211 protein-coding genes, 4 pseudogenes, 1 riboswitch and 1 other annotated feature (3 of these 217 cut by a window edge) are annotated in these 225,609 nt (G+C 65.2%); of the genes and pseudogenes, 119 read left to right on the plus strand and 96 right to left on the minus strand.

Translation table 11 applies throughout. The features are described from left to right. Positions 1-2 carry a 2-nt sliver of a ParA family partition ATPase gene (parA, locus tag AC4QBL_RS13555; protein ID WP_472907672.1) on the plus strand. The gene continues 637 nt to the left of window position 1, outside the view, so a 2-nt sliver of its 639-nt coding sequence is all that appears in the window; its start codon lies beyond the left edge, outside the window; the stop codon is cut by the window's left edge — 2 of its three bases fall inside, at positions 1-2. Beyond that, positions 1-259, plus strand: the 3' portion of a protein-coding gene (locus tag AC4QBL_RS13560) for a chromosome partitioning protein ParB (RefSeq protein ID WP_472907671.1). The gene continues 2 nt to the left of window position 1, outside the view; 259 of the gene's 261 nt are visible here — the last part of the coding sequence; the start codon is cut by the window's left edge — 1 of its three bases falls inside, at position 1; the stop codon is at positions 257-259. The genes parA and AC4QBL_RS13560 overlap by 4 nt, the downstream gene beginning before the upstream one ends. Continuing rightward, complete coding sequence (locus tag AC4QBL_RS13565) at positions 256-792, plus strand: DUF2840 domain-containing protein (protein WP_472907670.1); 537 nt, start codon at positions 256-258, stop codon at positions 790-792. The genes AC4QBL_RS13560 and AC4QBL_RS13565 overlap by 4 nt, the downstream gene beginning before the upstream one ends. Continuing rightward, the gene (locus tag AC4QBL_RS13570; protein ID WP_472907669.1) at positions 789-1,340 is read left to right on the plus strand and encodes a S26 family signal peptidase; all 552 of its coding nucleotides are present in this window, start codon (positions 789-791) and stop codon (positions 1,338-1,340) included. The genes AC4QBL_RS13565 and AC4QBL_RS13570 overlap by 4 nt, the downstream gene beginning before the upstream one ends. Before the next feature lie 424 nt (positions 1,341-1,764). Further along, positions 1,765-3,747 (plus strand): DUF3363 domain-containing protein, encoded by a 1,983-nt coding sequence (locus AC4QBL_RS13575; RefSeq protein WP_472907668.1) that lies wholly within the window; start codon positions 1,765-1,767, stop codon positions 3,745-3,747. On the opposite strand, the gene AC4QBL_RS13580 is transcribed toward AC4QBL_RS13575, so the two are convergent. From AC4QBL_RS13580 to AC4QBL_RS13640, 13 genes are all read right to left on the minus strand, one after another. Further along, positions 3,740-4,045 (minus strand): thiolase family protein, encoded by a 306-nt coding sequence (locus AC4QBL_RS13580; RefSeq protein WP_472907667.1) that lies wholly within the window; start codon positions 4,043-4,045, stop codon positions 3,740-3,742. The genes AC4QBL_RS13575 and AC4QBL_RS13580 overlap by 8 nt on opposite strands. A 9-nt stretch (positions 4,046-4,054) precedes the next feature. Further along, positions 4,055-5,050, minus strand: coding sequence for a branched-chain amino acid ABC transporter permease (locus AC4QBL_RS13585; RefSeq protein ID WP_492131594.1), 996 nt, complete (start codon positions 5,048-5,050; stop codon positions 4,055-4,057). Between the two features lie 11 nt (positions 5,051-5,061). Further along, entirely contained in the window at positions 5,062-5,934 is an 873-nt protein-coding gene (locus AC4QBL_RS13590; protein ID WP_016452539.1) for a branched-chain amino acid ABC transporter permease, read from the minus strand. Positions 5,935-5,954: 20 nt separating this feature from the next. Further along, positions 5,955-6,671, minus strand: a complete 717-nt coding sequence (locus tag AC4QBL_RS13595) for an ABC transporter ATP-binding protein (protein WP_026062538.1) — start codon at positions 6,669-6,671, stop codon at positions 5,955-5,957. Next, entirely contained in the window at positions 6,668-7,435 is a 768-nt protein-coding gene (locus tag AC4QBL_RS13600) for an ABC transporter ATP-binding protein (RefSeq protein ID WP_472907665.1), read from the minus strand. Before AC4QBL_RS13600 ends, AC4QBL_RS13595 begins: the two co-directional genes overlap by 4 nt. 16 nt (positions 7,436-7,451) lie before the next feature. Beyond that, the gene (locus tag AC4QBL_RS13605; RefSeq protein ID WP_472907664.1) at positions 7,452-8,642 is read right to left on the minus strand and encodes an ABC transporter substrate-binding protein; all 1,191 of its coding nucleotides are present in this window, start codon (positions 8,640-8,642) and stop codon (positions 7,452-7,454) included. Between the two features lie 44 nt (positions 8,643-8,686). Then, positions 8,687-9,469 (minus strand): SDR family NAD(P)-dependent oxidoreductase, encoded by a 783-nt coding sequence (locus AC4QBL_RS13610; RefSeq protein ID WP_472907663.1) that lies wholly within the window; start codon positions 9,467-9,469, stop codon positions 8,687-8,689. A 30-nt stretch (positions 9,470-9,499) separates the two neighbouring features. Beyond that, positions 9,500-10,300 carry an enoyl-CoA hydratase/isomerase family protein gene (locus AC4QBL_RS13615; RefSeq protein ID WP_472907662.1) on the minus strand — a complete coding sequence of 267 codons (801 nt, stop codon included), beginning with the start codon at positions 10,298-10,300 and terminating at the stop codon, positions 9,500-9,502. After that, positions 10,297-11,478: a thiolase family protein gene (locus AC4QBL_RS13620; RefSeq protein ID WP_472907661.1), complete on the minus strand. Its 1,182-nt coding sequence runs from the start codon at positions 11,476-11,478 to the stop codon at positions 10,297-10,299. The genes AC4QBL_RS13615 and AC4QBL_RS13620 overlap by 4 nt, the downstream gene beginning before the upstream one ends. 44 nt (positions 11,479-11,522) lie before the next feature. Continuing rightward, complete coding sequence (locus AC4QBL_RS13625; RefSeq protein ID WP_472907660.1) at positions 11,523-13,190, minus strand: long-chain fatty acid--CoA ligase; 1,668 nt, start codon at positions 13,188-13,190, stop codon at positions 11,523-11,525. After that, positions 13,187-14,263 carry a CaiB/BaiF CoA transferase family protein gene (locus tag AC4QBL_RS13630; RefSeq protein ID WP_472907659.1) on the minus strand — a complete coding sequence of 359 codons (1,077 nt, stop codon included), beginning with the start codon at positions 14,261-14,263 and terminating at the stop codon, positions 13,187-13,189. The genes AC4QBL_RS13625 and AC4QBL_RS13630 overlap by 4 nt, the downstream gene beginning before the upstream one ends. Continuing rightward, positions 14,260-15,405: an acyl-CoA dehydrogenase family protein gene (locus tag AC4QBL_RS13635; RefSeq protein ID WP_472907658.1), complete on the minus strand. Its 1,146-nt coding sequence runs from the start codon at positions 15,403-15,405 to the stop codon at positions 14,260-14,262. Before AC4QBL_RS13635 ends, AC4QBL_RS13630 begins: the two co-directional genes overlap by 4 nt. Positions 15,406-15,552: 147 nt before the next feature. Next, complete coding sequence (locus AC4QBL_RS13640) at positions 15,553-16,584, minus strand: helix-turn-helix domain-containing protein (RefSeq protein ID WP_472907657.1); 1,032 nt, start codon at positions 16,582-16,584, stop codon at positions 15,553-15,555. 286 nt (positions 16,585-16,870) lie between these two features. Here AC4QBL_RS13640 and AC4QBL_RS13645 point away from each other — a divergent pair, with 286 nt between their 5' ends. Beyond that, positions 16,871-17,641, plus strand: a complete 771-nt coding sequence (locus AC4QBL_RS13645; RefSeq protein WP_472907656.1) for an SDR family NAD(P)-dependent oxidoreductase — start codon at positions 16,871-16,873, stop codon at positions 17,639-17,641. Between the two features lie 22 nt (positions 17,642-17,663). Here AC4QBL_RS13645 and AC4QBL_RS13650 read toward each other — a convergent pair whose 3' ends face one another. The 3 genes from AC4QBL_RS13650 to AC4QBL_RS13660 form a co-directional block, all read right to left on the minus strand. Continuing rightward, the gene (locus tag AC4QBL_RS13650; RefSeq protein ID WP_472907655.1) at positions 17,664-18,692 is read right to left on the minus strand and encodes an AraC family transcriptional regulator; all 1,029 of its coding nucleotides are present in this window, start codon (positions 18,690-18,692) and stop codon (positions 17,664-17,666) included. Positions 18,693-18,905: 213 nt separating this feature from the next. Further along, entirely contained in the window at positions 18,906-19,973 is a 1,068-nt protein-coding gene (locus AC4QBL_RS13655; RefSeq protein ID WP_472907654.1) for a CaiB/BaiF CoA transferase family protein, read from the minus strand. Positions 19,974-19,979: 6 nt separating this feature from the next. After that, entirely contained in the window at positions 19,980-20,714 is a 735-nt protein-coding gene (locus AC4QBL_RS13660; protein ID WP_472907653.1) for an IclR family transcriptional regulator, read from the minus strand. Positions 20,715-21,010: 296 nt separating this feature from the next. Between AC4QBL_RS13660 and AC4QBL_RS13665 the strand changes: the two genes are divergently transcribed. From AC4QBL_RS13665 to AC4QBL_RS13780, 24 genes are all read left to right on the plus strand, one after another. Further along, a complete protein-coding gene (locus tag AC4QBL_RS13665) occupies positions 21,011-21,763 on the plus strand; it encodes an SDR family oxidoreductase (protein ID WP_472907680.1) in 753 nt (250 codons plus the stop codon). Between the two features lie 21 nt (positions 21,764-21,784). Further along, entirely contained in the window at positions 21,785-22,933 is a 1,149-nt protein-coding gene (locus tag AC4QBL_RS13670) for an acyl-CoA dehydrogenase family protein (protein WP_472907652.1), read from the plus strand. 10 nt (positions 22,934-22,943) lie between these two features. After that, positions 22,944-23,438, plus strand: a complete 495-nt coding sequence (locus tag AC4QBL_RS13675) for a MaoC family dehydratase (protein ID WP_472907651.1) — start codon at positions 22,944-22,946, stop codon at positions 23,436-23,438. Positions 23,439-23,462: 24 nt separating this feature from the next. Then, entirely contained in the window at positions 23,463-24,254 is a 792-nt protein-coding gene (locus AC4QBL_RS13680) for a citryl-CoA lyase (protein WP_472907650.1), read from the plus strand. Between the two features lie 8 nt (positions 24,255-24,262). Beyond that, positions 24,263-26,398, plus strand: coding sequence for an acetate--CoA ligase family protein (locus AC4QBL_RS13685; RefSeq protein WP_472907649.1), 2,136 nt, complete (start codon positions 24,263-24,265; stop codon positions 26,396-26,398). A gap of 28 nt (positions 26,399-26,426) precedes the next feature. After that, positions 26,427-27,404, plus strand: a complete 978-nt coding sequence (locus tag AC4QBL_RS13690; RefSeq protein ID WP_472907648.1) for a Bug family tripartite tricarboxylate transporter substrate binding protein — start codon at positions 26,427-26,429, stop codon at positions 27,402-27,404. Between the two features lie 302 nt (positions 27,405-27,706). After that, a complete protein-coding gene (locus tag AC4QBL_RS13695) occupies positions 27,707-28,408 on the plus strand; it encodes a nitroreductase (protein ID WP_472907647.1) in 702 nt (233 codons plus the stop codon). Between the two features lie 157 nt (positions 28,409-28,565). Then, complete coding sequence (locus tag AC4QBL_RS13700) at positions 28,566-30,347, plus strand: acyl-CoA dehydrogenase (protein WP_472907646.1); 1,782 nt, start codon at positions 28,566-28,568, stop codon at positions 30,345-30,347. A 24-nt stretch (positions 30,348-30,371) separates the two neighbouring features. Next, the gene (locus AC4QBL_RS13705; RefSeq protein ID WP_472907645.1) at positions 30,372-31,121 is read left to right on the plus strand and encodes an electron transfer flavoprotein subunit beta/FixA family protein; all 750 of its coding nucleotides are present in this window, start codon (positions 30,372-30,374) and stop codon (positions 31,119-31,121) included. Between the two features lies 1 nt (position 31,122). After that, complete coding sequence (locus AC4QBL_RS13710) at positions 31,123-32,055, plus strand: electron transfer flavoprotein subunit alpha/FixB family protein (protein ID WP_472907644.1); 933 nt, start codon at positions 31,123-31,125, stop codon at positions 32,053-32,055. Between the two features lie 17 nt (positions 32,056-32,072). Next, complete coding sequence (locus AC4QBL_RS13715) at positions 32,073-32,987, plus strand: LysR family transcriptional regulator (protein WP_472907643.1); 915 nt, start codon at positions 32,073-32,075, stop codon at positions 32,985-32,987. 25 nt (positions 32,988-33,012) lie between these two features. Beyond that, a complete protein-coding gene (locus AC4QBL_RS13720) occupies positions 33,013-33,240 on the plus strand; it encodes an EexN family lipoprotein (protein WP_472907642.1) in 228 nt (75 codons plus the stop codon). Positions 33,241-33,457: 217 nt separating this feature from the next. Further along, entirely contained in the window at positions 33,458-35,461 is a 2,004-nt protein-coding gene (locus tag AC4QBL_RS13725; RefSeq protein ID WP_472907641.1) for a conjugal transfer protein TraG, read from the plus strand. Next, a complete protein-coding gene (locus AC4QBL_RS13730) occupies positions 35,458-35,901 on the plus strand; it encodes a CopG family transcriptional regulator (protein WP_472907640.1) in 444 nt (147 codons plus the stop codon). The genes AC4QBL_RS13725 and AC4QBL_RS13730 overlap by 4 nt, the downstream gene beginning before the upstream one ends. Continuing rightward, positions 35,901-36,965, plus strand: coding sequence for a P-type conjugative transfer ATPase TrbB (trbB, locus tag AC4QBL_RS13735; protein ID WP_472907639.1), 1,065 nt, complete (start codon positions 35,901-35,903; stop codon positions 36,963-36,965). The genes AC4QBL_RS13730 and trbB overlap by 1 nt, the downstream gene beginning before the upstream one ends. After that, positions 36,962-37,354, plus strand: coding sequence for a TrbC/VirB2 family type IV secretion system protein (locus AC4QBL_RS13740; protein WP_472907638.1), 393 nt, complete (start codon positions 36,962-36,964; stop codon positions 37,352-37,354). Before trbB ends, AC4QBL_RS13740 begins: the two co-directional genes overlap by 4 nt. Further along, positions 37,351-37,635 (plus strand): VirB3 family type IV secretion system protein, encoded by a 285-nt coding sequence (locus AC4QBL_RS13745; RefSeq protein WP_472907637.1) that lies wholly within the window; start codon positions 37,351-37,353, stop codon positions 37,633-37,635. Before AC4QBL_RS13740 ends, AC4QBL_RS13745 begins: the two co-directional genes overlap by 4 nt. Before the next feature lie 13 nt (positions 37,636-37,648). Further along, positions 37,649-40,120 (plus strand): conjugal transfer protein TrbE, encoded by a 2,472-nt coding sequence (gene trbE, locus AC4QBL_RS13750; RefSeq protein ID WP_472907636.1) that lies wholly within the window; start codon positions 37,649-37,651, stop codon positions 40,118-40,120. After that, positions 40,117-40,845 carry a P-type conjugative transfer protein TrbJ gene (trbJ, locus tag AC4QBL_RS13755; protein ID WP_472907635.1) on the plus strand — a complete coding sequence of 243 codons (729 nt, stop codon included), beginning with the start codon at positions 40,117-40,119 and terminating at the stop codon, positions 40,843-40,845. Before trbE ends, trbJ begins: the two co-directional genes overlap by 4 nt. Before the next feature lie 9 nt (positions 40,846-40,854). Further along, entirely contained in the window at positions 40,855-42,204 is a 1,350-nt protein-coding gene (gene trbL, locus AC4QBL_RS13760) for a P-type conjugative transfer protein TrbL (RefSeq protein WP_472907634.1), read from the plus strand. Positions 42,205-42,216: 12 nt separating this feature from the next. Beyond that, complete coding sequence (gene trbF / locus AC4QBL_RS13765) at positions 42,217-42,921, plus strand: conjugal transfer protein TrbF (RefSeq protein WP_308326630.1); 705 nt, start codon at positions 42,217-42,219, stop codon at positions 42,919-42,921. Then, positions 42,918-43,928, plus strand: a complete 1,011-nt coding sequence (gene trbG / locus AC4QBL_RS13770; RefSeq protein ID WP_472907633.1) for a P-type conjugative transfer protein TrbG — start codon at positions 42,918-42,920, stop codon at positions 43,926-43,928. Before trbF ends, trbG begins: the two co-directional genes overlap by 4 nt. Positions 43,929-43,930: 2 nt before the next feature. After that, positions 43,931-45,193 (plus strand): TraB/TrbI/VirB10 family type IV secretion system protein, encoded by a 1,263-nt coding sequence (locus tag AC4QBL_RS13775; RefSeq protein ID WP_472907632.1) that lies wholly within the window; start codon positions 43,931-43,933, stop codon positions 45,191-45,193. Beyond that, positions 45,190-45,438, plus strand: a complete 249-nt coding sequence (locus AC4QBL_RS13780) for a DUF2274 domain-containing protein (RefSeq protein ID WP_472907631.1) — start codon at positions 45,190-45,192, stop codon at positions 45,436-45,438. The genes AC4QBL_RS13775 and AC4QBL_RS13780 overlap by 4 nt, the downstream gene beginning before the upstream one ends. A 401-nt stretch (positions 45,439-45,839) precedes the next feature. On the opposite strand, the gene AC4QBL_RS13785 is transcribed toward AC4QBL_RS13780, so the two are convergent. Together AC4QBL_RS13785 and AC4QBL_RS13790 are read right to left on the minus strand one after the other, a co-directional pair. Next, a complete protein-coding gene (locus tag AC4QBL_RS13785) occupies positions 45,840-46,793 on the minus strand; it encodes a porin (RefSeq protein WP_472907630.1) in 954 nt (317 codons plus the stop codon). Positions 46,794-47,235: 442 nt separating this feature from the next. Beyond that, positions 47,236-48,210, minus strand: a complete 975-nt coding sequence (locus AC4QBL_RS13790) for a porin (protein WP_492131595.1) — start codon at positions 48,208-48,210, stop codon at positions 47,236-47,238. Positions 48,211-48,571: 361 nt separating this feature from the next. On the opposite strand from AC4QBL_RS13790, the gene coq7 reads away from it, so the two are divergent. Beyond that, entirely contained in the window at positions 48,572-49,222 is a 651-nt protein-coding gene (gene coq7, locus AC4QBL_RS13795) for a 2-polyprenyl-3-methyl-6-methoxy-1,4-benzoquinone monooxygenase (RefSeq protein ID WP_472900238.1), read from the plus strand. A 79-nt stretch (positions 49,223-49,301) separates the two neighbouring features. Here the strand turns inward: coq7 and AC4QBL_RS13800 are convergent, their stop codons facing one another. Beyond that, positions 49,302-49,751 carry an OsmC family protein gene (locus tag AC4QBL_RS13800; protein ID WP_472900237.1) on the minus strand — a complete coding sequence of 150 codons (450 nt, stop codon included), beginning with the start codon at positions 49,749-49,751 and terminating at the stop codon, positions 49,302-49,304. 233 nt (positions 49,752-49,984) lie between these two features. On the opposite strand from AC4QBL_RS13800, the gene ilvA reads away from it, so the two are divergent. Both ilvA and AC4QBL_RS13810 read left to right on the plus strand, forming a co-directional pair. Continuing rightward, positions 49,985-51,595, plus strand: a complete 1,611-nt coding sequence (gene ilvA, locus AC4QBL_RS13805; RefSeq protein ID WP_472907628.1) for a threonine ammonia-lyase, biosynthetic — start codon at positions 49,985-49,987, stop codon at positions 51,593-51,595. Positions 51,596-51,610: 15 nt separating this feature from the next. Next, on the plus strand, positions 51,611-52,711 hold the full coding sequence (locus AC4QBL_RS13810; protein ID WP_472907627.1) for a nicotinate-nucleotide--dimethylbenzimidazole phosphoribosyltransferase: 1,101 nt from the start codon (positions 51,611-51,613) through the stop codon (positions 52,709-52,711). Positions 52,712-52,730: 19 nt separating this feature from the next. Here the strand turns inward: AC4QBL_RS13810 and AC4QBL_RS13815 are convergent, their stop codons facing one another. Continuing rightward, complete coding sequence (locus AC4QBL_RS13815) at positions 52,731-53,243, minus strand: type II secretion system protein N (RefSeq protein ID WP_472907626.1); 513 nt, start codon at positions 53,241-53,243, stop codon at positions 52,731-52,733. Between the two features lie 93 nt (positions 53,244-53,336). On the opposite strand from AC4QBL_RS13815, the gene gspG reads away from it, so the two are divergent. The 14 genes from gspG (at position 53,337) to AC4QBL_RS13885 (ending at position 68,950) form a co-directional block, all read left to right on the plus strand. After that, entirely contained in the window at positions 53,337-53,807 is a 471-nt protein-coding gene (gspG, locus tag AC4QBL_RS13820) for a type II secretion system major pseudopilin GspG (protein ID WP_472907625.1), read from the plus strand. Between the two features lie 312 nt (positions 53,808-54,119). Continuing rightward, the gene (locus AC4QBL_RS13825; protein ID WP_492131666.1) at positions 54,120-54,533 is read left to right on the plus strand and encodes a type II secretion system protein GspH; all 414 of its coding nucleotides are present in this window, start codon (positions 54,120-54,122) and stop codon (positions 54,531-54,533) included. Positions 54,534-54,537: 4 nt separating this feature from the next. Continuing rightward, a complete protein-coding gene (gene gspI, locus AC4QBL_RS13830; RefSeq protein WP_472900231.1) occupies positions 54,538-54,903 on the plus strand; it encodes a type II secretion system minor pseudopilin GspI in 366 nt (121 codons plus the stop codon). Continuing rightward, positions 54,903-55,781: a PulJ/GspJ family protein gene (locus AC4QBL_RS13835; RefSeq protein WP_472900230.1), complete on the plus strand. Its 879-nt coding sequence runs from the start codon at positions 54,903-54,905 to the stop codon at positions 55,779-55,781. The genes gspI and AC4QBL_RS13835 overlap by 1 nt, the downstream gene beginning before the upstream one ends. Then, a complete protein-coding gene (gene gspK, locus AC4QBL_RS13840; RefSeq protein WP_472907623.1) occupies positions 55,778-56,776 on the plus strand; it encodes a type II secretion system minor pseudopilin GspK in 999 nt (332 codons plus the stop codon). Before AC4QBL_RS13835 ends, gspK begins: the two co-directional genes overlap by 4 nt. Positions 56,777-56,870: 94 nt before the next feature. Further along, on the plus strand, positions 56,871-58,151 hold the full coding sequence (gene gspL / locus AC4QBL_RS13845) for a type II secretion system protein GspL (RefSeq protein ID WP_472900228.1): 1,281 nt from the start codon (positions 56,871-56,873) through the stop codon (positions 58,149-58,151). Positions 58,152-58,154: 3 nt separating this feature from the next. Next, a complete protein-coding gene (locus AC4QBL_RS13850) occupies positions 58,155-58,685 on the plus strand; it encodes a type II secretion system protein M (RefSeq protein WP_304839561.1) in 531 nt (176 codons plus the stop codon). Positions 58,686-58,688: 3 nt separating this feature from the next. Continuing rightward, on the plus strand, positions 58,689-59,483 hold the full coding sequence (gene gspN, locus AC4QBL_RS13855; RefSeq protein ID WP_304839563.1) for a type II secretion system protein N: 795 nt from the start codon (positions 58,689-58,691) through the stop codon (positions 59,481-59,483). A gap of 152 nt (positions 59,484-59,635) precedes the next feature. Then, positions 59,636-61,798: a type II secretion system secretin GspD gene (gspD, locus tag AC4QBL_RS13860; protein WP_304839566.1), complete on the plus strand. Its 2,163-nt coding sequence runs from the start codon at positions 59,636-59,638 to the stop codon at positions 61,796-61,798. Positions 61,799-61,808: 10 nt separating this feature from the next. Further along, the gene (gene gspE, locus AC4QBL_RS13865) at positions 61,809-63,251 is read left to right on the plus strand and encodes a type II secretion system ATPase GspE (protein ID WP_472900227.1); all 1,443 of its coding nucleotides are present in this window, start codon (positions 61,809-61,811) and stop codon (positions 63,249-63,251) included. A 142-nt stretch (positions 63,252-63,393) separates the two neighbouring features. Beyond that, positions 63,394-64,623, plus strand: coding sequence for a type II secretion system inner membrane protein GspF (gene gspF / locus AC4QBL_RS13870; RefSeq protein WP_472900226.1), 1,230 nt, complete (start codon positions 63,394-63,396; stop codon positions 64,621-64,623). A gap of 197 nt (positions 64,624-64,820) precedes the next feature. Next, positions 64,821-65,717, plus strand: a complete 897-nt coding sequence (locus AC4QBL_RS13875) for a 5'-nucleotidase (RefSeq protein ID WP_472900225.1) — start codon at positions 64,821-64,823, stop codon at positions 65,715-65,717. A 111-nt stretch (positions 65,718-65,828) separates the two neighbouring features. Continuing rightward, the gene (locus AC4QBL_RS13880; protein WP_472900224.1) at positions 65,829-67,616 is read left to right on the plus strand and encodes an ABC transporter ATP-binding protein/permease; all 1,788 of its coding nucleotides are present in this window, start codon (positions 65,829-65,831) and stop codon (positions 67,614-67,616) included. 92 nt (positions 67,617-67,708) lie between these two features. Further along, on the plus strand, positions 67,709-68,950 hold the full coding sequence (locus tag AC4QBL_RS13885; protein ID WP_472900223.1) for an MFS transporter: 1,242 nt from the start codon (positions 67,709-67,711) through the stop codon (positions 68,948-68,950). 18 nt (positions 68,951-68,968) lie between these two features. On the opposite strand, the gene queC is transcribed toward AC4QBL_RS13885, so the two are convergent. The 13 genes from queC to flgB all read right to left on the minus strand — a co-directional run bounded on the left by queC (position 68,969) and on the right by flgB (position 82,041). Continuing rightward, on the minus strand, positions 68,969-69,715 hold the full coding sequence (gene queC / locus AC4QBL_RS13890) for a 7-cyano-7-deazaguanine synthase QueC (RefSeq protein ID WP_472900222.1): 747 nt from the start codon (positions 69,713-69,715) through the stop codon (positions 68,969-68,971). Between the two features lie 26 nt (positions 69,716-69,741). Then, a complete protein-coding gene (locus AC4QBL_RS13895; RefSeq protein ID WP_492131596.1) occupies positions 69,742-70,998 on the minus strand; it encodes an HDOD domain-containing protein in 1,257 nt (418 codons plus the stop codon). Positions 70,999-71,030: 32 nt separating this feature from the next. Further along, the gene (gene flgL, locus AC4QBL_RS13900; RefSeq protein ID WP_472900220.1) at positions 71,031-72,248 is read right to left on the minus strand and encodes a flagellar hook-associated protein FlgL; all 1,218 of its coding nucleotides are present in this window, start codon (positions 72,246-72,248) and stop codon (positions 71,031-71,033) included. 24 nt (positions 72,249-72,272) lie between these two features. Beyond that, positions 72,273-74,153: a flagellar hook-associated protein FlgK gene (gene flgK / locus AC4QBL_RS13905; RefSeq protein ID WP_472900219.1), complete on the minus strand. Its 1,881-nt coding sequence runs from the start codon at positions 74,151-74,153 to the stop codon at positions 72,273-72,275. A 69-nt stretch (positions 74,154-74,222) separates the two neighbouring features. Continuing rightward, positions 74,223-75,092, minus strand: coding sequence for a flagellar assembly peptidoglycan hydrolase FlgJ (gene flgJ, locus AC4QBL_RS13910; RefSeq protein ID WP_472907679.1), 870 nt, complete (start codon positions 75,090-75,092; stop codon positions 74,223-74,225). Between the two features lie 241 nt (positions 75,093-75,333). Next, a complete protein-coding gene (locus AC4QBL_RS13915; RefSeq protein WP_472907622.1) occupies positions 75,334-76,530 on the minus strand; it encodes a flagellar basal body P-ring protein FlgI in 1,197 nt (398 codons plus the stop codon). A gap of 20 nt (positions 76,531-76,550) precedes the next feature. Next, positions 76,551-77,255 carry a flagellar basal body L-ring protein FlgH gene (locus AC4QBL_RS13920; protein WP_472907621.1) on the minus strand — a complete coding sequence of 235 codons (705 nt, stop codon included), beginning with the start codon at positions 77,253-77,255 and terminating at the stop codon, positions 76,551-76,553. A gap of 155 nt (positions 77,256-77,410) precedes the next feature. Continuing rightward, positions 77,411-78,193, minus strand: coding sequence for a flagellar basal-body rod protein FlgG (gene flgG / locus AC4QBL_RS13925; protein ID WP_472907620.1), 783 nt, complete (start codon positions 78,191-78,193; stop codon positions 77,411-77,413). Between the two features lie 154 nt (positions 78,194-78,347). Next, a complete protein-coding gene (gene flgF / locus AC4QBL_RS13930; RefSeq protein WP_472907619.1) occupies positions 78,348-79,085 on the minus strand; it encodes a flagellar basal-body rod protein FlgF in 738 nt (245 codons plus the stop codon). A gap of 146 nt (positions 79,086-79,231) precedes the next feature. Then, a complete protein-coding gene (flgE, locus tag AC4QBL_RS13935) occupies positions 79,232-80,488 on the minus strand; it encodes a flagellar hook protein FlgE (RefSeq protein WP_472907618.1) in 1,257 nt (418 codons plus the stop codon). 54 nt (positions 80,489-80,542) lie between these two features. Beyond that, entirely contained in the window at positions 80,543-81,208 is a 666-nt protein-coding gene (locus tag AC4QBL_RS13940) for a flagellar hook assembly protein FlgD (RefSeq protein WP_472907617.1), read from the minus strand. 15 nt (positions 81,209-81,223) lie between these two features. Further along, complete coding sequence (gene flgC / locus AC4QBL_RS13945) at positions 81,224-81,628, minus strand: flagellar basal body rod protein FlgC (protein ID WP_472907616.1); 405 nt, start codon at positions 81,626-81,628, stop codon at positions 81,224-81,226. 11 nt (positions 81,629-81,639) lie between these two features. Beyond that, the gene (gene flgB, locus AC4QBL_RS13950) at positions 81,640-82,041 is read right to left on the minus strand and encodes a flagellar basal body rod protein FlgB (RefSeq protein WP_472907615.1); all 402 of its coding nucleotides are present in this window, start codon (positions 82,039-82,041) and stop codon (positions 81,640-81,642) included. Positions 82,042-82,291: 250 nt separating this feature from the next. Between flgB and flgA the strand changes: the two genes are divergently transcribed. From flgA to AC4QBL_RS13970, 4 genes are all read left to right on the plus strand, one after another. After that, a complete protein-coding gene (flgA, locus tag AC4QBL_RS13955; protein ID WP_472907614.1) occupies positions 82,292-83,068 on the plus strand; it encodes a flagellar basal body P-ring formation chaperone FlgA in 777 nt (258 codons plus the stop codon). A gap of 137 nt (positions 83,069-83,205) precedes the next feature. Next, positions 83,206-83,535, plus strand: coding sequence for a flagellar biosynthesis anti-sigma factor FlgM (flgM, locus tag AC4QBL_RS13960; protein ID WP_472907613.1), 330 nt, complete (start codon positions 83,206-83,208; stop codon positions 83,533-83,535). A 25-nt stretch (positions 83,536-83,560) separates the two neighbouring features. Further along, entirely contained in the window at positions 83,561-83,932 is a 372-nt protein-coding gene (locus AC4QBL_RS13965; RefSeq protein WP_472907612.1) for a hypothetical protein, read from the plus strand. Positions 83,933-84,305: 373 nt separating this feature from the next. Next, on the plus strand, positions 84,306-85,058 hold the full coding sequence (locus tag AC4QBL_RS13970; protein WP_472907611.1) for a hypothetical protein: 753 nt from the start codon (positions 84,306-84,308) through the stop codon (positions 85,056-85,058). Between the two features lie 66 nt (positions 85,059-85,124). Here AC4QBL_RS13970 and AC4QBL_RS13975 read toward each other — a convergent pair. The 4 genes and pseudogenes from AC4QBL_RS13975 to AC4QBL_RS13990 form a co-directional block, all read right to left on the minus strand. Beyond that, positions 85,125-85,286, minus strand: a pseudogene (locus AC4QBL_RS13975) (ATP-binding protein); the annotation flags it as partial. Between the two features lie 42 nt (positions 85,287-85,328). Next, a complete protein-coding gene (tnpC, locus tag AC4QBL_RS13980; protein ID WP_472907610.1) occupies positions 85,329-86,933 on the minus strand; it encodes an IS66 family transposase in 1,605 nt (534 codons plus the stop codon). 88 nt (positions 86,934-87,021) lie between these two features. Continuing rightward, a complete protein-coding gene (gene tnpB, locus AC4QBL_RS13985; protein ID WP_472907609.1) occupies positions 87,022-87,372 on the minus strand; it encodes an IS66 family insertion sequence element accessory protein TnpB in 351 nt (116 codons plus the stop codon). Next, complete coding sequence (locus tag AC4QBL_RS13990) at positions 87,348-87,680, minus strand: transposase (RefSeq protein ID WP_492131597.1); 333 nt, start codon at positions 87,678-87,680, stop codon at positions 87,348-87,350. Before AC4QBL_RS13990 ends, tnpB begins: the two co-directional genes overlap by 25 nt. 177 nt (positions 87,681-87,857) lie before the next feature. On the opposite strand from AC4QBL_RS13990, the gene AC4QBL_RS13995 reads away from it, so the two are divergent. Together AC4QBL_RS13995 and AC4QBL_RS14000 are read left to right on the plus strand one after the other, a co-directional pair. Continuing rightward, positions 87,858-88,391 (plus strand): transposase, encoded by a 534-nt coding sequence (locus AC4QBL_RS13995; RefSeq protein ID WP_472900371.1) that lies wholly within the window; start codon positions 87,858-87,860, stop codon positions 88,389-88,391. Continuing rightward, a complete protein-coding gene (locus AC4QBL_RS14000; protein ID WP_472900372.1) occupies positions 88,388-89,464 on the plus strand; it encodes an IS3 family transposase in 1,077 nt (358 codons plus the stop codon). The genes AC4QBL_RS13995 and AC4QBL_RS14000 overlap by 4 nt, the downstream gene beginning before the upstream one ends. Before the next feature lie 121 nt (positions 89,465-89,585). On the opposite strand, the pseudogene istB reads toward AC4QBL_RS14000, so the two are convergent. From istB to AC4QBL_RS14055, 11 genes and pseudogenes are all read right to left on the minus strand, one after another. Then, a pseudogene (gene istB, locus AC4QBL_RS14005) lies at positions 89,586-90,248 on the minus strand (IS21-like element helper ATPase IstB); the annotation flags it as partial. Continuing rightward, positions 90,241-91,767: an IS21 family transposase gene (gene istA, locus AC4QBL_RS14010; protein WP_492131598.1), complete on the minus strand. Its 1,527-nt coding sequence runs from the start codon at positions 91,765-91,767 to the stop codon at positions 90,241-90,243. The pseudogene istB and the gene istA, both read right to left, overlap by 8 nt. A 375-nt stretch (positions 91,768-92,142) precedes the next feature. Next, positions 92,143-92,862, minus strand: a complete 720-nt coding sequence (locus tag AC4QBL_RS14015; RefSeq protein ID WP_472908047.1) for a hypothetical protein — start codon at positions 92,860-92,862, stop codon at positions 92,143-92,145. Between the two features lie 113 nt (positions 92,863-92,975). Further along, the gene (locus AC4QBL_RS14020; RefSeq protein WP_472908048.1) at positions 92,976-93,515 is read right to left on the minus strand and encodes a VOC family protein; all 540 of its coding nucleotides are present in this window, start codon (positions 93,513-93,515) and stop codon (positions 92,976-92,978) included. A gap of 53 nt (positions 93,516-93,568) precedes the next feature. Next, positions 93,569-93,793 carry a DUF2783 domain-containing protein gene (locus tag AC4QBL_RS14025; protein ID WP_472908049.1) on the minus strand — a complete coding sequence of 75 codons (225 nt, stop codon included), beginning with the start codon at positions 93,791-93,793 and terminating at the stop codon, positions 93,569-93,571. 16 nt (positions 93,794-93,809) lie between these two features. Further along, entirely contained in the window at positions 93,810-95,504 is a 1,695-nt protein-coding gene (locus AC4QBL_RS14030; protein WP_472908050.1) for an FAD-dependent oxidoreductase, read from the minus strand. 247 nt (positions 95,505-95,751) lie between these two features. Beyond that, the gene (locus AC4QBL_RS14035) at positions 95,752-96,234 is read right to left on the minus strand and encodes a universal stress protein (RefSeq protein ID WP_472902108.1); all 483 of its coding nucleotides are present in this window, start codon (positions 96,232-96,234) and stop codon (positions 95,752-95,754) included. Positions 96,235-96,255: 21 nt separating this feature from the next. Then, positions 96,256-96,687, minus strand: a complete 432-nt coding sequence (locus tag AC4QBL_RS14040; RefSeq protein WP_472902109.1) for a response regulator — start codon at positions 96,685-96,687, stop codon at positions 96,256-96,258. Next, positions 96,684-100,469 carry a PAS domain-containing protein gene (locus AC4QBL_RS14045; protein ID WP_472908051.1) on the minus strand — a complete coding sequence of 1,262 codons (3,786 nt, stop codon included), beginning with the start codon at positions 100,467-100,469 and terminating at the stop codon, positions 96,684-96,686. Before AC4QBL_RS14045 ends, AC4QBL_RS14040 begins: the two co-directional genes overlap by 4 nt. After that, entirely contained in the window at positions 100,466-101,350 is an 885-nt protein-coding gene (locus tag AC4QBL_RS14050) for an ABC transporter substrate-binding protein (protein ID WP_492131599.1), read from the minus strand. The genes AC4QBL_RS14045 and AC4QBL_RS14050 overlap by 4 nt, the downstream gene beginning before the upstream one ends. A gap of 366 nt (positions 101,351-101,716) precedes the next feature. Beyond that, positions 101,717-102,391 (minus strand): cupin domain-containing protein, encoded by a 675-nt coding sequence (locus AC4QBL_RS14055; RefSeq protein ID WP_472902112.1) that lies wholly within the window; start codon positions 102,389-102,391, stop codon positions 101,717-101,719. Positions 102,392-102,561: 170 nt separating this feature from the next. On the opposite strand from AC4QBL_RS14055, the gene AC4QBL_RS14060 reads away from it, so the two are divergent. The 5 genes from AC4QBL_RS14060 to AC4QBL_RS14080 all read left to right on the plus strand — a co-directional run bounded on the left by AC4QBL_RS14060 (position 102,562) and on the right by AC4QBL_RS14080 (position 107,761). Then, the gene (locus AC4QBL_RS14060; RefSeq protein ID WP_472908078.1) at positions 102,562-103,353 is read left to right on the plus strand and encodes a S1 family peptidase; all 792 of its coding nucleotides are present in this window, start codon (positions 102,562-102,564) and stop codon (positions 103,351-103,353) included. A 164-nt stretch (positions 103,354-103,517) separates the two neighbouring features. Then, positions 103,518-103,910, plus strand: a complete 393-nt coding sequence (locus tag AC4QBL_RS14065) for a response regulator (RefSeq protein WP_472902113.1) — start codon at positions 103,518-103,520, stop codon at positions 103,908-103,910. Positions 103,911-103,918: 8 nt separating this feature from the next. Then, positions 103,919-104,794, plus strand: coding sequence for a transporter substrate-binding domain-containing protein (locus AC4QBL_RS14070; protein ID WP_472908053.1), 876 nt, complete (start codon positions 103,919-103,921; stop codon positions 104,792-104,794). 11 nt (positions 104,795-104,805) lie between these two features. After that, complete coding sequence (locus AC4QBL_RS14075) at positions 104,806-106,452, plus strand: sensor histidine kinase (RefSeq protein ID WP_472908054.1); 1,647 nt, start codon at positions 104,806-104,808, stop codon at positions 106,450-106,452. Between the two features lie 304 nt (positions 106,453-106,756). Beyond that, the gene (locus tag AC4QBL_RS14080; RefSeq protein ID WP_472908055.1) at positions 106,757-107,761 is read left to right on the plus strand and encodes a porin; all 1,005 of its coding nucleotides are present in this window, start codon (positions 106,757-106,759) and stop codon (positions 107,759-107,761) included. Positions 107,762-107,850: 89 nt separating this feature from the next. On the opposite strand, the gene AC4QBL_RS14085 is transcribed toward AC4QBL_RS14080, so the two are convergent. Beyond that, positions 107,851-108,987 (minus strand): 3'-5' exonuclease, encoded by a 1,137-nt coding sequence (locus tag AC4QBL_RS14085; RefSeq protein WP_472908056.1) that lies wholly within the window; start codon positions 108,985-108,987, stop codon positions 107,851-107,853. Positions 108,988-109,224: 237 nt separating this feature from the next. Between AC4QBL_RS14085 and serA the strand changes: the two genes are divergently transcribed. The 20 genes and pseudogenes from serA (at position 109,225) to AC4QBL_RS14185 (ending at position 128,107) form a co-directional block, all read left to right on the plus strand. After that, positions 109,225-110,487, plus strand: coding sequence for a phosphoglycerate dehydrogenase (gene serA, locus AC4QBL_RS14090; protein ID WP_472902118.1), 1,263 nt, complete (start codon positions 109,225-109,227; stop codon positions 110,485-110,487). 90 nt (positions 110,488-110,577) lie between these two features. Continuing rightward, positions 110,578-110,868, plus strand: coding sequence for a hypothetical protein (locus tag AC4QBL_RS14095; protein ID WP_472902119.1), 291 nt, complete (start codon positions 110,578-110,580; stop codon positions 110,866-110,868). Between the two features lie 104 nt (positions 110,869-110,972). Next, positions 110,973-113,258, plus strand: coding sequence for a selenide, water dikinase SelD (selD, locus tag AC4QBL_RS14100; RefSeq protein WP_472908057.1), 2,286 nt, complete (start codon positions 110,973-110,975; stop codon positions 113,256-113,258). A gap of 70 nt (positions 113,259-113,328) precedes the next feature. Continuing rightward, positions 113,329-113,805, plus strand: a complete 477-nt coding sequence (gene bfr / locus AC4QBL_RS14105; protein ID WP_304834883.1) for a bacterioferritin — start codon at positions 113,329-113,331, stop codon at positions 113,803-113,805. A gap of 98 nt (positions 113,806-113,903) precedes the next feature. Then, positions 113,904-114,131: a (2Fe-2S)-binding protein gene (locus AC4QBL_RS14110; RefSeq protein ID WP_304834885.1), complete on the plus strand. Its 228-nt coding sequence runs from the start codon at positions 113,904-113,906 to the stop codon at positions 114,129-114,131. A 409-nt stretch (positions 114,132-114,540) separates the two neighbouring features. Next, complete coding sequence (locus AC4QBL_RS14115; RefSeq protein WP_305334179.1) at positions 114,541-114,813, plus strand: DUF2934 domain-containing protein; 273 nt, start codon at positions 114,541-114,543, stop codon at positions 114,811-114,813. 733 nt (positions 114,814-115,546) lie between these two features. Further along, positions 115,547-115,941, plus strand: a pseudogene (locus AC4QBL_RS14120) (IS21 family transposase); the annotation flags it as partial. Then, a pseudogene (locus AC4QBL_RS14125) lies at positions 115,934-116,449 on the plus strand (ATP-binding protein); the annotation flags it as partial. The pseudogenes AC4QBL_RS14120 and AC4QBL_RS14125, both read left to right, overlap by 8 nt. A gap of 177 nt (positions 116,450-116,626) precedes the next feature. Then, positions 116,627-117,388, plus strand: a complete 762-nt coding sequence (locus AC4QBL_RS14130) for a FadR/GntR family transcriptional regulator (RefSeq protein ID WP_472908058.1) — start codon at positions 116,627-116,629, stop codon at positions 117,386-117,388. Then, positions 117,385-118,317 (plus strand): L-threonate dehydrogenase, encoded by a 933-nt coding sequence (gene ltnD / locus AC4QBL_RS14135; RefSeq protein ID WP_472908059.1) that lies wholly within the window; start codon positions 117,385-117,387, stop codon positions 118,315-118,317. Before AC4QBL_RS14130 ends, ltnD begins: the two co-directional genes overlap by 4 nt. After that, on the plus strand, positions 118,314-119,591 hold the full coding sequence (gene otnK / locus AC4QBL_RS14140; protein WP_472908060.1) for a 3-oxo-tetronate kinase: 1,278 nt from the start codon (positions 118,314-118,316) through the stop codon (positions 119,589-119,591). Before ltnD ends, otnK begins: the two co-directional genes overlap by 4 nt. Beyond that, the gene (locus AC4QBL_RS14145) at positions 119,588-120,265 is read left to right on the plus strand and encodes a class II aldolase/adducin family protein (protein ID WP_472908061.1); all 678 of its coding nucleotides are present in this window, start codon (positions 119,588-119,590) and stop codon (positions 120,263-120,265) included. The genes otnK and AC4QBL_RS14145 overlap by 4 nt, the downstream gene beginning before the upstream one ends. A gap of 19 nt (positions 120,266-120,284) precedes the next feature. Next, positions 120,285-121,082, plus strand: coding sequence for a 2-oxo-tetronate isomerase (gene otnI, locus AC4QBL_RS14150; protein ID WP_472908062.1), 798 nt, complete (start codon positions 120,285-120,287; stop codon positions 121,080-121,082). Further along, positions 121,079-122,101, plus strand: a complete 1,023-nt coding sequence (denD, locus tag AC4QBL_RS14155) for a D-erythronate dehydrogenase (RefSeq protein WP_305336010.1) — start codon at positions 121,079-121,081, stop codon at positions 122,099-122,101. The genes otnI and denD overlap by 4 nt, the downstream gene beginning before the upstream one ends. A 46-nt stretch (positions 122,102-122,147) precedes the next feature. Then, a complete protein-coding gene (locus tag AC4QBL_RS14160) occupies positions 122,148-123,122 on the plus strand; it encodes a TRAP transporter substrate-binding protein (RefSeq protein WP_305336009.1) in 975 nt (324 codons plus the stop codon). A gap of 169 nt (positions 123,123-123,291) precedes the next feature. Next, entirely contained in the window at positions 123,292-123,783 is a 492-nt protein-coding gene (locus AC4QBL_RS14165; protein WP_305336008.1) for a TRAP transporter small permease, read from the plus strand. A 52-nt stretch (positions 123,784-123,835) separates the two neighbouring features. Beyond that, on the plus strand, positions 123,836-125,161 hold the full coding sequence (locus AC4QBL_RS14170) for a TRAP transporter large permease (RefSeq protein WP_305336007.1): 1,326 nt from the start codon (positions 123,836-123,838) through the stop codon (positions 125,159-125,161). A gap of 22 nt (positions 125,162-125,183) precedes the next feature. Further along, positions 125,184-126,617, plus strand: coding sequence for an aldehyde dehydrogenase family protein (locus tag AC4QBL_RS14175; RefSeq protein WP_305336006.1), 1,434 nt, complete (start codon positions 125,184-125,186; stop codon positions 126,615-126,617). A gap of 21 nt (positions 126,618-126,638) precedes the next feature. Further along, entirely contained in the window at positions 126,639-127,400 is a 762-nt protein-coding gene (locus tag AC4QBL_RS14180) for an SDR family oxidoreductase (protein ID WP_305336005.1), read from the plus strand. Between the two features lie 137 nt (positions 127,401-127,537). Then, a complete protein-coding gene (locus AC4QBL_RS14185) occupies positions 127,538-128,107 on the plus strand; it encodes a transposase (RefSeq protein ID WP_492131600.1) in 570 nt (189 codons plus the stop codon). Positions 128,108-128,313: 206 nt separating this feature from the next. On the opposite strand, the gene glmS is transcribed toward AC4QBL_RS14185, so the two are convergent. Next, positions 128,314-130,176: a glutamine--fructose-6-phosphate transaminase (isomerizing) gene (gene glmS, locus AC4QBL_RS14190; protein WP_472908064.1), complete on the minus strand. Its 1,863-nt coding sequence runs from the start codon at positions 130,174-130,176 to the stop codon at positions 128,314-128,316. Between the two features lie 135 nt (positions 130,177-130,311). Between glmS and AC4QBL_RS14195 the strand changes: the two genes are divergently transcribed. Together AC4QBL_RS14195 and AC4QBL_RS14200 are read left to right on the plus strand one after the other, a co-directional pair. After that, positions 130,312-130,809, plus strand: coding sequence for an Lrp/AsnC family transcriptional regulator (locus tag AC4QBL_RS14195; RefSeq protein ID WP_472908065.1), 498 nt, complete (start codon positions 130,312-130,314; stop codon positions 130,807-130,809). 161 nt (positions 130,810-130,970) lie between these two features. Further along, positions 130,971-131,696, plus strand: a complete 726-nt coding sequence (locus AC4QBL_RS14200) for a DUF2726 domain-containing protein (RefSeq protein ID WP_472908066.1) — start codon at positions 130,971-130,973, stop codon at positions 131,694-131,696. Positions 131,697-131,726: 30 nt separating this feature from the next. Here the strand turns inward: AC4QBL_RS14200 and glmU are convergent, their stop codons facing one another. Further along, positions 131,727-133,124, minus strand: coding sequence for a bifunctional UDP-N-acetylglucosamine diphosphorylase/glucosamine-1-phosphate N-acetyltransferase GlmU (glmU, locus tag AC4QBL_RS14205; protein WP_472908067.1), 1,398 nt, complete (start codon positions 133,122-133,124; stop codon positions 131,727-131,729). On the opposite strand from glmU, the gene AC4QBL_RS14210 reads away from it, so the two are divergent. Beyond that, complete coding sequence (locus AC4QBL_RS14210) at positions 133,123-134,067, plus strand: DUF6279 family lipoprotein (protein ID WP_472908068.1); 945 nt, start codon at positions 133,123-133,125, stop codon at positions 134,065-134,067. The genes glmU and AC4QBL_RS14210 overlap by 2 nt on opposite strands. Positions 134,068-134,110: 43 nt before the next feature. Here the strand turns inward: AC4QBL_RS14210 and AC4QBL_RS14215 are convergent, their stop codons facing one another. From AC4QBL_RS14215 to AC4QBL_RS14235, 5 genes are all read right to left on the minus strand, one after another. Then, positions 134,111-135,391 carry an anion transporter gene (locus tag AC4QBL_RS14215; RefSeq protein WP_472908069.1) on the minus strand — a complete coding sequence of 427 codons (1,281 nt, stop codon included), beginning with the start codon at positions 135,389-135,391 and terminating at the stop codon, positions 134,111-134,113. Beyond that, entirely contained in the window at positions 135,388-138,435 is a 3,048-nt protein-coding gene (locus tag AC4QBL_RS14220; protein WP_472908070.1) for a class I SAM-dependent DNA methyltransferase, read from the minus strand. The genes AC4QBL_RS14215 and AC4QBL_RS14220 overlap by 4 nt, the downstream gene beginning before the upstream one ends. A 209-nt stretch (positions 138,436-138,644) precedes the next feature. After that, positions 138,645-139,634 (minus strand): MBL fold metallo-hydrolase, encoded by a 990-nt coding sequence (locus tag AC4QBL_RS14225; RefSeq protein WP_304840050.1) that lies wholly within the window; start codon positions 139,632-139,634, stop codon positions 138,645-138,647. Positions 139,635-139,746: 112 nt separating this feature from the next. Next, on the minus strand, positions 139,747-140,346 hold the full coding sequence (locus tag AC4QBL_RS14230) for a TetR/AcrR family transcriptional regulator (protein WP_472900745.1): 600 nt from the start codon (positions 140,344-140,346) through the stop codon (positions 139,747-139,749). Between the two features lie 282 nt (positions 140,347-140,628). Continuing rightward, positions 140,629-141,105 (minus strand): DUF2917 domain-containing protein, encoded by a 477-nt coding sequence (locus tag AC4QBL_RS14235; RefSeq protein ID WP_472908071.1) that lies wholly within the window; start codon positions 141,103-141,105, stop codon positions 140,629-140,631. A 116-nt stretch (positions 141,106-141,221) separates the two neighbouring features. Between AC4QBL_RS14235 and AC4QBL_RS14240 the strand changes: the two genes are divergently transcribed. Continuing rightward, positions 141,222-142,253, plus strand: coding sequence for a LysR substrate-binding domain-containing protein (locus tag AC4QBL_RS14240; protein ID WP_472908072.1), 1,032 nt, complete (start codon positions 141,222-141,224; stop codon positions 142,251-142,253). 81 nt (positions 142,254-142,334) lie between these two features. Then, positions 142,335-143,252, plus strand: a complete 918-nt coding sequence (locus AC4QBL_RS14245; RefSeq protein ID WP_472908073.1) for a DMT family transporter — start codon at positions 142,335-142,337, stop codon at positions 143,250-143,252. 276 nt (positions 143,253-143,528) lie between these two features. On the opposite strand, the gene AC4QBL_RS14250 is transcribed toward AC4QBL_RS14245, so the two are convergent. Continuing rightward, positions 143,529-144,143 carry a 5-formyltetrahydrofolate cyclo-ligase gene (locus AC4QBL_RS14250; RefSeq protein ID WP_472900741.1) on the minus strand — a complete coding sequence of 205 codons (615 nt, stop codon included), beginning with the start codon at positions 144,141-144,143 and terminating at the stop codon, positions 143,529-143,531. Positions 144,144-144,224: 81 nt separating this feature from the next. On the opposite strand from AC4QBL_RS14250, the gene AC4QBL_RS14255 reads away from it, so the two are divergent. Further along, a complete protein-coding gene (locus AC4QBL_RS14255) occupies positions 144,225-146,198 on the plus strand; it encodes a lytic transglycosylase domain-containing protein (protein WP_472908074.1) in 1,974 nt (657 codons plus the stop codon). 61 nt (positions 146,199-146,259) lie between these two features. Further along, a complete protein-coding gene (locus tag AC4QBL_RS14260) occupies positions 146,260-147,216 on the plus strand; it encodes a complex I NDUFA9 subunit family protein (protein WP_472908075.1) in 957 nt (318 codons plus the stop codon). A gap of 85 nt (positions 147,217-147,301) precedes the next feature. On the opposite strand, the gene AC4QBL_RS14265 is transcribed toward AC4QBL_RS14260, so the two are convergent. Both AC4QBL_RS14265 and AC4QBL_RS14270 read right to left on the minus strand, forming a co-directional pair. Continuing rightward, entirely contained in the window at positions 147,302-148,522 is a 1,221-nt protein-coding gene (locus tag AC4QBL_RS14265; protein WP_472908076.1) for an OmpP1/FadL family transporter, read from the minus strand. A gap of 43 nt (positions 148,523-148,565) precedes the next feature. Further along, positions 148,566-149,144: a DUF302 domain-containing protein gene (locus AC4QBL_RS14270; RefSeq protein WP_472908077.1), complete on the minus strand. Its 579-nt coding sequence runs from the start codon at positions 149,142-149,144 to the stop codon at positions 148,566-148,568. Positions 149,145-149,365: 221 nt separating this feature from the next. Between AC4QBL_RS14270 and AC4QBL_RS14275 the strand changes: the two genes are divergently transcribed. The 6 genes from AC4QBL_RS14275 to AC4QBL_RS14300 all read left to right on the plus strand — a co-directional run bounded on the left by AC4QBL_RS14275 (position 149,366) and on the right by AC4QBL_RS14300 (position 155,175). Further along, positions 149,366-149,692 (plus strand): metal-sensitive transcriptional regulator, encoded by a 327-nt coding sequence (locus AC4QBL_RS14275; protein ID WP_472900736.1) that lies wholly within the window; start codon positions 149,366-149,368, stop codon positions 149,690-149,692. A 155-nt stretch (positions 149,693-149,847) separates the two neighbouring features. Next, the gene (locus AC4QBL_RS14280) at positions 149,848-150,885 is read left to right on the plus strand and encodes an IS630 family transposase (protein WP_472906699.1); all 1,038 of its coding nucleotides are present in this window, start codon (positions 149,848-149,850) and stop codon (positions 150,883-150,885) included. Between the two features lie 50 nt (positions 150,886-150,935). Next, on the plus strand, positions 150,936-151,643 hold the full coding sequence (locus AC4QBL_RS14285) for a glutathione S-transferase family protein (RefSeq protein WP_472907386.1): 708 nt from the start codon (positions 150,936-150,938) through the stop codon (positions 151,641-151,643). Between the two features lie 38 nt (positions 151,644-151,681). Further along, positions 151,682-153,049 (plus strand): multifunctional CCA addition/repair protein, encoded by a 1,368-nt coding sequence (locus tag AC4QBL_RS14290; RefSeq protein WP_472907387.1) that lies wholly within the window; start codon positions 151,682-151,684, stop codon positions 153,047-153,049. Positions 153,050-153,058: 9 nt separating this feature from the next. After that, positions 153,059-153,766 (plus strand): response regulator transcription factor, encoded by a 708-nt coding sequence (locus AC4QBL_RS14295; RefSeq protein WP_472907388.1) that lies wholly within the window; start codon positions 153,059-153,061, stop codon positions 153,764-153,766. A gap of 44 nt (positions 153,767-153,810) precedes the next feature. After that, complete coding sequence (locus AC4QBL_RS14300) at positions 153,811-155,175, plus strand: sensor histidine kinase (RefSeq protein WP_472907389.1); 1,365 nt, start codon at positions 153,811-153,813, stop codon at positions 155,173-155,175. Between the two features lie 29 nt (positions 155,176-155,204). On the opposite strand, the gene AC4QBL_RS14305 is transcribed toward AC4QBL_RS14300, so the two are convergent. From AC4QBL_RS14305 to AC4QBL_RS14340, 8 genes are all read right to left on the minus strand, one after another. Further along, entirely contained in the window at positions 155,205-156,281 is a 1,077-nt protein-coding gene (locus AC4QBL_RS14305) for an ABC transporter ATP-binding protein (RefSeq protein WP_472907390.1), read from the minus strand. 11 nt (positions 156,282-156,292) lie between these two features. Continuing rightward, complete coding sequence (locus AC4QBL_RS14310) at positions 156,293-157,150, minus strand: carbohydrate ABC transporter permease (RefSeq protein ID WP_472900730.1); 858 nt, start codon at positions 157,148-157,150, stop codon at positions 156,293-156,295. After that, positions 157,140-158,018 (minus strand): carbohydrate ABC transporter permease, encoded by an 879-nt coding sequence (locus AC4QBL_RS14315; protein ID WP_472907391.1) that lies wholly within the window; start codon positions 158,016-158,018, stop codon positions 157,140-157,142. The genes AC4QBL_RS14310 and AC4QBL_RS14315 overlap by 11 nt, the downstream gene beginning before the upstream one ends. A gap of 75 nt (positions 158,019-158,093) precedes the next feature. Continuing rightward, entirely contained in the window at positions 158,094-159,401 is a 1,308-nt protein-coding gene (locus AC4QBL_RS14320) for an ABC transporter substrate-binding protein (protein ID WP_472907392.1), read from the minus strand. Positions 159,402-159,529: 128 nt separating this feature from the next. Further along, a complete protein-coding gene (glk, locus tag AC4QBL_RS14325; RefSeq protein WP_472907393.1) occupies positions 159,530-160,501 on the minus strand; it encodes a glucokinase in 972 nt (323 codons plus the stop codon). 126 nt (positions 160,502-160,627) lie between these two features. Continuing rightward, positions 160,628-161,068 carry a thioredoxin TrxC gene (trxC, locus tag AC4QBL_RS14330; protein WP_472907394.1) on the minus strand — a complete coding sequence of 147 codons (441 nt, stop codon included), beginning with the start codon at positions 161,066-161,068 and terminating at the stop codon, positions 160,628-160,630. 80 nt (positions 161,069-161,148) lie between these two features. Further along, a complete protein-coding gene (locus tag AC4QBL_RS14335) occupies positions 161,149-161,343 on the minus strand; it encodes a DUF2905 domain-containing protein (protein ID WP_439113043.1) in 195 nt (64 codons plus the stop codon). A gap of 40 nt (positions 161,344-161,383) precedes the next feature. After that, positions 161,384-162,508, minus strand: a complete 1,125-nt coding sequence (locus tag AC4QBL_RS14340) for a class I SAM-dependent methyltransferase (protein WP_472907395.1) — start codon at positions 162,506-162,508, stop codon at positions 161,384-161,386. A 32-nt stretch (positions 162,509-162,540) separates the two neighbouring features. Here AC4QBL_RS14340 and AC4QBL_RS14345 point away from each other — a divergent pair, with 32 nt between their 5' ends. Genes AC4QBL_RS14345 through AC4QBL_RS14360 form a run of 4 tightly spaced genes read left to right on the plus strand, consistent with a single transcriptional unit; the run spans position 162,541 to position 165,515 of the window. Continuing rightward, positions 162,541-163,347, plus strand: a complete 807-nt coding sequence (locus AC4QBL_RS14345; RefSeq protein ID WP_472900724.1) for an SDR family oxidoreductase — start codon at positions 162,541-162,543, stop codon at positions 163,345-163,347. 32 nt (positions 163,348-163,379) lie between these two features. Further along, the gene (locus tag AC4QBL_RS14350) at positions 163,380-163,763 is read left to right on the plus strand and encodes a dihydroneopterin aldolase (RefSeq protein WP_472900723.1); all 384 of its coding nucleotides are present in this window, start codon (positions 163,380-163,382) and stop codon (positions 163,761-163,763) included. 5 nt (positions 163,764-163,768) lie between these two features. Continuing rightward, entirely contained in the window at positions 163,769-164,782 is a 1,014-nt protein-coding gene (gene ttcA / locus AC4QBL_RS14355) for a tRNA 2-thiocytidine(32) synthetase TtcA (protein ID WP_472907396.1), read from the plus strand. Between the two features lie 43 nt (positions 164,783-164,825). Continuing rightward, positions 164,826-165,515, plus strand: a complete 690-nt coding sequence (locus tag AC4QBL_RS14360) for a DUF4136 domain-containing protein (RefSeq protein WP_472907397.1) — start codon at positions 164,826-164,828, stop codon at positions 165,513-165,515. A 23-nt stretch (positions 165,516-165,538) separates the two neighbouring features. Here AC4QBL_RS14360 and AC4QBL_RS14365 read toward each other — a convergent pair whose 3' ends face one another. After that, a complete protein-coding gene (locus AC4QBL_RS14365; protein WP_472907398.1) occupies positions 165,539-167,911 on the minus strand; it encodes a hybrid sensor histidine kinase/response regulator in 2,373 nt (790 codons plus the stop codon). Positions 167,912-168,063: 152 nt separating this feature from the next. Between AC4QBL_RS14365 and AC4QBL_RS14370 the strand changes: the two genes are divergently transcribed. From AC4QBL_RS14370 to AC4QBL_RS14395, 6 genes are all read left to right on the plus strand, one after another. Further along, positions 168,064-168,702: a histidine phosphatase family protein gene (locus AC4QBL_RS14370; protein WP_472907399.1), complete on the plus strand. Its 639-nt coding sequence runs from the start codon at positions 168,064-168,066 to the stop codon at positions 168,700-168,702. A gap of 225 nt (positions 168,703-168,927) precedes the next feature. After that, positions 168,928-169,086, plus strand: a complete 159-nt coding sequence (locus AC4QBL_RS14375; RefSeq protein WP_472907400.1) for a type I restriction-modification system subunit M N-terminal domain-containing protein — start codon at positions 168,928-168,930, stop codon at positions 169,084-169,086. Beyond that, complete coding sequence (locus tag AC4QBL_RS14380; RefSeq protein WP_472907401.1) at positions 169,079-170,920, plus strand: HsdM family class I SAM-dependent methyltransferase; 1,842 nt, start codon at positions 169,079-169,081, stop codon at positions 170,918-170,920. The genes AC4QBL_RS14375 and AC4QBL_RS14380 overlap by 8 nt, the downstream gene beginning before the upstream one ends. Further along, entirely contained in the window at positions 170,917-172,848 is a 1,932-nt protein-coding gene (locus tag AC4QBL_RS14385) for a DUF8451 domain-containing protein (RefSeq protein WP_472907402.1), read from the plus strand. The genes AC4QBL_RS14380 and AC4QBL_RS14385 overlap by 4 nt, the downstream gene beginning before the upstream one ends. Further along, entirely contained in the window at positions 172,845-174,026 is a 1,182-nt protein-coding gene (locus tag AC4QBL_RS14390; protein WP_472907403.1) for a restriction endonuclease subunit S, read from the plus strand. The genes AC4QBL_RS14385 and AC4QBL_RS14390 overlap by 4 nt, the downstream gene beginning before the upstream one ends. After that, entirely contained in the window at positions 174,016-175,410 is a 1,395-nt protein-coding gene (locus AC4QBL_RS14395) for an AAA family ATPase (RefSeq protein WP_472907404.1), read from the plus strand. The genes AC4QBL_RS14390 and AC4QBL_RS14395 overlap by 11 nt, the downstream gene beginning before the upstream one ends. On the opposite strand, the gene AC4QBL_RS14400 is transcribed toward AC4QBL_RS14395, so the two are convergent. Next, positions 175,386-176,617, minus strand: a protein-coding gene (locus AC4QBL_RS14400) for an IS3 family transposase (RefSeq protein WP_472907405.1) whose coding sequence is annotated in 2 segments (ribosomal slippage) — positions 175,386-176,326 and positions 176,326-176,617 — 1,233 coding nt in all. Because the reading frame shifts where the segments join, the coding sequence is not laid out codon by codon here. The genes AC4QBL_RS14395 and AC4QBL_RS14400 overlap by 25 nt on opposite strands. Continuing rightward, positions 176,220-176,336, minus strand: a sequence feature (AL1L pseudoknot). Its footprint overlaps the gene before it by 117 nt. A 272-nt stretch (positions 176,618-176,889) precedes the next feature. On the opposite strand from AC4QBL_RS14400, the gene AC4QBL_RS14405 reads away from it, so the two are divergent. Both AC4QBL_RS14405 and AC4QBL_RS14410 read left to right on the plus strand, forming a co-directional pair. Continuing rightward, complete coding sequence (locus tag AC4QBL_RS14405) at positions 176,890-177,459, plus strand: HNH endonuclease (RefSeq protein ID WP_492131601.1); 570 nt, start codon at positions 176,890-176,892, stop codon at positions 177,457-177,459. Beyond that, complete coding sequence (locus AC4QBL_RS14410; RefSeq protein ID WP_472907407.1) at positions 177,456-180,533, plus strand: type I restriction endonuclease subunit R; 3,078 nt, start codon at positions 177,456-177,458, stop codon at positions 180,531-180,533. Before AC4QBL_RS14405 ends, AC4QBL_RS14410 begins: the two co-directional genes overlap by 4 nt. A gap of 89 nt (positions 180,534-180,622) precedes the next feature. Here AC4QBL_RS14410 and AC4QBL_RS14415 read toward each other — a convergent pair whose 3' ends face one another. The 8 genes from AC4QBL_RS14415 to ruvA form a co-directional block, all read right to left on the minus strand. Beyond that, positions 180,623-180,889 carry a hypothetical protein gene (locus tag AC4QBL_RS14415; RefSeq protein ID WP_472907408.1) on the minus strand — a complete coding sequence of 89 codons (267 nt, stop codon included), beginning with the start codon at positions 180,887-180,889 and terminating at the stop codon, positions 180,623-180,625. Beyond that, the gene (locus AC4QBL_RS14420; RefSeq protein ID WP_472907409.1) at positions 180,886-182,196 is read right to left on the minus strand and encodes a TFIIB-type zinc ribbon-containing protein; all 1,311 of its coding nucleotides are present in this window, start codon (positions 182,194-182,196) and stop codon (positions 180,886-180,888) included. Before AC4QBL_RS14420 ends, AC4QBL_RS14415 begins: the two co-directional genes overlap by 4 nt. An 18-nt stretch (positions 182,197-182,214) precedes the next feature. Next, on the minus strand, positions 182,215-183,375 hold the full coding sequence (locus AC4QBL_RS14425; protein WP_472907410.1) for an SPFH domain-containing protein: 1,161 nt from the start codon (positions 183,373-183,375) through the stop codon (positions 182,215-182,217). Positions 183,376-183,459: 84 nt separating this feature from the next. Continuing rightward, entirely contained in the window at positions 183,460-184,191 is a 732-nt protein-coding gene (locus AC4QBL_RS14430) for an ABC transporter ATP-binding protein (protein ID WP_472907411.1), read from the minus strand. Positions 184,192-184,209: 18 nt separating this feature from the next. Then, on the minus strand, positions 184,210-185,445 hold the full coding sequence (locus tag AC4QBL_RS14435) for an ABC transporter permease (protein ID WP_472900717.1): 1,236 nt from the start codon (positions 185,443-185,445) through the stop codon (positions 184,210-184,212). Positions 185,446-185,450: 5 nt separating this feature from the next. After that, positions 185,451-186,764 carry an efflux RND transporter periplasmic adaptor subunit gene (locus AC4QBL_RS14440; RefSeq protein ID WP_472907412.1) on the minus strand — a complete coding sequence of 438 codons (1,314 nt, stop codon included), beginning with the start codon at positions 186,762-186,764 and terminating at the stop codon, positions 185,451-185,453. Beyond that, positions 186,761-187,816: a Holliday junction branch migration DNA helicase RuvB gene (ruvB, locus tag AC4QBL_RS14445; RefSeq protein ID WP_472900715.1), complete on the minus strand. Its 1,056-nt coding sequence runs from the start codon at positions 187,814-187,816 to the stop codon at positions 186,761-186,763. Before ruvB ends, AC4QBL_RS14440 begins: the two co-directional genes overlap by 4 nt. A gap of 18 nt (positions 187,817-187,834) precedes the next feature. Next, entirely contained in the window at positions 187,835-188,413 is a 579-nt protein-coding gene (gene ruvA / locus AC4QBL_RS14450) for a Holliday junction branch migration protein RuvA (RefSeq protein ID WP_472900714.1), read from the minus strand. A gap of 111 nt (positions 188,414-188,524) precedes the next feature. Between ruvA and AC4QBL_RS14455 the strand changes: the two genes are divergently transcribed. Next, the gene (locus AC4QBL_RS14455; protein ID WP_472907413.1) at positions 188,525-189,511 is read left to right on the plus strand and encodes a PhoH family protein; all 987 of its coding nucleotides are present in this window, start codon (positions 188,525-188,527) and stop codon (positions 189,509-189,511) included. A gap of 13 nt (positions 189,512-189,524) precedes the next feature. Then, complete coding sequence (gene ybeY / locus AC4QBL_RS14460) at positions 189,525-189,980, plus strand: rRNA maturation RNase YbeY (RefSeq protein ID WP_472907414.1); 456 nt, start codon at positions 189,525-189,527, stop codon at positions 189,978-189,980. A 10-nt stretch (positions 189,981-189,990) separates the two neighbouring features. Here the strand turns inward: ybeY and dtd are convergent, their stop codons facing one another. Further along, positions 189,991-190,431 carry a D-aminoacyl-tRNA deacylase gene (gene dtd, locus AC4QBL_RS14465; protein ID WP_472907415.1) on the minus strand — a complete coding sequence of 147 codons (441 nt, stop codon included), beginning with the start codon at positions 190,429-190,431 and terminating at the stop codon, positions 189,991-189,993. Then, the gene (locus AC4QBL_RS14470) at positions 190,428-191,357 is read right to left on the minus strand and encodes a cation diffusion facilitator family transporter (protein WP_472907416.1); all 930 of its coding nucleotides are present in this window, start codon (positions 191,355-191,357) and stop codon (positions 190,428-190,430) included. The genes dtd and AC4QBL_RS14470 overlap by 4 nt, the downstream gene beginning before the upstream one ends. Before the next feature lie 50 nt (positions 191,358-191,407). Between AC4QBL_RS14470 and AC4QBL_RS14475 the strand changes: the two genes are divergently transcribed. The 4 genes from AC4QBL_RS14475 (at position 191,408) to AC4QBL_RS14490 (ending at position 194,817) form a co-directional block, all read left to right on the plus strand. Next, the gene (locus AC4QBL_RS14475; protein WP_472907417.1) at positions 191,408-192,889 is read left to right on the plus strand and encodes a sensor histidine kinase; all 1,482 of its coding nucleotides are present in this window, start codon (positions 191,408-191,410) and stop codon (positions 192,887-192,889) included. Next, positions 192,886-193,545, plus strand: a complete 660-nt coding sequence (locus tag AC4QBL_RS14480) for a response regulator transcription factor (RefSeq protein WP_472907418.1) — start codon at positions 192,886-192,888, stop codon at positions 193,543-193,545. Before AC4QBL_RS14475 ends, AC4QBL_RS14480 begins: the two co-directional genes overlap by 4 nt. A gap of 103 nt (positions 193,546-193,648) precedes the next feature. Next, on the plus strand, positions 193,649-194,140 hold the full coding sequence (locus tag AC4QBL_RS14485; RefSeq protein WP_472900707.1) for a GlcG/HbpS family heme-binding protein: 492 nt from the start codon (positions 193,649-193,651) through the stop codon (positions 194,138-194,140). Then, positions 194,137-194,817: an ankyrin repeat domain-containing protein gene (locus tag AC4QBL_RS14490; RefSeq protein WP_472900706.1), complete on the plus strand. Its 681-nt coding sequence runs from the start codon at positions 194,137-194,139 to the stop codon at positions 194,815-194,817. The genes AC4QBL_RS14485 and AC4QBL_RS14490 overlap by 4 nt, the downstream gene beginning before the upstream one ends. 199 nt (positions 194,818-195,016) lie before the next feature. On the opposite strand, the gene tyrS is transcribed toward AC4QBL_RS14490, so the two are convergent. After that, positions 195,017-196,195, minus strand: coding sequence for a tyrosine--tRNA ligase (tyrS, locus tag AC4QBL_RS14495; RefSeq protein ID WP_472900760.1), 1,179 nt, complete (start codon positions 196,193-196,195; stop codon positions 195,017-195,019). A 282-nt stretch (positions 196,196-196,477) separates the two neighbouring features. Between tyrS and AC4QBL_RS14500 the strand changes: the two genes are divergently transcribed. After that, positions 196,478-197,827, plus strand: coding sequence for a M23 family metallopeptidase (locus AC4QBL_RS14500; protein WP_472900705.1), 1,350 nt, complete (start codon positions 196,478-196,480; stop codon positions 197,825-197,827). 79 nt (positions 197,828-197,906) lie between these two features. Here the strand turns inward: AC4QBL_RS14500 and erpA are convergent, their stop codons facing one another. The 5 genes from erpA to rplM form a co-directional block, all read right to left on the minus strand. Then, on the minus strand, positions 197,907-198,272 hold the full coding sequence (gene erpA, locus AC4QBL_RS14505) for an iron-sulfur cluster insertion protein ErpA (protein ID WP_304840170.1): 366 nt from the start codon (positions 198,270-198,272) through the stop codon (positions 197,907-197,909). 115 nt (positions 198,273-198,387) lie between these two features. Beyond that, complete coding sequence (locus AC4QBL_RS14510; RefSeq protein ID WP_472900704.1) at positions 198,388-198,786, minus strand: bactofilin family protein; 399 nt, start codon at positions 198,784-198,786, stop codon at positions 198,388-198,390. 25 nt (positions 198,787-198,811) lie between these two features. Further along, a complete protein-coding gene (locus AC4QBL_RS14515) occupies positions 198,812-199,486 on the minus strand; it encodes a DUF6776 family protein (RefSeq protein WP_472900703.1) in 675 nt (224 codons plus the stop codon). A gap of 137 nt (positions 199,487-199,623) precedes the next feature. Beyond that, positions 199,624-200,016 (minus strand): 30S ribosomal protein S9, encoded by a 393-nt coding sequence (gene rpsI / locus AC4QBL_RS14520; protein ID WP_304832514.1) that lies wholly within the window; start codon positions 200,014-200,016, stop codon positions 199,624-199,626. A gap of 12 nt (positions 200,017-200,028) precedes the next feature. Then, the gene (gene rplM / locus AC4QBL_RS14525; protein WP_056267763.1) at positions 200,029-200,460 is read right to left on the minus strand and encodes a 50S ribosomal protein L13; all 432 of its coding nucleotides are present in this window, start codon (positions 200,458-200,460) and stop codon (positions 200,029-200,031) included. Between the two features lie 230 nt (positions 200,461-200,690). Between rplM and AC4QBL_RS14530 the strand changes: the two genes are divergently transcribed. The 6 genes from AC4QBL_RS14530 (at position 200,691) to paaE (ending at position 205,737) form a co-directional block, all read left to right on the plus strand. After that, positions 200,691-201,605 (plus strand): 23S rRNA (adenine(2030)-N(6))-methyltransferase RlmJ, encoded by a 915-nt coding sequence (locus AC4QBL_RS14530; protein ID WP_472900702.1) that lies wholly within the window; start codon positions 200,691-200,693, stop codon positions 201,603-201,605. Positions 201,606-201,811: 206 nt separating this feature from the next. Continuing rightward, entirely contained in the window at positions 201,812-202,750 is a 939-nt protein-coding gene (paaA, locus tag AC4QBL_RS14535) for a 1,2-phenylacetyl-CoA epoxidase subunit PaaA (RefSeq protein ID WP_472900759.1), read from the plus strand. Further along, entirely contained in the window at positions 202,747-203,049 is a 303-nt protein-coding gene (paaB, locus tag AC4QBL_RS14540) for a 1,2-phenylacetyl-CoA epoxidase subunit PaaB (protein ID WP_304840182.1), read from the plus strand. Before paaA ends, paaB begins: the two co-directional genes overlap by 4 nt. Then, the gene (gene paaC, locus AC4QBL_RS14545) at positions 203,049-203,981 is read left to right on the plus strand and encodes a 1,2-phenylacetyl-CoA epoxidase subunit PaaC (RefSeq protein ID WP_472900701.1); all 933 of its coding nucleotides are present in this window, start codon (positions 203,049-203,051) and stop codon (positions 203,979-203,981) included. The genes paaB and paaC overlap by 1 nt, the downstream gene beginning before the upstream one ends. Positions 203,982-203,986: 5 nt before the next feature. Beyond that, on the plus strand, positions 203,987-204,505 hold the full coding sequence (paaD, locus tag AC4QBL_RS14550; protein WP_472900700.1) for a 1,2-phenylacetyl-CoA epoxidase subunit PaaD: 519 nt from the start codon (positions 203,987-203,989) through the stop codon (positions 204,503-204,505). A 122-nt stretch (positions 204,506-204,627) separates the two neighbouring features. Next, positions 204,628-205,737, plus strand: a complete 1,110-nt coding sequence (gene paaE / locus AC4QBL_RS14555) for a 1,2-phenylacetyl-CoA epoxidase subunit PaaE (protein ID WP_472900699.1) — start codon at positions 204,628-204,630, stop codon at positions 205,735-205,737. A 66-nt stretch (positions 205,738-205,803) separates the two neighbouring features. Here the strand turns inward: paaE and AC4QBL_RS14560 are convergent, their stop codons facing one another. From AC4QBL_RS14560 to ahcY, 5 genes are all read right to left on the minus strand, one after another. Next, complete coding sequence (locus AC4QBL_RS14560) at positions 205,804-207,081, minus strand: O-acetylhomoserine aminocarboxypropyltransferase/cysteine synthase family protein (RefSeq protein WP_472907419.1); 1,278 nt, start codon at positions 207,079-207,081, stop codon at positions 205,804-205,806. 38 nt (positions 207,082-207,119) lie between these two features. Then, positions 207,120-207,482, minus strand: a complete 363-nt coding sequence (locus AC4QBL_RS14565) for a septal ring lytic transglycosylase RlpA family protein (RefSeq protein WP_472907420.1) — start codon at positions 207,480-207,482, stop codon at positions 207,120-207,122. 290 nt (positions 207,483-207,772) lie between these two features. After that, positions 207,773-208,603, minus strand: coding sequence for a methylenetetrahydrofolate reductase [NAD(P)H] (gene metF / locus AC4QBL_RS14570; protein ID WP_472900696.1), 831 nt, complete (start codon positions 208,601-208,603; stop codon positions 207,773-207,775). 44 nt (positions 208,604-208,647) lie between these two features. Beyond that, entirely contained in the window at positions 208,648-209,409 is a 762-nt protein-coding gene (locus AC4QBL_RS14575) for a TlyA family RNA methyltransferase (RefSeq protein ID WP_472900695.1), read from the minus strand. Between the two features lie 137 nt (positions 209,410-209,546). Then, entirely contained in the window at positions 209,547-210,980 is a 1,434-nt protein-coding gene (gene ahcY / locus AC4QBL_RS14580) for an adenosylhomocysteinase (protein WP_472900694.1), read from the minus strand. Between the two features lie 74 nt (positions 210,981-211,054). Next, a riboswitch (S-adenosyl-L-homocysteine riboswitch) is annotated at positions 211,055-211,142 on the minus strand. Positions 211,143-211,196: 54 nt separating this feature from the next. Here ahcY and AC4QBL_RS14585 point away from each other — a divergent pair. After that, entirely contained in the window at positions 211,197-212,006 is an 810-nt protein-coding gene (locus AC4QBL_RS14585; RefSeq protein ID WP_472900693.1) for an HAD-IIB family hydrolase, read from the plus strand. A gap of 42 nt (positions 212,007-212,048) precedes the next feature. On the opposite strand, the gene AC4QBL_RS14590 is transcribed toward AC4QBL_RS14585, so the two are convergent. Continuing rightward, the gene (locus AC4QBL_RS14590) at positions 212,049-213,146 is read right to left on the minus strand and encodes a YeeE/YedE family protein (protein ID WP_472900692.1); all 1,098 of its coding nucleotides are present in this window, start codon (positions 213,144-213,146) and stop codon (positions 212,049-212,051) included. A gap of 146 nt (positions 213,147-213,292) precedes the next feature. Here AC4QBL_RS14590 and AC4QBL_RS14595 point away from each other — a divergent pair, with 146 nt between their 5' ends. Continuing rightward, positions 213,293-213,679 (plus strand): hypothetical protein, encoded by a 387-nt coding sequence (locus AC4QBL_RS14595; RefSeq protein WP_472900691.1) that lies wholly within the window; start codon positions 213,293-213,295, stop codon positions 213,677-213,679. A 24-nt stretch (positions 213,680-213,703) separates the two neighbouring features. Here AC4QBL_RS14595 and AC4QBL_RS14600 read toward each other — a convergent pair whose 3' ends face one another. Both AC4QBL_RS14600 and AC4QBL_RS14605 read right to left on the minus strand, forming a co-directional pair. Then, entirely contained in the window at positions 213,704-214,042 is a 339-nt protein-coding gene (locus tag AC4QBL_RS14600) for a hypothetical protein (protein ID WP_472900690.1), read from the minus strand. Positions 214,043-214,088: 46 nt separating this feature from the next. Continuing rightward, complete coding sequence (locus tag AC4QBL_RS14605; protein WP_472907421.1) at positions 214,089-220,343, minus strand: excinuclease ABC subunit UvrA; 6,255 nt, start codon at positions 220,341-220,343, stop codon at positions 214,089-214,091. 129 nt (positions 220,344-220,472) lie between these two features. On the opposite strand from AC4QBL_RS14605, the gene AC4QBL_RS14610 reads away from it, so the two are divergent. Beyond that, positions 220,473-221,603 (plus strand): ABC transporter substrate-binding protein, encoded by a 1,131-nt coding sequence (locus AC4QBL_RS14610; protein WP_472900688.1) that lies wholly within the window; start codon positions 220,473-220,475, stop codon positions 221,601-221,603. Between the two features lie 84 nt (positions 221,604-221,687). Here AC4QBL_RS14610 and AC4QBL_RS14615 read toward each other — a convergent pair whose 3' ends face one another. The 3 genes from AC4QBL_RS14615 to AC4QBL_RS14625 all read right to left on the minus strand — a co-directional run. Then, on the minus strand, positions 221,688-222,125 hold the full coding sequence (locus AC4QBL_RS14615; protein WP_472900687.1) for a universal stress protein: 438 nt from the start codon (positions 222,123-222,125) through the stop codon (positions 221,688-221,690). Positions 222,126-222,260: 135 nt separating this feature from the next. Further along, positions 222,261-225,071 (minus strand): formate dehydrogenase subunit alpha, encoded by a 2,811-nt coding sequence (gene fdhF, locus AC4QBL_RS14620; RefSeq protein WP_472900686.1) that lies wholly within the window; start codon positions 225,069-225,071, stop codon positions 222,261-222,263. Continuing rightward, positions 225,068-225,609: the final stretch of an NADH-ubiquinone oxidoreductase-F iron-sulfur binding region domain-containing protein gene (locus AC4QBL_RS14625; protein ID WP_472900685.1), read on the minus strand. The gene runs 1,252 nt beyond the window's last position; the window shows 542 of its 1,794 coding nt (coding positions 1,253-1,794); the start codon falls outside the window, past its right edge — the gene reads right to left on this strand; it ends in the stop codon at positions 225,068-225,070. The genes fdhF and AC4QBL_RS14625 overlap by 4 nt, the downstream gene beginning before the upstream one ends.

The following is a 225,609-nucleotide window of genomic DNA, read 5'->3' on the forward strand; positions in this document are numbered from 1 at the left end:
GACGGCGAAGCCGGCACCACGCAACAAGCGCGTCGGCATCGGCGCACGCCCGCCCGCGAATCCGCACGCCGAGGCGTGGATTCGCCAGGGCGATGCCGATGCGCTCCACAAAGGCGACCTCTATACGGCTCGCCTGACCCTCGACATCACGCCTGCCATGCGCTCGCGCATCAAGGTCTCGGCCTTCACGCAGGGCGTGACGGTGGCCGAGCTGCTGCGCGCGCTGCTGGAGCGCGAGTTCCCGGAGAAGACACCATGAACAACACCGCCCAGGCGGCCATGGCTGCACCCGCAGACCAGGCCGGCACCGTACCGCTGACCCGCGTCTCGCTGGCCTACGTCGAACAGCGATTCAACCTCTACCTGCGCTTCGGCGAACCGGCGCGCACCGTCCAGCTCGACCGCTGGCGGCGCTGCGCCGTGTTCCTGCCGAGCGCGGTGTTCTGCCGCATCCGCTGGCAGGCCAACGACTACGGAACGATCCGCTGGCAGCTCATGGTGATGCAGGCCTGCACGCCGCTGGATGCCGCGCAGCGCATCCCCGGCGTGCGTCCTGGTGCTCGCCTGCTGCTGTACGCCGAGGGCGAGCAGAAGGTGCGCGCCGTGCTGCAGCAGATCGATGCCATCGAGGCGCTGGGCATCGCAGCCATCAGCGTATCGCCTACGTACTGGGGCACGCTGGGCAATCGCCTGGCCGCGTGGACCGCCGGGCGCGCATCCGCGCCGCTGGCGCTGCCGGACTACAGCGCCGAGCGGCATGCCGCCTGGCTGGCCGGGAGGGTACTGCAATGACGGCATTCGCTCGCTCGCGCCTGTGCGCTCGCTCACTGCTGGCCACGCTGTCCGCCTGCGGCCTCGCTGCGCTGGCCTGGGCATCCTTCGCGCGGCCTGCGGCGCGCGTCGTCTACAACCCGTCCGACAGCGTGCCGGTGGGCTGGTATCGCATCGAGGCGGTGCATGCACAACCCGATGCGCTGCGCGTCGGCAGCATCGTGCTGACCCGCTTGCCGGCAGGTGCTGCAGCGCTCGCCGCGCAGCGTGGCTACCTGCCGGCACGCATCCCGCTGCTCAAGCGAGTGGGCGCCGTCGCGCCACAACACGTCTGCATCGTTGCTGGCCAGGTGCGCATCGACAGCGTGCCGGTGGCCGCCGCACTGCCTGCCGACCGGCTGGGCCGGCCGCTGCCATCCTGGCCGCAGTGCCGCCGCCTTCGGCCTGGCGAACTGTTCCTGCTCAGCGTGACCAACCCGGCGTCGTTCGACAGCCGGTATTTCGGGCCGGTCAGCGCGTCCACGGTGCTCGGCGTTGCGCACCCGGTCTGGCTGGAGGCTCGCCCATGAGGGCCGCCGATTCGCTGCGCTTCATGGTGCCGTCCGGCGTGTCGCTTCGGTGGCGTTCGTTGTGTCGCCGCGCGTGCAGTGCGAGCGCATCCGCGCTGCACGTCGCGCTGCCTTCCCACGTGCAGGCGTCTTGCCTCGAACGCGCCCGGCCCGAGGCCGTCGCGGCTTTCGCAGGCGCGCTGGCTGCCAGCAGCACAGCGCCGCCGGGCCGCCGCTGCCGGGAGCGCAAGCGGGAGGCAAAGGCGGAAGGCAAGACAAAAGGATGCGGCACGGGGCCGCGTCGAAAGCCAGTCTGCACGTGGGGGTGGCGCGGCACGCAGCGACTTCGCCGCCGTGCCGCGTGGTGCGCGAGGCCCGCGCCAATGCATGCCTGTCCGCGTGCTTCGCACGACCGGACACGCCAGAGCTTGCAGGAAGCGCGGCCATGACCGACCGCAGCGACGATGATTTCCGCATCCGCCCCAGCGCCCCGAAGAACCGGGGCCAGGGCTTCGTCTCCATGGTGCTCAAGCAGGCGGGCCAGGCCAGCGGCGGCAAGTCTTCGGTGCGCCGTACCGCAGCCGGCGGCGGCAGCGCACGCGCTGGCCAGCGGCCCGGCTCGCGCCTGGGGCGCGGGCATACGGCGGCACGCTTCGCGGGCGCGAAGCTGACGCCCATGTCGCGGCGCGTGACCATCAAGACGCTGCTGGTCAATCAGCGCCAGGCAAGCCCGCAATCGCTCGCCAAGCATTTGCGTTACATCGAACGCGACGGCGCCGGCCGCGATGGCGAGCCGGGCCGGGCTTACGGGCCGCAGACTGACGACGCCAACCTCGAAGCCTTCAAGGAACGCTGCGCCGACGACCGGCACCATTTCCGCTTCATCGTCTCGCCCGAGGACGGCGCCGAACTGGACGATCTGCGCACCTACACCCGGCATCTGATGAACCGCATGGAAGCTGACCTGGGCACGCGGCTGGATTGGGTAGCCGTGGATCACTGGAACACCGACAACCCGCACACTCACATGATCGTGCGCGGGCGCGACGACACCGGCAAAGACCTTATCATCGCCGGCGACTACATCGCGCACGGCTTCCGCAATTGCGCCGCCGAGCTGGCGACCGAATGGCTGGGGCCGCGCACCGAGCTGGAGATCCAGCAGACCTTGCGGCGCGAGGTGGAGCAAGAGCGGTGGACGAGCCTGGATCGCACCCTGCAACGCGAGGCCGGCGAAGACGGCCGGGTGCAGATCGAACGGTTCAACGAACCACGGCTGCAACGCCAGCGCCTGCTGCTGATCGGCCGCCTGCAACGCTTGCAGCGCCTGGGGCTGGCCGACGAGGCGCAGCTGGGCACCTGGGCCGTCCATGCCGATGCCGAGAAGACCCTGCGCGCCCTGGGCGAGCGTGGCGACATCATCCGCACCATGCAGCGTGCCATGCGCGGCGAGCCGCGCGAACTGGCGGTGTTCGAGCCGGGCGACGATAGCCGAACCATTCTCGGCCGCGTGGCCGCGAAGGGGCTGGCCGACGAGCTGCGCGACCGCGTCTATCTGGTCATCGACGGGGTGGACGGCAAGGCCCACTACGTCGCGCTCAACACCCGCGACGAGCTGGCGAACTATCCCACCGGCGCCGTGGTGGAGGTGAAGGGATCGGCCGACGTGCGCGCGGCCGACAAGAACATCGCCGTGCTGGCGAGCGATGGTCTGTACCGCACCGACCACCACCTTGCTATCGCGCAGGGCCAGGCCGTACCGGGCCGCGATCCGCAGGAAGTCGTCGCGGCCCACGTCCGGCGCTTGGAAGCCCTGCGCCGGGCAGGCATCGTGGAGCGCGTGGCCGAAGGGCTATGGAAGGTGCCGGGCGACCTGCCCGATCAGGGCCGTCGCTACGACGCGCAGCGCCTGGGCGGCGTGGCCGTGGAGCTGAAATCGCACCTGCCCATCGAGCGGCAGGCCCGCGTGGTCGGGGCCACCTGGCTTGACCAGCAGTTGATCGGCGGCGGCTCGGTCCTGGGCGACCTGGGCTTTGGCGGCGAGGCCAAGCGGGCAATGCAGCAGCGCGCCGACTTCCTGGCCGAACAGGGGCTGGCCGAGCGGCGCGGGCAGCGCGTGATCCTGGCGCGCAATCTGCTGGGCACGTTGCGCAACCGAGAGGTGGCACAGGCCGCGAAGGACATTGCCGCCGACACCGGACTGGAATATCGCCCGGCGGCCGACGGGCAGCGCGTGGCCGGCATCTACCGCCGCAGCGTCATGCTGGCCAGCGGGCGCTACGCCATGCTCGATGACGGCATGGGGTTCAGCCTGGTGCCATGGAGGCCTGTCATTGAACAACGACTCGGTATGCCGATTTCTGCGCAGGTACATGACGGCCGCGTATCCTGGCAAATCCGACGGCAACAGGGCTTATCTGTTATCTGAAGCCAGCAGCATATCGAGCACCCACTGCAAGGATGCGTCTACAAGCGTTCTCGATGTTGACGACCGGAATGCGCCCGATGCCCATGCCGCGCAGCGCCACCTGTCCGGGGATCAGCACCTGGTCGGCCATGACACCAGCAGCGGCGTTGCCCATGTGGGCCGCCTGCAGTTGGGACGGGGTGATGCCTGCATCGGCAATGGCTTCGCCAATCGCCTCGGCGGCGAGCGATTTGAGACCGCAGTCAATGTGCTTGCCGAAACGGGTCATGCCCGTGCCAGCGACGAAGACGGGCTGCATGGAAAGCGTCTAAGACTGGGCGGATGAGGAATTTGCACGCCTGCGCCAGAGGCTGGTGATCCAGCCGCTCAAGCCATTGGGGGCCAGGAAGACCACCGCGAGCAGTGCGAAGCCGAAGATCATCCACGGCGCGGATTGCGACACGCTCTCGGCCAGGTTGGGCGTGAGCACGATGAAGGCAGCCCCCAGGAAGGCGCCCCACAGGCTGCGCACCCCGCCCACGAAGCTGCCCACCAGCAGGGACACCGAGAGCAGGAAGGGAAAGTTCTCGGGCGCGACGAACTGGCCCGCCACCACGCTCAGGGCACCGGCCAGGCCGGTGAACGCCGCGCTGAGGCCGAACATCTGCGTGCGCAGGGCGGTGATGTCGAGTCCGCCCGCCGCCGCCGCGAGCGGCTGGTCGCGCGAGGCGTCCACCAGGCGGCCGAACTGTGAGCCGAGAATCCGCCGCGCTAGCAGGAAGGCGCAGAGCGCGCAGACCGCGACGCAGGCCATGATGGCCCAGTCCGCCCGGTCGGCCAGCACGCCTGGGAACACGGGCTTTTCCAGGACGATCCCCGCCACGCCGCCGGTCAGCCACTCGATCTTTTTCCACTTGAGCGCCTGCGGTGTCACCACCGCCACCGCGAAGGTGGACAGCGCCAGATAAAGCATGGGCAGCCGCAGCGCCGGGAAGCCGAAGAGGAAACCCGCCACGAAGCACAACAGCGCCGCCACCGGCACGCCCACGTAGAACGGCCAGCCCAGGTGATGCGAGAGCACCGCCGCGGTATAGGCACCGATGGCGAAGAAGGCGCTGTGGCCGAGCGAGATCTGGCCCGTGTAGCCGGTGAGCAGGTTCAGGCCCATGATGGCGATGCCATAGATCAGCACCTGCGTCATCACGTACAACGGATAACTTTGCCAACTAAAGGACCAGGCCAGCAGCGCGAGCCCGACCACCGAGGCCGTCCAGCGCAACCAGGTGGGCGATGCCGCCGGGCGGATGTTGAGTGGGGCGTTCATGGTACTCATGCTCACACCCTCACCTGGGCCGTCTTGCCGAAGATACCAGCGGGCCGCAAGACCAGCATCGCGATGATCAACAGCATGATGCAGGTCAGTTTCAGGTCGTTGCCGACCACGTAGGCGCCCAGCAGGTTCTCCAGTACCCCGACGGCGAAGCCCCCGGCCACGGCGCCCACAGGGCTGGCGATGCCGCCCAGCAGCGCGCCCGCCAGTGCGTAGATCAGCGGCCCCATCATCATCGACGGCTCCAGGAACACGATGGGCGCGGCCATCAGCCCCGCCACGGCACCGGCCACCGCTGCAAGACCCCAGCCCACGGCCAGCACCTTGTTGGTGCTGATGCCCGACAGTTCCGCCGACGGCGCGTTCACCGCCACCGCACGCATCGCCAGGCCGAACCGGGTGAAGCGGAAGAACGCGAATACCGCCGCCAGTTCGGCCAGGGTGACGAGCAGAACGCCGACCTCGTGGGCCGACAGATAGGGTTCGGCACGGCTGAGGACGCCACCGAACGGCGTGGCGAACTCCAGCATCTCATGCCCGAACAGCCAGCCGACCAGGCTGTTCAAGATGATGAGCAGCGCGATGCTGGCCGCCACGACCGAGAGCACCGGCTTGTGCCGCAGGGGCTGGAAGATGACCCGCTCCAGCGCCAGCCCGAGCAGGAAGGAACCCACGACCACAACGGCGAAGGCCACCCACCATGATGCGCCCGCCTGAACCAACGCCCAGCTCATATAGGTGGAGAACATCGCCAGTTCGCCCTGCGCGAAGTTGACGGACGAAGTGCAGCGATAGATGAGCACGAGCGCGATGGCGAGGCTGGCATAGATGCCGCCCGCCGCCAGGCCCGAAGCTATCTGGTGAAGGAATGCTTGCATGGTGATGAACCTCTTTTTGATCAGTGGCCGAGGTAGCTGCGGCGCACGGCGTCGTCTTCGCGCAGCTCGGCTGCGGTGCCCTGGGCAGTGACGCGCCCGCTTTCGAGCACATAGGCCCGGTTGACTAGGTTCAGCGCGACCTGGGCGTTCTGCTCCACGATGAGCGCCGTGAGGTGCTCGGTTTCGCGCAACTGGTGCAGGAGTTCGTAGATCTCCTGCGTCACGCGCGGCGCGATGCCGAACGAAGGCTCGTCCAGCAGCAGCATCTTGGGGCGCATCATCAGCGCGCGCGCGATGGCCAGCATCTGCTGCTCGCCGCCGCTGAGCGTGCCCGCCGCCTGCTTCGCGCGGCTGGACAGCTTGGGAAACAGCGTCTGCATCCGGGCGATGTCCTGCTCGATGCCGTCCTTGTCGCGGCGGTGGATGGCGCCCACGCGCAGGTTCTCCAGCACCGTCAGGTCGCCAAAGGTGCCGCGCCCTTCGGGCACGTGGGCGATGCCCAGCGAGGCGATGGCGGGCGCGGCCATGTCGATGATGTCCTGGCCCTCGAAGCGCAGCGTGCCCTTGGCAGTCACCTGCTGGTGGCTGATGGCGCGCAGGATGGAGGTCTTGCCCGCGCCGTTGGCGCCGAGCAGCGCCACCATCTCGCCGGCCTGCACGTGCAGGTCGATGCCATGCACCACCGCCGTTCGGCCGTAGGCCACCGCGAGGTTGCGGATTTCAAGCCGTTGGGTCACAGCACACCTCCCAGATAGGCATCGAGCACGGCGTCGTTGTTGGCCACTTCCTCGGGCGAGCCCTGGGCGAGCTTGCGGCCAAAGCTCAGTACCGCGAGGTCGGAGCAGGTCTTCATCACGAAGCGCATGTTGTGCTCCACGACCACCATGGTCAGCTTCAATTCCTCGTGCAGGCGCAGCAGCACGTCGCGCAGTTCATCGACCTCGCCAGCGGTGAGGCCAGCGGCGGGCTCGTCGAGCAGCAGCAGCTTGGGCCGCGTCACCAGCGCCCGCGCGATTTCCACGCGGTGCTGGATGCCCACTGGCAGTTCCGCCACGCCCCGGTCGGCATAGTCAGACAGCCGCAGCGTGGCCAGGGCCGCGTCAGCCGAGTGCGCGATTTCTTCCTCGGCGGCACGGACGGCGCGCGAGCGCAGCGCGGCACCCAGCATCGACACCGGCAGCCGCGCGTGCGCACCCACCATCACGTTTTCGCGCACCGTGAGCGAGGGGTAGAGCGCCACGTTCTGGAAGGTGCGGCTCAGACCCAGCCGTGCCACGCCGTGGCGCGGCAGGCGCGTCAACTCGGCCTGGCCGAAGCGCACGCTGCCGTGGGTGGGCCGGTACAGGCCGCTGATGCAGTTGAAGCAGGTCGTCTTGCCAGCGCCGTTCGGCCCGATCAGGCCGAAGATGCAGCCCTCGGGCACGTCCATCGAGAAGGCGTCCAGCGCGACGACACCGCCGAAGCGGATCGTCAGGTCGCGTACGGAAAGAATGGTTTCCATCGCTGCGCTCGCCCCGTCAGGACGGCATCACCTTCCAGCTCGTGCCGTCGAACTGCTGGATGCGCATGTCCGGTATCGGGTGAGGGCGGGCGTCGCTGGTCTTGACACGCAGGCCCGGCAGCATCATGGGCAAATCCATGTCCAGGCGGCGCGACTGCCGCATGATGTTCTCGCGCGAGAGGTCGTTGCCGCACTGCTTGAGCAACTGCACTGTCACTTGCCCAAGGCAGGCACCGAGCACGGTGAGGTACTCCTTGGCCGCGCCTTTGTTGTATTTGTCCATGAAGGCATGCCAGGCCAGGACACCAGGGTCGTCCTTCCAGGTCGGATCGCTCGGATCCTTGAGGAACGCGGCGCTCATGATGCCCTTGACCTTGTCCAGCCCCACCGGAGTCAGCACCGCGGGCACCGAAGATGCGCTCGGGTTGATGTAGATGGCCGGGCGCCAGCCGATGTCGTGGGTCTTGCGCAGCGACTGGAGGGTGGCTTTGGGCGAACCCCACGCCACCAGCACGTCCGCGCCCGAGGCATGCATGGAGACGATCTGCGAGTCCACCGTCGGATCCGACACCTCATGCGACTCTTCGCTGATGAGCTTCTTCCCGGCGGCAGCCAGAACCTCCTTCACGCCACGCAGCACATCCTTGCCGGCGTCGTCGTTCTGGTAGAACATGGCGATCTTCGCGTTGGGCCGCGTCTGCAGGATGTGCCTGGCCAGGATGCGCCCTTCGTCGGTGTACAGGGGCAGCCAGCCCATGCTCCAGGGGAACTTAGCCGCATCATCCAGCCACGTGGCGGAGCCGGACGAAACGAAGAGTTGCGGTACTTTGGCGTTGTTGAGATAGCTGCGCGACGCCAGCCCAGTGGACGAGCCTATCTGCGCCGCGAGAAAAGCCACCTGATCGCGCTCCACCAAGCGGCGCGATTGCTCCAGGGTTTTCGGCGGGCTGTAGCCATCGTCGGCCAGCACCAGCTTGAGCTGGCGCCCATTCACGCCGCCCTCGGCATTGACCAAGTCAAACCATGCAGACATGGTCTTGCCGACGACGCCATAGCCTGCGGCCGGGCCGCTGAGCGGCCCGGTCGAGCCGATCTTGATCTCGCGGTCCGTCACGCCCGGGGTGCCCGCGCCCTGCGCGCGGGTCAGGCCAGAAACGCCCGTCAGCATGGCGCCGGAAAGCATGGTGATGAATTGTCTTTTCTGCATGGTGTCTCCTGTGATGGTTGGATGGGTTCAGGCGAATGGGAGCGTCAGCGCGGTGCCATGCGAAGGGCACCATCCACGCGGATGGACTCGGCGTTCATGTAGCCGCAGGTGACGAGAAACTCGACGGCCTGCGCGAATTCATCGGGGTCGCCCATACGCTTGGGAAAGGGCACGCTGGCCGCCAGCGCCTGCTTGACGTTGTCCGGCAGGGCCAGTAGCAAGGGCGTGCCGAAGATCCCCGGCAGGATGGTGTTGACGCGAACGCCTTCGTCCATCAGGTCGCGCGCGATCGGCAAGGTCATGCCAATGACGGCGGCCTTGCTGGCGGCGTAGCTGGCCTGGCCGACTTGGCCGTCCAGTGCGGCGGTCGAAGCGGTGTTGACCACGACACCGCGGTCGCCGTCGGCCAGCGGTTCCAGCGCCAGCATGCCCGCCGTCGATTTGGCAATGCAGCGGAACGTGCCTACCAGGTTGATCTGCACGATGCGGTTAAAGCGGTCCACCGCGCTTTGGCGGATATCGCCTGTTTTCCGGTCGCGGCTGACGGTCTTGACGGCGTCGGCCGTGCCGGCACAGTTGACCAGAATGCGCTCCTGCCCGATCGCGGCACGGGCTTTGGCGAAGGCCGCGTCCACCTGTTCCTCGGACGTCACGTCCACATTGCAGTAAACACCGCCAAGCTCGCTGGCCAATGCCTGGCCGACCGCTTCGTTCATGTCGAAGATGGCGACCTTGACGCCATGGCTGGCCAAACGCCGGGCCGTGGCGGTCCCCAGGCCGGAAGCGCCACCGGTGATGACGGCAGAAATGTCGGAATTGAGTTGCATGGTTTTTCCTTGATAGATGACAGACAGGCGTTATTGGCCGGTGAATTTGGGGGGGCGCTTGCCCAGGAATGCCGCTTGCCCTTCCAGGTTGTCGGCCGAACGCAAAGCGACAACGAAATTGCGCTTCTCATGCTCCAGGCCCTGCGCGAGCGGGGTTTCAAAGCTGGCCAGGGCCGCATCTTTCGCCAGCGCCACGGCCAGCGGCGAATTGGCCGCAATCCGGCAGGCCATCGCCAGCGCCGTCGGCAGGGCCTGGCCATCAGCCGTCACTTCGGCGACGATGCCAACGTCGCATGCCTTGCGGGCGTCCATGAAATCGCCGGTCAGCAGCAGCGCCATGGCCTTGGACTTGCCGATGGCGTGAACCAGGCGCTGGGTGCCGCCGGCACCGGGAATGGCGCCCAGCTTGACTTCCGGCACGCCGAACTTGGCGGACTCGCCAGCAATCACGATGTCGCAGGCCAGCGCCAGTTCCATGCCGCCGCCCAGCGCGACCTTTTCCACCGCCGCGATGACGGGCTTGGGGAAGCGCCCCAGCGCCGCAAAAAATTCCCAGCCCGTTGCCGAGCGGTCGCCCAGCAGCGGCGCGGCACGCAGCACTTCAAAGGCCGTGATGTCGGCGCCCGCGCAAAACACGCCCTCGGCGCCGGTGATGATGACGGCTCGCACGGCATCGTCGTCGCGCAGTTGCGCAAGCTGCGCGCGCAGGCCATCGAATACCGCGCGGTTCAGGCTGTTCTTCGCACGCGGGCGGTTGATGGTCAGGGTGACGACGGCGCCGTCACGGCTCACGAGCACTTCACTGGCTTCGCTCATGGTGGCCCCGCTCATGCAAGCCGCTCGATGATGGTGGTGTTGGCCGTGCCCGAAGCCTCGCAGATGGTCTGCAGGCCATAGCGGCCGCCCCGGCGCTCCAGTTCATACAGCAGGTCGGTGAGCATGCGCGCGCCGGTGGAGCCCAGCGGATGGCCGATGGCCATCGAGCCGCCATTGACGTTGAGGCGGTCGTCCGGGATGCCGAACTCCTGCTGGAACATCAGCGGTACGCCGCCGAAAGCCTCGTTGACCTCGAACAGGTCGATGTCGTTGATGGTCAGGCCCGATTCCTTCAGTGCCTTGCGGGTGGAGTCGAGCACGGCGGTGAACTGGATCACCGGGTCGGCGGCGGCCACTGCCGTGCTGACGAAGCGCGCACGCGGCTTCAGGCCATGCTTCTTGGCATAGGCGCGGCTGGCGATCAGCAGCGCGGCGGCACCATCGCTGACCTGCGACGAGTTGCCGGCGGTGGTGGTGCCGTTGGCGGCAAACACGGCTTTCAGCGTGGCCATCTTTTCGGGGTCGGGGTTGGCGCGCACGCCCTCGTCGGCGGCGACGACCGGACTGTTCGGGTCGGCCGGGTCCTCGGTCAGATGCACCAGTTGGTCTTTGATGCGACCGGCCTGAATCGCCTCGGTGGCGCGCTTATGGCTCCGCACTGCGGAGGCGTCCAGGACTTCACGGGTGAGGCCGAAGCGCGAGTTCAGCAACTCCGACGAAACGCCTTGCGGTATCAGCGGGTTGTTTTGGTAGCGCGCCAGTTCGCGCGGGCTGTATTGCGAACCGAGCGGCGCGCCGGGCTTGAACGACGGCGGCAGCGGCGCTTGCGACATCGACTCCACCCCCCCGCCGATGGCCAACTGGTAGGCACCCGCCTGGATGCCATGCACGGCAAAACTCACCGCCTGCTGGCCCGAGCCGCATTGCCGATCGACCGTCACCGCCGGCACGGATTCGGGCAGCCCCGCCGCCAATACGGCATGTCGGCCCAGGTTGCCGTGCTGCTGGTCCCACTGCAGCACGCAGCCGATGATCACGTCGTCCAGATCGGCGGGGTTGACGCCGGACCGCTCGACCAACTGGCGCAGCGTCTCGGCCATCAGATCGACGGGATGCCACTTGTGCAGGCGCCCGCCGCGCTTGCCCACGGGGGTGCGCAGCGCACCGACGATAACGGGTTCATGGTCATTCATCTGGTTCTCCTGTGTAAGAAACTGGGTGTCACGCAAAGTGGCGTTCAGGCGGCGTAGCGCTCTGCCTGCTCGACGCGGATGCGCTTCTTGTCGATCTTGCCGACGCTGGTCTTGGGGATGGTCTCGACGAACAGGATCTGATCCGGCAACTGCCACTTTGCGAAGGCGCTGGTCAGGTGTTCCTGCAATTGCTCCTGGGTCGCCTGCTGGCCGGGCCTCAGCACCACCAGGGCCAGCGGCCGTTCCTGCCACTTCGGATGCGGAACCCCGACCACCGCGGCGTCGCGCACGGCCGGGTGGCCCATGAGCAGGTTTTCCATGTCGATGGAAGAGATCCATTCGCCACCGCTCTTGATCACGTCCTTGATGCGGTCGGTGACCTTGAGGTAGCCGTTCTCGTCCACCGTGCCGACATCGCCCGAGCGCCACCAGCCGCCCTCCAGGAAGCGATCGCCGGAATCGGGCATGTCGTGGTAGCTGGTCGTGATCCAGGGGCCGCGCAGGCAAATCTCGCCGGCCGACTGGCCGTCGTGCGGCAGATCCTGGTCGTTGGCATCCAGGATGCGGATGTCCACGCCGGTCAGGACCAGGCCCTGCTTGCGCTTGAGATTCCACCGCTCGTCCTGAGTCAAGCGCTTCCTCAACGTGGGCTTGAGGCGGTTGACGGTCACCAGCGTCGTGGCTTCGGTGGCGCCGTAGCCGTGCACCACCTCGGCACCCGTGAGTTCGTGGAAGCCGATCATCATCGACAGCGGCGGCTCGCTCGCGCCGGACAGCATGCGCATGCGGCTGAAGTCCGGCTTGACCGGCAGCGTCTCGATGTACTGCAGCATCGGTTGGAAGATGGCCGGTGCGCCGTTGGTGATGGTCACGCCCTCGGCAATCATGGTGTCGACCAACGGCTTGGTGTCCTCGGCAGCGTAGCGTCCCGGCAGCACGATCTTGTCGGCCAGCAGCGTGGCGGCCTGTGGTAAGCCCCAGCACTGCCCGTGGAACATGGGCGTGATGAGCATGACGCAGTCGTCCAGCGTCATGCCCATGTTGGTGGCCATGCCCGTGGAATGCAGGTAGATGCCGCGGTGCGAGTAGTACACGCCCTTGGGTTTTCCCGTGGTGCCGGTGGTGTAGCAGGCGCTGTAAGCCGAGGTTTCGTCGATCTCGGGCCAGTCGATCTTGGCGTCGGCGGCGGCCAGCAGGTCTTCGTAGTGCAGCAGCGGTTTCAGCGTGGTCTTGATCTGGTCCAGCGGCTTGTCGGTCATCACGATCCAGCCCTTGATCTGGGGCGAATTCGCTGCGACGGATTCGGCGATCGGCAGCAAGGACTCGTCCACGCAAACGTAAGACACCTTGCTGTGGCCGACCACGTAGCCCAGGTCCTCGGCGCCCAGGCGCAGGTTCATCTGCAGCATGACCGCGCCCAGGCCGGGGATGGACCAGTACAGCTCGAAGTGGCGCCGACTGTTCCAGTCCAGGATGCCGACCCGGTCGCCCGGCTCGACGCCGAGTGCGCGCAGTGCATTGGCGCTGCGGCAGACGCGCGCGTAGCAGTCGGCATAGGTGTAGCGATCCCAGCCGCCATCGGGTGTGCGGTAGACGATCTCCTGGTCGCCGTGGGTGCGCGCGGCGTGTCGGATCAGCGTCGTGGTGTTGAGCTGGCGTTCGTTGCCCGTGGTGGACGGGCAGCCGCGGATGGGCTGGGCGGTGTTGGTCATTTTCTTGTCTCCTGAGTTGTTGCGTTGAGTGCCTGGAACCTCGGGGCCGGAGCCGCTTCGATGGCGCCGGAGGGAGTGGATTGGTAGATGCCCCTTGCCGCGTTGTGCGGATGCCGGACTGCCTCGGCCAGGCTGAGCACCGGCGCAAAGCAGGCGTCACTGCCTTCGAGCAGCTCGCACCAGTGCGCCCGGGGCCTACTGCGAATGAGGGCCGCGATGCGTTCCTTCAGCGCTGGCCACGTCGTCGTGTCGTACTGGTCGGCAGGGTTCACGTCCGCCAGGCCCAGCTTTGAAAGCAGCAGTGCGTAGAAAGCGGGCTCCACCACCGCGAGGCTGATGAAGCCGCCGTCGGCGCAGGCGTACACGTCATAGAACGGCGAATCGTGAAACGGGCTCGGCTTCGTGCGGTCGATCTGCCCATTGGCGCGAATCCAGTGGACCAGCGTTCCCATCATGGCCACGATGTCGATGATGGCGGCGTCAACGACCCGGCCGCGGCCACTGCCACTACCGCGCGCATCAACCAGCGCGCAGGCGACACCGAAGGCCATGCCCAGCGCTCCGGCTGCATCCCCGAGCACCGAGGGCGGCACGATGGGGGCCTGCCCCTTGCGCGCCGACAGCGACAGCAGGCCCGTCAGCGCCACGTAGTTCAGGTCGTGGCCAGCAGCCCGGCTGAGCGGGCCATCCTGGCCCCAGCCCGTCATCCGGCCATAGACCAGCTTGGGGTTGCGCGCCGCGCATTCGGCGGGGCCGAACCCCAGCCGTTCCATCACGCCGGGGCGAAAGCCCTCGATCAGCACGTCGGACTGGGCGATCAGCTCCAGTGCGCGCGCCTTGCCGCCGTGCGACTTCAGGTCGGTGATCTCGACCGTCTTGCCGCGGTGCAGCGGGTTGGCTGCCGCCCCGCCCAACGGCTGCGCCCCGGCGGCCTGCTCGGCCCGTGCCAGCGCGATCACCTCGGCGCCCATGTCGGCCAGCATCATGGCGGCCAGCGGGCCTGGCCCGATGCCCTCGAACTCCACCACACGGACGCCGTGCAGCGGCCTTTGCAGCGTGTGCGAGGCGTTCACAGCTTCCTCGCAATCAGTTCCTTCATGACCTCGTTCGCGCCGCCGTAGATCTTTTGCACACGCGAGGCGGTGTACATGCGCGCGATCGGGTATTCGGACATATAGCCGTAGCCGCCGAACATCTGCAGGCACTCATCCACCACGCGGCACTGCTGCTCGCTGCACCACCACTTGGCCATGTACGCGGCCTCGGCGTCGAGCGTTCCGTCCAGCAGCCGCTGGGTGCAGTCGTTGACGAAGGTGCGCACCACGTGGGCGATAGTGGCGATCTCAGCCAGCTTGTGGCGCGTGGTCTGCATCTCGAACATGGGCGCGCCGAAGATCTTGCGCTCCTTCGTGTATTCAATGGTGAGTTCCAGGGCCCGGTCGATAATGGCCGCTGCAGGCACGGCGATAGACATGCGCTCGTAGGGCAACTGGCCCATCAGCTGCTTGAAACCATGCCCTTCGACGCCTCCCAGAAGTTGATCGACCGGCACGCGCACCCCGTCGAAGAAGAGTTCGGCGGTGTCCGACGCATGCAGGCCGATCTTGTCGAGCAGACGGCCCACGCGGAACCCTGGCAGGCTCTCGGTCTCCACCACGATCAGCGACAGGCCTCGGCTGCCCGCCTCGCCGGTGCGTGCGACCACGATCAGCAGATTGCAGGTGTAGCCGTTGGTGATGAAGGTCTTGGCACCGTCGATCACGTAGTGGTCGCCATCACGGCGGGCGCGGGTGGCGATGGCCTTGAGGTCCGTCCCGCAGCCGGGTTCGGTCATCGCAATGCCGAGCAGCATCTCGCCGCTGCTCAGCTTGGGCAGCCAGCGCTGCTTCTGCTCCTCGGTTCCGTAGTCCATGATGTAGTGCACAGCGATGCTGTTCACCTGGACGTTGTTGGGCATTTCCGCTCTGGTCAACTCATCCTGTACCACCAGCTGGTAGGCAATGCTGGCCCCGGTGCCGCCGTAGGCTTCGGGCATTTCGGGCAGCATGAACCCCATCTCGCCGAAGGGCCGCCAGGTCTCGCGCGGGACGTAGCCCTGTTCGCGCCAAGCGGGCAGGTGCGGAGCCATCTCGGCGGCGATGTAGCGGCGTACCTGGTCGCGAAAGGTCTCGATGTCGCTGTCCATCCAGGGTTGACGGTGCAATTGCGGCAGCATGGGAGCGCTCCTCAGAAGGTTTGTACGATGAAGGTTTGAAAACTTGGCCAGCGATGCGGCCCCGGGTCATGCCCGCATACCCACAACGGGGCGGGCGAAGCGTCGAATCTCTGCGTTCTCAGTCTGTCCAGGGCATATGGTCGGCATTCAGCCCGTGCGCGTCTTGCCCGCCAGTGCATGGCAAGTTGACTTTGCGTGTGCAAGGGAAAACCCGGCTGACTCGACCGGGCCGATGGCGGAGCCGTGAGCAGTCATGCCGCGTGCATCGCTGGGCGACACTCCAAAGCGTTGTTTGAATGCGCGGCAGAAATGGCTGGTGGAGTTGAAGCCCCAGTGAAAGGCGATCGCCGAGACCTGCAGGTGCCGGCAAGCCGGGTCAACGAGTGCCCGCCAGCACGCTTGCAATCGGCTTTCCAGGATGTGGCCGACCACCGTGGTATCGCCCTGCGCAAACAGCGCATGAAGGTAACGCAGTGAAATGCCGTGCGCCGCGGCGATGCGTGCCGGACTCAGGTCATCCTCTTGAAAATGCTGGGCGATGTAGGCCAGTACTCGTTCGCGCAACGCGGCCATGGCCGTGAATCGAGTGGCGCTCTCCGGCTCTGGCAGCGCAATGTCCAGAAGCCCGATCACCGTGCGGCAAAGGGCGACGTGGGCGGAGGGCGGCACGGCGCCGATCTCCTTGGCCAGCCCCATCAGGTGTTGGCTCAGCAGTGAGCCCACGCCTGTGTGGCTGTCAATGCGGCAGGCTGCGGGCGGCTGCTTGCGGCCCGGTAGATGCTCGCGCATGAGCTGCCAGGGAATCATCAACGACACGCTGTGGGTTCGTTCCAGCACCTCATAGTCTTGCCGCTGATCGGTACGCCAGAGGAACATGTCGCCCTCGCAGATTGGCGTGTCCCACTGCTGCAGCTGTACTCGGCCGCTCAGGTTCAGCTGCAGCCCCAGGCAGAACTCATCGTCGAATGGCGAATGTCCAGGAGGAGACTGGTCGACACAAGGACCGGTCACGGTGCATACCAAGGAGGCTCCGGCGAGTTCGTGCCGCCGCAACTTCGCCTGGAATGCAGCAGGCTTCGCCGGGGAGGAAAGACTCCAGCGCTGGAAGGAGTCCTTGAGGATCGCTTCCGTCGCATCTATCCTGCCCTCGATGGGCGCATGGTCGATGGACCATTCCATGGGTGACTGTTGCAGCACTTGTCGTCTCCTGAATCTGCCCCCGGACGCCGCAGTCCATCGGGACCGGAGCGTCGACACCGTGGCGTGCTTTCGTGCGGCGCTCAGGGTGCCCAAGGCATACAGGAAATCGTAGGCAGCGGTGCTTGGCGCGGCAATGACGGATGGTCTCGATCAACTGACAAGGCACCTCTTTCGACGGATGGGGGAGCGAGGCAACCCCGCAACCGAGCGGCCCTGCGCTAACCTCCCGGCATCGACGGCGAACTGAAGATGCAAGGAGACGATGATGGATCTGGGTGCAATGCTGGCAGGCAAGCGGGTGCTGGTCACGGGGGCCTCGTCGGGCCTGGGCGAGAACTTCGCTCGGCTGGCTGCTGGTTGCAAGGCCAAGGTAGTGATTGGGGCGCGGCGCAAGGCGCGGCTCGACAAGCTCGCCCAGGAGCTCGAAAAGCTCGGTTCGCCTCAGGTCACGGTGCTGGAAATGGATGTGGCTTCCGAGCAGTCCATCGACGACGCCTTCGCCGAGATAGACGCCTCGGGCACCATCCTCGACGTGGTGGTCAACAACGCCGGGGCTGCCAACGACGGCCTGTCGCTCACGCTGCCCGCGGCCGACTTCGACTCGCTGATGGAGACCAACGTGCGCGGCGTGTGGCTGGTGGCCGCGCGTGCCGCGCAGCGCTGGGTGGATGCGGGGCGGGGAGGCTCAGTCATCAACATCGCATCGATCCTGGGCGAACGCGTGATGCCGGGCGCCATGCTGTATGCCACGTCCAAGGCTGCAGTCGTGCACATGACCAAGAGCCTGGCGCTCGAATGGGCGCGCCACGGCATCCGTGTCAATGCCATCGAGCCGGGCTACATCAGCACCGAGATGACCGATGCCATGTGGGATACCGACCATGGCAAGGCGCTTATCAAGCGCATCCCGATGCGCCGCCTGGGCAAGCCGGAGGAGCTCAACGGTCTGTTCCTGCTGTTCGCGACCGAGGCCGGGTCGTGGATGACCGGCGCCTGCGTGCCGGTGGATGGCGGGCATCTGTGCTCGTCGCTTTGAGTGCGACCGCGTCGAAGCAGCGCTACGTCTTTTGGGTGCGCGAACGATAGACGCCTGGCGTGCTGCCGGTCCATGACTTGAAGGCCCGCTGGAAGGCGGTGCCGTCGGCGAACCCCAACTCGGCGGCGATGGCGCTCAGCGCGGCATCGGTGCTGGTCAACCGAACGATCGCCATGTCGCGCCGCAACTCATCCTTCAGCACCTGAAAGGACTTGCCCTCCACGGCCAGATGCCGCTGCAGTGCGCTGACCGACACGTGCAAGCGCTGCGCGGCGACAGTCAGATCGGGCCACTCCGGGCACGCTTGCTGCAATAGCGCGCGCACCCGCGCGCTGGCTGTCCGCTCGATTAGACGCGGGCCGATCAGGTTGCCCGGTGTGGCACGCAAAAAGGTCTGGAGCGCGGCGGTGTCACGGCGCATCGGCTGCGTGAATGCGGATGCCTCGAACCAGACCGCCGACCGCGCCTGCCCGAACCGCAACGTGCCCGAGAAGATTTGGGCATAGTCTGCGGCATGCGGCGGTGGCTCGAAGGCAAAATCGAGCCCTCTGGGCACCAGCCGGCCGCCGTGCAGCCATACCAGCAGACGCCAGAAAACGCGCAACAGCAGCCCGTGCAGGAAGTCTGAATGTTTTCCCGGGGCGTGGCGCATGTCCAGAGCAGCACCCTTGAGCAAGCCATCAGAGACGGGCACAAGCGCCACGTCGTCCTGCAGCAGGGCGAAGGATGCACTCACGCGCTGCAAGGCGGCTGCCAGCGTCTTGGCCCCGAGCGTAGAGCGAGCCATCAGCGCAAAGCTGCCGCAGCGCAACGGCCGACCGTGTAGATGGCCCAGGCATTCGTCGTCCAAGCTGTCCTTCACGGCACTGAAGAGTGCGATGTATTGCTCCATGGTCACACGCGACTGCTCCAGATGCAGCAGCGACTCGGCGATGCGGGCCTGCGCCAGAACGCCATCCAGCCAGGACTCGGTGGCCAGTCCTTTGCTGCGCGCGCCGTCGAGCAGGCCATGCACGGCAAAAACAGGAACAGTGACGACGGGTTTCAACATGGTCAAAGGGAACAACGATAGCTGGCGCTGAATCCGAAATTACACCAAGAAAACGGCCCGCAAACCGATGGAACGTCGCTATGCCCACGATCATCTTGCGCTGGTGCCCACGCCGATCGGCGCTGTGCATGTCGCGGGCAACTGCGCGACGGTCAATATGACAAATGGCGAACCAACGCCTATGTCGCGTAGCAGATGCTCGCACTATCAACGCTATGGCATCCCCTGCACACGCACGGGATAGCGCACGAAGGCAGGCTCTTTCCCTTCAGATCCATTCCCAAAAAGTCCGCGTTGCTGGCAGTGCTCGCTGGACGCAAGCGCGCTGGGTGGCACGACGGATGCTACGGGCACGTCGGCGCCATGCAAGCGTGCGAGCAAGACTGTGGATTCCTGCGTGGTGATGCGCTGCGCGATGGCGGCATTGATTTGCGCAGCCCGGCGCGTGCGCGCTGCATGGCTTGCATAGTCCGGGCCGCGCAGATCTTCCAAGCCCAGCACCTCAACGAGCCGCGCCCAGAAGTGGTCTTCGAGCGCGCCCAGCGAGATCAGTACGCCATCGGCGGTTTCAAAGACGCCATAAGCAGGCTTGGCCAGGATGTCCTCGCGCTGCTCGCGCACCGATGACAGCCCTGCCTCGTGGAAGTGGCCCAGGCGCGGATTCATCCAGTGCGCGGCACAGTCGGTGAGAGAGACGTCCAGATATTGGCCCTGGCCCGTGCGCTGGCGTTGCAGCAGCGCCGCCAGTGTGCTCGACAGCGCATACATGGCGCCACACAGGTCCGCCAGCGGAATGCCCGCGCCATGGTCGGGATGGGCCGCATCGCTGCCCGAGAGCGCGAGTACGCCCGCGGCAGCCAGATAGTTGATGTCGTGGCCCGGCATCTGCGCCAGGGGCCCGTGTTGACCATAGCCGCTGAGAGAGACATAGACGAGGCGTGAATTCAGCGCGGCCAGCGCCTCATAGCTGAAGCCCAGCCGCTTCATGACACCGGGGCGGAAGCCTTCGACCACCACGTCGGCGTCGGGCACTTGCTGGCGAAGCGCCTCGGCTTGTTGCGGATCCTTGAGGTCCACCATGAGGCTGTGCTTGCCCCGGTTGACCGCGGCAAACAGGCCCGGTGCGATTTTGCGGGCATTGTCGCCGTGTGGCGGGCGCTCGATCTTGATCACGTGGGCGCCCAGTTCGACCAGGTTTTGCGTGAAGAAGGGACCGGGCAGCAGCTCGGAAAAGTCCAGCACGCGAAGGCCGTGCAAGGGCAGTGAGGAAGAAGTGGACATGGGCGGTCAGCAGTCAGACAAGGAAGAGGGAGGCTCGGCAGTGCCAAAAGTCATCGCGCCGACTCTGCGCAGAGCCTGCAGATAGCGGTCATGGTTCTTGGCCAGGCGATCGGGTGGCCCCGCCAGGCTGATGGCCAGGGGCTCCTTGCCCAGCATGCCGGAGATGGCCAGCGCATCCATGCCCTCGCCGCCTTCGCTGTGGGTCTGGTACCAGCCGCGCAGACGGCTTTCGGCGACTTCGGCCGCAATGGCGTAGGGATCGGTGACGGTGCTGTCGGTGATCTTGCGCAGCGGCTTGAGGCGCAACTGTCGCCCGATTTCCTCTGAAGTCTGAGTGCCCAGCAGGGCTTTGCCCATGGCTGAGGTATGGAGTGCGATGCGCTCGCCCACATTGAGTACGTAGCGCAGCGGGTGCTTGCCTTGCTGGACGGCGACCGCGCGCACGGTGCCGTTGTCGAGCCGGCCGACGAAGGATGTCTCGCCCGTGGCCTCGGCCAACAAGTCTGCCGCCTCCGTGCCGGCACGCAGCAGCGGGTCGTTGTGCGCGATCTCGAGCGCGATCTGGTGCAAGCGCCCGGTGGGATAGAAGCGCCGCGTCCGCGCGGTTCGCATGAGGTAGCCCTCCTCGTGCAGCGTGTGCAGCAAGTCCGAGCAACTGCTCTCGGGCAGGTTGAGCAGTCGGGCGATCTCGGAGTTGGAAAGCTCGCGTTTTTCCATCGCGAACATGTCGAAGACGGCCATGGTGCGGGCCGATGCGGGTACGAAATTTGGCATGGTGCACGCAATTTTCCTACGAAATTCCGTAGTTGTCACCGATCCTTTGAAATTCTAGTGGTGCCCTCTTGGCTATGCGGAGGTGGCTTATCGATAGGGCTACGGCAAGGCTTTGAGAGTCTTTCCCTCTTTCGGGAGGGCATTTCTGGCTAGGGTGTGGCTGGTGTCGTGTCGGTTCTAAGGGAAAACCCTTGAACTTTCAGAAGTTCACTAAAATACAATAGGTCGCAGTTGATTGCGGTATTTCGTAGAAAGGTATGAAGATGGACTTGGGAATCAGAGGTCGTGTCGCGGTGGTTACGGGCGGTGCCCGGGGCATCGGTGCCGAAACGGCGCGCGCCCTGGCGGCCGAAGGAGTGAAGCTGGTGGTGTCCGACATCGACCTCGTGGCGGCCGAGGCGGTTGCGGGCGAAATCCGGGCCCAAGGCGGTCAGGCCATCGGTGTGCGCTGCAACGTGACCGACAAGGCCGAGGTGCGCGATATGGCGGCTGCGGGCGTCGAGGCGTTCGGCGCCGTGGACATCCTGGTCAACAACGCAGGCTTCAACAAGGACCGCTATCTCACCAAGATGGCCGAGACCGAGTGGGATTCGGTGGTGGACGTGGTGCTCAAGGGCGCGTTTCATTGCAGCCGCGCCGTGCTGCCCGGGATGATGGAGCGCCAGTGGGGGCGCATCGTCAACATCTCCTCGCGCTCGGTCTTCGGCAACCCTGGCCAGACCAACTACAGCGCGGCCAAGATGGGCTTGATCGGCTTCACACGCGCCTTGTCGCTGGAGCAGGCCAAGTTCGGTATCACCGTCAATGCGGTGGCTCCAGGCTTCGTCGAAACCGAACTGATGCAGGCCAACCCCGGCTACCCCAAGCTGCGCGAGCTTGCGCTGGCCAAGAACCCCGTGGGCTTCCTGGGCGCACCCGACGACATTGCCTCCGCCGTGACCTTCATGGCCTCGGAACGGGCGCGCTACATCACCGGCGTGACGCTGTACGTGACAGGCGGGCGCTTTTCTTCTTGATGACCGTGAGTAACCAACACTATGAACTTCGACTTCACTTCCGACCAGATTGCGCTGCGTGACAGCGTCCGCCGCTACCTGCGCAACGTGGTGAGCCCGCGTATCGCCGAGTGCGAAAAGGAAAAACACATTCCGCTGGATCTGCTCGCGGGCCTGAGCGAGTTTGGCTACATCGGCGGCATGCTGCCCGAGGATGCCGGTGGCCTGGGCTTGGACTTCGTGACGTGGGCCATGCTGATCGAGGAGGCGGGTTACTGCTGGGGCGCGTTGCGCACCATCGTCAACACCACCAACATCTTCATGCGCCTGGTCAACGGGCTGGGAACGCCTGAGCAGAAGACGCATTTCCTTGAGCCGGTGCTCGCGTCGAAAAAAGCGACCGCCGTGGCTTTCAGCGAGCCCAACCATGGCTCGAACCCCGCGGGCATCGAGGCCCGTGCCGAGGACAAGGGAAACCACTACCTCCTGAGCGGCACCAAGCTGTGGATCACCAATGGCAAGGCGGCTGATTTCCTGATCGTGATGGCCCGGCTGCAGGCAGCTGAGGGAGAGGGCGGCCTGTCGCTGTTCCTGATCGACAAGGCGCAGACGCCGGTCGAGGCGCGCCTGGTTGACAAGATGGTGCTCAAGGCTTCGGGCACATCCGAACTGTTCCTGGACGGCATCAAGCTGCCCAAGTCCGCATTGCTGGGCACCCCAGGCTCAGCGCTCAAGAATGTTGCCATCGGCCTGAACTACGGGCGCCTGAACATCGCCATGGGTGCGGTGGGTGCGGCGCAGGCTGCGCTCGACCTGTCGGTGGAATACGCCAAGACCCGTAAGCAGTTCGGCAAGCCCATCGGGCAGTTCCAACTGGTGCAAAAGCACATCGTGGACATGCTGGTGCGTACCGAAGCAGCGCGCGCCCTGGGCTACAAGGCGGCGATGTCGATGGAAAACGGCCTTCCCTCGCGCATTGAGTGCTCGCTGGCCAAGCTCTATGCCGCAGAGGCTGCGCACGAAGTGGCCAAGATGGCCATCGCAGTGCATGGCGGCATCGGCTATTCGACCGAATACCCGCTGGAGCGCATCTTCCGCGATACCGCTGGGGGAGTGATTCCCGAAGGTACAGCGGAGATCCAGACGCTGATCGTCGGGCGCGAAGTGCTGGGCATGTCGGCGATTGCCTGAGGGAAGACGCATGGACACGAGCACCCTTCCAGCGCCCCAAGCCATTGCCTCGTTGCGCTACCACTGGGAAGACCTGGAGCCGGGCCTGAGCTTCGAGACATCAAGCCGCACCGTCACCGAGGCGGACGTGGTGGGCTTCGCCGCGCTAAGCGCTGACTACAACCGCCTGCACGTCGATACACAGTACGCCGCTCAGTCGCCCTGGGGCACGCGCATCGCGCACGGCATGTTGGTGGCCTCGATTCTCTCGGGCTTGAACACGCGCACCGTCATCAATCAACTGCTGGAGCCGTCGCTCATCGGCCTGCTGGAGATGACGTACCGCTTTCCCAAGCCGACGCTGATCGGCGACACCCTGCACGGCCGCATCGAAGTCGCGAGTCGCAAGCCAACGTCCAACCCCGCGCGCGGCATCGTCGTCTTCCGTCGGCAGGCCATCAACCAGCGTGGCGAAGTCGTCTGCGAGTGCGATGCAACCATGATGGTTGCGCGCCGGGTTACCTGAGTTTTCTTCAACAAGAGGCTGAACATGATCCGTACCGAAATCGGCTACACCACCATTGACAAGATCACCGTGCGCGAAAAAGACCTGGCCAAGGAACTGCTGGGCCAGGTGGACTTCGTAGACATGATGATGCTGGCCATCCTGGGCCGCATGCCCGACGAGCGTGAGAAGAAGATGATCAATCTCATCCTCGTGACCGCGTGCGACCACGGCCTGACGCCCAGCGCGATGAGCGCGCGCCTGACCTACCTCGGCGCACCCGAGGCCATGCAGGCCGCCGTGGCCGCCGGACTGCTCGGCGCGGGCAGCGTCTTCCTGGGCACGACGCAGAATGCGGCCGAACTGCTCATCAACGCGGCACGCGACCTGAAGGACGAAGACGGCGACGATGCATTTGTCGCCTGCGCGCGCGAAACCATCCGCCACGCACGCGAGAAAAAGCAGCCCATCTACGGCGTGGGGCATCCCATCCACATCCACGGTGACCCGCGCATTCCGACCCTGGCCGCTGTCTCGCGCGACAACGGCTGCTTTGGCAAGCACTGGCGCCTGATGTACGCCATCGAGCGCGTGTTCCGCGACGAGATGGGCAAGAACTTGCCGATGAATGCGGTCGGCGCCATCGGCTCGATCATCGGCGACATGGGGCTGGACCCCCTGCTGGCACGCGGCTTCATGCTTGTTGGCCGCGCGGCGGGCCTGATCGGCCACCTCTACGAAGAGCGCCAAAACCCCATCGGACAGCAACTGTGGGATCTCGTCCTGGAGCAGGACCCGCGCAATGAAATCCCGGGCAAGCGCCGCGGCGCTGAGTGAGGTGTGCCATGAAGGACGAAACGCAAGGCATGATGTTCCAGAACTTGGACTTGCTGATGGAGCCGCGCTCGGTGGTCGTGGTCGGAGCTTCCGACCGGCCGGCAAGCCTGGGGCAGCGCGCGCTGACCAACCTTATCAAGCACTCGAAATTCCAGGGTGAGTTGTTCCTGGTCAACGCCACCAAGGACGAGGTCATGGGCCGGCGCAGCTACCGCCGTGTCGAAGACCTTCCCTGTGCGCCCGATCTCGCTGTGGTCGCCGTACCTGCCAATGTCGCCAACGATGTCCTCGAAGCCTGCGGCAAAAAGGGCATCCGTTTTGCCGTGGTGCTGACCTCGGGCTTCGGCGAGGCGGGCGAAGAGGGCAAGCGCCTGGAAGCACGCATGCGTCAGATTCCAGGTGAAACGGGAATCCGCATTTACGGGCCGAATTGCCCCGGTCTGACAAACACCAACAAGGGCTTGGGTTTCACCTTTTCCCCGTCCTTCGAGCATGACCGCATGACCGGGCCGATCGGCCTGGTGACGCAAGGCGGCGGATTGGGGCGCACCTTCCTGCAGGCATGTGATCGCGGCGTGGGCATCGGGCTGTGGTGCTCCAGCGGCAATGAGGCGGATCTCACCGTGAGCGACTACATCCACCACATGGTCTCGATGCCCGAGATCAGGGTCATCGTCACCCTGCTCGAAGGCATCAACGACCCGCCGCGTTTCGCGCAAGCGGCGCTGAAGGCTGCCGCGCACGGCAAGCCCATTGTGGCGCTCAAGGTCGGCAAATCGGAATACGGAATCAAGGCCACGCAATCGCACACAGCGGCGCTATCGGGCACCGCCGAGATCAACAGCACAGCCTTCAGGCAATTGGGCATCATCGAAGTCGATGACATCGACGAATTGATCGACACCGCCGCTTTGCTGGCGCGCGGCGTGCCAAAGAAGGATGCGCGCGTGGCGGTCTATTCCTTTTCGGGCGGCACAGTGGCGCTGGCGGCCGACATGCTCGGCCTGGCAGGTCTCGCACTGGCCGAGTTCGATCCGGCCACGGGCGCGAAGCTGCGCGAGTTACTGCCGTCGTATGCGGCCTTTGACAATCCGGTAGACACCACGGCCGAGATACTGGTCAACCCCGAGATCAGCTTTGGTTCTTTGCTCGCCGTGGCACGCGATCCCAATGTGGATGTGGTGCTGTACCCAATCCCGATGGAGTACGGCGCGACCACGCGTGCAGCCGCCGAGAACATGGTCAAAGTGCAGGCACAAGTCGATACACCGATCATGCCAGTTTGGCTCAGCGACCGGCTAGGCGAGGGCTTCCAGGTCATGGTCGCGGGCGGCTTGGTGCCCGTGCGCAGCCTAGGCAAAGCCATCAAGGCGCTGCGGTGCTGGAACAACTTCGGTAAACGTCAGCGTGGCTTCGATGCGGACTGGCTTCCCGCCATCTGCACCGAGAAGCATCACGCGGAGCAAGGCGTGCGCAAGGTCTACGGGGAATCCGAAGGCAAGGCGTTGCTCGCTGGTGCAGGCGTGCGTGTGCCCTCTGGGCGCGTGGCGCGCAATGCGCAGCAAGCGGTGGAAATCGCGGCTGAAATCGGTGGCGCCGTGGTCGCCAAGATCGCCAGTGCCGACATCCTGCACAAGTCCGACATTGGTGGGGTGATGGTTGGCCTGCGGACCGAAGCAGAAGTGCGTGCGGCCTGGGACTCGATCATGGCCAGCGCGCAAAAGGCTTGCCCGCAGGCGGACATCGACGGCCTGTTGATTGAGCAGATGGCTGATCTCAAGCAGGGCGTGGAGACCTTCATTGGCGTCCACTGTGATCCCTTGTTTGGCCCCATCCTGACCTTTGGGCTTGGCGGCATATACGTCGAGCTATTCAAGGACGTGAGCCGCCGCCTGCTACCGATCACACCTCGCGATGCCGGAGAAATGATCCGCGAAACCCGCTGCCACGAGCTGCTCAAAGGCTTCCGTGGCAGTCCCGCCACCGACATCACGGCGCTCGAAAAGATGTTGGTGGCTGTCTCGGATTTTGTCGTCCAAGGGAATCACCGTATCCAGGAAATGGATCTGAATCCCGTGATCGTCAGCACTGCAGGCGTGATGGCGCTCGACGCCGTTCTCATCACAGCGCAGACAGCCCCCTGATTTGCAAATATTCAAAGGAGATATTCACATGATTTCGCGACGCATGTTTTCCACAGGCACCCTGTTCGGCGTGTTGTCAGCAACTGTCGGACTGCCGGTGCATGCTGATACCTTCCCGGATCGCCCCATCAAACTCGTGGTGCCGTTCACTGCGGGCGGCCTTACCGACAATCTGGCGCGTGTTACGGGGCAATACGCCTCGAAGGTGCTGAACCAGCCCATCGTTGTGGACAACCGCCCCGGTGCAGGGGGTGGACTGGGAGCCATGGCTGTGGCACAAGCCACGCCTGATGGCTATACCGTCCTTCTGGGAACGCAAGGCACCCAAGCGACTAACTTGGCCCTTTACAAGAGCATCCGCTACAAGGATGGCGACTTCCGAGCCGTTCAGGGCCTGATGGCCATTCCCAATGTGCTCGTCGTCAATGCCTCAAAGCCTTACAAAAATCTGGCCGAACTCGTTGCATATGCCAGGAAGAATCCGGAGGCATTGACCTATTCGTCTCCGGGCGTTGGAACCGGCTCGCACCTGGCTGCGGAACTGTTCCAGACTGTGGCGGGAATCAAGCTCCGTCATGTTCCGTACAGAGGTAGCGCTCCCTCTATCACTGACCTGATCGCAGGCAACATCGATCTGAGCTTCGACTATCCGGTTACCACGGTACCGCATATCAAGTCGGGCAAGTTGCGCGCGATCGCCATGACCGGGCTGGAGCGCGTGCCCGTGCTGCCGGAGGTGCCTACTTTGAGCGAGCTGGGCTATGCCAAAGCTACGGCCGAATCATGGTTGGGTGTATTTGCGCCGCGCGAAACTCCCGACGCTGTCATGCAGAAATTGCAGTTGGCCTTTGCGCAGTCCATCGAGGACAAGGGCGTGCAGGAAAAGTTTGTCGAATTTGGTGGCGTTCCACTGCGCAAGTCTGGCAAGGCGTTTGAGGCTTTCGTGCGCGACGAAGTCGTGAGGTGGAAACAGGTGGTTGAGAAGTCAGGGGCGACTTTGGATTGAACTTTATCGACTCGGTATTCCGCCTGCAAAGCGCTGCCCGAGATGCATCGCGTGGCCGCTCGCCACCCCTTCCATTCGAGCGTCTGGCTGCGGTCAACCGGGTTTTGCCTTGTGCATACAAAGTCAACTCGCCATGCACTGGCGGGCAAGACGCGTATGTGCCGAGTGCCCAGAATACCGCCTGGTAGTACACCCAGGGGCGGCCCGTGGTCGTTCGGCATCGATGCATTCGCATGAATGCTTCTTCGGCAACGGCATGTCGGTGTGCTCACCCGAATAGCCCAGCAACCAGGAGAGAGTGAATGTCTGTCTGCGCCGCGCCTTTGCGCGACATGCTGATTGATGCGGTGATGCGCGAACGTCGTTCCGTGCGCGCCTTTCTGCCGACCCCGGTGCCGCAAGAAACGGTGGCCGAGATCCTGTCGGTGGCCGCCAGCGCGCCCAGCGGCACCAACGTCCAGCCATGGCAGGTCATTGCCGTGGCGGGCGAGGCGAGGAAGCGCCTGTGCGACCGTGTGCTGCACGCCTTTCACCATGAAGAGGGAGAGCACCAGTCCGAATACGACATCTACCCGCCCGAGTTCTTCGAGCCCTACCTGGCCAGGCGGCGCCGGTGCGGCTTTGCGCTCTATGCCGCAGTGGGAATCGCCAAGGGAGATACGGAGGCCATGCGCGCGCAGCATGCGCGCAACTTTGCCTTCTTCGATGCGCCGGTCGGTTTGATCTTCACCTTGGACCGGCGCCTGCCGCTGAGCAATTGGGTGGACTACGGCATGTTCATGCAGAACATCATGCTGGCGGCCCGCGCACGGGGCCTGGAGACCTGTCCGCAGATGGCATGGGTCCTCTACCCGCGCATTCTGGCTGAGACCCTGCAATTACCGGATGGGCAGATGGTGCTGTGCGGCATGGCACTGGGCTATGCCGACCCGGCGGCCGTGGTGAACCGCGTGCGCACCGAGCGTGAGCCGGTCGAGAACTTCACACGCTTCAGCGGCTTCTAGAAATCTTGTCATACCAACTAATCGCGTCGTAAGCCGCCTGAGAAATTCAGCCGCCCTGAAGCGGTTGATCGACCGGGCCTTGTCCTGATGGGTAGGGTCATGCATGGATGTATGCCCTATGGGGCTGGCGGGGTGAACCCACAAAGAGGAGTAAGCAATGTCTACCTACGCCGCGCCCTTGCGCGACATGCTGTTCACGATGAAGGAAGTCGGAGGCCTGGATGCGATCTGTGCCCAGCCGGGCCATGAAGAAACCACGCCCGACCTAGTCGAGGCCATCCTGCAGGAGGCTGCCCACTACGCCACCGGCGTGCTTGATCCGCTGAACCGCACCGGCGACGTGCAGGGCGCGCGCTGGCACGACGGCCAGGTCACGCCAGCCGATGGCTTTCGCGAAGCCTGGGCCAGCTTCTGCGAGAACGGCTGGAACGGCATGCCCGCTGCCACCGAATGGGGCGGCCAGGGCCTGCCCACGCTGGTGTCCACGGCCGTGCTGGAGATGTGGAAGTCGTCCAACCTCGCGTTCAGCCTGTGCCAGATGCTCACGCTGGGCGCGGTGGAAGCCATTGCGCACCATGGCAGCGACGCACTCAAGCGCCGCTTCCTGGCGCCCATGGTCGCGGGCCGCTGGACCGGCACCATGAACCTCACCGAGCCCCAGGCAGGCTCCGACCTGGCGGCGCTGCGCAGCCGCGCCGTGCCCGAGGGCGACCACTACCGCGTCAGCGGCAACAAGATCTTCATCACCTGGGGCGAGCACGACATGGCCGAGAACATCGTCCACCTCGTGCTGGCGCGCCTGCCCGATGCGCCGCCGGGCGTGAAAGGCATCTCGCTGTTCCTGTGCCCGAAGTACCTGGTCAACGACGACGGCACCCTGGGCGAACACAACGATCTGGCCTGCACTTCCATCGAACACAAGATGGGCATCCACGGCAGCCCCACGGCGTCGATGAGCTTTGGCGACCGCGGGGGCGCGATCGGCTACCTGGTCGGCGAGCCGAACCAGGGGCTGGCCTGCATGTTCACGATGATGAACCATGCGCGGCTGAACGTCGGCCTCGAAGGCGTGGGCATCGCCGAGCGCGCCTATCAGCGCGCACGCGCCTACGCGCTGGAGCGGGTGCAGGGCAAGCCACTGCTCAGCGGCAGCACCACCATCGCCGGCCACCCGGACGTGCGGCGCATGCTGATGGACATGAAGGCCCGCACCGAGGCCATGCGCGCATTGGCCTATTTCTGCGCCGGCCAGATGGACCGCGCCGCAGGCCACGCCGACGCGCAAGAGCGCGAGCAGGCACTGGCCCTGGTCGGCCTGCTGATCCCGGTGGTCAAGGGCTGGTGCACCGACAGCGCACAGGGCATCACGTCCGATGGTGTGCAGGTGCATGGCGGCATGGGCTACGTCGAGGAAACCGGCGCCTCACAGCACTTGCGCGACGCGCGCATCACGACCATCTACGAAGGCACGACGGGCATCCAGGCAAACGACCTGATTGGCCGCAAGCTGGCGCGAGAGGGCGGGCGCACGCTGAAGGCGCTGCTGGGCCGCATCGACGGCGATGCGCGCCGGTTGGCCGAGATGCCCGATGCCGCGCTGGCGCAGATCGGCGGCGTGTTAGCGGCTTCAGCGCGTGCGCTGGGGGACGCGGCCGACTGGCTGCTGGCCCACGACGACCAACCCGCGCAGTGCGCGGCGGGCGCCGTGCCCTTCTTGCGGCTGGCGGGCACGGTGATCGGCGGCTGGCTGTCGGCGCGCATGGCCGAAGCCGCCACTGCGCAACTCGCGGCGAGATCGGGCGATGCGGGCTTTCTCGGCGCCAAGCGTGCCACGGCCAGCCACTACGCGGCGCATGTCCTAGTGCAGGCGCCGACGTTGCGCGACATCGTCACGGGCGGCGCCGCCAGCACGCTGGCCCTGGCGGATGATCAACTCTGAATGATCCTGAAAGGAAACCCTCCCATGAAAATCCTGGTTCCCGTCAAGCGGGTGGTTGACTACAACGTCAAGGTCCGCGTCAAGAGCGATGGCAGCGGCGTGGACATCGCCAATGTCAAGATGAGCATGAACCCCTTTGACGAGATCGCCGTCGAGGAAGCCGTGCGCCTGAAGGAAAAGGGCCTGGTGACCGAAGTCATCGCCGTCTCCTGCGGCGTGGCCCAGTGCCAGGAAACCCTGCGCACCGCCATGGCCATCGGCGCCGACCGCGCCATCCTGGTGGAGACCGATGCCGACCTGCAGCCCCTGGCCGTGGCCAAGCTGCTCAAGGCCCTGGTGGACAAGGAACAGCCCCAGCTCGTCATCCTGGGCAAGCAGGCCATCGACGACGACGCCAACCAGACCGGCCAGATGCTGGCGGCCCTGGCCGACCTGCCGCAAGCCACCAACGCCAGCAAGGTCGAGCTGGCAACCGACAAGGTCAACGTGACCCGTGAAATCGACGGCGGCCTGGAAACCCTGGCCCTCTCCCTGCCGGCCGTCATCACCACCGACCTGCGCCTGAACGAGCCGCGCTACGTCACGCTGCCCAACATCATGAAGGCCAAGAAGAAGCAGCTGGACACCGTCAAGCCCGAAGACCTCGGCGTGGATGTGGCCCCGCGCCTGAAGACCCTGAAGGTCAGCGAACCCGCCAAGCGCGGTGCCGGCGTGAAGGTGGCCGACGTGGCCGCTTTGGTGGAAAAACTCAAGAACGAAGCGAAGGTGATCTGACATGACCGTACTCGTAATCGCTGAACACGACAACGCATCCATCAAGGGCGCGACGCTCAACACCGTGACGGCCGCCGCAGCCTGCGGCGGCGACGTGCACGTGCTGGTGGCCGGCCACAACGCCGGTGGCGCAGCCGCTGCCGCCGCGCAGATCGCCGGCGTTGCCAAGGTCATCCACGCCGACGGCGCCAGCCTGGCCCACGGCTTGGCCGAGAACGTTGCCGCGCAAGTGTTGGCCATCGCTTCCAGCTACAGCCACATCCTGTTCCCCGCCACCGCCAGCGGCAAGAACACCGCCCCCCGCGTGGCTGCCAAGCTCGATGTGGCCCAGATCAGTGACATCACCAAGGTGGTGAGCGCCGACACCTTCGAGCGCCCCATCTACGCCGGCAACGCCATAGCCACCGTGCAGTCGGGCGATGCCGTGAAGGTCATCACCGTGCGCACCACCGGCTTTGACGCCGCCGCCGCCACGGGTGGCAGCGCTGCGGTGGAAACCGCCGCTGCGGCCGCCGACGCAGGCAAGAGCAGCTACGTGGGCAGCGAGATCGCCAAGAGCGACCGCCCCGAACTCACCGCCGCCAAGATCATCGTCTCCGGCGGCCGCGCCCTGGGCAGCAAGGAAAAGTTCGACGAAGTCATCACCCCCCTGGCCGACAAGCTGGGCGCTGCCATCGGCGCCAGCCGCGCTGCCGTGGATGCGGGCTACGCCCCCAACGACCTGCAGGTGGGCCAGACGGGCAAGATCGTCGCGCCGCAGTTGTACATCGCGGCCGGCATCTCGGGCGCCATCCAGCATCTGGCCGGGATGAAAGATTCCAAGGTGATCGTGGCCATCAACAAGGACCCGGAGGCGCCGATCTTCAGCGTGGCCGACTATGGGCTGGAGGCGGACCTTTTCGCGGTTGTGCCGGAACTCGTCAAGGCCATTTAAATTGGATGAGATACACCATGGAGCTTCGGCATTTGCGTTGCTTTATAGCGGTGGCCGAAGAACTTCACTTCGGCCGCGCAGCGGAAAAGCTGCACATCGATCAGTCCCCTTTGTCGCGCACCATCAAGGAGATAGAGGAAGAGCTCGGGGTGCAACTGTTCACGCGAACCACGCGAAGCACCCGCCTGACCTTTGCCGGAATGGCATTCCTGGAGCGGGTGCCGCGAATCTTCGAAGCTCTGAAACAGGCGTGTGACGGCGTCAAGTCCGCCGCCAGTGGGTTTCAGCGACAGTTGCGCATCGCTTTGTCCGATGGCATCACGCCCTCGCGGATGCCGACGCTGCTGGCCAGGTGCCGAGAGGAAGATCCAGAGATTGACATTCGGTTATTTGAGGTGCCGTTGGACCAACAGGTCAAGGGTCTGCACGATGACCTGTATGACGTCGGTTTTTCGATGGCCGAAGAGGTGGGCGACGGCATTGTGGTCAGGCCTGCATGGGAAGACGAGCTGATGGTGGCGGTCCCAGCCCGCCATCCTGTGCTGGCCCACAAGCACGTTCCGTTGGAAGAAGTGTTGCGCTATCCGCTGGCGCTATGCGATCCGGCGATATGCGAAGGCCATGCACGCCAAGTTGATCGTGTTTTGCAGCGCTACGAGCAACAGCCACTGATCGCCCAGCGCGTGGCGTCCTATGAGGTGATGATGACCTTGGTCTCCGCCGGATTGGCACTTGGTTTGGCGGGCGCAGCGCACATTGCATCCGGCCGTGGGCCAGGTGTTGTGGCCCGGCGCTTGGCGGGCAAGTCGCAGATGCTGGCCACGTATCTGCTGCACCGTGACGTGGAGCCCTCCGAAATGCTGGCCCGGTTCATCGCACGAGTGGCCTCCATTGATTCGGCAGATGGCTCTAGCGCCGCCGAGGACTCCTGATCCACCTGCTGAAAGGACCCAAGCCATGACCCGATTCCTGCCGCTTCTGGTGGTCGCCGCACTGACGGCCTGTGGGCCATCCCAACCGACGGAAACTGTGGACTTCCTCGTGGCTCATCCTGAGCGCCTCAAAGAAGTCCAGCGCCTGTGCAAGGAAGACCGAGCAAAGGCCGGCGAGGAACTCTGTCGCCGTTCGGCCGAAGCCGCCAACCGGCGCTTCTTCGGCGATCGACCGGAACAGAAATCCAAATAGCGCCTCTCGCCGTCGCCTGGCAGCGACAAAGTTCTCCCTGTTACCTCATCACGCCGCAGCGCGCTCGCGCATGCGGCGTTTCTATTGTGTACGCCGCAGCAAGAAGTCTGGCTTTTTGGGTCTGAATCTCCGCCATAACGGTCTTTGACCGGCCTGCACGCTCGCCTTGATCCTCAGCACTACGGCACGTCCCTGTGCCGTAGTAGGAGGTTGACCAATGCAGGGAACGAACGTGCTGTTCGGGCAGATCGCCGTGGTGTTCGGCATCGTGATCGCGGGTGTGTGGGGCGCCACGCAATGGACGGCCGCCGCACTGGGCCATCAGTTGCGCCTGGGCTCGCCCTGGTTCGAGTTCCTGGGCACGCCGGTCTATCACCCGTGGCGGCTGTTCGAGTGGTGGTTCTTCTTCGATGCCTATGCGCCGCAGGTCTTCGACAGGGGCGGTGCCATCGCGGGCGGCAGCGGCCTGCTGGCGGTTGTGGTCGCCATCGGCATGTCGATCTGGCGCTCGCGCCAGTCCAAGCTGGTCACGACCTATGGCTCGGCGCGCTGGGCGAATGCGCAGGACATTCGCAAGGCCGGGCTGACGAACCCGGCCGGCGTCTTCCTCGGACAGCACGATCGCCAGTACCTGCGGCATGAAGGGCCGGAACACGTCCTGACCTTCGCGCCCACGCGCTCGGGCAAGGGGGTTGGTCTGGTGGTGCCCACGCTGTTGTCCTGGCCGGCCTCGGCCGTCATCCACGACATCAAGGGCGAGAACTGGAGCATCACCGCTGGCTGGCGCTCGCGCTTCTCGCACTGCCTGCTGTTCAACCCGACCGATGCCCGCTCAGCCGCCTACAACCCGCTGCTGGAGGTGCGGCGCGGCGCGCATGAGGTGCGCGACGTGCAGAACATCGCGGACATTCTGGTCGATCCCGAAGGGGCGCTGGAGCGGCGCAACCACTGGGAGAAAACTTCGCATGCGCTGCTGGTCGGCGCGATCCTGCACGTGCTCTACGCGGGCGAGGACAAGACGCTGCGTGGCGTGGCCAACTTCCTGTCCGATCCGGCATGCCCGTTCGAGCTGACCCTGCACCGGATGATGACCACGGCGCACCTTGGCGATGCGCCGCATCCGGTGGTGGCATCCGCCGCGCGCGAAGTGCTCAACAAGAGCGACAACGAGCGCTCGGGCGTGCTGTCCACCGCCATGTCCTTCCTCGGCCTGTACCGCGATCCGACGGTGGCCGAAGTCACCTCGCGCTGCGACTGGCGCATCGCCGACTTGATCGCATCCGAATCCCCGGTGTCGCTGTATCTGGTGGTGCCGCCTTCGGACATTTCTCGGACGAAGCCGCTGATCCGCTTGATCCTCAACCAGATCGGCCGGCGCCTCACGGAATCGCTCGACGGTAGCGATGGCATCGTGCGCCGCCACAAGCTGCTGCTGATGCTCGACGAGTTCCCCGCGCTGGGTCGGCTGGACTTCTTCGAGACGACCCTGGCCTTCATGGCGGGCTATGGCATCCGCAGTTTCCTTATCGCGCAGTCGCTCAACCAGATCGACAAGGCGTATGGGCAGAACCATTCGATTCTGGACAACTGCCATGTGCGCGTGACGTTCGCCACGAACGACGAGCGCACGGCCAAGCGCATCTCCGAGACGCTGGGCACCGCGACCGAGCTGCGCGCGCAGCGCAACTACGCTGGCCACCGACTGGCGCCGTGGCTGGGCCACCTGATGGTGTCGCGCCAGGAGACGGCCCGTCCGCTGCTGACGCCGGGCGAAGTCATGCAGCTTCCGCCTGACGAAGCCGTGGTGATGGTGTCCAGCGTGGCACCGATCAAAGCCAGGAAGCTGCGCTACTACGCGGACAGCAATTTCAAGCAGCGCGTGCTGCCGCCGCCTGTGCTCGCCTGTGGGCGCTATGCCGACGTTCCGCCAGCCCGGCCTGACGACTGGAGCGGGCTGGCGATTCCCGCTGTGCCTGCGACCCCTGACATCGAAGCCATCCAGGGATTCGGTTCCACCGCCGACGACGGTGGCCCCCGCCGCCAACCCGAACTCTCCGAAACCGTCGCCTATGACCCCGAGCTGTCCGCGCCTGCAGCCGACCTCGCGCTGCTCGATGACGAAGACGACACACCGCTTCCCCTTCCGCGCCAGTTGGACCCGGCACTGCAACGCACGGCCCGACTGGCATCCCTCGACCCTGACGACGGAATCGACCTATGAGCCAATACCGCCTCAATCTGTTTATCCAGTCCGAGCATGCCAGGCGGCTCGACGAGCTGGCCGCCAAGAAAGGCGTATCCAAGTCCAGCATCGTTGCCGCAGCCTTGGCATCCTGGCTATCGCCGGACGCCGCCGACCAGCGCGAGGCGGCGATTGCCAAGCGGCTGGATCGGCTGTCGCGCCAGGCCGAGCGCATGGAGCGTGACCAGAACATCCAGATCGAAACGCTGGCGCTGTTCATCCGGTACTTCCTGACCGTCAGCACACCAATTCCCGAGGCGCATCAGGACGCCGCCCGCGCCCAGGGCAAGGCGCGCTTCGAGCAGTTCGTGGAGCAGTTGGGTCGCCACCTGCTGCGCGGGCGCAGCCTGGTGCGTGACGTGGTGGAGGAACTGCATCCCGATCCCACGCGCATGGATGAAGCACAGGAGCGTGCCTGATGAGCGCGGTTCCTTCGTCCTCCTTCACCGCCACCGCGCTGGACCGCCGCATCCGCATGCTACGCACGGCGATGGGGCCGCTGATCGCCGCTGCACTGGAAGACCCGGATGTGGTGGAAATCATGCTCAACCCCGATCGGACGCTCTGGATCGACCGGCTTTCCACGGGCCGCGCGCCAATGGGCGTGGAACTGCCCGAGGTCGACGGCGAACGCATCATCCGCCTGGTGGCTGCGCACGTGGGGGCGGAGGTCCATCGCGGCCAGCCGCTGCTGACCGCCGAACTGCCCGAGACGGGTGAACGCTTCGAGGGCATCCTGCCGCCCGCCGCACCCGGCCCGGCCTTCGCGTTGCGCAAGCGCGCCGTGGGCGTAATCCCGCTGGCGCAGTACGTCAGCGACGAGATGATGACCACGGGGCAGGCAGATTTTCTGGTCCGGGCCGTGCGCGAGCGCCAGAACATCCTGATCGCGGGCGGCACCAGCACCGGCAAGACCACGCTCGCCAATGCGCTGCTGGCCGAGATCGCCGCCACGGGCGACCGCGTGCTGGTACTCGAAGACACCATCGAGCTGCAATGCGCTGCCCGCGACCACGTGCCGCTGCGCACGCGCCAGGGTGTGGTGTCGATGCGGGAACTGGTGCGCTCGTCCATGCGCCTGCGCCCGGATCGCGTCGTGGTCGGCGAGGTGCGTGGCCCGGAGGCGCTGGACCTCATCAAGGTCTGGGGCACGGGCCACCCGGGCGGCATCGCCACCATCCATGCCGGCTCCCCGCTCGGGGCGCTGCTGCGCCTGGAGCAGCTGATCCTCGAAGTGGCGATGAACCCGCCGCGTGCGCTGATCGCCGAGGCGGTCAACGTGGTGATCCACATCGCCGGGCGCGGACGCAAGCGCCGCATCGAGAGCATCGCTCGCGTCGCCGGTTTCGACGGCGCGGGCTATCACCTGGCGGACGCGCTGGAAGCGCCATTTCCCGAGCTTCCCGAGCTGACGCCGGTTCATCTCGCAGCCGATCCGGCTGCGCCTTCCCTGTCCCCTGACTCACCTGGAGAACTGCCATGACGCAGATGACCATTCCTGTTTTCCGTGTTTCCGTCAATCCGCCTCCCCACCTGTCCGGCTTGGCACGGCTGCGCACCCTGGCCCGCCCGGCGGGGCAAGGGCTACTGTTGGCCGCGCTGATGCTGTTGCTGGCCGGCACGGCACAGGCCGCCGGTTCCTCGATGCCCTGGGAAGGGCCGCTGCAGTCCATCCTCGATTCCATCCAGGGGCCGGTGGCGCGCATCGTCGCGGTCATCATCATCATCGCCACGGGCCTGGCGCTGGCCTTCGGCGACACCTCGGGCGGGTTCCGCAAGCTGATCCAGATCGTGTTCGGCCTGTCCATCGCGTTCGCCGCGTCCTCGTTCTTCCTGAGCTTCTTCAGCTTCTCCGGCGGGGCCGTCGTATGAGTGCCCCGGACACCTTCGCGACCGGGTTCGCCCGTGGGTTCGAGATTCCGCTGCATCGGTCTTTGACCGAGCCGATCCTGCTAGGTGGCGCCCCGCGCACCGTGGCGATTGCCAACGGCACGCTGGCCGCCGCCGTGGGCCTGGGCCTGCAGCTGTGGATTCCGGGCATCGTGCTGTGGCTCGCCGGGCATTCGCTGGCGGTGTGGGGTGCGCGCGTCGATCCGCAGTTCATGCAGGTCTTTGCGCGGCACATCAAGCATCGCCCGCTGCTGGACGTGTGAGGGAGATGCCGCGATGCTGAACCTCGCCGAATACCGCCAGCGGCCCGCGCTGTTGGCCGACTGGTTGCCTTGGGCCGGGCTGGTGGCGCCGGGCACCGTCCTGAACAAGGACGGCAGCTTCCAGCGCACGGCGCGCTTCCGTGGCCCGGACCTCGACAGCGCCACGCAGGGCGAGTTGATCGCCACGTCGGCACGGCTCAACAACGCGCTGCGCCGGTTGGGCTCCGGCTGGGCCTTGTTCATCGAGGCCGAGCGCCGGCCCGCCGCCGACTACCCGCACTCGGAGTTTCCTGAACCCCTGTCCTGGCTGGTGGACGAGGAACGTCGCGCGGCCTTCGAGGATTCGGGCAACCACTTCGAGAGCGGCTACCACCTCACGCTGGTGTACCTGCCGGCCGAGGAGTCGCGTGCGCGCGCAGCGGGACTGCTGTACGAGAACCGTCCGACCGAGGGCGTGGACTGGCGCGAGCGCCTGACCGCTTTCGTCGCGGAAACGGATCGCGTCTTCGACCTGCTCGATGGCGTGATGCCGGAAATCGCCTGGCTCGATGACAGGCAGACGCTGACCTACCTGCATTCCGCCATCTCGACGCGGCGCTATTCGCTGGCGGTGCCCGAGGTGTCGTTCCACATCGACGCGCTGCTGGCCGATTCCGCACTGGTCGGCGGCCTGGCGCCCATGCTGGGCGACCAGCACCTGCGCGTGGCCACGGTGCGGGGTTTTCCGACCTCGACCTGGCCGGGGATTCTGGACGATCTCAACCGCCTCGGATTTGCGTATCGCTGGAGTACGCGCTTTCTGTGCCTCGACAAATCCGAGGCGGAACGGGAGTTGGGGCGCCTGCGCCGGCAGTGGTTCGCCAAGCGCAAGAACGTCCTCGCCTTGCTGCGCGAAACGATCTTCCAGCAGGAAAGCCCGCTGGTCGATACCGATGCGAACAACAAGGCATCGGACGCGGACGCCGCTCTGCAAGAGCTGGGCAGTGATCAGGTCGCCTTCGGCTACCTCACCGCCACGGTGACGGTGCTCGATGCCGACCCGGCCGCGGCCGACGAGAAGCTGCGCATGGTGGAGCGCGTGATCCAGGGCCGGGGCTTCGTCACCATACCCGAAACCCTCAACGCGGTGGATGCGTGGCTGTCCTCGATCCCCGGCAACGCCTATGCCAACGTGCGCCAGCCCATCGTCTCGACGCTGAACCTGGCGCACATGATGCCGCTGTCGGCGGTGTGGGCCGGACCGGAGAAGAACGAGCATCTGGGTGGCCCGCCGCTGATCGTCACGCGCACCGACGGCGCGACGCCGTTCCGGCTGGTGACGCACATCGGCGACGTGGGCCACACGCTGGTGGCCGGCCCGACCGGCATGGGCAAGTCGGTCTTGCTCGCCACGCTGGCGATGCAGTTCCGCCGTTATCGCGGCTCGCGCATCTTCGTGTTCGACATGGGTCGCTCCATGCGCGCCACCATCCTGGGCCTGGGCGGCGAGCACTACGACCTGGGCACGGATGGCGAAATCGCCTTCCAGCCGCTCGCGCGCATCGACCACGAGGGCTACCGCACTTGGGCGGCGGAATGGGTGGAAGGCCGGCTGGCGCACGAAGGCGTGGCGGTTGGTCCCGACGAGAAGGCCGCCATCTGGTCAGCGCTGGGAAGCCTTGCCGGTGCGCCGCTGGAGCAGCGCACCATGACGGGCCTGTCGGTGCTGCTGCAATCGAACGCGCTGCGCCAGGCGCTCGCGCCCTACGTGCTGGGTGGCGCCCACGGCAAGCTGCTGGACGCCGACCACGACCGGCTGGGCATGGCCGACGTGCAGTGCTTCGAGATGGAGGAGCTGATGCACAGCAAGGCCGCCGTCATGGCCGTGTTGCATTACCTCTTTGCGCGTTTCGATGAACGCTTCGACGGGGAGCCCACGCTGCTGATCCTCGACGAGGCTTGGCTGTTCCTCGACGACCCGGTGTTCGCGGCGCGCATCCGCCAGTGGCTCAAGACGCTGCGCAAGAAGAACGTCTCGGTGATCTTCGCCACGCAGAGCCTGGCGGACATCCAGGATTCGAGCATCGCGCCGGCCATTGTGGAAAGCTGTGCGAGCCGCATTTTTCTGCCCAACCCGCAGGCCACCGAACCGCAGATTCGCACGATCTACGAGGGTTTCGGGCTCAACACCCGCCAGATCGAGATCGTTGCCACGGCGCAGCCCAAGCGCGACTACTACTACCAGTCGCGCCTCGGCAATCGCCTGTTCGACCTCGACCTGGGGCCGGCCACGCTGGCCTTCGCGGGCGCCTCCACGCCACAGGACCAGCGCGCCATCGACGAGGTTCTGGGCCACGCCGGCGCGCCCGGCTTCGCGCTCGCCTGGCTGCGCCATCGCGGCCTCGATTGGGCGGCCGACCTGCTGCGCGCGTTCCCCGGCCTCGCGCCGCTGACGCCTCATGTTTCCCCTCGCTTCGCTGACCACTCACAGGAGAACCTGCCATGAAGAAACGCCTTCTCACCGCCGCCATCGCGGCCATGCTGTGCACGGTGTCCCCCGTGCAGGCGCAATGGGTCGTGATCGACCCCACGAACCTCGTGCAGAACACGTTGACCGCGATCCGCACGCTGGAGCAGATCAACAACCAGATCCGGCAGTTGCAGAACGAGGCGCAGATGCTCATCAACCAGGCGCGCAACCTTGCCAGCCTGCCGTTCAACGTGGTCAGCCGGCTGCGCAGCAACCTGGCGACCACCCAGCGGCTGATCGCCCAGGCCAGGGGCCTGGCCTACGACGTGGCGAACATGGATCGGGAGTTCGCGCGCCTGTACCCCGAGCAGTACGCCGCCGCCGTCAGCGGCGACCAGATGTACCGCGACGCGCAAGAGCGCTGGAAGAACACGCTCAATGGCTTGCAGACCACCATGCAGATGCAGGCCCAGGCGTCGCAGAACCTGAGCGACGACGAAGGCGTGCTGGCCGATCTGGTGGGCCAGAGCCAGTCCGCCGTGGGCGCGCTGCAGGCGATGCAGGCGACGAACCAGTTGCTGGCCTTGCAGGCCAAGCAGTCCATCCAGGCGCAACGGCTGCAGCTCACGCAGGACCGGGCGGCCTCGCTGGAACTGGCGCGGCAGGCAGCGGCGGCCGAGCGCGGGCGCGAGGTGACGCGGCGCTTCCTGGGCAGCGGCACGCCGTACACGCCGCAGTCCGTGGACTTCTACGGCAACTGACGCGCTGCCATGAACGACGTGACGGTCATCGACCGCTTCCTCGACACGTTCTCGCGCTACATCGACTCGGGCTTCGGTCTGCTGCAGGGCGAGGTGGCGTTTCTGACCGCCACGCTGATCGCCATCGACATGACGATCGCCGGGCTGTACTGGGCGCTGGGCCACGCCAGCGGCCAGGGGGAGGATGTGATCGCCAAGCTGCTGCGCAAGGTGCTGTACGTGGGCGCCTTCGCCTACATCATCGGCAACTTCAACACGCTGGCCGGCATCGTGTTCCGGTCCTTCGCCGGGCTGGGCCTGACGGCCAGCGGCTCGACCCTCAGCATGGGCAGCTTCCTGCAACCGGGCCGGCTGGCCAAGGCAGGGATCGACGCCGGGGCGCCGATCCTGCGGCAGATCAGCGACCTGGCGGGGTTCCCCGAGGTGTTCGTGAACCTCGCGCCCATCGTGGTGCTGTTCATCGCCTGGCTGATCGTGATCCTGTGCTTTTTCGTGCTGGCGGTGCAGCTGTTCGTGACGCTGATCGAGTTCAAGCTGACCACGCTCGCGGGCTTCGTGCTGGTGCCGTTCGCACTGTGGAACAAGACCGCCTTCCTGGCCGAGAAGGTGCTGGGCAACGTGGTGGCTTCGGGCATCAAGGTGCTGGTGCTGGCGGTGATCGTGGGCATAGGTACGGGGCTGTTCGCCGAGTTCACGGTGCATCCGGCCGAGCCCTCCATCGACCACGCGCTGGTCGTGATGCTGGCGTCGCTGGCCCTGCTGGCGCTGGGGATCTTCGGGCCGGGCATTGCCACGGGCCTGGTGTCCGGTGCTCCGCAGTTGGGCGCTGGTGCGATGGCCGGGGCCGCCGTGGGCACGGCAGGCGCCGCCGTGGCGGCTGGAGCGGCCGTTGCCGGCGCGGGCAATGCCATCGCGGCCGGAGCGCGCATGGCCCCGGGCGCCGCACGCATGGCGGCCAGCGGGGCGCGTTCGGTGGCTTCGACGGCCAGCAGCGCCAGGTCGGCCTTCCAGTCCGGCTCGGCTTCGGTCGGCGGCGGCGTCAAGGGCGCGGCCGCTGGCGTGGGGAATGTCGCCAGGGCCGGTGCACATGCGGCCGGGCAGAAGGTGGCTGAAGGCGCGCGCTCCATGAAGGAGCGGGTTGCGGCGGCTTTCCGCGAAGGCGGCGGTGCAGAGGCTGCCGGTGGCACTGCCGAAGGCGCGCCCCAGGCCGAAGGCGCCAATGAACAGCCTGCCTGGGCCAAGCGCCTGCACCGCAGGCAGCAGCTCACCCATGCCGCCACGACCGCCGCCCACACGCTGCGCGGTGGCGATGGCGGCGGCTCGGGTTCCGGTCCGAGCCTGCGTGATTCCGATTCTTGAGGAGAACCATCCATGCGATTCAAACGACCACAGGTGCGCTATGCCGATACGCCGCAGCCTGCAACCCCGTATCAATCCGCCGCCCAGGCCTGGGACGAGCGCATCGGCTCAGCCCGCGTGCAGGCGAAGAACTGGCGGCTGATGGCTTTCGGCTGCCTGTCGCTGGCCTTGCTGATGGCGGGCGGCCTGGTGTGGCGCTCGGCGCAGTCCATCGTGACGCCTTACGTCATCGAGGTGGACCAGGCCGGCCAGGTGCGCACCGTGGGCGAGGCGGCCACGCCGTACCGGCCGACCGATGCGCAGACGGCCCACCACATCGCGCGCTTCGTCACGCTGGTGCGCTCCCTCTCCATCGACCCCATCGTGGTGCGGCAGAACTGGCTCGACGCCTACGACTACGCCACGGACAAGGGCGCGGTGGTGCTCAACGAGTACGCCCGCACCAGCGACCCGTTCGCGCGCATCGGCAAGGAGTCGGTGACGGTGCAGATCGCCAGCGTGACCCGCGCCAGCGACACGTCGTTCAACGTGCGCTGGACCGAGCAGCGCTTCGTCACCGGCGCACTGGACCGCACCGAGCGCTGGAACGCGGTGGTGTCCATCGTGCAGCAGACCCCGCGCACCGAGCAGCGGCTGCGCAAGAACCCCCTGGGCATCTACGTCAACGGCCTGTCGTGGAGCCGTGAACTCGATTCTTCCGAAGGAACAAAACCATGAACACGTTTTTCTGCAAATCCGCTTTGCCGGTGGTCCTGCTGGCATCGACCGTTCTGTTCGCAGGCTGCGCCACGCAGGGCAAGCCGCCGCCGGTGATCGCGCTGGATGAGCCGGTACAGGCCCAGCCGCTGCCGGAGACGCCGAAGCCTGTGGAGGTCGTGACCATGCCCGAGGTATTGCCGATGCCGGCGCAGTTGAAGTCCGTGGCGGAGGACAGTGCCAAGCTCGCAGCGGAACCTTCTGACGAGAAAGTGCGCGTGTCCCGCGCCAATGCCGAGGCGCGCATGGCGCCGACCCGCGAGGGCTACGTCAATGCGATCCAGGTCTGGCCGTTCACCGATGGCGCGCTGTACCAGGTCTATGCGGCCGTGGGCCGCGTGACCGTGGTGGCCCTGCAGCCGGGCGAGGAACTGGTGACAGTCGCTGCTGGCGACACCGTGCGCTGGATCGTGGGCGATACGTCCAGCGGTTCCGGTGCGGACTTGCGTGTGAATGTGATGGTCAAGCCGATCCGCTCGGGCCTCAAGACCAATCTGGTCATCACGACCAGCCGGCGCACCTACCTGATCGAGCTGACCTCGACCGACAAGGCGTGGATGGCATCCGTGTCCTGGGACTACCCCAAGGACAAGATGCTGGCCCTGCAGCGCCAAGCGCAAGCGGCCAACGCTGCGGCCCCCGTGGATACCGGCCTGTCGCTGGAGCGCATCCGCTTCCGCTACGCGCTCAGCGGCAGCAACCCACCCTGGAAGCCGCTGCGCGCCTTCGACGATGGCGAGAAGGTCTACATCCAGTTCCCGCCAGGGATCGCCCAGGGCGAGCTGCCGCCGCTGTTTGTGATCGGCGCGCAGGGCGATGGGCAGTTGGTGAACTACCGCTTTCGCCCGCCGTACTACGTCGTGGACCGGCTGTTCGGCGCGGCCGAACTGCGCCTCGGGGCAGACAAGGGCGACGTGGTGCGCATCGAGCGCACGGACGGGGTGGTTGGTGCAGCGGGGAGGAACTGAGCATGAGCCAGGACGACACTCCCGGCCTTGCCGCGCCTTCGGCGGGCAAGGTGGCTCCCGAGGCGGTGACGCTGCGCGCCCAGCCGCGTCCGGTCACGCGCCTGAATCGGCGCACGCTGGCCATCCTCACTGGCGGCCTGTCGGTGGCAGTGCTCGGAGCCACCATCTGGTCGCTCCAGCCGCACCGGCGTGGCGCGGGCGAACATACCGAGCTGTACAACGTGGATCGCGTCTCGAAGTCCGAAGGGCTGGATAGCCTGCCAGCCGACTACTCCAAGCTGCCGGCCAAGGTGCCCGAGCTGGGGCCGCCGCTGCCGGGCGATCTCGGCCCGGCCATCGTGAAGTCGCAGCAGCCGGTGACGCCGGCCTATGCACCGCCGGGACATGACCCGGAGGACGCACGGCGCAAGGAAGCGGATGCGGCGGCGGCCTCGACGGTGTTCTTCCGCTCGGGCGGACAGAAGACCGCTGCGCCTGCGCAGGCCGCCACTGCCGGCTCGGCATCTGCCTTGGCGGTCTTCGACCCGCTCGCCGCTGGGCCGGCCTCGACGGCGGCCCAGCCCACCGACCCGACCAGCGCGCAGAACCGACAGGACCTGAAAGAGGCTTTCCAGAAAGCCGGTTCTACGGAAACCCGCAATTCCGGCCATCTGCAAATGCCTGCCTCGCCGTACCAGGTCATGGCCGGGACGGTGATCGCCGGGGCGCTGGTGACGGGTATCAAGTCGGACTTGCCGGGCGACGTGATCGCCACGGTGACGGAGCCGGTCTACGACACGGCCACCGGGCGCTTCCTGCTCATCCCGCAGGGTTCGCGCATCCTGGGCCGCTACAACAGCCAAGTGAGCTACGGGCAGAGCCGCGTGCAGGTGGTGTGGAACCGGGTCATCCTGCCGGACACGTCTTCGCTGACGCTGGACAACCTCGTGGGTACCGATCCGGCCGGCTACGCCGGGCTGGAGGATGGCGTCGATTGGCATTGGGGCCGCATCTTCGCCGGCGCGGCGCTGACCACGCTGCTGGGCGTCGGTGCCGAGCTGGCCGCGCCGGAGAACCGCCAGGACGGCAACCGCATCGTGATCGCCGGGCGCGACAGCGCACAGGACAGCATCAATCAGGTGGGCCAGGAAATCACCCGGCGCAACATGAACATCCAGCCGACGCTGACGGCGCGGCCAGGGTTGCCGGTTCGGGTGATCGTGACAAGGGATCTGGCGCTGCGGCCCTACCAGCCGCTCTTTTACCAGCGCGGAGGTGTTCGATGAGCATGCCCAAGAAGCTGCGACTGGGTCCGCTGCCGAGGCTTGAAGCCACGAAGCTGACCTTCGCATGCCCTGCCAGCCTGAAAATTGACCTGGATCGCTACGCCGCGCTCCACGCGCAGGCATATGGCGATGCGGTGGATGCGGCCACGCTGATCCCGCACATGCTGGAAGCCTTCATGGCGGGGGATCGGGCGTTCAGAAAACGAATGACTGTCAAGGCTGTCCCGCCGCAACAGACCTTATGATCCGGCCATCGCACCACGACGAAAGCGCAGCCCGTGGGCTGCGCTTTCGCTTGTGAAGGAACTGGCAGCAAGCCGACACTATGATGACGGTGCGACCTTGCCCGCTACTGTGCCCCTGCGTTAGCTACCGCGAAGCGCCTATGTGGCACCTAGCCTCCAAGGTGGCACAGGCTGGCGGCGATAGGATTTAGCCTAACTCTTTATCCCGTAAGCCCTTTTTTGCAGCTACCGGTCTCAGAAAAGACTTGACGCCTGACATTTTTTATGTGCGCTCCATGCGGCGCAAGCCGCATGGGAAACGATTTGCAGAGGTCAAACACCATGTTCAAACCCAAAAAAACCCCGGGTGATGCCCGGGGTTTTCTTGAAACCAAAACCAGCGGTCTTACGACCGCAGGGCTTTAGAAAGCGTGACGCACGCCCACAGCGAAGAAGTCGCCGTCAGCAGCGCCGGACTTGCGGCTTTCTGCGCGCAGACCGCCGTACACCGAAGTGCGCTTGGACAAGCTGTAAGCAGCTGCCACGCCGAAGCCGCTGTCAGCCTCGCCGCCTTTTACGTTGGAACGGGCGTAGCCCACCGACAGGGTCAGCGCGCTGCTCAGAGGCACGTCTGCACCGATCTGGTAAGAGTTGGTACGGACACCGGCTTCTGGCTTGGTGGTGTAGTAGCTAGCCAGCAGCTTGGCCATGCCCAGATCGTAGGAACCGTTAACGATCAGGCCTTCTTGACCGTTTTCGTCGTCTTCAAAACCGACAGCGGCACCGATAGGACCGTTGGCATAGGCCACATTGACGGCGCTGATACGACCGTCGCCGTCGGCGCTACCCTTATTACCGTTGAGCTGGGTGCTCACAGCAGCGGTGAAACCGGCAAACTCGGGGGTTGCGTAGTACAGCTGAGCATCGGCTGCGCCGGTGTAGCCGTTCAACCAGACAGCATTGGCCGACAAAGCCGAGTCAAAGCCGCTGTTAGCAGCACCGAACACATCGTCCATCGCGTTGAAGCTGCGGCCCAACTTCACGGTACCAAAACCACCGCTGAGGCCAATGTTGGCTTGGCGGGCAAAGGTATTGCCTTCGGTAGCACCGTTGGTCAGGTCAAGCGCTTGTTCGAAGTTGAAGTGAGCCTTCAAGCCGCCACCCAGATCTTCGGTGCCCTTGAAACCCAGGCGGCTGGTGGACACGCCACCGCTGCCAACTTTCATTTTACCTTTGACGATGCTGTCGTCAGCAAGCGTCTCCTCTTTGTACTTGCCGACCCAGATGTCAGCGATACCGTAGAGGGTCACGCTGGACTGTGCAAATGCGGCGCCGGAAGCAGCCAGAACGGCCAGAGCAATCAGAGATTTTTTCATGAGGATTTCCTTTTGAAAATTCCAGCTACGTACATCGAAGCCGGATGTGAAAGCAAGTCACATGGCAAATCCTAACCCCGGGAAAACCCGCACCACAGGGTTTCCCCTATAAACCGCGACACAAAGAGGATTTTTGTTGTTTTTTTTGGACGAAATTGACGCCAGACGAACAAAATGAAACGTTTGAGAGGCGCCAAGGAGGTTTTCCATTCGAGCAAGACGTGCGCTCTACGCTGTTACCGGGATCGGCGCCCGCATGGTGCTTGCTTTTTTTTTGGCGGGCGGCAGGCTTGACCACCCGAAGTCTGACACGCCCGGGGTATTCAGCTGACACTCAAGACCGGCACCGAGATCAGCGAACCCATGAAAAAAACCCCTGCCGCATTGCTGCTGCAAGGGTTTTCGAATTTCAGAGCGTCAGCTGGTCAAGCCAGCCTCACGATCAGAAGTTGTGGCGAATGCCCAAACCAAAGTTGTTCACGTTGGAAGCGTTTTTCACAGCACCAGCGGCATTGGGTTTGTCGCTACCGCCGTCGCGCAGGAACGCCACATAGGCCGTGGTGCGCTTGCTCAAAGCGTATTTGCCTTCGATCAAGAGGTCGGTATCTTTGTACTCGGTGTCACGAGCGATGTCCAAAGTCAGAGCCACTGGGCCCATGTTGGTGGAGCCACCGATCGAGAAACCCTCGGCTGGGCCAACGGGATTGATGTAAGCGCCAGCAACTTTAAAGGCACCGAAGTTGTACGAAGCACCCACGTGCTTGCTTCCAGCTGCAGCCTCTTCGTTCTTGTTCCAGTTGGCAGCAATGCTCAAAGGACCTGCGGCGTAGCGCACAGAGATGTCGTTGGTGGCCTTGTCAGCCAAACGGTCACCCTTGAGCACATGAGCGTACTGAACGGTCACGCCGCCGAACGAAGGCGAGGTGTACATCAGCATGTCGTTGTAACGAATGCCGTTCAGCACGGCGCCGAACTGGTTTACCACGACAGAGTAGTTGGCCGTGCCGGTCAGTTCCCAAGCCGCAGCGGTGTACAAAGCAGGGTTCAGGCGACGACCCAGCGAAGCCTCACCGAAACCACCACCCAGCGTCAGGTAAGCACCGCGGGAGAAATTTGGCGAAGCAGCGGCTGGATTGCGTGCAACAGCGGCGGCAGATGCGCCAGAGGAACCATCAGCCAGGCTCAGGCCTTGTTCGAAGTTGAAGCCAGCCTTCAGGCCACCGCCCAGGTCTTCAGTACCGCGCACGCCCCAACGGCTGGTGCCATTGTTCATGGTGCCAGCGCTGGTGAAGGCCGTGGAAGAACCGGTGGACTTGGCGATCGAAGCGTCAGCCACGCCGTACAGGGTCACGGAAGATTGTGCAAAGGCGGCGCTGGTGGCAGCCACGGCGGCCAGAGCAATCAGGGTCTTTTTCATTGAGAATTTCTCCAAGGTTGTAAAAAGAGAGGCCGCGGGTCTGTGCCCTTGAACCAACCTCCGTTTCGGAAGCTGAAGCAATTGCAACAGAATGGGCCGAGCTGCACCACGGCGAGCGGCACCACCGGGCGCAATATTTGGGTAAACCCTAGGTTTTTTGTTGCAACCGAACTACAAACAAGCCACTTGATCTGACACAACACACGGCGACAAGAAAGCATCGACAGCGCGCGCACGCCGTGAGCCAGCCATGAGGGCGCGAGCGGCATGGCAAGATGACCGCTGTGACGCGCGCCATGGTTTGCAGGCTTAACGTGGCCTGCACCGACCCGACCGCTAGACAACACCGAGGAGCCCCACCATGCGAATGGACCCCCTGCTGACCGCGGCCGACGCCGCTTTGAGAACGCTTTTTGTGCCGGCCCGCGCTTCGCGCGACTGCCCGACCGTGCCTGAGAGGCCCAATGAGGCTTTGAGCGACGACGAGCGGCGGCTTTCGGGTGCGCTGATGCGGGTGAACCATGTGGGCGAGGTGTGTGCGCAGGCGCTTTACACGGCGCAAGCCTTGGCGGCGCGCAGCCCCGGCGGCGGCAAGGCGCCCAACCGGGCGCTGGCGGCGCAGCTGGAGGCGGCTGGCCGCGAAGAAACCGACCACCTGGCCTGGACGAAGGCACGGCTGGACGAGCTGGGCGCGCGGCCTTCGCTGCTGAACCCGCTGTGGTACGCCGGGGCTTTTGGGCTGGGCCTGCTGGCTGGGCGCATGGGGCCGGGGGTGAGCCTGGGTTTTGTGGTGGAAACGGAGCGCCAGGTGGAAGCGCACCTGGCCAGCCACATGGACCGGCTGCCGCCGGGGGACCAGGCTTCGCGCGCCATCGTGGCGCAAATGAAGGACGACGAAGCCCGCCACGCACGGGAGGCGCAACACGCCGGCGCGGTGGAGCTGCCGGCGCCGGTGCGGGGCTTGATGCGGGCGGCCGCCAAGGTGATGACGACGGTGGCGCACCGGGTGTGAAGCGGGGCGGCCACCCTGCCGGCGCGCCAAACCTTCAGCGCGCTCAGGCCGAGTGGGGATGGGGCACAGCCCCCGGCCGTCAGGCTTCGATCAGCTCAAAACCGGTGGTGATGTCGGCGGTTTTGCCCAGCATGATGCTGGCTGAGCAGTATTTTTCGTGGCTCATGGCAATGGCACGCTCGACCGCTGTGGCGGGAATGCCTTTGCCGGTGACGGTGAAGTGCATGTGGATTTTGGTGAAGACTTTGGGGTCGACCTCGGCGCGCTCGGTGGTGAGCTTGACGCTGCAGCCGCGCACGTCGTGCCGGCCGCGCTTCAAAATGAGCACCACGTCGTAGGCGGTGCAGCCACCGGTGCCGGCGAGCACGGTTTCCATGGGGCGGGGGGCCAGGTTGGCACCGCCGTTTTCAGGCTTGGCGGCGTCGGGGGCGCCGTCCATGGTGAGCACGTGGCCGCTGCCGGTTTCGGCCACAAAGCCCATGTGGGAGCGGGTACCGGCGGCGCCGGTCCAGGTGACGGTGCATTCCATGAGGGGTTCCAAGCGTGAAATAAGTAGCGAACTTTGGGTAAGCTCTCTAAAAGATAGCAAAAGCCAGCCCAACTTTGTTGCATTGCAGCACGTGCGCTGTATACTGGCGCCATTGTATTTAAGGTTGTCTCCTCTACCCTCCACGGGTGGATTTAAGCCCGGACCGGTTCTGCCAGTCCGGGTTTTTTTTGGCCGTTTTTGGGTCTGGATATGATCAGAACAGAGGAATCACCATGCCCGTTCGACCCAAAAAGACCGCTCCCCACGCCGAATTGCCACTCGCGTCACCCGTCACGGCGCTGACCCCGGCCGACTATTTGAAGAAAATTTTGACCGCCCGGGTGTACGACGTGGCGGTGGAGTCGGCGCTGGAGCCAGCCAAAAACCTGAGCCGGCGGCTGAACAACACGGTGCTGCTCAAGCGCGAAGACCAGCAGCCGGTGTTCAGCTTCAAGCTGCGCGGGGCTTACAACAAGATGGCGCACCTGACGCCGCAGCAGCTGAAAAAGGGCGTGATTTGCGCGTCGGCCGGCAACCACGCGCAGGGCGTGGCGCTGGGTGCGAGCAAGCTGGGCACGCGCGCGGTGATTGTGATGCCGACCACCACGCCCCAGGTGAAGGTGGACGCGGTGGTGGCGCTGGGTGGTGACGTGGTGCTGCACGGCGACAGCTATTCAGACGCCTACACCCACGCGGTGGCGCTGCAGAAAAAGCAGGGGCTGACGTTTGTGCACCCGTTTGACGACCCGGACGTGATTGCGGGCCAGGGCACGATTGCCATGGAAATTTTGCGGCAGCTGCAAAGCCTGGGCTCGGACCACCTGGACGCGGTGTTTGTGGCCATTGGCGGCGGCGGGCTGATTTCGGGTGTGGCCAACTACATCAAGGCGGTGCGCCCAGAGATCAAGGTGATCGGGGTGCAGACCACGGACTCGGATGCGATGCTGCGGTCGGTGAAAGCGGGAGAGCGCGTAACGCTGCCCGACGTGGGCCTGTTTGCCGACGGCACCGCAGTGAAGCTGGTGGGCGAAGAAACCTTTCGCATTGCCAGCGGCCTGGTAGACGAGTACATGGTGGTGGACACCGATGCGGTGTGCGCGGCCATCAAGGACGTGTTTGTGGACACGCGCAGCATTGTGGAGCCGTCGGGCGCGCTGGCGGTGGCGGCCATCAAGCAGTATGTGGCCCAGCACAAAACCAAGGGCCAGACCTACGCCGCCATTTTGTGTGGCGCCAACATGAACTTTGACCGGCTGCGCTTTGTGGCCGAGCGCGCCGAGGTGGGCGAAGAGCGCGAGGCGCTGTTTGCGGTGACGATTCCTGAAGAGCGCGGCAGTTTTCGGCGCTTTTGCGAGCTGATTGGCACCCTGCCGGGCACGCCACGCAACGTGACCGAGTTCAACTACCGCGTGCACGACGCGGCCAAGGCGCATGTGTTTGTGGGGCTGACCACGCAGGGCAAGGGCGAGTCGCGCAAAATTGCGGGCCACCTGGGCAAGCAGGGGTTTGACACCCTGGACCTGACGCACGACGACCTGGCGCAAGAGCACATTCGGCACATGGTGGGCGGGCATTCGCCGTTGGCGCACGACGAGCGCTTGCTGCGTTTTGTATTTCCCGAGCGGCCCGGTGCCTTGCTGAAGTTTTTGAGCCTGATGCGCCCGGGCTGGAACATCAGCCTGTTTCATTACCGCAACCAGGGCGCTGACTACGGCCGTATTTTGGTGGGCTTGCAGGTGCCGCCGAAAGACGACAAGGCTTTTGCCAAATTTCTGGACACGCTGGGCTACCCCTACGTGGAAGAAACGCAGAACCCGGTGTACCGTCTGTTTCTCAAAAGTTAACGCTAGGCGCACCGCATGGCTGTCGATTCTGTTTTTGAGCCCATCAACGGTCCGCGCAAAGCCGTGTTGCCCGCGGGCCTGCGGCTGCCTGCGGTGCTGCCCACGGCCGACGCGGCGCTGGACGCAGCGGTGACCCAGCGGCTGGCGCTGCAAGGCTTTCCCGAGCACGCGCTGGGGCGGCTGGAGACCTTGGTGTTGCAGCTCGCGCGCATTCAGAGCGCCAGCGCGCAGAGCTTTGACTTGCTGGTCTTTGACTCGCCGCAGGTGGTGGTGTTTGCCGCCGACCATGGCATTGCCGACGAGGGGGTGTCGGCCTTTGCGCTGGAGGTGACGCAGCAGCGCGTGGTGCACATGCTGCAAGGGCAGGCGCCGGTGAATGCGCTGGCGGCCCTGCATGGTTTTGACGTGACCGTGGTGGACGCTGGGCTGGCTTCGCACGCGGTTGTGCCCGAAGACGCTGCGCGGCGGGTACCGCTGGTGGTGCGCAAAATTGGACACGGCACACGCAACATGGTGCTGAGCGCGGCAATGTCCATCACGCAGGCCATGGCCGCCCTGCACGCGGGCATGGACGTGGTGAAACACCTGCCTGGCAATGTGCTGGCGCTGGGCGATGTGGGCGTGGGCAGCACGTCGTGCGCGGCGCTGCTGCTGTCGCGTTTGTGTGGCGTGCCGCTGGCCGATGCCTGCGGGCGCGACCACCACCAGGAAGGTGGCTTGACCAACGCCCAGTTGCAAAACAAGCTGGAAAAGCTGTTTTTAGCGGCCTCGCGCCACCGCAAGGCCGTGACCCCGCTGGACGCTTTGGCGGCGATGGGTGGCTTTGAGATTGCCATGATGGTGGGCGCCATGCTGCAGGCCGCCAGCGAGCGCCGCGTGGTGCTGGTGGACGGCTTTGTGGCCAGCGCTGCGGCGCTGGTGGCGCGCGGCTTGTGCCCGGCGGTGGCCGATTACCTGGTGTTTGGGCACCGCTCGGCCGAGCCGGGGCACCGGCTGCTGCTGATTCACCTGCAAGCCCAGCCGCTGCTGGACATGGAATTGCGCGTGGGCCAGGCCTCGGGCGCCCTGCTGGCCTGGCCGCTGCTGCAAGCCGCGCAGAGCCTGCTGGAACACTGAGCGGCTGAGCGTCTTTTGCTCAGGGTGAGGTGGGAATTTCAGGCAAAGACAGTTCAACCGTGGCAGGCCCTTGCAGCGCAGGGCCCAGGCGCACGGTGTTGCGGCTGACGGACTGCAGCACCAGGCCACCGTCCAGCACGGCACCCACGCGGTAGGGCCGGGGCGGCTGGCCATCCAGGCCGATCAACGCCGCGCCCTGGGCCGCACCCACCGAGACCACGCCCAACAAGACGTAGCGACTCGGCACGGGCACAGGCGCCTGCGCCACATCGGCAACCGCCACCACCGGCAAAAAGCCCAATGCACGGGCCACCACGGCGGGGTCTGCCACGGGCAAGGCCAGGGGTGCAGCCGCCACGGGCGTGACCGGCGTGCGGCCCATGGCCAGCAACACCCAATACCCTGCACTCAAACCCGCAGCAAGCCACAGCGCACCCGCGGCCACAGCGGGCCAGGGCCGACGCGTGGCCGAGGCGCTGGCATGGCCGTCACCGGGGTAAACGGAATGGCTGAAAGAGGACGCCTTGGTCATATGGCCGCATTATGATGGACGGTGAAGCCCAAGCGCCCAGGAACATCTTGGCCTTGTTGACCTTGGACAACGCGCCATCTCAGGGAAATTGACATGAACCACACCGACACCCTCACCCCCTGCCCTGCCAGCCTGCAGGCCCGTTTTGGGCGCTCGCTGCAGCGGGGTTTCACGCTCATTGAACTCATGGTGGTGCTGGTCATCATTGGCGTGCTGGCAGCCCTGATCGTGCCCAATGTGCTCGACCGCGCCGACGACGCCCGCGTGACCGCCGCCAAAACGGACGTGAACAACCTGATGCAAGCGCTGAAACTGTACCGCCTGGACAACCAGCGCTACCCCACCAGCGAACAAGGCTTGAACGCGCTGGTGACCAAGCCCTCGGCCAGCCCCGTGCCGCCCAACTGGCGCCCCTACCTGGAAAAGCTGCCAGCCGATCCATGGAGCCGCCCTTACCAATACTTGAACCCTGGCGTGCATGGCGAGGTGGATGTGTTGTCGCTCGGTGCGGACGGCCAGCCCGGCGGTGAAGGCCGCGATGCCGACCTGGGCAGCTGGCAGTGACACGACACCCCCCTGCGCAGCTTCGCTTCGCCTTGCAGGCCGCAACACCGCCGGAGGCGGTGTTTCTTCGGGCTGTCCAAGTCTGCGCAGGCAGACCTGGAGCCGCGGCCCTCAGCCCCCCAGGGGGACGGTGCCTTTGGACCGGCGGAGCCGGATCTTCGGCACCCGCTGGGCGAAGGTATGTCTTGCGCGGGGCGCTACTGACTCAGACCCGTTGTGCAGAACTCCCCGGCTCATCGGCGGAGGTTTGAATTGCCATCCACCTTGTCACCCACCTACCGTCCACAGTGGGGCTTTACCCTGCTGGAGCTGATGGTGGTGGTGGCCATTGTGGCGCTGGCCACCGCCGGCGCCACGTTGGCGCTGCGCGACAGCAGCGCCACACAGCTGGAGCGCGAAGGGCTGCGTCTGTCGGCGATGCTGGAGTCGGCCCGCGCGCAGTCGCGCACCAGTGGCGTACCGGTGGTGTGGCGCCAGCGGCCAGACGGTTTTGAATTTGTGGGCGTGAAGCCCAAACGCGTGGCCCAAGACTCTCTGGCAGAACCCCGCAGCTGGCTGAGCCCCGAAACCCGCGCCGAGGTGACGCTACCAACCGGCGCCCAGGTGCTGGTGCTCGGCCCCGAGCCGCTCATTGCGGCGCAGCGGCTGGTGTTGCTGCAAGGCGACCGGCAACTGACGCTGGCCACAGACGGCCTGTCGCCCTTTGCCGTGGTGCCCACGCCATGAACCCATGAAACAGCGCGGCTTCACGTTGGTCGAGATTTTGGTGGCGCTCGCTGTGGTGGCCATCACCTTGTCGGCCGGGCTGCAGGCCACGGGCGCCCTGACGCGGGCCGCCACCCGCCAGAGCGACCAGTGGCTGGCCCAGCTGTGTGCCGAAAACGAGTTGACGCGGTTGCGCCTGTCACGCCAGCTGCCAGGGGTGGGCGACAGCACGGTGGCGTGCGAGCAGACCGGGCAAACGCTGCAGGTGCGGCTGTCGGTGCTGCCCACGCCCAACCCGAACTTTCGCCGCATCGACGCGGTGGTGACGGCGCCGGTGGATGGCGTGGCGGTGCAGCTGCTGACGCTGTCCACCGTGCTGGGGCGGTATTGATGGCGCCCCCCCGCAGCGCCACGCGCTACCCCCTCAAGGGGGCAACGCCTGCGGTCTGGCAAAGCCAGTCCCGCGGCGTACTGGGCTCGGGCATTTCACGCCGGTCAAAGGACCTTTTGGGGCCTGCTTCACGACAACGCGGCTTCACGCTGATCGAGCTGCTGGTGGCGATCACGATCATGTCGATGCTGGCGCTGCTGAGCTGGCGTTCGCTGGACGGCATGACGCGCACCCAGACCCTGACCCAGCAGCGGGCCGACGAGCTGCTGCGCCTGCAGGCGGGGCTGGGCCAATGGGGTGCTGATCTGGACGCGGTGGTGGAAACCGGTGAGGTGAGCGCCTTGGAATTCAACGGCCAGGTGCTGCGCATGACGCGGCGCGACAGCGCCGAAGCGGGCTTGCAGAGCCCGGGCTTGCGGGTGGTGGCCTGGGCGCGGCACACGCCAGACCAGCGTTCGGACCCAGCGGCCGTTGGGTCGGCAGGCAACGCCAGCGCGGGCTTGGCCCAATGGGTGCGCTGGCAGTCGCCCCCGCTGGTGCGGCGCGACGAGCTGGCACGCGCCTGGCAGCGGGCCGCCGAATGGGGCAGTGGCGGGCGCCTGTCCACCAACGGCGGCGCTGGCGGCGGCAACGACACCGCCGTCGCGCTCTTTGGCATTGACCAGTGGCAGCTGTTTTACCACCGCGGCGAAACCTGGGCCAACCCGCAGTCGTCGGTGGGCACGGAGGCCACCGGCGGCGAGGTGGCGGGCACCACAACGACCACCGAGCTGCCCAATGGCGTGCGGCTGGTGTTGACGCTGTCCGCAGGGCAAAGCCTGTCGGGCCAGTTGGTGCGCGACTGGGTGCGCCCCACGCTGCAGGCGGGCCGGCCATGAGCGGCACACGCAGGCCACAACCCAGCGCTGTGCAGCGCCAGCGCGGTGCAGCGCTGTTGCTGGCCATGCTGGTGGTGACGCTGGTGGCCACGCTGGCTTCGGCTGCGCTGTGGCAGCAATGGCGCGCCACCGAGGTGGAAACCGCCGAACGCCAGCGCCTGCAGGCGGGCTGGATTCTCACCGGGGCCCTGGACTGGGCGCGCCTGATCTTGCGCGAAGACGCACGCGGCAACATGAACAACAACAACGCCGACCACCTGGGCGAACCCTGGGCCATGCCGCTGGAAGAAGCCCGCCTGTCCAGCTTTTTGGCGGCCGACCGTGAAAACAGCGCCGACGATGTGCTGCAGGCCTTTCTGTCGGGCGAGGTGATCGATATGCAGTCGCGGCTCAACTTCATGAACCTGGTGAATCTGAGCGGCACGGGCGCCGCCACCAAAGCCGAGGTTTCAGAGCCCGACCTGGCCGCTTTCACCCGGCTCTACGAACAGCTGGACCTGCCACTGCCCGAGCTCAACGCGGCGGTGGACGAGCTGCTCAGCACCACCGCGCTGGCCGCCAACGACCCCATGCCCTCGCGCACCGCGCTCAAGCCCCGCAAGCTGGCGCACCTGGGCTGGCTGGGCATTGGGCCGGGGAGCCTGGCGGCACTGGAGCCCCATGTGGCGGTGCTGCCCGAACGCACCACGCTCAACATCAACACCGCCAGCCCGCAGGCCCTTGTGGCCAGCATGCCGCAGCTGGACATGGCGCAGGCGCAGCGCCTGGTGACCGAACGCGAGCGCAGCCCCTTCAAGACCCTGGCCGACGCCAGCCGCCTGTTGCCGGCGCTGGAGAACCAGTTGACGGGAACCCGGCACGGCACCCGGAGCAATTATTTCGAGGTGCGGGGTCGCCTGCGGCTGGACGACGCGGTGATTGAAGAGCGCTCACTGGTGGTGCGCAACAACCTGGATGTGCGCGTGAGATGGCGCGAGCGCATCGCTGGCCAGTAAATAAGCCAGGCCGGCTGCTCCGCCTCAACGCACCACCTCACGGGCTCTCTAGAATGGCACCCAACCGTTTCCCACCCCACCACCGCCCCACCCTGTGCTGATCCTCACCCCATCCGACTTCTCCGTCGCGCCCGCCAGCGGGCCCACGGCCCTGCTCGACTGGGCAACGTCCAGCGACGGCCAGCTGGTGCTGGACCATGGGCACTGCGCAGCCTCGCTGCTGCCACGCGACGACGACGTGGTGCTGGTGCTGCCGCCGCGGGCTGTTTCGTGGCACCGCCTGGCGCTGCCCAAAGTGGCCAACGCCAAGCTGAGGGCCGTGCTGGACGGCTTGCTGGAAGAACGCGTGCTCAGCGACACCAGCGAGCTGCATTACGCCCTGGAGCCGGGTGGCCGTTCGGGGCAGACGGTGTGGGTGGCCGCCTGCAACAAGGCCTGGCTGCAAAGCTGGTTGCAGGCCCTGGAAGCTGCAGGGCGCCCGGTGGCGCGCATCGCCCCCGCGCTGTGGCCGTTGCCGGCGTCGGCGCTGACCACGCCCGACCACCCCGCCTCACCCACCCTGCACTGGGCGCACGACGAAGGCAACCAGGTGTGGCTGGCCAGCGCCAGCCCGCTGGGTGTGATCTGCACCCCCCTGCGCGAAGGCGGCAACAGCACCTTGGGTGATTCGGCCTTTGGCGCGCTGACGGCCGCCACGGGCACCGACCCCTGGGCAGCCGACCCGGACACCACACGCTGGCTCGCCGACCCGGCCGTGGCCTCGCTCGCCGAGCGCACGCTGGACCAGCGCTTTGAACTGGTGCCCCGCGCTGTGTGGCTGCTGCAGTGCGCGCAGTCCGACTGGAACCTGGCCCAGTTTGACCTGAGCCTGTCGTCTGGTGCGCGGCGCGGGCAGCGCTTGAAACAACACCTGCGCCGCTGGCGCAGCGCGCCCGCCTGGCGGCCTGCCCGCTGGGGCCTGGCCGCACTGGTGGCGGTGCAACTGGTGGGCCTGAATGTGGCGGCTTGGGCCGAGCGCAGCAGCCTGGACGCCAAGCAGAGCGCCATGCGCCAGGTGCTGCAACAAGGCTTTCCGCAGGTGGCGCTGGTGCTGGACGCGCCCCTGCAAATGCGCCGCGAACTGACCCGGCTGCAACAAGCCAGCGGCACGCTCTCGGCCGGCGACCTGGAAACCATGCTGAGCGCCATGGCACAGGTGGCCCCTGGCGCCTTGCCTGAGCCCACCGCCATCGGTTTTAGCCCGGGTGAAGGCCGGTTCAGCGGCTGGCGCGCCAGCGAAGACCAGGTGCGCACCCTGCAGCAGAGCCTGGAACAAAACGGCTGGCGAGCCCGCTTTGACGGCAACGAACTGACGCTGCAACCCACCGAGCGCTGAAACATGGCCAAAACCCCGCACACCAACCCCCTGGCCCGCTGGACCGCGCCACTGCAGGCGGCCTACAGCCGCCTCGCACCCCGAGAGCAACGCGCCTTGTCCCTGGCCGCCTGGGTGGTGGGTCTGGGCCTGCTGTGGTGGCTGGCGGTGGCGCCGGCCCTGAACACACTGCGCCTGGCGCCCGAGCGCCACGCCCGCCTGGACGAGCAGCTGGGCCAGATGCGCAGCATGGCCGCCACGGCCGAGAGCCTGCGGGCGCAAAACAGCGCCAGGCCCATGAACCGCGACGACGTATTGCGGGCTTTGGAACAGGCCACGACCGGCCTGGCCGGCACGGCGCAGCTGGCGGTGCTGGGTGACCGCGCCACCCTGACGCTGAACAACACACCGCCCGATGCGCTGGCGCAATGGCTGTCGCAGGTGCGCGTGAACGCCCGGCTGATGCCACTGGAAGCCAAGCTCAACCGAGCCACCGAGCCCGCCGCCTGGAGCGGCACGCTGGTGCTGGGCGGTCCCGGCTTGGGCGGGAGCTGAGGCATGGCAAGCACATGGCCCCAACGCGCCGCCTGGCTGGGCGCACTGGCTGGCCTGGCTTTGGCGCTGTTGCTGTTTGCCCCGGCGCGCTGGCTGGCCCAGGCGCTCAACAGCGCCACCGGCGGCCAGCTGCAGCTGGTCAACCCCAGCGGTACCGTGTGGCAAGGCCAGGCCGACCTGCTGCTGACCGGCGGCGAAGGCAGCCGCAGCGAGTCGGCCCTGCCCCAGGGTGTGCGCTGGCGGCTGAGTCCGCGGCTGGCCTCGGGCGCGCCTGCGGTGGGCTTGCTGCTTTCCGCGCCGTGTTGCACCCCCCAGCCGCTGGCGCTCTTGCTGCTGCCCCGCTGGGGTGGCGCTGAATTGCGCGTGGCAGCGTCCAGCAGCTACTGGCCCGCCGACCTGCTGGTGGGCCTGGGCACCCCCTGGAACACCCTGCACATGGAAGGCCAGCTGGCTCTGCAAACCGAAGGCCTGACCCTGCGCTGGGACCAGGGCCGCACCAACCTGCAAGGCAGCCTGGTGGTGGACGCACAAGATGTGTCTTCGCGCCTGTCGCGCCTGCGCCCTTTGGGCAGCTACCGTTTCGCACTCAAAGCCGCCGCCGATGGTCATACCGCCACACTGGACCTGACCACCGTGAGTGGTGACCTGCTGCTGCAGGGCAGCGGCCAGTGGGTTGGTGGCCGTTTGCGCTTCAAGGGTGACGCCCAGGCTGCCGCCGGACGCGAGGAAGCCCTGACCAACCTGCTCAACATCATGGGGCGGCGCCAGGGCCCGCGCTCGGTGTTCAACATTGGCTGACCGGACCACCAACCGAACGATGGCCCCAGCCTTATGCCCGCAAGACCATGCCCGTCCCGCGCCCGGAACCCCCGGGCGGTGGACCGACTCATTCAACGCAACATTGCGCCACCCCACGGTCTGCGCACTGGCGTCCGCGATAGGATCAAAACATGAACACGAATGACACCTGTGGCAGCACGACGCGCCCCGCACCTGGGCAACGCACGCCACGCAACCGCGCCGCACTGACCGCTGTGGCCCTGAGCACCTGCCTGGCGCTGGGCTTGGGCGTGCTGCCCGCGCCATCGCACGCACAGAGCCGCGCCAGCGAACCGGTGGTGCTGAACTTCGTGGGCGCTGAAATTGAAGCCGTGGCTCGCACCATGGCCACGATCACCGGGCGCAACGTGGTGGTCGATCCGCGCGTGAAAGGCACCATCAACCTGGCGACCGAACGCCCCGTGACGCCCGCTGTTGCGCTCAACCAGTTTGCGGCCGTGCTGCGGCTGCAAGGCTTTTCGCTGGTGGACACGGGTGGGCTGTACAAGATCGTGCCCGAGTCCGATGCCAAGCTGCAAGGCACGGTGGTCAACGCCGGTGCGGTGGCCTCGCTGCCTACCTCCAACCAGGTCGTGACGCAGATATTCCGCCTCAACCACGAGTCGGCCAACAACCTGGTGCCGGTGCTGCGCCCGCTGATCGGGCCCAACAACACCATCAACGTCAACCCGGGCAACAACTCGCTGGTCATCACCGACTACGCCGACAACCTGCAGCGCATTGGTCGCATCATTGCGGCGCTCGACGTTGCCGGCGCCACCGACGTGGAAATCATCCCGCTGCAACACGCGGTGGCGGTGGACATGGTGGCCCTGGTGAGCCGGCTGATTGAATCAGGCGGCGGCGGCGCCGCTGGGCAGGCAGACACGTCGTACAAAACCACGCTGGTGGCCGAGCCGCGCAGCAACAGCCTGGTGCTGCGCGCGGCCAACCCGGCGCGGCTGGCGCTGGTGCGCTCGCTGGTGGCGCGGCTGGACCAGCCCACCTCCCAAAACATGAGCGGCAACATCCATGTGGTGTACCTGAAGAACGCCGACGCCGTGTCGCTGGCGGCCACGCTGCGCGCGGCCATGGCCGGTGAATCGGGCGGGTCGGGCGGCGGCGCTTCTGCCCCTGCCGCCCGCCCGGCCACCGCAGGCAGCCCGGCCACCACGCCGGTGGCGGCCAGTGCGGCGCCGTCCACCGGTGGGCAGATTCAGGCCGACCCGGCCACCAACGCCCTCATCATCACCGCGCCCGAGCCGCAATACCGGCAGCTGCGCGCCGTGATCGACCAGCTCGACACGCGCCGCGCGCAGGTGTATGTGGAGAGCCTGATTGCGGAAGTGAACGCCGATAAGGCGGCCGAGTTTGGCATTCAGTGGCAAGGCCCGATCGGCAAGGCCGGCGACGGCCTGATTGGTCTGCTGGGCACCAACTTTGGCGCTGGCGGCAACAACATCATCAGCCTCGCGGCGGGCGCCCCGGGCACGCTGGCGCCCGGGGCGGGCCTCAACCTGGGCGCCGTCACCCGCACCAACGGGGTGTATGTGCTGGGCTTTCTGGCGCGCTTTCTGCAGCAAAACGGCGAGGGCAACATCTTGTCCACCCCCAACCTGCTGACGCTGGACAACGAAGAAGCCAAGATCGTGATTGGCCAGAACGTGCCGTTTGTGACCGGCCAGTTCACCAACACCGGCAGCAGCGAAGGCTCGGTCAACCCGTTTCAGACCATTGAGCGCAAAGACGTGGGCCTGACACTGCGGGTGAAACCGCAGATCAGCGAAAACGGCACCATCAAGATGACGATCTTCCAGGAGGTCAGCAGCGTGGCGGCGCAGTCCCTCAACTCGTCTGCCGGCCTGATCACCAACAAGCGCACCATCGAATCCACCGTGCTGGTGGACGACGGCGCCATTGTGGTGCTGGGTGGCCTGTTGCAAGACGAGTTCTCGGGCAACGAAGACAAGGTGCCCGGCCTGGGCGATGTGCCGCTGTTTGGCAACCTGTTCAAAAGCGAGAAACGATCACGCAAGAAGACCAACCTGATGGTGTTTTTGCGCCCGGTGGTGCTGCGCGATGCCCGCGAGACCAGCAACCTGACCCTGGACCGCTACGAGCTGATGCGCGCCCTGCAAAAAGACGGCCAACCCAAGCCCAACAGCCTGCTGGGCATCAACGAAGGCCCCGTGATGGCGCCGCAGCGGGCACCGGCGGCGTTGTTGCCTGAACAGCCCGCCGTGGCCACGCCGCTGGCGCCAGCACCCGCACCGGCATCCACACCGCTGCAGTGAGGCCCAGGCTGTGAAATACCCGCTGCCCTACGCCTTCGCCCGCGAACACCACTGGCTGCTGGAAGACGACGGCCAGGCGCTGACCCTGCTGGGTAGCAACTCGCCGGCCGCCGACGCGGCCGCACAAACCCGCCGACTGTCGGCGCTGTCTGAAATTTTGCGCCGCCACGATGTGCGCGACATCCACTGGGAAAACGGCGATACGCTCAAGCAGCGCATCAGCGCCGCTTACGCCCAGGGCGAGTCGAGCGCGGCGGCGGTGGTGAGCGAAGTGCAGAGCGATGTGGACCTGAGCCGCATGATGCAAGACCTGCCGGCTATTGAAGACCTGCTGGAGGCCGCCGACGACGCGCCCATCATCCGCATGCTCAACGCCCTGCTCACGCAGGCCGCGCGCGACGGCGCGAGCGACATCCACATTGAGCCCTACGAACGCCATTCCAGCGTGCGCTTTCGGGTGGACGGCACGCTGCGCGAGGTGGTGCAGCCCAACCGCGCGCTGCACGCCGCGCTCATCTCGCGCCTGAAAATCATGGCCGAGCTGGACATTTCAGAAAAACGCCTGCCGCAAGACGGCCGCATTTCGCTGCGCATTGGCACCCGCGCGGTCGACGTGCGCGTGTCCACCCTGCCCAGCGCCCACGGTGAACGCGCCGTGTTGCGCCTGCTGGACAAAAGCGAAAGCAAGCTGAGCCTGGAGGCCGTGGGCATGCAGGGCGATGTGCTGACGCGTTTTCGCCACCTCATCACGCAGCCCCATGGCATCATTCTGGTGACCGGCCCCACGGGCTCGGGCAAAACCACCACGCTCTACGCCGCGCTGCAGCGCCTGGACGCCAGCGCGCAAAACATCATGACGGTGGAAGACCCGATTGAATACGAGCTGGCCGGCGTGGGCCAGACGCAGGTGAACGCCAAGATCGACCTCACGTTTGCCAAGGCGCTGCGGGCCATCTTGCGGCAAGACCCGGACGTGATCATGATCGGCGAGATCCGCGACTTCGAGACCGCGCAAATCGCCATCCAGGCATCGCTCACCGGCCACTTGGTGCTGGCCACGCTGCACACCAACGACGCCGCCAGCGCCGTGACCCGCCTGGCCGACATGGGCATAGAGCCGTTTTTGCTCTCCAGCTCGCTGCTGGGGGTGCTGGCGCAGCGCCTGGTGCGCAAGCTGTGCACCCACTGCCGCCGCCAGGACGAGCAAGGCCGCTGGCACCCGGTGGGCTGTGCCCACTGCGGCAACACCGGCTACAAGGGCCGCACCGGCATTTACGAACTGCTGGTGGTGGACGATGTCATCCGCCCCCTCATCCACAGCCGCGCCGCCGAAAGCCAGATTTTTGCTGCCGCCCAGGCCAGCGGCCTGCGCTCCATGCGAGAAGACGGCCAGCACCTGATCGATGCCGGCATCACATCACTGGAAGAGGTGATGAGTGTGACCAGAGATTGACCCCCGCGCCGCCTGCGGCGTCACCCCCCAGGGGCGATGCGGTGCGGCCCGGCCAAGCCGGTTCCGCCGCATCCTGCAAGGGGGCACGCGCGCCGGCCTGGTCAGATGTACGCTAGCTCACTTCATACCCCACGCTTGTCACATGCCCGCCTACACCTTCGAAGCCCTGGACGCCCGGGGCGCCACGCAAAAAGGCCTGATCGACGCCGACACCGCCAAGGCCGCGCGCAGCCTGTTGCGGGCTCGCGCGCTGGTGCCCCTGGTGGTGGAGCCGGCCACCTCGGCCGGGGGTGAGCAGCGGGCGCAGGGGCTCAACATCACGCTCTGGGGTGGTGGCGTGTTCAACGCCACCACACTGGCGGTGTGGACCCGGCAACTGGCTGGCCTGGTGGCGGCGGGCTTGCCACTGGAACGCGCCCTGGCCGCGCTGACCGAAGAGGCCGAAGACGACAAGCAGCGCAACCTGATGGCCGACTTGCGGTCTGAGGTGAACGGTGGTTCGCCGTTTGCGCGGGCGCTGGCGCGGCACCCCAAAGAGTTTGCCGATATTTACACCGCCGTGATCGCAGCCGGTGAGCAAAGCGGCCAGCTCGGCACGGTGCTGGAGCGCCTGGCCGACGACCTAGAAACCCGCGAAGCGCTCAAAAACAAACTGATTGCCGCCTCGCTCTACCCCGCCATCGTCACCGTGGTGGCCATCGTCATCGTGGTGTTTTTGGTGGCTTATGTGGTGCCGCAGGTGGCCGGGGTGTTTGCTGGCAGCAAGCGCGCCTTGCCATTTTTGACGGTGGTGATGCTGAACCTGAGCGACTTTGTGCGCAGCTACGGCTGGCTGATGCTGGGCGCGCTGGCACTGGGCACCGGTGCGCTGACCATGGCGCGGCGCAACGCGGGCTTGCGCCTGACCATGGACGCCGCCTGGCTGCGCCTGCCGCTGGTGGGCAAGCTGGCCCGGGGCTACAACGCCGCCCGCTTTGCGGGCACGCTGGCCATGCTGGCGGCGGCGGGGGTGCCCATTTTGCGGTCGCTGCAAACCGCCGCCGAAACCCTGAGCAACCAGGCCATGCGCGCCGACGCGCTGGACGCGCTGGTGCTGGTGCGCGAGGGTGCGCCGCTGGCTTCGGCGCTGAGCAGCAAAAAGCGCTTTCCGCCGCTGGTGGCCATGTTTGCCCGGCTGGGCGAACAAACCGGGCAACTGCCGGCCATGCTCGGCCGTGCCGCGGACCAGCTCAGCGCCGAAGTGCAGCGCCGCGCCATGCACCTGGCCACCATTCTGGAGCCCATGTTGATCGTGGGCATGGGCCTGGTGGTCATGTTGATCGTGCTGGCGGTCTTGATGCCCATCATTCAGCTCAACCAGCTTGTTGGTTGACCCCCCGCGCCGCGCCTAAGGGCGCGTCACCCCCCAGGGGGCGATGCGAGTGGCCCGGCAAAGCCAGTTCCACCGCATCCTGGGTGGGGCACCTCGCGCCGTTGAGATGATGGGTTTTGGATGTTTGCCTGACTCGGCTGAGCCTTCGCATTTGGGCTACGCTTCAGCCTTCTGATTTCTTGCAAAGGCGATTCCCCATGCCTGTCACATTGGATGGTCAACTGGTCGTGGCGATTTCTTCGCGGGCCTTGTTCGACTTTGAAGAAGAGAACCGGCTGTTTGAAACCGGCGACGACCGGGCTTACATGAAGCTGCAGCTGGACCGGCTGGAGCAACCCGCCTTGCCGGGTGTGGCGTTTTCGCTGGTGCGCAAGCTGCTGGCCTTCAACGATGCCGACGCGCAGCGGGTGGAGGTGGTGATTTTGTCGCGCAACGACCCGGTGTCGGGCATGCGGGTGTTTCGTTCGGCGCAGCACTACGGCCTGCCCATTCAGCGCGGCAGCTTCACGCGCGGGCAGCCGCCCTGGCGCTACCTGCGCCCACTGCGCGCCAACCTGTTTTTGAGCACGCATTTGGCCGATGTGCGCGCCGCGCTGGACGCCGCCGTGCCGGCCGCGCAGGTGTACCCGCAGTCGGTGCACGCGAGCGACGCGCACCCGCACGAGGTACGCATTGCTTTTGACGGCGACGCGGTGCTGTTTTCGGACGAGGCCGAGCGCGTGTACCAAGCCGAGGGGCTGAGTGCCTTTCAGGCGCACGAGGCCAGCCACGCCGGCCAGCCGCTGGCTGGTGGCCCGTTCAAGCCGTTGCTGGAAGCCCTGCACCGCCTGCAAACCGAAGGCACCAACAACATGCGCGTGCGCACCGCGCTGGTGACCGCGCGCAGCGCCCCGGCGCACGAGCGCGCCATTCGCACGCTGATGAACTGGGGCATTGACGTGGACGAAGCCATGTTTCTGGGTGGCCTGCCCAAAGGCCCGTTTCTGCGCGAATTTGAACCCGACTTTTTCTTTGACGACCAGACCGGGCACATCGAATCGGCCTCGATGCACGTGCCCTCGGGGCATGTGGCGTCGGGCATTTCCAATGGATGAGATCCCCCGGCTTGCTGGGCAGGCTCCGGGTGGGCCATGCGGTGTGGTCCTGCAACACCCGTTTCAGCGCATCCTTGAAGACACCGATCACGATCTGTTGAGACACCTTCGATGACCCAAGCCCTGTCCAAATTCCAAAGCTTTCGCCTGTTTGCCGGCAAGGTCGGTGCGCTCGCCGCACCCTACTTCAACTCGGAAGAAAAGTGGCGTGCGCGCGCACTGCTGGCGGCGATTGTGGCGCTGAACCTGGCGGCGGTGTACATGCTGGTGCTACTCAACGAATGGAACCGGGTGTTTTACGACGCGCTGCAAAACAAGGACGCGCCGGTGTTCTGGCGCGAGCTGGGGCGCTTCACCTACCTGGCGTTTGGCTTCATCGTGATCGCGGTCTACCGCTTCTATTTGACGCAGCTGCTGGAAATGCGCTGGCGCGCCTGGATGACGGTGCATTACGTCAACCGCTGGCTGGCCAACCAGGCTTTCTACCATCTGGAGCTGGCGCGCTTTACCGGCAACGGCAACGGCGACAAAACGCCCGACAACCCGGACCAGCGCATCGCCGAAGACATGAACCTATTCACCAGCTACTCGGTGAGTCTGTCCATGGGCCTGCTCAACGCGGTGGTCACGCTGGTCAGCTTTGTGGGTATTTTGTGGACGCTCTCGGGCAGTTTTGCCTTCAGCTTCAACGGCGACGAGGTTGTGATTCCCGGCTTCATGGTGTGGATGGCGGTGGTGTACTGCGTGCTCGGCAGCGTCATCACGCACTACATTGGCCGCCCGCTGATTGGCCTGAACTTTCGACAGCAACGGGTTGAGGCCGACTTTCGGCACCACCTGGTGCGGGTGCGCGAATACAGCGAATCCATTGCGCTGGACCGCGGCGAGCCGGTCGAAAAACGCCAGCTGGGCAGCCGCTTTGGCGAGGTGCTGGGCAACTACCTGCAACTCATCCGCGCGCAAAAGCGGCTGACCTGGTTCACGGTGGGCTTTGGGCAAGCTGCTGTGGTGTTTCCGTTCATCGTGGCCGCGCCGCGCTTTTTCAGCGGCGCCATTCAGCTGGGCGAGCTGATGCAAATTGCCTCCGCCTTTGGCCGCGTGCAAGACGCGCTCTCATGGTTTGTGGACAACTACGACCGCCTGGCCACCTGGCGCGCCACCACCGACCGCATCACCAGCTTTGAAGCCAGCTTTCAGGCCCTGCAAGCCAGCGCCCACACCCAGACGGTGGCCACACCCCACACCGAAGACGTGCTGTCGCTGGACGACCTGCACCTGAGCCTGCCCGGCGGCACCGCCCTGCTCGCGGTCAACGGTTTGCAACTCAACCCGGGCGACACGGTGTTGGTCAAAGGCCCGTCGGGCAGCGGCAAGTCCACCCTGTTTCGCGCGCTGGCGGGCATCTGGCCCTGGTCCGTGAGCCGGCTGCGTCCCCCGGTCGACTTTGACGCCCGTGTGATGTTTTTGCCGCAGCGCCCTTACTTCCCCAACGGCGCCCTGCGCCACGCGCTGGCCTACCCGGCCACGCCCGAGCGCTACACCGACGCCGAACTGCAACAAGCCTTGAGCGACGCCCTGCTGCCCCACCTGGCCAGCCAGCTCGACACCGAAGACACCTGGGGACAAAAACTTTCAGGCGGTGAACAGCAGCGTCTGGCCATGGCCCGTGCCTTCTTGAAAAAGCCGCGCTGGCTGTTTGTGGATGAAGCCACCAGCGCCCTGGACGAAACCGCCGAAGCCACGTTGTACGAGCGCCTGAAAACCATGGTGGCGCAGGAAAACGGCGCCCTGGTGTCCATTGCCCACCGGCCCACGGTGGCCGCGTTTCACAACCGGCAATGGACGCTGGAGCCCAATGAAGCTGGCGGCACGCGCTACCGGCTGGTGAACGCGGTGTAACGACCCAGCGCCCGCTGGGCAATTCAGCCCCAGGGGCTCGCCGCTGCGCGCGCCCCCTGCATTCCCCTTCCCCGTCTTCCTGCTTCCCTCCCATGTCCGCTCCCCTCACCACCGACGCGGGTACCACCGCTCTTTCCACTCCGTTGGCCCGCCCGGGCCGCGCCATGCTGGCGCTGGGCATCGGCAGCTTTGCCATTGGCACCGGTGAATTCGTCATCATGGGCCTGCTGCCCGAGGTGGCACAAGACCTGGGGGTCACCATTCCCAAGGCCGGCCATGTGATCAGCGCTTATGCGCTGGGTGTGGTGGTGGGCGCACCGGTGCTGGCCGTGCTCGCCGCCACCTGGGGCCGCCGCGCGCTGCTGGTGGCGCTGATGCTGGTGTTTGCACTGGGCAACTTTGCCAGCGCTGTGGCGCCCGGCTACGCCTGGCTCAACGTGTTGAGGTTCGCGGCCGGCATGCCGCACGGCACCTACTTTGGCGTGGCTGCGCTGGTGGCGGCCGGGCTTGCCGCGCCGGGCCAGCGGGCGCGCGCCATTGGCCTGGTCATGACTGGCCTCACGTTGGCCACCCTGCTGGGCGTGCCGCTGGCGGCCTGGCTGGGGCAGCTGTTTGGCTGGCGTGCCGCCTTTGTGCTGGTGGGCGCCATGGCCTTGCTGGCCGCCGCGCTCATTCACCGCGAAGTGCCCGCCATGGCCGCACCACCCGGCGCCAGCCCGCTGCGCGAGCTGGGTGCGCTGCGCAACAAACAGGTGTGGCTGACACTGGGCATTGGCGCCATTGGCTTTGGCGGCCTGTTTGCGGTGTTCAGCTATGTGAAACCCACCATGATCGAAGTGGCCGGCCTGCCGCTGGCCGGGGTGCCGGTGGTGCTGGCGCTGTTTGGGCTGGGCATGGTGGTGGGCAATGTGTTGGGCTCGCGACTGGCCGACCGCGCCCTCATGCCCACCGTGGGCGGCATGCTGGTGTGGTCCATCGTGGTGCTGGTGGCCTATGTGTTCACCGCCCATAGCGTGGTGCTGGGGTCCATCAATATTTTCCTCATCGGCACCACCGTGGCCATCTGCCCGGCGCTGCAACTGCGGCTGATGGACGTGGCCGGCGAAGCCCAGGTGCTCGCTGCAGCCCTCAACCACTCGGCCTTCAACATGGCCAACGCGCTGGGCGCCTGGGTCGGCGGCCTGGCCATCAGCGCCGGCCTGGGCTGGACGTCCACCGGCTGGGTGGGCGCCTTGCTGGCACTGGCCGGGCTGGGCGTGTTTGCGTGGGCGGTGGTGGACGCTCGCTCGCGGCCTGCTGCGGTGATCAAAGGGCCGGTTCGCGTGATGCCGTAAAGCCGGCGAGTGGGCCAATCAAGGCTGTGTCTCAGAGGGGCTGTACCCCGCCCACCCCCGCGCCCGCAACTCACAAGCCGGGCAACTGCCGCACCCGTAGCCCCAGGCGTGGCGGTGTTCGCGGTCGCCGAGGTAGCAGGTGTGGGTGTGTTCCACGATCAGGTCCACCAGCGCGGGCCCGCCGCCGGGCACGCCCGAGTTGCTGCCCAGTTCGTGCGCCATGCGCCAGGTGTCGGCTTTGTCGATCCACATGAGCGGGGTGTCGATGAGGAAACGGTGGTCCATGCCCAAGCTGAGCGCCACTTGCAGGGCTTTCATGGTGTCGTCGCGGCAGTCGGGGTAGCCTGAAAAGTCGGTTTCGCAAACGCCGGTGACGATGACCTGGATGCCGCGGCGGTAGGCGAGCGCGGCGGCCAGCGTCAAAAACAGCAGGTTGCGCCCGGGCACGAAGGTGTTGGGCAGGCCGCTGCTCTCCATGCGAAAGGCCATGTCGCGGGTGAGCGATGTTTCGCTCACTTTGCCGAGCACGGCGAGGTCGAGCACATGGTCTTCCCCCAGGCGCTCGGCCCAGGAGGGGAATTGCTCGCGCAGCTGGCGCAGCACCACCAGGCGGGCTTGCAGCTCAACGCTGTGGCGCTGGCCGTAGTCAAACCCGATGGTTTCGACGCGCGGGTAGCGGGCCAGGGCGTGGGCGAGGCAGGTGGTGGAGTCTTGCCCGCCTGAAAACAGGACGAGGGCACTGGTGTGGTGGGGCGTGGTGCTCATGGGCGCGATGGTAGCGCCTGACCCGTTCAGAGCAGCCGCTGGGAGCGCTTGCCCGCGTGGTCGCGGCTGGTGGCGAGCATGCGAATGAGGGCGCGGTTGGCGTGTTCAAGCGAGACGTCGTGCTGCTCGCAAATGGCGGGCAGCTGGCGCAGTTTGTCGGGGTCGCCTTGGGCCTGGGCGATGTCGATCAGCGGGAAGTAAGGGCCGTCCTGGCGCATCACGGCGTCCAGCACCCGGCCCGACAAGGGCAGCTTGCCGAGCAACTCGGCCAGGGGTTTCTGCATCAGGCGGTCGAGCTGGGCAAACAGCGCGGTGGTGTAGACCTCGGCACGCAGGTTGTCTTCAGAGCCGGGCTCCAGCAGGTGCTGGGCCAGGCGCGAACGCATGACCATGGCGTAGCGCACGGGGTGCAGTTCGGGGTTGTTGTCGCTGCCGGGCAGCTGGTCGCGCAGCCAGCGTCCCAGGGCGGTGAAGCCGAGCATCATCAGTGCGTGGCGCAGCGAGTCGATTTCGTGGCGCAACCCAAAGGCGGCCGAGTTGACGAGCAGCAGCAGGCGGTACACCAGCACAGGGTCTTGGCGCACCAGGCGCTCCAGGTGTTCGAGCGAGCTTTCGTCGTCAATGGCCTGAAAGATCTGCTCGATCACGCGGGTGTCGCAGGCCAGCGGCTGTTGGCGGTGGGCAAACAGCACGTCTTCGTCGGGCCAGCCCAGCAAACCCCAGGCGCCAACCTGGTCGAGGCAAAGGGCGGCAAGGTGCCGGTCGGCAATGCCTTGGTAGATTTGACCGGGACACAGCGCGGCGGGCATGGGCGCGGCAAAGGGGTTGCCGGATGCTTGCTGGGCATGGGCCCGCAACGCCTTCAAGGTGTCTTCAGGGCTCAGGCTGAGCAGGCTGCGTGCGTCCAGCGGCGCGTTGAACGCGCTGCAGCTGGCCGAGGGGCCGGCGTGGCGCAGCAGCTGGTGGCCGTTGCGCTGGGCCACGGCCAGGCGTGCCAGGCTTTCAGGGGTTTCAAACAAGGCGGCGGGCACTTCCAGCCAGGTGTTGTGCACGGGCGGGCACACCAGCGCCTGCTGCAACAGCGCGGGGGACTCAACCGACAGAATCAGCACCGGGGCGGCGGCAGGCCAGTCGCTGCCCAGCAGCTGCAGCAGGTGCGGGGCGTCCACCGACTCGGGGTGAATGGTGTGCACCCGCAGGCGCACGGCGACCAGCTGGCGGGCGGGGTTCCAGACCGGCTGGTAGCCCAGGGCAATGCTGTCTAAAACGGTGTGGCTCATCATGGCGTGTCAACCCGGTGGCGGGAATGCGGGGGTTAGCCCACGTACTGGAACAGCGACAAGCGCTGCACCTGGGCGTAGGACTTGAGGGCGGCTTCCAGGCCGACTTGCTGGCTCTGAAAGTCTGAAATGCCTTGCACCATGTCCAGGTCTTCCAGGCGCGAGCGCTCGGCCTTGTAGTCCACGGCGCGGTCACCGAGCAAGCCGTCGATGGCGTCGGCGCGGTTGAGCCATTCGCCCGACTGGCTGCGTGCCTGTAGCACACGGTCGTGCCCGGCGTCGAGTTCGGTGAGGGTGCGCGACAGGGTGTGGGTGAGCTGCGTGGTGCCGCTGGTGGCGGTGCTGCGCAGGGCGTCGATGGTGTCTTGCACCACTTTAAAAATGTTGGTGGGGCCGGTGGCGGGGCCCACCTCAATGGTGTCGCCGTCGGCCGGGGTGCCACTCATCTGGAACGACATGCCGTCAAATTCCACCGCCTGGCCGCTTTGGTAGGGCACGTTGGCCAGCTCGAGCACCGGGGGGGCGGTGGTGGTGTTGGTGATGCTGTACTGCATGACGCCGCCGACGTTGGCAAAGCCGACGCTGTAGGTCTGCCCGGTGAGGTCCGAGGGGTTGGTGACCTGGCCCACATCGGTGCGCACACTGCCGGTGTTGCTGGCGGGCAGGCTCAGCGTGAAGCTGCCGTTGCCCTGGGGAATGCGCATCCAGATGGCTTCGCCGTCGAGCGCCTGGGGCAGGCTGTTGTTGCCCGCGGCTTCCTGGCCGCGCAAGCCTTCAAAGCTCACGGCCGAGCCGCCGGCGCTGTACACGTCCACAAACGGCGTGGTCGAGCCACCCAGGCCGCCGAACAGGGTGCGCCCGGCGCTGTCTTTGCGGTTGGCCACCGACAGCATCTGGTCACGCAGGCCTTCGAGCTGGGTGGCCAGGTCGCGGTGTTCCCGCGGGCCATAGGTGCCGTTGCCCGCCGCGACCATGAGGTCGCGCACCTGCTGGATCAGTTCGCCGGACTCGCCCAGCGCGCTTTCGGCCTGGGCCAGGCTGGTGCGAGAAGCTTCCACGGCGCGCAGGTCGGCGGTCACACGGGAGAGCCGGTTTTGCGCCGTTTCAGACAGCACGGCCGACACCGGGTCGTCGCTGGCGCGCTGCACCCGCTTGCCGGTGGAAATGCGTTCTTGCTGCGCATTGAGCTCGCCCTGGCGCTTGACCAGGTTGGAGATCGTGTTGTCGTAGCTGTTGGCGGTGGCGACTCTCATGGGGTTTCCTTACCGGGCTGGCGTTCAGCGGCCCACGGTTTGCAGCAGGGTGTCAAAGGTGCTCTGCGCCACCTGCAGAAACTTGGCGGCCGCCTGGTAGGACTGCTGAAACTGCAGCAGCCGGGCGGCCTCTTCGTCCAGGTTGACGCCGGCCACCGCCGCGCGGGCGTTTTCTGCGCTGTCAGCCACCTGGCTGGAATAGCCGGTGGCAAATTTGGCACCCTGCACCTGGGTGCCGAGCACCGACAACAGGCTGCTGTAGCCGTCGGCCATCGACACGCCGTCAAAGGTGGCCTGGTCGCGCAGGGCCAGCACAGCTTTCGCGTTGCCGCCGTTTTGCGGCGTGGAGCCGGGCAGCGCGGCGCCGATGGTGAAGCTGTCGCCGGCGGCCGGGCTGCCGCGCAGGGTCAGGCTCCAGCCGTTGATCTCTATGGCCTTGCCAGGGGTGTAGGTATACACCGTGCTCGGGTCGGCGGAGGTGGTGAAGCTGCCGTCGGCCTGAAACGTGAGCGTGACGTCGGTGATGGGATAGACCGAGGGCGAAACCGCGTACAGACCTTCGATGCTCATGCCGCCGGCGTTGTTGGCGCCGGGCGTGACCTGCACCGGGCTGGCCGAGGCCAGGCGGTCGGGGGCGCCCACGGCCACTTGCATGTTGCGGGCGGCGTCGGCAAAGGGCCGCACGCGAAAACTGTCGCCCGGGTTGGCGGCGCCAGCGGTCACGTCAAAGCGCAGGCCGTCCAGCTCGGCCGGCAAGCTGGTAAACGCGGTGCTCACACCGTCGGACAGGCGGACCACGTTGACGCCCAGCGCGTCAAAGCGAACTTCGTAGTCGGACGCCTTGAGCGCGGTGGCATCGCTCACCGTGGCGGCCAGTTCGGCCGAGCCGGTGTTGGCCCCACCTGGCATGCCCGCGCTGGGAGCGGCCGGCACAAAAAAGTCCGCACCCGCGTTGCCCCTGAGGTCCACACCCAGGCGGTGCTGGGTGTTCATTTCGGTGTTCAGCGCCAGCGCCATGCGGCCCAGCAGGTTTTGCATTTGCGGCAGGTCTTGGCCCAAAAAGCTGAGCAGACCGCCGAGCTGGCCGCCCACCGAAGCGTCGTCCAGCGCTTGCGTGGTGCCGCCCTGCACAAAGCCAATGTGCAGGCGCGAGGTGTCGATGCTGTCGCGCACGGTGGTGAGGCTGTTGGCGCGCTGCCCCAACACCAGCGGCTGGCTACCCGCCACAAACACGCTCATGGAACCGTCGTCGGCGGCCACGGTGCTGATCTGCACGTACTGGCTCAGCTCGCCCAGCAAAGCGTCGCGCTGGTCCAGCAGGTCGTTGGGCTCGCCGGTGGTGCCCTGGTTTTCAATGATGCGCTGGTTGACCTTGGCAATGTCTTGCGCCAGCCGGTTGATGGACGTGACCGAACTGTCCAGCTGCATGCGCCCGCTGTAGGCCAGCGAATCGATTTCGCCCGCCGTGTCGCGCAGCCGGGCCGACAGGTCTTCGGCCCGTGCCAGCACCACCACGCGGGCCGACAGGTTGGTGGGCGAAGACGCCACGTCCGACCAGGCGTTGAGCATGTTGTTGATGGCAGCGCCCAGGCCGTCCTCTCCAATGGGGAACAGGCCTTCGAGCTGTTGCATGCGCGAAAAGCGCTCGCTGTCTGCCGCCGCCACCGAGGTGGCCAGTTGCGATTCGCGGGTCAGGTAGGCGCTGTGGGTGCGGCTCACGGTGCCGATTTCAACCCCTTTGCCGTAGTAGTTGCCGCCCAGCGTCTGGTAGCCCGAGGTCTGCATCGTCACCGACTGGCGCGAATAGCCAGCGGTGTTGGCGTTGGCAATGTTGTGGCCAATGACCTGCAGCGTGGCCAGGTTGGCGTTCAGGGCACGCGAGCCAATGTTGAGTGCGGCAGACATGTCAGTGACTCCCCAAACCGGAACGGGTGGGGCACATCAGCCACCGGCTGTGGGCAAACCTGCGGGCGCTCATGACTGGGCGCGCTGAATGCTCAGCGTGGTGTTGATGGCGCGGCTGAGCTTGGCGGCGTATTGCGGGTCGGTGGCGTAACCGGCCTTTTGCAAACCGGCGGCAAAGCCCTGCACCGAGCCCAGTTGGTCCATCACCTTGTCGTAGCGCGGGCTGTTGCCAATGAGGCGGGCGTAGTCGCGAAACGAGTCGGCGTAAGAGTCGTAGGCGCGGAACTTGGCGGTCACTTTGCGCGGCTCGCCGTTGATGTATTCGGTGGTGGTGATTTCGGCCACTTTGCCCTTCCAGCCGCCGGTGGCCTTGATGCCAAACAGGTTGAAGGACGGCGCACCATCGGCATGGCGAATTTCGCTCTTGCCCCAGCCGGTTTCGTGGCCAGCCTGGCCGATCATGAAGCTGGCGGGAATGCCGGTTTCGCGCGACACGGCGGCCGCTGCCTGGCTGTGTTGCGAGACAAAATCCGCCTGGCGCGGCCCGGCACTGGCCCGGCTCACGGTGCTGGGCTCGCTGGCCACGGGCAGCGCGCGGGTGGCGCCATTGAGCGCATCGCGTGCGGCCGCGGCGGGGTCGATCTGGCGGCCCAACTGGCGCTCTATAGCTTCGGACAAACCACCCGGCAAGCCCGAGAGCTGCACCGCAAACTGCTGGTCCAGCAGGTCGGTGCCCAGGTTGCTGCCCTCGCCATCCATCAGGCCCGACTTCTCGGTGGCCTCGCGCATGCTCTTGATGAGCTCGCGCATGAACAGCGACTCAAACTGCTTGGCCGCCTCTTTCAGCGCTGCCTTGTCACCCTTGGCACCCGCAGCCCCGCTGCCGTAGCGCAACGCGTTGAGCGCGTTCGGGTCGGCGGCCAGGCCCTGGGTGGACATGGACAAGGGGTTCACTCCAGCCTCCCGCGCGCAGCCACCGACACAGCGCGCCGACGATTGGCCACCACTTCCACACGCAGCATGCCCGTTACGTTGCCGCGCTGGGTGCAAACGGAGATCACAGCCGAACGCACAGCCAGCCCCCAGCCGGGAACACCGCGGATCTGGCTCTGCCAGGCCGCTGGTGTTGCCCCTTGAGGGGCGGAGCGGCTACACGCAGTGAGCAAGCGATGGGGGTGGTTCATATGACTTCCAGTTCGGCATTCATGGCGCCGGCTGCCTTGATGGCCTGCAAAATGGCCAGCAGGTCTTGCGGCGTCGCGCCCAGCGAATTGAGCACCCGCACCACGTCCGACAACTGGGCCGCGGCGGGCATGGCAATGAGCGAGCCGGTGTCCTGGCTGATCTGAATGTCGGCTTTTTCGGTCACCACCGTCTGGCCGCCGGGAGACAGCGGGTTGGGCTGGCTGATGACCGGGGTGGAGCTGATGCTGACCGTGAGGTTGCCGTGCGACACGGCGCAAGCACCGAGCGTGACCGCCTGGTTCATGACGATGGAGCCGGTGCGCGAATTGATGATGACGCGGGCCATGGGGGTTGACGCTTCCAGGCGCACCTCTTCCACCGCCGCCAGAAAGCCCACGCGGGCGTTCGGGTCGGCCGGGGCGCGCAGGCGCACCACGCGCCCGTCTACCGCGCTGGCCACGCCGGCACCCATGGCGCGGTTGATGGCTTCGGTGACGCGGCTGGCGGTTTGAAAGTCGGTGGCATTCAGGCCCAGGTCGATCGTTTCACCGAGCGCAAACGGCGTGTCGACCGTGCGCTCCACCTGCGCACCGCCCGGAATGCGACCGGCGCTCAGGTGGTTGATCTGCACCTTGCTGCCGCCGGCCGCAGCGCCTGCGCCGCCCACCAGCAGGTTGCCCTGGGCCAGCGCATAAATTTCACCGTTGGCGCCCTTGAGCGGCGTGGTGATGAGCGTGCCGCCACGCAGCGATTTGGAATTGCCGATGGACGAGACCGTGACGTCGATCATCTGGCCGGGCTGCGCAAACGCAGGCAGCTGGGCCGTGACCAGCACCGCCGCCACGTTTTTCAGCTGCATGCTGCCGCCCGGGGGCAACGACAGACCCAGCTGCTGCAAATAGTTTTGCATGCTCTGGGCGGTGTAGGGCATCTGGGTGGTCTGGTCGCCGGTGCCGTCCAGCCCCACCACCAGGCCGTAGCCGGTGAGCTGGTTGCTGCGCACGCCCTGCACGGCGGCAATTTCCTTCACGCGAATGGCCTGCGCTGCTGCCGGCTGGGCCAGCCCCACTGCGGCGCCTAGCACCACCAGCAGCGCAGCCAGCGCGTGCCAGCCGTTGGGGCGCACCGCACGGCGTGTGAACAGGCGGCGGTTGGAGGCGATACCCATGATCGGCAGATAGTCGGATTTCATGAGACCAATGCTATGCACCCTCAGAACGGGATAACGCTCAAAAAGAACCGTGCTAACCAGCCAATTGAAAGCGCTTCACCTTGCGCACCTCTGCCACGCGACTCCACACGCGCATTGGCCACCTGGGTGGAAGCGACCACATTGCCGGGCCGAATCTGGCGCGGGTCCACCGTGCCACTGAAGCGCAACACGTCCACGTTCTGGTTCACACCAATCTGCTTTTCGCCCGCCACCACCAAGTGACCATTGGGCAGCACCTCCAGCACCGTGGCGGTGATCGAGCCTTCAAACTTGTTTTCGCTCTGGGTGTTGCCCTTGCCGGCAAAGGTGTTGCTCGACTCGGCGCCGGTGGTGAATTTGTCCAGCAGCGGCGCCTTGAGAAACGGCAAGGCCGACACGCTGGCGGACGCTTCGCCTGAGCGGTCGATGTTGGCCGACGACTTCTGGCTGGCGGTGATGTTTTCCGAAATCTGGATCGTCAGCGTGTCGCCCGGCAGGCGCGCGCGCGGGTCTTCAAATGCCGGGCGGTAGCTGGCCGCATGAAACAAGCTGCCACTGGCCGGCGCGGTGGCCGCTGGCGCCGCGGCGTAGCGCACCGGCGTCACAGGCACCACGTCCACCTGCGGCGTCTTGCGCAAGGTTTCGCAGCCCGCGCTCAGCACCGCCAGCGCCAGCAGCACCGACGTGCGCAGCTGCCAAGAAGTGGGAACAGATAAGTTTTTCATATCAAGCTTTCAACCAAGCAACCGATACAAGCCATAAGGCCAAGAGCGAGCGACAACCGCACGAAGCCGCTAAAAAAACACGGCGAAAGTGGCCACCACCCCGAACGCCGCCGTGGCCCATCGGCCTCACGGCGCGCGTGAGCGACGGCGAGGGCTTACAGCTGCGCCAGGCGCTGCAGCATCTGGTCGCTGGTCTGAATGGCTTTGGAATTCATCTCGTAGGCGCGCTGGGTCTGGATCATGGTCACCAGCTCTTGCACCACGTTCACGTTGGACGTCTCCACAAAACCCTGCATCACCGTGCCCATGCCGGCGCTGCCCGGCGCACCGTTCACCGGGTTGCCCGACGCCTGGCTCTCAGCAAACAGGTTTTGCCCGCGCGGCTCCAGGCCGGCCGGGTTGATGAAGTTGGCCAGTTCGATGTTGCCCACCACCGAAGGCGCCGGGTTGGCCGGCAGCTTGACCGACACCACACCGTCGCTGGACACGGTGATGCTTTCCGCGTCGGCCGGGATGGTGATGCCCGCCGTGAGCGGGTAGCCGCTGCTGGTGACCATGCGACCCTGTGCGTCCAGCTGCAGGCTGCCGTCTCGGGTGTAGCCGACGGTGCCGTCGGGCATTTCCACCTGCAAGAAACCACCGCCGTTGATGGCCAGGTCCAGGTTGTTGCTGGACTGCTGCAAGCTGCCCTGCGCAAACGAGCGCGAAGTGGCCACGGTGCGCACACCCAGGCCCAGTTGCAGGCCGGTGGGCAGCTCGCTTTGTTCGGTGGTGTTGGCGCCCACCTGGCGCAGGTTTTGGTACATCAGGTCTTCAAACACCGCGTTGGCGCGCTTGAAACCGTTGGTGGACGTGTTGGCCAGGTTGTTGGAAATGACATCCAGCTGGGTCTGCTGGGCCTGCATGCCGGTCTTGGAAATCCACAGCGAATTGATCATGTCGTGCTCCTTGTTTCGATCTGTTCAATGGCGCTACCGCGCCGCAAAGTTACCCACTGCTGCCACCGTCCTGGCGAGGACACCGCCGGGCTGGCTTTGCCAGACGGCTGGTGTCGCCCCCCGGGGGGGTGACGCGAAGCGGCGCGGGGGGGGATCATCCATTCAGGCTAAGCAGCTGGCCGGCCGTCTTGTCGTTGGCCTCGCCGTTTTGCAGCATGCGCATCTGCACTTCAAACTGGCGCGCCACGGCGATCATTCCCACCATGGCTTCAATCGGGTTCACGTTGCTGCCTTCCAGCGCGCCGCTTTGCACGCGGGCGGTGGCGTCGGCCGGCAGCGGGTCGCCCAGCGGGCCGCGAAACAGGCCATCGCCCCCGCGCTGCAAACGGTTGTCGTCATCGGGTGTGACCAGCTTGAGCCGACCCAGCGCCTGCGGCGGCTGACCGCTCACACGGGCGCTCACCGTGCCGTCTTCGCCAATGTCAATCTGCGCACCCGCGGGCGCCACCAGCGGGCCCGCGTCGCTCAGCATGGGCAGGCCCTGGGCGTTCACCACCGTGCCGTCGGTGTTCACTTCCAGCGCGCCGGCTCGGGTGTAGGCCTCGGTGCCGTCCAGCCCCTGCACCGCCAGGTAGGCGTTGCCGCGCGCGGCCACGTCCAGGTTGCGCCCGGTGTGGGTGATGGGGCCGGGCGCATCCGAATGGCCGGCCGTGGCTTCCAGCGCAAACACCCGGGTGCTGGCACCGTCGCCACGAATGGGCACCGCGCGGAAGGTGGACAACTCGGCCCGAAAACCCGGCGTGGACGCGTTGGCCAGGTTGTTGGACAACAACTGCTGCCGGTGCTGCGCGGCATTGGCGCCGGTCATGGCGGTGTAGATCATGCGGTCCATGCGGGACTCCGGAATGTGTGGCGATGGATACCAAAAACAGACCACCGCAACGCGCGAAGGGCCTGGGCCCCAGGGCACCGCGGAACCGGCTTTGCCGGGCCGCCAGTGCCGCCCCCTGGCAGGGGGTCGCGCGCAGCGCGGGGGGGTTATCTCAGGTTCAACAGGGTGCTGAACACCTGGTCTTGCGTCTTGATGGTTTGCGCGTTGGCCTGGTAGGCGCGCTGCGCGGTCATCATGCTCACCAGCTCGCCGGTGATGTCGATGTTGGAATCTTCGAGCGCGCCAGAACGCAGGCTGCCAAACTTGCCCTCACCGGGCGCGCCGTGCACCGGCTCGCCGGTGGCAAAGTTGGCCTGCCAGTTGCCGTTGCCGGTGGGTTGCAGGCCCTGCACGTTGCGGAAGTTGACCAGCGCAATCTGACCCGCCGCACGGGTCTGCCCGTTGGAATAGCTGGCGGTGATCACACCGCTTTCGTTGATCTTCAGGCTCGTGAGCTCACCGGGGCGGTAGCCGTTTTGCTCCAGGTTGTTCACGGCAAAGTCGATACCAAACTGGGTGGCGTCCCCGTAATCCAGCGTGGCGTTGAAGGTCACGGCCGGGTTGTTGGGCGATGTCAGCGTGATCGGAGGCATCACGGAGGCGGGCGTCACCACGTTGCCGCTTGCATCCAAGGTCGGTGTCGTCCTCAGCGTGCCATCGTCATTGAAACGAAGCACGGTGGGCGGTGTGGACTGGGCCGGCGCGCTGCCATTGACACTTCGGTAAACCGTCCATTCGTTGACGCCGGTTTTCTGGAAGGCCAGGCCCACAGGGACCTCGAGCCCTTGGGGGTCGTAGGCGATGACCGACGTGCCGTACTTGGACAGCGGGGTGGGTGGGGAGACCGTGTTGAAAACCGGTGCCCGAGCATCCAGGTTGAATTCGGTTGAAATGTTGCTGGTGGCGCGTGCCGGAATGGGGCCGCCGGTGGGCAAGCTCAGGGGCTGGGTGGTGAAGCTCAGGCGGGTGCCTTCGGAGTCGGTCGGGTAACCCATGAGCTGGCCGCCGATGTTGGTCACCACTTGGCCTTCGTTGTTCAGCTTGAACATGCCCGCACGGCTGTAAGCCATGCTGCCGTTGGGCATGGTCAGCTCATAAAAGCCGCTGCCGTTGATGGCCACGTCCAGGTCGTTGCCGGTGACGGTGATGTTGCCCTGGGTGAATATTTGCGTGGTGGCGGCCACCGTCACGCCAATGCCGGAATTGGTACCGCCCGACGCGTTGATGGAGCTGGCGTACACCTCGGCAAATTCGGCCCGCGATGCCTTCATGCCCACCGTGTTGGCGTTGGCGATGTTGTGGCCAATCACGTCCAGGTTTTTGCTGGAGCTGTTGAGGCCAGAGAGTCCTTGCTGGAATGACATGGTGGAGTCCTTTGGGTCGGGAAAATGGGGGTTGAATAGAGGGCGGTGGCGGGCTTACATGAAGGCCCGAACCTGGCTGTAGGCCAGGGTGCGGCCGTCCTGCAATTGCAGGTTCATGGCGCCTGAAGCAAAGCCCACCGACGACACGGAGAGCTGCATGAGCGGTGTGGCAGCCACGGCCTGGCCGCCCTGCGTGGCCCGAATCTGGAAGCTGCCCACGCTGGCGGGGTTGGTGTCTTGCGCATCCCAGCTGAAGGCGTGCTGCCCGGCGCCCAGTGGGCCCATGTTGACGCTGCCCAGCAGCGCACCGTTGGTGCCCATCACGTCCACCGTGACCTGGCTGGCCGCGGTGTCCAACGCAATGGCGCCCTTGCCTACGCTGCCATCAAACGTGAGCTTGCTGCCTTCCACCAGCGCCTGGCGCCCGATGAGCGAGGTGCCTTGCATCGACTGCATGGCGCTGTATTGCTCGGCCATGCCCTTGAGCGTGAGGTTGAGTTCCTGGATGCCGCTGACCGTGTTGATCTGCGCCATCTGGGTCGTCATCTGCGCGTTGTCCATCGGGTTGAGCGGATCCTGGTTGTTGAGCTGCGCGACGAGCAGCTTCAAAAACCGGTCTTGTGAGGCCTGCGGGCTGGTGGCGTTGCTGGCCGACGTGCTGCCGGTCGAGCTGCCCACGGTGGTGCCGAGGTTGCTGAGGTCTAGGGGTGCAGTAAGCATGGTGCGGCGTCCGGTTTATTGGCCCATCTGGAGCGTTTTGAGCAGCAGCGACTTGGCCGTGTTCATGACCTCGACGTTGTTTTGGTACGAACGCGAGGCCGAGATCATGTTGACCATCTCTTCCACCGGGTTCACGTTGGAATGGGTCACATAGCCCTCGCCATCGGCGCTGGGGTGCCCGGGGTTGTGGACGCGGCGCCCGGGCACATCGCTTTCGCGGATGTCCTGCACCTTCACACCGGCCGAGCCGGGTGCGCCCATGGGCACGGTCTGAAACATCACATGGCGGGCCTTGTAAGACTGGCCATCGGGCCCGGCCACCGCGTCGGCGTTGGCCAGGTTGCTGGCCACCACGTTGAGCCGCTGCGACTGCGCACTGACCGCGCTGCCCGAGACCCCGAAAATGGTAAACATGGACATGAGAAGCTCCTTCACTGGCCCGTGATGGCCGACAGCATGGTTTTCACATGCCCGTTGATGAAGCGCAGCGTGGACTCGTAGCGGATGCTGTTGTCCACAAAGTTCGCGCGCTCGCGGTCCAGGTCCACCGAGTTGCCGTCCTGGCTGGGCTGGGTTTGCACGGTGTAGGCCATCTCCGGATTGCCGGCACCCCCCGCGCCCAGGCGCATGTGCTGCGCGCTGGTCACGCTCACCGCAGAGCGCGCCGTGCTGCCCGACGCCGCCTGCAGCGCCTTGGCAAAGTCAAAGTCCCGCGCCACATAACCGGGCGTGTCGGCGTTGGCGATGTTGCTGGCGATCACCTGCTGGCGCTGGGAACGCAGCACCAGTGCGTTGGCCTGGAAGTCCAGCCGGGAGGTCATCTTTTCAAGCATGGGCACCTCTGCGCGGGGTTGAATGGAAGGCAAAAGCGGCAGGCTTTCACCGGGATGAAGGTAAGTATGGAAAAACTTGAGGGTGCGCAATGGCCGAAACAAACGGCACATTGCCGGGTATTTCGCTGCTTTGCTCCGGCCAGCCCCGGCCTACAGTGATCCCCTGCCGGCATGGACTCCGCGCCCTTCAGCGCCCACCAGTCACCCATGCCAATCGCCTCCCGCAGGGGCTTTGCCAAGGGGAACCCACATGCACACCAACGAACAACACCACACCCGCCCCGCCCTGCGCACGCCGCAGGCGGCTCTGGCTGGCATGCTGCTGGCCGGGCTCGCAAGCCTGGCCCCTGCTACCCACGCGCAGACGCCCACACCCCCCGGCGGCGAAAGCGCCGCGCTGCAGCAACTGGCCCGCGACTTTCTGGAGCCCTCACTGGCCACGGCCATGGGGCAAACCGACGGCGCCCCCCTGCGGGCCGAAGTGGTCATGGGCGCGCTGGACAGCCGCCTGCGCCTGGCGCCCTGCGCACGGGTCGAACCCCACATGCCGCCCGGCACCCGCCTGTGGGGACGCAGCCGCATTGGGCTGCGCTGCGTGGACGGCACCACCCGCTGGAATGTGTTTTTGCCCGTCACCGTGAAGGCCTGGGGACCCGCCTGGGTGCTCACCCGCTCCGTCACCGCCGGCACACCCCTCACACAAGAAGACGCCGAAATGGCCGAAATTGACTGGGCCGAGCAAAAAGCCAGCGTGCTGGCCAACCCGGCGCTGTGGGTGGGCCAGGAAGCCGCCTACACCCTGCTGCCCGGCCAGGCCCTGCGCCAACACATGGTGCGCCCGGCCCAGGCCTTTGCCGCCGGGTCGCAGGTGCGGGTCACCCAGTCGGGAACCGGTTTTCAGATCGCGGTGACCGGCCAGGCCCTCACCGCTGGCCAGATCGGGCAAACCACCCGCGTGCGCCTGGCCAGCGGCCGGGTGGTCACCGGCCTGGTGCGCGACGGGCAAACGGTGGAACTGGCGCTGTAAAAACCGCTCCGAAACACCGTAAAAGCCGTTTCAGCCTCTGTTTGCGTGACGTATTCAACAAAAAAGACCTCAAGTCCCCCCGCTTTTGAGCCGATAGTCTTTCCACAACGCCCCAACTACGGGGTTTGGAGAGTGAAATGAAAGTCGAATCATCACCGGACTCGTACATCGGCTCCGTGGCCGGCGGCCCGCAAAAAGCGGCAGCCGCGCCCACAGCAGGCGCCGAAGCGGCAGCGGCGGCAGCCCCAGCGGCTGCGGCCAAACCGCAAGCGGGCGTCACCGTCACGCTGTCGTCGACCAGCCAGGCCATGTCGGCTGGCGGCAGCAGCAGCGACGTGTTCAACGCCGAAAAAGTGGAAGCCATGAAGCAGGCGATTGCCAGCGGCAGCTTCCAGGTCAACCCTGAAGCCATCGCGGACAAGATGTTGTCCAACGCGGCTGAAATGCTGAGCGCCAGCCGCTCCTGACACCGCTTTTTAACCAGGTACCCCCATGAACGCCCTTGCACCGACGCCCACACACCCCTGGATCGTTTCGCTGCAGTCCGGGCTCGACACGCTGGAAACGGCGCTGTTGCATGGCGATGCGCCCGGTGTGGAAAAAGCCAGCGCCAGCATCCAGACCATCTTGCAAGGCGCCCCAAAAACCGCCGAGTTCGCGGTACCCGGTAGCGGGCTGCACCTGGACATGCAGCGCGCAGCCCACCGCTTCGGTCAGCTGCGCCAGGCCGTGCTGCGCGCCAGCGCGCAAAGCCAGCGCGCCGTCAACAGCGTGCTGCCCCAAAAAGCCCCCGCCACCTACGGCCACATGGCCGGCGCAGGCAGCTCCACGGGTGGCGCTGGTCGGGCGTACCTGTCGGCTTGAGGGCACGATCTTTTCGTCACAGCGCTTAAGGGCAGAATTTCTTTAAAGCAACCAGCTGAGGCTGGTTTTTTTTCGCCTACTCATATTCGACAGAAGTCCAGCTGAACCTTACGCAATTTGGATAAAAGGTGGCATGCGGGTAACTTGATTATTCGGGAATGCTGCTCACACGGAACGCGGTATACATGGGGCAGATTCACCTTTTAAGAGCATTCTGCGACGCGACGGGATGACCGCAACTCCACCAGATAGAAGGCTGAAACTGGGGCTAGTTTGGCCCTCACATCGCGTTATTTAGTTTGGCAAGCTAACGCTACAGTGGGCATAGCGTTGCGAACCAACCCCTGGCCACTCCTTTTTTCTCCCTTTTTCCATGAACACAACCCTTCGCGCCCAAGATCTGGACGGGCTGCTGGATCGAATGCCTCAAGGCATCCGTGTGCTCTCGCTCGACTGCTTTGACACCCTCCTCTGGCGCCAGGTTGCCCAACCAGCAGACGTATTTTTCAACCTACAGTCCAGTGCGCTGTACCTAACACACGGCATTACCGCCGACATGCGCGTGAACGCTGAAATACGCGCGCGCCGCAAACGCAAGGTGCTGGCCGACAGCTTTGAGGTGACGCTCGCAGACATCTACCGCGAGTTGCTGCCCCAAGCCGAAGACAATCTCGTCGAGCACGCCGTGGCAGCCGAGCTGGATGCAGAATTCGCCCACAGCTTCATCTACGAGCCCGTAGCGCACCTGATCAGCAGCGCCCATGCACGCGGCCTGCGGGTGATCGTGGTCAGTGACACCTACCTGAGTAACCAGCAACTGCGCCAGTTGCTGACCCTGCTGATGGGCGACGATTCGCAAAAAATTCAGCAGGTGTATTGCTCCAGCGACTTGGGGATATCCAAGACCACGGGTATCTGGCCAGAAATCCTGCGACAGGAGAAATGCCAGCCGCAACAACTGTTTCATCTGGGGGACAACCCGCTAGCAGACCAGTTCTGGCCGGCAAAGCACGGCGTGCAATCGGCCTGGTTACAGAACCACACCGATGAGGTGGCCAGCCAGCTCGCAAGCCGGATCAACGTGGCTTTACAACTGATGCCCGAACTGCGGTACACCGATTGTTGATTCATCAGTACAACTGAGCCAGTGATCACGTCGAATACTGAGCCACCGGGTTGATGGGTTTTTTGGCTATTCGGTTGTGGATAAGTCTATAGGGTCCGCTGGTTTTCGATCTCCTTTCTGAGTCTTTGGGCGTTGCTTTGGCAGTGCCGCGCCAGCGGCACTGGAATGCTTGAATCGCCAGCTCTCGTTGCCCGTCTCCACGATGTGGCAGTGGTGCGTGAGTCGGTCGTAAGCGATCAATAGACCGCACCCCTTGCACAGTTTCCTATTTCAGCCGCTGCGCCCGTTGAGACACCAGGGCAGCAAGGCCTCATAGTCCTCGACGGTCCTGGCCCGAGGAAGCGCCACCAGCAGCGAGCGCAGGTACTGGTACCCATCGACGCCGTTGACCTTGCAGGTCTCCAGCAACGAGTACAGATTGGCGCTCGCGTTGGCGCCGGCCACGGTGTCGGCAAACAACCAGTTGCGTCTTCCGATGACAAACGGACGGATCGAATTCTCACAGCCGTTGTTGTCTATGGGGTAGAGACCGTTGGTGACGAAGCGCTCCAGCTTGGCCCACTGCGAGGACAGGTAGTGCAGCGCCTTGCCCAGCAAACTGCCCGGCAGCACCACATGAACGTTGGCCAGCAGCAAGGCCTGGATCTCTTGGAGCACCGGCACGCTGTGGGCCAGGCGACTTTGCAGCAGCGCATTCACATCCAGCCCTTGCTCCTTGGCCAGTGCCTCCACGCGGTAGAGCTTGCCGATCAGCTCGATGAACCTGGCCGCCAATTGCTCAGGCCCCCGGTTCGCTTTGGGCAGCGCCTGCAGCGCGTCATTGAAGTAACGCCTGCAATGCGCCCAGCAACCGATGTGCACGAGCTTGTTGGCCAAGGCGATTTTGTTGTAGACCTCGTAGCCGTCGCTCATCAGCACGCCGCCCTCGCGCGCACCGACGTACAGACGCTGCGCCGCCTCGGTGCTGCGTGAGGGTGAGTAGGCGAACAAGCGTATGGGCGGACCCGTGCCGCACGCGCCAGAGCCATCGGTCATTTGCGCCCACATGTAGCTCTTGGACTGGGCACTGCGCCCAGCCTCCTTGAGCACCTGGATTTCGGTCTCATCACCGAAGATCAGCGGGGCGTCCAGCACCCTGTCTCGCAGCAGGTTGATGACGGGCTGCACCGCCTGGCCCACCCGCACCACGCTGGCGGCCATGGTGTTGCGTGAGAGGTCGCTGCCGCCAAAGCGCCCCAGCAAGGCCGCCTGGCGGTACAGCGGCAGGCCGTCCACGTACTTGGACGTGATCACCCAGGCCAGCAGACCTTCGCTGAACAGCCCCTTGGGGATGACTTGCTCGGGCTTGGCCGCCAGACGCAGCGTGCCATCGCAGCACGGGCAGGCGTACTTGACCCGCTCGTGGCGGATGACGCGCACCTGCTGAGGAATGATGTCAAGCTGCTCGCTGGCCTCCACGCCAATCTCCCGCAGCACGGCACCGTCGTGAGGACAGACACGCTCGGACTCGGGCAGTTCGTGGCGCACCACCTCGCGCGGCAGCGCCGGGTCCAGTGGCTTACGCCCGCGCTTGGCGCGTTTGTGGCCGGGGACCTCGACGATGCTGTCATCGGCTTGGGTTTCTTCCTGGGTTGGCTGGGCAGCTGCGCCGAGTGCTTCGGCCTCGTTGAAGAACATGTCCTTCTGGTGGCCAGCGCTGGCCTCGCTCTTGGCAGCGAAGAGTTGGCGCTTGAACTTGTTGAGCTGTTCCTTGAGCAGGTCGCGCTCGGCGCGCGTGATGCGCAGTTCACCCGCGAGCGATTCGCTGGTCTGGGTGGCCTGAGCCAGCGCCTTTTGCAAGGCTGCAAATTCTTCGGCGGTGGGCATATAAACCATCACCTACTTTGATTTATTTGTCGCTCAGGCGGTTCCTTGTGAGCGCTATTTTGCGACAAATATTTTGCGACATTGGACAGCCAGCGGCTCAGGCGACACGCTCGTAGAACCGCTGTGGGTGCCTCTGTATAAACGCCAGATCCATACCATCGAGAAGCCAGTGCAGTTGCTCCACTGTCAGCGTCGGCACCACCGCCTCGTCTGGCCAGATGAAGCGGTCTTGCTCCAGACGCTTCATCAACAACCAGAAGCCGTTGCGGTCCCAGCCCAGGATCTTGACTCGGGTGCGACGGCGGTTGCTGAACACGTATACCGACCTGGCGAATGGGTTCATTCCCAGGGCTTGCTCCACCAGGATGGCCAGACCGTTGATACCCATGCGAAAGTCGATGGCCGGGCGGTGCAGGTACACCGTCAGCGTGTCGTCGAGCCGGAACATGGCAGGCGCCCCAGAAGTTCAATGACGGGCAGCAACTCGCCCGGGCCTGCCTCGCTGAGGTCGACCTCCACCCCATTGGGCAGTCGAGCGTGAAGCCGAACCTTGAGCGCAGCAGCGACAGGCACAGCACCGGGTGGTGCAAGTCGCAGCGGCACAAATGTATCGCCGCCGCCCATCGCTACAGTCGGCATGTTGGCCCGACCGGCCTTCATGTCCGTGCCCATGCGCTGGGTGATCCAGCGGCGCAGCAAGTTGGCGTTGATGCCGTATTGCAGCGCCATGCGCGCCACGGAAACGCCGGGCTGCATGCAGGACTGAACAAGCTCCGCTTTGGCAACTGGGTCGTATGCACAGCGCCCATCACGCTTTCGTCCGCTGACCAATCTGCTCTTCAACTCTGCACTGATCTCTGTCATAGGCCCCCTGCGTCAGACTAGTTGTCGCCTCCCTTTTCACGCGGATGATCCGCGCCAAAGCGACACAACATGCAAAAGAATCAACATTCGCCAGAGTTCATAGAGCAGGCATTGAGCAAGGTCCGCACGCGCGGCTCGCGCACCTTGGAATCGGTGGCCACTGAGCTGAACATGCCACTGGGAACGCTCAAGGGCTGGCTCAAGAGATCGCGCCCTGTGGGGGCAGCGTTGGCGCATGCGCCAACGCTGCCCAGCGATACGCCCGCAGCCCAGTGGAGCCCTGTTCAGCGGCTGTTGGCCTTGAACGAAAGCCACACCCTGGTGGGGCCGGCGCTGCACGCCTGGTGCCGCGAGAAGGGCTTATTCGAGCACCAGCTGATCCAGTGGCGCGAAGCCTTTTGCGCATCGACGCAACCCGCTGCTGCCAGCGCCGCTGAGCAACGCCTGGCCAACACTGCGCTGCGCGAGTTGCAAGGCCGGCACGACCAGCTGGAGCGCGAGGTGCGCCGCAAGGACCGCGCGCTGGCCGAGGCCGCCGCTTTGCTGATCCTTCAAAAAAAGTTCCAGGCCTTGGTTCTGAAATCGCAGGGCGAGGACACATGAGCACCCTCGCACAACGCGCCACCGTGCTGGAGCTGATCGCCGAAGCTTGCATCGCTGGCGCCCGCTTGCACAGGGCCTGCGAGATCATCGGGCTGGCCGCACGCACTGTGCAGCGCTGGGTGGATGCTGGAAAAAATGCGCTGTATGTGGGCGACAGGCGCACCCCTGATCAACGCAGTCATAACTGCCCGCCCAACAAACTGAGCGACGCTGAACGCCTGGCGGCTCTGGCTGTGCTCAACAGTGAGGAGTTCAAGGACCTGCCACCCAGCCAGATCGTGCCCCGTCTGGCTGACAAGGGCATGTACGTGGCGAGCGAGTCAACCCTGTACAGGCTGCTGCGTCAGGCTGGGCAACTGGCTCACCGCCGCCTTGAACGCGTGCCGCAAAAGCGCAGCAAACCCCGCGCCTTGGTGGCGAGAAGGCCCGACCAGATCTACTGTTGGGACATCACCTACTTGCCCACCCAGGTGCGCGGCCTGTTCTTCTACCTGTACCTGTTCGTGGACATCTTCAGCCGCAAGGTGGTGGGCTGGCAGGTCTTCGATTGCGAGAGCGCCGAGCGGGCTGCAGCGCTGCTGGAGGACATCTGTCGGCGCCAGGGCGTTGGTGCGGATCAGGTCACAGTGCATTCGGACAACGGCAGTCCGATGAAGGGCGAAACGATGCTGGCCACCATGCAGCGCTTGGGCGTGGCACACAGCCGCAGCCGCCCCGCGGTGAGCAACGACAACCCATACGCCGAATCGCTGTTCAAGACCTTGAAGTACCGCCCGCAGCTGCCGCTCAAGCCGTTTGCCGATCTGATGCAGGCCAGGCGCTGGGTGACCGAGCTGGTGCACTGGTACAACGAGCAGCACAGGCACAGTGCAATCAGCTTCGTGACCCCCGCGCAGCGCCATGCACAGACCGATGAAGCTTTGCTGCACGCACGTGCTGCGGTCTATGAAAAAGCCAGGCAACAACATCCAGCGCGTTGGTCAGGAAACACCCGCAACTGGACCTTCATCGACGAGGTTCACCTAAACCCAGACAGCCCACAAACCAAGGAGTCCGATCAGAAGGCAGCTTGATTTGACAACCTCAGGCGACAACTAGCTTGACAACTTCCGTAGGTGTCCACCTTGTTGTACGTGGACACGTAGCATCTCCGATCAGCCTTGCCTTTAAAAGACGGGGTTCATAGAGCGCTTACAGTCGGTCGAGCAAGGCGGTGGTCATCTTGGCGTCGCCAAAGACGCTGCTCCACTCCGAGAAGGTGAGGTTGGTGGTGATCACCACGCTCGTTCGCTCATAGAGTTTGGAGAGCAGGTGGAACAGCATCGCGCCGCCCGACTGCGTGAACGGCAAGTAGCCCAGTTCATCCAGGATCACCAGATCGACATACATCAGGCGATGTGCCAACTGCCCAGACTTGTTCTGCGCCTTCTCCAGCTCCAGGGCGTTGACCAACTCCACCGTGGAGAAGAAACGCACCCGCTTGCCGTGCATGCGGATCGCCTCGATCCCCAGGCTCGTAGCCAGGTGGGTCTTGCCCGTGCCGGGGCCACCGACCAGCACCACGTTGTGCGCCGACTCCAGGAATCGAAGGGTGTGCAGCTGGCGCACCAGCGCTTCATCGAGTTGCGCATGGACGAAGTCAAAGCCAGCGAGATCGCGGTGCGATGGGAACCGCGCCACGCGCATCTGGTAGGCCATGGAGCGCACTTCGCGCTGCGCCGTCTCAGCCTTGATGAGATGGTGCAACACGGCCTCATGATCGAGCGACTTCATGCGGGCGGTGCCCAGCACCTCCGGCCAGGCACTGGCCATGCCGTGCAGGCCCAGCCCTTTGAAAGCATCAATGATGTCATGCATGGTCGGACTCCGGTGACGCCTCATGAGGCTGGGGGTTGCGCAGTGCGTCATAGCGCTGCAGGTTGGCCAGTGGCGGCGTGTTGAGCGTGAGCATCGTGGCCACTGGCGGCTCGGGCGCACGCTCCTCCTGCAAGCGAGAGAGCACGTTGAGCACGTGCTCGGCACTCACCCGCCCGGACTGCAGCGCCAGCTCCACCGCCACCTGCACGGCCTCCAGCCCATGCAGGCTCACCCCCATGAGCACCTGCGCCATCACCCTGTCGCCCCCGCTGTGGCGCAGCAACTGGCGCTGCAGTTCCTGCAGGGGTTCGGGCATGGTCTTGAAGGGCGCACCATTGCGTAGCGCACCGGGCTTTCGCTCGACCAGCGCGATGTAATGCATCCAGTCGTAGATCGTCTGATTCCGCTCGAAGCTGCGCTCCAGGCGCACCTGCCGCCCATCGGGTCCGACCACCAGCAGGCCATCCGCGTAGGCCCGCAGACTGACCACCGCGTGGATCCATTCACACGGCACGCTGTAGCGGTTGCGCTGGAAGTGGATCAGCGAAGTCGCAGAGACCCGCACCGGCTGCTCCACATAGCCGTCAAACGCACGGGGGTTGGGCATGAGGCGAACACGTTCGTCCTGCCAGACATCAGCCACCGTGAGGTGCACCCACTCAGGGTGACTCATCTCGGCCCAGGCCTTCACGCAGGCCTGCTGCAACCAGTCGTTGAGCTCGCCAAGCGTCCCCCAGCGCCGCTCACTGGCTTCCCTCCAGATGTCCTTGCGCCGATCCTGAACGTTCTTCTCGACGACTCCCTTCTCCCAGCCGGCGGCCCGGTTGCAGAACTCCGGCTCGAACAGGTAGTGCCCGGTCATCACCTCGAAACGTGCATTGACGCTGCGCTGCTTGCCCCGGCCGACCTTGTCTACCGCAGTCTTCATGTTGTCGTAGATGCCCCGCCGGGGCACGCCACCGAAGAGGGCAAACGCCCGTGCGTGCGCGTCGAACAGCATCTCGTGCGCCTGGCTGTAGTACGCCACCAGGCAGAAGGCGCGACTGGCCGCCAGCTTGGTGTGCGCCACCTCCAGACGGCGGCGCAGTCCCCCTATGAAGAGGTACTCGCAGCTCCAGTCGAACTGGAACGCCTCGCCCAGCTCGAAGCTCAGCGGCACAAACCCGGCGCCGCGCGCAGCGTTGCCTTGCTCTTGCTGCCAGCGCTGGGCAAAGGCGTAGACCGGCCCTCGGCTGCCGCTGTAGCCCTGCGCCCGCAGTGCTTCAAACATCGCCTTGACCCCACGCCGATCGCGCTTGCTGCGATGGCTATCGGCCTTGAGCCACTGGCTCAACTGCTCTTTGTACGGATCGAGGATGCTGGGCCCCGAGTCCCGCTGTGGGTATTGGGGCTCGGCCATCTGGCCGTCCTTGAGCCACTTGGTGGCTGTGTTGCGCGAGATACCGAGGCGCCTGCTGGCCTCGCGCACCGACACGTCCTGCCTCAGCACGAGGCGGCGTAACTTGCTCAATGTGCTCACGTTGATCACTCCTGCTCCTCCGTGCTGAAAAATTCAGCAGGATAGAGCGGCAACGTGGCTCAGATTTCAACGTGAACGCGTCCCGAAATGGCCCAGTTTTGGAAATGAATCAACAATCTGGGCCCCCAGCTCATGCGCGACCTGGAGCTGACCCAAAAGGCCTTGCGCCAATACGACATGCAACACGCGGTCTGAGAGCGGGCGGGCATCCACCTTCGGCCAGACCCTTCACTTTCAGCTTGCCCAGACAAAAGGCGCCCGCAGGCGCCTTTTGTTTTTTTGTTGGATGCTGTTGGTGGTTGGGCCGGGCTGAACAAGGCCTACGGGCTTGGCGGTCAGCGCGTGCAAGCCACCTTGTCCGGCGCGGTCATGGCATCAAACCCGCTCGCTCACCAGGCTGCCCGCTTCCAGTGGCGCCAGGCTGCTGTTGCCGTTTTCGTCGTAGGCAACCACCTCTTGCACCGGGCGGGGATCCACATCTGCTGCCAGTGCCTCGGCTTGGGCGCTGCCCTCGGGTATCACGGGCCAGGGCAAGGGCTCCACGGGAGGCCGGGCGGCTTGCTCTGGCACAGCCACCTTGCGCGGCGTCTGCATGGCCGACACCACACCGATGCTGGGTGAGGTGTCGCTCTGGTTGCCGGGCGCGTCGGCGTCAGCACCGATCGTGCGACCCAGCACCCGGTCCACCACCGCTGCGCTGGCTTGCCACACATTGGTCAACACTTCTTGCAGCTGCAGCTTCTTGGACTGCTCTTCGGCTTTCTGGGCCTGGTCCGCTTGTTCGGCTTGCTTGGCCGCAGCCTGCTCTTTTTTCATGGCGGCATCGCTGGGCGCAGTGGCCGCGGCCTGCGCCGCCTCACGGGGCAACAGGGGTGCCGCCTCGGGGCTGACGCTGACCTCCACACCCGCATTGCGCCCGCCTTCACGGCGTTGCGCCTGGCCCGGAGCGCCCTCGCGGCCGCCACCCAGGCTGGCCTGGCCGTCGCCGCGGCTTTCTTGCACGGGTTTCACGGCCGTCACAGCCGACACTGGCGCCACCGCGGCCGACACCGGCTGAGGCCAGGACACCGCGTGGTTGGTTGAAATGTTGATCATGGGGTAGCCCTTTCAGCACACACGGGGGGAGACAATCCCGGTGTTCTCCCCAGCTGTTTCGGCGCCTGGCACCAAAACTTGAGGCTGGAGCGCGCTGTCCAGCCTACCGTCTGTCAGCTGGCGGCGAACTCGCGCTCGTGCATCCAGGCGGCGTGTTTGGGCGCGCGCTTGGTTTGGCTCCACTCTTCCAACATGTCCCACTTCACATCGTCGAGCTTTTTCATCATCTCGGGTGTGGCGGTGTTGGCGGCCAGTTCCAGGCGGTGGCCGTTGGGATCGAAGAAGTAAATGGACTTGAAGATGGTGTGGTCGGTGATACCGATCACGGGCACACCGGCCGCTTCCAGGCGTTCCTTGGCGGCTTCGAGCTCGGCCACGGTGCCCACTTCAAGCGCAATGTGTTGCACCCACTCGGGCGTGTTGGGGTCGCGGCCCATTTCGGGTGCGTTGGGCAATTCAAAAAACGCCAGGATGTTGCCGCCGCCCGCGTCCATGAACAGGTGCATGTAAGGGTCGGGCGCGTGGGTGGACGGCACCTGGTCTTCGGCGATGGCGAGCACGAAATTCATGCCCAGGTGCTTCTGGTACCACAGCACGGTTTCTTTGGCGTCTTTGCAGCGGTAGGCCACGTGGTGGATCTTGCGGATGTTCATGGGAGTCTCCTTCGGGCGAATGGGTTTTGGAACCGGACTGGCTCTCTGGCTTTTCAGGTCCCTGTGCGGGCGATCGCCAGGGTCTGTTTCAACACCGCGATGTCGCCCACCTGGTTGGCCAGCAACAAGATGAGCTTGGCGTTGAGCAGTTGGCTCTGTTCGTCGCTCAGGTCGCGGTGGGCTTCGATCAGGGCTTCATAAAAATCGTCACCGGGTGTGAAGTCGCGAAAGTAGCGCTGGCCGGGTTCGCTCAGGTTGGGTTGCAACTGCAGGGGCATGGTGTGTTCCTCGGGTTCAGGCGGTGGCGGTTTCGACGACAGGCTGGGCCGTGGCGCGGTGCAGGGCGGCTTGCAGGGCGGCCGCATCAAAGGTGCGCCAGCGGGCGACCACATGCTGGTCGGGGCGCACCAAGTAGCAGGTGCCAGGGCGGGCGTCCAGGCGCTGGGCCAACAAGCCGTCGCGGTCGTGCAGGGTGGGCAGCCCAGCCAGGGCGCTACCGGCGTGTGCCGTCACCAGCAGGGTGTGCACCGGTATAGCGGCTGACGCCAGCGCAGCAGCCTGCGCCCGCAAACCGGGCAAGCTGGTGTCCACGGCATCGGCCGTATCGGCAAAGGCCAACAACGCAAAGCGGTTGCCCAGCTGGTCAAGCAACCAGCCATCGGTGCCAGCGACGCGCACCGGCGCGTCGTCCAGCGGCGCACCCGGCACCATGTCACCGGCGAAGCTGTCCACATCGGGCGTGTTCAAGGCCGAATGCACCAGGAAAGCCGGCACGCTCAGGCGGCCCGAATTCACCAGCTTGCGGGCAAAAGGCTGGCTACGGGCCAGCTCCAACGCGGCATTGCGAAACAACTTGCTCACCGCGCTCTTGGGCGTGATGAAGTCGGTGGAGCGGGTCGAGTTGCGGATGTTTTCGTCGGCCGCGTACACGCGGTCGTCGTTGTAGGTGTCCAGCAAAGCTTCGGGCGCCTGGCCTTTGATCACCAGCGCCAGTTTCCAGAGCAGGTCGTCCGTGTCTTGCAGGCCCGAGTTGGCGCCGCGTGCGCCAAACGGCGACACCTGGTGCGCCGCGTCACCCGCAAACAGCAAATGCCCGTGGCGAAAGTTCGTCATGCGGCGGCACTGGAAGGTGTAGATGCTGGCCCATTCCAGCGTGCACTCGCGGTCATCGCCCAGCATGGCTTTCACGCGCGGCATGATGTTTTCGGGCTTCTTTTCCTCTTCCGGGTCGGCGTCCCAGCCGAGCTGGAAGTCGATGCGCCACACGTTGTCGCTCTGCTTGTGCAACAGCACGCTCTGGTTGGGGTGAAACGGCGGATCAAACCAGAACCAGCGCTCAGCCGGAAAGTCCGCCTTCATCACCACATCGGCGATCAGAAAGCGGTCTTTGAACACATGGCCTTCAATGTCCAGCCCCAGCTGGCGGCGCACATTGGAGCGCGCACCGTCGGCCACGATCAGCCAGTCGGCCTCGATGTCGAAATGCCCGTCCGGCGTCTCAACGCTGACGCGGGCGCCATCGGCCAAGGGCTCCACACCCACCACCTTGTATTTCCAGCGCAGGTCGGCACCCAGCTCGGTGGCGCGTTTCACCAGCGCTTCTTCCAGGTGGTATTGCTGCAGGTTGATCATGCCGGGGCGCTTGTGGCCCGCATCGGGCACCAGGTTGAAGCGGTACACCTCTTCTTCGCGCAAAAAGGTGCGGCCCACGCTCCAGCTCACACCCTTGTCCACCACCCCATCGCCCACACCCAGGCGGTCCAGAATCTCCAGCGTGCGCTTGGCGTAACACACCGCCCGCGAGCCAAAAGACACGCTGTCGTCTTCGTCAAACAGCAACACGTCCAGCCCCTGCAAGCGGGCGTCAATGGCCGCCGCCAGACCCACCGGGCCGGCGCCAATGATCACCAGCGGTTTGCGCTGCGGCGCGCCTTGCATCAGGTCGTGCGGCGCCTGGTAGGGGAAAGTGGGGTAGGTGTAGGTGGCCATGCCTGCGGTGCTCCTGTGGGTGTCGCCCGCCGATGAACATCCCTCGGCGGTGCTGGGTTTGAACTATAGCCAATAATTCACTATTGGTAAATACGTTTCTCTAAACGTAATATTCATCAAAGGTTTGAACACCAAAAAACCACCGATGGCGCCGCAGAGCCTGTGAACCGCTACCTCGCCAAACAACAAAGCCCACGGGCCGTGGCCGGTGGGCTTGGAGTGGGCCAGCGCAACGCGCGGGCGGGTCTCAGTTGCCTTCTTCGCCCTCTTCGCTTTCTTCGTCGGCCTCTTCGACGGCTTCCGGCGCTTTCACCACCGTCACCGGCACGGGTGAGCTCTCCAGCAGCTCATGGGACACCGAGCCCATAACCGAAGCGCGCAAACTGCCCATCCCGCGCGCGCTCAAGATGATGGCATCGCAGCCATGGCGCTCGGCCATGTCCACCAGCATCTGCGCGGCATCGCCCGTGGCCACTTCCTGTTCGACCGCCTGGCCTGCGGCTTCCAGCAGCGCCACGGCCGGCGCCATGAGGTCGTGCCCGGCACCCTCGTTCACAGCTTGCAACACACTGGGGTCGTGCGCCACCACCATTTCATACAGCGTGGCGGTGTCTTGCACATTGGCCACCACAAAGCAGGCCTTGAGACCGTTGTTCACCAGGGCCAGCGCGTGGTCCACAGCCAGCAGGGCCTGCTCGGAACCATCGGTAGGAATCAGAATTTTCAGCATGGTTGTTCCTTGTTGGGGTCGTCAAAAGGGGCGCTCGTTGAAGACGCACCAATACAGCTCAATGTGCTCCGCAACTTCAATGAATTTGGTGAAGCTCACCGGTTTTTCAATATAGGAGTTCACACCCAGGTCGTAGGCGGTTTTCAGGTCGCGGTCTTCGCGCGACGACGTGAGCACCACCACCGGTATGCGGCGAAAAATCGGGTGCTCTTTCAGCTGTTTGAGCACCTCCAGCCCATTGACCTTGGGCATGTTGATGTCCAGCAAGATCACGGCCGGCAAGGGTTCACCGGCCTCCCAACGCGGGAAGAAAGCCAGCGCCTCTTCACCGTCGCGGGCGATCTCGATCTTGTTGGAAAACCGTTTCTTGTTGAACGCACGCAGCGTCAGGTCAAGGTCCATCGGGTTGTCTTCAACCAGCAAAATGGGCGGCGTGGAAACAGACGTCGTCATTCAGGAAACTCCAGGTAAAAAGTAGCACCCACGCCCAGCGTACTCTCGGCCCAGACGCGTCCGCCCATGCGTTGAACCGCCTTGGCCACCAGCGCCAGACCCACGCCTGTGCCGGGATAGTCTTCGGCCCGGTGCAAGCGCTGAAAAATACCGAACATGCGGTCGTGGTACTGCATGTCAAAGCCCACGCCGTTGTCACGCACCCAAAGGATACGCCGACCAGCATCGGTACGAGCCCCGATTTCGATGGCAGAGGGATGGCTTTCCCGGCTGAACTTCAGTGCATTGCCAACCAGGTTGCGCAGCACCACCGACATACCTTCGCGGTCGAGCGACAGCGTCATGGCCTCCAAGGCCAGCTGCACCTGCGCCCCCTGCTTTTGAATGTCGGCGTGGTAGCCATCCAAAATCTTCTCGACCAGGGGCTGCAAGGCGACCGGCTCAACCGCCATGTCACGGCGCTCCATGCGCGAATATTCCAGCAGATCGTTGATCAATTCGCCCATCTGGCGCACACCTTGCCGAATGCGCTGCACGAACTCGCGCCCGTCATCGTCCAGCCGGCTGCTGTATTCCTCCACCAGCAACTGGCTGTAACCATCAATGCCACGCAAGGGCGCTTTGAGGTCGTGCGACACGGTGTACGAAAACGCCTCCAGCTCCCGGTTGGCCACGCTCAGTTGCGCGGTGCGCTCGGCCACACGCTGTTCCAGCTGCAGGTTGATCTGGCGCAATTTTTCTTCGGCCTTCACGGCATCGGTGATGTCTTGCAGGGTGCCGACATAACGCGGCTTGAGGCCCACCGCAGCACGGTCTAACCTGCTGAAGACGCGGCGAAGCCAGCGCACCGGCCCCCGGTCAGGATGGGTTCGGAAACGCACCTCAGGCACCTCACTGCCAGCCACCAGCAGCCCGATGGATTCGCGCAACATCCCCACGTCGTCCGGGTGAACGCATGCACAGTATTCGTCGATGCTGGGCGGCTGAGGCGCCCAAGGCAACCCGATGGTCGCAAAGGCCTGGCGCGACCAGGTCAACACCCCGGTGGCACTGTCGTAGGAGAAGCTGCCCATGCGCGCCACGGCCTCGCCCTGCTCCAGCATGTCTTTGGCTTCACGCAAGGCCTGGCCGGCCAGCACACGGTCGGTGATGTCCATGGTGGTGCCGTAGAGCCGCACCACGCAGCCCTCGGCGTCCTTTTCCACACTCGCCCGCTCTTCAACATGGCGAACACCCTGGGGGGTGATGATGCGGTGCTCGATCTTGGTCACACCCTCAACGTGGTGCTCCGCCACACGCTCCACATGCGCCCGCACGCGCGCCAGGTCGTCCGGGTGCACCACCGACAGGTAAGCCTCCACACTGGGCGTGACCCGCTGCGGGTCCAGCCCCAGCTCCGCGTAGTGGTGTGCCGACCAGCTCACCTCGCCGCTGGGTATCTGGATGCTCCAGCTGCCGATACGCGCGACCGCCTGGGCCTCAGCCAGCCGGGAGCGTTCCAGCCCCAGCGCAGCCTCGGCCGCCTTGCGCTCAGAAATGTCGCGCAGGATGGTCCACAGATAGTCAATTTGGCCCAGCGAATCGTGGTGCGCCATGATCAGCTGCGACATCGGAACCTCGGTGCCCTGGTGGCTGAGGATCGCGGTCTCGCCCAGCCAACGCCCCTCGGCAATCGCGGTCGGGATACCTTCCTCCAGCACCCGCTTCGCGGCCCAGTCCGGATGTACGTTGGGAATCACGCCGTCCAGCGGCTGGTCAAGGGGCAAGCCCAGCATCTGGTAACCGGCCCGGTTGAAATAAAACACCCGCCCCTGCGGGTCGGCCATGCTCACGATGTCAGAGGTCGCCTCCATGACGGTGGCCAGCCGGTCACGCGCCACCTGCGCCTCGATCAAATCCGTCTCGTCCATCACCATACCCACGGTGCGCACGGGGCGATCGGCCTGCCACTCGGTCTCGCCGCGCACGCGCAGGTGCTTGATGCGCCCGCCCGGCAAAGCCAGGCGGCAGGTGGTGGCGTACACGGTTCGCTCATCGATCGAGCGCTGGTAGGTCGCCCGCACACGCGCCTGGTCTTCCGGGTGAACCAGGTTCAGGAAAGCGTCAAACGAAGGCTGGAACTGGGCCGGATCCGCCTCATGAATGCGGTACACCTCGTCCGACCAGTTGACGTGTCCGGTCTCAAGGTTCAGGTCCCAGCTGCCCATGCGGCCAATGCGCTGCGCTTCCCGCAACTGCATTTCCTGGGTGCGCAGCGCGGCCTCGGTCTGTTTGCGCTCGGTCACATCCTGGATGGTGGCAAACAGCTGTTTGACGCTGCCACCGGCGTCACGCACGCAGCGCACATCGATCTCGGCGTGAACGATACCGCCGTCCTTGCGCAAAAAACGCTTGGCCATCCGGTAGCCGTTGCGCTGGCCGGCCAGCAACTCGTCGAACAGTTCGACGTTGCGCTCCAGATCACCAGGCGGCGTCATCTCGGCCCAGCTCATGCGCAGCAGCGCGTCGCGTGAATAGCCCAATATGTCGCAAAGCCGGTCGTTCACCTGCAGCCAGCGCTTGTCGTCCGGCGACGAAATGGCCATGCCCAGAAACGGCAGCTCGTAAAACATGCGCAGCAGCTCCGCCTGCTCGCGCTGGGCCAGCTCGGCCTCTTTCCTCGCCGTGGTGTCCAGCAAAATGCCGCTGATGGACACCACCTCACCGCCGTCCCCGCGCGTGAGCGAGGTGCGGTCGTCCACCCAGACCCAGCGCCCATCGGCACACCGAATGCGGTATTCCTGGCGGTATTCGTCGGGGCCATGGGCCAGGTATTGGGTCACTTCATCGGTGATGCGCACCACATCGTCGGGGTGAATCAGGTCGGCAAAATGAAGCTGCCCGCTGAGCAGCTCGGCGGGCGCATAACCCCATTGTTCAACCGACTCGCTCACAAAATTGACTGGCCAGCCTGGCACGTTGCGCCACTCAATCACCACCAAAGGCGATCGGTTGATGATGGCGGTCATGCGGCGGATACGCTCCTGACCGGTTTGCAGCTGGTCAGCCATGCGGTCAGCCGCCTCGCCGATGAGTGCCAGCTCGTCTCCACCCCTCAGGCCGGTGCGCGCCGCAAAGTTGCCCGCACCCATCTCGGACAAGGATCGCGCCAGACGCTGCGCGCGGCGGAACCACAACAGATGCAGCAACGCAGCCAGCAAGCCTGCAGCCGCCAGCATCAGCGCACCTTCAGTGGCCACCTCGGCCTGCACGCTGGCGCGGCGCTGCGCCAGCGGGTAAGACAAGTCCACCACAACCAGCAGGCGCCGATTCATTTGCACCGGCACCAACGCCGTCAACAGCGGCAGCCCCTCGGCACGTTGCACCACCATCGCGGGCAACATGCGCTGTGGGCTCAGTGCCTGCAACACCGCGGGAGGATCTTCGGTTCGCGCCAATGCGGCTGCCAGCGGCTGCCCGATATCCAGCCGCGACAACGCTGCCTCTACCCGGCCGTCGGCGCCAACCAAGTAGGCACGGGTGAGCCCCTGGTGCAACGCCAGCCCGCCCACCAGCCGGCGCACCAGCGGCATGTTGCCCAAGCCGGTCTGCACATCCAGCCGGGTCTGCTCCACGCTCAGTCGCTCCAGCAAGCGCCGCTGCTCCTGCGAACCAACCTCCTGGTCCAGCGCCTGCATTTGGTGGTTGTAGCGCAGAGCCAAGGCCAGCAAGGCAAAAACCAGCAAAAACAAGGGCACGAGCCAGCGACCCGGCAGGCGCAGCGGCGAGCGCACCCCGCTCACGAAGGGCTCCTCAGCGATTGCAGGCGCAGCGCAGGCTCGGGCGAAACCAAGCGATCCCAGTCGGGTACTCTCTTGAGCAGCCCCATCGTCTGCAAGGTGGTGACAAGCGGTTGCGCGTTGCGTCCCAGGGGCGGGGGCGCACCCGTGAGTTGCTCCAGCGACTGCGCTGGTGCATAAAAACTCAGCCTCTTGAGCGTGCTCTGATACGCCTCAGGCGAGAGGTCTGTGCCGAGCGCCAGCAGCCGGGCAGCCCCGTCAGTGTCGTCCAGCAAGGCCTGCAGCCCATCTTGCCAAGCGGCCAGCAAAGCGACCACCTGATCCTGCCGGGTGTTCAGCAGATCCGCCCGGACCACCAGCACATCCACAATGTCACCCGGCATCTGTCGGCTGTCAAAAATTTCCTTGAATCCCGCGGCGCGCAAGGCGCCGGCCAGTGGTTCGTAAGAAACGGCAGCGCTCACCCGCTGTGCCCTCAGTGCCGGCAGGTGCTGGGTGGCGTCCATATTGAGCACCTTCACGTCGGTCTGCTCCAGTGCGGCTGCTTGCAACAGACGCTGCAGCATCAGCGCGCCCACGGTGGTTTGTTCGACCGCGATAGCCGCGCCTCGCAGATCGCTCAGCCGCTCAATGCTGGGGTCAACCAGCACCACGTCGGCACCGTTGGAGGCATCCAGCACGGCCACCACACGCACATCAATGCCTTCGTCGGCCAGCCGCAGGGTTTCGTCCAGGGTCAGCGCCGCCGCGTCCAGCAGTCCATTGCGGAAATGCCGCAAGGTTTCAGAGCTTGAAGACAGCTCGATCACCTTGACCTGACCCGGATCCAGCAGCTTTTTGTCGCGTGCGAGCACCAGCGGGTCGTATCCCACCCAGGTATTCAAGCCCACGCTCAACGGAGGCAGGGGGGGTTGGCCACATCCCACGAGCAGCGCGAGCCACGGGGCCACAAACAGCCAGATCCACAACCTTCGACCCGCTTGGCGCGCGCAGCTCAGCCCTCGGCTGGGCACCAAGCCGCTGAGCGCAGTCGTACACAGGGGGTCGAGCGAAGCACCCACGGCCCAAGCGGTCATCTTTTTTTGCCCCAAATTGATTAAGGGCATTCTGGCAGAACCGCTTACACAAGCGCCTCGATTACATCAAATGCAGCACTGAAAACGTCTCCAGCACCTTCAGTTCAGGGCGGTTGTTGCAAAAAGTACAACATTCACACAGCGCACCATCGGTGGCCGCTCTGGGGGCGGCGCTCAGGGCTGCAGGAACGCCGCGCCCAGGTGCCCCACCTTCACATAAATGAGCGCACCCTGCGGGCCGGTGAAGGGGGCATGTTCGCTCCAGCGGGGGCTGCGCAGCCAGGTGTGGGTGGGGTAGTCGCCCCATTCGTCGCTGAACACGCCGTCCAGCACAAAAATTTCTTCGCCGCCGGGGTGGCGGTGCGGCTGAAAGCGCGTGTGGGGCGCCCAGCGCACCAGTGCGGTGCTGACCCCGTCGTGCTCGTGCAGGGGCATGACGGACAAGCCCGGCACCAGGCCAGGCCGCCAGGGCTCGCTGCGGGTGTCCAGGCGCACGGGGGTGGTGTCGGTGGCGGCAAACTGCCAGAGCTTGACGAACAGCACGCAGCCTTCTTGAGAATACGGTGCATGCGAGCTGCCCGGCGGGTTGCGCAAGTAGGTGCCGGCGGGGTGGTCGCCGCTCTCGTCTGAGAAAACACCGTCCAGCACCAGAATTTCTTCACCGCCACCGTGCCGGTGCGCATCAAACCGCGAGCCTGGTGCGTAACGCACCACACTGGTGGCCCGCGCCACCTCGTCACCCACCCGGTCCAGCAGGCGGCGGTCCACCCCCGGCAGGGGCGAGGGTTGCCACAGCGACTGGTCGGCATGGCTCACGATGCGCTGGGTGAAATCGTCGTTGATGTTCATGGGTGCATGGCAAAAAGGTGTGCAGGAGGGGCGATTCGACCACAGCCCCGATACCCGAGGGCGTACCGGCCCAAAGCGCTTGCACACCGGCAGCCGAACAGGGTGGCGCGCCTTGGCATGAAAGCTGCGACACTGAACCCGTGAAACCGCAAAACCCGACCGCTGCACCTTTGGCAGCACCCGCTCCCCAGCAACCGCCCGGCACGGCGCCCGTGGACCCGTTGTTTCTGGCGGCGCCCCGTGTATCCACCTACCTCGGCTCTCACGCGCTCACCAACGCCAGTGGCTTTTTCTTTGAGCGCGACGAGCGGCTTTACCTGGTGACCAGCCGCCACGTGGTGATCGACGAGGCCTCGCAGCACCTGCCGGACCGGCTGGAAATTGAACTGCACCTGGACGCCGCCAACCTCACCCGCTCCACCGGGTTTTCGATGTTGCTTTACGCGCAGGGAAAGTCGGTGTGGCACCAGGGCCGCGACGGCGGGAGCGAAATTGACGTGGCGGTGCTGGAACTGGACCGCAGCCAGTTGCCCGAGGGCGCCATCATCCGCGCCTTCACCCCGGCCCACTTGCAAACCACGTTTGACGCCGTTCCGGTGGACGCCTCGCTGTTGGTGGTGGGCTTCCCGCTAGGATTTCACGATGCGCTGCACCACCTGCCGGTGGTGCGCCACGCGGTCATTGCGTCGCCCTACGGCATCCGCTTTCAGGGCCAAGGCTACTTTTTGACAGATGCCCGGACCCACCGCGGCACCAGCGGCGCTGCCGTGGTGATGCGCGATGTGGCGCCCAGCGCGGCCACAGCCGCCCTGCCCTGGAAGCTGCTGGGTGTGCACTCTTCGCGCATGGACATGGGCAACCGCGACCTGGTGCTGGACGAATCGCTCGGGCTCAACTGCGCCTGGTACGCCGACATTTTGATGACCCTGACCAACCCAGGCGCTGCAACCAGCGCGGCCTGAAGCCCACATGCCTGGCTGGGCACAGCCAGTCGCCTCTCACCAGGCCTGTATCGCTGGTAACCACAAGCAACAAATGGTTAAATAGGCGCCATTGATGCTTTGGTGCGACTCGACTATCGAGTACCGCACACCCGCAACGCTGCAGCCCTGATGGAGATTGACTTATGACCCGGCGCGTGATGCTGATCGACGACAACGAGAGTGATCTGCTGTTTACGCGCCTGATGCTGGAGCGCTGCGACCAGGCCTACGACGTGGTGGAGTACGAGTCGGCCCAGGATGCTCTGCACCACCTGCAGAGCGACCCCGCACACGGCATCGCGGTGATCTTGCTCGACATCAACATGCCGGGCATGAATGGCTTTGACTTTCTGGAGGCCTACGAAAAGCTGGCCGCGGCCAACCAGGCCGAAGCGGTGGTGGTCATGCTCACCTCGTCACCCGATCCACGCGACCGCTCGCGCGCCGAGACCTTTGGCTCGGTCAGAGGCTACGTGACCAAACCCATCGACAAGGCAACCGCCAGCAGCTTGGTGACCCTCATCGGCCGCCCCTGAGCCCGAACATGCCTGCGGCCCTGGTTGTTCGAAAGACCCTTCGTGGGACCGCACTGGCCTGGTGCTTGCTGGGCAGCGCCGTGGGGGCCACGCCACCCGAAGCGCCCACCCTTCGGCTGGCGGTGGAGCGCGACTACCCGCCTTTTGTGTTCGTAGACCAGGACGGCACGCCCAAAGGCCTGTCCTTCGACATGCTTCGACTGGTGCAGGAAGCCACCGGCTTGCGCGTCCAGGAACAGCCTGCGGCGCCCCTGCCAACGTTGTTGTCCAACCTGCGCCAGGGCCAGGCCGACGTCATTACGTCGTTGCGGCCTACACCCGAGCGCGCCGTGTTTCTTGAATTCACGCGGCCTTATGTGCAGGTGCCAGCCATTTTGGTGGTGCGCACCGACCACGCCCAGCTGCCCACCTCGGACGCACTGACAAGCCTGCAAGGGCGCCCCGTGGCGGTGGGCCAAGGCTATGCCGTCGAGGCCGCCATGCGCAAGGCCCACCCCATGGTGGACTGGCAACCGGTGAGCGACGACACCCAAGCCCTGCTCGGCGTGGCCGATGGGCGCTTTGAAGCGGCCGTGGCCGACGCGGCCAGCGTGGCCCACATCGTTCAAGCGCAGGGGCTCCAGGGCTTGCGCGGTGCAGGCCGCGTAGGCTTTGACTACGAGCTCAGCTTTGGCATTCGCAAAGGACAGCCTGGCTTGCGCGCGCATGGACGCCGCTATTTTGGCCATCCCACACGGGCAACGACAAGCCGTCCTCGACCGCTGGCTGCAACCGATGAACTCGGACAATCTGGGGCAACCCCAGGTCTGGCCCGCGGTGCTGGGCGCCAGCTTGCTCAGCGGCGGCTTGCTGCTGCTGGGCTGGAAAGCCTGGCGGGCGTCTGACAAGAAGCCGCATGTCTGAGCCCCTCAGCCCCGCGCCAATGCGCGCTGCAGAGGCCAGCGCTGCGGGCCTGCCTGCCGCCCGCCCCATGCGTCCACCCTGGCAATCAGCGCTGGCCCTTGGGCTTTGCTACACGCTGGCGGCGCTGGTCTCGCTGCAACTGTCGGGTCAACCCGGCAGCATGGCCACCATCTGGTACGCCAATGCCCTGGCCGTTGCCTGGGTCGCCTTCAGTCCGTTGCGCCAGGCGCCGCTGCTGGTCCTGTCCATGGCCACGGGCAATGCACTGGCCAACCTGCTGCTGGGCACCGACCCGCTGCAAGCCCTGTTGTTTGTTCCGGCCAACGCCACCGAGGTGCTGCTGGGCGGCTGGCTGGTGCAACGCGCCGGGCTGACCCAAACGGACATTGCCACACCCCGGCGGCTGCTGGCGCTGCTAGCTTACGGCGGCCTGCTGCCCCTGCTGGTGGGCGCCACATTGGGTGCATTGCTGCTGTCGGCTTCGGGCATGGATGCGCTGGGCGACATCTGGCTCACCTGGTTTGCGGGCTCGGTGATTGGCTCGGTGTCCATGCTGCCGCTGGCCTTCGTGCTGGTCGGTGCCTGGGCCCGGGGGCCATTGCCCAGGCTGCTGCGAGGCCGGCTGATCCCTTTGACCATGGTATCGGTGGGCGTCACGGTGCTCAGCACGGCCTACCTCACGTTTCCTTTTGTGTACGCGGTGATGCCCTTGCTGATGGCGGCCATGCTGCTGCCGCTGGGCGGCGCTCTGCTGGTCACGCTGGCGGTCTCCATCACCATCGCCAACATGCAGGCGCTGGGTATTTTGGTGCCCCCCCCCGTGACGCACCATTGGCAACAGGGCTTCTTTTACCTGGCCTTTGCGGCGGCTCTGGTTCCCGCGCAGGTGCTCGCTGCCGCCCTGGCCGAACTGCGCGCCAGCCACGCCGAGCTGGAGCAAAAAACCGCCGAGCTCAAACACGCCAACGAAGGGCTCGAACAATTCGTCCGCATGGCCTCGCACGACCTGCGCGAGCCGCTCAACACCGTGGTGCAGTTCACCGGGCTGCTGGCTTCGGACCACAGCGAAGCACTGCCACCCAGCGGCCAGCGCTACCTGAAACTGGTGCACCAGGCCGGCATGCGCATGCGCACCCTGCTCGACGACGTGCTGCGCTTCGCCCGGCTCAAGATGGGCGAAACCGAAACGCCGTCGCCCGTCTCGCTCGACGAGACCGTGAACGAACTGCGCGACGCCCTGGCGGCCCGGCTGCAAGCCACCCAGGCCGAGCTGACCATCGACCCCCTGCCGGTGGTGCTGGGCCATGCCAGCTTGCTGTCGCTGCTGTTTCAAAACCTCATCGCCAACGCGCTGAAATTCATGCCCTCCGGGCGCACGCCACGCATCGCCGTCACCGCGCAAGCCGCCGACGGCTTTGTCTGCGTGACCGTGGCCGACAACGGCATCGGCATTGACCCCCAGGACATTGACAAACTGTTCCAGCCGTTTCACCGCCTGCACCTGCGGCGGGAATACGAAGGCAACGGCCTTGGCCTGTCGCTCTGTCAGCAGATTGCCCAGGCCCACGGCGGCGGCATCAGCGTCACTTCGGTACCGGGTGAGGGTTCGCGGTTTGTGGTGAAACTCCCGCTGGCTTGATCAACCGCGGGCGGTTTCTGCAGCCCGAGGAAGGCCCTGCTGCTGCCGGACCAGACACGGCCACCTGCCTCGACTTGGGTAAACACTAGGTACAAACCGACCCCCATCGTATACAGTTTCGTATGCATATCTGTATGCAAACCTGAGTGGTGCGGCTGCTGTGACTGTGTTGGCAGACAAGGTGCTGGCACGCTTTGTGCGAAGCCTTTGGCTGCCCCAGCGCAAAGCCTTTCAACCCATACGCTGCGCACCGGCACGACGACTTTTCACTGTTCTTTTTTTCTCAAAAAACTGGAGTTGCATCATGAAAAAACCTGTTCTGACTCGAAAATTCACCCTCTTGTCTGCGCTTTGTCTGGTCGCCCTTGGCGCGCAAGCACAGTCCAACGTCAGCATCTACGGCCTGGTTGACCTCAGCGTGGGGTCCACCAAAGCCCCAGGTGGCGCATCCACCACGGCAGTGGACAGCGGCAAGATGACCACCAGCTTCATCGGTTTTGGGGGCAGCGAAGACCTGGGTGGGGGCTTGTCAGCTGTGTTCAAGCTGGAAGGCTTCTTGCGCGCCGACACGGGTGACCAAGGTCGCTTCGGCGGGGACGCTATGTGGGCTCGCACCGCTTCGGTAGGGCTGTCGCACAAGCAATACGGCACCTTGACTGCAGGGCGAAACACCACCGCGCTGTTCGTGTCCACATTGCTGTTTAACGCCTTTGGAGATTCGTTCGGCTATTCACCGAGCATTCGTCATTACTTCACCAGCGGCACAGTGACTGGTGACACCGCCTGGAGCGACTCCATCGCCTACGCCAGCCCGTCGATGGGCGGTCTTCGCTTCGGCGCTGCCATGGCCACCAAGGCCAACAGCAGCTCCACCAGCAATGGCGGCAACTGGAGCGTGAACCTGGGCTATGGCAGTGGCCCGCTGTCAGCATCCGTGGTCGTTCAAGATGTCAAGAAAGACGGCGAGACAGCCGCCTTGCCCGACACCCGCACCGTGCAACTGGGCGGGGCCTACGACTTTGGCGTGGCCAAGGGCTTCCTGCAATACGGTGAGGTGAAAAACCGCACCACAGCCAACAGCTACGACATCACCGGCATCGGCGCACGCGTGCCTGTGGGCGCTGGCGCCGTGCTGGTGCAATGGGGGCACATTGCACCGAAAACGGGCGCTGACCGCAACACCTTGTCGCTGGGCTACAGCCACGCGCTGTCAAAGCGGACCGATGCGTATGTGGCGGCCATGCACGACAAAGTGGACGGTCTGTCCAGCGGCGGCGGCTATTCGGTCGGCCTGCGCCACCGCTTCTGAGGCTTTCGCACTGAAGATGACTGGCTGGGTCAGGCTCCGCTGGCCTGACCCGGCTTGCATGCGGGGCACAACAGGTTTGAAGAAAAGCGCTACACCGCCCGTTCAGACATGACCCCTGGCCTGCTTGAGTAGCGCACCCGGCTGTCCATGGCTTCGATCTCCAGGCGGGCACTGCGTCGGCCATACACCTCGCTCTTGAGCCACGCCAGCTCGGCTTCGAGCCGTTCGGGCGTGGGCAGCGTGCAGGCCCACACGCGGGCTTCGGCGTCCCAGCGGTAGCCGCGTTCCTTCAGCAGGTCTTTGGATTCAAACGGTGAGCCCGTGGCGCGCAGCTTGAAGCTGGGCGCTGTGGCTGCGTCCAGCAACAGCGCCAGTCCGGTGCGGGCACCGCTGCCCACAGGGCGGGTCAGCACCTGCAGCAGGGCATGGCAGTCCACCTGGGCGCGGTGGGCGTCGTAAAACCAGCCGTGGTCCTGGGCCAGCGCGCTGAGCTTGGAAGAGCCTGCGCCGGTGGCCTTCCAGTCGATGTCGGCAAACGAGCAGGCCCAGGCCTTGTCGGCAAAACCGGGAAAGCGAGCCTCGACAAACGGCCGGTCAAAGCCCGCGTTGTGCGCGATCACCAAGTCGGCCCTGGCCACCAGGGCCGCCACCTGAGCGTCGTCCAGGCGTTGGCCTTTCACCATATCGTCACGGATACCGGTGACTTGCTTCGCCACTTCGGGAATGGGCATGCCCGGGTCTTCAAAACCTTCAAATATCTCGACCGGCCCGAAAGGCAAGCCTGTCGCCGTGTCCACCTGCACCAGCAGCATGGCCAGTTCAATGATCTTGTCGCTGCGGTGCTGCAAGCCGGTGGTTTCGGTGTCCAGCACCAGCACACGCTGCACACCGGCCGTGCCCGCCGGGGCACCTGGGCGGGGGCCAAAGTCCATCAAAGGCACCAGACGGCGCAGCACGCGGAAATCGGGGTGCTGCTCCAGCGCTCGCGCCAGGGCTTCAAAGTCAACCGCCACCTCGGGCGGATCTTCAGGCGGGTCTTCGAGCGGGTTCACGCCCGCGGGGCGCGGCGCTTCGCAAACGGGTTCGAGCGCTTCGGGTGCGGGCGCTGTAGCTGCCAGCGCCTCTGGTGCCACGGCCACAACGGGCGCAGCACGCGGCGGGACTTCGCTTGGGGCCTCGACGGCGGGCAACGGTGGGGCGTCGAAATTAAAACTGGCCTGGGTCATTCGACGGATGCTTTCTTGGCGATGGGGCGCGGCGGGTGCCGCGCAAACGCGGGCACAACGCCGCAGGGATTCTACGTAGGTACGCGGGCGTTTTGCAGAGGACGCGCGCGGTTTTTACGCCCTGAAAACCGCACAAGGCTTGCACGGCCGCGCTGCACCCCGCGCACCCTGCCCAGCGACAGGGACAAGCCGTTGCCCAGCACGCGCACCGCCAAAATCCGACTATATTTGTCAACTATGAACCAGAGCCTCCTGCCCACAGCCCCACCCGCCCCCAAAACATCGACCGACAAGCACAAGATCCGCTTCCTGTTGCTCGAAGGCATCCACCCGTCGGCCATCGACGTGCTGCGCGCGGCGGGCTACAGCCAGATCGAAAGCCTGCCCGGCGCCCTGCCCGACGACGAGCTCAAGGCCAAGATCGCCGACGCGCATTTTGTGGGCATCCGCTCGCGCACCCAGCTCACCGCCGAGGTGCTGAGCCACGCCCACCGCCTCGCTGCGGTCGGCTGCTTTTGCATCGGCACCAACCAGGTGGACCTGGCCGCGGCGCGCGAGCGCGGCATCGCGGTGTTCAACGCGCCGTTTTCCAATACCCGCTCGGTGGCCGAGCTGGTGCTGGCCGAGGCGATTTTGCTGATGCGCGGCATACCCGAAAAGAACGCCGTGGCGCACCGCGGCGGCTGGTTGAAATCGGCCAGCCATTCCTACGAGATCCGCGGCAAGACGCTGGGCATCGTCGGCTATGGCGCCATCGGCACGCAACTTTCGGTGCTGGCGGAAGCGCTGGGCATGAACGTGGTGTTTTTTGACACCGCCACCAAGCTGCCGCTGGGCAACGCCCGCCCGCTCACCAGCCTGGACGAGCTGATGGCCACGGCCGACGTGGTGAGCCTGCATGTGCCCGAAACACCGGCCACCCAATGGATGATCGGTGCGGCGCAAATCGCACGCATGAAACCCAGCGCCGTGTTGATCAACGCCTCGCGCGGAACGGTGGTGGATGTGGATGCGCTGGCCGACGCGCTGAAGAAGCAGGCTCTGCTGGGCGCTGCCATCGACGTGTTTCCCGAAGAGCCGCACAGCAACAAAGACACCTTCGAATCGCCGCTGCGCGGGCTGGACAACGTGATCCTCACACCGCACATCGGTGGCTCCACGCTGGAGGCGCAGGAAAACATCGGCATTGAGGTGGCGGAAAAACTGGTCAAGTACAGCGACAACGGCACCTCCACCTCGGCCGTGAACTTCCCCGAAGTGGCCCTGCCCGCGCACCCCGGCAAACACCGCCTGCTGCACATCCACCGCAACGTGCCCGGCGTGCTCTCCAGCATCAACCGTATTTTTTCAGACCACCACATCAACATCTCGGCGCAGTACCTGCAAACGCGCGAAGACGTGGGCTACGTGGTGATGGACATCGACGCCGCGCACTCCGAGCTGGCGCTGGCCGAGCTGGCGGGTGTGCCCGGCACCCTGCGCAGCCGCGTGCTGTTTTAAAACTGTGCGGGCAGACCCGGTTGGCATCGGCAGCAAACGATTCCACAATGACCCAGGTGCGCACCGCGCGCCCCTCAGCAGGAGACCGCCATGACCGCGCCATTGCCCCCCAACCCCACCGCGCAGCCAGCCAAGGACGAGCCCGCCCTGACCAACGCCGAGCTGGTGCAGTTGCGCGTGCGCGTGATCGCCCTCGAAAACATGGTGATTGCGCTGCTGGCCAACGCACCGCCCAGCCAGCAGGCACTGGCCCGTGAAATGGCCGACTACATTTCACCCCGGCCGGGCTACACGCCCCACGCGGTCACCATCCACGCGGCCGACCAGATGCGCAGCCTGGTGGACCGGGCCGACCGCTTCCAGCCCACACTACTGAGCTGAGCGCGGCACCAAAACCGGCCCCACGGCGGGCCTGTCATGGCCCTGTACGCCAGCGCGCGCTGCCCCGCCTCTATGATCCGGGGAACAGCCTCACACGGATTCCCATGCAAGTTTCTGAACAACCCGTCCTGCGCGACCTGGTGCTCGTCGGCGGCGGCCACAGCCACGTCGTCGTGCTGCGCATGCTGGCCATGCAGCCCGAGCCGGGCCTGCGCATCACCCTCATTTGTACCGATGTGGACACGCCGTATTCCGGCATGCTCCCGGGCTACATTTCGGGCCACTACAGCTTTGACGACGTGCACATCGACCTGGGCCGTCTGGCGGCCTTTGCGGGCGCGCGCTTCATTCGCGGCGAAGTCACCGGCCTGGACCGCACCCAACAGCGCGTGCTGCTGAAAGACAGGCCCGCACTGCCCTACGACCTGCTGTCCATCAACACCGGCTCCACACCCAATGTGCGCCAGGTGAAGGGCGCTCAGGCGCACGCGGTGCCGGTCAAACCCATTGCGCAGTTCAACCTGCGTTGGCTGACCCTGCTGGCGCGCGTGCGTGAGCTGCACAGTCGCTTCACGATCGCGGTGGTGGGCGGTGGCGCCGGCGGCGTGGAACTGGTGCTCTCCATGCAGTTCCGGCTGCGCAACGAGCTGCAGCAGCTCGGCCGCAACCCCGACCTGCTGCACTTTGTGGTGCTCACGGCGGCCGACACCCTCCTGCCGACGCACAACCCGTCGGTGTGTGCGCGCTTTGCCCGCGTACTGAAAGAGCGCCACGTGGCCGTGCACACCCGCGCCGAGGTGACGCAGGTCTCGCCCGGCTGCCTGCACACGCAGGACGGCCGCACCTTCGACGCCGACGAAACCCTGTGGGTCACGCAGGCCGGCGGCCCGGTCTGGCTGCAGAGCACCGGCCTGGCGCTCGATGAACACGGTTTCATCAAAGTCAACGACCGGTTGGAGACGCTGGAGGATCCGAAGATTTTTGCGGCAGGCGACGTGGCTTCGTTCACCGCGCGCCCCCTGGAAAAAGCTGGCGTGTTTGCCGTTCGCATGGGACCGCCGCTGGCAAAAAACCTGCGGCTCAGTTTGCGCGGCCAACCTCTGGTGGTCTACCGGCCACAACGCAACTGGCTGGCGCTCATTTCGACCGGTGACCGGTTTGCCGTGGCCTCGCGTGGGCGCCTGGGTTTTGCTGGTGCCTGGGTCTGGCGCTGGAAAGACAGCATCGACCGCCGCTTCATGCGCAAATTCAACGAGCTCCCGGCCATGGCGCAGGGCAGCCCGCGCGCAGCGGCGCCCGCCAGCAGCCTGGCGCTGAGCGCCGAAGAATCGCGCCAGGCTATTTCGGCCCTTGCCATGCGCTGCGGCGGCTGCGGCGCCAAGGTGGGCGCCAGCATCCTGACCCGCGCGCTGGGCAGCCTGCAGCCGGTACAGCGCGACGACGTGCTGATTGGCCTGCACTCACCCGACGACGCTGCCGTGGTGCGCGTGCCCCCGGGCAAGGCCATGGTGCACACCGTGGACTTCTTCCGCAGCTTCATCGACGACCCCTACCTGTTTGGCAAGGTGGCGGCCACCCACGCCCTCGGCGACATCTTCGCCATGGGCGCTGAAGCGCAATCGGCCACGGCCATCGCCACCGTGCCGCCGGGCCTGGAAGCCAAGGTGGAAGACCTGCTGCTGCAAATGATGACTGGCGCGGTCGAGGTGCTCAACGCCGCCGGTTGCAGCCTGGTGGGCGGCCACACCGGCGAAGGGCGCGAACTGGCGCTGGGCTTTGCCGTGAACGGACTCATGGACGAGGACATGAGCGGCGTGATGCGCAAAGGCGGCATGCGCCCTGGCGATGTCTTGCTCTTGACCAAGCCGATCGGCACCGGCACGCTGTTTGCGGCCCACGCGCAGCACGCCGCCAAAGGCCGCTGGATCGACGCCGCCCTGCAATCCATGTTGGTCTCCAACCAGGCGGGTGCCCAGGTGCTGCGCGCCTTTGGTGCCACCGCCTGCACCGACCTGACCGGCTTCGGCCTGCTCGGGCACCTGGTGGAAATGACCCGCCCCTCGGGCGTGGACGCCGAACTGCAACTGAGGGCCCTGCCCGTGCTGGATGGCGCGGTGGCATGCGTCCAGGCCGGTATCGTCAGCTCCTTGCAGCCGGCCAATGTGCGCCTGCGCCGCGCGCTGCGCAACGCCGAAGCCTTTGTGCAAGACCCACACTACCCGCTGTTGTTTGACCCGCAAACCGCCGGCGGCCTGCTGGCCACCGTGCCGGCCGACCGGGCCGCCGCCTGCGTGCAAGCCCTGCAAACGGCAGGCTACCCGCACACCGCCGTCATCGGACGCATCCGTGGCGCATCAGACGCGCTCGAGCCGGTGGTGCTGACCCCGTAAGACTGCACAACCCGATACCATCCAGCAATCAACCCAACCCGCAACCCTTAACCATCGAAAGGACGCCCCCATGAAAGGCGATCAAACGGCCATTGGCCACCTGCAGGCCCAGCTCAAAAACGAGCTCACCGCCATCAACCAATACTTCGTGCATTACCGCATGCTCAAGCACTGGGGTTTCGACAAGCTCGCCAAAAAGGAATACGACGAATCCATTGGTGAGATGAAGCACGCCGACGCGCTCATGGACCGCATCTTCATGCTGGACGGCCTGCCCAACCTGCAAGACCTGGGCAAGCTCAACATCGGCGAAGACGTGCCGGAACTGCTGGGCAGCGACCTCGCGCTGGAGCGCGGCGCGCAGGCCACCATCAAAGACGGCATCGCTTACTGCGAGTCGGTGCGCGACTACATTTCGCGCGACCTGCTCTTGAAGATCCTCGACGATACCGAGGAGCACGTCGACTTCCTCGAAACCCAGCTGGAGCTGATCGAAAAAGTGGGCCTGCCCAACTACCTGCAGAGCCAGATGGGCGATATCAGCTGACCGCCCGTCGGCACCAGGCGATGAATACATCAAGGACTTGCATTATATGAATGATATCGATTATCATTCACATGAGTAAACCTTAACGAGATCCCACCATGATCGTCTGTGTCTGCCGCCGCGTGAACGACAAAACCATCGCCCAGGCCGCGCGCTGCGGCATGAGCTTTGACGACATCCAGATCGACATGGGCGTGGCCACCCTGTGCGGTCGGTGCGAATCCAGCGCACGCGCGGTCTGGATGCAATGCCGACCGTCGCAGCCAACGGCGCATGTGCACCGGCACTCACCACAAGCGGCATCGGCCGACAACGCAACCGCGTAATCCGCCTCAGATCGTCCAGCGCAGGGGCTGAATCACGGCCCTTCACCTGGCCTGTGAGCCACCTTGCAGCTGCCGTGGTGCCGCAGCCGCACCCTTGAAAGTAGGCTGCCCACTCTGCAATTGAACCGCCCCGCGGGGCGTGAAACGGGCCCAAGGCCCACATGCGGCTGCATGGGCCGGGAAGCCAGCGCGCAGGGGCCTGTGCGGCCTCTCTGCCTTGTGGCGGCGGCCACTGCCGGTCGGGCGGGGCCGGTGGCTTGACGCTCCATGCTGCCCAAAGGGTCTGGGGACCGTTTGCATTGAGTGCGCTCAATACCCCAGCAGACGCATCCTTTAGCCTGTCCCGATGCGGTGGGCTCTTGAGGGTGCAGCGCATCAACAGACCTCAGAAATTTCAAGGAGCGCAGACATGACACCGTCCCAGGGAAGTGAGGTGCGCAAGCGCGCATCGACCAAGAAGCCGTCGCCCGCGGCGGAGGCGAGAGCAGACGACCCGTCGCTGACCGGTGAAAACGGGGTCACCCCATCCCGCGAGGCGCGTATCCGCGAAGTGGCCTACGCCCTCTACGAAAACCGTGGTGGTGTGGATGGCAACGACCTCGACGACTGGCTGGCCGCGGAAGCGGCCGTGTCGGGCGAGTCTTTTGTGGCCAACCCCACGGCGGCGCCCTCGGAAGACTGACCGGTACAGCCAGCCCCGACGTGCGCCCTTGCAGGCCACGTGATCGGGCCGGGCTTCATCCAGGCGTGTTCATGGGCTCGCCGTTGTGGCAAATCCGCCGCCACCGCAGGTTGACACGCCGGCAGGCTGATCATCGGGCGCCATTGCCCATTTCATGCTGCCCTCGCATGCCGTCTGGAAGGCACTGGGGTGGACGGCCAGGCGTCTGTGGCGCTGAACAGCATGAGCCCCAGTAGGCATATGCGCGCTCGTGCGTGTGCGGCAAAACCCGGTGGGTCAAATCGCACACGCTGCGCCGTCACGGGGTGAGGACCAGGTGAACGGCTGCTGAACTGTTTTTCCAGTGACCGTAAAAATAAAAAGTGCCCGCGCTCAAGTTTTCTCTGTGGGATCAAAGTTTTGAAAAAGTGTCAAAACACCACTTGAGGGCACTGTGCCGACTCAAAACTGACCCAGGTGTTTTACTGACCCTGCCTAAATTTTGGGCAGGGGAAACAGAAGGTGATCACCATGGAAATGTTGTGCGCGCTCAAGGCCGATGCACAACGCCCCAAGCAGGACCGGCGCACAGGGATGGCCTTGTTTGCCCAGATCAAAGCGAGTGGCTAAGAGGGCGGCTACACCCACCGGCTGCAGGTCTCGCACATGAAGTTGTGTGCCAGCCGCGCGTTCTGGCTGGTGGCCTACCCCAGCTAGGGACACGAGATGCTGTTTGACGCCCATACCCACCCGGGGGCACATCTGCTACGACTGGCAGCACTACATCGCGCTGATCCAGCGCATGCCCTGGGCGCTGAGAAACGGCGCACCCTTTGCCGACATGCCGGCGCCCTTGCAGCGCCTGCGCCAGGGGCTGATGCGCCATGCGGAGGGCGACAGGACCATGGCACAGGTGCTCAACTGTGTGGCCAGCCACGGGCTGGAGCGGTGCTGGTGGCGGTGGATCTGGTGATCGAGTCGGGGGCGCTGAGCACCGTGCACGTGCTCAATGGGCTGGCGCGCCTGAGAGCGCCGCCACCACCGCCGGATGTGCAAATCAGCCTGGCGCTCAAGGAAGCGCCGATCGCCAACACCGGGCGCTATGACAGCCTGTGTGGCGACGCCTTGGAGGGCGTGAGCCATGCGTGATAGTGCCGCCGAACTCAAGAACTGCGCCTGGGCGGCATGTCCGCATGCCTGCGGCCGAGTTGACGACGCCGAAAGGGGGCTCAAGCGATGTGGGCGTACAAACCTCGCGCTGGTTGATCGAGCACCTGCTGCAGGCTGAACATGCGCACCGGGCCTTTGCTTCGGTGCGCCACCAGATGAAGGCCGCCAGGTTTCCGCTGAATCGGGACCTTGCCGGCTTTGACTTCGAGGCCTCCACGTTGGATCAAAAGCTGGTACGGCAACTGAGCACGCTGGCGTTCACCGATGCAGCACAGAACGCGGTACTCATTGGCGGTCCGGGCACGGGCAAGACGGACCTGGCGACTGCCATTGGCGTTGCCGGCATTGCGCCCAAGGGCAGCGGGTGCGTTTCTATTCCACGGTCGATCTGGTCAACGAGCTGGAGCGCGAAAAGCGTGAGGGTAAGGCCGGGCGCATCCCACTGGCGCTGACGCGTCTGGACCTGGTCATTCTGGACGAGTTGGGCTAAGTGCCCTTCAGCCAGGCAGGCGGTGCTTTGCTTTTCCACCCAATGAAATCCGGACCATTTACACAAAATCTCGGACATGCCTCGTCAACGATGCAGGGAAAACCACGAGGGAAAACCCCCTCATTATTTGTATGATGATCATATGACTAGACATCAAACGACCTTCCTCCAGGCATGAGCGACGCCCTGCAGGCGCCTGAGCGCCTCACCGACAAACTCGCCGGCCTGCTCTTGCAGCGCATCGAGTCGGGGGAGTTGGCGCCCGACGAGCGCCTGCCCACAGAACAGCGTCTGTCCGAGCTGTTCGGTGTGTCGCGCACCGTTGTGCGCGAAGCGGTGAGCCGGCTCAAGTCCATCGGACTTCTCACCTCGCGTCAGGGCTCCGGTGTGTTTGTGGCGCCCCGGCACCAGGCACGCGCCCTGACCTTTGACCCCATGGTGTTCACTTCCATGGAAAGCGTGCTGCAGGTGGTGGAAGTTCGTCGCGGGCTCGAAGCCGACGTGGCAGCACTCGCCGCGCAACGAATGACCTCCGAGAAGGCGCTGTCCATTTCGCAGGCGCTGGCCCACTTGGAGGCCTGCCCGCCCCAGGGGGCAGAAGGCGTGGAAGCCGACCTCGCTTTTCACCGCACCATTGCACGCGCCACCGAGAACCCGCACTACGAGCGTCTGCTGGGCTTCCTGGAGCAGTACCAGCGCGAGGCCATGAACGTGACGCGCACCAACGAAGCGCTCGACAGCGGCTACATGGTGGAGGTGCGCGAAGAACACCGCGCTATCGCCGAAGCCGTGATGCGCGGTGACGCCACCGCCGCGCGCGAGGCTGCCATGCGCCACATGAACAACGCGGTCCACCGCCTGCACAACGCTGCCCCTCCCATACGCCGCGCCCTCGGGGCGATGCTTGCTCCCTCTTCACCCGGTTCTTCTTCATGAGCAACGATTCCACCAAAACACTCGGCGTCGTCGGCCTGGGCTCCATGGGCATGGGTGCCGCGCTCTCGGCCTTGCGCCAGGGCGTGACCACCTGGGGTTGCGACCCGCGCGCCGAAGCCCGCGCAGCTTTTGAACGAGCGGGCGGCCGCGCCACCGCCAGCGTGGCCGAACTGGCCGGCCACTGCGACGTGGTTCTGGTGCTGGTGGTCAACGCGGCGCAGACCGAAGACGTGCTGTTCGGCGCGCAAGGCGTGGCCTCGACCCTGAAGCAAGGCGGCGTGGTGGTGTGCTCGGCCACCGTCGACCCTGCCCTGCCCCCGGTGTGGGAACAGCGCCTGCTGGCCACCGGCCACTGGCTGATCGACGGCCCGGTGTCGGGTGGTGCGAAAAAAGCCGCGGCTGGGCAGATGACGGTGATGGCCTCGGGTCAGCCCGAAGCCTTCGCCGCCGCCGGCAGCGTGCTCGAGGCCTTTGCCGGCAAGGTCTACCGCCTGGGCGACAAGGCCGGCGTGGGCTCCACCGTGAAGATGGTCAACCAGCACCTGGCGGGTGTGCACATTGCCACCGCCTGCGAAGCCATGGCCCTGGGCATGCGCGCCGGTGCCGAGCCGCGCCAACTGTACGAGGTGATCTGCAATTCCGCCGGCATGAGCTGGATGTTCGAGAACCGCGTGCCGCACATCCTCGACGGCGACTACACGCCGCTCTCGGCGGTGAACATCTTCATCAAGGACCTGGGCATCGTGCTCGACGCCGCGCGCCAGCTCAAGTTTCCGCTGCCGCTGGCCGCCGCCGCGCACCAGCTCTACCTGTCCACCGCGGCCATGGGCCTGGGCGCTGAAGACGACTCGGCCGTGGTGAAGTACTACGCCCAACTGGCTGGCATCGAGCTGCCTTCGCCCGCACCCACGGCACAGGCGCCGGTATGATCCTCGGCGTCATCGCAGACGACTTCACCGGCGCCACCGACGTGGCCAGCATGCTGGTGCGCGCCGGCATGCACACGGTGCAGGTGCTCGGCGTGCCCCACGACGGCTTGCCGCAGGCCGACGCGGTGGTGGTCGCGCTCAAGACGCGCACCGTGGCCCCGGCCGACGCGGTGGCGCAGAGCCTCACCGCGCTGGCCGCCTTGCGCGCCGCGGGCGCGCGGCAGACCTATTTCAAATACTGCTCCACCTTCGATTCCACGCCGCAGGGCAACATCGGCCCGGTCACCGCCGCGCTCATGGCCGCGCTCGGCACCGACTTCACGATCGCCTGCCCCGCGTTTCCGGAGAACGGCCGCACCGTGTTCCGCGGCCACCTGTTTGTGGGCGATGCGCTGCTGAGTGATTCGGGCATGCGCAACCACCCTCTCACACCCATGACCGACGCGAACCTGGTGCGCGTGCTGCAGGCGCAGACGAGCCACACGGTGGGCCTGCTGCGCCACGACACACTCGACGGCGGCGGGCCCGCCACGCAGGCGCGCATGGCCCGGCTGCGGGCCGACGGCGTGGCGATCGCGGTGGCCGATGCCCTGAGCAACGAGCACCTGCTCACACTGGCCGAGGCCTGCGCCGAGCTGCCCCTGATCACCGCCGGGTCGGGCGTGGCGCTGGGCCTGCCGCCCGCGTATGCGCGGCGCGGCTGGTTCATGCCCAAGGCCAACGCCGCCGATCTGGACACTCTGCAAGGCCCCGGCGCGGTGGTTTCGGGCTCGTGTTCAGAAGCCACCAACGCGCAGGTCGCGCAGTGGCTGGCCGCTGGCCGCAGCGCCTTGCAGATCGATCCGCTGGCACTTCACCAGGGCGGGCAAAGCGCCGACACGGTGCTGGCCCAGGCCACGCAGGCGCTGGCGCAAGGCCCGGTGCTGGTCTACGCTACCGCCGCACCCGAGAGCGTGCGCGCGGTGCAGCAAGCGCTGGGTGTGCAGGCCGCTGGCGAGCTGGTTGAAAACGCGCTGGCCCGCATTGCCCAAGGCCTGGTGCAGGCCGGCGTGCGCCGCCTGGTGGTGGCCGGGGGCGAAACCTCGGGCGCGGTGGTGCAGGCCCTGGGCGTGCAGCAGCTGCGCATCGGCGCGCCCATCTGCCCGGGCGTGCCCTGGACACAGGCCACCCTGGCCGGCAGCAGCGAGGCGGTGCAACTGGCGCTCAAGTCGGGCAACTTCGGCGGTGTCGATTTCTTCGCCCAGGCGCTGCAGCAAGCGGGGGTGGCGCTGTGAGCCAGCCAGCACCCACCGCGCAAGACACCGTGCGGGCCGAGGTGGCCCGCGTGGGCGCCAGCCTGTTCCAGCGCGGTCTGGTGCACTCCACCGCCGGCAACATCAGCGTGCGCCTCACGGCCGAGCAAGGCGGCGGCTTCCTCATCACCCCCACCGACGCCTGCCTGGGTTTTCTCGACCCCGCACAACTGGCCTGGGTGGGCCAAGACGGCAGCGCCCTGGGCGGTGAGCGCGCCAGCAAGACGCTCACCCTGCACCGCCGCATCTACGCCACCGCACCGGCTGCGCACTGCGTGCTGCACACGCACTCCACGCATCTTGTGGCGCTCACTCTGCAAGGCGTATGGCGCCATGACGACATCTTGCCGCCGCTCACGCCGTATCAACTCATGAAGGTGGGCCATGTACCCCTGGTGCCCTACCGCGTGCCGGGCGACGCCAGCGTGGCCGACGATGTGGCCGCGCTCATCGCCAAGGCGCATCGGCCTCTGCGCGCGGTGATGCTGGAGCGCCTGGGCCCCACCGTGTGGCACGACAGCCCGGCCAGCGCCATGGCGTTAATCGAAGAACTCGAAGAAACCGCGCGCCTGTGGCTGATGACCGAGCGCCGCACCGAACCCCTGACCCAAGCGCAGATCAGCGAACTTCAGGCCCGATTCAACACCCCCTGGTGACACGGAACACCGCCACAGCATGCCCCGCTTCGCCGCCAACCTGACCATGATGTACACCGAGGTGCCGTTCCTCGACCGCTTTGCTGCGGCCGCGCGCGACGGCTTCGACGCGGTGGAGTACCTCTTTCCCTACGAACACGCGCCGGGCGAGATCACCGCGCGCCTGAAAGACCACGGCCTCACACAAGCCCTGTTCAACCTGCCGCCGGGTGACTGGGCCGCCGGTGAACGCGGCATGGCCTGCCACCCCGGGCGGGAGACCGAGTTCGCCGCCGCGCTGGACCATGCCCTGCCCTGGATCGAAGCCACCGGCTGTCGCCGCGTGCACGCCATGGCCGGCCTGGTGCCCGCAAGCAGCGGTGCCGCCGCCTGCCACGCCACGTATGTGAACAACCTGCGCCACGCCGCCGCCAGCCTGGCGCCGCTGGGCGTGAGTCTGATGATCGAGCCGATCAACAGCCGCGACATGCCGGGCTATTTCCTGAGCCTGCAGCAACACGCGCACGACGTGCTCGCCGAGGTCGGCGCGCCAAACCTGAAAGTGCAGATGGACTTCTACCACTGCCAGATCATGGAAGGCGACCTGAGCAAGCGCCTGCAGAAGCACCTGGACGGCGTGGGCCATGTGCAGATCGCGGGTGTGCCCGACCGCCACGAGCCCGATGGGGGCGAAGTGAACTTTCCCCACCTGTTCGACCTGCTGGACACGCTCGGCTACGGTGGGTTCGTGGGCTGCGAATACCGCCCCAAGGCCGGCACCAGCGAAGGCCTGGACTGGCTGCACCTTTACCAGGCCTCCCGGAAATCACACGCATGAACATCCTCATCACCGGCGGCGCCGGCTTCCTCGGCGACCGACTCGCCCGCACCCTGCTGCAGCAAGGCACGCTGCGCGGCCAACCCATCCACCAACTGATGCTGGCCGACCTGGTGCCTCCGCGCGACACAGCGCTGCTGGCCGACGCCAGCGTGCGCCACCACACCGGTGACCTGCTGGCGCAAATTCCCGCCCTCATGGCGCAACGCTGGGACGCGGTGTTCCACCTGGCCTCCGCCGTGTCCGGCGAATGCGAGGCCAACTTCGACCTCGGCCTGCACGCCAACCTGGACACCACGCGCCGCCTGCTTGACGCCTGCCGCGCACAAACGCTCGCCGGTCATCCGCCGCCCCTGTTTTTCTTCTCCAGCTCGGTGGCGGTCTTCGGCAGCGACGCCGCCGTACCTCTGCCCGCCGTGGTGCGCGACGACACCCTGCCCACGCCGCAGTCCAGCTACGGCATCCACAAGTTTGTCTGCGAGCAGCTGGTGGCCGACTACACCCGAAAAGGCTTCATCGACGGGCGTGCCGCCCGGCTCATGACGGTCTCGGTGCGCCCGGGTCGGCCCAATGGCGCGGCCTCCAGCTTTCTCTCCGGCCTGTTCCGCGAGCCGCTGGCCGGCCAGCCCAGCGTGTGCCCGGTGGACCGGGACACCGAAGTGGCCCTTTCCTCGCCGGCCAACACCATCGCCGGCATCCTGACCGTGGCCGAGGCCAGCCGGGATGCCTTTGGTGGCCGCACCGCCATCAACCTGCCGGCGCTCACGGTCAGCGTGCGCCAGATGCTGCAGGCGTTGCAGGACCTGGTCGGCCCCGAGGTGCTGTCGCTGATTCGGGATGAGCCCGATGCGGCGGTGAAAAAAATTGTGCAGGCTTGGCCTTCCCGCTTCGAGAGCCCGCGTACCGCCGCGCTGGGCCTGTCCCCTGATCCCGATTTCGGCAGCGTGTTGCGCCAGTACGTGCAACACCACACCGAAGCCGTGACCCACCCAGCCGCGCGCCAGCGGCTCGGTCTTTGAGTGTTCCGTTCCCGTTCCGTCATCAAAACCACCTAGGAGACCTGAGATGAAAGCTCTGTTGAAACCCCTCGCCCTGGCCGCCGTGCTGGCCGCTGCCGCCACCGGCGCACAGGCCCAAACCATCCTGAAGATCGGCTACGCCACCTCGGCCACCTCGCACTACGGCGTGGGCTCCACCGTGTTCTGCGAAGAAATGGAAAAGGGCACCCAGGGCCGCTTCAAGTGCCAGCAATTCCCGTCGTCGGCACTCGGCGGTGAGCGCGAGCAGATCGAAGCGGTGCAACTGGGCACGCAAGACTTGGTGAACACCTCCACCGGCCCGCTGGGCAACTTCGTGCCTGAAGTTCGCATCGTGGACATTCCCTTCCTGTTCCGCGACTACGACCACGCGCGCAAGGTTATGGACGGCCCGATTGGCCAGGACCTGCAGAAGAAGATGGCCGCCAAAGGCCTGATCAACCTGGCCTGGACCGAAAACGGCTTCCGCCACATGACCAACAGCAAGCGGCCGATAAACACCGCCGAAGACGCTGCGGGCCTGAAGATGCGCACCATGGAAAACAAGGTGCACATGGACGGCTACAAGACGTTTGGCATCCTGCCAACCCCGATGCCCTTCCCCGAGCTGTTCACCGCGCTGCAGCAAGGCACCGTCGATGGTCAGGAAAACCCGATTCCCGTGATCCTGGCCAGCAAGTTTTCTCAGGTGCAAAAACACCTGTCGCTGACCGGCCACGTGTATTCGCCTGCCGCGCTCATCCTGTCGCCCGCGGTGTGGAACAAGCTGTCTGACGCCGACAAAGCCGTCTTCACCGCCGCTGCCAGGAAGGGTGCAGCGGCCCAGCGCAAAAAAGTGAACGACGACGAGGCCAGCGGCATCGCCCAGCTGCGCGCCGAAGGCATGCAGGTGATCGAGAAGGTCAACGGCGAGAGCTTCCGCCGGGCGGTCGCACCGGCCTACGCCAACTTCGCCAAAGAGTTCGGCGCCGACAAGATCGCTGCAATCCAGGCGGTCCGGTAAGTTCTTCCGCCGCGCTTGCGGCGCGCCCTCAGCTCCCTGGGGGCACCACCGCGGGTTCGGCGCAGCCGGACCCGCGGTGGTGCTGACTGAGCCCCCTTTTCTGGTAACAGCGTCGGTTGTTCACCTCTCGTCTGTTGTCGCCCTTTTCCACCGATCTGTGTTCGCCGCCATGAAACCCTTCATCCTCACGCTCGACCGCTGGATTACTGGCGCCTGCCTGCACGTCGCCTGTTTCTTGCTGGCGGTCATCGCCTGCCTGGGGCTGTGGCAGGTGGTCACGCGCTTCGTCTTTTCTCAGCCCTCGACCTTCACCGAAGAGGCCATGCGTCGGCTGCTGATCTGGACCGTGATGCTGGGCATGGCGGTGGCCGTGCGCAAGGGCGCGCTGGTCTCGGTGGACCTGATGCTGCGCCTGTCGCGGGGCGTCTGGCGGCGCATCGTGCGCCGAATCATCTCGGGCGTGAACATCGCTTTCTTTTCGACTGTGCTGTGGTTCGGTATCGACCTGGTCTGGCGCGTGCGCTTCCAGACCTTTGCCAGCATGGAGATCTCAATGTCGTGGGCCTACGCTGCGGTGCCCGTGGGCGCACTGCTGGGCATTCTGGCCACGCTGGCCCACCACCTGGATCCACAGAACCAGGAACTCGAAACGGCGCAGTGAACGCGCTCGCCCTCCACGCCACACCGCTTCCCACTTTCTCCAGGACACATTCATGCCCTTGACCCTTCTCATCACCATGATGGTGTGTTTCGCCTTCAGCATCTCGGTCGCGGTGGCGATTGGCGGCTCGGCGGTGCTGGGCATTGCGCTGTTCGACCCGAACCAGCTGATCCTGGTGCCCAAGGAGATGTTCAGCGCCATCGACAAGTTTCCGCTGTTGGCCATCCCCTTCTTCATTCTGGCGGGCAACCTGATGGAGACCGGTGGCATCTCGCGCCGACTGGTGGACTTTGCCAAGTCGCTGGTTGGCGGTGTGCAGGGCGGCCTGCCCATGACCTGCGTGCTCACCTGCATGATCTTCGCCGCCGTCTCGGGCAGTTCGGTGGCCACCACGTTTGCCATCGGCGCCATCCTGATCCCGGCCCTCATCAAGCACGGCTACCCGGTGGGCTACGCGGCCTCGGTGCAGGCCACGTCGGCCGAGCTTGGGGTCGTCATTCCGCCGTCCATCCCGCTGATCCTGTTTGGTGTGGCGGCCGAGGTGTCGATTGGTGAGTTGTTCATCGCCGGCTTTGGCCCCGGGCTGCTGATCGGCGTGGCGCTGATGATCTTTGTGCACCTGTGGTGCCGCTTCAAGGGCCTGGGCAAAAACGACGGCGATGGTCGCCTGGGTGTCTGGCCCGCCACGCGCAACGCGGGCTGGGCCTTGCTGATGCCCGTCGTTATTCTGGGCGGTATTTACGGCGGCATCTTCACACCCACCGAGGCCTCGGTGATTGCGGTGTTTTATGCGCTGGTGGTGGGGCTGGTGATTCACCGCGAGCTCAAGCTGGCCGACATCGTGGTGGTGCTGCGCAAGTCGGTGATTTCCAGCGCGGTGATCATGTTCATCATTGCCAACGCCGGCCTGTTCGCCTTCCTGATCACCCGCGCCGGCATTCCCGACGCCATCGGCCAGTGGCTCACCGCAGTGCTGCAATCGCCCGGCATGTTCCTGCTGGGTGTGAACGTGGCGTTGTTCGTGATCGGCATGTTCATCGAGACCTCGGCCGCCATCATCGTGCTGGCGCCGATCCTGGTGCCCGTGGCCATCTACTTCGGTATCGATCCGGTGCACTTCGGCATCATCATGGTGGTGAACCTGGCACTGGGCATGATCACGCCGCCGTTTGGCGTGAACCTGTTCGCCGCCTGCACCGTGGCGAGAATTTCGCTCGATCGCATCATCGGCCACCTGCTGCCTTTCGTGCTGGTCATCATCGGCTGCCTGATGGTGATCACTTACGTCCCCTCCATCTCGCTGGCCCTACGCGACGCGGTGTTCGACAAACCGCCTGTGGTGCAGCCGGTGATTGGCCCGGCCATCGGGCCGCAGTAACCGAGCCACAGGACCCAAGGCCATGGCGCTGCATTTCATTGCCAACACCGCCGCACGCTCGACCAGCGGCCAGACGCTGCCGGTGATCGATCCGGCCACCGGTCAGACCTTCGACACCCTGGCGCGCGGCAACGCGGCCGACATCGACGCGGCGGTGACCGCAGCACGCCACTGCCTGGACACGACCTGGGCCCGCCTGACGGCCGCCGAGCGTGGTCGCCTGTTGATGAAACTCAGCGCCAAAGTGGCCGAACACGCCGACGAACTCACCGCGCTGGAGCAGCGTGATTGCGGCAAGCCGGTGAAGCAGGCCAGAGCTGACGCGCTGGCGCTGGTGCGCTACTTCGAGTTCTACGCTGGCGCCGGCGACAAGCTGCACGGCGAGACCATTCCCTATCTGGACGGCTACAGCGTGCTCACCTGGCGCGAGCCGCATGGGGTCACCGGCCATGTGATTCCCTGGAATTACCCGATGCAGATCTTCGGCCGCAGCGTGGGCGGCGCGCTGGCGGCGGGCAATGTGTGTGTGGTCAAGCCATCGGAAGATGCTTGCCTGTCTCTGCTGCGCGTGGCGGCGCTGGCGGCTGAGGTGGGTTTTCCAGCCGGCGCGATCAACATCGTCACCGGCTACGGCCACGAGGTGGGCGACGCGCTGGCGCGCCATCCCGGTATAGACCACATCAGCTTCACCGGTAGCCCGCGCGTGGGCACGCTGATTCAGCAGGTGGCCGCCGAACGCCATTGCCCGGTGACGCTGGAGCTGGGTGGCAAGGGGCCGCAGATCATGTTCGACGATGCCGATGTGGACGCTGCGCTGCCCTTCATCGTCAACGCCATCGTGCAAAACAGCGGCCAGACCTGCAGCGCCGGTTCGCGCCTGCTGGTGCAGCGCGGCATCTACGAATCGGTGCTGCAGCGGGTGGGCGAAGCCTTCACCGCCCTGCGCGCCGGCCCGCCCGCGATGGACCTGGATCTGGGCCCGCTGATCCGCCACAGCCAGTTGCAGCGGGTACACGGTTTTCTGGACGAGGCGCGGGCCGCGGGCATCGCCACGGTGGCGCAAGGCCGGGTGGTCGACGAGGCCGTTGCCGACGGTTTTTACGCCGCGCCCACGCTGCTGCGCGACGTGCCGGTGGACCACCGGCTGGCGCAGGAGGAGGTGTTTGGCCCCGTGCTCTCGGCCATGGCCTTCGACGACGAAGACCACGCGGTGCAGCTCGCCAACGCCACGCCGTTTGGCCTGGTGGCCGGCGTGTGGACGCGCGACGGCGCGCGCCAGTTCCGCATGGCCCGACGCGTGCACGCCGGCCAGGTGTTCGTCAACAACTACGGCGCGGGCGGTGGCGTGGAGTTGCCGTTTGGCGGCGTCAAGTCATCTGGCCACGGACGCGAAAAAGGCTTCGAAGCCCTGTACGGCTTTACCACCCTTAAAACCGTGGCCTTCCGCCACGGCTGAACCCCACAAGGACACCACAGCATGCGAGTCAAGGATCTCTCCATCATCGTCACCGGCGCAGGCAGCGGCTTCGGCGAGGGCATTGCCCTGCGCCTGGCCGAAGAAGGCGCCCAGGTCATCGTGAACGACATCGACGTGGCCAACGGCCAGCGCGTGGCCGCCGACATCGTGGCTGCGGGCGGCAAAGCGGCGTTCGTTGCCGCCGACGTCACGAAATCGGCCGACGTGAAAGCGCTGGTGCAGGCCACGCTGAACCTCCACGGCAAGCTCGACGTGATGGTCAACAACGCCGGCTGGACACACCGCAACCAGCCCGCGCTGGACGTGAGCGAAGACGACTTCGACCGCTGCTACGCGGTCAACGTCAAAAGCATTTACCTGGCCACCGTGCACGCCGTGCCTGCGCTGCGCGCCAATGGCGGCGGCAGCTTCATCAACATCGCGTCCACCGCCGGCGTGCGGCCCCGCCCGGGGCTCACCTGGTACAACGGCTCCAAGGGCGCCGTCATCACCACCAGCAAGTCGCTCGCGGCCGAACTGGGGCCGGAGAACATCCGGGTCAACTGCATCAACCCGGTGATGAATCCATTCACCACGCTGGGTCCATCGTTCGCTGGTGGCGAACTTACCGAGGAGCGCTTGAACAAGTTTCGATCCACCATCCCGTTGGGGCGCTTTTCGACACCGCTTGATGTGGCCAACGCCGTGCTGTACCTAGCCAGCAGCGACGCTGCCTTCATTTCAGGCGTCTGTTTGGAAGTGGATGGCGCGCGATGCGTATGAAGTTTGCTCATGGCCAAACCGAAGTGATGCATTGACGGTGGAGCCAGCGGAACAGGCCACTGCTTGAGTTATGCAACTCTATTTCCAGTTCATTAGATAAATAATATTCATGTCACGATTTTTTCAAGGAGATGGACATGGCGAGAACTGCGAGGGGTGCGGACAACTTGGAGTGGGCGCGAGAAGTGTTGGCGCAAGCGCACACGATTGAGCAATTGCGGCAGGCGCAAGCCGTGGTGCTGCCGCTGGATTACGGCTTGAGCATGGAGCAGACCGCGCGTGCGATTGGCCGCTCGGTGCCGTGGACGTGTCGGCTGCGCAACCGATTCCTGGCCGGCGAGATCGTCGGCGACGGCCAGCGCCAGGCGCGCGGCGGGCGCCGACGCCAGAACATGAGCGTCGAGCAGGAGCGCGAAGTGCTGGCCCCGTTCCTGGATCGGGCACGCACCGGGGGCATCCTGGTGGTCGGCCAGGTCAAGGCCGAACTCGAAGCCCGGTTGGGCCGCACGATGGCGCTGTCTTCGGTCTACAACCTGCTGCACCGGCACGGTTGGCGCAAGCGCGCCCCGGACAAGCGACACCCGCACAGCGACGTACTGGCTCAACAGGAGTGGAGAAAAAACGCCCCGATCGACTCGCCAAAATCCGCGCCTTCGACAGCCTCGACGCCTCGAGGATCTCCTCGAAGTCGCTCTGCGCGACTATGAAAACGACGCGCCATGCATCAAGTTCATCGTCGCATGGCCATGGATTATTGCTGCACTATTGAAATAGAAATGGAATTAGGCGCATGAGCGCTCGTGCGTGTGCGGCAAAACCCGGTGGGTCAAATCGCACACGCTGCGCCGTCACGGGGTGAGGACCGGCTGAACGGCTGCTGAACGGTTGCTTCAGCATCGATACAGCATCCCCCTCACTCCACCGTCACACTCTTCGCCAAATTCCTGGGCTTGTCCACATCCGCTCCCTTGGCCAAGGCGGTGTGATACGCCAGCAACTGCAACGGCACCACATGCAGGATGGGTGACAGCGCGCCGTAGTTTTCGGGCATGCGGATAACGTGGATGCCCTCGGCACTCTGGATGCGGGTGTCGGCGTCGGCCAGCACGTACAGCACACCACCGCGCGCGCGCACCTCCTGCATGTTGCTCTTGAGCTTTTCCAGCAGCGCGTCGTTGGGCGCCACGGTCACCACCGGCATGGCACTGGTTACCAGGGCCAGCGGGCCGTGTTTCAGTTCGCCGGCCGGGTAGGCTTCGGCGTGGATGTAGCTGATCTCTTTGAGTTTCAGCGCGCCTTCCAGCGCAATGGGGTAATGCAGGCCGCGGCCCAAAAACAGCGCATTGTCCATGCGGGCGAAGTCTTCGGCCCAGCTGATCACTTGGGGCTCTAGCGCCAGCACGGCTTGCAGTGCCACGGGCAGGTGGCGCATGGCCTTGAGGTGGTGGGCTTCTTGCTCTTCGCTCAGATGCCCGCGCGACTGCGCCAGCGCGAGCGTGAGCAAGAACAGGCCGGCCAGCTGGGTGGTAAACGCTTTGGTGGACGCCACACCAATTTCAACCCCGGCGCGGGTGATGTAGGCCAGCGTGCACTCGCGCACCATGGCGCTGGTGCTCACGTTGCAGATGGTGAGCGTGTGCTTCATGCCCAAGGCTTGGGCATGGCGCAGGGCGGCCAGGGTGTCGGCGGTTTCGCCGCTCTGGGTGATGGTGACCACCAGTGTGCGCGGGTTGGGCACGCTGGTGCGGTAGCGGTATTCGCTGGCCACTTCCACCTGGGTGGGGATTTTGGCAATGTCTTCCAGCCAGTATTTGGCCGCACAGCCGCTGTAGTAGCTGGTGCCGCAGGCCAAGATGAGCACGTTGTCGATGGCCTTGAACACGCTGTAGGCGCCGTCACCAAACAGCTCGGGCGTGATGCCCTCAATGCCTTCGAGCGTGTCGCCAATGGCGCGCGGCTGCTCAAAAATTTCCTTTTGCATGTAGTGGCGGTAGGGGCCCAGCTCGGCTGCGCCACTGTGCGCGTGCACGGTTTTCACGGGGCGCTGGCTGGCGTCAAAGGCCCGGCCCTGGCCGTCGGTCACCCAATAGCGGCCCAGCTGCAGGTCCACCAGGTCGCCTTCTTCCAGGTAAACAATCTGGCTGGTGACGCCGGCCAGGGCCATGGCGTCGCTGGCCAGAAAGTGCTCAGTGGCGCCTTCGCCCACGCCGAGCACCAAGGGCGAGCCCGCCCGCGCGCCCACCACGCGGTGCGGCTCGTCTTTGTGAAACACAGCCAGCGCATAGGCGCCGTGCAGCTGGGCCACGGCCGCTTGCAGGGCGGTGAACACGTCGCCTTCGTAGAGCGAGTCGATCAGGTGGGCGATGACTTCGGTGTCGGTCTGGCTTTCAAACACGTAGCCCTTGGCTTGCAGGGCAGCGCGCAGTTCGTCGTGGTTTTCAATGATGCCGTTGTGCACCAGCGCCACCCGGCCAGCCGAGCCGTCGGTGGAGGTGTTGGCCGGGCCGTGGCTGAAATGCGGGTGGGCGTTGTGCACCACCGGCGCGCCGTGGGTGGCCCAGCGGGTGTGGGCAATGCCGGTGCCGCTGGCAATGTGGTCGGCTTGCACCTGCTGCATCAGCTCGGCCACGCGGGCGGTGCTGCGGGCGCGGCGCAGGCCGCCGCTGTGCACAGCCACGCCGCACGAGTCGTAGCCACGGTATTCCAGCCGCTGCAAACCCTGAACCAGCACGGGCACGATGTCGCGCCCTGAAACCCCTGCCACGATGCCGCACATACCAAGCTCCTTGAATTGAATGGAGCCGATGCTAAACAGGAGTGAAAGAAATTAATCTTCAAAATTATTGCTAAAAACAATGATTTTCTTCATGCAAACAAATGATGATTCTTTTATTTCACGGAAAATGTTTTCATGGAAGAATTCAACATTGACGACGCCGATCTGCGGCTGCTGGACCTGCTGCAAACCGACGCGGCCCGCAGCAACCAGACGCTGGCCGAGCTGGCCCACCTGTCGCCGCCCACCAGCCTGCGGCGCATCAAGCGGCTGCGCAGCCTGGGCCTGATCGAGCGCGAAGTGGCCTTGCTCAGCCCCGACCGGCTCGCCCCGCTGCTGGGCCACGGCCTCACCGCTCTGGTGGAAGTGACGCTGGAACGCCAGGGCGCCGAACACCAGGAAGCGTTTGAAGCCCGCGTGGTGCCCGACCCGGCGGTGCAGCAGTGCTACCGCGTGAGCCCCGGGCCCGACTTCATGCTGGTGGTACACACCACCGACATGCCAGCCTACCTGGCGCTGGCACAACGCTTGTTCACCAGCGACGCCAATGTGCGCAACGTGAAGGCGTTTTTCAGCCTCAAGCGGGCCAAGTTTGACCCACGCCTGCCGCTGGGCCACGCGCCCAGCGCCTGATGCACAAGCGGCGCACCGCCCTTGCACGGCGCACCGCAACCGGGCAAATAACACGCCCCCGAGTTTTCACACGCGCGAAAACCCCACACCCACACCACAGCGCTCCTAGAATGCGAATTCATTAAAAACGCAGACGGTTGAGTGTCGTATTAGGGGGTTTTATGTTGCCTTTGTGGATTGCTTTCACCATTGCCCTCGCGCTGGTGGCCTTGGGCGTGTGGGCCTGGCGCTGGAACGCGCGGCGCTCGTCCGGCCGCGACGACCGCTACACACCCGAACCCATACTGACCGCCGAACAGGTGCAGATGCTGGACTACCTGAAAGACACCTTCCCGGGCCAGGTGGTGCTGCCCAACGTGGGGCTGAAAAACATGCTGTCGGTGCGCCGCGCCAAAGACAGCGCGCGCGCCGAAGACCGCCTGCGCAAACAGCAGGTGGACTTTGTGGTGTGCGGCGAAGACGGCCGCCCGGCATTTGCTTTTGACGTGGAGCAATACCACCTGAGCAACGCCAAGGCCAAGGCACACCAGGTGAAGATGAAGAACCGCATCTTGAAGACCGCCGGCGTGCGCTTTGTGTTCTTGAAAAACGGCCTGCACCGCATGCCCTCGCCGGCCGAGTTTCGCAAGCAGCTCAACCTGGCCGCCCTGCCCCAGCCCAAAGCCAAACAATCGGCCCGCGAAAGCGCACTGCAGCAGCTGGAAACCCAGTTTTCAGAATACGACCAGCTTTACCCCGCCACCGGTTACCGCGACTCCGAGGTCATGGGCATCAGCGGCCTGATGGACCTGGAGCCCTCGGGCCGCCGCCGGGGCCATACCGACACCGACCCCCGCTCGTCCAACAGCCGCTTTGACGGCGGCTCCATGGACGTGCGCGGCGGCTGAGACACATTCGAAACAGGACCTACGAAAAACTCAGGTTTTCTTTTTCGCAGGGCGCTGCCAGTCGGCCACGCTGATCTGCTTGCCCCGCGCCACCGACAGCGCCCCGGGCGGCGTGCTCTTGGTGATGGTGGAGCCACCGCCCACCGTGCCACCCGCGCCAATGGTGACCGGCGCCACCAGCACGCAGTTGCTGCCCACGTGCACATCGGCCTCAATCACGGTGCGGTGCTTGTTGGCACCGTCGTAGTTGGCGGTGATGCTGCCGGCACCGTAGTTCACCCGCTCGCCCACGTCGGCGTCGCCCAGGTAGGCCAGGTGGTTGGCTTTGGCGCCTGCGGCCAGGGTGCTGTTTTTCACTTCCACAAAGTTGCCAATGTGCACCTCGGCCCCCAGCTTGGCGCCGGGGCGCAGGCGGGCAAAGGGGCCAATGAGTGCCCCCGGGCCCACGCTCACGCCGAGCTTTTCGCCGTCGATGTGGGTGAAGGGGTGGATCACCGCGCCCGCCTCCACCACCGCGTTGGCGATCACGCAGTTGGCTCCAATGCGCACGCCGTCGCCCAACACCACGCGGCCTTCAAACACGCAGTTCACGTCAATGTCCACGTCTTGCCCGCACACCAGTTCGCCGCGCACGTCCAGCCGCGCCGGGTCGGCCAGGCGGGTGCCTTGCTCCATCAGGGTGTCGGCCACGCGGCGCTGGTAGGCCCGCTCCAGCTCGGCCAGTTGCAGCGGGCTGTTCACGCCGGCCACCTGCACCGCGTCGGCAATGCGGTGCGCCTGCACGCTCAGGCCGTCGCCCACGGCAAATTTCACCACGTCGGTCAGGTAGTACTCGCTCTGCGCGTTGCGGTTGTCCAGCCGGGCCAGCCAGCCCTTCAGCAGCCGGGTGGGCACCGCCATGATGCCGCTGTAAATTTCGGTGATGGCGCGCTGGGCTTCGCTCGCGTCTTTGTGCTCCACGATGGCCTGCACCGAGGCATCGGCCGCTCGCACAATGCGGCCGTAGCCGGTGGGGTTGGGCATGTCCAGCGTCAGCAGCGCCAGCCGCTCGCCGGCGCACAGGTCCAGCAGGGCTTGCAGGGTGTCGGGTTGGGTCAGCGGCACGTCGCCTGAGAGCACCAGGGTCACGCCGTCGTCGGGCAGCGCGGGGGCCGCTTGCTGCACCGCATGGCCGGTGCCCAGCTGCGGTTCCTGGCGCACATATTTCAGCGCGGTGCCGCCGGCTGGCGCTTTCAGGCCCGCTTCCACCTGCTCGGCGCCGTGGCCGGTGATCACCACCACCGAGCGGGCCGATAACCGCGCCGCGCAGTCGATCACATGCTGCGCCAATGCGCGCCCGCCCAAACGGTGCAACACTTTGGGCCGCAGGCTTTTCATGCGCGTGCCTTTGCCCGCCGCCATCACCACCACATCCACCGGGAACGACATGAACACCTCTGCTGAGCCCCAAAGGAGCCCTTGGTTGATTGATCCGAAGATTATCGCCCGCCGCATTTTGCTGGCCCTGGCGCTGGCGACCACACTGATCGTGCTGGGCGCCTGCAGCACCGCGCGCCTGGCCTACAACCAGGCACCCAACCTGCTCTACTGGTGGCTCGACGGCTACATGGACTTCACCAGTGCGCAGTCGCCACAGGCGCGCCAGGACATCGACGCCTTCCTGGCCTGGCACCGCAGCACCGAGCTGCCCACCTACGCCCGCCAACTGCAACAGTGGCAGGCGCTGGCCACGCAAGACATCACGCCGGCCCAGGCCTGCACCCAGTTTGAAGCCGTGCGCGCCGCCGTGCAGCGCGCCAGCGAGCGCGGCCTGGAGCCGCTGACCCGGCTGGCGCAGCAGCTCAGCCCCGAGCAACAGGCCCACCTGCAACGCCACCAGACCAAAAGCAACGAGTCGTTTGAAAAAGACTTTGTGCGCGGCAGCCCCGAACAGCGCCTGAGCCAGCGGCTCGACAAAGCCGTGAGCCGCAACGAAATGCTCTACGGCCGCCTGAGCCCCGCGCAGCGCGAGCTGCTGCAGAGCAGCCTGCAGCAGTCGCCCTGGGACGCCCAGAAAACCCAGCAAGAACGCCTGCGCCGCCAGAGCGATCTGCTGCAAACCCTGCAAACCGTGCAAGCGCTGAAAAACGGCAACGGGAACGGCAACGGGGTGGTGAATGCCGCAGCACTCAACGCCACCCGCAGCTACCTGGCTCGCGTGCTGCAGTCCCCCACGCCCGGCTACAGCGCCTACAGCCAAACCCAGGTGCAACACGGCTGCACCCAGTTTGCCGCGCTGCACAACACCACCACCCCCGAACAGCGCGCCAACGCCGTGCGCGTGCTCAAGGGCTACGAAGACGATTTGCAGGCGCTGGTGGCGCAGCGCTGAAGCGGCACGCCGCTGGCCGGCGCCACCGGCGCCCGCCCGTGCGTCAGCCCAGCCAGCGCGTCCAGCCCCACACCACCGCCAGCGAGCCCAGCGTGACCGGGATGCCGGTCAGCGCGTGCTGTTTCCAGTCGATGGCAATGCCCTGCTTGGCGGCCAGGTCCACCACGATCAGGTTGGCAATGGAGCCCACCAACAGCAGGTTGCCCGCAAAGGTGCTCACCAGCGCCAGCATCACGCCCGCTTCGCTGGCGTTGGCGCCCAGGTGTGGCAGCAGCAGCATCACGGCCGGCACGTTGGACACCAGGTTGGACAGCGCCGCACCCAGCACCAGCAAGGCGCCGGGGTCACTCAGGTGCACACCCTGTGCCGCCAGCCAGGCCACGGCCTCAGTGGCCAGCCCGGTTTGTTCAAAGGCGTGGTTCACCACAAACAGGCCCATGAACAGCAGCAGCAACTGCCAGTCCACAAAGCCCATCACCTGCGACGAATGCAGCCGCCGGCTCAGCAGCAACACGCCTGCGCCCACCAGCGCGGCCACGTCGCGCGGCCAGTCGGTAAACAGAAAAACCAGCAGCAACACCCCGGCCACGCTCAGGCCCTTGGCGGTTTGCCAGCGGTCAAAGGCGGGGGCGTCTTGCAGCGGCACAGGCACCGTCACCGGCCGCGCCAGCTCGCTCGCACCGGTGCGCGAGCCCGGGCCGCAGGCCAGCCACAGCCACAAAAAGCCCAGCCCCAGCAGCACCGGCCCCAGCGCCTGGCGCACATAGCCGCCAAAGGGCAGTTGCAGCACCGAGCCAATGAGCATGTTTTGCGGGTTACCGATGAGCGTGGCGGCCGAGCCGATGTTGGCCGCACACGCCAGCCCGATGAGAAACGGCACCGGGTTGAGCCCACGCTGCAAACACAGCCGGGCCACCACCGGCGTCATGGCCAGGCAAATGATGTCGTTTGAAAAAACGGCCGACAACCCGCCGGCCACCGCAATCAGCGCCGCCAGCAAGCCCCGGCGCGACAACGCCAAGCCGCCCACCCGGCGCGTGACCTCGGTGTAAAAACCACCCAGCCGCATTTGCGCGGAAACCACCATGAACGCAAACAGCAACACGATGGTGGGCAAGTCCACCGCCTGCGCGGCGTCTTGCAGCGGCAGCCCGGTGAGCGCCATCACCGCAATGGCGCCCAGCAGCGCCACGCCCGAACGGTCCAGCTTCAGGCGCGGCAAGCCGCCCAGAAACATGCCCAGGTACACGGTGGCGAATATGGCCACCACGATCCAGTCTTGCCCGTTGTGGCCCAGCGGGGCGGGCAAGTCGGGCAGGTTCATGCGGTGCTGCGTTGCAGATTCAGCGCCAGCAGGCGGGCCAGCAGCGCGTCGTCGGTCATTTGCGGCGTGTAGTCGGCCCAGCCGTAGGCGGCGGCCACGGCGGCGTCCAGGGCTTCGTGGGCCATGGCCAGCCAGGCGGGGCGTTGGTTGTAGAGGTTGGTGAGCGTGCGCTTTTGCAGAGCGGCGGCGTCTGCCGCGCTCAGGCCGGGCTTGGGCACCACCCGGTCGGGGTAGGGGCTGTGGTCCATGCCCAGCGGCACCACTTCGGGCACGCGCTGCGTCCACTCCGGCGGGTTGAGCCAGTTTTCACGCAGGGTGTTGAGCCGCGCGGCGGCTTCGGCAATGCGGTTGGCCTGGGCTTTTAAGCTCTCAGCCAGCTCTGCCGGTATTAACGCCCCACTGGCCGTGGCTTCGGTCTGCTGGTGCGCGGTGTCGGCCGGTGTGAGGCCTTCGGGGAAGGGGAAGGTTTCGAAGCAGGTGGTAGGGGTGTAGCGCGGGTCGTTGCCTTTGCCCATCCATGTGCACATACCCAACGACCAGAGTTCGTGGACGCGCGAATGCAGGATGCCGAAAGTGGCGTCGTCGGCTCGGGCCGTCACGACCACCTGCACGTCTGGCAACACCGCTGGCGACAGCCAACGCCAAACACGGTATTTGGATACCCGCGGCGTACCCAGATAGCGTGGCAAAGCCTGCACGCCTTTGCGCATGGCAGGTGCTGGCTCACCCAACCGCCACCAATAGCGCTTACGTGACTCTCGCTGCCCGGCCATACGCATCGGTTTGATGTGCTCGACCACATAGGCAAACGGTTCGGCCAACAGCGCAGCGTCTGACACGCTCATACTGGTTCCGTAGTCAACGATCCAGGTGTCAGAACCGCGGTCGGTGATGTCCTTACCGTTGCACGACAAGCGCAACACGCTGCTGATGTGATGCTCACCCAAAGAGGGTTGCCTGAGCCAAGAGCGAGCCAGGGCCCCATCAATAGCAAACGGGCCGTTTTGCTGGGCGCCAATGAAACAGGCGCAACCGCTGCTGGTCAACTTGCCTGCTACCGTCAAGTTCACCGAAGCGGTGCCAGCTCCAGTCAGGTCGCTATGAATGGAGCTGACCTCGGTTCCGTCCAGAACCAGTGCCTGCTCAGACACACCAAACGCAACCAGCGACACCCGTACCGCCGCTCCTTCGTTCACCCAGGCTTCGTCACTCCAGGCTTCAAAGACGCGTGTGCTCTCATTAATCGCGTCCAGCACCTTGCGGTTGGCACCTCCGCGAATCGAGTTGGTAGAGACCAGACCAGCCACGGTCAGCAGTCCCGCCGCCATCTGCGCCCGCGCCTTCTCGAACCAGTAGCACACCAGGTCTGCACCACCGGGTACGCGACCTTCGTAGGTCTTGCGCAGCGTCCCTGTGTAGGCATCACCCAGTTCGGCGCGCATTTTCTTGTCGCCCAGAAACGGTGGATTACCCACCACCGCGTCGGCACGCGGCCAGGGGGCTTCGGTGGCTTTTTCAGTGGCGGCTTCGCTGGCGGGGCCCCTCACCCCAGCCGGCTCCCCAGAGGGGCGAGGGAGTGCAGTCACCGCTTCGGCGGCGGCCGCGGCCGCGGCGGCTTCAACCGGCTGAGCCCGAACGGGCACCCAGGCTATCAAAGCATCGCGGCATTCAATGTGGTCCAGCGGCTCCAGCACGGGGTTGGTCTTGAAGGGGTAGCCGTGGTCCAGCCGCCACTGCAGTTCACCAATCCACACGGTCACCCGCGCCAGCTCGGCGGCGTATTCGTTCAGCTCGATGCCCAGCACGTTGGCCGGGCCGGTGGCCAGCTCGACCTGCCGGTCCAGCCCCAGGGCTTCGGCTTCGGTGTTGGCGAGGTGTTCCACGTCTTTCAGGCACTTGAGCGCGAGGTACAAAAAGTTGCCGCTGCCGCAGGCCGGGTCGAGCACGCGGTAGGCGGCCAGGCGCTGCAAAAACCCAACGTGCTGGGCCACGGCGTCGCGCCAGGCTTTGTCGTCGCGTTTTTTGCTTTTCTTCAGCAGCGCGGCCATGCGTTCGCGTGCGCTGGCCCATTCGCGCAGCAGGGGGCGGCGCACCACGGGGTCGATGATGCGTTCGATGGTGGCGGGGTCGGTGTAGTGGGCACCGAGCTGGCTGCGTTTGCCGGGGTCCAGGCCGCGTTCAAACAGCGTGCCAAAAATGGACACGTCAATGGCGCTCCAGTTTTTGTCAGCGGCGTTGCGCAGCTCGGTCACGTCGAGTATGTCGAGCCGGGGCACGGCGATGGTTTGAAACAGGCCGCCGTTGAACCAGGGCACGTCGTCCACGCCAAACAGGCCGCCGCTTTTCATGGCTTCAAAGAGTTTGCCCAGGTTGTCACCCAGGCGCTCGGGGCTCATGGTTTTGGCGTTGATGAGGCGGTCAAACAGCTGGCCGGGCAGCAGGCCCACGTCTTCGGCAAAGCAGCAAAACAGGCACTGGGTGAGAAAGTGGGCCACGGCGTCGGGCGTGTTGCCGCGCTCGCGCAGGCGCTCGGCCAGGGTAGCAAAGCTTTTGGCCGCGGCTTCGGTGATGTCGCGGTTGGTGGTGCGAGGCTTGAAGCTGTCGGGTGCGGTCCACACGCGCTTGAGCTTTTCGCGGGTTTCGTGCTGTTCGAGTTCGGCCAGTGCAATGGTGTGGCGTTCGCTGGGGTGGCCGTTGAACTGGGTGTGGATGCGGATGGTGAGGCGGTCACACACCACCAGCAGGGGCGGGTTTTCAAGGGCCAGGCTGTAGCCCTGGAGCTGGCGCAGCGCTTCGTCGAGGTTGCGGCCGGGGGCTTTGTTTTCCCAGGCAAAGGCGCCGCGCTTGAAGGCGTCGGCAAAGCCATGGGCTGCACCGGTGACACGGGTGCCCTCTTCAAACAGGTAGCCGGGCTCGCTGCCGGGTTTGGGCACGCCGAGCAGTTCGCACAGGTCTAAAAAATGGCTTTGTGCGCCCTGCTTTTCGTTGAGTGCGTAGGCCGGCCCCCCTGGCCCCCATTTGGCAATGAATGCTTGTGGTGTCATGTGCTTGGTTTTTTGTGTTGCCGGGCATGGTAGCAACAGGCGGCAAGCGCCCAGCAAAAAGCCGCCCGAGGGCGGCTTGTGCGGGTGCTATAGATCCGGCCCTGTGAAGTCTTTATTTCCGTTCGGGCTGAGCTTGTCGAAGCCCTTCGACAAGCTCAGGGCGAACGGTTTCTACTTCATGGGGCCGGAGCAATAGGCAGGCGCTTGGCTTAGCTCTGCAGCGCTTTCCACATTTCCATGTCGCGCTCGGCGGTCCAGATGCGGGGGTTTTTGATGCCGCTGGCTTCGTCGTACGCGCGGCTGACGTCAAACGGCAGGCAGTGTTCGTAAATGAACACGTGGCCAAACACCGGGTCCATGGTCTTGCGGGTGTGGGCCATGGCGGCTTTGAGGTCCATCCCGGCGGCGGCGGCTTCTTTGCCGGCGGCAAACAGGGTGGTGACCCAGCGCTGGGTGTAGTCCAGCGCTTTGTTCACGTCGGCGTTGCCCTTCATGGCTTCGCCGCGGCCGGGCACGATGAACTCGGCCTTGAGCGCGCGCAGGGCTTCGAGGGTGGCGGGCCATTCGGCCAGTTGTGCGTCACCGGTGTAGACGCCGGCTTCGTATTCCACCAGGTCGCCGCTGAACAGCACTTTTTCTTCTTCTACCCAGGCAATGGTGTCGCCACGGGTGTGGCCGTGGCCGGGGCTCCAGATCTGCACGTTCACACCGCCGAGGTCGATGGTGAGCTTGCCGGGCACTTCGCCCTTGGTGGCGTCGCCGCCGCCAATGACCATGGTGGGCCAGGTGAGGCCCGGCACCGAGTCGGCACCGCGGAACAGGCGGGGGAAGCGCTCCATTTCGCTCTGCATGTCTTGGGCGCCGCGCTCTTTGATGAGCTCCAGCGTGCCCTGGCTGGCGATGACTTCGGTGGCGCCTTCGGCCAGGTAAGCGCTGGCACCCAGCACGCGCACGGCGTGGTAATGGGTGAGCAACACATATTTGATCGGTTTGTCAGAGACGGTGCGGATCTGCTTGATCAGGTCGCGGGCCATGGCCGGGGTGGCGGTGGCGTCGCTGACCATGATGTATTTGTCACCAATGATGACGCCCGAGTTGGGGTCGCCTTCGGCGGTGTAGGCCCAGCAATGGGGGCTGAGTTGTTCGAAGGTGATCTTTTTGTCTTCCAGGTCGGCCTGGGAGGCGAAGGCTTTGCTCATGGGGGGTCTCCAGTGTGGGCGGGCAACAAGTGGTCGTATTTTACCTAAACGAAATGAATTTCACATAAGTGAATTTCAAAACCTGCACATGCCGGTGTTTGCGGTGGGGGTTTCAGCTGCCCAGGCCGCGTTCGAGCATGGCCACCACTTCGTCGGCAAAGGCGGCGTAGCTCATGCTGCCACCGGGGCGCAGCCAGGTAAAGGTCCAGTTGATCATGCCGAACAGCATCATGGTGAGCGCGGTCTGGTTGGCGGGGGTGACGCGCTCGGGGTAGGCGCGCTTGAGAAACCGGGTGACGGCGGCGACCACGTCGCGCTGGCGGTTCAAGATGAGTTCGCGCTGCGCGTCGCCCAGAAACTTGGTGTCGGACACCAGCGACACATGGCGCGTGGCGGAGTGTTCGTATTCGTCCAGAAAGGCGCGCACCAGTTCGCTGAGCGCGTCGCGCTCGTTCAAGTTTTTGCGCTGTGCGCGCGCTTCAGACTCGCCAATGAGCGCCAGCAAGCGCTGGGTGTAGCGGTCGAGCAGGTCAAACAGGATGGCTTCTTTGCTCTCGTAGTAGTGGTACAGCCGCGCCTTGCTGGTGCCGCAGGCGGTGGCAATGTCGTTCATGCTGGCGGCCGGAAAACTCTGGCGGGCAAAGCATTGCGAGGCAACGTCGAGAATCTCTTCGCGCTTGAGGTCGTGGGAGGCGGATTTGGGGCGGGCCATGGGTGGATTCTCCCACTGGCTGCGGCTCACCCCCATCGCTGGCTCGCTGCGCGGTGCCGCTCCGCCCCTCAAGGGGCAACGCCTGCGGCTTGGCCCGTTCTGCAGCGTTCTGGTTTCAAGGCCCTTCGCGCCGGTTGGGCCCTTGCCGATCCAGCCGGGTGAGGTCTTTGTTCCCGTTCGGGCTGAGCCTGTCGAAGCCCTGCAGCCGATCGTCCTGAGTTGGCCAATGGGCAGGCTCAGGGCACACGGTGAATCCTTTTCCAACCGGATCAATAGACAGCTTCAGGAGCGCAGTGATTCCAGCGGCGAAAGCACGCGCCCGCGCCCGGGCAACAGAAACTCACCGTAGCCAAACAGGCCGCGCAACACGCGCGCCGTGGCCACGGCCACGTGCCCGAGTGCGGCGCCCAGCTCCCGCAGGGGCAAACCCACTTCCCGCGCGAAGCGGCCGGGGCGGGCCACCGCCGGTGCATCGGTCCAGTCGAAATGCACGGGTGCCGCGTCGCCCGGCGCCGCGATGGGCTCCAGCACCATGCGTGCACCGGCGGGCACGGCCAGCACATCGCCGGGGCCTAAAAAACAATCGCCAGCGCTCTGCGGTGTGGCGCCAGCCGGTCGGCCCAGCGTCACCCAGACGCGCCCGCAAAAGACGCGCAACACGGCACCCTGCTTGGGGCGCAGCGTCATGGCGTGGCCGGGGTGCAGGCGCCAGGTTCCGATGGCTGGGCGGCGGCTGGGGGCGAAATGGGCGGGTGACATGGGGACCTCCGGTGGGTGCAGATTGGGGTTCATCTTCTCGCTGCGCGGGCGCTGCGTCCAATGAAATGGCGCTAAGCTATTGATTCCATAAGCGCATCAATCAGCCCAACCCGACCATGCAGCTCACCACCAGCCACCCGCGCACCCGGCCCATTGCTGCCGGCCACCTGCGCGCCTTTGAAGCCGTGGCCCGGCACCTGAACTTTCGGGCCGCTGGCGAAGAGCTTTCACTCACGCAGAGCGCGGTGAGCCGGCAGATTCAGGCTCTGGAAGACGAGGTGGGCACGGCGCTTTTCTTGCGCCACACGCGGGCGGTGGAACTCACCAGCGCCGGCACGCAGCTGCTGCGCGCCACGGGCGTGGCGCTGGAACGCGTTGATGCGGCGGTGCGGCAGATTCGCCAGAGCGCGGGGCGCAAGAGCGTGGCCATCACCACCTGGGTGTCGTTTGCGTCCATGTGGCTGATTCCCCGGCTGGAAGCATTTCAGCGCGAACACCCGGACATTGACATCCGCATTGATGCGTCAGACGCCACGGTAGACCTGGCCACCGCCGATGTGGACCTGGCCTTGCGCTACGTGGTGCCGCAGGCCGCGCCGCCCGGGGCCATTCGCCTGTTTGGCGAGCAGCTCACGCCCGTGGCCAGCCCCTGGCTGCTGAAAGAACACCGCCTGGCCCAGGTGGAAGACCTGGCCAAGATGACGCTGATTGAAGCCGGCGACGCCCACCGCACCCGCCACCTGGAATGGCTGACCTGGCAGCGCTGGCTGGACCAGTTTGGCCACACCGCGCCGCCGGGCAAAGCCCCACGCGGCGCCAAGGCCGCCGTGCCGCACAAGCTCACGCCGCAGCGCTGGCTGTATTTCAACTACGCGCACCAGATCGTGCAGGCCGCGCTCACCGGCCAGGGCGTGGCGCTGGCACGGCTGCCGCTGGTGGCCGAAAGCCTGGCCAGTGGCGCGCTGGTGGAGCCGCTGCCCCACACCCGCATGGACTCGCCGCTGGCTTACTGGCTGCTGGTGGCGCCGCGCAGCACCCTGCGCCCGGAGGTGAAGGCGTTTTGCGACTGGCTGCAGCAGCAGGCCGCCGCCACCCGCGAGGCCATTGGCGACGTGCCCGACCCCGACACGGTGGACCACCTGGATTGACGCGCGCTGGCGCTGTGTGCGCCCGGTTGGTGGGGCACACTCACGGGCCTACGCACCCGGTCTCCGCTCGATTTCCAAACCATGCCCCAGCCCAACCACCACCCCAGCGGCAACCTGCGCAGCATCATCGCCATGCTGGTGGCGGTGGGCTTTTTTGCGCTCATGGACGCGGTGCTCAAGCTGCTGTCCACCCGCTACCCGGTGCTGCAAATTGCGGCGCTGCGCGGCGCCACCGCGCTGCCGCTGGTGCTGCTTTACGTGGCCTGGCGTGGCGGGTGGCACACGGTGTGGCGGGTGCGCTGGCCGCTGCACCTGCTGCGCGGCGCGCTGGGCATCACCATGCTGTCGCTGTTCACGCTGGGCGTGCGCGACCTGCCGCTGTCGGCCGCCTACACGCTGTTTTTCATTGCGCCGCTGCTGATCACGGTGCTGTCGGTATGGGTGCTGAAAGAGCGCGTGCCCGCCGCGCACGGGTGGGCCGTGGCCATCGGGTTTGTGGGCGTGCTGATTGCGCTGCGCCCCAACGGCGAAGACCTGCAAGCGGGCTTGGTGACCACGGGCGGCCTGGCGGTGCTGGGCGCGGCGCTGTGCTACGCAGTGACGGCCGTGACAGGCCGGCTGGCCAGCCGCACCGACAGCAGCGAAAGCATGGTGCTGTCGATGATGGTGCTGATGGCCCTGGGCGCCGGCGCGCTGGCTGCACCCGGCTGGGTGGCCATTCAGAGCACCGACGCCGCGCTGCTGCTGGCGCTGGCTATCACCGGTTTTGGCGGCCAGCTGGCCATTACCGAAGCGTTTCGCCACGGCCAGGCTTCTGCCGTGGCACCGTTTGAATACAGCGCCCTGGCCTGGGGCCTGGGGCTGGACTGGATCATCTGGCAAAGCCTGCCCGCCGCCCACACCTGGCTGGGCGCGGCCATCATCGTGGGCAGTGGCTTGTATGTGGTGCGGCGCGAAAAGCGCATCACCGAAGTGCACGCCAATGCGGAGCATCCCTGAAGGCAAGCTCAAGCCAGAAGATCTTGCACCCCTCCTCTCCTTGCTCGACCGGGTGCGAGCATCAGGAGGAACGCGTGGCACACGCGTTTCACCGCCGGGCCGCCCCCAGGTGAAACAGCCCTCTCGGGGGGGCAGCGAACCACATGCAGTGGGGAGCGTGGAGGCTCCAGTTTCACCGCCGGGCCGCCCCAAGGTGAAACAGCCCCCTCGGGGGGCAGCGAACCACTCGCGGCATCGGCTGCGGCCGACGCCGGGGCAGTGGGGAGCGTGGGGGCTCTACCTCTCTGGCCACATCGCCCCGGTGTCGGTCAAGATGGCGTCCAGCGGCACATCGTGAATTTCGGGCCGCATCTCGGGCAGCCAGGAAAAGTCGTAACCCAGGCCCACCGTAAAAGGTTTGGGCTGCAGGCTGGCCAGGGTGCGGTCGTAAAAACCACCGCCATAACCCAAGCGGTAGCCGCCCGGCCCGAAGCCCACGCAGGGCACAAAGATAAGCGTGGGCTCCACAATTTCGGTGTCTTTGGGCTTGGGGATGCCAAAAGCGTCTTCTTCCATGGGGCAGCCGGGGTACCAGGTGTAGAAGGTGAGCGTTTTGTCCACCTTGTTGACCACGGGCAGCGCAATGCGCCGGTGCCGTTGGGCGCCTTGGGCGTCTTCCTCCAGCCCAGCTTCTTGCCAGCGAAACAGCGCCGGCAAGGGGTCAAACTCACCTTTGATGGGCCAATAGGCGCCGATGATGGCATCGGGCCGCTCGATCAACCAGACCCGCATGACCCGTTGCAACAGGTCGTTGCGCCAGGCGCGGTCGGCCAGGTTCTGGCGCTTGTCCACCAGCGCTTTTCGCCAGGCGGCTTTTTGCGTCACCACCGCTGATCCGTCGCCCTGTTTCATAGGGGGTTGAGAGGAACTTTGACCGTCTTTGTTGTCCATAATCAGCAGATGAAACTGGTAAGCCTGAAACAGGGAAGAATAATGAAGCAAGGTCTCGCAACCATTATGGCCGCGCTGGTGTTGCAAACAACGGCCTGGGCGCAAACCCCTGCCGATACGGCACTGCTGGAGATGCGCGACGCGTTTCGGCGCAACAACACCGGCCAGATGGCCACCCTGCTGCCCCGCGTGCGCGGCCACGCACTGGAACCCCTGGCCCTTTACTGGGACATGAAGGCCCGGCTGGACACCGCGCCAGCCACTGAGATACGCGCCGCCATGGACCGCATGGCCGGCAGCTACTGGGAAGACCGCCTGCGCAACGACTGGCTGCTGCAACTGGGCAAGCAGCGCGACTGGGCGACGTTTGAAGCCGAGCTGCCCAAATTTCGCATGAACGACGACCGGCAGGTGCAGTGCTACGCGCTCATGCTGGACGCCGTGGCCGGGCGCACCCCCGCCAGCGAAGCCGCCCGCCAGGTGGCGCCGCTGTGGCACGCCCAGCGCGACGTGGACGAAGGCTGCGCCACCGCCGCCCAGGCGCTGCTGGACAGCGGCCACCTAAAGCCGCTGGCGGTGTGGCAGCGCGCCCGCCTGGCCATGGACGCCAACAAGCCCCGCGCCGTGGCGCAGGCCGTGGCCATGCTCGACCCCGACTGGGTACCGATGATCGAAGCCCTGGCCAAAGACCCGGCGAAATACCTCGACGAAAAATTCACCGCCATTCGACCGCGCACCAAGGAAATGGTGACGTTGGCCACCATCCGCCTGGCCGCCAGCGACCCCACCGCGGCAGCGCTGGAACTGCAGCGCAAGCGCTGGGTGACGCAGCTCACGCAAGAAGAGCGCGGCTGGCTGTGGGGCGTGATTGGGCGGCGTTCGGCGCAAAAGCTGCAAGACGACGCGCTGGTGCATTTCGCCAACGGGCAAGACCGCTTCATGCACGACGACCACCTGGCCTGGAAAGCCCGTGCCGGGCTGCGCGCCGGCGCGTGGGGCCACGTGCGCGACGCGGTCGCCTCCATGAGCGAAGCCCAGCGCGGCGAGCCGGTGTGGGTGTACTGGCGCGCCCGCGCTATGCAAGCCTTGAAAGAGCCCGACGCCGCCACCGCCCCCACACAAGCCCGCGCGCTGTACGAATCGATTGCCTCACCGCGCGGTTTTTACGAGCAACTGGCCATGGAAGAGCTGGGCCGCACCATCACCGTGCCGCCAGCCCCGCCGCCGCTCACGGCGCAAGAAATGGCGGCCGCTGAAAGCCACCCTGGCCTGCGGCGCGCACTGGCGGCCATACAACTGGGCCTGCGCAGCGAAGGCGTGCGCGAGTGGCATTACGCGGTGGCCTTGCACGCCCCTGGCGGCAAGGCCGAACGCGAGCTGCTGGCCGCTGCCGCGCTCGCCTGCCGCCACGAGCTGTGGGACCGCTGCATCAACACCAGCAAGCGCACCCCCGAAGCCCTGGACCACAGCCAGCGCTTTCCCATGCCGCACCAGAGCGAAGTGGTGAAGCGAGCCAGCGCCATTGGTCTGGACCCGGCCTACGTGTATGGCTTGATCCGGCAGGAGAGCCGCTTTGTGATGAATGCCCGCTCGCATGTGGGCGCGTCTGGCCTGATGCAGGTGATGCCCGCCACCGCCAGCTGGACCGCCCGCAAGATCGGGCTCACCGACTTCAAAGCTGGGCAAATCAACGAGCTGGACACCAACATCCTGATCGGCACGGCCTACCTCAAGTTTGCGCTGGACGACTTTGAAGGCTCGCTACCCATGGCGGCGGCGGCCTACAACGCCGGGCCTGGGCGCCCGCGCGCCTGGCGCAACGGCCCCACGCTGCCGGGCGAGATCTGGGCAGAAAACATCCCGTTTGACGAAACGCGCGACTACGTCAAACGCGTGCTGGCCAACACCACCAACTACGCCGCGCTCATCACCGGGCAGCCGCAGTCGCTGCGTGCGCGCCTGGGTGTGGTGGGCCCGCGCCCGGCCGCCGTGGCCATCAACCGCGACCTGCCCTGAACGGCAGACACGCAGCGTAATCCCGTTGTACAACCGACTTGCTCCTCAACCAGACCTCTCCATGAAAAACATCCTCGTCCTCGGCGGCACCGGCTTTGTGGGCCGCCATGTGTGTGAAAAGCTCCACCGCATGGGCTGGCGCATCACGGTGCCCACGCGCCGCGCCATCAACGCCGCCGCCGTGCAGCACCTGCCCCGTGTGACCGTGCTCGAAGCCGATGTGCACGACGAAGCCCAGCTCACCCGCCTGCTGCCCGGGCACGATGCCGTGGTCAACCTCGTGGCCATCTTGCACGGCAGCGAAGCCGCTTTTGAGCATGTGCATGTGCAGCTGCCGACCAAGCTGGCGCGGGCCTGCGCTGCCACCGGGGTGCGCCGCGTGGTGCATGTGAGCGCGCTCGGCGTGGGCCTGGACGGCCCTTCGCTGTACCAGCGCAGCAAAGCCAGGGGCGAAGAAGTTTTGCGCCAAGCCAACCTGGACCTGACGGTGCTGCGCCCCAGCGTGATCTTTGGCGCTGGCGACCGGTTCCTGAACCTGTTTGCGCGTCTGCAAGCCGTGTTTCCGGTGATGCCACTGGCCGGCGCCGGCGCCCGCTTTCAGCCGGTGTGGGTAGACGATGTGGCCAGCGCGGTGCTGGCCTGCCTGAAAGACGAAGGACTCCCCATGAGCACCGTGGGCCAGACCTTTGAATGCGCTGGGCCCGATGTGCTGCCCCTGGGCGAACTGGTGCGCCTGGCCGGGCGCCACGGCAGCACCGAGCGCCCCATCTTGCCGCTGCCCATGGCCATCGGGCGGTTGCAGGCGTTCATGATGGAGCTGGCACCGGGTGAGCCGCTCATGAGCCGGGACAACCTGGCCGCCATGTCGGTGGACAACGTGGCCACCGGCCAAAACCCTGGCCTGCAGGCGCTGGGCATTGTGCCGGCCCGGGTGGAAGCGATTGCACCCAGCTACCTGGGCGACCGCGGCGGACGCAGCGCCTTGCTGCAAGCCCGCCAGGGCGCCGGGCGGCGCTGACCGCGCGCCACCGCTCGGACGAAAAAAAGCCACCAGGTCTTTGGGACCCGGTGGCCGAATGAGACGCCGTCTCAGATGAAGAAACTTAGAACTTGCGGCTGTACTGCAGACCAACGCCGTTTTGGCTCATGGAGATACTCACCGGACCGGCCATCGTCGGCCCCGTGACGGTGTTTTTCTTGCCATGCCAGGCGGCAAAGGTGAGCTCTTCGTTCGTTGACATGGCGTAGGTGCCGCCCACGGTGATGTGCGACTTGATCACGCCGGGCGCCAAAATGTTCAAGAACGCGTCTGCTGGCTGAATCGGGTTCGTGCCATGGTTGTAGCCTGCGCGCAGCGTCCATTGGTTGTTCATTTGCCACTGCACACCCAGCTTGACGGTCTTGACGTCTTGCCAGCCGAAACCGGGGCCTCCGGCCGTACCCAGAGGCTGCTGGATCTGACTGGAGTTTGCAATAGAAGGTACACCGGAGTAATTGATGCGCGTGTAGTCCAGAGCCACCTGCACTGCAGGCGTCACCTTGACAGCCACACCCACGGCGAAGTTCTCAGGGATATCAAAATCGCCACTGTCGGCGAACAGATTGGCGTAGTCTTTGAAGCGGGACATATTGATCTTGGGCGAGTAAGAAGCCCCAACGGTCACGGCATCGCCCAATTGGCCCATGTAGCCCAAGCGAACACCGATGCCGGTGCTGCTGTCTTTGCCCTGGTTGGGCAAACCAAACCCTTGCAAACCGTAGGCCTCAAATTGCTGATAGACCAATAGCGGCGACAAACCCAGAGAGTGGTTGTCTGCTAACTTGTAAGCAACCGTGGGCGCCACAATCAGTTGCATCAGGTTCACACCCAGCTTGCCAATGCCGCACCCTGCTGGGCCACAGAGGAAGTTTGAGTTATCGGGAAACGGCGCATAACTTGTGTTCATGCCGCCGTTGCCATAGACCGTGAGGCCCAGCGCCAGCTTGTCCGACAGCGCCACGTTGTAGCCGAATTCAGGAATCAGGAATGCGCTCTTGCCGCTTTCCACGGTAACGCCGCCCATGGCTGGAGGCAGCGTCGCGCTGCGCTTGGGCATAAATATTTCTGCACCAATGTCATAACGGTTCCCCACGAAGGCGGCCGAGGCCGGGTTGTTCACACCAGCAAAGGCGTCGTGCGTGAGGGCCACGGCAGTGCCGCCCATGCCCTTGGCCTTGAGGCCAAAGCCATGCGGGAAGTAGCCATTGGTGGCGTGGGCGGGCAGCATGGCTGCGCCCAAGGCAAGCAGTGCCGCTGCGCGCAAGGCGTGAATTTTGAACGTCATGAAGTGTCTCCTCGGGTGGTTTTATTGAATGGAAGCTGGGGGTTTAGAACTCACCCTTGGAGCCGCGCTGCATCATTTCCCAGATGGTGTCGCGCACGGCTTGGGCTTCTTCTTTCAGGGGCGAGGGCAGCTTGCGGCCCATCTTGACCATCATGTCCATGTTCAGCGTGTAGAGCCACAGGCTGCCATCGTCGTGCTCGACCATGCTGATGCGGCAAGGCAGATAGGCGGCCATGTGGGGGCTGAAGTCCACCATCTTGCGGGCGGTGGCCGGGCTGCAGAAGGAATACACGGTCAGCAATTTTTCCTTCTTGCCCGAGCGGGCTTCGAGTTCTTTGGACAGCGGCAGCGTGCCCACGTCGCGCATGTTGCGCTCAACGGCAACTGCTTTGAGGATCTCCTCCACCTCGCTGGCCTTCAAGCCGGGCTTGACCTTGGCTTCCCAGGTGGTGGCCACGGCGATGTCGCCATTGCCATCGATCCAGCGGTCCCACATGCGCGAGGCTTCTGCGCCGGCGCCGTCTTCGAGTTTGCTGATGGTGGCCAGGCTGCCGCAACCGGTGGTCACGAGCAGGGTGGCCGTCAGGGCCAGGCCGATGGAGATGCGCTTGAAGATATTCATGAAACGGGTCCTCTTTGTCCGTGGGTGGTGAAACTGCGGTTCGACTTTCATCAAACGTTGCAACCCGTAACTTATCGATCCCCCTGCACTTCGTCATTGGTGACTACCCTAGGGGGTAGGGTACGCACCTAAACCAAAGTCACTATTAGGGATTGCATGACGACGTGGGGAGCCGTTTCTTTGGCAAACTCTGGGCTAGCACCTTTCTTACAGGACACACCATGGCAGCCACTTCAGCAAAAACCGCGTCCAGCGCCTCAGAGCCTTCTGCAACGGCATCGGCCTACCGGTCCGAACACCAGCGCGACGTGATCAACCGCCTCAAACGCATTGAGGGCCAGGTGCGCGGCCTGATTGACATGGTGGAAAGCGGCCGCCCTTGTGAAGACGTGGCACAGCAAATGTCGGCCGCCCGCAAAGCGATGGACAAGGCCTTCTACCGGATGATGGCCTGCTCGGTCATGGAAGCGGTCTCGACCTCGGAGTCGGAAGTGGACACGTTCCGGGAAGTTGAGCGCTCAACGCGCATTCTGGAAAAGTACGCTTGATGCCTTGCCACGGGCGCTGATCCACGCGCCCGGCTCTGACACCCCGAACCCGCATCAATTTGCGGGTTTTTTTGCATCAATGCGGCGACGACGAGGCCTTATAGATAAGGCCCGTTAAAGTCTGAACTTTGTCTGATTTTCGCGATCAGAGTGTCATGGAAAAAGAAAGCGCAAGAAGTCAGACACTGGAGCAACTTCACGAACGACGCAAACAGGTCGTGAGGCTGTACAGACAAGGCACCAAGATCATGCAGATCGTCACGATGACGGGGCTGAGCTACCCGACAGTGCGAACGGCTATCGATCTGTTTGACGCTGGCGGCTGGGGTGCGATACGTCCCGCTGTTCGTGGACGAGCCAGAGGCGATGGCCGGGTGCTCGGTCAGGCGCAGGAAGACACCATCCAGCGCCTGATCATCGACAAACGCCCCGAGCAGCTCAAGATGGATTTCAGCTTGTGGAGCCGGGCCGCAGTGGGTCAGCTCATCGAACAGGAATTTGGCATCAAGCTGCAAGTGCGCAGCATCGGCAAGTACCTCACCCGCTGGGGCTTCACACCGCAAAAGCCCATCAAGCGCGCTTACGAGCAAAGCCCTGCTGCCGTGCAGGCTTGGTTGGAGGGCGAGTACCCCGGCATTGAGCAGCGCGCCAGGGCCGAGGGGGCCGAGATTCACTGGGGCGACGAGACGGCCTTGGTCAACACCGATGTGCGCGGCAGGAGCTTCGCGCCAGCGGGCAAAACACCGGTGGCCATGGCCGTGGGCGGCACCCGTCAAAAGCTCTCCATGATTGCCACGGTGACCAACCAGGGCAAGACGCGGTGGATGATCATTGACGAGGCTTTCGATGCTGAGAAGCTCATCGAATTCCTACAAGCTTTGATCAAGGACGCGGGTAAAAAAGTCTTTCTGATTCTGGACAACCTGCGGGTCCACCACAGCAAGCTGGTGAAGGCTTGGGTGGCTGAGCGGCAGGACCAGATCGAGTTGTTCTACCTGCCCAGCTACAGCCCACAGCTCAACCCAGAGGAGCGGCTCAATGCGGACTTGAAGCAGGAGATGGGCAAGCGCGTGCCGGTGCGAACCAAGGCCAAGCTACGCGATGCGGCCAACGATCACATGGCGATGCTGGAGCAAAACCCCGAGCGCGTCATGAGCTACTTCCAGGACCATCACGTTCGATATGCAGCTTAAGACTTCACAGGGCCGGATCAATAGCATGCAGGCTCTGACAAGGAACACCCATGGCGCTGCAACTCTATATTGGCAACAAAAACTATTCGTCCTGGTCCATGCGCCCCTGGGTGCTGCTGACGCAGGCGGGCATTGCATTTGAAGAAGTCATGGTGCGCTTCGACTCGTTCGAGGCCAACTCCACCTTCAAGCGGCAGATGCGCGGCATCAACCCGGTGGGCAAGGTGCCGGTGCTGGTGGACGACGGCTTTGCCGTGTGGGACACGCTGGCCATTGCCGAGTACCTGGCCGAGCGCTTCCCTGAAAAAGCCCTGTGGCCTGCTGACCTGCGGGCACGCGCTCGGGCCCGCAGCGTGTGCGCCGAAATGCACAGCGGTTTTGGCGCGCTGCGCAGCCACTGCCCCATGAACATTGAAGCCAGCCTGCCCGACGTGGGCCGCCTGATCTGGCGCGACCAGGCTGGTGTGCGCGCCGACGTGGCCCGCCTGTGTGGCCTGTGGGGCGAGCTGCTGGCGGCCCAGCCCGCGCAGATGCCCGACGGCACGGGCCCGCTGCTGTTTGGCAAGTTCACCATTGCCGACGCCTACTTTGCGCCTGTGTGCATGCGCCTGAAAACCTACGGCTTGCCGCTGCCCGCCGATCTGGCAGCCTATGTGGACCGGGTGGCTTCGCTGCCCGGCGTGATGGCCTGGGTGCAAGGCGCGCTGGCCGAACACGACTTTCTGGACTTTGAAGAGCCTTACCGGCTGGGCCGCTAAGCCCACCGCCGGGCTGCGCTGGGCATAAACTTGGCAGCATGAAGATTTACCTGGTGGGCGGCGCGGTGCGAGACGCCCTGATGCAACAAGACACCCTGGCCGCTCCCCCCGCTCATTTTGATCGCGACTGGGTCGTGGTGGACGCCACACCCAAAGCCATGCAAGCGCAGGGCTACCTGCCCGTGGGGCGCGATTTTCCGGTGTTTTTGCACCCCAAAACCCGCGAAGAATACGCGCTGGCCCGCACCGAGCGCAAAACCGCCCCGGGTTACCACGGCTTCGCCTTTCACGCCGAACCCGGCGTGACGCTGGAAGACGACCTGGCGCGGCGCGACCTGACCATCAACGCCATGGCGGTGAGCGAGGCCGAAGCCGACGACCCAGCCACCGCGTATGTGATCGACCCCTACGGCGGGCGCCGCGACCTGCAGGCCCGCGTGTTGCGCCACGTGACAACCTCGTTTGCCGAAGACCCGGTGCGCATCTTGCGGTTGGCGCGGTTTGCGGCCCGCTTCCCCGACTTTTCAGTGGCCCCGGAAACGCTGGACCTGATGCGCCACATGGTGGACCACGGCGAGGTGGACCACCTGGTGCCCGAACGGGTGTGGCAAGAGCTGTCGCGCGGGCTCATGGAACAGCGTCCCAGCCGCATGTTTGAGGTGCTGCGCGCGTGCGGGGCGCTGGTGCGGCTGCTGCCCGAGGTGGACCGCCTGTGGGGCGTGCCGCAGCGCGCCGACTACCACCCCGAAATCGACACCGGCGTGCACCTGATGATGGTGCTGGACATGAGCGCCCGCCTGGCCGCCCCGCTACCGGTGCGCTTTGCCTGCCTGGGCCACGACCTGGGAAAAGGCAACACGCCGGCCGACGTGCTGCCGCGCCACATAGGCCACGAAGAGCGCAGCGCCAAGCTGCTGCGCGGGCTGTGCGAGCGCTGGCGTGTGCCGCGCGAGAGCCGCGAGCTGGCCGACGTGGTGGCCCGCGAACACGGCAACATCCACCGCAGCACCGAGTTTGGCGCGGCCGCGCTGCTGCGCCTGCTGGAACGCTGCGACGCGCTGCGCCGCCCCGAGCGGTTTGACGAGGCGCTGCTGGCCTGCGAATGCGATGCCCGGGGGCGCCTGGGCCATAGCGAAAAAACGTACCCGCAACGCCCCCGTCTGCGCCAGGCGCTGGACGCGGCCTTGTCGGTGGACACCGGCGCCTTGGCCGCCAGCGTGTTGCAGCGCGCAGCCGATACACCCGACACATCCCCATCGGCAACCGCCGCCGACGCGACCACCGTGGGGCTGCGCATTGCAGGCGCCATTCACGAAGCCCGGGCACGGGCCATTGCCCACGCCTTGGGGCTGGCGCACGACCACCCCATCGAGCCGGCCCCAGCACCCGTGCAAAAGCCCGCATAATTTGGCCGCATGGCCCACCTCCTGATTGTTGAAGACGACGAACTGCTGCGCGACGGATTGAGCGCTCAGCTGATGCAAGCGGGGCACCGCACCGACACCGCCGCCGACGGCGAACAGGCGCTGCACCTGCTGCAAACGGTGTCCTTCGACGGCATGGTGCTGGACCTGGGCCTGCCCAAGATCGACGGGCTGACCGTGCTGCGCACCCTGCGCCAGCGCTTGCCGGCTCTGCCGGTGCTGATACTCACCGCGCGCGATGGCGTGGAAGACCGGGTGGCCGGTCTCAACGCCGGCGCCGACGATTACCTGACCAAGCCCTTCAACCGCGACGAGCTGCAAGCGCGGCTGCAGGCCATGCTGCGCCGCGCCAGCCTGCCGGCTTTTGGCGGCGCCAACCCCGCACCCGTGCAGGGCACTGGTGTGGGCCAGTTGCGGTTGGACCCCCAGCTGCCCCGGGCCTGGCTGGGCGAGGAAGCCATAGACCTGACGCAGCGCGAATGGGCTTTGCTCGACCTGCTGGTGCGCCACAGCGGCCAGGTGGTCAGCCGCGAAGACGTGCTGGGCGCCTGGCAGTCAGACCCCGGCGAGCCGGGTGCTGTGGCGTCCAACGCGCTGGAGGTGTATGTGCACCGCCTGCGGCGCAAACTGGCGGGCTCCACGTTCAACATACGCAATGTGCGCGGCCTGGGTTACATGCTGGAAACGGCAGCGGGTTGAGAGGCTGCGAGTCTTTTGCTCATGCCCGCTCACCGCTAACCCGCATGTCCGCCCCTGCCCTGCTTTCGCTGCGCCGCCAGCTGCTGCTGTGGCTGCTGCTGCCGCAGCTGGTGCTGTGGGCCGGTGGTGGCTTGCTCACCTACCGCATCGCACTGTCCTACGCCGAAAAAGGCATTGACCAGTCGCTCACCCAGTCGGTGCGGGCGCTGGCGCGGCAGGTCAAGCCGGTGGGCTCGGGCTTGCTGATCGACTTTCCCCGCGCCGCGCAAGACGTGCTGGAACAAGACCCGGACGACCGCATCAGCTACATGGTGTCGTCGCCGCCGGGGCAGTTTTTGCTGGGCAACCAGCGCCTGCCCCAGCCCACCGAAGCGCCTGGCGGGCCAGGCGAGCCGCTGCTGTATGGCGGCCTGCTGGACGGCAAACCGCTGCGCATTGTGGCCATGGACGTGCGGTACGGCGAAGGCGCCACACCGCAAACCTTGCGCGTGCAGGTGGGCAAGGGCCTGGCGGTGCAGCAGCGCATTGCCCGCGAACTGGTGGCCGACATGCTGGCGCCGCTGCTGGCCCTGGGTGTGCTGCTGAGCCTGCTGGTGTATGGCGGCATCCGGCGCGGGCTGGCCCCGTTGACCCGCCTCACGGCCCAGCTGGAACACCGCTCGGTGAACGCGTTGTCGCCCATTGGCATGACGCAGGCACCCAGCGAAGTGCATGCACTGGTGCAGGCGGTGAACGGCCTGCTGGACGAGGTTGCGCGCAGTGTGAACCAGGAAAAGCGCTTCATCAACGACGCGGCGCACCAGCTGCGCACGCCGCTGGCCGGGCTGATCAGCCAGGTGGAACTGGCCCAGCGGGAAACCAGCGACCCTGCCCTGTCGCAGCGGCTGGCCAAGGTGCTCACTGGCGCGCAGCGCAGCGCCCACCTGGTGCACCAGCTGCTGACCCTGGCCCGCACCGAAACCCGCGCCCGCAGCGAGCCGCTGGACTTGCCGGTGCTGGCCCGTGAAGTGGCCCGCGAATGGACACCGCGCGCACTCGCCGCCGGCATGGACCTGGGTTACGAGGGCGCCGATCACCTGGTGATGAACGGCGACACGCTGCAGCTGCGCGAGGCCATGGCCAACCTGATCGACAACGCCTTGCGCTACACCCCGCGCGGCAGCACCATCACCCTGCGGGTGCAAGCCCTGCCCCAGGGCGCCCTACTGGCGGTGGAAGACAACGGACCAGGGCTCAGCGACGAGGACATGGCGCACGTGTTTCAACGCTTCTGGCGCGCCAGCGAACAGCCTGGCGGCTGCGGGCTGGGCCTGGCCATCGTGCAGGAAATCGCCCGCCGCCACGGCGGTGAAGCGCGGGTGGAGCGGGTGCAACCGCAAGGCTTGCGGGTGGAGCTGCGGCTGGGTTAGCCGCCGGGGCTTGGTCGTTTGCTGGCGGGTCAGCCGAGCCGCACACCCGACTGGGTGTCAAACCAGTTGGCGTGCGCCATCTGAATGTCCAGACCCACGCGGTCGCCGGGGTTCACCCGCACTTGCGGCGCGGTGCGCACCGTCACGTCGCCGGCCGCGGTTTTCACCACCACGTAGGTGTCGGCGCCGGTGGGTTCCACCACGCTCACCTCACCGCGCCAAGGCGCTGCGTCGCTGAACACGATGTGCTCGGGGCGCAAACCCAGCAAGGCCTGGCTGCCCTGGGGCGCGGGGCTGACCAGGCGCAAGTCGGCGCCCTGAATGCCAAAACCGCCACCATCGGCCGCCGCAATGGCCTTGCCGGTGATGAGGTTCATGGTGGGCGAACCGATGAAGGTGGCCACGTAGGTGTTGGCCGGGCGGTTGTAAATGTCGTCCGGCGTGCCCAGCTGCTGCAAGATGCCGTCTTTCATGACCGCGATGCGGCTGCCCAGCGTCATGGCTTCGATCTGGTCGTGGGTCACGTACACGCTGGTGATGCCGCTGGCCTGGTGCAACCGCTTGATTTCGGCGCGCATTTCCACGCGCAACTTGGCGTCCAGGTTGGACAGCGGTTCGTCAAACAAAAACAGCTGCGGCTGGCGCGCGAGCGCCCGGCCCATGGCCACGCGCTGGCGCTGCCCGCCCGAGAGCTGGCTGGGCCGGCGGTCCAGCAGGTGTTCAATTTGCAGCATGGCGGCCACTTCGTCGATGCGCTTTTTGCGCTCGGGCTTGGGCACTTTGCGCATCTCCAGCGCAAAGCCGATGTTGTCGGCCACGCTCATGGTGGGGTAGAGCGCGTAGCTCTGGAACACCATGGCAATGTCGCGCTGCGCGGGGGCCACGCCCACCACGTTGCGCCCGGCGATTTTGATGGCGCCTTCGGTGGGTTCTTCCAGCCCGGCAATGATGCTGAGCAGGGTGGACTTGCCGCAACCCGATGGACCCACGAGGATGAGAAATTCGCCCGGAGCGACGGCGATGTCGATCTTTTTCAACACCTCCACCGCTTTGTCGCCCTTGCCGAAACACTTGCGAACGCCTTGAATGTCGAGTGACGATGCCATGATTTTTTTCCTTAACCTTTGACGGCGCCAGCGGTGAGGCCGCGCACAAAATACCGCCCGGCGAGCACATACACCGCCACCGTGGGCAGCGCCGCAATGAGGGCCGCCGCCATGTCCACGTTGTAGGCCTTGACGCTGCTGGTGGTGTTGGCCAGGTTGTTCAGGCCCACGGTGACCGGCTTGGAATCGGCACCGCTGAAAGCCACACCAAACAAGAAGTCGTTCCAGATCTGGGTGAACTGCCAGATCAGCGTGACCATGACGATGGGGGTGGACATGGGCACGATGATGCGGAGAAAAATCTGCCAAAAGCCCGCACCGTCGAGCCGGGCGGCGTTGAGCAACTCACCGGGCACCGCAGCGTAGTAGTTGCGGAAAAACAGCGTGGTGCTGGGCAAACCGGCCAGGCAGTGCACAAAGATCAGACCGCCGATGGTGCTGGACAAGCCCAGCCACCCCAGCACCTGGCTCATGGGCAGCAGCACCACCTGAAACGGCATGAACACGCCAAACAGCAGCAAGCCAAAGAAGGTTTCGCTGCCGCGAAATTTCCACAGGCTGAGCACATAGCCGTTGAGCGCACCCCAGGTGGTGGAGATCAACACGGCGGGAATCGCCATCCACACCGAGTTCCAGAAAAAGGGCTGCAGGCCTTTGCATTCCACGCCGGTGCAGGCGGTGGACCAGGCTTGTCCCCAGGCCGAAAAGTTCAGGCTACCGGGCAGGCTCAACAGGTTGCCGTTGCGGATTTCGTCGGCGTCTTTGAGCGATGTGACCACCATCACATAGAGCGGCGCCAGGAAGAAGGCAGCGCCCACCAGCAGCGTGGTCATGAGCACCAGGCGCCCCAGGGAAAATCTAGCGGTCATGGGGCTTGCTCCTCAGCTCACTGTACAAATACGGCACCACAATGGCCGCCACGGTGGCGAGCATGATGGTGGCGCTGGCGGCACCCAGACCGATCTGGCCGCGGGTAAAGCTCATGGCAAACATGAAGGTGGCGGGCACGTCGGTGGCGTAGCCGGGGCCACCCGATGTGAGCGCCATCACCAGGTCAAAGCTCTTGATGGCCAGGTGAGCCAGCACCATCAGGGTTGAAAAGAACACCGGCCGCAACGCGGGCAGCACGATGCGCAGGTAAATGCGGGGCAGTGATGCGCCGTCGATCTGCGCGGCCTTGATGATGCTGTCGTCCACGCCGCGCAAGCCGGCCAGAAACAGCGCCATGGCAAACCCTGCTGACTGCCACACACCGGCAATCACCACGCAGTAAATCGCCATGTCCGACTGGACCAGCCAGTCAAACGTGAAGCTCGTCCAGCCCATGTCCTGCATCATCTTTTGCAGGCCTTCGCTGGGGTTCAAAATCCATTTCCAGGCGGTGCCGGTCACCACGAACGACAAGGCCATGGGGTAAAGGTACACGGTACGAATGAAGCCTTCACCGCGCACTTTCTGGTCCAACAGCACGGCCAGAAACACGCCCAGCGCCATCGACACGCCGACATACAGAAAACCAAAAATGGCCAGGTTTTTCAGGGCCACCCACCAGCGGTCCATGGCCCACAGGCGCTCGTACTGGGCCAGTCCCACCAGCTCGTAGTTGGGCAACATGCGCGATGCCGTGACGGACAGCAGCCCGTTCCAGACCATGAAGCCGTAGATGAAGGCCAGGCCGAGTACAAAGGCGGGCGCCAGTACCAGCTTGGGCAGGAGGTTGTCGAGTGTTTTGGGCATGGGAGGTTCGGACACGGACACCCCCCGCTGGGGAGCGCCCGTGCCTGACTCGCTGATAAGGCTTGGTGAAGCCGCTTAGTTGGTGGCGGCTTGTGCGATGCGCTTTTGCGCGTCGGCCACGCTCAACTTGTCGTCGTTCCAGAACTGCGTGACCGCGTCCTGAATGGCGCCGGCTTTGGCTGGGTCCACCGCCATGCCGTGGGCAATGGATGGCACCAGACCGCCCGACTTGGCGGTTTCCACGAAGTCGGCGGCCGAGAGCTTGGCGCAGTCGTCAAACTTGTCCATGTTGTGGCCCAGACGCACGGGGATGGAACCCTTGTTCTGGTTGAACACTTCCTGGAACTCGGTGCTCAGGATGGCCGAGGCCAGATCGGCCTGTGCCTTCTGGGCGCCTTCCTCCTTCAGCTTGAACATGATGAACGAGTCCACGTTGAAGGTGTAGGCGTTGGCCGTGCCCGGTGCGGCAGCGCACAGGAAACCTTCACCCGGCTTCTGACCTGCGGCGGTGAATTCGCCCTTGGCCCAGTCGCCCATGAACTGGAAACCGGCCTTGCCACCAATCACCATGGCGGTGGTCATGTTCCAGTCGCGGCCGGTGGAGGCAGCGTCGGTGTAGCCCTTGAGCTTGCGGAAGGTGTTCAACGCTTTGGTCATGGTCGGGCTGGCGATGGCAGCCGGGTCCAGCTTCACCAGTGCGTCGTTGTAAAACGCGGCACCCCCCACACCCAGCACCACCGACTCGAACACGGTGAAGTCTTGCCAGTTTTGGCCACCGTGGGCCAGCGCCACGCTGCCCGACTTCTTGATCTTGTCGGCCGCGACAAAGAACTCGTCCCAGGTCTTGGGCATGCCGGACACGCCGGCTGTCTTCAACACCTCGGGGTTGGCCCACATCCAGTTGACGCGGTGCACGTTGACAGGGGCGGCCACGTAGCTGCCGTTGGCCTTCATCACATCGGCCACCACCTTGGGCAGCAGTTCGTCCCACTTCTCGGCCTGGGCCACGCTGTCGATGTTGGCCAGCATGCCTTCGGTCGCCCATTCCTGGATGGCCGGGCCCTTGACCTGCGCGGCGGTGGGCGGGTTGCCCGACACGGCGCGGCTCTTGAGCACGGTCATGGCGTTGTCACCACCGCCGCCAGCCACCGCGAAGTCTTTCCACTCGTGGCCCTTGGCTTCCAGCATGGCCTTGAGTTCGGCGGCCGACTTGGCTTCGCCGCCCGAGGTCCAGTAGTGCAGCACTTCGACCGAGGTTTTTGCGGGCTCAGGCGCAGCAGCGGGCGCTGGTGCAGGAGTGGCAACGACTTCTTCTTTTTTTCCGCAAGCGGTGGCCAACATGGCCGCCACCAAGGCAGCGCCCAGGGTGTAATTGAACTTCATGGCTGTCTCCGAGAGGGGCCTGTGGCCCGTTGTTGGTTGGCCCCACGCACAGCGCGCCGGGGTCATTAATTTTTCATTAATTAATGAAAACGACCATCAGGGAAAACCCGCAAATCCGTTACTAAATTTCAAACCAGCGCGCGGGCAGCCCCCATCAAGGCTGGCGACTGGGCCGACGTGATCACCCACACCGGCAGCGCGCTCAAATAGGGCTGAAACCGGCCCTTGGTTTCAAACCGCTCGCGAAACGGCGAGCCGTCAAACCAAGTACCCAGTCGCGGCACAATGCCGCCGCCCACGTACACGCCACCGCGCGCACCCAGCGTGAGCGCCAGGTTGCCGGCCACCGAGCCCAGCATGGCGCAAAACAGGTTCAGCGCTTCCAGCGCCTGCGGGTGCCCAGCTTTCAGGGCGGCGTCGCTCACGTCGGCAGCGCCATTCACAGCGCCCACGCTCACACCATCGGCTTCACACAGCAACAGGTAGGTGTCCAGCAGGCCCTGGCCACAGGTCACACGCTCGGCAGAGGCGTGCCCGTAGCGGCGAATCAAACCGTCCATCACCAGCCGTTCGCGCGGTGTGGTGGCGGGCAGCGTCACGTGGCCACCCTCGCCTTCCAGCGGTACCCAGCCCCCGAAACCATTGGGCAACAAGCCCGAAACACCCAGCCCGGTGCCGGCACCCACCAGCCCCATGGCCGCGTTGGGCTGCGCCATGCCGCCGCCCACCTGGCGCAGCTCGTGCGCCGGCAAGTCAGGCAGCGCCAGCGCCAAGGCGGTGAAGTCGTTCAACAGACGCAGCGTGTGAAAACCAAACTCGGCCTTGACCGCCGCTTGCGAAAACGACCAATGGTGGTTGGTCATGCGGATCTGATCACCCGTGATCGGGTTGGCAATGGCAATGGCCACCGCGTGCGGCGTGCCGCGCCCCAGGGCGCTCAGGTAGGTTTGTATGGCGTGCTGCAGCGTCGCGTGTTCGGCGCAAGGCAACACCTGCACATCGGTGATGGGTGCGCCAGCGCCAGCTTGCCAGGCAAATCGGGCGTTGGTGCCGCCCACGTCGGCGAGCAGGCGGGGACGGTCGGAGGTTGAAGAGGACATAGGGTGAAAACCACAAAACAGATCGGTCCCGTGCCGTCAAAAACGGCTCGAACGAATCCGGATTATGCGGGACACGTAACTCAGTTACCAGCCTTTCACCGCAAAGGCCTGCGCATCAACCGCCGATCAAACCCCGTGCGAACGCGCCCACCGCACGATGTCGGCCGCGCCCATGGCACCTGCCTGGCGCGCCACCTCGCGCCCGCCCACAAACAGCGCCAGCGTGGGAATGCTGCGAATGTTCAGACGCGCGCCCAGGTTTTGCTCGGCTTCGGTGTCCACCTTGGCCAGGCGCATCTGCGGCTCCAGTTGCTGGGCAGCTTGCTCAAATGCAGGCGCCATCATGCGGCAGGGGCCACACCAGGGCGCCCAAAAATCCACCAACACCGGTACCTGTGAGCGCGCAATGTGCTTGTCAAACGCGGTCTCATTCAGCGCCACCGGATGCCCGGTGAACAGCGGCCGGTGGCATTTGCCGCAGTCGGGCGCCTGGCCCAGGCTGGCGCTGGCCACGCGGTTGGTGGTGTGGCAGTGGGGACAAACAATGTGCAGGGATTCGTTGGACATGGTGGCTCCGTGGGGGTGTTTGAGGCTTCAGTTGGCGGTCAGCGCCGAAAAATCAAGACACCCCGGTGGGTATACCCGCTTCACACGAACTGCGCGATCAGGCTGGCGCCCCAGCTCAGCAGCAGCGTGGTGGTGAACGGCAAAAACCAGTCGCGCCCCAGGAACCGGAAGCGGACATCCCCCGGCAACTTGCCCAAGCCCAGCTTTTGCAGGAACGGCGTGAACCAGCTGATGAGCAGCAGCGCCAGAAAAATGACAATCATCCAGCGGATCATGGGCGGCCTGTCAGCAATCGAGGTGCAGCGGTCATGGCGTTCACAGCCGGTGCGTGCGGTCGCCGTGGGCAAAGCCCAGCGGTTCCCAGCCCGTGGCACTGGCGGCAGGCGCCAGCGCGAGCACCTTGAACAGCTCGCCCATTTCGTGCTCGTTCACCAGCTTTTGCATCATGGCGTTGTCGCGCACGCTGGCGTTGTGCGACAGGTCAAGCAACCCGCAGTTGAACAAAAACCGGGCTTGGCTGGTGTAGCCCAGCACCTGCATGCCCGCGTCCTGCGCGGCCAGCGCCACGCCGGTGAAGTTCACATGCGCGGTGATGTCTTTGAGGCCCAGGTCGGTCAGCGGGTGGTGGTCGGTGCGGTGGCCGTGGTGGCAGATCAGCGTGCCCATGTGGCGCTGGGGGTGGTAGTACTCGGCCTCGGGGAAACCGTAGTCGAGGAAGAAGGCCGCCCCGCGCTGCAACCGGTCGGCCAGCGTTTTGACGAAGGCCTCGGCCTGGGGGTGGATTTCGGTCAGGTAGTCGTGCACGCCTTCTACCTCCACCGGTGGGCGCAGCGCAGTGGGCCGGTCTGCCCAGGCGAGCTCACCGGCGCTGTCCAGCGCCACGCCACGCTCAAACCAGGTGCCGCTGACCCGCGCCAGCAACTGCACCGGCATGGCGTCCAGCACCTCGTTGCCCAGCACCACGCCTTCAAAGCGCTCGGGCAAGGCGTCGGCCCACTGCACCACACCCGCGTAGGCGGCCAGGGTGGCCTGCTGGCGCTCGCGCAGGCTGCCGGACAGGTCCACGATGGTGTAGCGCCGGGGCGCCTGGCCTTGGGCGGTCAGCGCGTCCAGCACCTGCAAGGCCAGCGCGCCGGTACCGGCCCCAAATTCCCACACCTCGTCGGTGCCGGTGGCGCTCAAGGCCTGCGCCACCTGGGTCGCCAGCGTCTGGCCAAACAGGGGCGTGAGTTCGGGCGCGGTCACGAAATCGCTGCCCTGCCCGTCCACACCCCCGGGCATCTGGCCAAATTTGGGGGTCTGGTTGGCGTAGTAGCCCAGCCCCGGCTCGTACAGCGCCATGGCCATGAAACGGTCAAACGGCAACCAGCCGCCGGCCTCGGCCATGGCCTCATGCACCCGCTGCAGCAGGGCGATCGTTAAACTAGAAGGTTCTGTCATCAAGGGGGTGCTCACCCTCAGATTGTCGCCCAATGTCCCTCGCTTCCCTCCCTGCGGCTGCTGCACAGCCTGCGCACCGCACCGTGCTTGTGACCGGCGCGGGCAAACGCCTGGGCCGCGAAATTGCCCTCAAGCTGGCCAGCGCCGGCTGGAACGTGGCGGTGCACCACCGCCATTCGGTGGCCGACGCCCAGCAAACCGCGGCCGACTGCGACGCGCTGACCGGCCGTGCAGGCAGCGCCCACCCGTTCTACGCCGACCTGGCCGATGAGACCAGCGTGCGGGCCCTGCTGCCCGCGGTGGTGGCGCATTTTGGTGCGGTGGATGCGGTGGTCAACAGCGCGTCCACCTTTGAGCACGACAGCGCCGAGAGCTTTGGCTTTGCCGCCATGGAAACCCACCTGCGGGCCAACACGGGTGCCGCCGTGCTGCTGGCCCAAGCGCTGCACGCCCACCGGGTGGCGGTGGATGGCCAGGGCGACGCCGCCGTGGTCAACCTGCTGGACCAGAAGCTCTGGAACATGAACCCCGACTTTTTCAGCTACACGCTGTCCAAGGCGGCGCTGGAAGCGGCCAACACCATGCTGGCCATGGCGCTGGCGCCGCGCGTGCGGGTGGTGGGCGTGGCCCCGGGCCTCACACTCACCAGCCACATGCTCAGCGACGACAAGTTCGAGGCGCTGCACCGCCAGTCGCCACTGGGGCGCTCGTCCACCCCGGAAGACGTGGCGGCCACGGTCGCGTTTGCGCTGGACAACCGATCCATCACCGGCACCACCTTGCTGGTGGACGGTGGCCAGCACCTGATGCGCTTTGAACGCGACTTCTCGCTGATGTAACCCGCCTCGAGGCCCAACCTGTACCGTCCGTCATGAACACACCTTTCGCGCCGCAGGCCGGCACCCAAATACTGGCCCTCACCGGCCTGCGCTTCGACGCCAACCTGGGCATTTTGGAGCACGAAAAAACCAGCCCGCAGCCGATTCAGGTGGACGCCGAGCTGAACCAGGGCACGCAGCCGCTGCTGCCGCACGACGACGACATCAGCCACGTGCTGGACTACCGCAAGGTGCGCCAGCTGATCATTGACGAATGCACCGCCGAACACGTGAACCTGCTGGAAAGCCTGATTGGCAAACTGACCCGCCGACTGATGCAGATGCCGGGTGTGGTTGGCGTGCGGGTGAAAATTGCCAAACTCGAAATTTTTGACGACTGCGAAGTGGCGATTCGCATGGAAAGTGGCCAATGGTGAACACGATGGAAACCACAACGAACGCCCCCGGCTGGATCGACCCCACCCTGGACGACGCCAGCCCCACCGAAGCACCGGCCGCCGAATACGGTGCTGCGGGCAAGCAGCAGCGCGAAAACCACAAGCTTGAAAAACGCCTGTGCCGTGAAGTGGGCCGCGCCATCGTGGACTACAACATGATCGAGGAAGGCGACCGGGTCATGGTCTGCCTCTCGGGGGGCAAAGACAGCTACGGCATGCTCGACATCTTGCAAAAGCTAAAGGCACGTGCGCCCATCAACTTTGAGCTGATCGTGGTGAACCTGGACCAGAAGCAACCCGGTTTCCCCGAGCACATCTTGCCCGCCTACCTGACGAAACTGGGGGTGAAGTTCCACATTGAAAACCAGGACACGTATTCGATCGTGAAGCGCGTCATACCCGAAGGCAAAACGCTGTGCAGCCTGTGCAGCCGCCTGCGCCGGGGCATTTTGTACCGCGTGGCGAGCGAGCTGGGCGCCACCAAAATTGCCTTGGGCCACCACCGCGACGACATTTTGCAGACCCTGCTGCTCAACATGTTTTTTGGCGCCAAGCTGAAGTCCATGCCGCCCAAGCTGGTGAGCGACGACGGCCAGCACGTGGTGATCCGCCCCATGGCCTACGTGGCCGAAAAAGACCTGAGCCGCTGGGCCGAGCTGCGCGAATTCCCCATCATTCCCTGCACGCTGTGTGGCAGCCAGGAAAACCTGCAGCGCAAGCAGGTGGGCAACATGCTCAAAGAATGGGAAAAGAAGTTTCCAGGGCGCATTGAAAACATGTTTTCAGCCCTGCAAAACGTGGTGCCCAGCCACTTGCTGGACACCAAGCTGCACCCGTTCACCACCCTCAAGGCCACGGGTGTGGCCAGCGAAGACGGTGACAAGGCGTTTGACGAGGAGCCCTTGCCGGCTCCAAAATTTGACGCAGAGGACTTGCTCACGGACGCCGGGAACGCTACGGTCACCAAAGCCGTGATACCCATCGCCACGGCGCACTGATCCCTCTTTGGGGACTGGGCGCCACCCACCCGCCGGAGGCCCCATGACGAAACACCCGCTGCATCCCCCACAACGCACCACCCGGCTGCGCCCCATGACGGCGGCGTTGGCCGCGCTGGCGCTGAGCCTGTTGAGCGGTTGCGCCAGCGTGTACCTGGTGGACAACCAGGTGCAAAGCTTTGCGCGCTGGAGCGACGCCACCGCAGCAGCCTCGGCGGCCGTGCCGCAGGCGCCACAAACCTACCGCTTTGAACGCTTGCCATCGCAAGGCGCCGGGCCGGGCGCAACCGGGCAAGACGCACTGGAAAACCTGGCGCGTGTGGCGCTGGCCAAGGTGGGCTGGTCGGTGCACGACGCGCCCACGGCAGCCCCCTGGACGGTGCAAGTGAGCGCCGGCACCTTGCGGCTGCCCCGCGCGCCTTGGGAAGACCCGTGGGACGGCTACTGGGGCGGTTTGGGTTTTCCAGGGCGCGACTACGCGGTCACAGCCAGCGGGCACATCATCTGGTCGCCGGTGTTCATGCGCATGGACATGCCGTACTACAAACGCGAGGTGTCGCTGGTGGTGCGCCACGCGGCCAGTGCGCGGGTGGTGTACGAGTCGCGGGCGGCCCACGAAGGCCGCTGGAACAGCGCGCCCGAGCTGTGGAGCGCCATGCTCGACGCAGCCCTGCGCGACTTCCCCACGCCACCGGACGGTGTGCGGCAGGTCAACATCGAAGTGCCGCGCTGAGGCAGCGCAGGCGCCCGCCCGCTTCAGCGCGCTGCGCCGGTCGTGCGCTCCAGCAGTTCGCGTATGGCATCGCCCAGCGCGTCCATGCTGTCTTGTTTGCCCATCACCTCGGTCACGCCCGCCGCCGCCGCAGCGGTCAGCAGCTGGTCGTTCACATGGCCTGAAACAATGGCCACGCGCAAGCCGGGGCGCCACTGCGCCAGGGCGCTGGCCACGTCCACACCCGACATGCCGGGCATGTTCTGGTCGGTCACCACCAGGTCCAACGGTTCTTGTGGGTGGGCGCGCAGCCAGTCCAAGGCTTCTTCGCCCGAATTGAACGTGCTGGCGCGGTAGCCCTGCTTGCGCAGCAAGCGCCCCACCAGAAACACCATGGCCTCGTAGTCGTCGATGTAGACGATGTGCTTGCCCGGCGCCGCGCTGGCTTCGGGCGGCGCGCTCGGCGGTGGCGCATCTGTGGCCACCGCCGTTTCGGCGCCGGCCAGCGGCAGGTACACATCAAAGCGAGCACCCTCACCGGGGCGGCTGGCCAGCGCAATGGCGCCGTGGTGGGTTTTGACGATACCGTGCACCACCGCCAGCCCCAGCCCGGTGCCAGCACCCGGCGCCTTGGCGGTGAAAAACGGCTCAAAAATGCGGCGCTGAATGTCCGCGTCCATACCCGGCCCGTTGTCGGCCACGCTCAGGCAGGCGTAAGCGCCGCTGGGCAAATCGTCGCCCAGCAGCAAGGCCTGGGCGGCGTCCAGGCGCACCTCGCGCAGCGCCACGGTCACGTCGCCCGAGCGGCCCTCCATGGCTTGCCAGGCGTTGGTGCACAGGTTCATCAGCACCTGCTGCATTTGCGTGGCATCGGCCACCACCGGCAGCGTGGCCGACGGCAACCGGGCGACCAGCTTGATACCCGCCGGCAGCAGCGAGCGCATGAGGCCCAGTGCCTCTTCCACCAGGAGCGTGAGCGGCTGGAGCTGCATTTCCTGCGTCTGGCGGCGGCTGAAGGTCAGTATCTGCTGCACCAGCTGGCGCGCCCGAATGGCCGCACGGCTGATTTCGGTGAGGCTTTCCTGGGCCGGGTGGTGTTCGCCCACATCTTCACGGGCCAGCACCAGGTTGCCCAAAATGGCGGCCAGCAGGTTGTTGAAATCGTGCGCCACCCCGCCGGCCAGGGTGCCAATGGCCTCCATTTTTTGCGACTCGCGCAACTGCGCTTCCAGCGCACGCTGCTGGGCTTCGGCCTGCTTCAGTTCGGTGATGTCGGTGTGGGTACCCACCATGCGCAGGGGTTGCCCCGCGTCGTCGCGGGCAATCACCATGCCGCGCGAAAGCACCCATTTCCAGGTGCCGTCCTTGCATTGCACCCGGTGCTCGTTGCGGTACACCGGGGTCGTGCCGTCGAAATGCGCGTGCCGGTCGGCGGCCATCTTCGCCACATCGTCCGGGTGGGTACGTTCGTCGAGTGCGGCGGCCAGGTTGGCCAGATCGGAGTCGCCAAAGCCAAACATGGCTTTGATGCTGGGCGACAGGAATTCCTCACCCGTTTTCAGGTTCCAGTCCCACACGCCGTCGCCCGCGCTCTCCAGGGCCAGCCGCCACAGGGCTTCGCTCTGGCGCAGCGCCATCTCGGTCTGTTTGCGGTCGGTGATGTCGAGCAACACGCCCACCCGCACATGGCCCTCGTGGTCAGAGGCCACCGCACACGACCGGCGCAGCAGCCATTTGATTCGGCCGTCGGGCAGCACGATGCGGAACTCACCCACCAGATCCACGGGCCCCTGTGCAATCTGGTTCACATCCTGCTCCAGCTGCGGCTGGTCGTCGGGGTGGCGGTAGCGGGTCACCAGCATCGGGTCGCGCATCAGGTCTTCGGGCGAAAACCCGTAAATTTCTTGTACCCCCGGGCTGACAAACCGAAAGCTGCGCCATCCGTCGGGGGCCACATGCACCACAAACACCATGCCGGGTATCTGCGTCGTGATCAGGCGCAACTGCTCTTCGCTGTGGCGCAGCGCCTGCTGCGCGCGCACCGCTTCGGTGATGTCTTCGACCGTGCCCTCGTAATAACAGAGCTGCCCTTGGGCGTCGCGCACCGTGTGGGCGTTTTCGCTGACCCACAGGCGCTCGCCGCCACCGTGGCGGATCACCTCAGAGACAAAACCCCGCACAAAACCATGGTGCGCCAACAGGCTTTGAAACTCGGTGCGCCGGCCAGGCACCGTGTACCAATCGCTGCCGATGCGGTTGACGTTGGTCAGCATCTCGGCTTCAGACTCATAGCCGTTCAGGTGCACCAGCGCGGGGTTGGCACGCAGCATCTCGCCTTCCGCTGAGCTGCGGTAGGCGCCGATGGGCAAAAAATTGAACAGGGACGAAAAGTCTCCGGCCAAGGAAGGGTTTGGCATGGACATTTGCACATTCTGTCGCAAAGCCTTGCGGCGTTGCGTGAAAAATGAGGGGGATTCAACCCCCACCCATTGCGCAGCCGATCGAACAGCCAGCGCCGCCCGGCGCATGCCGGTACAGTGCGCTTTTGCACCCACCCAAGGACATCCCCTTGCAAGTCACCCGCATTTTGGCTGTGCGCCACGGTGAAACCGCCTGGAACCGCGACACCCGCATCCAGGGCCACACCGACATTGAGCTGAACGAACACGGCCGCTGGCAGGCACAGCAACTGGCGCAGGCGCTGCGCGAGGAGCCGATTGCCGCTTTTTACGCCAGCGACCTGAGCCGCGCCCACGAAACAGCGCAGGCCGTGACCACGCTGCACAGCGGCCAGGTGACCACCCACACGGGCCTGCGCGAGCGCTGCTTTGGCCGTTTTGAAGGCCACACCTGGGCCGACCTGGAAAGCCGCTGGCCCGAGGACGCGCTGGCCTGGCGCAAACGCGTGCCCGACTTCGCACCGCCCGGCGGCGAGTCGCTGGTGCAACTGCAAGCCCGTGTGGTGGCTGCGGTCACCGAACTGGCCGCGCGCCATCCCGGTGAACAGGTGCTGATGGTGGCCCACGGCGGGGTGCTGGACATTTTGTACCGCGCCGCCACCCGCCTGGAACTGCAGGCGCCGCGCAGCTGGGAGCTGACCAACACCGCCATCAACCGCCTGCTGTGGACCCCCGAAGGCCTGAGCCTGGTGGGCTGGGCCGACACCCACCACCTGCAAACCGGCGCATTGGACGAGCGCACAGCCTGAAGGACAGCCAGGAAGGATTAACCCGCTGACTGCGCTGGGCAACTGATGCCTTTGCAAGCATGGGATGCACTGGATTGATTCCCATGAGGGCAAGACAGCACGAGGCTGAAATCCTGTTGACGGAGCGCCGGCGACTCTGCTTCCACACGTTTTTTTGACATTGCGCGGATTAAACTGCCCGCTAATCGCCTCAAAACCTGGACAAAGAGTTCCGCAACCTTCCTCATGAGCAAATCCCACGAACTCTCCAACTTCATCTGGAGCATCGCTGACCTGCTGCGCGGCCCATACCGTCCGCCTCAGTACGAGCGCGTGATGCTGCCACTGGTGGTGCTGCGGCGGTTCGACTGCGTTCTCAACGCCTACCAAAGAAGCCGTGCTTGACAGGTTCACCAAGCTAGGCGGCAAGCACCATGGTGAAGCGCTCGACGGCATCCTGAATCAAATATCCGGGCAACGCTTTCACAACCATTCACCGCTGACCTTCGAGCGTCTGCTGGGTGATCCGGATAACGTTCACCTGCACCTGCAGAGCTACATCAACGGTTTTTCTGAAAACGTCCAGCGTATCTTTGACTACTTCAGTTTCAGCGACGAGATCAAACGGCTGCACGAGCACAACATCCTGTTCCTCGTGGTGCGCAAGTTCTGCGAGGTGGACCTTCACCCCGACTCGGTTGACAACATCCAGATGGGCTTGTTGTTCGAAGACCTGATCCGCCGCTTCAACGAACAAGCTAATGAGACGGCGGGCGATCACTTCACGCCGCGCGAGGTCATCCAGCTCATGGTCAACCTGCTGTTCATGCACGACGACGATCTGCTGACCAAGCCCAACACCGTGCGCACCCTGCTGGACCCAACCTGCGGGACCGGCGGCATGCTGTCTGAAGCGCGCAACTACCTGCGCGAGCACCAGATGGGTGCCCGGCTCTATGTGCACGGCCAAGACTTCAATAAGCGCTCGTATGCGGTGGCTGCATCCGACTTGCTGATGCGCACCGACCCGAAGGCGCTAGAGACCTCCGACATCAAGTTCGGCGACACCCTGGTCGATGACCAGTTTTACGGCAAACGCTTTGACTACTTCCTGGCCAACCCGCCCTTCGGCGTGGACTGGAAGCGCCAGCAGAAGGTTGTGGTTCTCGAACATGAGAAACAAGGCTTCTTCGGGCGCTTTGGCGCGGGAACACCACGCGTCAACGACGGCGCCCTGCTCTTCCTGCAGCACATGCTCAGCAAGATGGAGCCGGTGGACGCCGAGGCCGGAAAAGACGGTTCCCGCCTGGCCATCGTGTTCAACGGATCGCCGCTGTTCACCGGCGGCGCCGGCTCGGGCGAAAGCGATATCCGCAAATGGGTGATCGAAAACGACTGGCTCGAAGCCATCGTCGCCATGCCCGAACAGATGTTCTACAACACCGGAATCGGCACTTACATCTGGATCGTCACCAACCGCAAGGAAGAACGGCGCAAAGGCCAGATCCAGCTCGTGGACGCACGCGAACGCTGGCAACCCCTGCGCCGCAGCCTGGGCGACAAGCGCCGCGAGTTCTCTCCCCAGCACATCACTGACATCGTGCAGGAGTACGGTCCGATGTTGCCCAGCGAAACCTGCAAGGTGTTTGACAACGCCGACTTCGGTTACCACCGCCTCACCATCGAACGCCCGCTGCGTCTGAAGTTCCAGATCACACTGCAGGGCAAAGAGCGATTTCTCGACGCCTGCCCCAGCTTGCTAGACGACTTGCAGGCCATCGACGCTGCCATCGGCCGCGAAGCATCGCTGGACTGGAATGCCGTCTGGGAGCATGCTCAGGCCGTGTTGAAGAAGCTGAGCAGAAAGTGGCGCGCGCCGCAGGCCAAAGCCTTCCGCGATGCCTTCACCGAGATCGATCCTGATGCCGATCCGGTCATCCTCAAGCAGACCGGTAAGCAGGTCGAATACGAACCCGACGCCGCCCTGCGCGACTTTGAAAACGTGCCCCTGAAGGTGGACGTGGACCAGTACTTCCAGCGCGAAGTGATTCCCCATGTGCCCGACGCCTGGGTGGCCCACGACAAAACAAAGGTCGGCTACGAAATCAACTTCAACCGCCACTTCTACAAGTTCACCCCGCCGCGCCCACTGGCCGAGATTGACGCCGACCTGAAGAAGGCTGAGGCTGAAATCTTGCGCCTGCTCAGCGAGGTGACCACCGAGGCGAACGGCCAATGACGGCGCTGGAACTGCTGCAGAGCTTGAACCTGCTGGATGAGACCGAGCGAATCGAGGCCAAGCGCGCCAGCGAGGCCGGCAAATCGCTGCTGGAAACCGTATGCGCTTTTGCCAACGAGCCCGGCCTGGGTGGCGGCTGGTTGCTGCTGGGTGTGGTGCGTGAAGAGCTGGCCCTGTTTCCCAGCTACCAGGTGGAGGGCGTGCCCCAGCCCGACAAACTCTGCGCCGACCTCGCCACCCAATGCCGCGAGACCTTCAACCAGCCGGTGCGCATCGAACTGAGCACCGAGCAGGTGAACGGCCAAGCCGTGGTGGTGGCCTTTGTGCCCGAGGCCCAACCGCAAGACAAACCCGTTTTCTTCAAAGCCCAAGGCCTGCCCAAAGGCGCGCTGCGCCGCGTGGGCAGTGTGGACCAGCACTGCACCGAAGACGACCTGGCCGTTTTTTACCAAGGCCGCCAGCGCGACAGTTTCGACGCCAGCCAGGTGCCCGACGCCACGCTGGACGACCTCGCCCCCGAAGCCCTGGCCGACTACCGCCAGACCCGTGCTGAAGCCAACCCCGACGCCGAAGAACTGCGCTGGACCGACGAAGAACTGCTGCGCTCGCTCGGCTGCATCGGCAAAGACGAACAAGGCGCCTTGCGCCCCACCGTGGCCGGCGTCATGCTGTTTGGCAAGCCCCAGGCCCTGCGCCGCTGCTTCCCCATGACGCGGGTGGACTACATCCGCGTGCCCGGCCGCGAATGGGTGCCCGACCCCGAGCGCCGCTTCGACACCATCGAACTGCGCGACCCGCTCTTTCGCCTGATCCGCCGCGCCCAGGCCGCCGTGCTGGACGACCTGCCCAAAGGCTTTGCCCTGAAAGAAGGCGACCTGCAGCGCCAGGACAAGCCGGTGATCCCCCAGCGCGTGATCCGCGAAGCGCTGGTCAATGCGCTCATGCACCGCAGCTACCGCAGCCACAGCCCGGTGCAGATCATTCGCTACGCCAACCGGCTTGAAATCCGCAACCCCGGCTTCTCGCTGAAGTCGCCCGAGCACCTGGGCGAGCCCGGCAGCGAGCCGCGCAACCCGCGCATCGCCGCCGTGCTGCACGAAACCCGCTTTGCCGAAACCAAGGGCAGCGGTATCCGCGTGATGCGCGACACCATGGAGCAGGCCGGCCTCACGCCCCCACTGTTCGAGTCCGACCGGGGTAACGACCAGTTTGTGGCCCGCTACTTCTTCCACCACTTCCTGGGCGCCGACGACGTGGCATGGCTGGCCCGGTTCAAAGACGCCCAGCTCAGTCCCGACGAAGCCAAGGCCCTGGTCGTCGTGCGCGAGGCCGGCGCCATCGACAACGCCAGCTACCGCGCCCTGAACAAGGTGGACACCCTCAGCGCCAGCGCCGCCCTGCGCCGCCTGCGCGACGCCGGCCTTTTGCAGCAAAAAGGCCGGGGCTCGGCCACCTACTACGTGCCCGCCGAGCGGCTGGGCCTGGGCGAACCCGCAGCCGCAGGCGGCGCCCACAGCGCCTTGTCTAGCAACCACCGCGGCTTATCGACCAACCCGGACACCTTATCTAGCAACCCCGGGGTCTTATCTAGTAACCCCAGCGGCTTATCTAGCAACCCCTCGGACATCGACGGGCAAGACGCCGCCCGCACAGCCTTGCTCGACGACCTGCCCGGCTCCCTGGCAGCCCGCGTGGGCGCCATCGGCCAACGCCACCCGCCGCAAGAGATTCATGACCTGGTGGTGGCCCTGTGCAGCCAACGCGCCTGGCCGGTGGACGAACTGGCCCTGGTGCTGCGCCGCAACCCCGAGGTGGTGCGGCAGAACTACCTGCGCCCGCTCATGCGCGACGGTCGGCTGGTGATGACCCGGCCGCAAGAGCCCAACGATCCGCAGCAGGCGTATCGGGCGGTGGGGGGGACATTGTGATTCGTCTCAAATATTTAGCCCGATTCCAGAAAGGGCGCATTCCTCCGGAGCTATTTAAAGAGTCGGCCCCGCATCGCGTGCCCTATTTGTCAATGGAGTACTTGCGCAGCCAAACAGCATTCCCTGAGTTCGCCGAAACGGCAGGCGCGATCATCGCTCAGGATGGGGACATTATTTTGCTATGGGACGGCTCTAACGCTGGCGAATTTATTAAATCTAAATACGGTGTTGTGTCCTCGACGGCCGCACTAGCCAGAGTTACGAGAGTGATACCTGATTACTTTTTTTATCTATGCAAAACGCTGGAAAAAAGTATTCGAGCTGAGACCGTTGGCATGGGAATACCGCATGTGAATGGAGATTTTGTTGGCGATATTCAAGTGACATTGCCATCAAAAAAAAAGCAAAGCGATATCGCAGCTTTTCTTGATCGGCGCACAGACGAACTTGATCGGTTAATTGCCAGCAAACTACAGTTGCTTGGTCTGTTGGTCGAAAAGCGCCGCGCACTGATCGCCAATGCAGTCTCACGGGGCCTGAACCCGGACGTACCTATGCGCGACTCAGGCATCGATTGGCTGGGTCAGATTCCAGCGCATTGGCAAACAGAAAACACCCGGTGGCTGTTCAAAGAAATCGATGACCGGTCGGAAGACGGTTCCGAGGAATTGCTGACGGTGTCCCACCTAACTGGCGTCACGAAGCGCTCTGAAAAAGATGTGAACATGTTCCTGTCCGAGAGCAACGAAGGCTATAAGCGCTGCCGTGCCGGAGACCTGGTCATCAACACGCTCTGGGCATGGATGGGCGCCATGGGCGTGACGCGCCACGACGGTATCGTGAGCCCCGCCTACAACGTCTATCGACCGGTGCAGGCATTTGACCCGGGCTACCTCGACCACCTGGTGCGCACGCCGCTGTTCGTCGCCGAGATCACGCGCTATTCAAAAGGCGTCTGGTCATCGCGGATGCGCTTATACCCGGAAGGGTTGTACGAGGCGTCAATGCCCGTGCCGCCGCTCGCAGAACAGACGCAAATAGTTCGGGAAATTGCTCATCAAACTCAGTACATAGACGCACTGAGCAGTGCGACCAAAGATACCGTTGAGTTGCTGGAGGAGCGGCGAACGGCGCTGATCGCACAAGCTGTATCGGGAACGCTACTCAATGCAAATTGACTGCTTAACGCTCAATAATTTTCGGGGGCTGGTGAACAGCACACTGGATTTCACACCAGGCTTCAACCTGATTGTGGGCATCAATGGCGCCGGCAAGACCTCTGCGCTGGAAGCGCTGCGTATCGTCCTGGCCAGGTCTGTACCGGAGTTTGTCGATCGACAGTTAGCGTTCCCGGGTATCGGTTTGACCGAGGGAGACATCACTGTTGAACGTGGTGCCGCCGTCATCAACTGTAAACTGAGTCGCAATGGGCAGTCGTTCGATCTGGAAATTACAGAGCAACGGGTCGGAACTCAAGATGCCCTCAAAGTAGACCGGTACGGCGCTCACGGGACGCGGGATATTCCGGTGCCTCCAGGAGGATGGCGTTCACGTCGTCCTGTTGCTGGCGACTTGCGCCTGGACGGCACCTTGCGCGGGCAGACGAGTGGAGGCACGCAAGGAACCAAAGGGCTGGTTCCGCAACCCGACCCGACCATGCAGAAGCACGGTCCGAAACCTCTGGTGCTCTACCTTTCGGTAAGGCGCGCCATTGTTAATCACGGTGGTTCCCGAGGAAAAACTAGGCACCCGGCCTATCAACGTGCTTTTGTAGAAGACCGTGGATTGGCTGCGCAGCAGCTCACGGACTGGTGGCGCGGTCGCAAGGCGCTCACCGACGAAGACCCCAATTCGTGTGCAGCCAAGCAACTGGCCGCCGTAGAGGATGCTTTGCATTTGTTGCTACCTCAACTGGCGGAATGGGGGGTTGACGGCGATGAACTCATGGTGACCAAGGTGTTCGATATGGAACGTATCGACGCCAACGGTGCAACGACTGTTGAGCGTGAGAACCGGCGCATCCCCCTGCGAATGCTGTCTGACGGGGAGCGCAGCCTTGCAGCCATCGCCACCGACATTGCACAAAGACTGGTGCTGCTGAACGAAAATTCAGAAAACCCACTGACCGAAGGGACAGGTGTCGTCTTGATTGACGAGCTGGACTTGCACCTGCATCCGCAATGGCAACGGACCGTCGTGGAGGGACTCAGGTCTGCGTTTCCAAACCTGCAGTTCATCTGCTCGACACATTCGCTGTTCTTGATTCAGTCACAGCGCACGGGCAACTTGATTCGCCTGGACAACGTCGGTGATGAAGAGCGCCCCGCTGAAGCGTTTCATCAGAAGAGCATTGAGGACATTGCCGAAGAGGTACAGGGCGTCGAGATGCCGCAAAAGAGCCAGCGGTACTTGAACATGATGGCTGCAGCGGAGGCGTACTACAGCTTGCTGCGGCAGCAGACCGCAAGCCCCGCTGAACTGGAGGAATTGAAGCTACTTGAACCGCCCCGGGGATCGTGGAGGCCGTTTGGTTTAAGTCAGGTCGCCACCGTGGCGGTCTGACTGGCGAGTTGCCGGTAGTAGTTTGCCTCAGCTTCTGCCGGCGGTATGTAGCCGATGGGTCCGAGCAGCCTGTGATGGTTGAACCAGGACACCCATTCCAGCGTTGCCAGTTCAACCGATTCACGGGTTGGCCATGACCGTCGGTGAATCACCTCGGCCTTGTACAGCCCGTTGATCGTCTCGGCCAAGGCATTGTCGTAACTGTCACCCTTGCTGCCCACCGAAGGCTCAATACCGGCCTCGGCCAGCCGCTCGCTGTAGCGGATAGACACGTATTGAGACCCCCTGTCGGAATGGTGGATCAAGGCGCCATCGCGCTCAGGCCGCCTGGCATAGAGCGCCTGCTCCAGGGCATCCAGAACGAATTCCGTATGCATGGAGGTGCTGACCCGCCAACCCACAATGCGCCGGGCGTACACGTCGATCACAAAGGCCACGTACAACCAGCCTTGCCAGGTTGAAACGTAGGTGAAGTCCGACACCCAAAGTTGGTTGGGGCGTTCGGCTTTGAAGACGCGGTTGACCCTGTCCAGCGGGCATGGCGCCTTCATATCGCTGACGGTGGTGCGCACCACCTTGCCGCGGCGCACGCCCTGCAAGCCCAGGCGCTTCATCAAACGCTCGACCGTGCAGCGCGCAATCTCGACCCCCTCCCGGTTCATCTGTTTCCAGACCTTGTCAGCGCCATAGACCCGCATGTTGGCCTGCCAGACGCGCTCAATCTGAGGCAACAAGGTGTCGTCACGCTGGGCGCGTGCGCAGCGCAGCTCGGGATTGCGTTGATGGGCAGCGTGGCGCCAGTAGCCTGACGGGGCGATCTGCAGCACTTTGCAGATCGACTCGACCCCATAGGCCTGTCGATGCTGATCGACGAAGTTGTTCAGGACTTCAGACGGCGGTCGAGCTCCGCCTGGGCGAAAAATGCGCTGGCGAGTTTGAGGATCTCGTTGGCCTTGCGCAGCTCCTTGTTCTCGCGTTCAAGTTCCTTCAGGCGCTGCAACTCGGTCGTCGTGACGCCGGCCCTGGTGCCGTTGTCGATCTCATCGCGCTTGACCCATTCGTTGAGGGTCTGGGGCACGCAGCCGATCTTGGGTGCGAGGGATTCGATGGTTGCCCACAGCGAGGGGTAATCGCCGCGGTGCTCACGCACCATGCGAACAGCCCGTTCGCGGATCTCGGGGGAAAACTGGTTTGACTTCTTGCTCATGGCTCAATCCTCTCAGAGAAAAGAGCCTCCTCAAAACCCGGGGCGGTTCAACTGCTGGACGAACTGGCAGTACCTTTCTCTGATGATCCAGCGTTCCAAGCCTTGCTGAAGCAACAGCGCTTGCTGGCCATAGGCAATGAGGGTGTGCAGTGAGGCCGGTCACCCGGGGCCCTGATCCTGGGCCATTCGCGCGGTACAGGGATGCGGCCGAACCATTGATGAATCGACTGGGTTGCTATTGCTCCTACTGCGAGCGGCACATAGAAACCCACTTGGCCGTTGAACACATTCAGCCCAAGGACCCGAATCCCGCGCTTGAGCGCGCGTGGAACAATTTTCTTCTCGCATGTGTCAACTGCAACTCCTGCAAGGGGGCTACCGACATAGCCGTTGCCGATGCGCTATGGCCCGACGCCGACAACACGCTCAAAGCTTTCGTATACCGCGAGGCCATTGTGGAAGTGGCCGACACGCTAGATGCGACAACTAGGCCACTTGCAGAGGCGCTACACAGATTGGTGGGACTGGACAAAGACCCTGGCAATCCATTGCCAGATCGCAGGCCAACTTCTGCCGATAGGCGCTGGCGAACACGACACGAAATCTGGGGCGTGGCACAGGAGTCTCTGAAAAACCTGAGTCAACCCGCTGCAGATACGCCACAAATGCGGGCGCAGATTGCCTTGACAGCTGCGGCCCGAGGCGGCTTTGGCATCTGGTTCACTGTGTTTAAAGACGACAACGACATGCTGACGCGATTCGTCGCCGCCTTCCCAGGTTCGGCGATTGATTGCTTTGATCATTCTGGGCAATGTCTGCAGCGCCCGGGAGGAAAAATATGACGAAGCGCCACAACGAAGCATCCTTCGAATCCACCATCGAAGCGACGCTGCTCGCCAACGGATGCAACACCTTGGACAAGTCCAACTACGACCTGTCCAACCACTTCTTCCCCCAAGAATCCCTCTCCTTCATCCGCGCCACCCAACCCAAAGAATGGGCCCGACTGGAAGCCTTGAACGGCGCCCAGACGGAAACGCAAATCCTCAAAGACCTGACGCACTGGCTGGACCACCATGGCACGCTGGCCGTGCTGCGCAACGGCTTCAAATGCCATGGCCGCACGCTGCGGGTGGCGTTCTTCAAACCGGCCCATGGCATGAACGCCGAGCTGGCCGCGCAGTACGCGGCCAACCGCGTGGGCGTGACGCGCCAGCTGCGCTACAGCCAGCGCAACACCAACGAGCTCGACCTGGTCTTGTCGGTCAATGGCATTCCGGTGGCCACAGCCGAGCTGAAGAACCCCATGACAGGGCAGACCGCGCGCCACGCGATTGCGCAGTACCAGCAGGACCGCGACCACCGCGAACCGTTGTTTGAGTTCAAGCGCCGGGCACTGGTGCACTTTGCGGTGGACACCGAAGAGGTGTTCATGACCACGCGGCTGGCGGGCAGCGCCACGCACTTTCTGCCCTTCAACCAGGGGCACGACGGTGGCGCGGGCAACCCGCCCGACCCGCAGGGCCGCGCCTACCGCACGGCCTACCTGTGGGAAGCCGTGTGGCAGCGCGACAGCCTGCTGGACATCCTGGCGCGCTTCATGCACCTGCAGGTGGAAGAGCGGCGCACGGAAGACGGCCGCAAGATTCGCAAAGAAACCATGGTCTTCCCGCGCTACCACCAGTTGCAGGCGGTGCGCGCGCTAGAGGCGGCAGCAAAGCAAGAAGGCCCGGGCCACAACTACCTGGTGGAGCATTCGGCCGGCAGCGGCAAGAGCAACACCATCGGCTGGCTGGCGCACCGCCTGGCTTCGCTGCACGACGGCGCAGACAACAAAGTGTTTGACTCGGTGATCGTCATCACCGACCGGCGGGTGCTGGACAAGCAGTTGCAGGACACGATCTACCAGTTTGAACACCGCCAGGGCGTGGTGCAGAAGATCGACGAAGACTCGCGCCAACTGGCCGAGGCGCTGACCACCGGCGTGCCGATCATCATTTCCACGCTGCAGAAGTTTCCGTTCGTCACTCGCCAACTGCTCAAGATGGCCGAAGAGCGAGGCGAAGGCGGCGAAGGTGTGCTGCCCACCCGGCGCTGCGCGGTGATCATTGACGAGGCACACAGCTCGCAGTCGGGCGAAACCGCGACCGACTTGAAAGAGGTGCTGGGCGGCGACGTGCTGCGCCAGGAGGCGGCGCGCTACGCCATGGAAGAAGGCGCCAAAGACCTGGACGAGCTGTACCGCAGCATGGCCAAGCGCGGGCGGCAGGCCAACATCAGCTTCTACGCCTTCACCGCCACACCCAAACACAAGACGCTGGCGGTGTTTGGGCGCGGGGCCGACGGCGCGGACGGCGGCACCGGCCACGCTTTCCACCGCTACACCATGAGGCAGGCCATTGAAGAGGGCTTCATCATGGACGTGCTGGCCCATTACACCACCTACGCCACTTACTACAAGCTGGTGCGGGCCAGTGAGACCGACCCGAATGTGGAGCGCAAACAGGCGGCCAAGGCGCTGGCGCGCTTCATGCGGCTGCACCCCTACAACATCGCCCAGAAGACCGAGGTGATGGTGGAGCACTTCAACGCCGTCGTCCGTCACAAGATGGGCGGCAAGGCCAAGGCGATGGTGGTGACCGGTTCGCGGCTGGAGGCGGTGCGCTACAAGCTGGCGTTTGACGCCTACATCCGCGAAAAGGGCTACGGCTGGATCAAGACGCTGGTGGCGTTTTCAGGGCAGGTGCAAGACGAACTGGTGCCCGACAAGCTGTACACCGAGTTCTCCATGAACGGTGGACTCAAAGACACCGAGCTGCCCGAAGCGTTTGGCGGGCCAGACTACCAGGTGCTGCTGGTGGCCGAGAAGTACCAAACGGGTTTTGACCAGCCACTGCTGCACACCATGTATGTGGACAAGCGGTTGGCGGGCATTCAGGCTGTGCAGACGCTGTCGCGGCTGAACCGCATGCACCCGCTGAAGGAAGACACCTTCGTACTGGACTTCGTGAACGACCGGGAGGAAATCCGTCAGGCGTTCAAAGACTATTTCGACGGCGCGCAAATGGGCGAAGAAGCCGACCCGAACCAGATGTACGCCATCAAGGCCGATCTGGACGCGAGCGGCATCTACTCGCACGACGAGGTAGAACGCTTTGTGGCGGTGTATTTCAAGCCCCGGCAGCGCCAGAGCCCGGCTGACCACCAGGCCATAAACGCCGCGCTGGACCAGGCGGTGGACCGCTTCCGCGAACTGCAAAAAACCGATGAGGAAGCAGCCGAGCTCTGGCGCGGCAAGCTGCAGGCCTTTCGCAACCTATATGCGTTTTTGTCGCAGGTGATTCCGTACCAGGATTCCGACTTGGAGCGGCTGTACACCTACCTGCGTTTTCTCTCGACCAAGCTGCCCCGCCGCGAAAGCGGCCCGCGCTACGACTTTGACGATGAAGTTCGGCTGGAGTACTACCGCCTGCAGAAGATCAGCGAGGGCTCGATCAGCCTGCGCGACGGCAAAGGCACCCCGCTGGATGGTCCTCGCGAAGTGGGCTCGGGTTTGCTGCGCGACGATGAAACACCCTTGTCGCGCTTGATCGACTCGCTGAATGACCGGTTTGGCACCGACTTCACCAACGCCGACCAGCTGTTTTTCGATCAGATCATTGAGGCCGCCATCAGCGATGCATCGCTGGGCGAAGCAGCTGCCGCGAACCCTGAAGACAAGTTCACGCTGCTGTTTTCCAGTTTGCTGCAAACCTTGTTCATTGAGCGGATGGAGCAGAACGAAGACATCTTCGCTCGCTTCATGAACGAGAAGAGCTTTCAGAATCTGGTGACGGACTGGATCTCAAAAGAGGTTTACGGCCGGTTGGCGAAAGAGGCCAGCATGCCCCCGCCCCCAGACGCCGAAAACCAATAGATCAGCCCTCGAAAAACCACTGCTCGGATACTTCAGTCCCAGCTTCCGAGCCTGCTCTATGCAATTCGTAGGCTGGTTGCTTCAGAGGCCTAGCGGGTTTGCTCCGTGCTCTGAATGCGCCGCACACGCTTGCGGTAATCACGCAAATTCTCGTCAGAGATGCGCGGCTGTTGCGTGCCCCTCACCTCGTCGACCTTCTGATCTGAGCCGGTCACAGGCTCCGCCTTGACGGTGGTTTCGTATTCGAAGGCGTGCGATTTGTCGGTGTTGCGGTAATACCGGTACAGGGCCCAATACAGGGCGGTGGCACCGGCCGGCCCCAACAGCAGCAGCCACGGTGCGCCGTCGTCGTTCATGACGAGCTCCCGATGATCCAGAGTGCAATGGCCTCGAGAAAGGTACCGGTGGCGAGGGCAGCCGTCAGCAGCTTCCACTGCTGCACCGGCACGCTGCCCATGGTCTCGCCGGTGCGGCCGTTCACCGCGATGTAATGCAGCAGACCGCCGTTTTTGCTTGGCTGGTGGTACGAATACAGCCACACGGGCAGGTACATCGACACCCAGCGTGTGCCGTGTACGCTGAGCTGCTCCTGCTCCCAGCGCACGCCGCGGCCGTAGCGGTTCACCGATGCCACGACCTGGGCGCGGGCGATCGACAGCAACTGGTCCTCCAGATGCGGTCGCAGGTGATCCACATCCAGGTTGCGCTTTTCCGACGTGACGCCGACCAGGTAGGACGCATTCCACTTCACCGCATTCTTGGTGTCGAACGGCAGAATCGTGTTGATGATGTTGTTGGTGTTGGTGCGCGTGTCCAGGTTGCGGCGGCTGGAGGTGGACTCCATGGGCAGGTCGTCCACGGTGAAGTCCACATGCCGCTGCACTTGGTAAACGTCGGCATCGTAATAGGTCTTTTTGTCTTTGCCGTTGCCCCGCGTGTAGCGGCGCGTCTCGATCTCGGCCTTGCCGGCCACGTCTGCGCTCGCATTGGCGTCAACGATCATGTACGGCAGGTAGACGCAGGTGACGTTGTCGGGCGTGAACTCGTCCTTGAACGCCTTGAGCGCGAACAGGCAGCGCTTGTCCACGAACTGGCGGATGCGCGCCACCGCGTCGTCCTTTTTGATGTGGAAGGGCAATATGGCGTCGGGCACCGCACCGTTGGCCACCTGTTCGTTGACGCCGAAGACGTGCCGACACCAGTGACAACGCGCGGTCATCGCACTGTCGGTGTTGACCGTCACCTCGGCCCCGCAGCCTGCGCACTTGAAGCTCATCAGGCTGGCGGCGTCGGCGGCAATGTCCTGGGCGCCAGATGCAACGATGGTGTCCCTGAGCTGGTCGATGCCCTCGCCGAGCCCGAATTCCTCCTCGACCCGCTCGGCATGCCATTCGTTGCGGCAGTACAAACACACCAGCAGGTCGGTGCCAGGTTTGTGCCGAACCTCGGTGGCGCCGCATTTCGGGCAGCGGTTCAGGCCATCCTTGAGCGCTTCGTCGGAGGTGTCGATGGCGACCGGATCGGGCGCCAGCAGTTCATCCCGGATCGGCTCGGGCAGGGTCGCCGGGTCGATCTGGAAACTGCCCGCTGGCGGCGGCACCTGCTGTGGCGATCCCGGGCCGCTGTTCTGAGGCTCCGGCAAAGGAACTTGGGGGTTGGACAAGCTGGCTCCATTTGCCGATCAGAGGCCCAGCACCTTGGCTTTCACGGCGTCGTAATCGGCCTGCGTGATCAGGCCCAGATCGAGCGCCTCTTTGGCCTTCTTCAGTTTGGCCAGCGGGTCTTCCGCAGCGGGGGCCGCCGGCGCTGGTGGTGCAACCGGCTGCTGCAAACTGCCAATGCCACCCAGCATGCCAGTAGCCATGCCCAGCCCCATCACACCCGCCGCACCACCGGTTTCACCCGCCGATTCAATACCCGAAGCCACGCTGGCCTGCAGGTTGGAATTGCCGCGCGCACCTGCCAGTGCATCGGCACGCTGCACCTTGGTCAGCAGTTCCCGTGTGTTCGCGTCGTATTCAATGGAAACAATCGCGGTCTTGACGATGGCCAGGCCGCGATCGGTCTTCCACTGGTAGGCGCTCTCCACCGCACTGGACAGGCTCTGGGCAAACCCCACCGAATCCTGCTGCAGCCGGGTGATGCGATTGCCCTTGCCCGGGTCGTTCGTGTACAGGCTGAAGGCCGGCGCGAGCGAACCCACGACTTCGTTGAAGAGCTGGCTGGCGGCGGCGTTGTCGAGGTCGGTGAAGTCGAACACCTGGCCCGGCTGTAGGTAGGAAGCCGGCACGAAATTCTTCACAAAGAGAATTGGATCGACGATCTTCAGGGTGTAGGAACCGCGGGTCACCGCGCCCACCTGCGTATTTAGGAAACCGTCGTCCCAGTAGATCTCAGATTGCGTGCCAAAGCGGTTGTTCGGCAGCTCTTTCAGCGACACGAAAAACGCGGCCTGCTGCGAACCCGGCTGGCCGCCGAACTTGAAGCGCTCCCAGCTCTGCCAGACGAGCGAGTCCACAACGCCATCGCCCGCAAAAATCGACTTGGAATTGAGGTCGTCCGATCGCCATTCGTACCCGCCCGGCTCGGCCACAAAGGCGGTGACCGCACCTTCCTGAAACAGCAGCAGCCCGTAGCCCTCGGGCACAACGATCTTCGAACCGTTGGTGATGATGTTCGAGGAACCCTTGGTGTTTGAGCCCCGACCAGCATTGGTTCCTTGCGGCACGGCAGCGAACAACGCCGCCGTTGCCGGCAAACCGCCCGGCACGGTGTAGAAGTCTTTCCACTGGTCCGCCAACGCACCGCCGACCGAACGCACCACCGCCTGAATGAGACCCATGACATTTCTCCGTGATGCGGGGCGGGCTACCGTGCCGGCCACTGCCGCCAAACTATAACGTCTTGGCGTGTCAGATCACAGACGTCAGCCACCAGGCGGCGGCGTCAACTCATCACGCGCGATCCGCCCGTCCACCAGTTCCACCAGGCGGTCGCAGCGTGCGGCCAGCCGGGGGTCGTGGGTCACCACCACAAACGACACGCCGCGCTCGGCGTGCATGCGGCGCAGCAGCACGAACACCTCGTCCGAAGACGCCGTGTCCAGGTTGCCTGTGGGTTCATCGGCCAGCACCAGCGGCGGCTCCATGACCAAGGCACGGGCAATGGCCACCCGCTGCTGCATGCCACCTGACAGCTCGGACGGGCGTTTGTCCATGGCCTTTGACAAACCGACCGCGTCCAGCAGCTCACGGGCGCGGGCCAGTTGCTTGGCGCCCACCCGTCCCTCGGCCATGAGGGCGGGCATGGTCACGTTTTCCAGCGCGGTGAAGGCCGGCAACAGGTGGTGAAACTGGAACACAAAACCGAGCATCAGGCGCCGGCGCAAGGTCAGTTCGGTGTCGTCCAGGTCTTGCACCGCCTCGCCCTGCAGGCGGTAGCTCCCCGCCGTCATGCGCTCAAGCAAGCCCACGATATGCAGCAGCGTGCTCTTGCCCGAACCGGAAGGCCCCATCAGCGCCATGAATTCGCCCGTGTTCACGCGCAGCGACAGGCCGTGCAGCACCTCGGCCTCGGAGGGCAGTCCGGCGTTGTAGGTCTTGCGCAAACCGTCGAGCTCGATCAACGGGGTGGGTGACGGGGTTACAAGTTCGGTCATGTGCGGTGGGGCCTGCGGTCAGATGCGGATGGCCTGCGCCGGGTCCATGGCGGCCGCACGCCGCGCCGGCGCCACGGCCGCCAGCACCCCGCACACGGTGGCGAGCAAGGCGATCTGCACGGCCAGCGCCGGCTGCAGGGTGATGTTGAACAGCGGCAGCCCATCGGCGCCCCGCACAAAGGTGGTGAACAGCCAGATCAGCACCACCGCCAGCACCAGCCCGAGCACCGAACCCACCGAACCCAACACCGCCCCCTGCAGCAGAAACACCCGCAATACCTGGCCTTGCGTGGCGCCCATCGCACGCAAGATGCCAATCTCGCGGCTCTTTTGCACCACCGACACCACCAACACACTGGCGATGCCCAGCACCACCACCACCAGCACCACACCCCGGATCAGGCTGGTGCTGACCGACTGTGCGTTCAGTGCTGAAACCAGTTGTGCATTGCTCTCCTGCCAGCTTTCCACTTGATAGGGCAACTGGCGGCGCAAGTCGTCGGCCAGCGCCTGCGCCGCCCACACGTCGCGCACGGCGAGGTCGATGGTGGTCGCACCACCGGGCAGGTCGAGCAGGCTTTGGGCTGCGCGCAGCGGCACGATCACGGTGCGCCGGTTGAGCTCTTTGACACCCAGGTCCACCAGCGCGGTCACGCGCACCGCGTCGCTGACCAAGGCGGTCTGCACCGTGAAGCGATCGCCCACGCGCACGCCCAGGTCGGCGGCCAGGTCGCGCCCCACAATGGCTTCACCGGGCGCCAACCGTGCCACGCCGCTAACCACCTTGCCGCGCAACCCGACGATGCGGTCGTAGCGGTCCAGATCAACGCCCATGAGCGAAATAGACTGCGTGGCCTCGCCCCGCAAGGCCAGCCCCGCGCCGGCCACCATGGGCGAGACGGCGGCCACGCCGGGCCGCTGTTCAAGCCCGGGCAACAGCGCCTGCCAGTTGGCCACCGAGCGCAGGCGCTGGGCGCGCGGCTGGGTTTCGGTCAGCGTTTGGGCCCCCAGCACGCGCTCGGCGGCGGGCACCACCACATCGTCGGGCGAGCGCAGCGTGATGTGCGCCTGCGCGCCGAGGGTTTTAGCCAGCGTATTTTCCTGAAGGCCACTAATCAGCGCCGAGATGTAGGCGATCACCGCCACCCCCGCCGCCACACCGACCATGATCAACACGGTCTGCATGCGCCCCTCGCGCAGAAAACGCATGGCCACCCGAAACTCGAAGCCGAGCAGCGCAGTGATGGCGTTCATGGCGCTCAGCGCCCCATGGTGTTGGTGAGCGCCGAGCCGGCGTCCTGCGCCGACGCAGCAGCGCGCGCCGAAGGCCCCGCCACCGGCCGCGCACGCACCCGCTGCCCCGCTTCCAGCGCACCACCCAGCAAGACTTCGTCGCCAGTGGCCAGCCCTTCCAGCACCTCGACCGCATCCAGCGTTCGCAGCCCCAGGCGCACGTCGCGGGCCTGGGCACGGCCATCCACCCGCACCAGCACATAGCCGGCAGCACCGGTGTCACCAGGCGCGCTGGCCACGCCATCGCGCAACGCCGCCAGCGGCAACACCAGCGTACTGTCGCGCCGGGCGGTCTCCACCTCGACCGACAAGGTCATGTCTTCGCGCAAATAAGGCGGCGCCGCCTCCACCAGCGCAAACCGCACCTCGATGGCGCCCCGCTGGGCGTCCACCGCCGGGGCAATGGACAACACCCTGGCCATGAAGCGCTGCGCGGGGAACGCATCGGCCACGACCGCAGCGGTCTGGTCCGGGCGCAGCTGGTCCAGAAAGCGCTCGTCCACCTGCGCGCTCAGCTGTGTCGGGCCAGCCAGCGCCAGGGCCATGAGCGCCCGGCCCGGCTGCACAATCTGGCCCGGCTCCACGGTGCGTGAGAGCACCTGCGCATCGGCTGGCGCACGCACGCTGGCCTGCGCCTGGCGCGCCCGCGCCGCCGCGCTGGCCGCTTGCGCCACCGCCAGCTGGGCCTGCGCCTGCGCAAGTTCGGTACCCGCCTCGCCCACAGCCTGGTTTTGCGCCCGTGCGCTGGCCTGCTGGGCCTGAGCCACGGCCACGGCACGCCGGGCATCGTCCAGCCGGGCGGCGCTCAAAAAGCCCTGGGCCACCAGCTGCTCGGTGCGGGCCAGTTCTGCCGCTGCCGCGCGCAAGGTTGCGTCCGTCTGGGCCACGGCGGCAGAGGCCGCGCTGCGCCCCGTGCTGCGCAAGCCGGCCAGGCGCGCCTGGGCTTGCTGCTGGGCGGCCTGCGCCTGCGCCCATGCCGCGTCCAGCTCGCCCGATTCCAGCCGCAGCAGCACGTCACCCTGGCGCACGGCAGCGCCTTCGTTCACCAGCACCTGAGCCACCCGCCCGGTGATGGTGCTGCCCAAGTCCACGCGCGAAAGGGCGGCCACGCGGGCCGAAAACTGCAGCGTGCGCACCAGCGGCGCGGGTTGAACGGTGACCGCGTCCACCAACGGTCCGCGCAGGAACAGCCATGCGCCCAGCGCACCAGCACCCAGCAACACAAACCCGGCGACCACCCGCCAACGGCGACCTGCCAGCACCGAGGCTGCCCCGGTCACAGGCCCGCCTCAAACAAACCGTCGGTCTTGGGTGGCGCCACGCCCAGGTGGCGGTAGGCCGCCAGTGTGGCGATGCGCCCGCGCGGCGTGCGCTGCAAATAGCCCTGCTGAATCAGGTAGGGCTCAATCACGTCTTCAATCGTGTCGCGCTCTTCGCCAATGCTGGCCGCGATGTTGTCCAGCCCCACCGGCCCGCCATCAAAGCGGTGAATCACGGCCTCCAGCAGCTTGCGGTCCATCAGGTCAAAGCCCTGCGGGTCCACGTCGAGCATGGCCAGCGCGCGGTTGGCGATGTCCAGGGTGATGGTGCCGCTGCCCTTCACATCGGCGTAGTCGCGCACGCGGCGCAGCAGCCGGTTGGCAATGCGCGGTGTGCCACGCGAACGCCTCGCCACCTCCATGCCGCCGGCCTCGTCCATGGGCGCGTTCAACAGCCCCGCGCTGCGCTTGACGATGCGCGCGAGCTCTTCAGCGGTGTAAAACTCCAGCCGCGCCACGATGCCAAAGCGGTCGCGCAGCGGGTTGGTGAGCATGCCCGCGCGCGTGGTGGCGCCCACCAGGGTGAAGGGCTGCAAATCGAGCTTGATGCTGCGCGCCGCCGGGCCTTCGCCGATCATGATGTCGATCTGGTAGTCCTCCAGCGCGGGGTACAAGATTTCTTCCACCACCGGGCTGAGGCGGTGGATCTCGTCGATGAACAGCACATCGTTGGGCTCCAGGTTGGTCAGCAGCGCGGCCAGATCCTTGGGCTTTTCCAGAACCGGCCCGCTGGTCTGGCGCAGGTTCACGCCCAGCTCTTGCGCAATGATGTGGCTCAACGTGGTCTTGCCCAGGCCGGGCGGGCCAAAAAGCAGCACATGGTCCAGCGCCTCGTTGCGCATTTTTGCCGCGCCAATGAAGATCTCCAGCTGCTCGCGCACCTTTTGCTGGCCCACGTAGTCGTCCAGCAGCTTGGGGCGCAGCGCGCGCTCAATCGCCTCTTCTTTCGGCGAAGCGGGCGCCGCCGACACCATGCGGGGCGCGGGGGCGAAGTCGTCGGTCTGGATGCTCATGGGTTCAATCTGCAATCGTCACTTGGCCAGCGCCTTCAGCGCCAGCTTGATACCGTCGCTCACGCCCACCTCGGCTGGCAGCAGCTTGAGCGCGGCGGCCGCGTCTTTTTCACTGTAGCCCAGCGCCATCAGCGCCTGCTGAATGTCGCTCTGCACATCGCTCTGGGCCGGGCCGGCGCCGGGCAGGCCCAGGTCGGCACCGAGCTTGCCCTTGAGCTCCAGCAGCAGCCGCTCGGCGGTTTTTTTGCCAATGCCGGGCACCTTGACGATACGCCCGCTGTCTTGCGCGCTGATGGCCTGAGCCAGGTCGCCCACGCTCATACCACTGAGCACACTGAGCGCCATGCGCGGACCCACGCCCGAAATCTTGATGAGCTGGCGAAACGCCTCGCGCTCTGGCGCGGTGCCAAAGCCATACAAAATCTGCGCGTCTTCGCGCACCACAAAGTGCGTCAACAGCGACACCCTTTCACCCAGGGCAGGCAGGTTGTAAAACGTGCTCATGGGCACATCCACCTCGTAACCCACGCCATGGCAGTCGATGAGAAGTTGCGGTGGATTCTTTTCCAGCAGCGTGCCGGTCAACTTGCCTATCATTGGGGGATTCCTTGTTTCAGTCGTTGGCCGGGCCGCCCACCCACAGCGGAACCCCTTGCGGGGCCTTGGCGCAGCCAGAGCGGGGACCCTTCACCTTGATGGATTATCGGTTTGATTCTCAGACACACCTTCTCCCCGCCCGACAACCTGCGCATGGGCCACCTCTGCGGCCCCATGGACAGCCACATCCGCAGCATTGAAGCGGCCTTGCAGGTCAAGGTGGCGCACCGCTTCGAGCAGTTCCGCATCGAAGGCCCCAAAGCCAAGGCCACGCAGGCACTGGAAACGCTGCAGGCCATGTACGAAATGGCCAGAAAGCCGATTCCGGCCGAACAGGTGCAGCTCATGCTCAGCGGCGACACCGCCCTGCCCGCCGGAGGCGACGACGCGCTGGCCATGCAGACCCGGCGCGGCGAGGTGCGCGGGCGCACGCCCAACCAGGCGCGCTACCTGGAAAACATGGCCACGCACGACATCACCTTCGGCATCGGTCCGGCCGGCACCGGCAAGACGTACTTGGCCGTGGCCTGCGCGGTGGACGCGCTGGAGCGCAGCGCGGTGCAGCGCATCGTGCTCACCCGTCCGGCGGTGGAAGCGGGCGAAAAGCTCGGCTTTTTGCCCGGCGACCTGGGCCAGAAGGTGGACCCGTACCTGCGACCGCTCTACGACGCGCTGCACGACCTGATGGGCTTTGAGAAGGTGCAAAAGGCGTTTGAACGCCAGCAGATCGAGATTGCACCGCTGGCCTTCATGCGCGGGCGCACGCTCAACCACGCCTTTGTGATCCTGGACGAAGCGCAAAACACCACGCCCGAGCAAATGAAAATGTTCCTCACCCGCATTGGCTTTGGCAGCAAGGCGGTGGTGACGGGCGACGTGAGCCAGATCGACCTGCCGCGCACCCAGCTCAGCGGCCTGATCGACGCCGAGCGCGTGCTCAAACGCGTGACCGGCATTGCCTTCAACCGGCTCACCAGCGCCGACGTGGTGCGCCACCCGCTGGTGGCCCGCATTGTGGACGCCTACGACGCCCGCAGCCCCGACGCAGACGCTGGCGAAGCCTTGCCCGTGAAACGCCCCCGCCGCAAAGCGGTCTGAGACGCCCTTCGCCATGACCCTGCCCACCCTCAGCCTCTCGCTCCAGTTCGGCGCACTCACCGACGCCGCGCCCCACCGCGCCGCCCTGCCGCGCCACAAGGTCACCCGCAGCATCCGCCACGCGCTGGACGCAGATGCCGAAATCACCGTGCGCATCGTGGACGCCGAAGAAGGCCAGGCCCTGAACCGCGATTACCGCGGCAAGGACTACGCCACCAACGTGCTGACCTTCGACTACGAAACCGACCCGATGGTGATGGCCGACCTGGTGTTGTGCGCGCCTGTGGTGGCCCGCGAAGCCGCCGAGCAGGGCAAGACGCTGGCCGACCACTACGCGCACCTGCTGGTGCACGGCACCCTGCACGCCCAGGGCTGGGACCACGAAACCAGCGAGGCCGATGCCGAGGAAATGGAAGCGCGGGAAGTTGAAATCTTGGCAGGCCTGGGACTGCCCAACCCCTACGCCTGAGCTCAGGCGCTCAAACCATTCGCAAGGGAATGGTCACCGGCCCATCGTTGACCAGATGCACCTGCATGTCGGCACCAAAGCGCCCGGTTTGCACCAGCGGGTGCTGGGCCCGCGCCGCTGCCACCAACTGGTTGTAAAGCGCCTCGCCCAAAGCGGGTGCGGCCGCGCCGGTGAAGCCCGGGCGGTTGCCGCCTTTGGTGTCGGCGGCCAGCGTGAACTGGCTGACGATCAGCAAACCACCGCCCACGTCCTGCACGCTGCGGTTCATCTTGCCCGCGTCATCGCCAAAAATGCGCAACTTCAGGATCTTGGCCAGCAGCTTCTGGCCCACCGCTTCGGTGTCGTCGGGCTCGGCGCACACCAGCACCAGCAGGCCAGCGCCGATCTGGCCCACCGTTTCGCCTGCGATCACCACACGGGCTTCGCTCACACGCTGCAGCAAGACGATCAAATCAAGTCCCTTTCGTCGTCAAAGTGGGCCTCCACGTCGCTGGGCAGCAGCTGAATGGTGGCCCGCAAACCGGGTATGGCGCTCATCAGCGCCTGCTCCACACTGGCGCGCACCGCCGCTGCCCGGCCCAGCGACCAGGCCGCCGGCATGTGCATGTGCACATCGAGAAACCGGCGCTGGCCGGCTTTGCGGGTGCTCAGGTGGTCAAACCGGATGATGGCCGCCTCGCCATCCTGGCTGGCAAAAACCGCCAGGGTTTCCTGAATGGTGGCCATGATCTCGGGCTCAACCGCTTCGTCCATCAGCCCTTGCGACGAGCGCCACATCAGGTGAACGCCTTCTTTCAAAATGTTCGCGGCCACCGCCATGGCCACCACCGGGTCCAGCCAGAGCCACCCTGTGAAATGCACCATGGCAATGCCAATAACCACGCCCGCCGACGTCCACACATCGGTCACCAGGTGTTTGGCGTCGGCCTCCAGCGCAATGGAGCGGTGCTGCCGTGCGGCCCCAAACATCACCCAGGCCAGCAGGCCATTGAGCGCCGAGCTGGCCACCGACAGCGCCAGACCCCAGCCCACCTGCTGGATCGGCTGCGGGTCCAGCAAGCGGTGCGTGGCCGCCCAGATGATGCCCAGCGCCGCCACGATGATCAGAATGCCTTCGAAGCCGGACGAAAAATACTCGGCCTTGTGGTGTCCGTAGGGGTGGTCTTCGTCGGCCGGGCGCGCGGCAATGGTCACCATGACCAGACCAAACACCGCACTGGCCAGGTTCACCAGCGACTCCATGGCGTCAGACAGCAAGCCCACCGAGTCGGTGATGACCCAGGCCAGGGTCTTGAGCGTGATGGTGATCAGGGCGACCACGACCGACGCCATGAGCAGGCGCCGCGGGGTGAGGAAACGGGCAGCAATAAAGGACATGCTGGGATTGTCGCCCAGTGCCTGCGGCAGCCCATGCCAGAATCCGCCACATGAAAAAGTCCTGGCAGGCGATAGCGGCATGGGTTGCCGCTGGCTCGGTGCTCGCGGTGGTGGGCGGCGTGGTGCTCGCCCGGTTGGAAATCGACCGCCAGCGGCAGGCGTTCGAAACCGATGCGCGCATCGTGCACCGCTTGCTGAGCCAGCAGGTGGTGCAGCACGACGCGATTCTGGGCTCCCTGGCCCTGCTGCAACCCAGCCCCGAAGCCCCCGGCACAGCCCCGCCGGAGCAGCGCCTGCCAGCGCTGTACCCGCATATCCTCGCGGTGCAGCGGCGTGACCGCGGTCAAACCTGGCCCGACGCCGCCCTGAGCGCCGCCGAAACCGACTCACGCCTTGCCCGCCGCGCCGCGCTGGCGCAACCCGACCTGAGCAGCGGCCGTTACCGCCTGGTGTTCGCCGCCGAACCCACTGCCTACGCGCTGTCCATCGACGTGCGCGGCATGGTGCCCTGGAGCGACTGGCCCATGGAGCCCGAGACCAGCCCAGTGAGCGTGGCCCTGGAAGATGGGGACCAGCGCTTTGAAGTGCAGCCGGGCGACACGCGCGCACTTGCGTCGGGCGGTGGTTGGCGCTTCGAGTTCAACAAACCCCTGGCGTCTGAGAGCCAGCCCTTTCAGGTGGTTGCCCTGCGGCACATGGGCTGGGGCCAGCTGCCGTGGCTTCGCATGTTGGCGTGGTCACTGGCGGTGGCGGCGGTGCTGTCGGTGCTGGCCCAGTTGCAGCGCCAGCGCACCGCGCGCCGGAGGGCTGAAGAATTGCTGCGGCTCGGGCAGGTGGCCAGGCTGAACATGCTGGGCGAGCTGGCCGCCGGTATGGCCCACGAGCTCAACCAGCCGCTCACCGCGGTGCTCGCCAACACGCAAGCTGCCCAGCGGCTGCTGGCCGAAGACCCACCCGAGCAGGCCACCGCTCGCGACGCCATGGGCCAGGCGGTTGCGCAAGCGCGGCGCGCCGTCGATGTGGTGGGGCGGTTGCGCCGCGCGGTAGAGCGACCCGAGTCGCGCGGCGAGTCGCACCCGGTGGACCTGGCTGAAACCCTGCGCCGCGCCTTGCACCTGCTGGAACCCGAGTGCCAGCGGCGCGGTGTTGTGCCGCAGTTGCATGCACCCGAGCCGGTGCACGTCAAGGCGGACCCGGTGGCGCTCGACCAGATCGTGCACAACCTGCTGATGAACGCTTTGCAGGCGCTGGAATCGGTGAACGTGGCAGCCCGTAGGCTTACCTTGACCGTGGCGCGAAGGGGTGCCCAAGGTGAGTTGCAGGTCGCCGACTCCGGGCCGGGCATTGCGCCCGATCTCTTGCCGCGCCTGTTTGAGCCCTTTTTCTCAGCGCGCGAGGGGGGTCTTGGCTTGGGCCTCACGCTGTGCGAAACGCTGGCCAGTGGCATGGACGGGTCGCTCACCGCGGCCAACCGCCCCGAAGGTGGCGCACTGTTCTGTTTGCGCCTGCCTTTGCAGGACACCGCGACATGACAGCCATTCGCTCCAACGCCGCCGCGGGCAGCCTCCTTTCGCCCACCATCCAGTTGATTGACGACGATCAAGCGGTACGAGAAAGTCTGGCGCTGCTGATCGGTACCGTTGGGCTGCGGGTCATGACCTGGGCCGATCCGCAGGCGTTTTTGGCGCATTTCGACCGAGACGGCATTGGTGCCATCGTGCTCGATGTGCGCATGCCCGGCATCAGCGGCCTGACCGTGCTCGACACCTTGGTTGCGCAAGGCGTGGACCAGCCGGTGATCATGCTGACCGGTCACGGCACGGTGGACATGTGCCGCCGCGCCTTCAAGGCCGGTGCCGCCGAGTTCCTGGAAAAGCCGGTCGACGACGAGTTGCTGATCGAGACGCTGCAAAACGCGGTGCGCCAGCACGTGCGCTCGCGGGAGCGCCACCAGGCGGACCGCGAAGCGCGAGAGCGGTATGCGCAGCTGTCGGAGCGCGAGCGCGAGGTGCTGGGCTTCATCGTCGCGGGCTTGACCAACAAGGAAATTGGCCGCGCGCTCGACCTCTCGCCGCGCACGGTGGAAACCCACCGTGCCAACCTGTTCGCCAAGCTGCAGGCCGAGTCGCTGGCGCAGCTGATCCGCCGCTATGCCGCGCTGGTCGACGCTGAAGGTGCCACTCCGTAGTTTTACGGAGCCCCGCGCGTAGCCGCCCGAATGGCGCTGGCGGCCTCAAATTTTTACAGTTCTCCCACGGTTGATCGAACCGTTCAACACCCTGGAGAACTCCATGAAATCCTTCGCTTTTGCATCTGCCCTCGCCCTTTCCCTGATCGCCAGTGCCGCCAGCGCGCAGGCCGTGCGCACCGAAAAGAACATGTCGCTGGAGCTGGCCAACCAGATCGCCGCGGCCACCGTCGCGTCCTGTAGCGCCAGCGGCTACAACGTAACCGCCGCCGTGGTCGACCGAGCGGGCAACCTGCGCGCCCTGCAGCGCGCCGACAACGCCGGCCCGCACACCGTGGGGGCCGCGCAAGGCAAGGCCTACACCTCAGCGTCGGCCCGCAACAGCACCGGCGCCATGCTGGAGAACGTGCAAAAGAACCCTGGCGCCGCAACGCTGGTCGACATTCCCGGCTTCCTCATTTTGGGCGGTGGCGTGCCTGTGAAGGTGGGCAACGAAGTGATCGGCGCCGTGGGCGTGGGCGGTGCGCCAGGCGGCCACCTGGACGAACAATGCGCCAACGCCGGCATTGCCAAAGTGGCCGAGTTGCTGAAATGAAGACGCTGCTGCTGGCTCTGTCGCTGGCCGTGGCCCCCTTCGCCGGGCAGGCCCAGGTCGCGCCCAGCGCGGCCGAGGCCGCGGGCTACACCGGGCTGCACGCCGCGGCGCACAAGGGCGACGTGGCCAAGATCCAGCGCTTGGTGGCATCGGGCGCGGCACTGAACGCGACCGACGGTTACGGCCGTACGCCGCTGCACGTCGCCACCTTCGCCCGCCAGCGGGAAGCGGTCCGCGCACTGGTGAAAGCCGGGGCCGATCTCAACAAACTGGAGAGCGACCGCTACGACGCCGTCACCATCGCCTCGGTGGCGGACGACGAGGAAACGCTCAAGGTCTTGCTCCACTTGGGCGCCAGCGCGAAGCAGACCACCAGCCGCTACGACGGCACGGCCCTGATCGCGGCCGCGCACCTGGGGCACGACGGCGTGGTGCGGCAGTTGATCGCCGCCGGCGCGCCGCTGGACCATGTGAACAACCTTCACTGGACCGCCGTGATCGAGTCGATCGTGCTGGGGGACGGCGGAGCACGGCACCAGGTGACGCTGAAGGCGCTGATCGACGCAGGAGCGAATCTGCAGCTGGCGGACCGCAGCGGTCAGACGCCGCTTACGCTGGCAAAGGCTCGCGGGTATTCGGCGATGGTGTCGATGCTGGAGAAGGCTGGGGCGCGTTGAGTCTCTTTTCTGTCCCGCGCTACCTCATGGAACGAGCGCCAGCGCTGACCGTCGCGGGCCACCATCACCTCAGGATCGGGGCGCCAGTGCGTTCTGTGCAGTGAGGTCAAGGAGGAGGGCCGGCGCAGCCGGTCCGGGGGACACGAACGGAACAGAGCGCGCTGGCGCTCCGATCCCGCACACAACCGGGCGTGAAAAATCAGACCAAAGTCACGCGAGCAAACTTCCGTTTGCCCACCTGCACCACGTACACGCCAGCGCTCAGCTTCAAACCCTTGTCGCTGACCACAGCGGAATCGATGCGAACACCACCACCATCAATCAAGCGGTTGCCTTCGCCGTTGGACGCTACCAGCCCCGCCGCGTTGAGCAGCGCAGCAATGCCCAGAGGCACGCCAGACAGCGACACCTCGGGAATTTCGTCCGGCACGCCGCCTTTGCTGCGGTTGATGAAATCCTGCTCCGCCGAGTCCGCCGCCGCGGCGCTGTGGAAGCGCGCAGTGATTTCCTTGGCCAGCATCACCTTCGCATCCTTGGGGTTGCGACCACCCGCCACTTCCGACTTCAAAACCTCAATCTCGGCCATCGACTTGAACGACAACAGCGTGTACCAGCGCCACATCAGCGTGTCGCTGATGGAGAGCACCTTGGCGAACATGCTGTTCGGCTCCTCGGTGATCCCGATGTAGTTGTTCTTGCTCTTGGACATCTTGTCGATGCCGTCCAAGCCTTCCAGCAGCGGCATGGTCAAAATGCACTGCGGCTCCTGCCCATATTCTTGCTGCAAATGGCGACCCATCAGCAGGTTGAACTTCTGGTCCGTGCCGCCCAGCTCCAGGTCACTCTTGAGCGCCACCGAGTCGTAGCCCTGCATCAGCGGGTACAAAAATTCGTGCACGCTGATCGGTGTGCCGGCCTTGAAGCGGTCGTGAAAGTCGTTGCGCTCCATCATGCGGGCCACGGTGTACTTGGCAGCCAGCTGGATCATGCCCATCGAACCCAGCGGCAGGCTCCATTCGCTGTTGTAACGAATCTCGGTCTTGGCTGGGTCCAGCACCAGGCTGGCCTGCTTGTAATAGGTATCGGCGTTGGCCTTGATCTGCTCGCTGGTGAGCGGCGGGCGCGTGTTGTTGCGGCCAGAGGGATCACCGATCAGGCTGGTGAAGTCGCCGATCAAAAAGATCACCTGGTGCCCCAGGTCCTGCAACTGGCGCATCTTGTTCAACACCACCGTGTGGCCAATGTGAATGTCGGGTGCCGTCGGATCCAGCCCGAGCTTGATCCGCAGCGGCACCCCACTCGCCTCCGCCCTCATGAGCTTCTTCGCCCAGTCGTCCTGGGGAATCAATTCCTCACAGCCGCGCAGTGTCACGGCCATCGCCTCGCGCACGCCGTCTGTCAGTTCAAGCCCAGGAGGGGTATTGTTTTTAGAACTATCGACGTCTTTTTGGCTGGGGTTCATACGGGGTTTTTCGGATGCAATAGCCCTTGATCTGGCTATACTTTTAGAGATTGACCGTAGATTTTAGTGGCGCGATTTTTTGGGCGCTGCAAACTGTTTCAAGGCCACGCCTCAGCCAGCGGGAACCATCGTGCGTTCTGCTGTCTCCACCATGCTTTTTGCAAACCGCTACGGCGGTCTGCCTGCCGGAACCGTATTTTGACCAATTCGCTACTCAACACGCTGGCCAGTCTCGTTCAAGCCACAAGCACAAGCATCGCAAATCACCCCCGTCGCGTCATGGGCGCCATTGGTGTGCTGCTGCTGGGCACCGGGGTCACCGCTTTTGGCATCGCCCCGCTCGCGCCCGACGCATCCAAACTCCCGGTCAGTCAAGTCATTGAGTCCCTGGCGCTGGAACCCCTGGCGGTGGACACTTTTGCCGCAGCCGTGCCGCTCACGCTGTTTCGCAGCGACACCATTCGCCGCGACGATACCGCCCAAAGCCTGCTGCAGCGCATGGGCGTCGGCGATGCAACCGCCCAACAGTTTCTGCGCTCAGACCCAGTCGCCAAACAGCTTTTTTCGGGCCGCACGGGCAAGCTGGTCAGCGTGGAAACCACCGACCGTGGCGAATTGCTGCGACTGACCGCACGCTGGCTGCCCGATGACAGCCGTCAATTCAACCGGCTGGTGATCGAAAAACAGGACACTGGGCTCGGTTCGCGCCTCGAAACGGGTGAACTCACGGCATCGGCCCGACTGGCCAGCGGCACCATTCGCAGTTCGTTGTTCGCTGCCACCGATGCGGTCAACCTGCCCGACAGCGTAGCGGTCCAGCTCGCCGAAATCTTCGCTTCTGATATCGACTTCCGACGCGACCTGCGCCAGGGCGACCGTTTCAGCGTGGTCTACGAAACCTTGGAAGCCGACGGCGAAGCCATGCGGGCTGGCCAGGTGCTGAGCGCGGAATTCATCAACAACGGCCGCGAACACGAGGCCGTCTGGTTTGATGGCGAGGGCAAGAAAGGCGCCTATTACGGGTTTGACGGACAAAGCTCCCGCAAGTCCTACCTCACGTCTCCACTGGAGTTCTCGCGGGTTAGCAGCGGCTACGGCATGCGTTTTCACCCCATTTCAGGTCAGCGAAAGGCGCACCTTGGCGTTGACTATGCAGCCCCCACTGGCACCCCGGTGCGCACCATTGGTGACGGCGTGGTGACCTTTGCTGGCTGGCAGCGCGGCTACGGCAACACCATCCAGATCCAGCACAAAGAGGACAAAAGCACGCTGTACGCACACCTGAGCCGCATAGATGTGACCCGTGGGCAGCGTGTTGAGCAAGGGGACCGCGTGGGCGCAGTGGGCTCCACCGGTGCGTCCACCGGTCCACACCTGCACTTTGAATTCCGAACCAACAACGTGCCGCAAGACCCACTGGAAGTCGCACGGCAGAGCGAAAACATTCCCATCAACCCCGCCTTGCGCGCCCGCTTCGAAGCGGTAGCGCAACTGCAGCGCCTGCAGCTGGACGCAGCCGCCACCTTGCAGCAGGCCAGTGCACAGTAACAATCCGCCAAGCTGACGTCACGCCGACCTCAAACGAAAAAAGGGAGCCAGTGGCTCCCTTTTTTGCTTGGTACGAAGCTTAAACGCTGAAGCTGGAGCCACAACCGCAGGTGCTGTTGGCATTGGGGTTCTTGATGACGAACTGCGCGCCTTCCAAGTCTTCCTTGTAGTCGATCTCGGCACCCACCAGATACTGGTAGCTCATGGCATCGATCAGCAAGGACACACCATTTTTGGACATGATGGTGTCGTCTTCGTTGATCACTTCGTCAAAAGTGAAACCGTACTGAAAACCCGAGCAGCCGCCACCTTGCACGAACACGCGCAACTTCAGGTCCGGGTTGCCTTCTTCAGCCACCAGATCGGCCACCTTGGCCGCTGCACTGTCTGTAAAGACCAGCGGAGCAGGCATTTCAGTCTGGATGTTCTCGGCCATTGCGCTCATGGATCACCTCGTATCGTGGTTGCAGCGGGTGTGACCGCCACAGAAAAATAGGCGCTGCGGGTGACCGTCACCCACAACAGTATTCAATGCTATAGCAAAACGGTCGGAATTGTGCTCAGCCGTTATTTGCCGCCAATTTCAGTGTGGGTTTGTCTTCAACGCCACCGGTCATCGGCTTGAGCTGGCCAGAGATGGTGGCACCTTGGTGCATTTCCAGCGCCTTGTAAGACACGTCACCCTCAATCCGCGCCTTGGGCTGCAGCTCCAGCAGGTCAAAGGCAAACACCGGCCCCTTCACCGCGCCGTTGATGATGACGTGGTCCGCGTGAATTTGCCCGGTCACACTGGCAGACTCGCTGACCACCAAAATGCTGGGCTGTTCGTCGCTGGCCCGAATATTCCCCACCACTTCGCCATCGACCCGCAGGCCGTCGTGAAAGACCACGTTGCCATCAATGCGGGTGCCTTGGGCAATCAGGCTTTTGATCGGTGGCTGTTTTTTCTTGCCAAACATGGTGGGTCTCCAGACAGATGGGAATTTATAGCTTAACGGTTTGCACCGACTTGACGGCACCGCCTTGCAGGATTTTGGCCGTCACGACTTTCACCACCGCCAACGGGGGCACCGAAACGATACCCTCTTGCCGGAGGTAACTCTTGATCAAGACCGCCTGAGGCGCAGCCGCCTGGGCCATGGACCAAGGCTGGCCTTCCAGTGTTCCGCTGAACGTGATCTCCAGCGAGCCTTTGAATTCTGGCGCATTTTTGGCTGCCTGGATCATCAGGGCCTGCCACTTGATCTGCCCTTCAGACAGCCGCTCCACCTGCAAACCCCGAATGCTCAGCGCATCGCTGCCCGTGCCAGGGATCAGGCGCTCGAAGAAACCGAGGTCGCTTCGCAACATCTGGTTGTCGAGTTCCAGTTGGCGAATCTGCTGGGCCAACTGCTCCTGCACCGCTTTTTCTGCGGTCAGCAGGCTCTCGGATGTGTTGGACACCGATTGGGCTTTGGCCAGGTCGCTGCGCAGCTGCTGCACCTCGGCGCGCAGTTGCACCAGCTCCTGTTTGGCATTGCGGTCCAGGCCGGCAATGTCCTTGCCGACCTCAAAGGCCCAGAGCGCCAGCGCACCCGAAAACCCGAGCACCACAGCGCCCAACAACCAGCGAAACGGCCACGGCAACGCGCTGCGCACCGCCATGCGGGGCGCACTCACAGTCAGTCTTCTTCGCAACAAGCGCAAACGCATTCAGGCCACCTTTCAAAGTGCAAGCAAACGCAACAAGGCCCCAGAATGCAAAAACCGCCCCAAGACGAGCTTGAAGGCGGTTTTCGCGGCAGAAGCCCGGCGTATTAACGCTTGCTGAACTGCTTGGCGCGGCGCGCAGAGCGCAGACCGACCTTTTTACGTTCAACTTCACGGGCATCGCGCGTCACGAAACCGGCTTGCGACAGGCTCGGCTTGAGCGTGGCGTCGTAGTCGATCAGGGCGCGGGTGATACCGTGGCGCACAGCGCCGGCTTGGCCAGATTCACCACCGCCATGCACGTTCACCATCACGTCGAAGGTATCGGCGTGGTTGGTCAACAGCAGGGGTTGCTTGGCGATCATGATCGAGGTTTCACGGCCGAAATAGGACTGGATGTCCTTGCCGTTCACAACGATCTGGCCGGAGCCTTTTTTCAGAAACACGCGGGCGACGCTGGATTTGCGACGGCCGGTGCCATTGTTCCATTCACCAATCATCTCAAGGCTCCTTTAGAGTTCCAGCACTTGCGGCTGTTGGGCGGTGTGCGGATGCTCTGCACCACCGTACACCTTGAGCTTCTTGATCATGGCGTAGCCGAGCGGGCCTTTAGGCAGCATGCCCTTGACAGCCTTTTCGAGTGCGCGGCCAGGGTGCTTGGCTTGCATGTCGCGGAAGTTGGTGCCGTAAATACCGCCGGGGTAACCCGAGTGGCGGTAGTACACCTTGTCCAGGGCTTTGTTGCCCGTGACGCGGATCTTGGCTGCGTTGATGATGACGATGAAGTCACCGGTATCGACGTGAGGCGTATAAATGGCCTTGTGTTTGCCGCGCAAACGGAGAGCAACTTCACTGGCTACTCGTCCGAGGACCTTGTCGGTCGCGTCAATCACAAACCACTCGTGCGTCACGTCAGCGGGTTTTGCGCTGAACGTTTTGGTCATGAGTTTCTCTATTCAAGAAGTGGTTTGGCGGCTCTTTTCCACGGTCGGTTTTTCTCTGATGGAAAACTCTTAGGTGGGTTTGCCAGCCTCTGGTTACCCAGGCGCTGGTCTTCGTCGCGGAGCCATGCGTATCGCTGCGAAGCCTTCCATTGTACGAATAAAAGTGTCTGTGCGGCAAGTTTCGTGCGACGCGCTTGTGGCGAACGTGGCCAAAGCGCTACCATCAGCGCATGTTCAGTTACCGACACGCCTTCCACGCAGGCAACCACGCCGATGTGCTCAAGCACACCATTTTGATCGCCACCCTGCGCCATTTGATGCAAAAAGAGGCGGGCATCACCCTGATCGACACCCACGCGGGTGCCGGGTTGTACCGGCTCGATGGTGACTACACCGAAACCGGCGGGGAAGCCAAAGATGGTGTGGTGAAGCTGTTTGCGGCGCTGCGCCCGGCGGGCAAACCACCGGCCACGGCGGCACCCGCGCTGGCCGAGTACATGGACCTCATCGCCAGCTTCAACCCGTCTGGCGGCCTGCGGGTGTACCCGGGTTCGCCCTTTGTTATGCACCACCTGCTGCGTGCCGAGTCGCGCGACCGGCTCAAGCTGTTTGAACTGCACCCCACGGACAGCAAGGTGCTGGCGGCCAACATCGCACAGCTCGAAGCGGGCCGGCAGATTGCCGTGGCGCGCGAAGACGGCTTTGAAGGCATCAAGGCGTTTTTGCCGCCGCCGCCATCGGCCACCGGCTCCAAGCGCGCCGCGCTGCTGATGGACCCGAGCTACGAGGTGAAGACCGACTACGGCCGCGTCAGTGCCTGCATCCAGGAGCAGCTCAAGCGGTTCCCCACCGGCACTTACATGGTGTGGTACCCGATCATTCCCCGGCCGGAAGCGCACGACCTGCCGCGCCGGCTCAAAACCCTGTCAAACCAATCGAAGCGGCCGTGGCTGAACGCCACCCTGGCGATTGGCCAGGACCCGACGCACGGCCCCGAAGACCGCCCCGGCCTGACCGCCAGCGGCATGTTTGTGATCAATCCGCCGCACACGCTCAAGGCGGTGCTGCAAGCAGCACTGCCGCAAATGCTCGCGGTGCTGGGCCGTGGCCGCGGCCAGGGCCAGACGGTGGACTCGGGCGGCTGAGCCGCCACCCCCCGGTAAAACCCTAGTACAGCACCCCACAATTAACCGACCGATCGGTCGGTTAATTGACTATACTGCGGCTCACGCGCCCCCTCTCGGCGCAGGAGCTGCCCATGTACACGCAATCTTTCAACGTGCCGGACGATGCCGGCGAAGCCAAATCCGCAAGCCTGAAGGCTGTGCCAGCCCCGCTGGGCGAAGCCGAAATGGCATTGCAAGCGCACTTTGACGCGGTGGTGGACGCCGACGGCAAGATCGAGCCGCGCGACTGGATGCCAGACGGTTACCGCAAGACGCTGGTGCGCCAGATCAGCCAGCACGCCCACAGCGAAATCGTGGGCATGCTGCCCGAAGGCAATTGGATCAGCCGCGCGCCGAGCCTGAAACGCAAGGCGATCCTGATCGCCAAGGTGCAGGACGAAGGCGGCCACGGCCTGTACCTTTACAGCGCCGCCGAGACCCTGGGCACCAGCCGCGACCAGATGCTCGACGGCCTGCACAGCGGCAAAGCCAAATACAGCTCCATCTTCAACTACCCGACGCTGAACTGGGCCGACGTGGGCGTGATCGGCTGGCTGGTGGACGGCGCGGCGATCATGAACCAGATCCCGCTCTGCCGCTGCTCGTACGGCCCGTACGCCCGCGCCATGATCCGCGTCTGCAAGGAAGAAAGCTTCCACCAGCGCCAGGGCTACGAGGCCTTGCTGGTGATGATGCAGGGCACGGCCGAGCAAAAGGCCATGGTGCAGGACGCGGTGAACCGCTATTGGTGGAAATGCCTGGCCATGTTCGGTCCGCCCGACGCCGACAGCCCCAACAGCACGCAAGGCATGCGCTGGGGCATCAAACGCATCAGCAACGACGACCTGCGCCAGAAGTTTGTGGACGCCACCGTGCCGCAGGCCGAGGTGCTGGGCGTGACGCTGCCCGACCCGGACCTGAAGTGGAACGAAGCCCGCGGCCACCACGACTACGGCCAGATCGACTGGGACGAGTTTTGGGCCGTGGTGAACGGCAACGGACCCTGCAACAAAGAACGCCTGGCCACCCGTGTGAAAGCCCACGAGCAAGGCGCCTGGGTGCGCGAAGCCGCCATGGCCCACGCCGCCAAACAACAAGCCCGCAACCTGAAGGAGGCCGCATGAGCACCCCCGCATCCGCTTTGAAAGAATGGCCCCTTTGGGAAGTGTTTGTGCGCAGCAAGCAAGGCCTGGAGCACAAGCACTGCGGCAGTCTGCACGCCAGCGACGCGCAGCACGCACTGCAGATGGCGCGCGACGTGTACACCCGCCGACAGGAAGGCGTGAGCATCTGGGTGCTGCCTTCAAACGCCATCACGGCCAGCGAGCCCGACAGCAAAGACAGCTTCTTTGACCCGGCGGCCGACAAGATCTACCGCCACCCCACGTTTTACGAGATTCCCGAAAAAGTGGGGCACATGTGATGAAGTCCGCCGAACCGAGCGCCGCGCAGGGCCGCCCCAAGCCAGCGAGCGTCCCCTCGGGGGGCAGCGCACCACACGAAGTGGGAAGCGTAGGGGCTCCCATCGATTACCTGCTGCACCTGGCCGACAACGCCTTGGTGCTGGGCCAGCGCAACGCCGAGTGGTGTGGCCATGGCCCCATCCTCGAAGAAGACCTGGCCCTGGCCAACAACAGCCTGGACCTGATGGGTCAGGCGCGGCTGCTGTACCAGCACGCGGCCAGCCTCATCAACGCCGACCCGGCCGAGACCCAGCGCTTCGCGCACCTGCAGGGCGCGCGCCAGAATGGTTTGGTCACGGAAGACACACTGGCCTATTTCCGGGACACCGCCGAGTTTCGTAACCACACGCTGATGGAGCTGCCGCACCACGGCCCACTGGTGGGCTACGCGGTGAGCGAACGCGACTACGCGGTGACCATTGCACGCAACTTCCTCGTCAGCGCCCTCATGGCGCTGGTGTGGGACGCGCTGCAGGCGTCCAAAGACACGCATCTGGCCGCCATCGCCACCAAGTCGCTCAAAGAAGTGCGCTACCACCTGCGCCACAGCAGCGACTGGCTGGTGCGTTTGGGCGACGGCACCGACGAATCCAGCCACCGCGCACAAGCGGCGGTGGACCACCTGCTGCCCTACTGCGAAGCGTTTTGGCAGCCATCGCCCGCCGAGCAGGCTGCCGCGGCCGATGGCAGCGGTGTGGACCTGCGCGCGCTGCGTGAGCCGTGGAATGCACTGGTCAACGAAACGCTGCTGGAAGCCACGTTGAGCCGACACGATCAGCCGCATGCGGGCTACGTGACGCAGGGCCATGTGGGTGTGCATTCGGAGCATTTGGGCTTCTTGCTCGCCGAGATGCAGAGCCTGGCGCGCGCACACCCGAACGCGGTTTGGTGAGCACCATGAGCGTGGCCACCGACGCTTCGCTGCAGGCCATCGCCCAGGCGCTGGCCCACTTGTCTGACCCCGAAATCCCCGTCGTCTCGCTGACGGAGCTGGGCATTCTGCGCGAAGTGCGGGAGGGCGCAGACGGTACGCCCGAGGTGGTGATCACCCCCACTTACAGCGGCTGCCCGGCCATGGGCCAGATCGAGGACGACATCGTGGCGGCCTTGCACGAGGCCGGCCTGCCCGGCCGCGTGATCACGCAACTCGCCCCCGCCTGGACCACCGACTGGATGAGCGACGTGGCGCGCGAGAAGCTGCGCGCCTATGGCATAGCGCCACCACGCTGCACGCAAGCCGCCCCCAGCGGGGTGATGCGCTTCAGCCGCCAGGCCGTGACGGCCGAAGCCATTGCCTGCCCGCAATGCGGCTCGCACAACACCACCGAAACATCGCCCTTCGGCTCGACCGCATGCAAGTCGCTCTACAAGTGCCTCGACTGCCTCGAACCGTTCGACTATTTCAAACCTTTTTAGACAGACCCACCCCCGCGCCGGGCTTTGCCCTTCACCCCTAAGGGGGCAACGTCTGCGGCCCGGCAAAGCCGGTTCCGCGACCTTCTGGGTTTAACCATCTCCGCTGCCACAGGACCCATGCCATGACCGCCACAGCCCCCCGCTTCCACGACCTCAACATCTCCCGCGTCAGCCCCGAAGCCGCGGGTGCGGTGGCGATCTCGTTCGCCATTCCCGAGCCGCTGCGCGAGGCCTTTGCGTTCGAGCCGGGCCAGTTCCTCACCGTGCGCGCCACCATCAACGGACAGGACGTGCGGCGCAGCTACTCCATCAGCAGCCCGCGCAGCCTGCTCACACAGCAAGGCGAGCTCACGCTGGGTATCCGACCGGTCGAAGGCGGGGTGTTTTCCAACTGGGCTGCGGCCGAACTGAAGGCCGGCGACACGCTGCGTGTGATGCCGCCTGAAGGCCGTTTCACCATCCACAAGCCGCGCGCCTTGCACCGTGTGGGCTTTGCGGCGGGGTCGGGCATCACGCCGATTTTGTCCATCATGGCCAGCACGCTGGAGGAATCGCCCGACGCGAAGTTCACCCTGGTCTACGGCAACCGCCGCATGGCCAGCGTGATGTTCAACGAAGCCTTGCAGGACCTGAAGGACCGCTACCCGGGTCGCCTCACGCTGATCCATGTGCTCTCGCGCCAGGCGCAGGAAGTGCCGCTGCTGGAAGGCCGCATCGACGGCGACAAGGTGCGCGAGATCATCAGCACGCTGCTGCCTGTGGGCAGCATGGACGAGGTGTTCATCTGCGGCCCCGAGGCCATGATTGAAGCCACCGAGAAAGCCCTGCTCGACGCCGGTGTGCGCCCAGACCGCGTGCACACCGAGCGCTTCACATCGCCCACCTTGGAAGCCTTGCCCGTCGAACAGCGCCAGAGCGCGGTGCTGGGCCACCCGGCGGTGCGCACCGACGGCGAAGTCGCGCTGACCGTGGTGCTCGACGGCAAGCCGCACCAGCTGCGCATGGGCAAGGACGAGCGCGTGCTCGACGTGGCGCTCAACGCGGGCCTGGACCTGCCCTGGTCGTGCCGGGGTGGCGTGTGCTGCACCTGCCGCGCCAAGGTGATGGAAGGCGCCGTGACCATGGACAAAAACTTCACCCTGGAGCCCTGGGAAACCGACAAAGGCTTTGTGCTGAGCTGCCAGGCTCGGCCGACCACCAACAAACTGGTGGTCAGCTACGACGAGCGCTGAACCGGCCACGTTGCCCCAACAAAAAACCCGCCTTGGCGGGTTTTTTGTTGTCAGGAAACCAACGCTTTAGACCGCGGCCAGGGCCTGCTCCAGATCGGCCATCAGGTCGTCGATGTGCTCGATGCCGATCGACAAGCGGACCATGTCGGGGCTCACGCCGGCCTTCTTCATCTCGTCGGGGTTGAGCTGGCGGTGCGTGGTCGTAGCCGGGTGGCAGGCCAGCGACTTGGCATCGCCAATGTTGACCAGGCGGGTGAAGAGTTGCAGCGCGTCCTGAAAGCGGGTACCGGCGGCAATCGCATCGGACGACTTGAGACCGAAACTGATGATGCCGGAGGCACGGCCGCCCATGTACTGCTGCACCAGCGCGTGGTCCTTGTGGCCGGGCAGGCCGGCGTAGTTGACCCAGGCCACCTTGGGGTGGTTTTGCAGATGGGTGGCAATCTTCACGGCGTTGTCGCAAATGCGGTCCATGCGCAGCGCCAATGTTTCAATGCCTTGCAGGATCTGGAACGCGTTCATGGGCGAGAGCGCAGCGCCCATGTTGCGTAGCGGCACCACGCGCGCACGGCCAATGTAGGCGGCGGCGCCCAGCGCCTCGGTGTAGACCACGCCGTGGTAGCTCACATCGGGTTCGTTCAGGCGTTTGAAGCGGGTCTTGTGTTCAGCCCACGGGAACTTACCGCTGTCGACGATGGCGCCGCCGATGGTGGTGCCGTGGCCGCCGAGGTATTTGGTGAGCGAGTGCACCACGATGTCGGCGCCATGTTCGAACGGGCGGCACAGGTAGGGGCTGGTCACCGTGTTGTCCACGATCAGCGGCACACCCGCGGCGTGCGCCACTTTGGCCAGCGCGCCGATGTCGGTCACGTTGCCCAGCGGGTTGCCGATGGACTCGCAATAGATGGCCTTGGTGCGCTCGTCGATCAGCGCGGCAAACGCGGCTGGGTCGCGCGGGTCGGCAAAGCGCACCGTGATGCCCTGCTGCGGGAAGGTGTGTGCGAACAGGTTGTAGGTGCCGCCATAGAGCGTGGAGGCCGAGACGATGTTGTCACCACTCTCGGCGATGGTCTGGATCGCCGCCGTGATGGCCGCCATGCCCGAGGCCATGGCCAGTGCACCGATGCCGCCTTCGAGGGCCGCTAGGCGCGCTTCGAGCACGCCGTTGGTGGGGTTCATGATGCGGCTGTAGATGTTGCCCGCCACTTTCAGGTCGAACAAATCGGCGCCGTGCTGCGTGTCGTCAAACGCGTAAGCCACGGTCTGGTAAATCGGCACCGCCACCGCCTTGGTGGTGGGGTCCGGGGTGTAACCGCCGTGCACGGCGATGGTTTCGAGTTTCATGGGTGTCTCCTGCGAGGTTGGATGCCAACGGGGCGCGCTCATTCTCGCAGCAAGTGCACCTCGGTCACCCCGCGTTCGCGCACGCCCAGTGCGGTGGCTGCGGCGTGGCTCAGGTCGATGATGCGCTGGTGGGCGTAAGGCCCCCGGTCGTTGATACGCACCACCACCTCTTTGCCCGTGTGCACGCTGCGCACCCGCAAGCGGGTACCAAACGGCAAGGTTTTGTGCGCAGCGGTCAGCGCATGCATGTCAAAGCGCTCGCCGTTGGCGGTGCGCCGGCCATGAAAACGCTTGCCGTACCAGGACGCGCGGCCCTTGGCAAACACGGTGCCAGCATCAGTGGCCGGGCTGCGTGGTGCAACGGTTTCTGCCGCAGTTGCGGCCTCGGGCTCAACGGCCACTGAGCCGGCAGGATCAACGTCTACCGATGATGGAGCGGGCTTGGGTACTCGGGCTTGCGCTGCAGGTCTGCTGGACGGCGTGACAGGCACCGCAGCCAGTGGCACTGGCGCAAGAGCCGCTTCACCAGACGGTCTGGGCAGTGGGCTGCTGCAAGCAGCCAAGCCGAGCGCCAGCACTGCCAGCAAGGGCCGGCAGACAAGCGCCCAGTGCCGGCGCGCTGGTGCGTTTAAGGGTTCAAAGTGAAGGGGCATGGCGTTTCCTCTCTGATGTTTTTGGCCAGCCCGACAAGTTACCCCAGTTGCAGCCTTTTGATGATTTCCAGCGTGGTCGCGCTCTGGTTCATGGTGTAGAAGTGCAGCGCGGGCACACCACCGTTGCGCAGTTGGTCACACAGGTCGGTCACCACGTCCAGGCCAAAGGCCTTGATGGACGCGGTGTCGTCACCAAAGGCTTGCAGGCGCAAACGGATCCAGCGCGGGATTTCGGCGCCGCTGGCGTCCGAAAAGCGCATCAGCTGGGTGGAGCTGGTGATGGGCATGATGCCCGGCACCACCGGCACATCGGCGCCGAGCTTGTAGGCGTCGTCCACAAAGCGGAAGTAGGCGTCGCTGTTGTAGAAATATTGGGTGATGGCCGAGTCGGCACCGGCCCGCACTTTGGTGGCGTAGGCCTGCAGGTCGGCATCGGGCGACTTGGCTTGTGGGTGCACCTCGGGGTAGGCGGCCACTTCAATGTGAAAGTCGCTGCCGGTCTCCGTCCGGATGAACGCCACCAGATCGCTCGCGTAGTGAAACTCGCCGCCCATGCCGTAGCCACTGGGCAGGTCACCGCGCAGCGCCACCAGGCGCTTCACGCCCATGGCCTTGAGCGTGGCGAGCTGTTCCAGCACGCTGGCTTTGGTGGCACCAATGCACGAAAAATGCGAAGCTGCCGCCACGCCTTCGGCCTGAATGGCGCGCACCGTGTCAAACGTGCCTTGCTGCGTGGAGCCGCCCGCGCCGTAGGTGACCGAGCAAAACTCAGGCTTCACCGTGTAGAGCTGCTCGCGCACCAGGCGCAGTTTTTCGGCGCCTTCAGGCGTCTTGGGCGGAAAGAATTCAAAACTCAGGGGTAGGCCCATGTCGGGTCCTCCTTCAAAAACAGGCGTGTTCGCCGTCGCGTGCATCAATCTGCGGCGCGGGCAAACACAAAAAACTCGCGGTTCCCGTCACCGCCGGTGATCGGGCTTTCAAAGTAATCCAGCAGCGTCAGTGCGTGGTCGCGGCAGGCTTGTTCCAGGCGCTCGCGCACCACGGCGTAGCTGGCGGGGTCTTTCACCAGACCACCTTTGCCAATCTGGGCGGGCTGCAGTTCAAACTGCGGCTTCACCAGCATCAGCAGGCGGCCGCCGGGCTTGAGCAGGGGCACGATGGCGGGCCACACCAGCGTCTGCGAAATGAACGACAGGTCGCCCACGATCAGGTCAAACGCAGCCTCGCCGCCACCCGCCGCAGCCACAGCCTCGGCATCCAGTTCGCGCGCATTGCATTTTTCAATGCACACCACGCGGGCGTCCGCACGCAGCCTGGGGTGCAACTGGCCATGGCCCACGTCCACACCCACAACCTGGGCGGCCCCGCGGTGCAGCAAGCAGTCGGTAAAGCCACCGCTGCTCTGGCCCACGTCCAGGCAGCGCATGCCCGACACCGGCATAGCCACCTGGCTCAGGGCGCCGTCCAGCTTCAGCCCGCCCCGCGATACAAAGCGCGATTCGGCGCCGTCCAGCAGCTCCAGCTCCACCGTTTCGCGCAGCTCGTCGCCGTTTTTGGCAACGACTTTCCAGTCGCCGCCCGACACACGCCAACGCACGCCCGACGCAATGAGCCGCTGGGACTGAGAACGTGAAGCGGCCAGGCCGCGTTCAACGAGAAGCTGGTCAGCACGCATGAAGAACCGCAATCAAAACGAAAACCAATGCCAGTCTGGCGCGAAAAAGAGCGGCCCGCAGGCCGCTCAAACCCAGTGTGCCGCAGAGCTGGCTCGTCCCCTGAGGGGGGATACCGCAGCCGGCGCCGGGTGAACCATCAATACCGGTAGGTATTGGCCTTGTAAGGGCCCTGCTTGGGCACGCCGATGTAAGCGGCTTGCTCGTCGCTCAGCTCGGTCAACTGGGCGCCCACCTTCTTCAGGTGCAGGCGCGCCACTTTTTCGTCCAGGTGCTTGGGCAGCGTGTAGACCTTGCCCACGTCGTAACCGTCGGCATGGCAAAACAGCTCGATCTGCGCAATGGTCTGGTTGGCAAAGCTGGATGACATGACGAAGCTGGGATGGCCGGTGGCGCAGCCCAGGTTCACCAGGCGGCCTTTGGCCAGCAGAATGATTTTTTTGCCGTCCGGGAACACCACGTGGTCCACCTGGGGCTTGATCTCGTCCCAGGTCAGCTTCTCCAGCGAAGCCACGTCGATCTCGTTGTCAAAGTGACCGATGTTGCAAACGATGGCCTGGTCTTTCATGGCCGCCATGTGCTCGTAGCGGATCACGTTCTTGTTGCCGGTGGCGGACACGAAAATGTCGCACTTGTCGGCGGCGTATTCCATGGTCACCACTTTGTAGCCTTCCATCGCGGCCTGCAGGGCGTTGATGGGGTCGATCTCGGTCACCCACACCTGAGCGCTCAAGGCGCGCAGGGCCTGGGCCGAGCCTTTGCCCACGTCGCCGTAGCCGGCCACCACGGCCACCTTGCCGGCGATCATCACGTCGGTGGCGCGCTTGATCGAATCGACCAGCGACTCGCGGCAACCGTACAGGTTGTCGAACTTGCTCTTGGTCACCGAGTCGTTCACGTTGATGGCGCGGAACATGAGCGAGCCCTTGGCCGACATCTCGTTCAGGCGCAGCACGCCGGTGGTGGTTTCTTCGGTCACGCCAATGATCTGGACGCTCTTGCGGCTGTACCAGGTGGCGTCTTCGGCCAGCTTCGCCTTGATGGCGGCGTACAGGCAGGTTTCTTCTTCGCTGGTGGGGTTCTCCAGCAACGATGCGTCTTTTTCAGCGCGCTTGCCCAGGTGCATGAGCAAGGTCGCGTCGCCGCCGTCGTCCAGGATCATGTTGGGGCCTTCGCCTTCGGTGCCGGCGGCGCCAAAGTCAAAGATGCGGTGGGTGTAGTCCCAGTAGTCGGCCAGGGTTTCGCCCTTGATGGCGAACACCGGCGTACCGGCGGCGGCGATGGCCGCGGCGGCGTGGTCTTGCGTCGAGAAGATGTTGCAGGAAGCCCAGCGCACTTGCGCACCCAGCGCCTGCAGGGTCTCGATCAGCACGGCCGTTTGAATGGTCATGTGCAGCGAACCGGTGATGCGTGCGCCCTTCAGGGGCTGCTTGGCCGCGAACTCTTCGCGGATGGCCATCAGGCCGGGCATTTCGGTTTCGGCAATTTTGATTTCTTTGCGGCCCCAGTCGGCCAGGCCAATGTCGGCAATGACGCAGTCAGCGTTGAGGGCGGAAGGAATGCGTGCGTTCATGGTTCGCTCCAATACAGGTTGAATGAACCACCTTGGGCGCGAAACGCGGGCAAAAAAAAGCCCATCGCACCAGAGGTGGATGAGCGTCGTTGCATTTATTTCCGAGCCTCACGCCCCGCGCTGGCCGGTGGCCAGGGGTGCGCTGCAACGCTCCTCGGATCCCGCAATTCTAGCGCAGTCCGGCTTTTTGCGTGTGTGCGAAACTGGCGCGCTTTCATGCCCCAGTTTGCCCATTCCCCCCTTTCCAGCTGGCCCCAAGCAGCCCGCGCGCGCATTGCCGGCGTGCTGACCGACATTGACGACACGTTGACCACCGAAGGGGCCATCACGCCTGACGCGCTGGACGCCCTGCACCGGCTGCGGGCCGCAGGGCTGCCGGTGTTTGCCATCACCGGGCGCCCCTCGGGGTGGAGCGAAGCGTTTGCCCTGGCCTGGCCGGTGAACGCCATCGTGGCGGAAAACGGCGCAGTGGCGCTGTGGAGGGGCCCCACCGGGCAACTGCAGCGCGGTTACTTGCAAGACGCCACCACGCGCCGCGCCAACTTCCAGCGGCTGCAAACCGTGGCCGCACACATTCTGAGCGAGCTGCCCCACGCCCGCCTGGCACAAGACAGCGCGGGCCGAGAAACCGACATCGCCATTGACCACAGCGAACACCACCACCTACCCGCAGCAGATATTCAGCGGGTGGTCCAGCTGATGCAAAACCAGGGCCTCAACGCCACGGTGAGTTCCATCCACATCAACGGCTGGATAGGCGGACATGACAAACTGGAAGGCGCCCGCTGGGTCGTGCGCCAACAGCTCGGGCGCGACCTCGACGCGGAACTGGACCAGTGGGTGTACGTGGGCGATTCCACCAACGACGCCCGCATGTTTGGCCGTTTTCCCCACAGCGTGGGCGTGGCCAATGTGGCACGTTTCTGGCACCAGCTGCCACACCAGCCCCGCTATGTGACGGCGGGCGAGCGCGGCGCCGGCTTTACGGAGGTGGTGAACGCCGTGCTGGCCTCGCGCGCGGGCTGAACAGCACTGAGAACCGGCCAGCGGGCGCCAAACACACCGGCGTCAAGGCGCCTGCTGCGCCACCGCCGCACCGCTGGGCGCCTCGACCTTGTGGTGCGGGCGGTCAAATACCCGGTCGGCCAGGCCGCCACCCACCCACATGCCCAGCAAGGTCAGCCACGCCGTCACGGCAAAAATGGCGCCTCCCGTCATACCGGCGCCCACGGCGCAGCCGCCGGCCAGCATCGACCCAAAGCCCATCAGCACCGCGCCGATGATGTACCGCGGCATGGTGTAGCCGCCGCCAAAGCCTTCCAGCTTCCAGTCGCCGCCCACCAGCGCACCCACCAGCGAGCCCAGAAACACCCCGGGCATGAGCCCCAGACCAAAGGTCCATGGCTCGCCGGGCTCGCTCAGCACCCGCATCAGCCATTCGGCTGAAGGGCCGCTGAAGGTGAGGCCCTGAATCTGCACCGGCTCAAACGAGTTCGCCATCACCTGGTAGGTGCCGGCCCAGGCCAGCGCCACCATCAGCCCGGTGCCGATGCCGCCCGCCCATTTCCAGAAGCCCCAGCCGCTGTGGTGCGCAAAAAACAGCGCCGTGATCAACCACACCGCAGCAAACACCAGCCCATCCCAAGGGCCTGCACCCACCAGCGCCAACACGCTGCGCGCCGGGCCACCGTCCACCACCCACCAGCTGGCCATGGCCTCGCGCAGCGGCGCCAGCACCCCACCCAGCGAAGCCTGGGCCACCACCGCAAAGATCAGCCCCGACAGCAGGGCACGCAGGTTGCCGTTGGCCGACAGCACCAGCAAGCGGCTGGCGCAACCCCGCGTCATGACCATGCCCACACCAAAAATCAGCCCGCCCAGCAAAGCGCCCGACAAGCTGCCCTGGGCCGACAGCTGGCGCGCCGTGCTCACGTCCAGCCCGCCCGACACCACCAGCAGCTGCACGCCCACCACCGCCGTGGCAAAGGCCAGCAACCACACCGCCAGCTTGTCACCAAACTTGCCGTGCCAAAACTCAATGACCGCCGCACGCAGGCAAAACCGCGAGCGCTGGGCAAAAAAGCCGAAGCCCAGCCCCACCAGCACGCCGCAAAGCGCCAGCACCTTGGGTTCGCCCCGGCTCTCAATCCAGCCTGTCCAGTCCATTGCGACTCCAATTATTTGTATATGCGTATTTTTGGATGTTACGCCGAGGCCCATCCGCCGGGTTGATCTTTAGCAAACTCTGTGCAACGTTTTCAACGGGTTAAGCTCATACAACAGCGTTTTCTGAAACCCGAAAGGACCCTTCAATGGCCATTCCCTGGCTGCTGGCTCTCAAAGTCATACCCTGGGGCGACGTGATTGAGCACGCGCCCAAGGTGCTCAACGCCGCACGCAAGCTGATGGACCGCCAGCGCACCGAACCCGCGCCCGCCGTGTCCACAACCGCCACCGCCGACTGGATGGGCGAGGCCCAGCCGAGCCTGGGTGAACTCAAAAACCGGTTGATTGCGGCCCAGGTGCAGCTGGACCGGCAAGCCGAGACGCAAGAACAGCTCACCCAGACACTGGCCGAACTGGCCGAACAAAATGCGCGCCTGGTCAGCGCCGTGGAAGTGCTGCGCCTGCGCACCCGCATGCTGCTGTGGGGCGCAGCGGCGCTGGTGCTGGCCGTGGCGTGGCTGGCGTTGCGCTGAGCACCACCGCCGGGCCATCCGGCTTCAGCGCGCCCCTTGGTCAGGGCGCTGCGCGGTCAGCGAAGCGTCGCAACCCACACCGGCCGCGATCCAGCGCCGCGCCAGCCGGCGCAGCAGCGGTGCCGCCCAGCGCCAGCGCGGCCCCAGCACGCCCTCGGCATCGTTGATAGCGCCACAACGGTAAAGGCAATCGGCGTCTGCCCAACGCAGCGCGTCGCAAGCGCCCGTTCGCTTGCGCGAGATCACCTGACCCAGCGGGCAAGGCTCAGCCAGACAACACACCCCGCAACCGTTGCAGGGCGCGCCCAGCGCTGGCTGGTGCGGCGCGTCGGGGTGGATGTGAATGACTTGGTACGGGCTCAATGGCGCTCTCGATTGGGCTTCGACAGGCTCAGCCCGAACGGATGTTTCACACCCGCGCCAGCACTGGCCCCAGCACCCGGCCGGTGTGCGTGTCCAGCCGCACCACCTCGTCGGGAGGGGCTTCGGCCACCACACGGCCACCGCCACCACCGCCCTCGGGGCCCAGGTCGATGATCCAGTCGGCTTCGGCCATCACGTCCAGATCGTGTTCGATCACGATCACGCTGTGGCCGCCGTCCACTAGGCGGTGCAGCACACGAATGAGTTTTTCCACGTCGGCCATGTGCAGGCCCACCGTGGGCTCGTCCAGCACGTAGAGCGTGTGCGGCGCCTTCTGGCCGCGCCGTCCGATGTCGTCGCGCACCTTGCTGAGCTCGGTCACGAGCTTGATGCGCTGCGCCTCGCCGCCGCTGAGCGTGGGACTGGGCTGGCCCAGCGTAAGGTAGCCCAGGCCCACGTCTTTCAGCAGCTGCAGCGGGTGGCTGATGTTGGGCATGGCGGCGAAAAATTCGACCGCTTCGTCCACATCCATCTGCAGCACGTCGCCAATGCTCTTGCCCTTCCAGGTCACAGCCAGGGTCTCGGGGTTGAAGCGCGCACCGTGGCAGACCTCGCAGGGCACTTTCACGTCGGGCAAGAAGCTCATTTCGATGGTGCGCATGCCCTGCCCTTCGCAGCCGGGGCAGCGGCCTTCGCCGGTGTTGAAGCTGAAGCGGCCCGGGCCGTAGCCGCGCGCCTTGGCTTCCAGCGTGTCGGCAAACAGCTTGCGCACCGTGTCCCAGAAACCGATGTAGGTCGCGGGGCAGCTGCGCGGGGTTTTGCCGATGGGGGTTTGGTCGACTTCCAGCACGCGGTCCACCACCTCGGAGCCAATGAGCTTGTCGCAGCCGGTCCAGGTGGGGCGCTCGCCGGCGTCCCACTGCTGGCGGCCAGCGAAGGTGCTGCGCTGCGACACGGCTGCTGCCGCGTTGGTGAGCAGCACGTCGCGGGCAAAGGTGGACTTGCCGGAGCCGCTGACGCCGGTGACGACCACCAGGCGCTGCAGGGGCACGGCGACCGTGAGGTTTTGCAAGTTGTGCAGCTTGGCGCCACGCACTTCGAGCCAGTGGTTGTCGAGGGGGGTGGACGCAAGAGGTGTGGGCGTTGAAGTCGCTGAAATGGGGTCAGAGCCCGATTTCGAATTGCGTTTCGCGCTCCGTTGAGGGGACTGTCCTGAATCTGGATCTGACCCCTTTTCAGCTGTCGCCACCTCGCCAGCCGCAGTAGACACAAGCCGCCTTGGTTGCAGCGGGTGCTTCATGGCGTGCAGCAGGTAGCGCCCGGTGACGGACTCTTCGTTCGCCGACAGGTCGGCCACCGACCCCTGCGCCACCACCCGCCCACCGCGTTTGCCGGCGCTGGGGCCAATGTCGATGATGTGGTCGGCGCGGCGGATGGTGTCTTCGTCGTGCTCCACCACCACCAGGGTGTTGCCCATGTCGCCGAGCTTGTGCAGCGCGTTGAGCAAAATCGCGTTGTCGCGCGCGTGCAGGCCAATGGTGGGCTCGTCGAGCACGTAACACACGCCTTGCAAATTGCTGCCCAGCTGCGCCGCCAGGCGGATGCGCTGGGCCTCGCCACCGCTGAGCGTGGGTGCGCCGCGGTCGAGCGTGAGGTAGTTCAGGCCCACTTCTTCCAGGAAAGCCAGGCGGCTTTCAATCTCGGGCAGCAGATCGCGCGCGATGTCGGCTTCACGGCTCGTCAACACGTCCACTTTCAGCAAGCCCTGCACCCACGCGCGGACTTCGTTCACCGACAGGCGCGCCACATCGGTGATGCCCAGACCGGCCTGACCGGTCTTCGCATTGGCGCCGAACCGCACGGCGCGGGCCTGTGCGTTCAACCGCGTGCCCTCGCAGCTGGGACAAGGCTGGTCCACCAGGTCTTCCACCTCGGGCTCGGCAAAGCTCTGCTCGCGGCCGCGCTCTTTGTCGTCGCGCACCGAATCGTCCAGCGCTTTGCGCTGCTCGCGCGAGAGCGCCAGACCGGTGCCCACGCAGTCGGGGCACCAGCCGTGTTTGCTGTTGTAGGAAAACAGGCGCGGGTCCAGTTCAGGGTAGCTGGTGGCGCACACCGGGCAGGCGCGGGTGGTCGAAAACACCTCCAGCCGGCCCAGCCCCACGGTGGTGGTGCCGTCGGCCAGCGCCTGGGCCAGGCCATCGAGCGGGTGCAACACATGCACCTGCCCTTTGCCAATTTCCAGCGCCTTGGTCAGCTGCGTGCGCAGCCAGGCTTCGTCGGCGGGGTTCACCACGCCGTCGGCCACCGGCAGTTCAATGGTGTGCTCCTTGAAGCGGTCGATGCGCGGGAAACCGGTGGTGGGCAGAAACTCGCCGTCCACCCGCAGGTGGGTGTGGCCGCGCGGGCGAGCCCAGTCGGCCAGCTCGGTGTAAACGCCTTTGCGGTTGATCACCAGCGGCGCCAGCAGGCCAATGTGCTGGCCCTTGTAGCGCTGAAGAATGGCGGCGGCGATGCTGTCGGGGCTTTGCGGCATCACGGCTGCGCCGTCGTGCACGCAATGCTGGGTGCCCAGCTTCACATACAGCAGGCGCAGAAAGTGCCAAACCTCGGTGGTGGTGCCCACCGTGCTCTTGCGCCCGCCGCGCGAAAGCCGCTGCTCAATGGCCACCGTGGGCGGAATGCCATACACCGCGTCCACCTCGGGCCGGCCGGCCGGCTGCACGATGCTGCGCGCGTAGGCGTTGAGCGATTCAAGGTAACGCCGCTGGCCCTCGTTGAACAAAATGTCGAAGGCCAGCGTGGACTTGCCGGAACCGCTCACGCCCGAAATGACGTTGAACTGGCCGCGCGGAATGTCCACGCTCAGGTTTTTGAGGTTGTGCTCTTTGGCGTTGACGATGCGAATGGCGTTGCTGTGGCCCGCCTGGCGCTCCGCCGCCGCGTGCTGGCGCTGGGGCTGCTGCAGGTAATCGGTCAACCGACCTTCGTGCACCGCATGCACCTCGCCCATGGATGCCGCGTAGTCGCGCAGCGCCTTGGCCGTGTGGCTGGTGGGGTGCAGCCGCACTTCTTCCGGTGTGCCTTCGGTCACGATCAGGCCACCCGCCACGCCGCCTTCGGGGCCCAGGTCAACCAGCCAGTCGGCGGCGCGGATCACGTCCAGGTTGTGCTCGATCACGATCAGCGAATGCCCAGCGTCCAGCAGCTTGCGCAGGCTGCGCATGAGCTTGGCGATGTCGTCAAAGTGCAAGCCCGTGGTGGGTTCGTCAAACAGAAACAGCGTGCCCTTGCGCGACAACGGCTGGCGGCTGGCGCTGGCCGTTTTGGCGGCTTCGGCCAGAAAGCCCGCAAGCTTCAGGCGCTGGGCTTCACCGCCCGAGAGCGTGGGCACCGGCTGGCCGAGCTTCACGTATTCCAGGCCCACGTCCACGATGGGCTGCAGCGCACGAATGACTTCGCGGTCGCCGGCAAACAGCGCCGCCGCTTCGCTCACGGTGAGGTCGAGCACATCGGCCACGTTCAAATGCACGGTTCGGGCCGAGCCGGTATCTCCCGCTCGGGCTGAGCCTGTCGAAGCCCTTGCGAGCCCTTCGACAGGCTCAGGGCGAACGGGGGTGTGGGCGGGCCAGGTTCGCTCGATGCGCACCTCCAGCACCTCGGGCCGGTAGCGCTTGCCGTCGCAGTCCGGGCAGCGCAAGTACACGTCGCTCAAAAACTGCATTTCCACGTGCTCAAAGCCCGAGCCGCCGCAGGTGGGGCAGCGCCCGTCGCCGCTGTTGAAGCTGAACTTGCTGGCGGTGTAGCTGCGCTGGCGCGACAGCGGGGCGTCGGCAAACAGCGCGCGGATGGCGTCCCAGGCGCCCACATAGCTCACCGGGTTGGAGCGTGCGGTCTTGCCAATGGGCGACTGGTCCACAAACACCACCTCACTCAGGTGGTCGGCGCCCAGCAGGCGGTCGTGTGCGCCGGGTGCATCGGTGGACTTGCCGAAGTGCCGCAGCAGCGCGGGGGCCAACACGTCCTGGATCAGGCTGGACTTGCCCGAGCCCGACACACCGGTCACCACCACCAGGCGCTGCAACGGGAATTCAACCGACACGTTTTGCAGGTTGTGCTCGCGCGCGCCTTCCAAAATGAGCCGGTGCGTGCTGTCGGTCACCATGCGCTTGAAGCCCATGCCTACGGTTTTGCGCGCGCCCAGGTAGGCGCCGGTGAGCGTGTCGGCGCTGCGAATGGCTTCGGGCGTGCCGTCAAACACGATCTGGCCGCCGCGTTCGCCCGGGCCGGGGCCCATGTCGATCAGGCGGTCGGCGGCCAGCATCACGGCCGGGTCGTGCTCCACCACCACCAGCGTGTTGCCAGCGTCGCGCAGGCGCAGCATGGCCTCGTTGATGCGCGCCATGTCGCGCGGGTGCAGGCCAATGCTCGGCTCATCCAGCACAAACAGCGTGTTCACCAGCGAGGTGCCGAGCGCCGTGGTGAGGTTGATGCGCTGCACCTCGCCCCCGCTCAGCGTGCGGCTCTGGCGGTCCAACGTGAGGTAGCCAATACCGACCTCGCACAGGTAGCGGATGCGGGTGTTGATTTCTTCAAACAGCAGGCGCACCGCCTGCGCCTGGCCGGCACCGGCCAGGTCCGAGCCCGCCGGAACCAGCGTCTTGTCCAGTGCCGCAAAAAACACCCGCAGCTTGTCCAGCGGCAGCAGCATCAGGTCGTGCAGGCACAGGCCGGGCAAGGTTTCGAGCTGCGCGCGCGACCATTTCACGCCCTTGGGCAAATAGCGTTTTTCGGGCGGCAGCACCGCGTCGGCCTGGGCTTTGGTGCCGATGCGCCACAACAGGCTGTCCGTCTTCAAGCGTGCGCCGCCGCAGCTGGGGCATTCGGTGTAGCTGCGGTATTTGGACAAGAGCACGCGGATGTGCATCTTGTAGGCCTTGCTTTCCAGGTATTCAAAGAAACGGTCCACGCCAAACCAGTGCTGGTTCCATTTGCCGTTCCAGTTCGGCGAGCCCGTTTTCACCCAATGCTGCTGCTCGGGCGTGAGCTTGTTCCAGGGCGTGTCGCGCGGAATGCCCGCCGCTTCGGCGTGCCGCATCAGGTCGTCTTGCGCCTCTTTCCAGGCCGGTGTTTGAAACACCTTGATGGCGCCGCCACGCAGCGTGAGTTTGTCGTTGGGAATCACCAGGCCGTAGTCCACCCCGATGACGCGGCCAAAGCCCCGGCAGGCCTCACAGGCGCCCACGGCCGAGTTGAACGAAAACATCGACGGCGCGGGGTCGGTGTAGCGGATGTCGCTTTCGGGGCAATGCAGGCCGGTTGAAAACTTCCAAATGTGTTCAGCGCCCTCTTCCGGCAACACATAGACCATCAGCTTGCCGCTGCCCCGCTTGAGTCCTGCTTCGATGGCTTCCATCACGCGCGCGGGCTCGGCTGTGCCGATGCGGAAGCGGTCGGCCACCACGTCGAGCACCTTCACCATTTCGCTGGCGGCGGCGCCCTTGGCCGCTTTGGACTTGGTGGTTTTGGCGGTCTTCGCATCGGGTGCGGGTGCCGCACGCTGCACGGTGCGCTCGGCCTGCACGCGGGTGTAGCCGCTGGCGGAAAGCCATTGTTCGATTTCTTCGGGCGTGGTGCTGGCAGGCAATTCGACTGGAAACGTGACCACCAACCTTGGATCGGAACCATTTGCCCCCACGCTCCCCGCTGCGCGTGGTTCGCTGCCCCCCGAGAGGGCTGATTCACCTTGGGGCGGCCCGGCGGTGAATCCCACACAGCGCTTCTGCAGCTCGGCATAGATCGACTCCGGCGAATCGTGCCGCACTGGCAACGCGGTGTCGCGGTCAAAAAGATCGGCGCCGCGCGCGAACAAGAGCTTCAGGTGGTCGTTCAGCTCGGTCATCGTGCCAACAGTGGAACGCGAGCTGCGCACCGGGTTGGTCTGGTCGATGGCGATCGCGGGCGGCACGCCGTCCACCCGGTCCACGGCCGGCTTGTCCATGCGGTCGAGAAACTGGCGCGCGTAGGCGCTGAAGGTTTCCACGTAGCGGCGCTGGCCTTCGGCAAACAGCGTGTCAAACACCAGACTGGACTTGCCCGAGCCGCTGGGCCCGGTGACCACCGTGAGCTCGCCGGTGCGGATGTCGAGGTCGATGTTCTTCAGGTTGTGCTGGCGGGCGCCGCGGATGCGGATCAGCCCGGTGCCGCCTTCGGCAGAGCGGTTGCCATCGGCGTCGCCAGGCGCAACGGATGAAGACGGGGTGGCAGCGACTGAGGGATCGGCGGGCGGGAAAGCGTCGGACATGCAGAGGCTCCAGTGGGGGAGCCAAACATTCTACGGAGCCGCAGCCAACCCAGCGGCCCTGTACGTCATATCCACAATTTCACGACAAGGAGTCCTTCCTAAACTGGTTCTATCGTTGGAGACGTAAACATGACAAGAACAAACCCCTCGGGGGTCGCATCGCTGGCCGCGGGCCTGGCCCTTTGCCTCACCCTGAGCACCCCCGCATGGGCCCAGCTGCGCATTGGCCAGCCTTCGGGCTTTACCGGCTCGGTGGCTGCGGGCGTGAAAGAAAACACCGACGGCGCCAAGCTCTACCTGGATGCGGTGAATGCGCGGGGCGGCATCAACGGCCAACAGGTGGAGCTGATTTCGGTGGATGACAAGTTCGACCCGAAGGTGACGGTCGAGGTGGCCCGCGAGCTGGTCACCCAGCGCGGCGTGCTGGCGCTGTTTCTGAACCGGGGCACACCCCACTCGCAAGCGCTGCTGCCCCTGCTGGCCGAGCTCAAGGTGCCGCTGGTGGGCCCCAGCACCGGCGCCATGGTGTTGCACGAGCCGGTCAACCCCTGGGTGTTCAACGTGCGCGCCACCTACCAGCGCGAAGCGGCCAAGGCCATCGAGCACCTGGCCAGCATCGGCATCACCCGCATCGCCTTGCTGGAAACCGACGACTCCTTTGGTGCCGACTCGGCTGCGGGTGCCCTCAAGGGGTTTGACAAGGCAGGCTTGAAACCAGTGCTGCAAGCGAAGTTTCCTCGCGACAAGCCCGACTTTTCTGCGCTGGCCCCTCGGGTCCACCAAAGCAACGCGCAGGCGGTGATGGTGATCGGCTCTGCTGGCAACACCGCCAACGCGGTGAAAGCGGTGCGCGCTGCAGGCTCACGGGCGCAGGTGGTCACGTTGTCCAACAACGCGTCCGATGGCTTCATCAAGCTGCTGGGCGAACACGCTCGCGGCGTGATCGTGACCCAGGTGTTCCCCAACGAACGTTCGGTGGCTTTTCCGCTGATCAAGGAAGCGATGGACCTGGCCAAAGCCAAGGGGCTGGACGGCGTGTCGCCCGCCATGATGGAAGGCTACGCCGCAGCCAAGGTGCTGGTGGAAGGCCTGCGCCGTGCCGGCCCCAACCCAACACCAACCGCGCTGCGCGACGCGCTGGAGTCCATTCGCAATTTCAACATGGGCGGACTGTCGATCAGCTACAGCGCCAGCAACCACACCGGTCTGGATTTCGCTGATCTGTCCATCGTGGACGCCTCTGGGCGGTTTCGGCGCTGAAGAAAAGGGCCCACGCTCCACAGGTGCGAGGACCCCTTGCGGGCTCCGGCGCCTCGCCACTGTGCCGCGCGCGGGCTCTACCGCTCAGGACTTGACGATCAGCACCGGCACTTTGGCGTGTGTGAGCACTTTTTGCGCCACGCTGCCCAGGATGAGCGCCTTGATGCCCTGGCGGCCGTGGGAACCCATGACGACCAGGTCACAGCCTTCGGCTGCTGCGGTTTCCAGAATACCTTCGTACACCACGTTGCGCTCAATGGTGTCGCCGGCAAAGGCCACGCCTTCGGCGGCACACACCTTGCCCACCGCGTCCAGCGCCTGGCCTGCAGCGGCCTTGGCTTCGGTCAGGTAGGCCTGCAGACCCACGGCCGACGCATCGCCAATGCCGATGTAGGGAAACGGGTCGATCACGTACACGCCAATCACCTGGGCGCCCTGGCTTTTGGCCAGTTGTGCAGCGGTGCTGGCCGCGAGGGCCGCTTGCGAGGAGCCGTCGGTGGGCACGAGAATTTTTTTGAACATGGCGGATCTCCGGATGGGTGAAGGCATGACCGGTGACCGAGCGGGGTTGAACGCCCGGCCACCACGAAGAAACATCTTACCGGTCCAGGGACGCGGGGGGCTTGAGACGTATCAAGAGACGGCCCGCCAGCTGACTCAGACGGTGGCCGCACACACCTTGACCGCGCAGTATTTCAGCTCTGCGATCTTGCCCACCGGGTCGAGCGCGGGGTTGGTCAGCAGGTTGGCGGCGGCCTCGGCGTAGGCAAACGGGATGAACGCGGTGTCGGGTGGCATGCCCTGGTCCAGCCGCACCGCCAGCACCACGCTGCCACGGCGCGATTGCACCCGGGCGTTGTCGCCTGCGGCCAGGCCGCTGCGGGCGGCTGTGTCGGGGTGCAGGCTGACCACGGGGCCGGGCTCCACCGCGTCCAGCACCTGGCTGCGCCGCGTCATGCTGCCGGTGTGCCAGTGTTCCAGCTGGCGCCCGGTGATGAGGACCATCGGGTAGTCGGCATCGGGCGTTTCGGCCGGCGCCGTGAGCGCGGCGGGCACCAGCCGGGCCTTGCCGGTGGGCGTGGGGAACTGGTCGGTGAACACCACCGCGTGGCCGGGATCGTTTTCGTGGGCCACCGGGTAGGTGACGGCGCCCTCGCGCTGCAGCCTCGCCCACGACAGGCCAGCGATGCTGGGCATGAGCGCGCGCATTTCTTCAAACACGGCGCCAACGCCTTCGCTGGCTTGCGCGCTGGCCGTGCCGTCGGGCGCCACGGCGTAGGCCCAGCCCAGGCCAAGGCGCTGCGCCAGTTGTTCGGTGATCCAGGCGTCGGCCCGCGCCTCACCGGGCGCCGGCACAGCCTTGCGGCCGAGCTGCACGCAGCGGTCGGTGTTGGTCACGCTGCCGGTTTTCTCAGGCCAGGCGGTGGCGGGCAGCACCACGTCGGCCAGGCTGGCGGTCTCGGTCAAAAAGATGTCCTGCACCACCAGATGCTGCAGCCGGGCCAGGGCCTCGCGGGCATGGGTCGCGTCGGGGTCGCTCATGGCGGGGTTTTCGCCCTGGACCAGCATGGCGCGGATCTGCCCGTCAAAAGCCGCGTTGACGATTTCCACCACGGTCAGGCCGGGCTCGCTGCCCAGCGTGCCGGGCGGCACACCCCAGAGCTGTTCGGCTTGGGCGCGCACGGTGGGCTCGCTCACGCGCTGGTAGTCGGGCAACACCATGGGAATCAGGCCCGCGTCGCTCGCGCCCTGCACGTTGTTTTGCCCGCGCAGCGGGTGCAAGCCGGTGCCGGGGCGCCCAATCTGGCCGGTGATGAGCGACAGGGCGATGAGGCAGCGCGCGTTGTCGGTGCCGTGGGTGTGCTGGCTCACGCCCATGCCCCACAGAATCATGCTGTTGCCTGCGGTGGCGTAGGCGCGGGCCACCTCGCGCAAGGTGGCGCCGTCGATGCCGCACACCGGTGCCATGGCTTCGGGCGAAAAGTCGGCCACATGGGCCTTGAGCTGGGCAAAGTCCAGCGTGTGCTGCTCGATGTAAGCGGTGTTCGCCAGGCCTTCAAAAACGATGGTGTGCAGCATCGCGTTGAGCAAGGCCACGTCGGTGCCCGGCTGAAAGCCGAGGTGCTTCCACGCGATGCGGGCCAGCTCGGTTCGGCGCGGGTCGGCCAGCACCAGCCGCGTGCCTTTTTTCACTGCGTTCTTGATCCAGGTGGCACCCACCGGGTGGTTTTGCGCCGGGTTGGCGCCGATGATGAGCACGAAGTCGGCGTGCTGCACATCGCGCAGCGGGTTGGTGACCACGGCCGACCCCAGGCCTTCCATCAGCGCGGCCACGCTGGAGGCATGGCACAGCCGGGTGCAGTGGTCCACGTTGTGCGTGCCAAACGCGGTGCGGATGAGTTTCTGGAACAGGTAGGCCTCTTCGTTGGTGCCCTTGGCCGAACCGAAGCCCGCCACCGGCCCCAGGCGCCCGCGCGCGGTGGTACTGAGCATTGCGCGCTGGAAGCCGGCAGCAGCAGCGTACAGCGCTTCGTCCCAGCTGGCCTCGCGGAACAGTTCGCGCCAGTCGCGGCGCATCACGTTGAGCGGGTCTTTGGGTGCGTCGGAGCGGCGGATCAGCGGCTTGGTCAAGCGCTCTGGGCTGTGGGCGTAGTCAAAACCAAAACGGCCTTTCACACACAGTCGGCCTTCGTTGGCCGGGCCGGCCTGGCCTTCTACGTGTTCGATCTTTCCGTCGGACACAAAGTAGGTCAGCTGGCAGCCCACGCCACAAAACGGGCAGAGCGAATCCACCTGCTGCTGCGAAGCCTTGGCGTACGCACCATTGGCGGGGGCAATGGCACCGGTGGGGCAGGCCTGCACACATTCACCGCAAGCCACGCAGGTGCTGGCACCCATGGGGTCGCCCTGGTCAAACACGATCTGCGCATGGCCGCCGCGAAACGCCAGGCCCAGCACGTCGTTGCCCTGCGTCTCGCGGCAGGCGCGGATGCAGCGCGTGCACTGGATGCAGGCGTCCAGGTTGACCGCCATGGCCGGGTGGCTGGTGTCTGACGGCACCGGCGCGCGCGCCGGGAAACGCCCGGGCTGAGCGCCGGCCACCTGCGCCCAGTGGGCCAGCTCGCTGTCGTGCTTGAGCGCCTGGGTGTTGGGCGCGTCAGACAACAAGAGTTCGAGCACGGTCTTTTGGGCGGCGATGGCGCGCGGGCTTTGGGTGGACACCACCATGCCTGGCTGCGGTGAGCGGCAACACGAAGGTGCCAGCACGCGTTCGCCCGCCACCTCCACCACGCAGGCGCGGCAGTTGCCGGGGCTGCGCAGGCCATCGGTGTGGCACAGGTGGGGAATGGCCACGCCCACGCGCTGCGCCACCTTCAAAAGGCTTTCGCCCGGCGCAGCTTCCACCGGCTGGCCGTTGAGCGTGAAGGCCACAGGGGCCTGATTTTCGGACAGGTCTGCGGCATTCATGCGGTCACCTCAGCGGCGGTGGAGTCGGTGGCGTTGGCGTTACTGCCGTTCACTTCGTGTGCAAAGTAGCGCAGCACCGCGTCCACCGGGTTGGGCGCGGCCTGGCCCAGGCCGCAAATGGAGGCGTCGCGCATCACCTGCGAGAGCTCGCCGAGCAGAGACGCGTCCCACACCGGGGCCTGCATCAGCGCCACGGCCTTGGTGGTGCCGGCGCGGCACGGCGTGCACTGGCCGCACGACTCGTGTTCAAAAAATTGCATCAGGTTGAGCGCAGCGCCGCGCGCCGTGTCGTGCTGGCCGAGCACCACCACCGCCATGGAACCGATGAACGCGCCGTGCTCGGCCAGGGTGTCAAAGTCCAGCGGCACATCGGCCAGCGCCGCCGGCAAAATGCCGCCCGAAGCGCCACCGGGCAAGTAGGCGTAGAGCGTATGGCCCTCGGCCATGCCGCCGGCGTGCTGCTCCACCAGCTCGCGCAGCGTGATGCCCGCCGGCGCCAGGTAAACGCCGGGCTGGCGCACGCGGCCCGAGACCGAGA

The sequence above is a fragment of the Hydrogenophaga sp. L99 genome (assembly GCF_058731905.1).

Excerpts from the sequence above, each read along its gene's own strand:
- flgF (WP_472907619.1), bottom strand. The coding sequence starts at position 79,085 with ATGGACCGCATGATCTACACCGCCATGACCGGCGCCAATGCCGCGCAG.
- AC4QBL_RS14040 (WP_472902109.1), bottom strand. The coding sequence starts at position 96,687 with ATGACGACGTCTGTTTCCACGCCGCCCATTTTGCTGGTTGAAGACAAC.
- AC4QBL_RS13965 (WP_472907612.1), top strand. The coding sequence starts at position 83,561 with ATGAACGCCCTTGCACCGACGCCCACACACCCCTGGATCGTTTCGCTG.
- fdhF (WP_472900686.1), bottom strand. The coding sequence starts at position 225,071 with ATGAATGCCGCAGACCTGTCCGAAAATCAGGCCCCTGTGGCCTTCACG.
- glk (WP_472907393.1), bottom strand. The coding sequence starts at position 160,501 with ATGTCCTCTTCAACCTCCGACCGTCCCCGCCTGCTCGCCGACGTGGGC.
- trbE (WP_472907636.1), top strand. The coding sequence starts at position 37,649 with ATGCTGAACCTCGCCGAATACCGCCAGCGGCCCGCGCTGTTGGCCGAC.
- ltnD (WP_472908059.1), top strand. The coding sequence starts at position 117,385 with ATGAGCAACGATTCCACCAAAACACTCGGCGTCGTCGGCCTGGGCTCC.
- glmU (WP_472908067.1), bottom strand. The coding sequence starts at position 133,124 with ATGTCGTTCCCGGTGGATGTGGTGGTGATGGCGGCGGGCAAAGGCACG.
- flgA (WP_472907614.1), top strand. The coding sequence starts at position 82,292 with ATGCACACCAACGAACAACACCACACCCGCCCCGCCCTGCGCACGCCG.
- flgL (WP_472900220.1), bottom strand. The coding sequence starts at position 72,248 with ATGAGAGTCGCCACCGCCAACAGCTACGACAACACGATCTCCAACCTG.
- AC4QBL_RS14015 (WP_472908047.1), bottom strand. The coding sequence starts at position 92,862 with ATGATCAACATTTCAACCAACCACGCGGTGTCCTGGCCTCAGCCGGTG.
- AC4QBL_RS13610 (WP_472907663.1), bottom strand. The coding sequence starts at position 9,469 with ATGCAACTCAATTCCGACATTTCTGCCGTCATCACCGGTGGCGCTTCC.
- AC4QBL_RS14115 (WP_305334179.1), top strand. The coding sequence starts at position 114,541 with ATGACACCGTCCCAGGGAAGTGAGGTGCGCAAGCGCGCATCGACCAAG.
- AC4QBL_RS14490 (WP_472900706.1), top strand. The coding sequence starts at position 194,137 with ATGAAGACGCTGCTGCTGGCTCTGTCGCTGGCCGTGGCCCCCTTCGCC.
- AC4QBL_RS13670 (WP_472907652.1), top strand. The coding sequence starts at position 21,785 with ATGAACTTCGACTTCACTTCCGACCAGATTGCGCTGCGTGACAGCGTC.
- AC4QBL_RS13580 (WP_472907667.1), bottom strand. The coding sequence starts at position 4,045 with ATGCAGCCCGTCTTCGTCGCTGGCACGGGCATGACCCGTTTCGGCAAG.
- AC4QBL_RS13970 (WP_472907611.1), top strand. The coding sequence starts at position 84,306 with ATGAACACAACCCTTCGCGCCCAAGATCTGGACGGGCTGCTGGATCGA.
- AC4QBL_RS13895 (WP_492131596.1), bottom strand. The coding sequence starts at position 70,998 with ATGATGAGCCACACCGTTTTAGACAGCATTGCCCTGGGCTACCAGCCG.
- gspG (WP_472907625.1), top strand. The coding sequence starts at position 53,337 with ATGAACCACACCGACACCCTCACCCCCTGCCCTGCCAGCCTGCAGGCC.
- AC4QBL_RS14110 (WP_304834885.1), top strand. The coding sequence starts at position 113,904 with ATGATCGTCTGTGTCTGCCGCCGCGTGAACGACAAAACCATCGCCCAG.
- AC4QBL_RS14365 (WP_472907398.1), bottom strand. The coding sequence starts at position 167,911 with ATGCCAAACCCTTCCTTGGCCGGAGACTTTTCGTCCCTGTTCAATTTT.
- trxC (WP_472907394.1), bottom strand. The coding sequence starts at position 161,068 with ATGTCCAACGAATCCCTGCACATTGTTTGTCCCCACTGCCACACCACC.
- AC4QBL_RS14215 (WP_472908069.1), bottom strand. The coding sequence starts at position 135,391 with ATGAACCTGCCCGACTTGCCCGCCCCGCTGGGCCACAACGGGCAAGAC.
- AC4QBL_RS13745 (WP_472907637.1), top strand. The coding sequence starts at position 37,351 with ATGAGTGCCCCGGACACCTTCGCGACCGGGTTCGCCCGTGGGTTCGAG.
- AC4QBL_RS13850 (WP_304839561.1), top strand. The coding sequence starts at position 58,155 with ATGGCCAAAACCCCGCACACCAACCCCCTGGCCCGCTGGACCGCGCCA.
- flgG (WP_472907620.1), bottom strand. The coding sequence starts at position 78,193 with ATGATCAATTCGCTGTGGATTTCCAAGACCGGCATGCAGGCCCAGCAG.
- AC4QBL_RS14585 (WP_472900693.1), top strand. The coding sequence starts at position 211,197 with ATGCCCCAGTTTGCCCATTCCCCCCTTTCCAGCTGGCCCCAAGCAGCC.
- AC4QBL_RS14470 (WP_472907416.1), bottom strand. The coding sequence starts at position 191,357 with ATGTCCTTTATTGCTGCCCGTTTCCTCACCCCGCGGCGCCTGCTCATG.
- AC4QBL_RS14385 (WP_472907402.1), top strand. The coding sequence starts at position 170,917 with ATGACGGCGCTGGAACTGCTGCAGAGCTTGAACCTGCTGGATGAGACC.
- AC4QBL_RS14160 (WP_305336009.1), top strand. The coding sequence starts at position 122,148 with ATGAAAGCTCTGTTGAAACCCCTCGCCCTGGCCGCCGTGCTGGCCGCT.
- gspN (WP_304839563.1), top strand. The coding sequence starts at position 58,689 with ATGGCAAGCACATGGCCCCAACGCGCCGCCTGGCTGGGCGCACTGGCT.
- otnK (WP_472908060.1), top strand. The coding sequence starts at position 118,314 with ATGATCCTCGGCGTCATCGCAGACGACTTCACCGGCGCCACCGACGTG.
- AC4QBL_RS14035 (WP_472902108.1), bottom strand. The coding sequence starts at position 96,234 with ATGCTGAAAATTCTGATTCCTACCGATGGTTCCGAGCAGGCCCTGCTG.
- AC4QBL_RS14235 (WP_472908071.1), bottom strand. The coding sequence starts at position 141,105 with ATGTCACCCGCCCATTTCGCCCCCAGCCGCCGCCCAGCCATCGGAACC.
- AC4QBL_RS13785 (WP_472907630.1), bottom strand. The coding sequence starts at position 46,793 with ATGAAAAAATCTCTGATTGCTCTGGCCGTTCTGGCTGCTTCCGGCGCC.
- AC4QBL_RS14080 (WP_472908055.1), top strand. The coding sequence starts at position 106,757 with ATGAAAAAACCTGTTCTGACTCGAAAATTCACCCTCTTGTCTGCGCTT.
- AC4QBL_RS14340 (WP_472907395.1), bottom strand. The coding sequence starts at position 162,508 with ATGACAGAACCTTCTAGTTTAACGATCGCCCTGCTGCAGCGGGTGCAT.
- AC4QBL_RS13720 (WP_472907642.1), top strand. The coding sequence starts at position 33,013 with ATGACCCGATTCCTGCCGCTTCTGGTGGTCGCCGCACTGACGGCCTGT.
- AC4QBL_RS13810 (WP_472907627.1), top strand. The coding sequence starts at position 51,611 with ATGGCTGTCGATTCTGTTTTTGAGCCCATCAACGGTCCGCGCAAAGCC.
- AC4QBL_RS14225 (WP_304840050.1), bottom strand. The coding sequence starts at position 139,634 with ATGAGCAAAGCCTTCGCCTCCCAGGCCGACCTGGAAGACAAAAAGATC.
- AC4QBL_RS14200 (WP_472908066.1), top strand. The coding sequence starts at position 130,971 with ATGTTGCCTTTGTGGATTGCTTTCACCATTGCCCTCGCGCTGGTGGCC.
- AC4QBL_RS13685 (WP_472907649.1), top strand. The coding sequence starts at position 24,263 with ATGAAGGACGAAACGCAAGGCATGATGTTCCAGAACTTGGACTTGCTG.
- AC4QBL_RS14265 (WP_472908076.1), bottom strand. The coding sequence starts at position 148,522 with ATGACGTTCAAAATTCACGCCTTGCGCGCAGCGGCACTGCTTGCCTTG.
- AC4QBL_RS13715 (WP_472907643.1), top strand. The coding sequence starts at position 32,073 with ATGGAGCTTCGGCATTTGCGTTGCTTTATAGCGGTGGCCGAAGAACTT.
- AC4QBL_RS13620 (WP_472907661.1), bottom strand. The coding sequence starts at position 11,478 with ATGAATGACCATGAACCCGTTATCGTCGGTGCGCTGCGCACCCCCGTG.
- AC4QBL_RS14280 (WP_472906699.1), top strand. The coding sequence starts at position 149,848 with ATGGAAAAAGAAAGCGCAAGAAGTCAGACACTGGAGCAACTTCACGAA.
- flgB (WP_472907615.1), bottom strand. The coding sequence starts at position 82,041 with ATGCTTGAAAAGATGACCTCCCGGCTGGACTTCCAGGCCAACGCACTG.
- tnpB (WP_472907609.1), bottom strand. The coding sequence starts at position 87,372 with ATGTTCCGGCTCGACGACACGCTGACGGTGTACCTGCACCGCCCGGCC.
- ruvB (WP_472900715.1), bottom strand. The coding sequence starts at position 187,816 with ATGAGCATCCAGACCGACGACTTCGCCCCCGCGCCCCGCATGGTGTCG.
- flgM (WP_472907613.1), top strand. The coding sequence starts at position 83,206 with ATGAAAGTCGAATCATCACCGGACTCGTACATCGGCTCCGTGGCCGGC.
- AC4QBL_RS14510 (WP_472900704.1), bottom strand. The coding sequence starts at position 198,786 with ATGTTTGGCAAGAAAAAACAGCCACCGATCAAAAGCCTGATTGCCCAA.
- trbL (WP_472907634.1), top strand. The coding sequence starts at position 40,855 with ATGAACGACGTGACGGTCATCGACCGCTTCCTCGACACGTTCTCGCGC.
- AC4QBL_RS14575 (WP_472900695.1), bottom strand. The coding sequence starts at position 209,409 with ATGCGTGCTGACCAGCTTCTCGTTGAACGCGGCCTGGCCGCTTCACGT.
- AC4QBL_RS14250 (WP_472900741.1), bottom strand. The coding sequence starts at position 144,143 with ATGAAACAGGGCGACGGATCAGCGGTGGTGACGCAAAAAGCCGCCTGG.
- AC4QBL_RS13640 (WP_472907657.1), bottom strand. The coding sequence starts at position 16,584 with ATGGAATGGTCCATCGACCATGCGCCCATCGAGGGCAGGATAGATGCG.
- AC4QBL_RS13880 (WP_472900224.1), top strand. The coding sequence starts at position 65,829 with ATGACCCAAGCCCTGTCCAAATTCCAAAGCTTTCGCCTGTTTGCCGGC.
- erpA (WP_304840170.1), bottom strand. The coding sequence starts at position 198,272 with ATGAGCGCAATGGCCGAGAACATCCAGACTGAAATGCCTGCTCCGCTG.
- AC4QBL_RS14360 (WP_472907397.1), top strand. The coding sequence starts at position 164,826 with ATGACGAAACACCCGCTGCATCCCCCACAACGCACCACCCGGCTGCGC.
- AC4QBL_RS14290 (WP_472907387.1), top strand. The coding sequence starts at position 151,682 with ATGAAGATTTACCTGGTGGGCGGCGCGGTGCGAGACGCCCTGATGCAA.
- AC4QBL_RS14070 (WP_472908053.1), top strand. The coding sequence starts at position 103,919 with ATGCCTGCGGCCCTGGTTGTTCGAAAGACCCTTCGTGGGACCGCACTG.
- AC4QBL_RS14195 (WP_472908065.1), top strand. The coding sequence starts at position 130,312 with ATGGAAGAATTCAACATTGACGACGCCGATCTGCGGCTGCTGGACCTG.
- AC4QBL_RS14415 (WP_472907408.1), bottom strand. The coding sequence starts at position 180,889 with ATGAACGACGACGGCGCACCGTGGCTGCTGCTGTTGGGGCCGGCCGGT.
- paaD (WP_472900700.1), top strand. The coding sequence starts at position 203,987 with ATGAGCGTGGCCACCGACGCTTCGCTGCAGGCCATCGCCCAGGCGCTG.
- AC4QBL_RS14260 (WP_472908075.1), top strand. The coding sequence starts at position 146,260 with ATGAAAAACATCCTCGTCCTCGGCGGCACCGGCTTTGTGGGCCGCCAT.
- AC4QBL_RS13690 (WP_472907648.1), top strand. The coding sequence starts at position 26,427 with ATGATTTCGCGACGCATGTTTTCCACAGGCACCCTGTTCGGCGTGTTG.
- AC4QBL_RS13920 (WP_472907621.1), bottom strand. The coding sequence starts at position 77,255 with ATGAAAAACTTATCTGTTCCCACTTCTTGGCAGCTGCGCACGTCGGTG.
- AC4QBL_RS13585 (WP_492131594.1), bottom strand. The coding sequence starts at position 5,050 with ATGAACGCCCCACTCAACATCCGCCCGGCGGCATCGCCCACCTGGTTG.
- metF (WP_472900696.1), bottom strand. The coding sequence starts at position 208,603 with ATGGGCCTACCCCTGAGTTTTGAATTCTTTCCGCCCAAGACGCCTGAA.
- AC4QBL_RS14210 (WP_472908068.1), top strand. The coding sequence starts at position 133,123 with ATGAACACCTCTGCTGAGCCCCAAAGGAGCCCTTGGTTGATTGATCCG.
- AC4QBL_RS13655 (WP_472907654.1), bottom strand. The coding sequence starts at position 19,973 with ATGTCCACTTCTTCCTCACTGCCCTTGCACGGCCTTCGCGTGCTGGAC.
- AC4QBL_RS13825 (WP_492131666.1), top strand. The coding sequence starts at position 54,120 with ATGGTGGTGGTGGCCATTGTGGCGCTGGCCACCGCCGGCGCCACGTTG.
- AC4QBL_RS13730 (WP_472907640.1), top strand. The coding sequence starts at position 35,458 with ATGAGCCAATACCGCCTCAATCTGTTTATCCAGTCCGAGCATGCCAGG.
- AC4QBL_RS13645 (WP_472907656.1), top strand. The coding sequence starts at position 16,871 with ATGGATCTGGGTGCAATGCTGGCAGGCAAGCGGGTGCTGGTCACGGGG.
- paaA (WP_472900759.1), top strand. The coding sequence starts at position 201,812 with ATGGCATTGCAAGCGCACTTTGACGCGGTGGTGGACGCCGACGGCAAG.
- AC4QBL_RS14175 (WP_305336006.1), top strand. The coding sequence starts at position 125,184 with ATGGCGCTGCATTTCATTGCCAACACCGCCGCACGCTCGACCAGCGGC.
- AC4QBL_RS13775 (WP_472907632.1), top strand. The coding sequence starts at position 43,931 with ATGAGCCAGGACGACACTCCCGGCCTTGCCGCGCCTTCGGCGGGCAAG.
- AC4QBL_RS13995 (WP_472900371.1), top strand. The coding sequence starts at position 87,858 with ATGCAAAAGAATCAACATTCGCCAGAGTTCATAGAGCAGGCATTGAGC.
- AC4QBL_RS14300 (WP_472907389.1), top strand. The coding sequence starts at position 153,811 with ATGTCCGCCCCTGCCCTGCTTTCGCTGCGCCGCCAGCTGCTGCTGTGG.
- AC4QBL_RS14180 (WP_305336005.1), top strand. The coding sequence starts at position 126,639 with ATGCGAGTCAAGGATCTCTCCATCATCGTCACCGGCGCAGGCAGCGGC.
- AC4QBL_RS14560 (WP_472907419.1), bottom strand. The coding sequence starts at position 207,081 with ATGAAACTCGAAACCATCGCCGTGCACGGCGGTTACACCCCGGACCCC.
- flgC (WP_472907616.1), bottom strand. The coding sequence starts at position 81,628 with ATGTCCATGTTTACCATTTTCGGGGTCTCGGGCAGCGCGGTCAGTGCG.
- AC4QBL_RS13780 (WP_472907631.1), top strand. The coding sequence starts at position 45,190 with ATGAGCATGCCCAAGAAGCTGCGACTGGGTCCGCTGCCGAGGCTTGAA.
- denD (WP_305336010.1), top strand. The coding sequence starts at position 121,079 with ATGAACATCCTCATCACCGGCGGCGCCGGCTTCCTCGGCGACCGACTC.
- AC4QBL_RS13665 (WP_472907680.1), top strand. The coding sequence starts at position 21,011 with ATGGACTTGGGAATCAGAGGTCGTGTCGCGGTGGTTACGGGCGGTGCC.
- AC4QBL_RS13600 (WP_472907665.1), bottom strand. The coding sequence starts at position 7,435 with ATGGAAACCATTCTTTCCGTACGCGACCTGACGATCCGCTTCGGCGGT.
- AC4QBL_RS13915 (WP_472907622.1), bottom strand. The coding sequence starts at position 76,530 with ATGAAATCCGACTATCTGCCGATCATGGGTATCGCCTCCAACCGCCGC.
- AC4QBL_RS14240 (WP_472908072.1), top strand. The coding sequence starts at position 141,222 with ATGCAGCTCACCACCAGCCACCCGCGCACCCGGCCCATTGCTGCCGGC.
- AC4QBL_RS13790 (WP_492131595.1), bottom strand. The coding sequence starts at position 48,210 with ATGAAAAAGACCCTGATTGCTCTGGCCGCCGTGGCTGCCACCAGCGCC.
- AC4QBL_RS13650 (WP_472907655.1), bottom strand. The coding sequence starts at position 18,692 with ATGTTGAAACCCGTCGTCACTGTTCCTGTTTTTGCCGTGCATGGCCTG.
- bfr (WP_304834883.1), top strand. The coding sequence starts at position 113,329 with ATGAAAGGCGATCAAACGGCCATTGGCCACCTGCAGGCCCAGCTCAAA.
- AC4QBL_RS13575 (WP_472907668.1), top strand. The coding sequence starts at position 1,765 with ATGACCGACCGCAGCGACGATGATTTCCGCATCCGCCCCAGCGCCCCG.
- AC4QBL_RS14590 (WP_472900692.1), bottom strand. The coding sequence starts at position 213,146 with ATGGACTGGACAGGCTGGATTGAGAGCCGGGGCGAACCCAAGGTGCTG.
- AC4QBL_RS14375 (WP_472907400.1), top strand. The coding sequence starts at position 168,928 with ATGAGCAAATCCCACGAACTCTCCAACTTCATCTGGAGCATCGCTGAC.
- AC4QBL_RS14320 (WP_472907392.1), bottom strand. The coding sequence starts at position 159,401 with ATGAAGTTCAATTACACCCTGGGCGCTGCCTTGGTGGCGGCCATGTTG.
- AC4QBL_RS14095 (WP_472902119.1), top strand. The coding sequence starts at position 110,578 with ATGACCGCGCCATTGCCCCCCAACCCCACCGCGCAGCCAGCCAAGGAC.
- AC4QBL_RS14475 (WP_472907417.1), top strand. The coding sequence starts at position 191,408 with ATGAAAAAGTCCTGGCAGGCGATAGCGGCATGGGTTGCCGCTGGCTCG.
- AC4QBL_RS14315 (WP_472907391.1), bottom strand. The coding sequence starts at position 158,018 with ATGCCCAAAACACTCGACAACCTCCTGCCCAAGCTGGTACTGGCGCCC.
- AC4QBL_RS13700 (WP_472907646.1), top strand. The coding sequence starts at position 28,566 with ATGTCTACCTACGCCGCGCCCTTGCGCGACATGCTGTTCACGATGAAG.
- AC4QBL_RS14185 (WP_492131600.1), top strand. The coding sequence starts at position 127,538 with ATGGCGAGAACTGCGAGGGGTGCGGACAACTTGGAGTGGGCGCGAGAA.
- AC4QBL_RS14025 (WP_472908049.1), bottom strand. The coding sequence starts at position 93,793 with ATGCCCCTGCAGTTGCAACCCAACCTGAGCGAACCCGGCCAGCGCTAC.
- otnI (WP_472908062.1), top strand. The coding sequence starts at position 120,285 with ATGCCCCGCTTCGCCGCCAACCTGACCATGATGTACACCGAGGTGCCG.
- flgJ (WP_472907679.1), bottom strand. The coding sequence starts at position 75,092 with ATGTCCACCCAGGGCCTGGCCGCCGACCCGAACGCGCTCAACGCGTTG.
- ilvA (WP_472907628.1), top strand. The coding sequence starts at position 49,985 with ATGCCCGTTCGACCCAAAAAGACCGCTCCCCACGCCGAATTGCCACTC.
- ttcA (WP_472907396.1), top strand. The coding sequence starts at position 163,769 with ATGGAAACCACAACGAACGCCCCCGGCTGGATCGACCCCACCCTGGAC.
- AC4QBL_RS13710 (WP_472907644.1), top strand. The coding sequence starts at position 31,123 with ATGACCGTACTCGTAATCGCTGAACACGACAACGCATCCATCAAGGGC.
- AC4QBL_RS14345 (WP_472900724.1), top strand. The coding sequence starts at position 162,541 with ATGTCCCTCGCTTCCCTCCCTGCGGCTGCTGCACAGCCTGCGCACCGC.
- AC4QBL_RS13660 (WP_472907653.1), bottom strand. The coding sequence starts at position 20,714 with ATGGCCGTCTTCGACATGTTCGCGATGGAAAAACGCGAGCTTTCCAAC.
- AC4QBL_RS13680 (WP_472907650.1), top strand. The coding sequence starts at position 23,463 with ATGATCCGTACCGAAATCGGCTACACCACCATTGACAAGATCACCGTG.
- paaE (WP_472900699.1), top strand. The coding sequence starts at position 204,628 with ATGACCGCCACAGCCCCCCGCTTCCACGACCTCAACATCTCCCGCGTC.
- AC4QBL_RS13990 (WP_492131597.1), bottom strand. The coding sequence starts at position 87,680 with ATGCAGCCCGGCGTTTCCGTGGCGCGCATGGCGCTGCAATACGGCATC.
- AC4QBL_RS14435 (WP_472900717.1), bottom strand. The coding sequence starts at position 185,445 with ATGAACGCCATCACTGCGCTGCTCGGCTTCGAGTTTCGGGTGGCCATG.
- rpsI (WP_304832514.1), bottom strand. The coding sequence starts at position 200,016 with ATGATTGGTGAATGGAACAATGGCACCGGCCGTCGCAAATCCAGCGTC.
- AC4QBL_RS14065 (WP_472902113.1), top strand. The coding sequence starts at position 103,518 with ATGACCCGGCGCGTGATGCTGATCGACGACAACGAGAGTGATCTGCTG.
- AC4QBL_RS14245 (WP_472908073.1), top strand. The coding sequence starts at position 142,335 with ATGCCCCAGCCCAACCACCACCCCAGCGGCAACCTGCGCAGCATCATC.
- AC4QBL_RS14395 (WP_472907404.1), top strand. The coding sequence starts at position 174,016 with ATGCAAATTGACTGCTTAACGCTCAATAATTTTCGGGGGCTGGTGAAC.
- AC4QBL_RS14335 (WP_439113043.1), bottom strand. The coding sequence starts at position 161,343 with ATGATCCGCTGGATGATTGTCATTTTTCTGGCGCTGCTGCTCATCAGC.
- AC4QBL_RS14230 (WP_472900745.1), bottom strand. The coding sequence starts at position 140,346 with ATGGCCCGCCCCAAATCCGCCTCCCACGACCTCAAGCGCGAAGAGATT.
- flgK (WP_472900219.1), bottom strand. The coding sequence starts at position 74,153 with ATGTCTGCCGCACTCAACATTGGCTCGCGTGCCCTGAACGCCAACCTG.
- trbB (WP_472907639.1), top strand. The coding sequence starts at position 35,901 with ATGAGCGCGGTTCCTTCGTCCTCCTTCACCGCCACCGCGCTGGACCGC.
- ybeY (WP_472907414.1), top strand. The coding sequence starts at position 189,525 with ATGACCCTGCCCACCCTCAGCCTCTCGCTCCAGTTCGGCGCACTCACC.
- AC4QBL_RS14255 (WP_472908074.1), top strand. The coding sequence starts at position 144,225 with ATGAAGCAAGGTCTCGCAACCATTATGGCCGCGCTGGTGTTGCAAACA.
- AC4QBL_RS13940 (WP_472907617.1), bottom strand. The coding sequence starts at position 81,208 with ATGCTTACTGCACCCCTAGACCTCAGCAACCTCGGCACCACCGTGGGC.
- AC4QBL_RS13875 (WP_472900225.1), top strand. The coding sequence starts at position 64,821 with ATGCCTGTCACATTGGATGGTCAACTGGTCGTGGCGATTTCTTCGCGG.
- trbF (WP_308326630.1), top strand. The coding sequence starts at position 42,217 with ATGCGATTCAAACGACCACAGGTGCGCTATGCCGATACGCCGCAGCCT.
- AC4QBL_RS13695 (WP_472907647.1), top strand. The coding sequence starts at position 27,707 with ATGTCTGTCTGCGCCGCGCCTTTGCGCGACATGCTGATTGATGCGGTG.
- AC4QBL_RS13675 (WP_472907651.1), top strand. The coding sequence starts at position 22,944 with ATGGACACGAGCACCCTTCCAGCGCCCCAAGCCATTGCCTCGTTGCGC.
- AC4QBL_RS14310 (WP_472900730.1), bottom strand. The coding sequence starts at position 157,150 with ATGACCGCTAGATTTTCCCTGGGGCGCCTGGTGCTCATGACCACGCTG.
- AC4QBL_RS14485 (WP_472900707.1), top strand. The coding sequence starts at position 193,649 with ATGAAATCCTTCGCTTTTGCATCTGCCCTCGCCCTTTCCCTGATCGCC.
- AC4QBL_RS14610 (WP_472900688.1), top strand. The coding sequence starts at position 220,473 with ATGACAAGAACAAACCCCTCGGGGGTCGCATCGCTGGCCGCGGGCCTG.
- AC4QBL_RS14130 (WP_472908058.1), top strand. The coding sequence starts at position 116,627 with ATGAGCGACGCCCTGCAGGCGCCTGAGCGCCTCACCGACAAACTCGCC.
- selD (WP_472908057.1), top strand. The coding sequence starts at position 110,973 with ATGCAAGTTTCTGAACAACCCGTCCTGCGCGACCTGGTGCTCGTCGGC.
- trbJ (WP_472907635.1), top strand. The coding sequence starts at position 40,117 with ATGAAGAAACGCCTTCTCACCGCCGCCATCGCGGCCATGCTGTGCACG.
- AC4QBL_RS14425 (WP_472907410.1), bottom strand. The coding sequence starts at position 183,375 with ATGGGTCTCATTCAGGCGGTGGTGCGTTCGGTCGGCGGTGCGTTGGCG.
- AC4QBL_RS13625 (WP_472907660.1), bottom strand. The coding sequence starts at position 13,190 with ATGACCAACACCGCCCAGCCCATCCGCGGCTGCCCGTCCACCACGGGC.
- AC4QBL_RS14165 (WP_305336008.1), top strand. The coding sequence starts at position 123,292 with ATGAAACCCTTCATCCTCACGCTCGACCGCTGGATTACTGGCGCCTGC.
- gspI (WP_472900231.1), top strand. The coding sequence starts at position 54,538 with ATGAAACAGCGCGGCTTCACGTTGGTCGAGATTTTGGTGGCGCTCGCT.
- AC4QBL_RS13590 (WP_016452539.1), bottom strand. The coding sequence starts at position 5,934 with ATGCAAGCATTCCTTCACCAGATAGCTTCGGGCCTGGCGGCGGGCGGC.
- AC4QBL_RS14305 (WP_472907390.1), bottom strand. The coding sequence starts at position 156,281 with ATGGCATCGTCACTCGACATTCAAGGCGTTCGCAAGTGTTTCGGCAAG.
- AC4QBL_RS13570 (WP_472907669.1), top strand. The coding sequence starts at position 789 with ATGACGGCATTCGCTCGCTCGCGCCTGTGCGCTCGCTCACTGCTGGCC.
- ruvA (WP_472900714.1), bottom strand. The coding sequence starts at position 188,413 with ATGATAGGCAAGTTGACCGGCACGCTGCTGGAAAAGAATCCACCGCAA.
- paaC (WP_472900701.1), top strand. The coding sequence starts at position 203,049 with ATGAAGTCCGCCGAACCGAGCGCCGCGCAGGGCCGCCCCAAGCCAGCG.
- AC4QBL_RS14055 (WP_472902112.1), bottom strand. The coding sequence starts at position 102,391 with ATGAACATCAACGACGATTTCACCCAGCGCATCGTGAGCCATGCCGAC.
- AC4QBL_RS13605 (WP_472907664.1), bottom strand. The coding sequence starts at position 8,642 with ATGCAGAAAAGACAATTCATCACCATGCTTTCCGGCGCCATGCTGACG.
- AC4QBL_RS14295 (WP_472907388.1), top strand. The coding sequence starts at position 153,059 with ATGGCCCACCTCCTGATTGTTGAAGACGACGAACTGCTGCGCGACGGA.
- rplM (WP_056267763.1), bottom strand. The coding sequence starts at position 200,460 with ATGACCAAAACGTTCAGCGCAAAACCCGCTGACGTGACGCACGAGTGG.
- AC4QBL_RS14530 (WP_472900702.1), top strand. The coding sequence starts at position 200,691 with ATGTTCAGTTACCGACACGCCTTCCACGCAGGCAACCACGCCGATGTG.
- AC4QBL_RS14270 (WP_472908077.1), bottom strand. The coding sequence starts at position 149,144 with ATGAATATCTTCAAGCGCATCTCCATCGGCCTGGCCCTGACGGCCACC.
- tyrS (WP_472900760.1), bottom strand. The coding sequence starts at position 196,195 with ATGGCCGTGACACTGCGCGGCTGTGAGGAATTGATTCCCCAGGACGAC.
- AC4QBL_RS13800 (WP_472900237.1), bottom strand. The coding sequence starts at position 49,751 with ATGGAATGCACCGTCACCTGGACCGGCGCCGCCGGTACCCGCTCCCAC.
- AC4QBL_RS13705 (WP_472907645.1), top strand. The coding sequence starts at position 30,372 with ATGAAAATCCTGGTTCCCGTCAAGCGGGTGGTTGACTACAACGTCAAG.
- AC4QBL_RS14030 (WP_472908050.1), bottom strand. The coding sequence starts at position 95,504 with ATGGCCACCTACACCTACCCCACTTTCCCCTACCAGGCGCCGCACGAC.
- AC4QBL_RS14170 (WP_305336007.1), top strand. The coding sequence starts at position 123,836 with ATGCCCTTGACCCTTCTCATCACCATGATGGTGTGTTTCGCCTTCAGC.
- AC4QBL_RS14275 (WP_472900736.1), top strand. The coding sequence starts at position 149,366 with ATGGCAGCCACTTCAGCAAAAACCGCGTCCAGCGCCTCAGAGCCTTCT.
- gspK (WP_472907623.1), top strand. The coding sequence starts at position 55,778 with ATGAGCGGCACACGCAGGCCACAACCCAGCGCTGTGCAGCGCCAGCGC.
- trbG (WP_472907633.1), top strand. The coding sequence starts at position 42,918 with ATGAACACGTTTTTCTGCAAATCCGCTTTGCCGGTGGTCCTGCTGGCA.
- AC4QBL_RS13725 (WP_472907641.1), top strand. The coding sequence starts at position 33,458 with ATGCAGGGAACGAACGTGCTGTTCGGGCAGATCGCCGTGGTGTTCGGC.
- AC4QBL_RS13635 (WP_472907658.1), bottom strand. The coding sequence starts at position 15,405 with ATGCTGCCGCAATTGCACCGTCAACCCTGGATGGACAGCGACATCGAG.
- AC4QBL_RS14595 (WP_472900691.1), top strand. The coding sequence starts at position 213,293 with ATGGCCATTCCCTGGCTGCTGGCTCTCAAAGTCATACCCTGGGGCGAC.
- gspF (WP_472900226.1), top strand. The coding sequence starts at position 63,394 with ATGCCCGCCTACACCTTCGAAGCCCTGGACGCCCGGGGCGCCACGCAA.
- coq7 (WP_472900238.1), top strand. The coding sequence starts at position 48,572 with ATGCGAATGGACCCCCTGCTGACCGCGGCCGACGCCGCTTTGAGAACG.
- flgE (WP_472907618.1), bottom strand. The coding sequence starts at position 80,488 with ATGTCATTCCAGCAAGGACTCTCTGGCCTCAACAGCTCCAGCAAAAAC.
- paaB (WP_304840182.1), top strand. The coding sequence starts at position 202,747 with ATGAGCACCCCCGCATCCGCTTTGAAAGAATGGCCCCTTTGGGAAGTG.
- AC4QBL_RS14615 (WP_472900687.1), bottom strand. The coding sequence starts at position 222,125 with ATGTTCAAAAAAATTCTCGTGCCCACCGACGGCTCCTCGCAAGCGGCC.
- serA (WP_472902118.1), top strand. The coding sequence starts at position 109,225 with ATGAACCAGAGCCTCCTGCCCACAGCCCCACCCGCCCCCAAAACATCG.
- AC4QBL_RS14410 (WP_472907407.1), top strand. The coding sequence starts at position 177,456 with ATGACGAAGCGCCACAACGAAGCATCCTTCGAATCCACCATCGAAGCG.
- glmS (WP_472908064.1), bottom strand. The coding sequence starts at position 130,176 with ATGTGCGGCATCGTGGCAGGGGTTTCAGGGCGCGACATCGTGCCCGTG.
- AC4QBL_RS14605 (WP_472907421.1), bottom strand. The coding sequence starts at position 220,343 with ATGTCCGACGCTTTCCCGCCCGCCGATCCCTCAGTCGCTGCCACCCCG.
- gspD (WP_304839566.1), top strand. The coding sequence starts at position 59,636 with ATGAACACGAATGACACCTGTGGCAGCACGACGCGCCCCGCACCTGGG.
- ahcY (WP_472900694.1), bottom strand. The coding sequence starts at position 210,980 with ATGAACGCACGCATTCCTTCCGCCCTCAACGCTGACTGCGTCATTGCC.
- AC4QBL_RS14000 (WP_472900372.1), top strand. The coding sequence starts at position 88,388 with ATGAGCACCCTCGCACAACGCGCCACCGTGCTGGAGCTGATCGCCGAA.
- tnpC (WP_472907610.1), bottom strand. The coding sequence starts at position 86,933 with ATGGTTTATATGCCCACCGCCGAAGAATTTGCAGCCTTGCAAAAGGCG.
- AC4QBL_RS13835 (WP_472900230.1), top strand. The coding sequence starts at position 54,903 with ATGGCGCCCCCCCGCAGCGCCACGCGCTACCCCCTCAAGGGGGCAACG.
- AC4QBL_RS14350 (WP_472900723.1), top strand. The coding sequence starts at position 163,380 with ATGAACACACCTTTCGCGCCGCAGGCCGGCACCCAAATACTGGCCCTC.
- AC4QBL_RS13885 (WP_472900223.1), top strand. The coding sequence starts at position 67,709 with ATGTCCGCTCCCCTCACCACCGACGCGGGTACCACCGCTCTTTCCACT.
- AC4QBL_RS14020 (WP_472908048.1), bottom strand. The coding sequence starts at position 93,515 with ATGAACATCCGCAAGATCCACCACGTGGCCTACCGCTGCAAAGACGCC.
- AC4QBL_RS13815 (WP_472907626.1), bottom strand. The coding sequence starts at position 53,243 with ATGACCAAGGCGTCCTCTTTCAGCCATTCCGTTTACCCCGGTGACGGC.
- AC4QBL_RS14430 (WP_472907411.1), bottom strand. The coding sequence starts at position 184,191 with ATGACCGAACTTGTAACCCCGTCACCCACCCCGTTGATCGAGCTCGAC.
- AC4QBL_RS13740 (WP_472907638.1), top strand. The coding sequence starts at position 36,962 with ATGACGCAGATGACCATTCCTGTTTTCCGTGTTTCCGTCAATCCGCCT.
- AC4QBL_RS14285 (WP_472907386.1), top strand. The coding sequence starts at position 150,936 with ATGGCGCTGCAACTCTATATTGGCAACAAAAACTATTCGTCCTGGTCC.
- AC4QBL_RS13615 (WP_472907662.1), bottom strand. The coding sequence starts at position 10,300 with ATGAGCGGGGCCACCATGAGCGAAGCCAGTGAAGTGCTCGTGAGCCGT.
- AC4QBL_RS14480 (WP_472907418.1), top strand. The coding sequence starts at position 192,886 with ATGACAGCCATTCGCTCCAACGCCGCCGCGGGCAGCCTCCTTTCGCCC.
- AC4QBL_RS14220 (WP_472908070.1), bottom strand. The coding sequence starts at position 138,435 with ATGACACCACAAGCATTCATTGCCAAATGGGGGCCAGGGGGGCCGGCC.
- AC4QBL_RS13565 (WP_472907670.1), top strand. The coding sequence starts at position 256 with ATGAACAACACCGCCCAGGCGGCCATGGCTGCACCCGCAGACCAGGCC.
- AC4QBL_RS14075 (WP_472908054.1), top strand. The coding sequence starts at position 104,806 with ATGTCTGAGCCCCTCAGCCCCGCGCCAATGCGCGCTGCAGAGGCCAGC.
- queC (WP_472900222.1), bottom strand. The coding sequence starts at position 69,715 with ATGAGCACCACGCCCCACCACACCAGTGCCCTCGTCCTGTTTTCAGGC.
- AC4QBL_RS14085 (WP_472908056.1), bottom strand. The coding sequence starts at position 108,987 with ATGACCCAGGCCAGTTTTAATTTCGACGCCCCACCGTTGCCCGCCGTC.